Origin of the sequence: Streptomyces sp. NPDC051913 (assembly GCF_044593635.1) — a bacterium.
In the GTDB taxonomy this organism is placed as follows: domain Bacteria; phylum Actinomycetota; class Actinomycetes; order Streptomycetales; family Streptomycetaceae; genus Streptomyces.
Window position 1 is genome coordinate 1 of sequence record NZ_JBIUCI010000004.1, and the last position, 228,597, is coordinate 228,597.

Genomic DNA, 228,597 nt, shown 5'->3' on the forward strand with positions numbered 1-228,597 from the left:
GTGGAGGCGGGCAGGCCCAGGATGGGGCCGATGCGGGCCGGGCCGAGCTTGCGCTCCCGCCGCAGCCGGCACACCCGGTCCTCCATCGTCGCCGGGGTGCGGTGCGGTGTCCGGTGCGGCCTGCTGCAGCGGTCAACCAGTCCCGCCTCGCCTTCGTGGCGCCAGCGGCGGATCCATTTGTGGGCCGTGGCCCGCGAGATGCCCATCTCGGCGGCCACATGAGCCACAGGACGGCCCGAGCGGACCCGTTCGACGAGTAGCCGCCTGCCATGAACGGTCAGCCGGGCATTACGGTGGGACACGAAGACCTCCGTGCGGTGTGTTCCTAGACAGCTCCACCACATCGGAGGTCTTCGCCATGTTCAAGGCCCGCCAGTGTCAACAACGCTCGTGATCAATACACCTAGGTCGTGTCCGCGAAGTCCCGCCCGGCGGGATTCAGGCGGTGGCCAACTCCGCCGCCTCCTGCGCGCACCCCCACGCCACCGTCACGCCCGCCCCGCCGTGCCCGTAGTTGTGCACCAACACCCGCCCGTCCGGCCGGAGTTCACGCTCCAGCCGGACCGCGTCCCGCGCGGGACGCAGCCCCACCCGATGGTCCAGCACCCGCGCCCCCGCGATCTCCGGGCGCAGTGCCGCGCACCGCCGTACGATCGCCTCCGCCACGTCGGGATCAGGCTCCGTGGACCACTCGCCCTCGACCGCCGTACCGCCCAGCAGGAGCCGCCCCGGCTGCGGGAAGAAGTACGCCATCTCGCCGTCGGCGCCCTTCGACACCATCCACGTCCGGATGCCCGGGTCCTCCACCACGACCAACTGCCCCCGCACCGGCACCATCGAAGGGTCCGGCACCAGCTCGGCCGCCCCGAGGCCCGTGCAGTTGACCACCACCGGTGCCTCGACCTCCGCCAGATCGGACACCGTACGCGTCTCGACCACCCCGCCCGCCGCCACGAACCGCCGCCGCAGCCACGGCAGATGCGCCGCCATGTCGACCAGCGGCAGCCGCGCCCACAGTCCGGTCCCGGCGTACTCCTCGGCGGTGACCGGCCGCAGCCCCGGCAGCCGGGCGGTCAGCCAGCCGAACCCGTCGTCCAGCTCTTCCTCGCCCAGCACCCCCTCGACCATGCGTACGCCGGTACGGTCCGGGTCCGCCGCCAGCTCCTCGTACACGTCCAACGAGCGCAGCGCCCACGCGCGTGCCGACGCGACCGGCCTGATCCGGTACGGCCACCACAGCGCCCCGGCGACCGCCGAGGTGGTCCGCTCGACCGGGTCCCGGGACACCACCCGCACCCGACGCCCACGCTCGGCCAGCACCACGGCGGTCGTCAGCCCGACCACACCACCGCCGACCACCACGATCTCGCCGCTCATCTCACCGTCCACGACCGAAACGTAGCGGAATGTGTCATGCCGTGCTCAGAGGGCGCTTGCTGAGGGAATACTCGCAGCATGTCTGCCGAGTACGCGACCTTCGGCCTGGCACCGGCGATGCGTGCCGGTGGAGTCCTCGTCAACGGTGACTACCAAGTCCACCGCGACTTCGTGGACTTCATCGTCGACGGACGACCGTTGCTCTTCCAGCTCTCCGACCTCGACGCCGTCTCCCCACTCGCCTCGGACGTACCACCCTCGATCTTCACCGCCCAGGTCCGCAGTCTCCTGCTGGAGACGGACGCCCCGCTTCCGGGCGGGCGCTATGTCATCTACGGCTGCCCCGAGTGCGAGGACCTCGCCTGCGGAGCCGTCACCGCCGTCATCGAGAAGGAGGGCGCCGACTACATCTGGCGGGACTTCGCCTGGCAGACCGACGAGCTGGCCGACCTCCAGCTCAACGGCTACCACGGGATCGGCCCCTTCCGGTTCCACGGCGCCGACTACCGCGCGGCCCTCGACTCCCTGCTCTCTTCCGACACCGCGAGCCGGCCCCGCCGCGTCCTGCTGATCGGCGCCCGCGTCGCCCTCCTCGCCAAGCTCGCCGCCGCCCTGCGCACCATCGGCATCGGCGCCGACATCGCCCACGACGCCGACGGTGTCCCCGCCGACGAGCTGCGCGGATACGGAGCCGTCGCCTTCGGCCGGGGGATCGGCGAGGCGGAGCGGGCCTCCGTGCGCCGCGCCTTCGACCGCGCGGGCGTGCACGTGACCTACGTGAACGGACTCGCCCCGATCGTCCCCCTGCTCGTCGCCCAGATCGAACACGCCCTCGACCGCAGCCCCGAGGAACAGCGCCGGCTGACCCGCCTGGTGGCCGCCGACGGCGAGGCGGGCGTCGAGGTCACCTCGCCCTGCCGGGTACGGCTCACCGCGTACCGTCTCGACCGGTTCTTCCGCACCCACGCCCAGGAGGTCTTCGACGGCGTCCTGGAAGCGGGCCGGCATCGCATCGTCCTGGACGCGAAGGCGGTGAAGGGGGAGGCCTTCGTGGTCGCCCGGACGTCGGGGAGCGTGCTGGTGGAGGCGATGGCCCATTGACGGGGAGGCGCCGAGAAGCCGGGGCGGACCCACCGGCCGGCCTCGCTAAAATCGGTCCCCTGATGACTGCCACCCTCGTCGCCAAGAACCTCGCCGCCGGCCACGGCGACCGCTCCCTGTTCACCGGACTCGACCTCGTCGTCGCACCCGGTGACGTCATCGGGCTGGTCGGCGCCAACGGCGCCGGCAAGTCCACCCTGCTCAGGCTGCTGGCCGGGCTGACCGCACCGGAGGAGGGAGAGCTCAGGCTCTCCCCGCCGACCGCCACCGTCGGCCACCTCCCGCAGGAACCGGAGCGCCGCCCCGGCGAGACGATCCGGGAGTTCCTGGCCCGCCGCACCGGCGTCGCCGTGGCCCAGCGCGTCATGGACGAGGCGACCCAGGCCCTCGTCGACGGCGCGCCCGGCGCGGACGACGCCTACGCCACCAGTCTGGAGCGCTGGCTCGACCTCGGCGGCGCCGACCTCGACGAACGCGCCGCGGAGATCGCCGACTCCCTCGGCCTGAGCGTCGACCTCGACCAGCCGATGACCTCCCTGTCCGGCGGCCAGGCGGCCCGCGCCGGACTCGCCTCCCTGCTCCTGTCCCGCTACGACGTCTTCCTCCTCGACGAGCCCACCAACGACCTCGACCTCGACGGCCTGGAACGCCTGGAACGCTTTGTGAGCGGTCTGCGCGCCGGCACCGTCGTCGTCAGCCACGACCGCGAGTTCCTCACCCGCACCGTCACCAAGGTCCTCGAACTCGACCTCGCCCAGGGACAGATCAACCTCTACGGCGGCGGCTACGAGGCATACCTGGAGGAGCGCGACGTGGCCCGCAGGCACGCCCGCGACGACTACGAGGAGTACGCCGACAAGAAGGCGGCCCTCCAGGACCGGGCCCAGATGCAGCGCTCCTGGATGGACAAGGGCGTCAAGAACGCCCGCCGCAAGGCGAACAACGACAACGACAAGATCGGCCGCAAGTTCCGCAGCGAGGCCAGCGAGAAGCAGGCCGCGAAGGCCCGCCAGACCCAGCGCATGATCGAACGGCTCGACGTGGTCGAGGAGCCCCGCAAGGAGTGGGAACTGCGGATGGAGATCGCCTCGGCGCCCCGCTCGGGGTCGGTCGTGGCGACCCTGCGCGACGCGGAGGTAGGGCGCGGCGACTTCACCCTGGGCCCGGTCTCCCTCCAGATCGACTGGGCGGACCGCGTGGCGGTGACAGGCGCGAACGGCGCCGGCAAGTCGACCCTGCTGGCCGCACTGCTGGGCAGGGTGCCGCTGACCGCCGGCCAGGCCTCGCTCGGCTCCGGCGTCCTGATCGGTGAGGTCGACCAGGCGCGCAAGCTGTTCCACGGCGAGGAGTCGCTGCTGGACGCCTTCGGGGCGGCCGTCCCGGACACCGAGCCGGCCGAGGTCCGCACCCTGCTGGCCAAGTTCGGCCTGAAGGCGGACCACGTACTGCGCTCGGCGGCGACCCTGTCCCCGGGAGAGCGCACCCGCGCGGCGCTGGCCCTGCTCCAGGGCAGAGGCGTCAACCTCCTGGTGCTGGACGAGCCGACCAACCACCTGGACCTACCGGCCATCGAACAACTGGAACAGGCCCTGGACGCCTACGAGGGCACGCTCCTCCTGGTCACCCACGACCGCAGGATGCTGGACGCGGTGAGGGTGACGCGCCGTTTGGAGGTAGCTGCGGGCAAGGTGACGGAGCGTTGAAATCGCCTCGAGGGTCCCTTACCCAGGGGCGCGGGGAACTGCGCGACCAGCCACAACCGGCCCGCAGTTCCCCACAAACCGCTACCGCCCCTTTTTCTTCGGGTCCAACAACCCCGCACGCCTGAGGGCGTCAGCCATAGCCCCGTTGGCCGGCGGAGCCTGCCGCTGTTGCTGCCGCTGCTGAGGCGGCCGCCCACCCCGCTGCCGACGCTCACCCCCGCCACCCTGCTGACCCTGCGGAGCCTTCTCGTCATCGAGCCGCAGCGTCAACGAGATCCGCTTCCGCGGGATGTCGACGTCCAGCACCTTCACCTTGACGATGTCACCGGGCTTGACCACATCGCGCGGGTCCTTCACGAACGTCTTCGACAGCGCGGACACATGCGCCAGCCCGTCCTGGTGGACACCGACGTCGATGAACGCCCCGAAGGCCGCCACGTTCGTCACCACGCCCTCCAGCACCATCCCGGGAGCGAGGTCGGAGATCTTCTCGACGCCCTCCTTGAAGGTGGCCGTCTTGAACGCGGGCCGCGGGTCGCGCCCGGGCTTCTCCAGCTCCTTGAGGATGTCCGTGACCGTGGGCAGACCGAACGTCTCGTCCACGAACTCCTGCGGCCGCAGCGAACGCAGCACACCCGTGTTGCCGATGAGGGACGCGACCTCCTGCCCGGAGGTCTTCACCATCCGCCGGACGACCGGGTAGGCCTCCGGGTGCACGCTGGACGCGTCCAGCGGGTCGACACCGTCGCGGATGCGGAGGAAGCCCGCGCACTGCTCGTAGGCCTTGGGGCCGAGCCGGGCCACCTTCTTCAGCTCCGTACGGGAGGTGAAGGGCCCGTTGGAGTCGCGGTGCGACACGATGTTCTCGGCGAGCCCGGAGGTGATGCCGGAGACACGCGCGAGGAGCGGGGCGGACGCGGTGTTCACGTCCACGCCGACGCCGTTCACACAGTCCTCGACCACCGCGTCCAGCGAACGCGACAGCTTCACCTCGGACAGGTCGTGCTGGTACTGGCCGACACCGATCGACTTCGGGTCGATCTTCACCAGCTCGGCGAGCGGGTCCTGGAGGCGGCGCGCGATGGAGACCGCGCCGCGCAGCGACACGTCCATGTCGGGCAGCTCCTGCGAGGCGAACGCGGAGGCCGAGTACACCGACGCGCCCGCCTCGGACACCATCACCTTGGTGAGCTTCAACTCCGGGTGCTTGGTGATGAGTTCACCGGCGAGCTTGTCGGTCTCACGGGACGCCGTGCCGTTGCCGATCGCGATCAGCTCGACCGAGTGCCGGGCGGCGAGCACGGCCAGCTTGGCGAGCGCCTCGTCCCACTTGTTGGCCGGGACGTGCGGGTGGATGACGTCCGTGGCGACGACCTTGCCGGTGGCGTCGACGACGGCGACCTTCACACCCGTACGGAAGCCGGGGTCGAGGCCCAGCGTCGAACGCGTGCCGGCCGGGGCGGCGAGCAGCAGGTCGCGGAGGTTCTTGGCGAACACGTCGACCGCCTCGTCCTCGGCGGCCGTGCGCAGCCGCAGCCGCAGGTCGATGCCGAGGTGCACGAGGATGCGGGTGCGCCAGGCCCAACGGACCGTGTCCTTGAGCCACTTGTCGCCGGGGCGGCCACGGTCGGTGATGCCGAACCTGTGGGCGACGATCCCCTCGTACGACGAAGGTCCCTCCGTCGCCTCCTCGGGCTCCAGGACGAGGTCGAGGACGTCCTCCTTCTCGCCGCGCAGCATCGCCAGGATGCGGTGCGAGGGGAGGTCCTTGAACGGCTCGGAGAAGTCGAAGTAGTCGGCGAACTTGGCGCCCGCCTCCTCCTTGCCGTCCTTCACCTTCGCGGCCAGCCGCCCGCGCACCCACATGCGCTCACGCAGGTCGCCGATCAGGTCGGCGTCCTCGGAGAACCGCTCCGTGAGGATGGCCCGGGCGCCGTCCAGCGCGGCCTGCGGATCGGCGACGCCCTTGTCGGCGTCGACGAACGCGGCGGCAGCGGCGAGCGGGTCCACCGTCGGGTCGCCGAGCAGCCCCTCGGCGAGGGGCTCCAGCCCGGCCTCGCGCGCGATCTGCGCCTTGGTGCGCCGCTTGGGCTTGAACGGCAGGTAGATGTCCTCGAGGCGCGCCTTGGTCTCGGCGCCGCGGATCTGCGCCTCCAACTCCTCGGTGAGCTTGCCCTGCTCGCGCACCGACTCGAGGATCGCGGTCCGCCGCTCCTCCAGCTCCCGCAGATAGCGCAGCCGCTCCTCGAGCGTGCGCAGCTGCGCGTCGTCGAGCATCTCGGTCGCTTCCTTGCGGTAGCGGGCGATGAAGGGCACCGTCGAACCGCCGTCGAGCAGCTCCACGGCGGCCTTGACCTGCCGCTCCCTTACGCCGAGCTCCTCGGCGATCCTTCCTTCGATGGACCCAACGCCGATGGGGGTGCGTGTCGTCACGATCCCGTACCGCCTTCTCACTGAGGTTGCGCGGCAATTGTGGCAGGTGGCACGGACATCGGGGGATCAGGGCGCGGCCATCAGGCGCGGCGGCTCCGGGTGGAGCCCGAGGCTCCGCCGAAGAGCCGGGCCAGGGCCCGGAAGGGCAGCGTCACGACGGTGGCGAGGGCGCCGCCGATCTGGCGCAGGACATCAGCGATGGCACGGAACACGAGCATCTCCTTTCCTCGTCCGGCCACGACGACCGGACGGGCCCTGAGTACCTCACTCGTGCCACGCCATGCACCCCACCGTCCGTGTCCGGCCTCAGCCCTTCCCGATCAGGTCCGCCGGATACGCGCCCGCCGCCATGGCCGCCCGCGCGAACCCTGTGCCGAGTTCCGTCAGACGGGCCACGCCCCGCGCGCCCAGGTGTTCGTACGGCGCCCGGTCCAGGCGGTCCGTCATGTCCTCGATCTCCGCGCGCAGCGCCGCACCCCGCTCGGTGAGCTCGCCGCTGTGGTCCAGCAGCTCGCGGTCCCTGAGGCGGCGGGTCGCCGCGTCCCAGTCGTCCTGGGTCCAGCCGCGCGTGGTGAAGACCCACTTCGGGGTCATGCCCCGCCCGGTCGCGGTGTGCGTCACCAGGGCCTCCAGACCGTCGAGGCCCGCGGCCAGCAGCGCGGCGAGATGGCCGTCACCCCGGTGCTCACGCAGCAGGGTCGCGGCGTGGAAGTACGCCAGGTGCGGCTCCTCGGGCACCGGCAGGTCCGCGTGCGCCGCGTACAGCGGACGGGCGCTGCGCGAACAGGCCTCGGCGGCCCGCAGCGCGAGCTCCGCGGCCTCCGCGATCTCCGGGGAGGTGACCGCCTCCTCGCCCAGCAGTCGCCTCAGGGACGTGTCCACGGCACGCGTGCGTGCCGCGAGGACGGCCTCCGGCGAGGCGGTCTCCCACACCGCGGGGACATGCCGGGCCACCAGCTCGTGCCGGTAGTTGTAGAAGGCCGCCGTGACCGTTCCGGCGCCCACCCGCCCCAGCGCGGCGGCCCGCACCGCGAAGTTGACGGCCCGGGGGTGCGTGATCCCGATCCCCGCCAGTTCGGTGCCCAGCTCGGGGGCGAAGTAGGAGGTGGCGTGCAGGGAGTTGAGCACGTTGTGACAGCGGCGGCCGGACCGCGGCTCAAGGGCGGCAGAAGTCATGCCCGGCAGGTTACCAACCGCTTGGTACGTAGCCCATGGGTCGGCGGGGTCGATGCGGCGGACCATGGCAGGAAAGGTGGGGTACTCGTCGTTGCGGCCATTGCGCGGCCCGCGAAGAATCGACGGCATGACGCAGCGAACCGTCCTCGTCGTCCTCTTCGACGAGGTGCAGAGCCTCGATGTCACCGGCCCCCTGGAGGTGTTCGCCGGGGCCGAGCACCACACGCCGGGCACCTACCGCATCCGTACCGCGTCCCTGGACGGCGCCCCCGTGCGCACCTCCAGCGGTCTGACCGTCGTACCGGATCTGGCCCTGTCCGACGCTCCCGTCCCGCACACCCTGCTCGTCCCGGGCGGACAGGGGACCCGGCGCCCCGACCCGCGCCTGACCGCGTGGCTGCGCGCGAACGGGCCGCGTGCCGAGCGGCTGGTCTCGGTGTGCACGGGAGCGATCCTGCTCGCCGAGGCGGGCCTCCTCGACGGCCACCGCGTCACCACCCACTGGGCCTACAGCGACACGCTCGCCCGCGATCACCCGGCCGTCGACGTCGAACCCGACCCGATCTACATCCGGGACGGCAAGGTCGCCACCTCCGCCGGCGTCACCTCGGGCATCGACCTCGCCCTCGCACTGGTCGAGGAGGACCTGGACCGGGACGTGGCGCTGACGATCGCCCGCCATCTGGTCGTCTTCCTCCGCCGACCCGGCAACCAGGCCCAGTTCAGCGCCCAGCTGGCCGTGCAGACGGCGCGGCGCGAGCCCCTGCGCGAGGTCCAGCGCTGGATCAGCGAGCACCCGGGCGCCGACCTCACCGTCGAGTCCCTCGCCGCCCGCGCCCGGCTCTCCCCGCGCCACTTCGCCCGCGCCTTCCAGGCCGAGACCGGCACGACCCCCGGCCGCTACGTCGACCGGGTCCGCCTCGAACACGCCCGGCGCCTGCTGGAGGACACCACCGACGGCGTCGAGGAGATCTCCCGCGCCAGCGGCTACGGCACCCCCGAGGCGATGCGCCGCGCCTTCGTCCGAACACTCGGCGCGTCACCGGCCGAGTACCGCCGCCGGTTCCACCCGGTACCGGCCCACTGAAGGGACCTCGAAAACCGTGCAGATCGCCATCGTCCTGTTCGACCGCTTCACCGCCCTCGACGCCGTCGGCCCCTACGAGACCCTCGGCCGAGCGCCGGACTCGGAGACCGTCTTCGTCGCCGAGCGCACCGGACCGCACCGCACCGACACCGGGAACCTCGCCCTCACCGCCGACCGGACCTTCGCCGAGGTGCCGAACCCGGACATCGTGATCGTGCCCGGCGGGCCTGGGCAGACCCCGCAGATGGAGAACCCGGTGCTGCTCGACTGGCTGCGCAGCGCCGACGCCACCAGCACCTGGACGACGTCCGTGTGCACCGGCTCCCTCCTGCTGGCCGCCGCCGGACTGCTGACGGGCCGCCGCGCGACCTCGCACTGGCTGGCCCTGGACCACCTGAGGCAGTTCGGCGCGGAGCCGACGGGGGAGCGGGTCGTCCTCGACGGCAAGTACGTCACCGCGGCCGGCGTCTCCTCCGGCATCGACATGGGGCTCACCCTGCTCGGCAGGCTCGCCGGCGACGAACACGCCCAGGCCGTACAGCTGTTGACCGAGTACGACCCGCAGCCGCCCTACGACTCCGGCTCACCGGAGAAGGCCCCCGCGCACCTCGTGGAGGAGTTCCGCACGAAGAGCCGCTTCATCCTGACGTAGTCCACGTGAAGCGCGGCTGCCTGCGCTCCAGGAACGCGGCGACGCCCTCCGCGGTGTCGCCGCTGCCGCGCGCCTGCTCGGTCCAGTGGGCGTCCCGGTCCGTCAGTCCGCCCGCGAACTCCTTCGCCGCCGCCTGCGTCAACTGCGAGCGGGACACCAGGATCCGGGTGAACTCGGCGACCCGCTTGTCCAGTTCGCCCTCCGGCAGCACCTCGTCCACGAGGCCGGTGCGCAGGGCCCGCTCCGCGTCGATCAACTCGCCCGAGAACAGCAGGTACTTGGCGGCGGACGGCCCCACCAGCGCAGTCAACCGCCGCGTGGAGGAGGCCGGATACACGATCCCCAGCTTGGCCGGTGTGACCCCGAACAGCGAGCCCTCCTGCGCGAACCGCAGATCGCAGGCCGCCGCGAGCTGTGAGCCGCCGCCCACGCAGTGCCCGCGGATCGCGGCCAACGTCGGCTTCGGAAAAGCCGCGAGCGCCTCCTCGGCGGCGACCGCCAGCCCCTGCGCCTCCTCCGGCGACCCGCGCAGCGTGGAGATGTCGGCCCCGGCACAGAACGTGCCGCCCTCACCGGTCAGCACCAGGGCCCGTACGTCCGGATCGGCGGCCAGCATGTCGAGCAGCGGCGGCAGCGACCGCCACATCGCGGCCGTCATGGCGTTGCGCTTGGCCGGGTGGCGGATGACGACGGTGGCGACCGATTCGGTCACGCCGTGCTGCAGCTGGGGCTCCATGGCCGGATGCTAACCGCACCCGCCTTCCGTACGATCGGCAAGGGGCTCCCGCGCGAGGAGGTGCCGATGGACAGGGACGGCAAGGGCAGGGCCGGTAAACGCACGGACGAGACCGCGAAGCTGAGCCGGGACTTCGGCTGGCTGGCCGCACTCGGCGTGATCCTGGTCCTCGCGGGACTCGTGGGGCTGATCTACACCGGAGTGGCCACGCTCACCTCGATGATCCTGTTCGGCTGGCTGCTGCTCATCGGGGGCGTCGTGGGCCTGCTGCACGCGATCCAGGCGCGCGGCACCAACTTCTTCTGGCTCGGCGTGGTCGTCGCCGCCCTGAACATCGCGGCCGGCGTGGTCGTCATCAGCCGTCCCGAGGCCGCGGCCGCGGCGCTGACCATGTTCGCCGCGCTGCTCTTCCTCACCGGTGGGGTGTTCCGGCTGGCCGGCAGCCTGGTGGTGCGGGGGCCGCAGTTCGGCTGGACGCTGGTGCAGGGCGCCTTCGGTCTGCTCCTCGGCATCCTCGTGCTGGCCTCCTGGCCGAGCAGCAGCAAGTACGTCATCGGCTGCTTCTTCTCGCTCGCGCTGCTCTTCGACGGCCTCGGTCTGATCGCCACCGGCTACGGCGGCCGGCGCATCGTCGGCATGGTCTCCGACCGGCTCGCCGCCGAGGGCGGCGGAGGGAGCGAAACGGACGAGGGTGCCACCAAACCCGTACAACCCGAATAGTTCGCGAACGCGGCACGACCCGGACAGAAACGGTCCTGCATGAGGCCGCGTCCGGCATTGGGGATCACAAACGCTCGATATGCGCTGACTTCTGTTCAGTCATCGAGAGTGGAGCGACGCGTTACCAACACTCGACGTGTGGTGACAATCGAGCGCGAGGGTGGCGACCGGACGATGGAGAACCGCGGGCGTGGGTCAGGCCCACGTCCACCAGGCGGCGCGGACCGGGACCCGCTGCCTTACGAGGGCGTCTGGCGGTTCACCGCCCCCGCCGTGGACGCCTCGGTCCCGCAGGCGCGGCACGCCGTGCGTGACCTGCTGCTGCGGCAGGGGGTGCCGGTCTCGGACGATCTCGTGCAGGGGCTCCTGCTGATCGTCTCCGAGCTGGTCACCAACGCGGTGCGGCACGCGGCCCTGCTGTCGCCGATGCTCGCCGTGGAGGTCGCCGTAGGCGCCGAGTGGGTGCGGGTGTCCGTCGAGGACAACCACCCCTACCGGCCGACCGCCCTGGAGGCGGACCACGCGCAGACCGGTGGCCGCGGACTGCTGCTGGTGCGGGAGGTCACGCGCGAGGCCGGCGGCGTCTGCGACGTCGAACACACGGCGAACGGCGGCAAGGTGATCTGGGCCGCCCTGCCGCTCGCTCCGGTGCGTGTGCTCTAGAACTCGCTACCAGCCGGCGCCGGGGCCGGTCAGTTCGCGGACCGCGGGGCGGGCCGCGTCCAGGACCGTCATGAACCAGGACGAGAAGGTGTCGCGTGCGTGCCGCTCGGCGAGTTCGGCCGGGGTCACGAAGGCCGTCGCGCCGACCTCCTCCGCGTCCGGGCGCAGCGGCGCCTGGAGCATCCCGACGAAGAGGTGGTTGTACTCCTGCTCCACCAGGCCCGACTCCGGGTCCGGGTGGTTGTAGCGCACGGTCCCCGCCTCCGCGAGGAGCGACGGGGACGCGCCCAGCTCCTCGTACGTCCGCCGGGCCGCCGCCGCGAAGGGCGCCTCGCCCGGGTAGGGATGGCCGCAGCAGGTGTTGGACCACACGCCGGGGGAGTGGTACTTGCCCAGCGCCCGCTGCTGGAGCAGCAGCCGGCCCTGCTCGTCGAAGAGGAACACGGAGAAGGCGCGGTGCAGTTGCCCGGGTGGTTGATGGGCGGCGAGCTTCTCCGCGGTGCCGATCGTGACGCCGTCCTCGTCGACCAGTTCCAGCAGAATCGGGTCAGCGGTGCCGTTCGACGAACTGTGCGTCGCGGTGGCAGGTGTGATCGGCATACCCATCCTTCGCATCGGTCTTACGCGCCCCAAGTGTGCCGTACTGACACGACACTCCCGGCCGTTGATCGTGCCCGGCGCGGCGGACGGGGAACCGTCCGGGGCGCACTGTGAGGTCGAGGACGCCACCGTGCACCGGATCGCTGCATTCCGTCCCCTGCCGGACTTACCGGACTCCCGGACCGGACCCTCAGTGGCACAGCCGGGCCTCGTGCTCCGCGTGCCCGCCCGGCTCCAGCTGGAAGGTGCAGTGCTCCACGTCGAAGTGGTCGCCCAGGCAGCCCTGGAGCTCGTGGAGCATCTTCTCGTGCCCGATCGCGTTCAGGACGTCGGAGCGCACCACCACGTGCGCGGACAGCACCGGCATCCCGGAAGTGATGGTCCAGGCGTGCAGGTCATGGACGTCCTCGACGCCGTCCAGGGCCAGGATGTGCGTCCGTACGTCGTTCATGTCGACGTTCTTCGGGGCCGCCTCCAGGAGTACGTCGAGGGTCTCGCGCAGCAGCTTCCAGGTGCGGGGCACGATCATCAGGCCGATGACGAGCGAGGCGATCGGGTCGGCGGCCTGCCAGCCGGTGGTGAGGATCACCACCGCCGAGATGATCACCGCGAGCGAGCCGAGGGCGTCCGCCGCGACCTCCAGGAACGCGCCGCGGACGTTCAGACTGTCCTTCTGGCCCCGCATCAGCAGGGACAGCGAGATCATGTTGGCGACCAGGCCGATCGCACCGAACACGATGGTCAGTCCGCCCTCGGTGCCGGCCGGGGTGAGGAACCGCTGGACGGCCTCGTACAGGACATAGCCGCCGACACAGAACAGCAGCAGACAGTTGGCGAGCGCGGCGAGGATCTCGGCGCGGGCGTACCCGAAGGTGCGCGTCCCGCTCGGCGGGAGGCTCGCGAAGTGGATCGCCATCAGCGCCATGCCCAGGCCCAGTGCGTCCGTCGCCATGTGCGCCGCGTCCGCGATCAGCGCGAGGGAGTCCGCCATGATGCCGCCGACGATCTCGACCACCATGACGGTGAGCGTGATCGACAACGCCACCCGCAGCCTGCCGCGGTACGCCGCGGTCGCCGTACCGCCGGCCGGCGCATGCGAGTGCGCGTGCCCGTGATCGTGCCCTGCCCCCATGGAAGCCGCCTCCTGTGATCTCCGCCCGGCTTCACAGTGAACTACGGGTGGGGGGTATCCGGCAACGCGGCACTGAACACCGTTGTCATGTGCCCTGACCTGCGTAAACGAAGCGCAGGTCAGGGCGCCCTCAGTTCACTGGCCGTGGTGCAGCCGCCAGCCGGCCCACGCCGACTCGATCATCTCCCGCACCCCGCGCCGGGCGGTCCAGCCGAGCTCGCGGGCGGCCAGCTCGGCCGAGGCGACCGAGACGGGGGCGTCGCCGGGACGCCGGGGTTCCACGACGGGCTCCCGCCGGTCGCCGGTGACCTCGCCGATGACCGTGACCAGCTCCCGTACGGAGACACCTTCGCCGCGGCCGATGTTGACGGTCAGGTCGCCCGCCCGGTCGACGACCCGGCGGGCGGCCGCGAGATGCGCCTCGGCCAGGTCGGCGACATGGATGTAGTCGCGGACGCAGGTGCCGTCCGGCGTCGGGTAGTCGTCACCGAAGATCCGCGGGGCCTCGTCACGGGTGAGCCGGTCGAAGACCATCGGCACGATGTTGAAGACGCCCGTGTCCGCCAGCTCCGGCGCCGCGGCCCCCGCCACGTTGAAGTACCGCAGACACACGGTGGAGATCCCGTGCGCCTGTCCGGCCGCCCGGACCAGCCACTCCCCGGCGAGCTTCGTCTCGCCGTAGGGGTTCACCGGGGCGCACGGGGTCTCCTCCGTGATCAGCCCGGCGTCGGGATTGCCGTAGACGGCCGCCGACGAGGAGAACACGAACCGCCCCACCCCGGCCTCGGCGACCGCGTCGAGGAGCGTCGCCAGACCGCCGACGTTCTCCTGGTAGTAGCGCGTCGGCTGCGCCACCGACTCGGCGACCTGCTTGCGCGCGGCCAGGTGCAGCACGCCGGTCACCTCGTGCTCGGCCAGCACCCGCTTCAGCAGCCCGGCGTCGAGCGACGACCCCCGCACGAGCGGCACGTCCGCCGGCAGCCGCGCGGGAACCCCGGCCGACAGGTCGTCCAGCGCGAGGACGCGCTCACCGGCCTCCGTCATGGCCCGCGCCACATGGGCCCCTATGTATCCCGCTCCGCCTGTGATCAGCCATGTCATGGTCGCCCACCCTATGTCGAGGCCACGGCGACGGACGCTATGTCCCGGATGCCCGATCCCGCGGGACGCGGTTTGTGGGCGGGGCCCGTGATCACCCATGATGATCGCGGCAAAGGCCGGGGGAGCCGCCGTGGATCGGCCCGTGAACGGGCGGTGAACGCGGGCTTCCCGGCATCCGATAGCCTCTGCCGACATGCCGCCCGGCCGTCACCGGTAAGGGGCGCCCCCACCGTGTACCCGCCGACGTGCAGACGTCGGCACCCAGGGAGTGAGTTCGGTTGTCGACCGCCATCCTCACCGGTCAGCCGGTCCCCGGATCGTCGATCGAGGGCGATCTGCGGTCCCTCGGCTTCGACGTCCGGACCGCCTCCGACGCCACCGAGACCGAGACGCTCCTCGCCCAGGTGCCCGGTGACCAGCGGGTCGCCGTCGTCGACGCCGGTTTCGTCGGCCATCTGCACGCCCTGCGCCTCGGTCTGACCGACCCGCGCTTCCCGCTCGCCGCGATCCCCGGCGCCGTCACGGCCCAGCCGGCCGGCCGCCAGGCCCTGACCCGCGCGATGGCCCGGGAGAACAGCGCGGGCGGCGGGACGGCACTCGTCGTGGACAGCCTCGCCGACCGGATCGTCACCGCGCTGGACGCGGACGACGCCGGAGTGCACCACCCCGAGCTCGGCAGTCTCGTCGCCGTGGTCCCGGCCGACCCGCAGGCCCGCAACGAGGCACGGCAGGCCGTCGCCGCCGTCGACGACGAAGCCGTACGCCTGAAGTCGGCCGTGAAGTCCCGCGACGGCTTCTTCACCACGTACTGCATCAGCCCGTACTCCCGCTACATCGCCCGCTGGTGCGCCCGCCGGGGTCTGACCCCGAACCAGGTCACCACCGCCTCGCTCGTCACCGCCCTCATCGCCGCGGGCTGCGCGGCGACGGGCACCCGGGCCGGGTACGTCGCGGCCGGTCTGCTGCTGATCTTCTCCTTCGTCCTGGACTGCACCGACGGCCAGCTCGCCCGCTACTCGCTCCAGTACTCCACGCTCGGTGCCTGGCTGGACGCCACCTTCGACCGGGCCAAGGAGTACGCCTACTACGCCGGACTGGCGCTGGGCGCGGCTCGCGGCGGTGACGACGTGTGGGCGCTGGCGCTCGGGGCGATGGTCCTGCAGACCTGCCGGCACGTCGTCGACTTCTCCTTCAACGAGGCCAACCACGACGCCACCGCCAACACCAGCCCCACCGCCGCCCTCTCCGACAAGCTCGACAGCGTCGGCTGGACGGTGTGGGTACGGCGCATGATCGTGCTCCCGATCGGTGAGCGCTGGGCGATGATCGCGGTCCTCACGGCGTTGACCACCCCGCGGATCACCTTCTACGCGCTCCTCGTCGGCTGCGCCTTCGCGGCGACCTACACCACGGCCGGCCGCGTGCTGCGGTCGCTGACGCGTAGGGCGCGGCGCACGGACCGGGCCGCACAGGCGCTGGCCGACCTCGCGGACTCGGGCCCGCTCGCCCAGGCCCTCGCCGGCGCCCTCAAGAACCCCGCGCGCAAGCTCCCCGGCTTCACGGCCCCCGCGGTGGCCCTCCTCGGCGGCCTCGCCCTCGTCGCCTCCGCCGCGTTCACCGACTTCGGCGGACCGTGGCCGATCATCGGCGCCGCCGTCTACGCCGTCACCTCCGCCCTCGCCGTCGCCCGCCCCCTCAAGGGCGCCCTCGACTGGCTCGTCCCGCCCTTCTTCCGGGCCGCCGAGTACGGCACCGTCCTGGTGCTGGCGGCCGGGGCAGACGTGAACGGAGCCCTTCCTGCGGCTTTCGGGCTGGTGTCGGCGGTCGCCTACCATCACTACGACACGGTGTACCGCATCCGCGGCAACGCCGGCGCGTCCCCGGCCTGGCTGGTGCGCGCCATCGGGGGGCACGAGGGGCGGACGCTGCTCGTCACCGTCCTGGCCGCGGTGCTCACCGCCTCGCAGTTCAAGGTCGCGCTCACGGCTCTGGCCGTGGCCGTCGCCCTCGTGGTGCTCGTCGAGAGCATCCGCTTCTGGGTGTCCTCCGGGGCGCCCGCCGTACACGATGAAGGAGAACCCGCATGATCGGCCTCGTGCTGGCGGCCGGCGCCGGACGGCGTCTGCGCCCCTACACCGACAGCCTTCCCAAGGCTCTGGTGCCGGTGGGCCCCGCGGGCATAGAGGGCGAACCCACGGTTCTCGACCTCACTCTCGGCAACTTCGCGGAGATCGGGCTGACCGAGGTCGCGATCATCGTCGGCTACCGCAAGGAGGCCGTGTACGCGCGCAAGGAGGCCCTTGAGGCCAAGTACGGCCTCAAGCTCACGCTCATCGACAACGACAAGGCCGAGGAGTGGAACAACGCGTACTCCCTGTGGTGCGGCCGTGACGCCCTCAAGGACGGCGTGATCCTCGCCAACGGCGACACCGTCCACCCGGTCTCCGTCGAGAAGACGCTGCTCGCCGCCCGCGGCGAGGGCAAGCGCATCATCCTCGCCCTCGACACGGTGAAGTCCCTCGCGGACGAGGAGATGAAGGTCGTCGTCGACCCCGGGAAGGGCATGACGAAGATCACCAAGCTGATGGACCCCGCCGAGGCCACCGGCGAGTACATCGGCGTCACGCTCATCGAGGGCGACGCCGCCCCCGAACTGGCCGACGCGCTGAAGACGGTCTGGGAGACGGACCCGCAGCAGTTCTACGAGCACGGGTACCAGGAACTGGTGAACCGCGGCTTCAGGATCGACGTCGCGCCGATCGGTGACGTTCAGTGGGTGGAGATCGACAACCACGACGATCTCGCCCGCGGACGGGAGATCGCGTGCCTCTACTGACCCGGCTCATCCCTGCGCCGGTCGTCGTCGACATCCGCCCGGGTGCCCTCGACGACCTGGTCGGCGTTCTCGCCGACGAGCGCATCTCGCACTCCGGCAGGCTCGCCGTCGCCGTCAGCGGCGGTTCCGGCGCCAAGCTGCGCAAGCGGCTCGAACCCTCGCTGCCCGGCGCCAGCTGGTACGAGGTCGGCGGCGGCACCCTCGACGACGCGGTGCAGCTGGCGAGCGCCATAAAGGCCGGCCACTACGACGCGGTCGTGGGCCTCGGCGGCGGCAAGATCATCGACTGCGCCAAGTTCGCCGCGGCGCGGGTCGGCCTGCCGCTGGTCGCCGTGCCGACCAACCTCGCGCACGACGGCCTGTGCTCGCCGGTCGCGACCCTCGACAACGACGCGGGCCGCGGCTCCTACGGCGTGCCGAACCCGATCGCGGTCGTCATCGACCTCGACGTCATCCACGAGGCCCCGTCCCGCTTCGTGCGGGCCGGTATCGGCGACGCCGTCTCCAACATCTCCGCGATCGCGGACTGGGAGCTGGCCAACCGCGTCAAGGGCGAGAAGATCGACGGCCTCGCCGCCTCGATCGCCCGCCAGGCAGGCGAGGCCGTGCTCAGGCACCCCGGCGGCATAGGGGACACCGACTTCCTCCAGGTGCTCGCCGAGGCGCTCGTGCTCAGCGGTATCGCGATGTCGGTCTCGGGCGACTCCCGCCCGTCCTCCGGCGCCTGCCACGAGATCAACCACGCCTTCGACCTGCTCTTCCCCAAGCGCGCCGCCGCGCATGGCGAGCAGTGCGGCCTCGGCGCCACCTTCGCGATGTTCCTGCGAGGTGCGCACGAGGAGTCGGCGTACATGGCCTCGGTACTGCGCCGGCACGGACTGCCGGTACTGCCGGAGGAGATCGGCTTCTCGGTGGACGAGTTCGTCCGCGCCGTGGAGTTCGCTCCGGAGACCCGGCCCGGCCGGTACACGATCCTCGAACACCTCGACCTCAAGACCGACCAGATCAAGGATCTCTACGTCGACTATGTCAAGACCATCGGTAGCTGAACTCCGTCCGGTCGTGCACCCCGCAGGGGTGAAGGACCGGCGCAGCGGTGAGCACTGGATGGGGCGCCTCTACATGCGCGAGGTGTCCCTGCGGGTGGACCGCTACCTGGTGAACACCAGGGTCACGCCCAACCAGCTCACGTACCTGATGACCGTCTTCGGCGTCCTCGCGGCCCCGGCACTGATCGTGCCGGGGATCCCGGGGGCCGTGCTCGGCGTGGTCTGCGTGCAGATGTACCTGCTCCTCGACTGCGTCGACGGCGAGATCGCCCGCTGGAAGAAGCAGTACTCGCTCAACGGCGTCTACCTCGACCGGGTCGGCGCCTATCTGACCGACGCCGCCGTCCTCGTCGGCTTCGGTCTGCGCGCGGCCGACCTGTTCGGCAGCGGCCGTATCGACTGGCTGTGGGCGTTCCTCGGCACCCTCGCCGCGCTCGGCGCCATCCTGATCAAGGCGGAGACCGACCTCGTCGGCGTCGCCCGGCACCAGACCGGCAAGCCGCCGGTCCAGGAGTCGGCGGCCGAGATGCGCTCCTCCGGCATGGCGCTGGCCCGCAAGGCCGCGTCCCTGCTGAAGTTCCACCGCCTCATCCTCGGTATCGAGGCGTCCCTGCTGATCCTGGTCCTCGCGGTCGTGGACAACATGCGCGGCGACCTGTTCTTCTCGCGGCTCGGTGTCGCCGTACTGGCCGGCATCGCCCTGCTCCAGACGCTGCTGCACCTGGTGTCCATCCTCGCGTCGAGCAGGCTCAAGTGAGCGCCCCCATGAAGGTCGGCGCCGTCATCATCACGATGGGCAACCGGCCCGAGGAGCTGCGAGCCCTGCTGGACTCGGTCGCCAAGCAGGACGGCGACCGCGTCGAGGTGGTCGTCGTGGGCAACGGCTCGCCCGTGCCGGACGTCCCCGCGGGTGTGCGCACCATCGAGCTGCCCGAGAACCTCGGCATCCCCGGCGGCCGCAACGTCGGCATCGAGGCCTTCGGCCCCAGCGGCCGCGACGTCGACATACTGCTCTTCCTCGACGACGACGGCCTCCTGGCGAACCACGACACCGCCGAGCTGTGCCGCACGGCGTTCACCGAGGACCCGAAGCTCGGCATCATCAGCTTCCGCATCGCCGACCCGGACACCGGCGTCACCCAGCGCCGCCACGTTCCCCGGCTGCGCGCCGCCGACCCCATGCGCTCCTCGCGCGTGACCACCTTCCTCGGCGGCGCCAACGCCGTCCGCACCAAGGTCTTCGCCGAAGTCGGCGGCCTGCCGGACGAGTTCTTCTACGCGCACGAGGAAACCGACCTGGCATGGCGGGCCCTCGACGCGGGCTGGATGATCGACTACCGGTCCGACATGGTGCTGTACCACCCGACGACCGCGCCCTCGCGGCACGCGGTCTACCACCGCATGGTCGCCCGCAACCGGGTCTGGCTCGCCCGCCGCAACCTGCCCGCGCTCCTGGTCCCCGTCTACCTCGGGGTCTGGCTGCTGCTCACCCTGCTGCGCCGCCCCTCCCGGCCTGCGCTGAAGGCATGGTTCGGTGGATTCCGGGAAGGTTGGACCACCACGTGCGGCCCACGCAAGCCCATGAAGTGGCGTACCGTGTGGCGGCTGACCCGACTGGGCCGGCCCCCGGTCATCTGACAAGCTCGAACCAGGGAACGGCCGGGCCGACACCCGGCCCCGGCTCATGCCCAAGCCGCGCAGGCTGCGCATCTCGACGCATCTCGAAGACGAAAGTTTCCACCAGTGAGTGAGACAACGCATGACGGCGGAGTCGCGGTGACCGCGCCTCCGTCGCCCGACGAGGGCCTCACGGCGGCACAGCTCGCCGCCAAGTACGGGCTGGCCGTGAGCGGTGCCCGCCCCTCACTCGTCGAGTACGTCCGCCAGCTCTGGGACCGGCGCCACTTCATCCTCGCGTTCTCGCGGGCGAAGCTGACCGCCCAGTACAGCCAGGCCAAGCTCGGCCAGCTGTGGCAGGTGGCCACGCCGCTGCTCAACGCGCTGGTCTACTTCTTCATCTTCGGTCTGCTGCTGGGCGCCCGGAAGGGCATCCCGCACGACATCTACGTGCCGTTCCTGGTGACCGGTGTGTTCGTGTTCACCTTCACCCAGAGCTCGGTGCTCGCGGGCGTGCGCGCGATCTCCGGAAACCTGGGCCTGGTGCGGGCGCTGCACTTCCCGCGGGCGTCCCTGCCGATCTCGTTCGCCCTCCAGCAGCTCCAGCAGCTGCTGTACTCGATGATCGTGCTGGTCCTGATCATGGTGGCGTTCGGCAGCTACCCGGGTCTGTCCTGGCTGCTGGTCCTGCCCGCGCTGACCCTGCACTTCGTGTTCAACACCGGCCTCGCGCTGACCTTCGCCCGCATGGGCAGCAAGACCCCCGACCTCGCCCAGCTGATGCCGTTCGTGCTGCGTACGTGGATGTACGCGTCCGGTGTCATGTTCAGCATCCCCGCGATGCTCGCCGGCAAGGACCTGCCGGGCTGGGTCACCGAGGTCCTGCAGTGGAACCCCGCCGCCATCTACATGGACCTGATCCGCTTCGCGCTGATCGACGGCTACGGCTCCGAGTACCTGCCCCCGCACGTGTGGCTCTTCGCGCTGGGCTGGGCGGTGCTCGCCGGGGCCTTCGGATTCGTCTACTTCTGGAAGGCGGAAGAGAGGTACGGCCGTGGCTGAGACCGAGCAGCAGACCGCCCCCCGGGACCCCCGTCCCACCGTCATCGCGGACGACCTCCACATCGTCTACCGCGTCAACGGCGCCAAGTCCGGCAAGGGCAGCGCCACCGCGGCCCTGAGCCGCATCGTCAAGCGCGGCGAGGAACGCGGTGTGCGCAAGGTGCACGCCGTGCGCGGGGTCTCCTTCATCGCCTACCGCGGCGAGGCCATCGGCCTGATCGGTTCCAACGGCTCCGGCAAGTCCACCCTGCTGCGTGCCATCGCCGGTCTGCTGCCCGCCGAGAGCGGCAAGGTCTACACGGACGGCCAGCCCTCGCTGCTCGGCGTCAACGCCGCCCTGATGAACGACCTCACCGGCGAGCGGAACGTCATACTAGGCGGGCTCGCCATGGGCATGTCCCGGGAGCAGATCAAGGAGCGCTACCAGGAGATCGTCGACTTCTCGGGCATCAACGAGAAGGGTGACTTCATCACCCTGCCCATGCGCACCTACTCCTCCGGCATGGCGGCCCGGCTGCGCTTCTCCATCGCCGCCGCCAAGGACCACGACGTCCTGATGATCGACGAGGCCCTGGCCACCGGCGACCGCAAGTTCCAGAAGCGCTCCGAGGCGCGCATCCGGGAACTGCGCAAGGAGGCCGGCACGGTCTTCCTGGTCAGCCACAACAACAAGTCGATCCGTGACACCTGCGACCGGGTCCTGTGGCTGGAGCGCGGCGAGCTGCGCATGGACGGCCCGACCGACGAGGTCCTCAAGGAGTACGAGAAGTTCACGGGCAAGTAGTCCACAAGGGCCTCGGTGTATCGGCCCACGACGCTTCGCAGGGCCCCGCCGGAACTGCTCCGGCGGGGCCCCGCGTCTGCAAAGGAAACGTCAACTTCGGTACCCCGCAGGAATCTTGAAGTCAATCGGTGTGTTGTTGTGATGCGCAGGACACCCCGACGATCCACACCGCGCTGTACAACGTAAGCTGTACCGGTCCCGAATAGCGGCAAGTGGGGCGATAATGCCCGACACCCTCTGTCAGGGCCGCCGCACGGAAAGCCGGGCGGCGTGTCCGAAATAGTGTGTATTGGGTCGGCGGTGTAGAACGGGAGATGTGACGGCTATGGCTACGGAAACTCCCCAGCTCAACGCATGTGCCGTCCTCGGCCCGGGCAGTCGGCGGTGACGGGAACAGAGACGGCACGCGCCTCGGATCCGGAGCGCGGCACGCTGGACAAGGCCGCGGGTGAGAACTTCCCCGTGGCCCCCTTCTTCCTGCCCCGGGCCTGGCGCGCCGACCTCATGGCCGTCTACGGCTTCGCCCGCCTCGTCGACGACATCGGCGACGGCGACCTCGCCCCCGGCGGCGCCGACGCCCGCCTCCTCGGCGTTTCCGCCGCGAAGGCCGAGGATCGTCTGGAGCTGCTGGACGCCTTCGAGGCCGACCTCGACCGGGTCTTCACCGGCGAACCCCGCCACCCGCTGCTGCGCCGCCTGCAGCCCACGGTCCGCCGCCGGGCGCTGCCCCCCGAGCCCTTCCTCGGCCTGATCGCCGCGAACCGCCGGGACCAGCTGGTCAAGCGGTACGAGACCTACGACGACCTGCTCGCCTACTGCGAACTGTCGGCCAACCCCGTGGGCCGCCTGGTCCTCGGCGTCACCGGCACCTCGACCCCGGAGCGGATCCGGCTCTCGGACGCGATCTGCACGGCGCTCCAGATCGTCGAACACCTCCAGGACGTGACCGAGGACCTCGGCCGCGACCGCATCTATCTGCCCGCCGAGGACATGAAACGCTTCCATGTCCAGGAGGCGGATCTCGCCACGAGGACCGCGGGCGCACCGGTGCGCGCACTGGTCGCCCACGAAGCAGAACGCGCCCGCTGTCTCCTGAATGAAGGCGCCCCCCTGGTGGGTAGCGTCCACGGCAGGTTGAAGCTGCTGCTCGCAGGGTTCGTGGCGGGGGGAAGGGCGGCGATCCGCGCGATCGCCGCCGCCGAATACGACGTACTTCCCGGCCCGCCCAAGCCCGGCAAGCTCCAGCTGCTGCGTGAGGTGGGCGTGACTCTGCGAGGAGAGGGGTGATCCGGACCGTGGAGGCCGAACCACACGTGTCCGCACCGGTACTCGCCGCCTACAGCTACTGCGAGGCCGTGACCGGACAGCAGGCGCGGAACTTCGCGTACGGCATCAGGCTGCTGCCGATGCCCAGGCGGCGCGCGATGTCGGCGTTGTACGCCTTCTCGCGCCGCGTCGACGACATCGGCGACGGCACCCTGCCGCCGGACGTCAAGGCCGCCAGGCTGGAGGACACCCGGGCGATGCTGGCCCGGGTCCGTGACGGCGTGGTCGACGAGGACGACACCGACCCGGTCGCGGTCGCCCTGGCCCACGCCGCCACCGCGTTCCCGATCCCGCTGGGCGGCCTGGACGAGCTGATCGACGGCGTCCTGATGGACGTCCGCGGCGAGACCTACGAGACCTGGGACGACCTGAAGGTCTACTGCCGCTGTGTCGCGGGCGCCATCGGACGGCTCTCGCTCGGGGTGTTCGGTACGGAACCCGGGGCGCGCGGCGTCGAGCGCGCGCCGGAGTACGCCGACACGCTCGGGCTCGCGCTTCAGCTCACCAACATCCTGCGGGACGTCCGTGAGGACGCCCTGGGCGGACGCACCTATCTGCCCGCCGACGATCTCGCGAAGTTCGGCTGCTCGGCCGGGTTCAACGGGCCGAGACCGCCGGAAGGCTCCGACTTCGCGGGCCTCGTGCACTTCGAAGTGCGACGGGCCCGCGCCCTTTTCGCCGAGGGCTACCGGCTCCTGCCCATGCTCGACCGGCGCAGCGGCGCCTGTGTCGCCGCCATGGCCGGGATCTACCGCCGCCTCCTGGACCGCATCGAGCGCGACCCGGAGGCCGTGCTGCGCGGCCGGGTCTCGCTGCCCGGGCGGGAGAAGGCGTACGTCGCCGTACGGGGACTGTCCGGGCTGGACGCACGGCATGTGACGCGCAGGACCGTCAGGAGGCGCGCCTGATGGACAAAACGGTCCAAGGTGATGCCACCCGGGAAAAGCGGCAGGCAACCCTCCGGCAGGGCGCGGCGTCCCTGACTGCAACGGCCGACCGTGCACCGTTCAAGCACCGCGGCGGCCGCGCAGGGGAGGGTGCACGATGACCGACGGCCATCAGTCCGGGCGGGACGCCGTCGTGATCGGCGGCGGGCTCGGCGGGATCACCGCCGCGCTCGCCCTCGCCGACGCGGGTGTCCGCGTCACCCTGCTCGAAGGCCGGCCCCGCCTCGGCGGGCTAGCCTTCTCCTTCCAGCGCGGCGAACTGACCGTCGACAACGGACAGCATGTCTATCTGCGCTGCTGCACCGCCTACCGCTGGTTCCTCGACCGGATCGAGGGGGCCGCGCTGGCGCCGTTGCAGGATCGTCTCGACGTGCCCGTACTCGACGTCGACAAGCCCGAGGGGCGACGGCTCGGCAGACTGCGGCGCGACGCGCTGCCGGTGCCCCTGCATCTGGGGCGCAGCCTCGCCACGTACCCGCATCTCTCGCTCGCCGACCGGGCCAGGGTGGGGCGGGCCGCGCTCGCGCTCAAGGGGCTCGACCTCGCCGATCCGGACCTGGACGCACAGGACTTCGGCAGCTGGCTGACCGCGCACGGTCAGTCGGCGCGTGCCGTCGAGGCCCTGTGGGACCTGGTCGGGGTCGCCACCCTCAACGCGGTCGCGGGCGACGCCTCACTGGGGCTCGCCGCGATGGTGTTCAAGACCGGTCTGCTGTCCGACCCGGGTGCGGCCGACATCGGATGGGCGCACGTCCCGCTGGGTGAACTGCACGACCGGCTGGCCCGCAAGGCGCTCGACTCCGCGGGTGTCCGTACCGAGGTCCGTACACGCGTCACCTCCATCTCCACTGACGAGAACGGGGCTTGGCGCGTCGAGGTTCCCGGCGAGACGCTGCGGGCGGACTCGGTCGTCCTCGCCGTACCCCAGCGCGAGGCCCATGACCTGCTGCCCGAGGGCGCGCTGGACGCGCCGGAAAATCTTCTGCGGATCGGCACCGCGCCGATCCTCAACGTGCATGTCGTCTACGACCGCAAGGTGCTCCACCGACCGTTCTTCGCGGCCCTCGGCACCCCGGTCCAGTGGGTCTTCGACCGCACCGACGCCTCCGGACTGCGCGAGGGCCAGTACCTCGCGCTGTCCCAGTCGGCGGCACAGGACGAGATCGACGAGCCCGTCGCCGTACTCCGGGAGCGGTACCTCCCGGAGCTGGAGCGGCTGCTGCCCGGCACTCGTGGTGCCGAGGTGAGGGACTTCTTCGTCACCAGGGAGCGCACGGCGACGTTCGATCCCGCCCCCGGCGTCGGACGGCTGCGGCCCGGCGCCCGTACCAGAGCACCCGGCCTCTACCTGGCCGGAGCGTGGACCGCCACGGGGTGGCCCGCGACCATGGAGAGTGCGGTCCGCAGCGGCGTGCAGGCGGCGGACGCCGCGCTGAGCGCCCTGGGCCGGCCCCGCCCGAGCCACCTCTTCGACGTCGAGGAGGCGGCCTGATGCTCGATCAGCATGGCGCGGCAGGTCCCCGCACCCCCGGTACCGCAACAAGAGGAGAGACTGTGCCCACTGTTCCCCCGGCCTCGAAGGCTGCCGAGGCGGTGGACGTGACCGCGCTGCTGGAGCGCGGCCGGACCTTGGCCACACCGGTACTGCGGGCGGCGATCGATCGCCTGGCCGCTCCCATGGACACCGTTTCCGCCTACCACTTCGGCTGGATCGACGCCGACGGCAAGCCCACGGCCGGCGACGGCGGCAAGGCCGTGCGCCCCGCGCTCGCGGTGCTCTCCGCCGAGATCACCGGCGCCGCCCCCGAGGTCGGCATCCCCGGCGCCGTCGCCGTCGAACTGGTCCACAACTTCTCGCTCCTGCACGACGACCTGATGGACGGCGACGAGCAGCGCCGGCACCGCGACACCGTCTGGAAGGTGCACGGCCCCGCCCAGGCCATCCTCGTCGGCGACGCCATGTTCGCCCTCGCCAACGAGGTCCTGCTGGAGCTCGGCACCGTCGAGGCCGGCCGCGCCACCCGTCGGCTGACCACCGCCACCCGGGCCCTCATCGACGGCCAGGCCCAGGACATCTCCTACGAGCACCGCGACCGCGTCAGCGTCGAGGAGTGCCTGGAGATGGAGGGCAACAAGACCGGCGCCCTGCTGGCCTGCGCCAGCTCCATCGGCGCCGTGCTCGGCGGCGCGGACGACCGCACCGCCGACACCCTGGAGAAGTACGGCTACCACCTGGGCCTCGCCTTCCAGGCCGTGGACGACCTCCTCGGCATCTGGGGCGACCCGGTCGCCACCGGCAAGCAGACCTGGAGCGACCTGCGCCAGCGCAAGAAGTCCCTGCCGGTCGTGGCCGCCCTCGCGGCGAACGGTCCCGCCGCCGAGCGACTCGGCGAGATCCTCGCCGCCGACGCCAAGAGCAGCGACTTCGAGAACTTCTCCGAGGAGGAGTTCGCGGCCCGCGCCGCCCTCATCGAGGAGGCCGGCGGCCGGGACTGGACGGCCCAGGAGGCACGTCGTCAGCACACCATCGCCATCGAGGCCCTGAACGCCGTCGACATGCCCGACCGGGTACGGGCGCAGTTCACGGCGCTCGCCGACTTCGTCGTCGTACGAAAGAGATGATCACTATCGGTCGAATAGCCCTCGCGTAGTCGCCGGCCGGTGCCGAAAGCACCATCAGGGCACCGGCCGACGGCGGACCCACAGCAGAGCACCATTTGCACACTGCACGAAGGGGAAGCCATGACAGCGACGACCGACGGAAGCACCGGGGCCCTGCCGCCCCGCGCTGCCGCGGCCAGCGAAACCGACATCAACACCCCCGTGGCGGCCGGGGTGCGCGAAGCCGCCGCGTTCGCGGTGCAGCGCGCCACCGATCACCTGCTGGCGCGGCAGGACGCCCAGGGCTGGTGGAAGGGCGACCTGGAGACCAACGTCACCATGGACGCCGAGGATCTGCTGCTCCGTCAGTTCCTGGGCATCCGCGACGAGTCCACCACCCGAGCCGCCGGTCTGTTCATCCGCGGCGAGCAGCGCGAGGACGGCACCTGGGCCTCCTTCTACGGCGGGCCCGGCGAACTCTCCACCACCGTCGAGGCGTACGTCGCCCTGCGGCTGGCCGGGGACGCGCCCGACGCGCCGCACATGGCGAAGGCGTCCGCGTGGATCCGCGAGCAGGGCGGTATCGCCGGCGCCCGGGTCTTCACCCGGATCTGGCTCGCCCTGTTCGGCTGGTGGAAGTGGGAGGACCTGCCCGAACTGCCGCCCGAGCTCATCTACTTCCCCACGTGGGTGCCGCTCAACATCTACGACTTCGGCTGCTGGGCCCGGCAGACCATCGTCCCGCTGACGATCGTCTCCGCGAAGCGCCCGGTACGGCCCGCGCCCTTCGCTCTCGACGAGTTGCACACCGACCCGGCGCACCCCAACCCGGTCAAGCCCCTTGCCCCGGCGGCCAGTTGGGACGGCGCCTTCCAGCGCCTGGACAAGGCGCTGCACCAGGTGCGCAAGGTCGTGCCCCGCAGACTGCGCAGGGCGGCCCTGAACACCGCCGCCCGCTGGATCATCGAGCGGCAGGAGAACGACGGCTGCTGGGGCGGCATCCAGCCGCCCGCCGTGTACTCGGTGATCGCCCTGCACCTCATGGGCTACGACCTCGAACACCCGGTCATGAGGGCCGGGTTGGAGTCCCTGGACCGCTTCGCGATCTGGCGCGAGGACGGAGCCCGGATGATCGAGGCCTGCCAGTCGCCGGTGTGGGACACCTGCCTGGCGACCATCGCGCTCGCCGACGCCGGGGTGGCGCCCGACCATCCGCAGCTCGTCAAGGCGGCGGACTGGATGCTGGGCGAGGAGATCGTGCGGCCCGGCGACTGGGCCGTGAAGCGACCCCAACTGCCGCCGGGCGGCTGGGCGTTCGAGTTCCACAACGACAACTACCCCGACATCGACGACACCGCCGAGGTCGTCCTCGCCCTGCGCCGCGTCCGGCACCACGATCCGGAGCGGGTGGAGAAGGCCATCGGACGCGGGGTGCGCTGGAACCTCGGCATGCAGTCCAAGAACGGGGCGTGGGGCGCCTTCGACGTCGACAACACCAGCCCCTTCCCCAACCGGCTGCCGTTCTGCGACTTCGGCGAGGTCATCGACCCGCCGTCCGCCGACGTCACCGCCCACGTGGTGGAGATGCTCGCCGTCGAGGGGCTCGCCCACGACCCGCGCACCCGGCGCGGCATCGAGTGGCTCCTCGCCGAGCAGGAGCCGAACGGCTCGTGGTTCGGGCGCTGGGGCGTCAACTACGTCTACGGCACCGGGTCCGTCGTGCCGGCCCTGGTCGCCGCGGGCATCCCCGCCGCACATCCGGCGATCCGGCGGGCCGTGACCTGGCTGGAGACCGTCCAGAACGACGACGGCGGCTGGGGCGAGGATCTGCGCTCCTACCAGCACACCAGGGAGTGGAGCGGCCGAGGGGCCTCCACCGCCTCGCAGACGGCCTGGGCGCTGATGGCCCTGCTGGCCGCCGGCGAGAAGGACTCCAAGGCCGTCGAGCGGGGCGTCGAATGGCTCGTCGCCACCCAGCGGGCCGACGGCTCCTGGGACGAGCCCTACTTCACCGGCACCGGCTTCCCGTGGGACTTCTCCATCAACTACCACCTCTACCGGCAGGTCTTCCCGCTCACGGCACTCGGCCGCTACGTCCATGGAGAACCGTTCTCCCAGGCGGGGGAGGCATGAGATGAGCACCCCGCCCGTCCCGGCCCCGCTGCTGATCGCCTGCGCGCTCGGCATCGAGCGGCTGGCCCTGCGCAGCGGCGACCGGAGCGGTGCCGACGGGCCGGTGACCGTCCTGCGCACCGGCATGGGACCCAAGGCGGCCGAGCGGGCCGTCACCCGGGCCCTGGCCGCCCCGGCGTTCGCCGAGGCCGCCGTGCTCGCCACCGGCTTCTGCGCCGGGCTCGCGCCCGGCATGCACCCGGGCGACCTCGTCGTCGCCGAAGAAACCCGGGGACCGGCGGGAACCGTTCCGTGCGTGGGAACCGACCTACTCGTCAAGGAGCTGGTGCGGGCCCTACCCGGACGCACCGTCCACACCGGACCCCTCACCGGCTCCGATCACGTCGTACGCGGCCATGAACGCTCCGACCTGCTCGCGACCGGCGCGATCGCCGTCGACATGGAGTCCGCGGCCACGCTCCACAGCGCCGTGCGCACGGGCCCACGCCCCGTTGCGGCCGTCCGGGTGGTCGTGGACGCTCCGGAACATGAACTCGTCCGGATCGGCACGGTGCGCGGTGGAATATCGGCTTTCCGCGTCCTTCGTTCCGTCCTTCCCGCTTTCTATGAATGGCACCGTTCCTTGCTGCTCCCCAGGAGGTGAGCCAGATGGCCATGCCGCTGCGTCAGTCCATCAAGGTCGCTACATACTTGGCCGAACAGAAGCTCCGCAAGCGGGACAAGTTCCCGCTCATCGTGGAGCTGGAACCCCTCTTCGCGTGCAACCTGAAGTGCGAGGGCTGCGGCAAGATCCAGCATCCGGCGGGCGTGCTCAAGCAGCGCATGCCGGTGGCGCAGGCCGTCGGGGCGGTGCTCGAGTCCGGTGCGCCGATGGTGTCCATCGCCGGCGGTGAGCCGCTGATGCACCCTCAGATCGACGAGATCGTGCGCCAGTTGGTGGCGAAGAAGAAGTACGTCTTCCTCTGCACCAACGCCATGCTGCTGCGCAAGAAGATGGACAAGTTCAAGCCCTCGCCCTACTTCGCCTTCGCCGTGCACATCGACGGGCTGCGCGAGCGGCACGACGAGTCCGTGGCGAAGGAGGGTGTGTTCGACGAGGCGGTGGAGGCGATCAAGGAGGCCAAGAAGCGCGGCTTCCGGGTCACCACCAACTCGACCTTCTTCAACACCGACACCCCGCAGACCATCATCGAGGTGCTCAACTTCCTCAACGACGACCTCAAGGTCGACGAGATGATGATCTCGCCCGCCTACGCCTACGAGAAGGCTCCCGACCAGGAGCACTTCCTCGGCGTGGAGCAGACCCGCGAGCTGTTCAAGAAGGCCTTCGCGGGCGGCAACCGCCGCAAGTGGCGGCTCAACCACTCGCCCCTCTTCCTGGACTTCCTGGAGGGCAAGGTCGACTTCCCCTGCACCGCGTGGGCGATCCCGAACTACTCCCTGTTCGGCTGGCAGCGCCCCTGCTACCTGATGAGCGACGGGTACGTGCCGACGTACCGCGAACTCATCGAGGAGACCGACTGGGACAAGTACGGCCGCGGCAAGGACCCGCGCTGCGCCAACTGCATGGCGCACTGCGGCTACGAGCCCACCGCCGTCCTCGCCACCATGGGCTCGCTCAAGGAGTCCCTGCGCGCGATGCGCGAGACGGTCTCCGGAAACCGGGAGTGAGGTCATGACCGCCGTCTCCCTGGGCGTCCCCGAGATGCCGGTCCGGCCGATCGCCGAGCGACGCCAGTCGCGGCGGATCCAGGTCGGGCCGGTGGCGGTCGGGGGCGGGGCCCCGGTGTCGGTGCAGTCGATGACGACGACCCGTACGTCCGACATCGGCGCCACGCTCCAGCAGATCGCCGAACTCACCGCGTCCGGCTGCCAGATCGTCCGCGTCGCCTGCCCCACGCAGGACGACGCGGACGCGCTGGCCACCATCGCCCGCAAGTCGCAGATCCCGGTGATCGCCGACATCCACTTCCAGCCCAAGTACGTGTTCGCGGCGATCGAGGCCGGCTGCGCGGCCGTACGCGTCAATCCCGGCAACATCAAGAAGTTCGACGACCAGGTCAAGGAGATCGCGCGGGCCGCCCGCGATCACGGCACGCCGATCCGGATCGGGGTCAACGCCGGTTCGCTGGACCGGCGGTTGCTGGAGAAGCACGGCAGGGCGACGCCGGAGGCGCTCGTGGAGTCGGCGCTGTGGGAGGCGTCGCTCTTCGAGGAGCACGGGTTCCGGGACATCAAGATCTCCGTGAAGCACAACGACCCCGTGGTGATGGTGGCGGCGTACCGACTGCTCGCCGAGCAGTGCGACTACCCGCTGCACCTGGGCGTCACCGAGGCCGGTCCCGCCTTCCAGGGGACGATCAAGTCGGCGGTCGCCTTCGGGGCGCTCCTCAGCAGGGGAATCGGCGACACCATCCGCGTGTCGCTGTCCGCGCCGCCCGCCGAGGAGGTCAAGGTCGGCATCCAGATCCTGGAGTCCCTGGGGCTGCGGCAACGCCGGCTGGAGATCGTGTCGTGCCCGTCCTGCGGGCGCGCCCAGGTCGACGTCTACAAGCTGGCCGACGAGGTCACGGCGGGCCTGGAGGGCATGGAAGTGCCCCTGCGGGTAGCCGTGATGGGTTGTGTGGTCAACGGTCCCGGCGAGGCGCGGGAGGCCGACCTCGGGGTCGCCTCCGGCAACGGCAAGGGGCAGATCTTCGTGAAGGGCGAGGTCATCAAGACCGTCCCCGAGTCGAAGATCGTGGAGACCCTCATCGAGGAGGCGATGAAGATCGCCGAACAGATGGAGCAGGACGGCGTCGCGTCGGGGGAGCCGGCCGTCACCGTGAGTTGAACAGCACGGACCGAAGGGGGCCCGAGCGTGACGATTCTGGAGAACATCCGGGGACCACGCGACCTTAAGGCGCTGTCCGAGGCGGAACTCGGTGAACTGTCCGAAGAGATCAGAGAGTTCCTGGTGCACTCGGTCGCCAGGACCGGCGGCCACCTCGGGCCCAACCTGGGGGTGGTGGAACTCTCCATCGCGCTCCACCGGGTCTTCGAGTCGCCGGTCGACCGCATCGTGTGGGACACCGGCCATCAGAGCTATGTGCACAAGATCCTGACGGGACGTCAGGACTTCTCCAAGCTGCGCGGCAAGGGCGGTCTGTCCGGCTACCCCTCGCGCGAGGAGTCCGAGCACGACATCGTCGAGAACAGCCACGCCTCCACCGCGCTCGGCTGGGCCGACGGACTCGCCAAGGCCCGTCAGGTGCAGGGCGAGAAGGGACACGTCGTCGCGGTCATCGGCGACGGCGCGCTCACCGGCGGTATGGCCTGGGAGGCGCTGAACAACATCGCGGCCGCCAAGGACCGGCCGCTGATCATCGTCGTCAACGACAACGAGCGGTCCTACGCGCCGACCATCGGCGGCCTCGCCAACCACCTGGCCACCCTGCGCACGACCGACAGCTACGAACGGGTGCTGGCCTGGGGGAAGAACGTCCTCCAGCGCACCCCCGTCATCGGCACCACCGTCTACGAGGCGCTCCACGGCGCGAAGAAGGGCTTCAAGGACGCCTTCGCGCCGCAGGGGCTCTTCGAGGACCTGGGCCTGAAGTACGTCGGCCCGATCGACGGACACGACATCGGGGCCGTCGAGTCGGCGCTGCGGCGGGCGAAACGCTTCCACGGGCCGGTGCTCATCCACTGCCTCACGGAGAAGGGTCGCGGCTACGAACCCGCCCTCGCCCACGAGGAGGACCACTTCCACACCGTCGGGGTGATGGACCCGCTCACCTGCGAGCCCCTCGCACCCGCCAACGGACCCTCCTGGACCTCCGTGTTCGGCGACGAGATCGCCAGGATCGGGGAGGAGCGCCAGGACGTCGTGGCGATCACGGCGGCCATGCTGCACCCGGTGGGGCTCGGCAAGTTCGCCGAACGCTTCCCGGACCGGGTGTGGGACGTCGGTATCGCCGAGCAGCACGCGGCCGTCTCGGCGGCCGGGCTCGCGACCGGCGGACTGCATCCCGTCGTCGCCGTGTACGCGACCTTCCTGAACCGTGCCTTCGACCAGTTGCTGATGGACGTCGCCCTGCATCGCTGCGGGGTGACGTTCGTGCTCGACCGGGCCGGCGTCACGGGTGTCGACGGCGCCTCCCACAACGGCATGTGGGACATGTCGATCCTCCAGGTCGTGCCGGGACTGCGGATCGCCGCGCCACGGGACGCCGACCAGCTGCGGGCGCAGCTCAGGGAGGCCGTCGCGGTGGACGACGCGCCGACGCTGGTGCGCTTCCCGAAGGAGGCCGTCGGGCCGTCGATCGAGGCGGTCGGCCATGTCGGCGGCATGGACGTGCTGCACCGCGGTGCCGAGACGCCCGAGGTGCTGCTCGTCGCGGTCGGTGTCATGGCGCCCGTGTGTCTCCAGGCGGCCGAGCTGCTGGCGGCGCGGGGCATCAACTGCACGGTCGTGGACCCCCGTTGGGTCAAGCCCGTCGACCCCGCGCTGCCCGTCCTCGCCGCCGAGCACCGGCTGGTCGCGGTGGTCGAGGACAACAGCCGGGCGGGCGGGGTGGGCGCCGCGGTCGCGCTCGCGCTCGGGGACGCCGAAGTCGACGTACCGGTACGGCGGTTCGGGATTCCGGAGCAGTTCCTCGCGCACGCCAAGCGGGGTGAGGTGCTCGCCGACATCGGGCTCACCCCCGTCGAGGTCGCCGGACGGATCAGCGCGAGCCTCACCGTCAAGGAGGCCGAGGGCGCTCTGGCCGACATGGAGCAGCCCGACGGCTCACTCAAGGAGAAACCCGAATGACCACCGAGTTCGACCTCGGCAGACTCCTCGCCGAGCGCGGAGCCGAGCGCTACGAGCTGCACACCAAGTACCTGAACCACCAGCTCCCGCGCATGCTGCACACCATCGGCTTCGACAAGGTCTACGAGCGGGCCGAGGGCGCCCACTTCTGGGACGCCGAAGGCAACGACTACCTGGACATGCTCGCCGGGTTCGGGGTGATGGGTCTGGGCCGCCATCACCCCGTCGTCCGCAAGGCGCTGCACGACGTCCTCGACGCCCAGCTCGCCGACCTCACCCGCTTCGACTGCCAGCCGCTGCCCGGGCTGCTGGCGGAGAAGCTGCTCACGTACAGCCCGCATCTGGACCGGGTGTTCTTCGGCAACAGCGGCACCGAGGCGGTGGAGACCGCGCTGAAGTTCGCCCGCCGCGCCACCGGCAAGCCGCGCGTCCTGTACTGCGAGCACGCCTTCCACGGCCTCACCACGGGTTCCCTGTCGGTCAACGGCGAGGACGGCTTCCGCGACGGCTTCGCCCCGCTGCTGCCCGACACGGCCGTCCCCCTCGGTGATCTCGAAGCGCTGGCCAGGGAGTTGAAGAAGGGTGACGTCGCCGCCCTGATCGTCGAGCCGATCCAGGGCAAGGGCGTCCACGAGAGCCCGCCGGGTTATCTGCGCGCCGCCCAGGAGCTGCTGCACCGGCACAAGGCGCTGCTGATCGCGGACGAGGTGCAGACCGGGCTCGGACGGACCGGCGACTTCTACGCCTACCAGCACGAGGACGGCGTCGAGCCCGACCTGGTGTGCGTGGCGAAGGCGCTGTCCGGCGGCTACGTCCCGGTGGGCGCCACGCTCGGCAAGGACTGGATCTTCAAGAAGGTCTACTCGTCGATCGACCGCGTCCTGGTCCACTCGGCGAGCTTCGGGTCCAACGCGCAGGCCATGGCGGCGGGCCTGGCGGTCCTGTCCGTGATGGAGAACGAGCAGATCGTCGCCAACGCCCGGGTGACCGGTGACCTCCTCAGGTCCCGGCTCGCCGCACTCGTCGACAAGTACGAGCTGCTCGCCGACGTCCGCGGCCGGGGACTCATGGTGGGCATCGAGTTCGGGCGGCCCAAGTCGCTCGGACTGCGCAGCCGGTGGACCATGCTCCAGGCCGCGCGCAAGGGCCTGTTCGCCCAGATGGTCGTCGTACCGCTGCTCCAGCGGCACCGGATTCTGACGCAGGTCTCCGGCGACCACCTGGAGGTGATCAAGCTGATCCCGCCGCTGACCGTGGGGGAGCGGGACGTGGACCGGTTCGTCGAGGCGTTCACCGAGATCATGGATGACGCCCACAGCGGGGGCGGGCTGATGTGGGACTTCGGCAAGACGCTGGTCAAGCAGGCGGTGGCCAACCGATAGCCGGAGCGGTTTGCCTCTGAGGCAAGAAACTTGCCCTGGAGGCAAGCGTCGGGCTGAATGGGGAGCATGAGCTCTCCGGAATCAGAGCCGGCCGACGTCCTGCCCGTCGTCGCGCCGCAGCTCCGTGCGCTGCGGCGCCGCGCCTCCCTCACCCTGGAGGCCGCGGCCCGGGCCGCCGGGCTGTCGCCCGCCCACCTCTCACGGCTGGAGACGGGACAGCGCCAGCCCTCGCTGCCGATGCTGCTCGCGCTCGCCCGTATCTACGGTACGACGGTCTCCGAACTGCTCGGCGAGACGGTCGCCGAGCGGGACGCCGTGGTGCGCGCCGCCGACATGGAACCGACGGCCGCGGGCGGCTGGACCTACTGGCAGGCCGGTGCCGCCGGGCGCGGCATGCAGGCGCTGCGCGTGCAGGTGCCGTACGGCTCACAGGGCGACATCGTGCGGGTGCATCCCGGCGAGGAGTGGCTGTACGTGCTGCGCGGACGACTCCGGCTCCGCCTCGGGGACACGACGCACCACCTCGGCCCCGGCGACAGCGCGCACTTCGACTCGCTCACCCCGCACCGCATCGCGGCCCAGGACCCCGACGGGACCGAGCTGCTGTTCGTCCACACCCTGTTGCAGAGCCCCACGGCCACCCTGTGCCTGGGCCCCACCCCTGGAGAGATGCCATGACCGACATGGAGGAGAAGTTCCCGCGAGCCCTGTGGGTGCGGCTGATCATCTACATCGCCGTCGGGCACGTGTTCGCGGCCTTCGTCTACCTGCTCTTCGAGGTGGGCGCCGGGCAGTGAACGGTCAGTCGAGGAGGCGCTCGCGCAGCCGCTCCCGCATCTCCGCGGTGACGCCGAGGCCCTGCTCCAGATAGGCGTCGACGCTGCCCCAGGTCTCCTCGATGGTCTCGAAGGCGGCCTCCAGATACTCGGCGCGCGCGTCGAAGAGCGGCGCGAGCAGCTCCATGACCTCGGGCGAGTAGGCGGCGGCCGAGCTGCTGCTGCGGTGCACCTTGTAGCGACGGTGCTTGGCGTTCGACTCCAGGTAGTCGGCGACGATCGCCTCCCGCTCCACGCCCAGCGCCAGCAGCGTCACCGCTATCGACAGGCCCGCGCGGTCCTTGCCCGCCGCGCAGTGCATCAGCGCGGGCACATCGTCATCGGCGAGGGAGTGCAGCACGCGCGCGTGCTCGGCGGTGCGCTCCTTCACGATCTTCCGGTACGAGGCGATCATCCGGTTCGCCGCCTTGTTGTCGCCGAGGATCTCGCGCAGCTGCTCGATCTCGCCGTCCCGCACCATCTTCCAGAACTCCGAACCGTCGGCCGGGTCGCTCAGCGGCAGGTTGACATTGCGCACCCCCGCCAGCTCGACGTCGGGACCCTCCAGCTTCTGGTCCGACGCGTTGCGGAAGTCGAAGATCGTGTGCAGCCCCAGGGAGTCCAGGAACGCCGCGTCCTCGTCGGTCGCGTGCGCCAGATGGCCACTGCGGAACAGCACCCCGAACCGCACCCGTCGGCCGTCCTCGGTCGGCAGGCCGCCCACGTCGCGGAAGTTGCGGACTCCGGTCAGCTCGGGCTCGGTCGACGGGATCTGCTGCGTCACGGGGGCTCCTCGCAGTCGGCCCCGTCGCCGCGGCTCGCCGACGGGCACGCTTCGACGATACGACATGGGTTCCTGGGGCAATGAGTTGTCCACAGGCGTTGCATCCAGGGCCCCCGGGCCTTGATGATGTTGGTACTTGAGTACCACTGTTCGACCCTGTTCGCATCTGTGAGGTTCCATGCTGGAGATCGCCCCCAACGGCCGCACCTGGCTCCTGACCGGGCCGGCCAGCAGCTACGCCGTCCACCTCACCGAGGCCGACGAGCTGCTGCATCTGCACTGGGGGCCGGCGATCACGCTGGCCGACGCCGAGGCCCTCGCGGTCCGGCCGTTGCCCGACTACTGGCCCTTCGAGTCCCCGCTCGACGGGCGCGAGGAGTACCCGGTCGAGGGCGGTCCCCGCTTCGTCCGGCCCGCGCTGTCGGTGCGCACCGAAGAACGCCGCGGCACCGAGTGGAGCTTCGAGACGTACGAGACCGACGCCGACGCCGATGAGCTGCGGCTGCGGTTCCGTGACGACGGGCTCGTCGTCACGCTGCACTACCGGATGCGCGGCGACGTGGTGGAGCGCTGGACGACCCTGGAGAACCAGGGGTCGGACACCCTGGAGCTGCTCCGCGCGGACTCCGCCACCTGGACCCTGCCCGACCGCGAGGACTGGCGGCTCTCCCAGCTGCACGGCCGCTGGGCCGCCGAGTCCCGACTCGTACGCTCCCCCCTCACCTACGGTGAGAAGGTCATCGGCAGCCGCCGCGGCCACACCGGCCATCAGCACCTGCCCTGGGTCGCTCTCGACTCCGACGCCACCGAGGAGCGCGGCGAGGTCTACGGCTGTGCCCTCGGCTGGTCCGGCTCCTGGCGGATCGCGGTGGCCCAGCTTCCCGACGCGCGCGTGCAGATCACCGGCGGTGCCGGACACGACGACTCGGGGCTGCTGCGGCTGACGGCGGGCGAGTCGTTCACCACGCCCGTCTTCGCCGGTCTGTGGAGCGAGGGCGGCTTCGGCGGCGCCAGTCGCGCGTGGCACGCCTACCAGCGGGCCTACGTCATCCCGGACGCCGAGCAGGACCGGCCGGTGCTGTTCAACTCCTGGGAGGCCACCGAGTTCGACATCTCCGAGGAACAGCAGGAGGCCCTCGCACGGCGGGCCGCGGCCATCGGCGTCGAGCTGTTCGTGGTCGACGACGGCTGGTTCGGCGCCCGGACCAGCGACCGCGCAGGACTCGGTGACTGGACGGTCAACCGCGACCGCTTCCCGGGCGGTCTGAAGCCCCTCGCCGACTCCGTGCACGCCCTCGGGATGCAGTTCGGCATCTGGGTCGAGCCCGAGATGGTCAACCCGGACAGCGACCTGTACCGGGCACACCCGGACTGGGCGCAGTTCCAGCCGGGACGAAAGCGGACGGAACTACGCAATCAGTTGGTCCTGAACCTCGCGCGCGAGGACGTCCAGGAGTACCTCTGGGGGCAGCTCGACGCCCTGCTGTCCAGCGCCCCGATCGACTATGTGAAGTGGGACTTCAACCGCTGCTTCACGGACGCGGGCTGGCCCGGCGAGCCCTACCCGCAGCGGCTCTGGGTCGACCATGTGCACGCCTTCTACGCCCTGCTGGACCGATTGCGGGCCGCCCACCCCGGCGTCGCCTTCGAGTCCTGCTCGGGCGGCGGCGGCCGGATCGACCTCGGTGTGATGAGCCGCACGGACCAGGTGTGGACCTCCGACAACACCGACCCCCTCGACCGGCTCGCCATCCAGCACGGCTTCAGCCAGCTCCATCCCGCGCGCGCGATGGCGGCGTGGGTCACCGACAGTCCGAACGCCATGCTCAACGGCCGGGTCAGCTCGCTGCGCTTCCGGTTCGTCAGCGCCATGGCCGGTGTGCTCGGCGTCGGCGGCGACCTCACGCGGTGGACGGAGGAGGAGCTCGCCGAGGCCCGCGAGTGGGTGGAGCTCTACAAGGGCATCCGGCCGCTCGTGCAGCGCGGCGACCAGTACCGGCTGCGGGCTCCGCAGGGCGGACTGAGCGCCGTGCAGTACGTCCTCGGGGGCGAGACCGTCGTCCTCGCCTGGCTCCAGGCGCAGCACTACGGCGAACCCGTCCCGGCGCTGCGGCTGCGGGGCCTCGACCCCACTGCGTCGTATGAATGCCTCGAAACGGGCGAAATTCTCAGAGGGGCCGTATTGCAGCATCACGGCCTACGGGTGGGATTGCGGGGCGATCTGGATGCGGCAGTTCTCCGACTGCGTCGCATCTGAGCTTTCTGTCCGAATTGGTGGCTTGGGTGGCCTTCATTCCAACTCGCTCTGGAATAAGGGAAGCTGTGCGAACGGCACGTGAGGAGCGTCATATCGGTGACCCTGTGTCGCCCGTCATGTTCACGTAATGCGCCTCCAATTGCTGGGGATTTGCCTTCCGGGAAGCGGTGCTGATGCACGGAGGGTGAGCGGGAAATTCACAGCGGATCAAGAGGAATGCAATCGTCCTGGAACCCCTTACTTGTCCCTTTGCGTCTTCCTCGCTTACGTTCGCCACCAATCCGGACGGACGCCCAATCCTGCCGCCGCCCGGAATCCGCACAACTCACCCGTGAACGGCAGGAGCGGGGGACCCACAGGTACAAGTGCCTGGACCGGTCTTCCGGAACAGGCTTGGGGTTAAGGCGCACCTCGGTGCGCCCGGGCATCTCCAGTCCGCACCCGACAGCTCACCTCGTAGGCGCCGGAGAGGAATTCGCCATGCCCGCCAAGGGTAAGCACCGCCGCCCGAAGTCCCAGCGCCTCACCCGCTCGATCGCCGTCGCCGGTACCGGCGGCGCCGCTCTCGCTCTGCCTTTGATGGGCGCCGCCGGCGCCCACGCGGCCACCCCGCAGTCCGTCTCGCAGTCGGTTTCGGAAAAGGCCGTTCAGTCCCTTCCGGTCGCCGAGAAGACGGTCGCCGAGAAGGCCACGCAGAAGAAGGGTGCCGCGAACACCGCTACCGTGCGCACCTATTCGGTGCGGGCGGGCGACTACCTCTCGAAGATCGCCGACGAGCAGAACGTCACCGGCGGCTGGAAGAAGCTGTACTCGGACAACCGTGAGGCCGTCGGTTCCGACCCCTCGCTCATCCACCCGGGTCTGAAGCTCACGCTCGGCAAGAAGGCGGCGGCGAGCGCGGACAAGTCGGCGAGCGCGGAGAAGTCCGCGAGCACCGAGAAGTCCACGAGTGCCGAGAAGTCCTCGTCCTCCTCGGACACGACGACCGCCACCCAGAGCAGTGAGTCGACCAGCACCGCCGGCGGCTACACGCTCCCCGTGGCCGGCGCCACCGTCGGCACCGCCTACCACACGGCGGGCAGCATGTGGTCCAGCGGCTACCACACCGGCACCGACTTCGTCGTCCCGACCGGCACCTCGCTGAAGGCCGTGGCCGCGGGCACCGTCGTCTCCGCCGGCTGGGGCGGCGCGTACGGCAACCAGGTCGTCATCAAGCTGGCCGACGGCTACTACGCGCAGTACGCCCACCTGTCCGCGCTCTCGGTCTCGTCCGGACAGACCGTCACCGAGGGCCAGCAGATCGGTCTCTCCGGCGCCACCGGCAACGTCACCGGACCGCACCTCCACTTCGAGATCCGCACCACGCCGGACTACGGCTCGGACGTGGACCCGGTCGCGTACCTCCGCTCGAAGGGTGTCGCCGTCGGCTGACGCTCCTTTGCGAGGGTGCCGCGTCGGCTGACGCTCCCTCCCCCGATGCCACCGAAGGCCGGACCCCGATCCCCGGGTCCGGCCTTCGGTGTTGGGTCTTGCCGTTTCATGATCGCTTCATTGCGGTCTTGTGGCGCGGCTGTCCAAACCGTCGACAGGGAGGGGAGGGTGGGACCACAGTGATCTCCGAGGGATGCAAGCGCTTTCTACGCGCCTTCGCGTCCGCATCCGCACCCGCACCCGGAGGTCCCCGTGCCCGGCGTCGACCGACGCACCGTCATCAAGGGCGCCGCAGCCGCGGCCGCCGCGGCCCAGTTCTCCTGGGCCCTGTCCCGCACCGCCGCCGCGGCGGACGCCGACGACACCGAACTGCGCTGGTTGGAGGGCCCGGCGCCCGACGTCCACGCCGGAACCACCTGGGGCGTGCCGTGGGCGCGCGGGGCGTACCGGCCGGAGCAGCCGTTCCGGCTGACGACCGCCGCCGGCGTCGACGTCCCCGTCCAGAGCTGGGTCACCGGCCACTGGCCCGACGGCTCGGTGAAGTGGACGGCCCACGCCCTCGCCCCCGGCGCACCGAAGGCCTCCGCCTACAAGCTCGCGGCCGGCACCCCGGCCGCACCGGAGCGGAAGGTCACGGTCACCCGCTCCGCGGGCCGCGTCGAGGTGTCGACCGGTGTGATCACGGCCGTGTTCGGCGCGAAGGGGTCCGACACCGTCGTACGGAGCGTGCGGCGGGGCTCCACCGAGATCGCCCGGGACGGGAAACTGGTCGCCCTGCGGCAGGAGTCCGTACGGGACGGGGCGGACGTCAGCCGCTTCCTGGGCCGGGTCGAGAAGATCGAGGTGGAGCAGGACGGTCCGGTCCGGGCCGTCGTCCGGGTCGAGGGGCGGCACCGGCACGGCGGCCGGAACTGGCTGCCGTTCGTCCTGCGGTTCGCCTTCTTCGCGGGAGCCGAGTCGTTCCGGCTCGTCCACACCTTCGTCTGGGACGGCGAGCAGACGCCGGGTTCCGACGAGGGCGACTTCCTGCGCGGTCTCGGCGTGCGCTTCACCGTGCCGCTGAGCGATCAGCCCTACGACCGCCATGTGCGGTTCGCCGATTCCGACGGCGGCCTGTTCAGCGAGGCCGTCCAGGGCGTCACCGGACTGCGGCGCGACCCCGGGGCGGCGGTCCGCGCGGCCCAGATCGCCGGTGAGCGCCTGCCCGACACCGCGACCTGGGACACCCGGGTCGCCGGCCGCCTCGCCTACATCCCGACCTGGGGCGACTACACCCTGACCCAGCCCAACGCCGACGGCTACACCGTCCGCAAGCGCACCAAGGCGGGCTACGGCTGGATCCACGCCGCGGCCGGGCGCCGCGCCGGCGGCTTCGGCTACGTCGGCGGCGCGAGCGGCGGACTCTCCTTCGGGCTACGGGACTTCTGGCAGCGCCACCCGGCCCAGCTGGACGTCCGCGGAGCCGCGGGAGACGCCGCCGAGGCCACCGTATGGCTGTACTCGCCGGAGGCACAGCCGCTCGATCTGCGGTTCTACCACGACGGGTTGGGCCAGGACACGTACGAGGAGCAGTCCGACGGCGGGCTGGAGATCACCTACGAGGACTACGAGCCCGGCTTCGGTACGCCGTACGGCATCGCGCGGACGAGTGAACTGACCTTCTGGGCCGTCGAGAGGACCCCTTCCGCCGGTGTTCTCGCCGCGCAGGCCACCGCCACCGCGACGCCGCCGCTCCTCACCGCCACACCCCAACGACTCCACGCCGCCGGGGTGTTCGGCGACTGGGCGCCGGCCGACCGGTCCGGCAAGGCGCGGGCGGCCGTCGAGGACCACCTCGACGAGCTGTTCGCCTACTACCGCGACCAGCGTGAACAGCACCGCTGGTACGGCTTCCTGGACTACGGCGACGTCCAGCACACCTACGACAACGACCGGCACGTCTGGCGCTACGACGTCGGCGGCTACGCCTGGGACAACTCCGAGCTCGGCACCGATCTCTGGCTCTGGTACCACTTCCTGCGCACCGGCTCCGCCGAGGTCTTCCGGTTCGCGGAGGCCATGACCCGGCACACCGGCGAGGTCGACGTCTACCACCTCGGCAAGTGGGCGGGACTCGGCACCCGGCACGGAGTGCAGCACTGGGCGGACAGCGCCAAGCAGGTCCGTATCTCCACGGCCGCCAACCGCCGCTTCTTCTACTTCCTCACCGGCGACGAGCGCACCGGTGACCTGCTGAGCGAACTCGTCGACGTGGAGCGGACGTTCGGGGAGGTCGACCCGCAGCGCAAGGTCCGCACCGACGGCTACACCCCCGGCGACCGGCACGCCCTCTCGGTCGGCTTCGGCACGGACTGGGGCGGCATCTCGGCGGCCTGGCTCACCGAGTGGGAGCGGCGGGGCCCGAACGCCGAGCAGGCCAAGGCCAAACTCGTCAACTCGCTGCGGACCATCGCCGCGCAGCCCAACGGGTTCTTCACCGGCAGCGGTCTGCTCGACGCGGACACCGGCAAGTTCGCGATCACCACGAGCACGGCCGTGAGCGTGTCCCACCTGAGCGCCGTGTTCGGTCTCGTCGAGACCAACAGCGAACTCGTGTCGCTGTTCGGCGACGAGGAGCCCGAGTTCCGTGCCGCCTGGCTGAACTACGCGCAGTACTACAACGCCACCGACACCCAGAAGAGGCAACTGACCGGCTCCACCTGGAAGTCGGCGCTGCCGGCCGCGCACTCGCGGATCACTGCCTACGCGGCACAGCGCAAGAACGATCCGACGCTCGCCACGCGCGCGTGGAACGAGTTCTTCACCGGCAGCGACACCTACTTCCCGTCCAACGACTGGAACCCCGTGACGATCAAGACGCCGGCCGTGCTCCGGACGACCGAGGAGATCCCGTGGATCTCCACCAACTCGTCCGCCCAGTGGGCGCTCGCCGCGATACAGAACCTGGCCCTGATCGGAGACCGGATCCCGTCATGAGACGCGTCGGCTCGATCGCGGCGGTGGCCGCGGGCCTGATCACGGCAACGGTGCAACCCGTGGCGGCCTCCGAGGATGTCGTACGGCCGAACGACCGGCGGATCGCCTACGAGGGCCACTGGGGGCGCACCGCGAAGGCGGCGGTCACCGTCAACTCCGGTTCCCGGCTGAGCTTCCGCTTCACGGGCGGCAGCGTGCACGCGTTGTTCGACGTCTCGTCGATCACCGTCCCCGCGCAGATCCGTGTGTCGGTCGACGGCGGGCCGAAGCGGCTGTACGCCGTCGACCGGGACGACATCGAGATCCAGGCCCCCGAACGCGGTTACCACACCGTCGAGTTGTCCGTGAAGGACGTCTTCTCGCGGGCCAACCGCTGGACGCCGCCACTGGAGACGGGTGTCGTGCTCACCGGCATACGGGGACACCTGGTGCCCCAACATGTCAGGCCCGCGCGGCAGTTCGCCTTCTACGGCGACTCCATCACACAGGGCGTCATGGCCCTGTGCGAGGTGAACACCTCCGACTGCGCCGACGGCACCGCCGCCTACCCGACCTTGGTCGCCGACGCCCTGCACGCCTCACTCACCCAGGTCGGCTTCGGACGGCAGGGAGTGATCCAGACCGGCAACGGGGGAGTGCCGGCGGCGTCGGACGCGTACGGCTGGAACCACGCCGGTTCCAGGGCGGATTCGGATCGCCGAGCCGATGTGATCGTGGTGAACCAGGGCACCAACGACACCGCGTGGGGCCCGGACGAGTTCCGTGCCGCCTACCGGGTCTATCTCACCGAGTTGCGGACCGCGGCACCGCATGCGCGCATCCTCGCGCTGCGGCCGTTCAACGGCACACACGCCGAGGACATCGCCGCCGTCGTCACCGAACTAGGCGACCGCCGCACCGAGTTCGTCGACACGACCGACTGGCTTTCGCCGGCGGACGGGGACTTCAACGGAAGCGTCCACCCCAGCTCCCAGGGCCACCGCAAAGTGGCCGACCGCCTCATCGACCTTCTCGCAGAGGAGTACTAGTGCACCGCCGAAGAACCGTCGCCGTCGCCGCGGCGGCCCTGCTGGCCGGGATGTTCTCCGCGCCCGCCGCTCACGCCGGAGAAGCGCCGCGCCGGGTCGTGGAGAACCTGGACCGCGGACTGGTCGCCGTACCGTCCGGGGAGGGGACCTTCCTCAGCTGGCGCCTGCTCGGCACCGAGTACGCCCGGTACGGCGACGCCATCGCCTTCAACGTCTACAAGAACGGGCGCCGGCTGAACCGTACGCCGGTCATCAAGTCCACGACGTACCAGGACGACTCGCCGGGCACGGGCCGGTACACCGTCCGTGCCGTGGTCAACGGGCATGAGCAGAAGCCGAGTTCGGCGGCGCTCGACTTCTCGGACGGCTACGCCGAGATCCCGCTCGCCACGGCCGACGGCTACACCGTGCAGCACGCCTGGCCCGGCGACCTCGACGGCGACGGACGCTATGAACTCGTCGTCAGCCGGCTCTCCGGGACCCGGGACAAGCCCGACCTGCTGGAGGCGTACACGCTGACCGGCGAGCGGTTGTGGCGCGTCGACCAGGGCCCGGGGTCGTACACACAGGTGGGCGGGAACGGCGCCAACGACCCGGCACCCGCCGCGATCAGCGGTTCCACGGCGATCGGCGGCTACCGCAACGACGACAACGTCACGGTGTTCGACCTGGACGGCGACGGCAAGGCCGAGGTGCTCGTGCACACGGCCGCCGGGACCACCTTCGCCGACGGCTCCCAGGTCACCGCGGCCTCGCCCGCGAACCAGTTCGTCTCCGTCATCGACGGCGCGACCGGCGTCGAGCGCACCCGGCAGCCGGTCCCGGACGACCTCGTCGCCGACGGGCCCTCCGGCGGCCACTTCGGCATCGCTTACCTGGACGGTGAACACCCCAGCCTGGTCACCAAGTTGGTCACCCGGGTCGGCGCCAAGCGCGGCACCTTCCGTATCCTCTTCCAGACCTGGGACTTCAACGGCACGGACCTGACCCCGCGTTGGAAGTACGTCGTCCCGGCCGGCAGCGGCGCGACCAGCTTCCACCAGATCCGCACCGTCGACGTCGACCTCGACGGCAAGGACGAGATCGCCGACGGCAACTACGTCGTCAACAGCGACGGCACCCTGCGCTACGTCGTCGACGGTGCCGGGCACGGCGACCGCTTCCACATCGCCGACCTCGACCCCGACCGGCCCGGCCTCGAAGGATTCGCCATCCAGCAGGCCGAGTTGGGCGTCATCCCCAACTTCCCCTGGTACTACTACGACGCCGACACCGGCGAGCGCCTGGTCACCGGGCAGCACCCGGCCGACTGGGTCAACGACACGGACATCGACGTCGGCCGCGGCAGCACCGGCGACATCGACCCGAACCACCCCGGCTACGAGTACTGGACCTCCACCGCCGACGTCACCGCCCCCGGCGCGGGCGTGCGCAACGTCCAGGACGGGAAGATCTCCACGACCACGCCGAGCGTCAACTTCCGTATCTGGTGGGACGGCGACAAGGCGTCGGAGAACCTGGACTTCACCTACGTGGAGAAGTGGGACCCGGCGACCGAGACCAGCGCGAAGATCTTCACGCCGTCCGGAGTCGTCTCCGGCGCCCGCAACGCGACCCCGTTCTACGGCGACCTCCTCGGCGACTGGCGCGAGGAGATCCTCGCCGAGACCGCCGACCACACCGCGCTGCGCCTCTACACCACCACCGAGCCCACGCGGACCCGCATCTACACGCTCGCCCAGAACCCCGAGTACCGCCTCGGCTGGACCGTGCGCGGCTATCTCCAGTCCACCTACACCGACTACTACCTCGGCACCGAGACCCGTCGGGTGCCGAAGCCCGCCATCACCCTTCCCGAAGGAGCCGTCTCCCGTGACCGCCACGCGTAGAGCTTTCGGAGCCCTTGCCGCCGGAGCCGCCCTCGCGGCCCTCGCCCCCGCCACCAGCGCGAGCGCGACGCCCCGCCACCGCCGACTCATCGCCCACGACGACTTCCGGCACGGCCTCGGCCAGTGGGCCGTGGAACTGGAGAAGGGCGGCACCGTCACCGCCTCCCGCGGCGTCCTGGAGTCCGACGTCCCGGCCGGCGCGACGATCTGGTTCAAGAAGCGCCTCGAAGGCCCGTACGTCATCGAGTACACGGCGACCCCCGTGTCCGAGGGAGGCGTCAACGACCGGGTCTCCGACCTCAACAACTTCTGGAACGCGACCGACGTACGATCCCCCGACGACCTCTTCGCCACCCAGCGCGGCGGTGCCCTGGCCGAGTACGACTACCTCACGACCTACTACGTCGGCTACGGCGCCAACACCAACACCACCACGCGGTTGCGCCGGTACGTCGGCGAGGCCGGGGTACGGCCGCTGATCTACGACTACACACAGCCGCTGCTCACCGCCAACGCACCGCACCGGGTCCGGATCGTCTCCGACGGCTCCAGCCAGCGGTGGTGGATCAACGGGCGGCTCGTCTTCGACTACACCGACCCGGAGCCGTACACCAGTGGGCACTTCGCCTTCCGCACGACCTGGAGCCACTTCCGCTTCAGCGACTTCCGGGTGTGGCGGTTGAGCCCACAACATCCCTGATCCAAGGTGTATTCCGGGCTTGGCCAACACTTTAGGAGTGGCTTATCTCACCGCACGTCAACCCTTCCTTACGGTCGCGTAGGTCACATTCGAAGGGGAATCATGGGCCGATGTGGCAGACGATTCGAAGAGTGACAGCAGAGCAGTGATCGGGTCGTACGTTGCGGTGGGGGACAGCTTCACCGAGGGCGTGGGCGATCCCGGCCCGGACGGGGCGTTCGTCGGCTGGGCCGACCGGTTCGCGGTGCTTCTCGCGGACCGGCGGCCCGAGGGCGACTTCAGGTACACCAACCTCGCCGTGCGCGGGAAGCTCCTCGACCAGATCGTCGAGGACCAGCTCCCGAAGGCCGTGGAACTCGCCCCCGACCTGGTCTCCTTCTGCGCGGGCGGCAACGACATCATCCGGCCCGGCACCGACCCCGACGAGGTCGCCGAGCGCTTCGAGCGGGCGATCGACCGGCTCACCTCCGTCGCCGGCACCGTCCTGGTGACGACCGGCTTCGACACCCGTGGCGTACCCGTGCTCAAGCATCTGCGCGGCAAGATCGCCACGTACAACGGTCATGTGCGGGCCGTCGCCGACCGGTACGGCTGTCCCGTACTCGACCTGTGGTCCCTGAAGACCGTCCAGGACCGCCGGGCCTGGGACGGCGACCGGCTCCACCTCTCTCCCGAGGGGCACACGCGCGTGGCGCTGCGCGCGGGCCAGGTGCTCGGCCTCGACGTTCCCGCCGACCCCGACCAGCCCTGGCCGCCGTTGCCGCCCCGCGGCCCGCTCGACGTGCGGCGCGACGACGTCCACTGGGCGCGGGAGTACCTCGTGCCGTGGATCGGGCGGCGGCTGCGCGGGGAGTCCTCGGGCGACCATGTGACGGCGAAGGGCGCGCTGTCGCCGGACGACATCAAGCTGCGGATCGGCAAGGTCGCCTGACCGGGCACGGGATCCACCAGTGAGGTGACCGCGCGGGAGTGGTGTGCGGTCCGGTCCATGACGTGGTGCTGGGATGACCGCACTGTCAGCCCGCCTCGGAAGGACCGGACCCGCATGCCCGTTCCCCGTACGCCGGTCGCGGTGATCGCCGCGACCCTCCTGGCCCTGGGTCTGCCCACCGTCGTGGCCCCGTCGGCCGCCGCCGCCGCGCACGCCCCCGCGGCCCGTCCCGCCACGGCTCCCGCCACCGTCACCGTGACCGGTGAGGGCAGTGCGGTGGGCGAGCCCGACATCGCGCTGGTCGGCGCCGGCGTCGAGACCGTCGCCAAGACGACACAGGCCGCGCTGAAGACGCAGAACACGGCGTCCGCCGCCCTGTTGAGGGCGGTACGCGCCCAGGGGATCGCCGACCAGGACGTCCGCACCGAGAACGTCTCCCTCGGCCCGGTCTACGACTACACCGACGGCGCCTCCACGCTGAAGGGCTACCGGGCCGCCCAGTCCTTCGCGATCAAGGTCCGCGAACCGGGTGCCACGGGCGCGCTCCTCCAGGCGATCACCGACGCCACCGGCGACGCGGGCCGCGTCAACTCCGTCGTCCTCGACCTCGACGACCGGCGCCCGCTCCAGGCCCGCGCCCGTGAGGCCGCGCACGACGACGCCCACGCCAAGGCCGCCCAGTACGCCCGTCTCAGCGGCCTCCGCCTCGGCCACCTCGTCTCCCTGAGCGAGGGCGGCACCGGCTACCTCGCCCCGGCTCCGCCGATCTCCGCGGACGCGCCCGCCGGTGGCTTCGTCGGCGTACCGCTGGCGCCGGGGGAGATCAGGGCGACGGCGACGGTGACGGCGGTGTACGAGCTGGACTGAGGGGTCCGTCTGTGCGGCCGGGTCGGCCCTTCAGCGCTCCTGGGCGCTCAACGTGTCGGCCCCCAGCCCGAGTTCCCGGGCCAGCGCCTCCTCCACCCATTCCTGGGCACGCGCGCGTGACACCCCGCCCGGGTACGACGTCAGCTGGACGGCGAGTCCGTCGAGCAGGGCGGTCAGGCGCAGGGCGGTCGCGGACGGGTCCGGGCAGCGGAACTCGCCCGCGGCCACGCCCTCCGTGAGGACCTCGGCGAGCGCCGCCTTCCACCGCTTGTCGAGGTCGCGGGTGACCTCCTGGAGCGCGGGCTCGCGCAGCGCCGCCGCCCAGCCTTCGATCCACAGCCGCCAGCCCTTGGCCTGACCCGTCGGCGCGTACCAGCGCACGGCCGACCGCAGCCGTCGTAGCGCCGTCGTCCGGCGGCCGAGGATCTTGCTCAGCTGGGCCAGGTCGTCCTCGGCCGCGTACGCGAACGCGGCGGCGACCAGCTTCTCCTTGGTCGAGAAGTGGTACAGCACCAGCGCGTTGCTCACCCCGAGCACCGAGGCCACGTCGGCGATCCTGACCGCCGCCACGCCCCGCGCCTCGATCTGCCCGATGGCGGCCCGCAGCAACTCATCGCGCCGCTCGGCCACGCTCAACCGCACTCTCGCCACGCGTTCACCCTAATCCGTGACTGTCAGTGGCGGGACGCGGCCGCCGATCCGGACGTCACGCGCACCAGGGCCCGGTGTCACCGGTACCACCCGAACCGCTCGGCGATGACCGGCAGCCGGTCCGCGACGATCGCGTGCGCGGCGGCCCGCGGCGACGTCCCGTCGGCCTCCGCGCGGGCCAGCATCTGCTCGACGAGCGCGCGCATGGAGCGGCGGGTGTGGGTGAAGGCCTGGTCCGCGTCGGCGTCGATGTCACCGAAGAGCGTCCACCACCACCAGGCGTTGGTACCGGAGTTCACGACCACGTCCGGCAGCACCGTGACGGCCCGTGCGGCCAGCAGCGCCTCCGCGGCGGGCAGTACCGGCATGTTGGCCGCCTCGACGATCCAACGGGCGGTGATCCGCTCCTGGTTCGTGGCGTCGATCGCGTACGACACCGCGGCCGGCACCAGCACCTCCGCGTCGGTGGACAGCCAGGCGTCACCGGGCAGTTCACGGTCGCCGGGGCGGAGCGCGGCACGGTCGACGGTGCCGTAGGCGTCCCGCGCCGCGAGCAGGGCCTCGACGTCCAGCCCCTCGGGGTGGGCGATCGTGCCCTTGACGTCGGCGACGGCGACGATCCGGAGACCCGCGCGCGCGAGGAACCGCGCCGTGGCCCCGCCCATGGTCCCGAGCCCCTGCACCGCGACCCGTGTCCCGGCGTACGGCACCCCGGCCCGGTCCAGGGCGGTGAGCACCGACTCGGCGACTCCGCAGCCGCCGACGAGCTCGTCGAGCCCGATGCCGTCCACCTCGACCGCGAACGCGTCCGCGAGACGCTTGCGGGCCGTCGCCTCGTCGTCCAGCAGCGGATAGACGGCCTGGATCGAGGACACGAGCCCCGCCTCGGCCGCTGCCCGGTCCACCAGGTCCTGGGTCAGACCGAGGTCCTCGCCCGTCGTCCAGACGCTCTCGACGTACGGTCGCATCGCGCGCAGAAAACGCACGAGCAGCGCGTACGCCGCCGGGTCCCGGGGATCGCAGTCGATGCCGCCCTTGGCGCCGCCCAGCGGGACATAGCGGCCCTCGGGGTCGTAGTGCAGCGCCTCCTTCATGGTCATCCCGCGGGCCAGCCCGGTGACCTCGTCCAGGGTGCAGCCCTCGCGCATCCGCAGCCCGCCGCTGGACACGCCGCGCACCAACCGGTCCACGACCAGGAAGCCCTGGCGGCCGGTGAGGTGATCGGTCCAGGTGAGCGACAGCAAGGGGGTGGTCATGGGGGCTCCTGGGCGGCTGCTGAAGAGTGTTACTGAATGGAGGGTCAGTATCTTCTTGACATGCTCAACCGCTGTCAATTCGAGCGAAACGCGATTGACAGAGCGCCCGTCGCCGTCGATAGGTTCCTTTTGGGAACGTGCTGATCGTCGGAGGGGGCGGACATGGTCAAGGTCGTCGAGTTGACGTACTACCCGGTGAAGGGATGCGCCGGGATCACGGCGAGCGAGGCGATCGTGACGCCGGCCGGGCTCGTCCACGACCGCTCGTTCATGGTCGTCGACGAGGAGGGACGGTTCAGGACGCAGCGGCGCGATCCGCGGCTCGCGCTGATCCTGCCCGGCATCGACGCCGCCGGGGAGCGGCTCACCCTGTGGGCGCCGGACCACGGCGAGGTCGCCGTCGACGTCGACATCATCGGCGTACGGCGACCGGTCGAGCTGTTCGGGGCGCCGTACCGGGGCATCGACCAGGGCGACACCGTCGCGCGGTGGCTGTCCGACGTGCTGGCGACCCCGAGCAGGCTCGTGCGGGTGCCGCCGGAGCACGACCGGGTGACCGACGGCAGGACGCCGGGCACGGCCGGCTGGGCCGACAGCGGGGCTCTGCACGTGCTCTCACGCTCCAGCCTCGACCTGCTCAACGAGAAGATCGCCGAACGCGGCGCGGAGCCCCTGCCGATGAACCGCTTCCGCCCCAACCTCGTGATCGACGGCTGGGACGTACCGCACACCGAGGACCGCGCCCACCGCATACGGATCGGCGCCACCGAACTCGCCTACGCCAAGCTCGCCGTCCGCTGCGCCGTCACCCTGGTCGACCAGGAACGCGGCGCCAAGGGCGGCCCCGAACCCATCCGCACGCTGGCCGGATACCGGCGCGGTGCCGCCGGCACGGTGTTCGGGGCGAAGTTCTCCGTGCTGCGGGAGGGGAAGGTGGCGGTCGGTGACGCGGTGGACGTCGTGACGTGGGGTGATTCCGAGGTGCCGTTCACGCACCGTCGTCAGGGCGCGTCCGAGGTGCCGTTCACACAGGCGTGACCAGGGCGATCCGGGGATTGTCGGAGAGGCCGACCATAATGGAAGACCTCACCGACTCCACCAGGAGGTACCGTGTCCGTTTTCGGTTCCCTGAGCTCCGGGCTCAGCGGCCTGCAGCCCGAGGCCTTCGGCGTGGACCCGAGCGGTGAGCGCCTCGCCCGTATCCGCAGATCCCCCCACTTCAAGGACGGGGTCTTCCAGAACCCCGGGGGTGAGGCCCGGATCCGGCCCTCGGGGTCGACGCTGGAGTTCGCGAAGGTCTTCTTCGACAGGGACGAGCGCCCGCGCCGCGCTCCCGAGGGCACCATTCCGGTGCACCCCACCACCCTCGCCGACATCGCCAAGCCGCCCGTCACGGGGCTGCGGCTGACCTGGATGGGCCACTCCAGCGTGCTGGCCGAGATCGACGGACACCGGGTGCTCTTCGACCCGGTCTGGGGTGAGCGCTGCTCGCCGTTCCCCTTCGCGGGACCCAAGCGCCTCCACCCGGTGCCCCTGCCGCTGGCCGCGCTCGGCCCGGTCGACGTGGTCGTCATCTCCCACGACCACTACGACCACCTGGACATGCCCACGATCAAGGCGCTGGCCGACACGGACACCCTGTTCGCCGTGCCGCTCGGTGTCGGCGCCCACCTCGAACACTGGGGCGTCTCCGCCGACCGACTGCGCGAACTGGACTGGCACGAGGCGACCAAGGTCGGCGGCCTCACCCTCACCGCGACCCCGGCCCGCCACTTCTGCGGCCGCGGGCTGCGCAACACCCAGCACACCCTCTGGGCGTCCTGGGTCGTCGCCGGTGACGAACACCGGGTCTTCCACAGCGGCGACACCGGCTACTTCGACGGCTTCAAGGAGATCGGCGCCGACCACGGCCCGTTCGACGCCACGATGATCCAGATCGGCGCGTACAGCGACTTCTGGCCGGACATCCACATGACGCCGCAGGAGGGCATGCGCGCGCACCTCGACCTCCAGGGCGGCCCGTCGGCCGGGCCGATGCTGCCGATCCACTGGGCCACCTTCAACCTGGCCACGCACGCGTGGGTGGAGCCGGGCGAGGGGACGCTCGCCGCGGCCCGCACGGAGGGCACGCGCATCGCCCTGCCCCGCCCGGGCGAGCCGTTCGAGCCGACGGGTGATCGCGTACCGGTCGAGCCGTGGTGGCGCGGGGTCGCGGCAGCGCCCTCCGGCGGGTGGCCTGCGGCCGAGCTGGTGACGGAGGCCTCGATCAGGACGACGTCCGAGGGGGCGGCGCGGGCTCAGGAGGACGCGGCCGGCTCGGAGGGTGAGGGGAAGAGCGAGGGGAGCGGGGAGCCGGAGGCGGTGCCGGCGGGCTGATTTCTCGGGGAATTGCGGCAGGCTGATTTCTCAGGGAGTTGCGCGCACGGGGCCGACGTGATCAGTAGCGACTCTCGGTGGGCCAGAACCGGCACGACCATTCGTCTGCCGTCACTCCGGCCTCGACCACGGTTCCGTGCGGCAGCGGGCGACCCCACGCTCTCCGCGCGGAGAGGCCGGCGCAGAGGGAGCGTCCACGATCCACCGACGAAGGGCGTCCTGAGACGCGCGGCCGGCCGCGCTGCCCGAGGACCTCTCGAGAGCGCTGATCCCGTACTCGATCAGACCGTGGTCGCGTCGCACGGGCAGGTCCCAGACGGCGGTCACGGGCTCGACTCTCAGGGCCGCGAGCGCGGCTTCGGCCTGTTTCCGCCCCAGGTGGGTGAGCCCGGCTCCGGGCGGCTCGCTCGACAGGACTCCGGCGGCGTTGTCCACGGATTGGCAGTGCCTGAGCAACAGCACGCGAGTGCGCCGCGGTGCGGGAACGGCTTTTCGCGAGCGCCTGTCGCTTGAGTGGATCACTACAGAGCGTGAAGCCCGTAGGGGTGGAGGGTGGGCGGCTGCGGGGGCGCCGGTCGGGGTGCGGGGGTCTGTGCGGGTGACGCTTCCGTCCCCCGGAGCTGTTGCCGGGTGGCGCCGACCGCCCGCCGCGCCGTTTCGTTTGTGACCGTCCCTGACCAGCGTTGATCGATGCCTGAAGCGAACTGTACGGGCTACCTGAGGGCTTATCGGGCTGTCGTACGAAGCCTCATACCAGAGCGGGACGCTCTCCGTACGAGTTTGTCAACTGCCCACCGCACATGATGCGTTGCCGACTACTGTGAGTGTCCGTCGGGCGACGCAGGGCCGAAATCCCGGCGCTCTCGACCGACACCGTGTCGTGAGGACCAGACCGGAGGAGGGAGTCGACGCGATGGGGATCCCCCCAGCTCGACCGCGACCGGGAGACGGGGGAAGCCGGTGACCGACGACCGCGTGGGAGTGCGTGCCGACCGTGGCGAGCGCACCCGGGAATCGGCGGGAGCGCGCGGTGGGCCCTGGGAGCCCGGCCGTGGACCCGGGAGCCAGGCCGGCGGTGGACGCGGGCGCCAGGCCGGCGATGGCCAAGGGAGCCCAGTCGGCCCCGGCCAAGGAAGTCGTCTCGGCCCCGGTCGAGGCAGCCCGCCCGGCCGGGGACAGTCGAGCCAGGCCGACTTCGGCGGAGGCGGCCGGCAGCCCGGCCCTGCACAGCCGAGTCAGCCCGGCCGTGGGCAGTCGAGCCCGCACCGCGCTGGGCAGTCGAGCCAGCCCGGACGTGGGCAGTCGAGCCCGCCCGGCGACCAGGCCCGACGGGCCAGTACCCGGACCAGTACGAGGACACCGATGTCTCAGCTCCGCGCACCGGCAGCCCATGCGGACCGCCGTGAAGGCGGCGGCCGGCACGGCAGGCCGGCCGCCCGGCCCGTGGCCGCGTTGCCCGAGACCCACATACGGCCACAGCTGCTGCGGCTCGCCGTGCTGCCGCCCGTCGCGGTCGCCCTCGCCGCCTCGGCGGCCGTCCTCTTCACCGTCCGCTCCACCGGCGCCCGGCCCGGCCTCACCCTCTGGGGCGTCCTCGCGGGGGCGGTCTCGGTGGCCCTCGCCGGCATCCTCATCGCCGCCGTCGCCGCCGACCGCGCGGCCAGGTCGGTGAGCGACCGCATCGGTGCCCTGCGCCGCAGCAGCGCACGGGGCGAAGCCGATCTGCGGGCTCTCGTCGAGGCGTTGCGACGCGGTGACGGGCCTCCCCGGCGCACCCCGCCCGACGGACCCCCGGACGGCGCCGACGACTTCGAGCTGCTCGCCGCCGACCTCACCCGCGCCCATGACGGTGCCGTCACCGCCGTGGTCCAGGCCGCTCAACTCTCCAGCCAGGCGGGCAGCGAGCAGAAGCTGGAGGTCTTCCTCAATCTCGCCCGGCGGTTGCAGTCGCTGGTGCACCGGGAGATCTCGATCCTCGACGAGCTGGAGAACGAGATCGAGGACCCCGACCTCCTCAAGGGCCTCTTCCACGTCGACCACCTCGCCACCCGCATCCGGCGTCACGCCGAGAACCTCGCCGTGCTCGGTGGCGCCGTCTCGCGTCGGCAGTGGAGCCACCCCGTCCCCATGACCGAGGTGCTCCGCTCGGCCATCGCCGAGGTCGAGCAGTACTCGCGCGTCAAACTCGTCCCGCCCATCGACGGCACCCTGCGCGGGCACGCCGTCGCCGACGTCATCCATCTGCTCGCCGAACTCGTCGAGAACGCCACGGTGTTCTCCGCCCCGCACACCCAGGTGCTGCTGCGCGCCAACCTCGTCACCTCGGGGCTCGCCGTCGAGGTGGAGGACCGCGGCCTCGGTATGCCCGTCGCCGAGCAGGACAGGATGAACGCCCTGCTCACCGACCCCGATCAGGTCAACGTGGGGAGCCTGCTGGCGGACGGTCGTATCGGGCTGTTCGTGGTCTCGCAGCTCGCCCGACGGCACGGCATCAACGTACGGTTGCAGACCAACATCTACGGCGGGGTCCAGGCCGTACTCGTCGTACCGCAAGGCCTGTTGGGCGCGGAGCCGGGCGCGTCGGGGAGTGTCGTCCCGGGGACCTCCGACGGCATGGGAATCGCCGGGCACGCCGGGACGTCGCGGCCGGTCGGCGGCGGTACGGCGTCACAGGCGCGGCCGTCCGCACCGGCGCCCGGCACGCCGGGGGCCGGAGGTCCGGGCCGCCTGGGTGACACCGGGCCGCAGCGGGTCATGCCCGCCGGGCCCTCCGCCGTGCCGCCGCCCACCGGACCCCCCGCCGTACCGCTGCCCGTGCGCGGCAGCCAGCAGGAGCGGCCCAATCCGGCGGAGGCCGTCCCGGGCATCCGGCCCGACGACCGGCGGCTCGTCGAGGAGAGCGCCGCGGCGCCGCCCACCCCGCGCACCGGCACCGTCCGCGGCACCATGGGCAAGCCCCAACTGCCCCGGCGCCGCGCCCAGGAGCACATCGCACCCCAACTCCGCGACGGCCCGGCGGCACCGCGACCGGACGCCGAGTACCCCGCCGGGCACGACCCGGGACTGATGGCCGCCTTCCAACGTGGCATCGGCCTCGCCGAGGCACAGCAGCACATGGAGGCGGAGACCACCGGGGACGGGGACTTCGGCGCTTATGCCATGGGGTCCACACACATGGGTACGGCCCACAGGGACACGGCCCACATGGCCGCGCAGGTCACGGACACGCCGCACCCGCACACGGACCCGGCCACGGGCACCGACCAGACCCACACGGACCTGAGTCACCTGAACTCCGTCCACTCAAGCCCGACTTACCCCCTGGATCCCCTGGCCCCCCTGGATCCCCTGGCCCCCCTGGATCCCCTGGGCCCCCTGGACCCGGCCCGGACCGCCGAGGCACGCCCCGCCCCCGTGTCCCACGACCGTCTGTCCCCGGCCCGACCCGACCACACCCCCACCCGGCACGACGGGAGCGCATCAGCGGGATGACCACCCCTGCCACGACCCACGCCACCATGCCCGGCCCCACCCCCACACCCAGCGCTCCCGCAGACCTTCGTACCTCAAGGAGTCGATCCACCATGGCGAGCGAAGCGCCGACCGGCCATGTATCCGATCTCGACTGGCTGATGAGCGGCCTCGTGCAGCGCGTACCGCACACCACCAGCGCGGTCCTCCTGTCCTGCGACGGGCTCGTGAAGTCGGTCCACGGCCTCGACACCGACAGCGCCGACCACATGGCGGCCCTGGCCTCCGGCCTGTACTCGCTCGGCCGCAGCGCCGGCGTCCGCTTCGGTGACGGCGGGGACGTCCGTCAGGTGGTCGTCGAGCTCGACGCGACGCTGCTGTTCGTGACCACCGCAGGCTCCGGCACCTGTCTCGCCGTGCTCGCCGGCCGCGAGGCCGACGCGGCCGTCCTCGGCTACGAGATGGCGATGCTGGTCAAGAGCGTCCGCCCCTACCTGGTGACCGCACCCCGGCAGCACGCCGTCGAATCCTCGGCGTCCCCGGTGATGAGGCCTTGAGCGTGGCGGCGGCCGGCGACGGGCCCTGGCTCGACGACGCGGCCGGACGCCTGGTGCGCCCCTTCACGGTGAGCAACGGCCGCACCCGGCCCACCGTCGCGCTCGACCTGCTGTCGCAGGTGATGGCCACCGGAGCCACCCCCCTCGGCTACCTCGGCCCCGAGCACACGCAGGCACTCGACCTGTGCCGCGCGCCTGTCTCGGTCGCCGAGGCCGCCGCGCATCTGAAGCTGCCGGCCGCCGTCACCAAGGTGCTGCTGTCGGACCTCGTCGACTGCGGGGCGCTCACCACCAAGCCCCCCGAGTTCCACCACAACCCGACTGACCGGGCTCTTCTGGAGGCAGTGCTCGATGGACTACGACGACAGCTCTGACCCCTTCCCCACCGCACTCAAGATCCTGGTGGCGGGAGGCTTCGGAGTAGGCAAGACGACCTTCGTGGGCGCGGTCAGCGAGATCGCCCCGCTCAGTACGGAGGAACTGCTCACCACGGTCAGCGCCGCGACCGACAACCTCGACGGCATCGAGAACAAGGTCGAGACGACCGTCGCCATGGACTTCGGCCGCATCACCCTCGACCCGCAACATGTGCTGTACCTGTTCGGCACGCCCGGGCAGGAGCGGTTCTGGTTCATGTGGGACGAGCTCTCCGAGGGTGCGCTCGGCGCGGTCATCCTCGCCGACACCCGCAGACTGGAGGACTGCTTCGCCGCCGTCGACTTCTTCGAACAGCGCGGCCTCGGCTTCATCGTCGCGATCAACGAGTTCGACGGCTCCTACCGCTACGACCCCGAGGAGGTCCGCGCCGCCATCGACCTCGCCCCGGAGATCCCCGTCGTCCGCTGCGACGCCCGGATCTCCAGCTCGGGCGTGCAGACCCTGCTGACCCTCGTCCGCCATCTCATCGCCCATGCCCCGGCGCCCGCGCCGAGCCACGGCGCCCACATGTGACCCCCGTCCACCGTGCCGACCAGCCCTGGAGCCGCATATGACCTTCGCCCACCGCGACGGAACCCGCCCATGAGCTACGACCCGGTGCGTCCCGCCGGTCGTCTGCTGCTCACCCCCGAGGACAAGGAGGCCCCCGCGCGGACCCGCCGACTGCACGGGCTGGGGCTGGGGGAACGCCCGGAGCCCGCGCTCGACGCGTTCGCGGACCGGCTCGCCGAGGTGACCGGTGCGCCGTACGCCATGGTCAACTTCATCGACGAGAACCGGCAGTTCTTCGCCGGACTGCACCTCCCGGACGTCCGCCCGATGCTCAGCGACGCGGACGAGGCCAAGCCGCAACTCGGCCGCCAACTGGCGCGCGACCACGGCTTCTGTCCGCATGTGGTGGTCCGGCGCAAGGCGCTGGTCCTGGAGGACGTGAGCGACTACCCGCGGTTCGCCGGCAATCCCGTCGTCGACGAGTTCGGCATCCGCTCCTATCTCGGCGCACCGCTCGTCGACCGGGGTGGCATGGTCCTCGGGACGGTGTGTGTCGTCGACGTGGCGCCTCGACCCTGGGGCCGGACCGGGCTGGAGACCATCAAGTCCGCGGCGGCGGAACTGGTCGCGCGCGTGGAGCAGATGGAGGCGGACGGCCTGCCTCTGTGAACTTGTGTGCTCCTATGAACCATGCGTACGTGCGGCGACTGAACTCGCGTGCCGCGACGCCGACTTCGCGTCGCCCGCAACGCCTCGCCTCACACCCCGCCCCGCCAGATGTTGTCGAACGCCGCGCTCTCGATCGCCCGCCGCTGTCTGACCGCCTCCAGCTCCATCACCGCGTCCCCGACGGCCGCCAGCACCGTCGTGATCGTGTCGTCGGTGAGGTCCGCCGCGTCCCCGTCCGGTTCGTCCTGGATGCCGGCCGCGGCGGCCAGGGCGGCGAACACCGGCTCGCCCGAGTCCCGGCGCTCCTCCGCGCGCCGCCGCTCCGGCGACTCGACCAGCTCGGCGTGTCCGGACCGCCGCGCGGCCCGCAGCCCCCGCGGGCGGCTCGTCAGCCCCTCCTGCTCCAGCGCGGAGTCGTACGCCGAGGACAGCCCGCGGCCCCGACGCCACAGCCAGTCCTCCACCGACTCGTACGGCTCCTGTCGTACGGCGGTGGCGGCGGCCTCCGTGAGCAGGCGGTCGACCGGCGCGGACTGCCCGCCGGGCACGACCAGGTCGCCGTCCACCCCGAGCGCGCCCGCCGCCACGAGGTCCAGCAGCTCGGACGCGGCGAGCGCCAGCGACAGCTCGCCCTGTTCCACCGGTCTGTCCGGGCTGGCCTCCAGGGCGACGATCGCGAGATCACGTGCGGTGTTCATCGGCGGCTCCAGATCGGTCGCAGTCGTCCTCGTCCCTCCCAACGGGCAGGTGGGCGAGGGTGTTCCCCGCCGAGGGGTGGCGTGAAGAAGATCTGCGGCGGCGCTTAAGAAAACCTCGATGGACCTGAGGGGGCGTCGTACGGCAGATTGCTAGGCGATTCCCTCCCTCTTCCCGGTTGCGGGCCTTTTCGGCGTGCTCGCGTACGGGAACGCACCCACAGGAGCCGTAGCGGTGAAGGCACTGGTCAAGGAGAAGGCGGAGCCCGGGCTGTGGCTCGCGGACGTGCCCGAGCCCGCCGTGGGACCCGGCGACGTACTGATCAAGGTGCTGCGCACCGGCATCTGCGGCACCGATCTGCACATCCGGTCCTGGGACGGCTGGGCGCAGCAGGCGATCCGCACGCCGCTGGTGCTCGGCCACGAGTTCGTCGGCGAGGTCGTGGAGACCGGCCGTGACGTGGCGGACATCGCCGTCGGCGACCGGGTCAGCGGCGAGGGGCATCTCGTCTGCGGCAGGTGCCGCAACTGTCTCGCCGGCCGCCGCCACCTGTGCCGGGCCACGGTCGGCCTGGGCGTCGGACGGGACGGTGCCTTCGCGGAGTACGTCGCCCTGCCCGCCGCCAACGTGTGGGTGCACCGCGTGCCCGTGGACCTCGACGTGGCCGCGATCTTCGACCCGTTCGGCAACGCCGTGCACACGGCCCTGTCCTTTCCGCTGGTCGGCGAGGACGTACTGATCACCGGCGCCGGGCCGATCGGTCTGATGGCCGCCGCCGTCGCCCGGCACGCGGGCGCGCGCAACGTCGTGATCACCGACGTCAGCGAGGAGCGCCTCGACCTCGCCCGCAAGATCGGCGTCAGCCTCGCCCTGAACGTCGCCGAGTCCTCCATCGCCGACGGCCAGCGCTCCCTCGGGCTGCGCGAGGGCTTCGACATCGGCCTGGAGATGTCCGGCAACCCGACCGCGATGCGCGACATGATCGCCAACATGACCCACGGCGGCCGGATCGCCATGCTCGGTCTGCCGGCCCAGGAGTTCCCCGTCGACTGGGCCCGGATCGTCACCTCGATGATCACCATCAAGGGCATCTACGGCCGTGAGATGTTCGAGACCTGGTACGCGATGTCGGTCCTCCTGGAGGGCGGCCTCGACCTCGCCCCCGTGATCACCGGCCGCTACGGCTACCGCGACTACGAGGCGGCGTTCGCGGACGCCGCGAGTGGCCGCGGCGGCAAGGTCATCCTCGACTGGACCGCGTAACCCTTTAGGAGCCTCTCGCATGTTCGACTCTGTCCGTGACGACCTGCGCGCCACCCTCGACGAGATCCGCGCCGCCGGTCTGCACAAGCCCGAGCGCGTCATCGGCACCCCGCAGTCCGCGACCGTCGCCGTCACCGCGGGCGGCCGTCCCGGTGAGGTCCTCAACTTCTGCGCCAACAACTACCTCGGTCTCGCCGACCACCCCGAGGTCGTCGCCGCCGCCCACGCGGCGCTCGACCGCTGGGGCTACGGCATGGCGTCCGTGCGCTTCATCTGCGGTACGCAGGAGGTCCACAAGGAGCTGGAGGCGCGTCTGTCGGCGTTCCTCGGCCAGGAGGACACGATCCTCTACTCCTCCTGCTTCGACGCCAACGGCGGTGTCTTCGAGACCCTCCTCGGCGCCGAGGACGCGGTCATCTCCGACGCCCTCAACCACGCGTCGATCATCGACGGCATCCGCCTGTCCAAGGCCCGTCGCTTCCGCTACGCCAACCGCGACATGGCCGACCTGGAACGGCAGTTGAAGGACGCCTCCGACGCGCGCCGCCGCCTGATCGTCACCGACGGCGTGTTCTCCATGGACGGTTACGTGGCCCCCCTGCGCGAGATCTGCGACCTCGCCGAGCGCTACGACGCCATGGTCATGGTCGACGACTCGCACGCCGTCGGCTTCGTCGGCCCCGGCGGTCGCGGCACCCCCGAACTGCACGGTGTCATGGACCGCGTCGACATCATCACCGGCACCCTCGGCAAGGCGCTCGGCGGCGCGTCCGGCGGCTATGTGGCCGCCCGCGCGGAGATCGTCGCCCTGCTGCGCCAGCGGTCGCGCCCGTACCTGTTCTCCAACACGCTCGCCCCGGTGATCGCCGCGGCCTCCCTCAAGGTCCTCGACCTGCTGGAGTCGGCGGACGACCTGCGGGTCCGGCTGAACGAGAACACGGCCCTGTTCCGCCGCCGGATGACCGAGGAGGGCTTCGAGATCCTCCCCGGCGACCACGCCATCGCCCCCGTGATGATCGGCGACGCGGCGAAGGCGGGCCGTCTCGCGGAGCTGCTCCTGGAGCGCGGGGTGTACGTGATCGGCTTCTCCTACCCGGTGGTGCCGCAGGGCGCCGCACGTATCCGCGTCCAGCTGTCGGCTGCGCACTCCACGGAGGACGTGAACCGCGCGGTGGACGCCTTCGTCGCGGCCCGGACCGAGCTGGAGGCGGCGGCCTCCCCGGAGTCGGTGGGCTGAGCCGGAGCGCACGGGGGCATTTGAGACAATCGATCCCATGATCGAAGCGCGGCGGCTGCACATCCTCCGGGCGGTGGCCGACCACCGTACCGTGACGGCGGCTGCCGCCGCGCTGTATCTCACCCCCTCGGCGGTGTCCCAGCAGCTCACGGCCCTGGAGCAGGAGACCGGGCACCGCCTGGTCGAGCGCGGCGCGAAGGGCGTACGGCTGACCGCGGCCGGCGAGATCCTGCTGAGCCACACCAACGCCGTCCTCGCCCAGCTGGAGCGCGCGGAGGCCGAGCTGGCCGCGTACGGCTCGGGGGAGGCCGGCACGGTCACCGTCGCCTCCTTCGCCACCGGCATCGCCCTGGTCGTGGCGCCCGCGGTGGCGCGGCTCGCCGTGACCGCCCCCGGCATCCGCATCCGCGTCCAGGACGCGGAGGGTGACGCCAGTCTGCCGATGGTCCTGGACCGGCAGGTCGACGTCGCGGTCGCCGTCGAGTACCGCGGGGCGCCCCCGGCCGACGACCCCCGCCTCACGCACGTCTCCCTGTACGCCGAGCCCTTCGACGCGGTCGTCCCGGTGAGCCATCGGCTGGCCGAGGCCGGTGAGGTGCCCCTGGCGGAGCTTGCCAAGGACCCCTGGATCGGCCCCTATCCGGGCAATCCCTGCCATGAGGTCGTGGTCCTGGCCTGTGAGAACGCGGGCTTCCAGCCCAGTCTCGAACACTCCTCGGACGACTTCCGCGCGGTCGTGGCCCTGGCCTCGGCCGGTGCGGGAGTGGCCCTCGTCCCGCGCTCGGCGCTGATCGGCATGGACCACACGGGCGTGGTAGTCCGGCCGGTCGACGGCGTCGCGCCCACCCGCCGGGTGTTCGCGGCGGTGCGCCGGGGAGCGGAGGGGCATCCGCTGATCCGTCCGGTGGTGGAGGCGCTGGCTCAGGCGGCTGAGAGCGGGACGTAACCTGCCTGTTTCATATCTGGGATACCGTCCCGGATATGAAACACGCTGCGGCCGGAGAGGCCGGCCCGGACCCCGTCGACGCCCGTCTGGGCACCCGGCTGACCGAACTGCGTACCGAACGCGGCTGGTCCCTGGGTGAGTTGGCGGCCCGCACCGGAGTGAGCAAGTCGACCCTGTCCCGGGCCGAGCGCGCGGAGACCAGCCCCACCGCCGCGCTGCTGAACCGTCTGTGCGCGGTCTACGGACGGACCATGTCCCAGCTCCTCAGCGAGGTCGAGACCGAACCCCCGCTCCTGGTCCGGACCGCCGAGCAGCCGGTCTGGGAGGACCGCGCCTCCGGTTTCGTGCGCCGCTCCGTGTCACCGCCGCACAGCGGGCTGCGCGGCGAACTCGTCGAGGGACGGCTCGCGCCGGGCTCCGACATCGCCTACGACAGGCCGCCCGTGCCCGGCCTCGAACAGCACATCTGGGTGCTGGAAGGCGCCCTCGCCATGACCGCCCAGGACGTCGAGCACCACCTCGACGCCGGCGACTGCCTGCGCCTTAGGGTGCGGGGGGCGACCCGGTTCCGGTGCGTGGGGGACGAGCCGGTGCGGTACGTGCTCGCGGTGGTGCTGCCGTGACGTTCGTCCGACTCGACGCGGACCAGGTTCCGCTGTACGTCGCGGAGTTGGCCGACCTGATGGTCGACACCGTCGACGGCGGCGCCTCGATCGGCTTCCTCGCCCCCTTCGACCGCGCGGCGGCCGTCGCCTGGTGGCAGGAACGGGCGGCCGCCGTGGCGGCCGGACACCTCGCCCTCTGGATCGCCCGTGGCGACGACCGGACGCTCGGCACCGTCGGTCTCGTCTTCCCCGACAAGCCCAACAGCCGCCACCGCGCCGAACTGGTCAAGCTCATGGTGCACCGGGACGCACGCGGGCGAGGTCTGGGACGCGGCCTCCTGGCCACCGCCGAACAGGCCGCCGCCGACGCCGGCCGCACCCTGCTCCACCTCGACACCGAGACCGACAGTCCGGCGGAGCGCCTCTACGCCTCGGCGGGCTGGACCAGGGCCGGCGTGATCCCCGACTACGCGGCGGATCCGGGCGGGGTGCTCAGGGGAACCACCCTCTACTACAAGCACCTGGGAGCCGCCGCCGGTCAGGGCAAGCACCCCGGGACGACCGCTCCCACCAGGTGATTGTCAGTGGCAGCCGCTACGGTGCGTCCCATGCCGGATGCCGAAGACGTACGCCGTATCGCCCTGTCCCTGCCGGACACCACGGAGAAGATCGCCTGGAGCATGCCCACGTTCAGGGTCGCGGGGAAGATGTTCGCCACCCTGCCCGAGGAGGAGACCTCCCTCGCGGTGCGCTGCCCCAAGGAGGAGCGGGACGAACTGGTGCTCGCCGAGCCGGAGAAGTTCTGGATCGCCGACCACGAGGCACAGTTCGCCTGGGTGCGGGCCCGCCTCGCCGCCCTGGAGGACGAGGACGAACTGCGGGACATCCTGGCCGACTCCTGGCGCCAGGCGGCCCCGCCCCGACTCCTCGACAGCTATCCGGAGTTGGGGCGTCCGGTCGGGGAGTGAAATTCCCCGGGCGCTGTCAGTGGCCCGTGGCATGATCCGAAGGCATGGCGGAGGTGGCTGCCGGCGGGGGTGGTGCTCGGGAGACGGGGTGAGGGATGACCGAGGTGTCGTCGAAGGGGCGGAGGGACGCGCATCGCGCACCCACCGACGACGTGGCCGATCGTCCGGCGAGCAAGGCGCCTGAACCCGCCGTCTGGTCCCGCGACTTCGCGCTGTTCTTCATCGCGCGCGCCGTCGCCGCCCTCGGCCACACCATCCTCCCCGTAGCCCTCGCCACCGGTCTGCTCCAGCACGGATACGGGGCGGGTGCGGTGGGCCTCGCGATGGCCGCCTCCGCCGCCTCCTTCGCCGGGTTCGTGGTCTTCGGCGGTGTCGTCGCCGACCGCTTCGACACCCGCAAGGTGATGATCGGCGCGGACCTGGTGCGCCTTGCCGGCCAGACGCTCGCCGCCGCGCTCTTCTTCTCCGGGCACGTGGTGCTCTGGCAGATCTGCGTCATCGGCTTCGTCAACGGCCTGGCGGGCGCCCTGTTCCAGCCCGGCGTCGCCAGCACCGTCCCCCGGCTCGCCACCGACGTCCAGGGCGCCAACGGCGCGATACGCATCGCCGAGGCGGGCGCCCAGCTCGCCGGACCCGTGTGCGCCGGGTTGCTCGTCGGCTTCGCCTCGGCGGGCGGCGTCTTCGCCGTGGACGCCGCCATGTACGCGGTCAGCGCCCTGTGCCTGATCCTTCTCCGGCTGCCGCCGCGTGCCCCGGACGACGGGCCGACATCGCACCGGACGAGCACCTTCCGGGCCGATCTGGTCACCGGCTGGCGGGAGTTCAGAGCGCGCAGCTGGCTGTGGGGCGTGATCGCCATCTGGGGCCTCTACATGATCGCCGTCTCGGGCCCGACCGTCCCGCTGGTCGCCACCGAGGTCGTCCAGGACCACGGCCCGGGCGCCTACGGCCTGGTGAACTCCGCCCTCGGTGCCGGAACCGTCGTCGGCGGCCTCCTCGCCCTGCGGCTGCGCCCCCGCCGGATGCTGCGCGCCGGATCGATCGCCCTGGTCGGCTTCGGCGCCTTCCCGGCGACCGTCGGCGCGGGCCTCGGCGTGCCCGCGATGATGGCCGGGGCCGCCGTCGCCGGGACCGGCATGGCCTTCTGGAGCGTGATGTGGGCGACCAGCATCCAGACCCAGGTCCCGCCCGACGCCCTCAACCGCATCCACGCCTACGACGTCGCGGGCTCCCTCGCGTTGATGCCGGTCGGCCAGGCACTCGCGGGCCCGTCCGCCGCCGCCCTCGGCGCCGACCACGTCCTGCTCGTCGCCGGGGTGATGAGCCTGGTCGTCTGCGGCGCCCTGCTCGCGACGGCGCCGATTCGGAACCTGGTGCGCGCCGATGACACCGGGGCCGTCGATAAACGGGTGCGCGACCACTGACCCGAGTGCGGTATTGTTTCCCTGCACGTTCGGCCGGGGGAAAGCCCAGGTCAGACGGACACCGGGACGTGGCGCAGCTTGGTAGCGCACTTGACTGGGGGTCAAGGGGTCGCAGGTTCAAATCCTGTCGTCCCGACGGTGTGGAGAGGCCCTCACAGGCGACAACCTGTGAGGGCCTTTTCCTGTGCCGTCAGCGCGTTCCTGGATCGGTGACGAGATCCACCCACGTCCGCCGCTCCGCGGAACGGCTCATCGCGTCCAGCGCCGCCGCGCTCGCCACGGCGTCGTCGAGTGTCGCGCCGTACGGAGTCCCCTCGGCCACCGACCGCAGGAACCCGTACGCCTCGATGACCTTCAGGTCGTCGTAGCCCATGGTGTTGGCCGAGCCCGGCTGGAACGCGCCGAACTCGCCGGCGCCCGGCCCGACGTACACCGTGCTGACGGGCTGGTCCTGGTAGGCCGTGCCGCGGCTGACGCCCAGCTCGCCCATGCGCCGGTAGTCCCAGAAGACCGCGCCGGTCGTGCCGTGGATCTCGAAGCCGTAGTTGTTCTGCTCGCCGACCGAGACCCGGCATGCCTCCAGGACGCCCCGGGCGCCGGAGGAGAAGCGGAGGAGGCAGCTGACGTAGTCGTCGTTCTCGACCGGGCCCAGCTCGCCGCCCGTCGCGCGGGTGTGGCCCGCGGTGGCGCCGGTCGGGCGGGCCCGCTCGGGGACGAAGATCGCGGTGTCGGCGGTCAGCGACTCGATGTCGCCGAGGAGATGGCGGGCCAGGTCGACGCCGTGCGAGGCGAGGTCGCCCAGCACGCCGCTGCCGCCGCGCTGAAGCTCGTACCGCCAGGTCAGGGCGCCCTCGGGATGGGCGGCGTAGTCGCTGAAGAGCCGGATGCGGACGTGCGTGACGGTGCCGATCTCGCCGGCGGCGATCAGTTCCCGGGCGGCCTGCACGGCGGGGGCGTTGCGGTAGTTGAAGCCGACCGTGGCCTGGACACCGGCCTTGGCGACCGCGTCGGCGACCGCGCCCGCGTCCTGGGCCGTCAGACCGACCGGCTTCTCGATCCAGATGTGCTTGCCCGCCTCGGCCATCGCGACGCCGATCTCGCGGTGCAGGAAGTTCGGGGCGGTGATGCTCACCGCCCGCACGCGCGGATCGGCGGCCACCTCGCGCCAGTCGCGGGTCGCGGACGCGAAGCCGTACTGGTCCGCCGCCTGCTCGGCGCGGCCGGGCACCTCGTCGGCGACCGTCACCAGTTCCGGCCGCAGCGGCAACTGCGGGAAGTGGTGCGGCAGCCGGGCGTACGCCTGGGTGTGCACCCGCCCCATCCAGCCGAAACCCACCACGGCGATGCCGAGCCTGTCCACGATGACCGCCCTTCGTCGGACCCTGCTTTTGGACCGTTCCAAAGCCTTGATGGCCTACGATGAGACGGACAACAGCAGGTGTCAAGGTCTTGCAGGGCGAGGAACATGTATGGAACGGTCCATGGGATGAGGACCCCGACCATCCGTGACGTCGCCGAGCGCGCCGGTGTCTCCAAGTCGCTGGTGTCGCTGGTGCTGCGGGGCTCGGAGGGCGTACGGCCCGAGAAGCGCGCGGCCGTCCTCGCCGCCGTCGAGGAACTCGGCTACCGGCCCAACGCCGCCGCCCGCAGCCTCAGCGAGCGTCGCACCCGGACGGTCGGCGTGCTCCTGAACGACCTGCGCAACCCCTGGTTCGTGGAGCTCCTCGACGGGCTCAACTCCCGGCTCTACGACAGCGGCCTGCACATGCTGCTCGCCGACGGGCACCTCAACCGCCGGCTCGGCGAGGACCTCACCCGCACCTTCACCGAACTGCGCGTCGACGGCCTGATCGCCGTCGGCACCCTCCAGGACCCCGAGGCCCTGGGTGCCGCCGCCGGACAGGTTCCGACCGTCGTCGCGGGCGCCCGCGAACCGGAGCTGCCGGGCGTGGACGTCGTCGCCAACGACGACGAACAGGGCGCCCGTCTGGCCACCGAGCACCTCATCGGACTCGGCCACCGGAACATCGCGCACATCGCCGCCCAGGGGGCCGTGGGGGAGCTGCGGCGGCGCAGCTTCGAGGCGGTGATGCGGGAGCACGGGCTGGCCGGGACGGCGGTCACGGAACAGGGCGACCTGACCGAGGAGGGCGGCTACCGGGCCGCCGTACGTCTGCTCAGCCGCCCGCGGCGGCCCACCGCGATCTTCGCCGCCAACGACATGACCTGCGTCGGCGCGCTGTCCGCGGCCGAGGAGAGCGGGCTGCGGGTACCGCGGGACCTGTCGCTCGTCGGCTACGACAACACCTACCTGTCGCGGCTGCGCCACCTGTGGCTGACCACCGTGGACAACGCCAGCCGTGACGTGGGCCGACGGGCGGCCCAACGGCTCCTGGACCGGATCGAGACCCCGGACCGGCCGCGCGAGGTCGAACTCGCCACGCCCACCCTCGAGGTGCGCGGCAGCACGGCGCCGCCTCCACCGTAGAGGGTCAGCCGCCGCCGTCGAGTTCGGTGCATTGGCGGACCACCCGCAGCTCATGGCCGTCCAGCCGCATCTCGTACAGCTTGCCCCGGGCGTTCTCGAACGGCCGGTGCAGGATCATCGTCAACCGGCCCTCGAAGGTGCGGAACAGCATGCCGTGCCCGCTGTCGTCGCGGACCAGCGGACGCCGCTGACGCCAGGGGCCGCGGAGGTCGCCGGACTCGGAGACGGCGTACGTCTGGACGTAGCCGCCGCCGATGGTGCCGTCCGGGCCGAGGGCGTTCTTCTCGTAGGTCGACCACAGCATGAGCAGCGAGCCGTCCGGGGTGGGGTACAGCTGGGGGCCGTCGGTGATGTACGGCGGGAGCTGGCCCGGGAGGCCGGCCGGGATCTGCTCGCCCAGCCAGGGCGCGTCGGACGCCTTGAAGAGGAACACCGGGTCGCCGACGGTCCGCGTCAGGTCCGGGGCCAGCCGGATCGCCTCCATGGTGCCGTCGATGGTCTGGAGCCACTCGTGCGCGTAGACCATCCAGGGCCGCCCCTCCCCATCGACGTGGAGCGTTCCGTCGAGGGTCATCAACTCCGCCGGAGGGGTGGGGCGTTCGGGGTCGACGACGGTGAACGGGCCCAGCAGGGAGTCGGACACGGCGGTGACCGTGCCGCGCAGATGGTTCCGGAGCTGGAAGGGGGTGCCCCAACGGTTGGGCGCCGGTACGAGGAGGGGCCGGTTCTCGTCGTGCAGGGTGGTGAACAGGTAGTACCTGTCCGCCCACTTGTGCACCTCCGGCGCCCAACCGCCCTCCGTGGCCCAGATGTTGTCCTGGTCGGCGGTCAGGAAGACCGGCACCGGGCGGGTCCAGTCCCGCAGGTCGTGGCTGCGGTAGACCATCGTGCCGGTGCCCTCCACGCCCGACACGGACGGGTCGTTGGAGGTGTAGAGGTAGTAGGTGCGGGTCTCTTCGTCGGCGACGACGAACGGATCGTGCAGCGGCATGTCGGGCAGCCGCATCAGTGCGTTCTCAACCACGCCCCGAACGATACGGCGGTGCGGGGTGGCCGGTGAGGTCAGGGTCGTCCGGCGGCCAGCACCTCGTGGGCGAGCGTGACCAGGTCCGGGACGGCCGGGTGCCCTGCTCCCTCGCGCCAGGCGAGGATGAGCGGGACGGGCGGGGCGTCCGTGAGGGGCCGGTAGACCAGCGAGGGGTGGGCGTGGTTGCTCGGGGTGGCCGTCGTGGAGATGCCCACGGCACGGCCCGCCGCGATGACCATGAGCCACTCGTCGGTGTTGGTCACCTCGATGGTCGCGGAGGGGCGGGCGGTCGGCGGCCACAGGTCCATCGTCGTCGTCCCCGCCACGACGTTGACGGCGATCGGACGATCGACCAGGTCGGCCAGGGTGACCCGGGGAAGATCCACCAGCGGGCTGTCGGCCGGGAGGACGACGACCCGTTCCTCCCAGGTCAGCAGCTCGGTGCGGAGCCCGGGCGAGGTGACCTCGCCCCGTAGCAGCGCCGCGTCGACCCGACCCTGGGTGAGGCCCGCCGTGCGGTCGTCGATGCGGAGCAGTTCGAGCCGGGTGCCGGGATGGGTCTCGTCCCAGCGGCGGAGCAGCGCGACGGTGTGGTCGCCGAGCGCCGCCCAGGGATGCCCGAGGCGGAGCGGCCAGCTTCGCAGCCCGCCAGGGTCGAGGGCGGTGTCGACGGCGGACAGCGCGGCGGCGGCCTTCTCCCGGAAGACCCGGCCCTCCGTGGTCAGTTCCAGATGATGGGTGGACCGGTCGACGAGACGGGCGCCCAGATGGTCCTCCAGCCGGCGCAGCGTGCGCGACAACGCGGGCTGGCTCACATGGAGCAGGGCGGCGGCACGGGTGATGTTGCCCTCCTCGGCGATGACGAGGAAGGCCCGCAGGTGGCGCAGTTCCACGGTCATGCTTCCAGAGCATAACCGCAGGGAAATCGGCATTTCACGGGGAGCGGCCGACTGCCTAGCGTGAACGCCATGACCTCTACGGTGACCAGCTCGCCCACGCTCGTACGGCACCCCGCGGGGCGCGGCAGTCTCGGCGGTGTCGGTCTCGTGCTCTCCGGCGCGGTGTCCGTGCAGTTCGGCTCGGCCTGTGCCGCGCTGCTGTTCCCGCGCGCCGGGGCGCTCGGCACGGTAGGTCTCCGCATCGCCTTCGCCGCGCTGCTGCTCCTCGCCGTCACCCGCCCCCGGCTGCGCGGCCACTCCCGTACCGACTGGGCCGTCGTCATCGGCTTCGGCCTGGCCCTCGGCGGTATGAACCTGCTCTTCTACCAGGCCATCGCCCGCGTCCCGCTGGGCGCGGCCGTCACCCTGGAGGTCCTCGGCCCGCTCCTGCTGTCGGTGCTGGTCTCGCGGCGCGCGGCGAGCTACCTCTGGGCCGGGCTCGCACTCGCCGGAGTCTGCCTGCTGAGCGGCGGGGACCTGGGGAGCCTCGACGCCGGCGGAGTGGCCTTCGCGCTGGGCGCCGGGGCGATGTGGGCGGCGTACATCCTGCTCAACGCCCGCGCGGGCGCCCGCTTTCCACGCCTGGACGGTCTCGCGATCGCGATGTGCGTCGCCGCGTTCGTCAGCCTGCCGCTGGGTGTCGCCGCGTCGGGAGCGGCCTTGCTGGAGCCGGGCGTGCTGGGCCTCGGCCTCGCCATCGCGGTGCTGAGCTCCGGAGTGCCGTACACCCTCGAACTGCTCGCCCTGCGCCGGCTGTCCGCGGCGACCTTCGCGGTCCTGATGAGCCTCGCGCCCGCGCTCGCGGCGACGGCGGGCTGGCTGGTGCTGGGCCAGGGATTGTCGCTGCCGCAGTGCGGGGCGATCGGGTTGGTGGTGGTCGCGAGTGTGGGGGCGGTGCGGGCGGGAGGACGGTGAGAGGGAGCCCGGCGTCCGGGCTCCCTCCCCGTGGCGCTACTGCTGCGCCGCCTTGCGTCGTCGTACGACCACAACCGCGCCCGCGCCCACGGCGACCGCCGCGGCGGCCGCGCCCGCGAGGGGCAGCGTCGCGCCGGAACCGGTGCTCGCCAGGTCGCCGTCGGCGGTCGTGGCGGAGCCGGAGGTGCCCGAGGTCGAGGAGCCGCCGGACGTGGTCGAGCCGCCGCCGGAGCCGGAGCCGCCGGACGTGGAGGTCCCGGAGTCACCGCCCGTCGAGGACGTCGAGCCGCCACCATCCGTGCCGGCCGACCCGCCGCCGTCGCCGGACGAGTCGCCCGTGACGTCGAGCGGGATCTCGATGCTGTCGTTCTCCGGGTTCTTGTCGTACGGCCGGGCCTGCCCCGTCAGCTTCGCCGAGGCCTTGGCGCCGGTGACCGCCTTGTCGACGCGCAGCTTGAAGGTGCGGTTCTCGACGGCGTTCTCCTTGAGCCAGCGCTGGGCGGTACCGCAGTCGTAGACCCCGGCGCCGACCTTGGTGCAGGGCGCGGCCTTCGTGACGGTCGTGCCCGCCGGGATGGTGACGCGGACCTTCGTGACGGAGTTGTCCAGCTCACCGAGGACCCAGCCGGGCCCGGCGTTGGTGAGCGTCACCTTCAGTGACACCGTGTCGCCGACCTTGCCGCTCAGCCTGTCGGCGGTCAGCTGGAGGTCGGCGGTGTTCGCCGCGTTCACCGAGACGTCGGCGTCGTCCCAGCCCTCGTGCTCGCCGCTGCCCGGCTCGGCCGGGGTCGCGTCGGGCTTCTCGACGAGCTTCACCGCGGGACCGGTGCCGGGCACCCTCAGGCCGCTGCCCTCGGCGGGGAGCGAGCCGTCGGTGTCCACCACCACGCGGAGTTCGTCGTGCAGCGCGTAGTCGAGCACGTTCAGCGTCAGCGTCTTCTCGGGGGCGTAGACGACTCCGGGCTCGACCGTCTGGTCGAACTCGCAGATCGCGTAGGACTTCTCCGGGAGTTCGTCGTAGGAACCGACGTCGAAACGGAAGCAGTTGGAGGGCAGCTCCGTGTGGCTCAGCCCACGGGTGACGCCGTACTGAAGGTAGACCTTGTCGAGGGCCTCGGTGCCGGTGTTGGTGAAGCTGACCGGGACGTCGTAGGTGCCGCCCGGCTTCAGGCCGTCGACCTTCGGCGCCAGCTCGCCCAGCACCAGTCGGGGCGTGGGGGCAGCATCGGCGGCGAGGGCGGGCGAGGCACCCAGGGCCATCAGTGCGACGGCGCCGAGTGCGCCGGTGGCCTGTCGGAGCGTACGGGTGCCGGCTGCGGCGTGGCGCATGAAAGGTCCTTCGGGGCGGTGGGGGGTCAGTGACGGGCGGATGAACCTCGGGGAACGCGTTCCCGAAGATCAGACGTCCGTGGGCGCCGAACGGTTGTACGGTGCGCGCCTGTCCCGCGTTTCACACGCCGTGACCGGGCCGGCATGTCCCTTGGATGAACCGGGAGTTCACGCGACTCCGGTGAAAGGGTCGAGCAGCGCGTCCAGCCCCGCCACCAGCCCCTCGGGACCGCCCGGTTCGGCCAGGGCGGGAGCGGTCGCGCGCAGCCGGGGCAGCTCCTGGGGCGGCATGTGGTGCAGACCGAGCCGGAAGGCGGGGTCGGGCTCCTCGGGGTTGTCGACCATGGCCTGGAGTTCGACCGAGACATAGCCCAGCACCCAGGCCGTGAAGGCGCGGAACACTACGGCGGAACGGTCCGTGCCCAGCCCGGCCCCCTCCAGCAGGGCGACGACGCGCTCGTGGTGCCGCAGGGTCGCGAGCGGCCGGCGGGCCAGCGGGACGGCGAGCATACGGGTGGACAGCAGCGGCACGACCTGGGGGTGGGCCAGACAGACGTCGTACGTCGCCCGCGCGATCCGTCCGAGTTCGGCCCGCCAGTCGGCGGCGGCGCTGTCGGCGGCCAGCCGTTCCTCCAGCTCCAGGTGGAGCGCCTCGACCAGGCCGTCGAGGAGGGCGTCCTTGCCGGCCGCGTACCGGTAGAGGGCCATCGCCTCGACGCCGAGCTCCGCGCCGAGGCGGCGCATGCTCAGCGCGGAGAGGCCGTCGCGGTCGACCAGCTCCAGGGCGCTGGCGAGGACGCGCTCGCGGCTGAGGCGGCCGTAACGGCCACGGTCGCTGGCGCGGCGCGCCGGCGTGGGGCTGTCAGCGCCCTGCTTGCTCGCCCTCGGCTGGTCCTTGGCCATGCCCTGCCTCCGGATGGTCGGTCGGTGCTGGGTACCGCGCCCGCTCGTATTGACTCTATGCACCCACAGGGGCAAGGTGTACGTATACGGCGTAAATATACGCTATTCGGAGCAAGCGATGACAGTCCATCGGATGCGAGGCCGGCGCGACACGGACCCGACAACACGGGACGTACCCTTCGCCGCCACCTGGATCAGCCCCGAGGCCCGCCGGGCGGCACGGCGTGTCCTGGCCTCCGGCTGGGTGACCACGGGCCCGGAGACCGGGCGCTTCGAGACCGAGTTCGCCGCGCACGTCGGTGCCCGGCACGCGGTGGCGGTCAGTTCCTGCACCGCGGCGCTCGAACTCTCCCTCCGCGCCCTGCGCCTGCCGCCCGGCGGTGCGGTCCTCGTCCCGGACATCACGTTCTGCGGGGCCGCCCAGGCGATCCTCCATGCGGGCCTGCGCCCTGTCCTGGTCGACGTGGACCCGCGCACGGCGATGCCGACGCCCGAGACCGTGGCCCGCGCGGCCCGCGCCTGCGGCTGTCCGCACGCCCTGATGGTCCTGCACTACGCCGGCGCCCCGGCCCCCGTCGCCGAACTCGCGGACGCCGCACGGCTGCCCCTGGACCACGTCGTCGAGGACGCCGCCCACGCCCTGGGCACGACGGTGGGCGACCGCCCCGTCGGCGCCCTCTCCCGAGCGACCTGCTTCAGCTTCTACGCAACCAAGAACCTGCCCATAGGTGAGGGCGGCATGATCACCACCAACGACGAAGCCCTCGCCGACCGGCTCCGCCGCGCCCGCCTGCACGGTATGTCCACCGACGCCTGGCGCCGCAACCTGCCCGGCGGCACCTGGCACTACACCGTCGACGAGCCCGGCCTCAAGGCCAACATGACCGACGTCCAGGCAGCGATCGGACGGGCGCAACTGCGGTACGTCGAGGAGTGGCAGCGGCGACGCGAGGCGTTGGCGGCGCGGTACGACGAGGCGTTGAAGGGGGTGCCCGGACTGGTGCCGCTGGAGGTCACCACGGTCGGTCGGCACGCCCGGCATCTGTATGTGGTGCGAGTGGGGGAGGAGTACGGGATCGGGCGGGACGAGGTGATCGACCGGCTGGCGGAGCGTGGGGTCGGGGTGTCGGTCCACTTCTTGCCGCTGCACCGGATGGCGTACCTGCGAGAGCGTGCGCTCGTCCCTCCGGCCGGCCTGCCGGGAGCGGAAGGACTCTTCCCCGAACTGCTGTCCCTGCCGCTGTATCCGGGGCTCCCGGACGAGGCCGTCGACCGGGTCTGCGCGGAGCTGGCACGCCCCACGGCCCGACGCCGGTCGGGGGGGCTGCGCACCCTGGTGGTCGGGGCCGGGGAGGCCGGGCAGGCACTCGCCCGGGACCTCGCACACACACCGCAGTTCGGACTGGAGCCCGTCGGGTTCGTCGATGACGACCCGGCCAAGCGCGAGGCCACCGCCATCGGTGGGCTGGCCGTGCTCGGGGAACTGGACGGCACCCGGGAGATCGCGCTCGCCCACCGGATCGAGGTCGTGGTCGTCGCCATTCCGGGACTGCGTCCGGAGCGCTTCCGCAGGGTGGCGCGGGCGGCCGAGGCGACAGGGGCGAGCGTGCGCTATCTGCCGTCGTTCATCGCCGCGCTCCGCCGTGACGTCGTCGGCAGCGACATGCGCGTCCTGGACGTGAACGAGCTGATCGGACGGCCGGAGGTGCACGTAGCCGGGCCGGAGACCCGCTCGACCGTCGCGGGCCGAAGGGTGCTCGTGACCGGAGCGGGCGGCTCGATCGGCAGCGAACTCTGCCACCAGATAAGGGCCTTCGGCCCCAGCAGGCTGTTCCTCCTCGACCACGACGAGTCGAACCTGCACCGGTTGCAGCTGGAGCTGTACGGCGACGCCCTGCGCAGCGACGACATCGTGATCTCGGACATCCGGGACCGCCCCCGCATCGACCAGGTCTTCCGCGATCTGCGCCCCGAGGTCGTCGTCCACGCCGCTGCGCACAAACACCTCCCGCTCCTCGAACAACACCCGTGCGAGGGCGTGAAGTCGAACGTCCGGGGCACCGAGAACCTGGTCCGCGCCGCAGCCGCGACCGGGACCGAGCGGTTCGTGCTGATCTCCACGGACAAGGCGGCCGACCCGGTGTCGGTGCTCGGCGCGACGAAGCGACTGGCCGAACTCGTCGTCCGGCAGGCCCAGGACGAGGCCCCACCCGGAACCGTGTTCGCGGCCGTCCGCTTCGGCAACGTGCTCGGCAGCCGGGGCTCGCTGCTGTCGGTGGTGGCCGAGCAACTCGGCACGGGCTCCCCGGTCACCGTCACCCACCCCGACGTCACCCGGTTCTTCATGACCGTGGAGGAGGCGGTGGGCCTGGTCCTGGAGGCGATGCGACTGGCCCACGGTGGTGAGGTGTTCGTCCTCGACATGAGCGATCCCGTGCGGATCGTCGACCTCGTCCGCAAGTTCGCGCGCTCCGTGAACGTGCCGGACGTGGACATCCGCTTCACCGGTCTGAGGCCGGGCGAGAAACTCAACGAGACGCTGTTCTCCGCACGTGAGCGGCACACCCGTACCGCCCACCCGAGGATCTTCGCGGCGACACCCACCGACTGGCACGATCCCTCCGCCGCACTGTCCGAGCGACTGCCCGAACTGTATGCCGCCGCCGAGCACAACGACGCCGACGAGGTGCGCCGGGTGCTCACCGCACTGCTTCCCGGATTCCCCACCATGCAGCCCCGGCAGCCCGCGCACTCCGTCATGGCCGACCCGTATCCGGACGGCTTCTGATGGCCCCGCGTCGTCCGTGGCCGACGTGGGAACCGCGCCGCCGCGAAGGGCCCCGGCGGCGTCTGCTGCGCGTGGTGCTGGTGTGCGTCCTCGGCGCGGTTCTCGCCCTGTCCGGACTTGTCGTCGGTGGTGTCTGGTGGGGCACCGAGCACTACGGAAACCAGGTCGCCCGCATCCCCGACGCCTTTCCCACCGGACCGCGCCCGCCCAAGCCCACGGCCCACCACGGCGGGACGACCTTCCTGCTCGCCGGAGTCGACAGCCGTTCCAAGCGCCCCACCACCGGCAACGACGCCACGGCCGAGCTGTGGCGCTACGGCGCCCAGCGCAGCGACACCCTCATGCTGGTGCACCTCAGCGGTGACGAAGGCTCCGCCTACACGATGTCGATCCCGCGGGACAGCTGGGTCCCCATTCCCGGTCACGGCTCGGCGAAGGTCAACGCCGCGTTCTCCTGGGGCGGCCCGCCCCTGCTCATCAGCACGGTGGAGCAGCTCACCGGGACCCGTGTCGACCATTTCGGCATCGTCGACTGGCACGGCTTCAAGGCACTGACGGACGCGGTCGGCGGGGTGCCGATCACGGTCCCGGTCGCCGCCTACGACCCGGAGCAGCACCGGCACTTCGCCGCCGGGACCTACAGCATGCACGGCGACGAGGCCCTCGCGTACGTCCGCCAGCGGCACGGGCTGCCCGGCGGCGAACTCGACCGGATCAAGCGTCAGCAGCAGTTCCTGCGCAGCCTGGTCGGCCAGGTCCGCTCCGAGGTCAGCATCACGGACCCGTTGGGCACCGCCCGGATGATCGACGCGATCACGAGGACCGTGAGCGTGGACGACCACATGTCCAACAGCGACCTGCGCGACCTCGTGCTCGGCCTGCGGCATCTGTCGGCCTCGGACGCCGCCTTCAGCACCGCGCCGATCGTGCGGTCGCAGATGATCGACGGGCAGTACGCACTGATCCTCGACAAGGAGCGGCTGCGGGCGACCTGGCGGGCAGTCGGGACGGGACACCCGCCCGCCGGGCAGTGAGGCTCCGATGGGGTCCCGAAACCGTCCCCCGCATCTGACGCATCCGCCCGCACACGGCCTCGTCCCGGCGGTCGGCTTCAGCGCGCTGGCCCAGGCTGCCCCCCTCCTCACCAACCTGGTGCTCACGCCGTACCTCATCCACCACCTCGGCCTCGACCGGTTCGGTGTCTGGTCGCTGCTGCTCGTCCTGCTGGCCACGCTCACCGTGCTGGACGGCGGCATCGGCGCGTCCCTGGCCCGCTTCCACGCGCGCCACGCGGCCCTCGGCGACCGTGAGGGCGCGGGCCGCCTCGTCGTCGCGTCCCTCGCCGCCTTCGCCGGGCTGGGGGTACTGGTGACGGCGCTCTGCCTGGTGCTCACCCCGGCCGTCGTCGCCGCCCTGGACGTCCCGGTGCGGCTGCGCGGCGAGGCCGAGCAACTGCTCCTGTTCCTGGGACCGCTGCTGACCGCGGCCCTCGCCTCCAACTCCGCCGTCGCGCTGCTCCAGGCGAACGCCCGTTTCCGAGCACTCGCCGGGGTCAGCGCCGGTTCCTGCCTCACCTACGCCGTCGCCGTGGTCGTACTCGTCGACCACGGGCCCGATCTGCCCCTGCTCGCGGTGCTGGCGGCCGGCCGCTATCTGCTCGTGACGGCCGGGGGGCTGGCCGTCGGCGCGCGGCACCTGAGAATCCGCCGGCCTCTGCTGCCACCGCGGGCCGAACGCCGGGACTTCGGCGGTTACGCCGTGCGCATGCAGTTGTCCGGGTTCACCGTCTTCCTCAACGGCGAGATCGACGCCCTGGTGATCGCGGCCCTGCTGCCCGTGCGCTACGTCGGCGTCTACGCCGCCGGTTACCAGGCGGCCAATGCCCTCCGCAGCCTGCCGCTGTACGCCTTCCCGCCGATCCTCACCCGGATGACCCACGTCCACGCCCGGCACGGACTCACCGGCGCGGTACGGGAGTTCCACGTCCTTGAGGTCCGCTGGCTGCCCGCGGTCCTCACCTACGGCGTGGTGACGACGGCGGCCGTCGGTCTGGCGGTCCAGGTCTGGCTCGGCAGCGCGCTCGCGCTCAGCGGGGCCGTCGCCGCGGTCCTGTTGGCCGGCTACTCGGTACAGGTCGCGCTCACCGGCATCCGCACCTGCTTCGTACGGGCGATCGGCAAGCCCGGGTACGAGACCCGCTACTCCTGGTTCGCGACAGCGGTGAATCTCGTCCTCACCGTGCCGCTGACCCTGCTCTTCGGCGTCGTCGGCGTGGTGCTGGCGACGGCCGTGGGCCTCACGGCCGGCTCCGCCTACTTCGTCGTGCTGTGCCGACGGCTCGCGGGACTGCGGGAGCGGCGGCTGCCACGCCACTGGCCGGCCGCCACCGCACTGGCCGCCGCCATCGCCGTCCTCGGCAACCTGATGGTCCTGCGCCTCGACGTGCACGGGGTGCTGCCTCTGCTGCTGGCGGGGCTGCCCGTGCTGGTCGGCCTCGCCGTGGCCGCGGCCCTGCTTCTGCCCGGACTCACGGCTCTCGCACCACTGGAAGAGGAGGAGACCCCATGAACTCCCGGCGCGTTCTGATCGTGGCCCAACTCGACGGCCACGCCAACAGCGTCAAGCCCCTCGCCATCGAGAAGTACCTGCGCGAACTGGGCCACGACGTGCACCTGGTCGACACCAACTGCCTGGCTCGGGCGTCCGGCAGACCGGGCAGCCTCGGCCGGATGCTCCCCGGTTCGCTGCGGCCGGCCCGGCTCACCCTGTACGCGAACGACGTCGCGTCCAAACTCCTCACCCGACGCCGGGGGTTCGGCCGCCGTCACCTCTCGTACTACGTCCTGATGGCCGATCATCATCTGCGCCGCCGCATACTCTCCGGCCGACTGCGCCCGGACGACTACGACTTCGTCATCTGCGAGACCCCCTTCGACTCCGGGGTGCTCACCACCGCGGCCCGCGCACAGACCCTCTACGACTGCCCCAATCCCTGGGCCGACGAGGTGTGGTGCGAAGGGCGGCTGACAGATCGGCAGCACCGTCGGTTCCGCCGCTGGGAGACACGCTTCCTGGAGGGCATGGAGCATCTGTCGTTCTCGTGGGAATCCTACGCGCGCTACGCCCAGCATCAGTACGGCATCAGCGGCCGCAACTTCGTTCAGCTCAACTGGGGTTGCGCACCGCAGGAGGAGCGGGCGCGGTTCGCCGATCCGCCGCGGGTCGCCTATCTCGGCTCGCTGAGCTCGCAGTTCATCGACCCGGAGCTCCTGGCCCGGCTGGCCCGGCTGTATCCGCGCCTCCATGTGTACGGCAGTCCTCCGCCCGACCCCGACCTCGGGCTCGACTACCGCGGCTACGCCTCGCCCGACGTGCTGCGGGACTATCAGTTCGGGCTCATCACCTGCACCCGGGACCTGTTGCGCCGGGAGGGCTTCTCCGCCAAGCACCTGCACTACCTGTCGTACGGCCTGCCCGTTCTGGTCCCCGGCTGGCGACGCCACCTCGATCTGCTGCGCGGTTCCGTGCCCTACACCGAGGAGACTTTCGCGGCGGTCATCGAAGGGCTGAGTGATCCGTCGCGGTGGCGGCGGGCGAGCGACGAGGCGTACGAGCAGGCACGTCGGCTGGACTGGAAGCTGACCCTGGAGCCACTTCGTGAACTCCTCGACGCGCGGCCACCGGGGCCAGAACAGCGGTGAGCAGGGCGAAGGTCAGTGAGTTGCTGATCCCGAACGACCAGGGGCGTTCCAGGACCGAGGCGAGCAGCACGGGCAGCAGCAGGCACGCGGCGGCGGAGAAGCCGGCCGTTCCGCCGCGGACCAGGAGATGAACGAGCAGCAGCAGGAAGAGCGCCAGACCGGCCAGCCCGCCCGCGTACAGGACGTCCATCCACTGGTTGTGCAGCGACGGCGAAAGGGCGGCGGGGATCTCACCCGCCTGGTACTTGGCCGACCAGGCCTTGGCGCCGAACCCGATGAAGGGCGACTCCCGCAGTTCCTGCGCGGCCATGCCCCAGACGGTCGCGCGGTCGCCCAGGCGGTCGACGCCGAGGTGGAGGAACGGCAGGGCGAGGCCGACGGCGGCCGCGGCTGCCAGGACCGGCACCCCGAGCAGCAGGGCGCCGGGGGAGCCGCTCGTCCGGGAGGCGGCCGAGCGGTCGGCGACGTGCCTGAGGCGGGGGCGCAGCACCAGCAGGAACGCGACGACCGCCACGGCGGTCGCCCCGGCGAGCCTGCTTCCGGTCGCCACGGCCACGAAGGCGACGTAGCAGGTCAGGACCGCGCGCACGGAGCCGCGCAGCCCCAGCCACACGAACGGGAGGCCCACGACCAGCAGCAGGCCGAAGATGTTCTCGTTGGTGAAGACACCCGAGTACAGCACCCCGAGAGGGCCGCACGGATTGTCGGCCCGGCACTCCCGCACCACTGATCGGGGCTCGGCGAGTCCCTCGACTCCGCCGAGAACCGTGATCAGCATCACGACCGCGGCCCCGCCCAGCAGCGCCGAACGTCCTGGACGGGCGGCGGTCGCAGCGAGGAGGACGGCGATCAGGACGAGCTGCCTCGGTGCGAGGAGCTGCCCTCCGCGCAGGCCGTCGGAGAGGGCGACCAGCACCACGAGTGCGAGGGCGACGAGCGGTGCCGTGTTGATGTCGGCCCGCGCCACGAGGAGACGGTGCAGCAGGAACACTCCGCAGGCGACCACCAGAAGGCCGTTGGCGGCGACCCCCAGCGCGTTCACCCACTGCGGAAACCCGATCACCACCTCGCCCAGGGGGTCGAGGCGTTGGGGACGGCCGGTGTGCAGCACATAGACGACGGTGGGCAGGTTGGCGAGGACACCGGTCAGGAAGACCAGTGAAGAGGTGGCGTCCCAATCGCCGTGGGCGTGGGCACGGCGCAGCGCCACCGTCCACGGCACCAGCGACAGCAGAGCCAGGATCCCCAGGACGAACACCGCGTTGGCCTGATCCTGTGGCATCAGGACCTCACCACCTCGGCGGACGGCCGGTCCTTCGCGCCTTCGGTCGCCCGGTCGGGAGCCGAGGGAGGCTGCCAGTCGGCGAGGCCGTCGGCGCGAGCCCCCGTGAGCACGGCGCCGAGGACGCGCGCGTGGACCGCCGCGAGGGCGTCCAGGGCGCGCTCCGCGTCAGCGCGCCGCGTCCGTCCGGCCCGGGCCACGAACAGCGCGCCGTCCGTCACGGCGGCGAGCACGGCCGCGTCGGCGAAGGCCAGCAGGGGCGGGCTGTCGACCACGATCAGATCGGCGTCCGAGTCGAGGGCTCGCATCAGCCGTGCCAGGTCCGGCGAGGAGAGGAGCGTGCCAGGATCGGCCTGGACGGTTCCGGCGGTCAGGACCCGGACGCCGCTGCCGTCCACGCTCTGCAAGGCCTGGTAGAGCGGGGTTCCGTGAGCGAGGACGTCCGCCAGCCCGGGACCGTCGCGCAGACCGAGCTCGGCGGCGACGCGCGGGCGGCGCAGATCGGCCTCCAGCAGCACCACGCGCCGGCCGGTGTGCGCGACGCTTGTCGCCAGATCGATCGCGGTCTGGGTGCGTCCCTCCTCGGGGCGGGCGCCGGCCACCAGGATCGAGTCCGGGACGCCGCCCTCCGTGGTGAACCGGAGTCGGGTGCGCACCTGGGCCAGGTCCTCGGTTCGTCCAGTGGTGCCGGGCACGTCCGGGCGGCGCCGGTCGGGAGCGGGGATGGCACCGAGAACGGTCAGGCCGAGGGGCCCACGCAGGTCGTCTACCGAGCGGATCGTGGTGTCGAGCGACTCGCGCAGCACCGCGCCCGCGACGCCGGCGACGGCGCCCACGAGCAGGCCGATGGCGATGTTCAGTGCCGGTCGTGGGGAAGCCGGGGACGTCGGGGGCTCGGAGCCGCCGACCACGCTGGCCTTGACCAGGGGTGGGGCGCCCACAGCGGACCCCTCGATGGCGGCGATGTACTTGGTGAACTGCAGGGCGGTCGCGTCGGCAATGGCCTGGGCCTGTCGTGCCGACCCGTCGGACACCCGGATGTCCACGAGGGTCGTGTCGAGCGGCGCCTGGGCGTCGATCTTCTCCGCGAGCCGACCAGGCGTGGTGTTCAGTCCCAGGTCGGAGATGACCTCGTCGAGGACGGCGGGACTCGTGACGATGCGGGTGTACGACTTCACGCGCTCCTGGGTGAACAGGCCGCCCTGATAGGCGTTGCCGCTGTCCTCGTCGCTGGTGGCGACGAAGAGCTGGGCGGTGGCCGTGTACGTGCGGGGCATCAGGGCGGTCACGGCGACGGCCGCGGCCAGTCCGAGGAGCACGCAGACGGTGACGAACCGCCAGCGTCGGCGCAGGGTCTCGATGTAGGCGTGGAGATCCATGGGGGTGCCTCCCACGGGGCGATTCGGGCTGCTCTTGACGTCTTCGGACGGGAGGAGCAGCATGGTGATTCGCCTGATTTACGCCGTAAACATACGATATCAGCATACGGCTGGAACGCGGAACCATGAATCGTCGTCTCGACCGCTGCGCGGTCACGCCCTACGGCCGGGAAGCCGGAAGCTCCCGGGTCCGGGTCTACGCCTGGCTGGACCGTGTCGGCACCGACTTCACGGTCGGCAGTTATCTCTCGCTGCCGGACGCCGCTCCCGCGCGCCTCGTGCGCCACCCCCTGTCCCTGGCCCGCGCCGAGCTGGGACTGGCCGCCATCGCGGGCGGCAGGCCCCGCAGGCTTCTGCTGCACCGGGAAGCCTCTCCCCTGAGCCGCGGCTGGTGGGAACGGAGGCTGCTGGCGAGTGCCGAGTTCGCGGTGTACGACTTCGACGACGCCCTTCAGTGGGACCACGGCGAAGGGAGTCTCCTGCGCCGGGTCGCCCCCAAGGCGGGCAAGGCACGGGACGCCGTCCGGTACGCGGACCGTGTCATCGCCGGCAACGCGGTCCTGGCGGACTGGGCGTCCCGGCACCAGCGTGACGTCGTGGTGATCCCCAGTTGTGTGGCCCTGGAGGACTACACGCCCAAAACCTCTTACGCGCTGCACGACCCGCCCCGGCTCGGCTGGATCGGCTCGCGCGACAACGAGGCCTGTCTGCTGCTGATCGCCGACGCGCTCGTGGAGGTCCACCGGCGCACAGGGGCCAGACTCACCCTGGTCGGCACGACCACCCGGTCCCTGGGCGAGTTGGAGCCCTTCGTCGACCGGGTCCCATGGAGTCCGGAGAACCAACGGACCGCGCTCGCCGACCTGGACATCGGCCTGATGCCCCTGCCCCCGACCGCGTACAACCTCGGCAAGTGCGGCTACAAGCTGCTCCAGTACGCCGCCGCGGGACTCCCCGCCGTGGCCAGCCCGCTGGGGGTGAACGCCGAACTCCTCGCCCAGTTCGGCATGCCGGCGCCGCGTGTTCCCGACGACTGGACCTCGGCGCTCCTCGGCCTGATCGAGTCCTCCGCCGTCGACCGGGAGTGGCTCGGCCGACTCGCCCGGGACGTCGTGGGCCTCAAGTACTCGTACGACGCCTGGCTGCCCCACTGGTCCGCCGCCCTGGAACTCGGGCCGGTGACGTGATGGACCCGCGTGGCGACGCCATCGGCGTGCGGCAACGGGTCCTGCCCAGCGTGGACGTCGTCGTCGTCAACTGGAACACCGGACCCTGCCTCGGGAACTGTCTGCGGTCGATCGTCCGCACCGACCGCTCCCGCCTGCGCGTGGCGCGGATCGTCGTCGTCGACAACGCCTCCACGGACGACTCGCTCCGCGGGCTCTCCGCGGGTGGCATCCCGCTCGACATCGTGCGCAACGCGACCAACCGGGGCTTCGCGGTCGCCTGCAACCAGGGCGCGGCTCGCGGCAGCAGCGAACTGCTGCTCTTCCTGAACCCGGACACGGAGCTGTACCCGGACACTCTGCGTGTCGTCGCGGCCTTCCTCGGCACTTCGGCCGCGCGGGCCACAGGCATCTGCGGTGGACGCATGCTCGACGAACGGGGGCGGACGGTCATCTCCTGCTCACGCTTCCCCACCCTGCGCGTCGTGCTCGGCAAGATCACCGGCCTCGACCGACTGGCGCCCACGCTCTTCCCGCCACACCACCTCGACCCCACCGGCTCGGGCCCCGTGGACCAGGTCATCGGAGCGTTCTTCCTGCTGCGCCGGACGCTCTTCGAGCGGCTCGACGGCTTCGACCAGCGCTACTTCCTCTACTTCGAGGAGACCGACCTCGCGCTCCGCGCCGACCTGCTCGGCCTCGGCTCCTACCACCTCCACGAGGCGCGGGTCCGGCACCTGGGGGGAGTGAGCTCCGCCCGACTCGGGGGCGGGCGGCTGCGCCACTCGCTGTGCAGCCGCACCCAGTACGCGTACCGCCACTGGCCCCGGACGCACGCCTGGCTGCTCGTCGCCCTGACACTCACGGTCGAACCGGTCGCCCGGCTCGCCAGAGCCCTCGTACGGGCCAGTCCGGCGGAGGCGCGCGCCACGCTCCTGGGAGTGGGCGGATACGCGCACTGGCTCTGCGCCCACACCCTGCACGTACTCGAACGCCGGCTTCTGCGTGCCCTCGCCCCCGATCCTCCGACGGCCTCGACCAAGGACCACCGTCATGCGCACCATCGACCGCTCCCCGCCCCGCCCCACCCCGTCCACGCCGCCCCTGCCCGCGATGAGAGCCGTACGGCTCGCCCCGGGGCGGCGGGCCCTCGACGCCGTCTTCGCGCTGACTCTGCTGCTCCTGCTGACCCCCTTGCTGCTGACCCTGGCCCTGCTGGTCCTGGCGACCAACGGCAGACCGGTGCTGTTCCGGCAACAGCGCACCGGCGCCGGGGCCGTTGAGTTCACTCTGTACAAGTTCCGGAGCATGCGGAACGGCTGCACCGGGCCCGGCGTCACCGGCGGCACCGACCCCCGGGTGACCCGCACGGGCCTGTTGCTGCGTCGGCTCAGCCTGGACGAACTGCCGCAGCTGTGGAACGTCCTGCGCGGCGACATGACCCTCGTCGGGCCGCGTCCCGAGGTCCCGGAACTCGCCCGCCGCTACCCGCCCGAGCAGCACTGGGTCTTCCGGCACCGCCCCGGGCTGACCGGACCGTGCCAGCTGCGGTCCCGTGCCTACGCCGCACGGCTCGACGGACGTGCCGACCCCGAGGAGTACTACCTGAGCGTTCTCGTGCCCGAGCGGACCCGGCTCGACGCGGAGTTCCTGCGGCACGCCACGGTGCCCGCCGTCCTGCTCTGCCTGTTGAGGACGGCCTGGTACGTGCCGGCGGCGGCCTGGGACCGTCCCCGAGGAGGCGGGTCCTGATGCGTGCGGTGGTGACCGGAGCGGCCGGGTTCATCGGCTCGCACCTGTGTGAACACCTCCTGTCCCGCGGGGACGAGGTCGTGGGGGTCGACGCCCTGACCGGGTTCTACGCGCTCTCTTACAAGCGCCGGAACCTGGCCCGGCTGCTGGGCGACGACCACTTCGCGTTCCGCCGGGGTGATCTGCTGGACCTCCGCCTGGAACCGCTCTTCGCGGGTGCGGACGCCGTCTACCACCTCGCCGGTCAGCCAGGTGTCCGCGGCTCCTGGGGCGCCGAGTTCGCGGTCTACCTCGAGCGCAACGTCCTGGTCACCCAGCGGGTCCTGGAAGCGGCCCGGGACACGGGGCTCGGCCGGCTCGTCTTCGCGTCCAGCTCGTCCGTCTACGGGGACGCGGAGGCATATCCGACCCCGGAGACGCTCGCCCCGAAGCCTGTCTCGCCGTACGGCGTCACCAAACTCGCGGCCGAGCAGCTGTGCGAGACCTACCGCACGGTCTTCGGTGTGCCGACCGCTTCCCTGCGGCTCTTCAGCGTGTACGGCCCCCGCCAACGGCCCGACATGGCGTTCGCCCGGCTGGTGGCGGCCGCCTGTGGGCACCGGCCGTTCCCGCTGTACGGGGACGGCGGACAGAGCCGTGACTTCACCTATGTGGGAGACGTGGTGGCAGCCATGCGGGCGGCTGCGGCGTCCCGTTGGACCGGGGTGGCCAACCTCGGCGGTGGCTGCGAGGTGACGATGCGTCAGGTCATCGAGCTGCTGGGTCGGTCGACCGGGCCGGTGGACGTGGTTCCAGGGCCCGACCGGCCCGGCGACGCCCGGCGTACCGCCGCCGACATCACCCTGGCCCGCGACGCCTTCGGCTACCGGCCCCGCACCGACCTGCGCAGCGGACTCGCCGCGATGGTCCGGGCCGAACTCGCCTCGCAACCGGGACGGCACCAGGCCCCGGCCCTGACACCGCTCGCCGGTACCGACCGGTATCGGCACCCGACCGAGGTGTGATGGCGGAGCCGGCGCAGACCGGGCTGACGGCACTGGGGGTGGGGGCCGGGAGAACGCACGGGAACCCGTCCCTCTGGCTGGCCTCGAAAGGGCCGAGTGGTGTGCTCGGGCCTTCAGGAGCCGTCCGCCGGACTGCGCCGCTGCCATGCCGGGCACGGCGTCGACGGTGCCGTCGCGTACCGGGCGGTCGACGTGCTGGATCTCCCGTACACCGCGCGCTTGGACCTGGTGGTGTTCACGTCGCTGCTCGGCGCCTTCGGCATGGGTCTCACCGCGCTCGGCGTCCTCGGGCGGTTCGGGCGCTCGGAGAAACAGCGACGGGCTCTCGGCACGGTCGACCGGCTCGTCTGCGAACACCTTGTGACCGCGTCCTCCAGGTACCTCGTCGCCGGTGTCGCCCGCGCACAGAGGGTCAGGCGGAGGTCTGGGCCCCCGGGTAATAGGCCACGACCTCCCGCGCCGTCATCGCGCGCTCCCGCTTGCGCCCCAGGAAGTAGAGCGCCGCGGCGTCGTCGCGTGCGTACGTCTCGGGGACCAGCCGGTCCAGGACGCGCAGCCAGCACAGCAGGCCGCGGGTGACCCGGCCGGCCGGCGCGGAGCGGGTCAGGCCGCGGACCAAGTGATCGATGCTCCAGAGGAGTTGGGTGCCGGGCCCGGCGACCGCGCCCGCGGCCAGTTCCTCGAAACGCCCGAAGAGATGGCGGTGGCCACTGGCGGTGAAACGGGTGAAGTCATGGGCGCCGGCATGGACTTGCTGGAGGAACGGCGTCTCCGCGTAGACGAGCCCGTCGTCCCTGAGCACCCGGTGGATCTCCGCGACGACCCGGGCCGGATCGACGACGTGCTCCAGTACGGCCTGGACCAGCACGGCGTCGACGCTCGCGGCAGGCAGCGGAATGCTGTGGGCGTCCGCGACGAACTGGGTCACCGGGCTGGGAGTGATGTCGAAGGCGATCACCTCGACGCCCGCTTCGCGGTAGACGGCCTCCACGCCGTTGCCGACGGTGGCCCCGCCGACGACCAGCAGCCTCGGTGTGGAGCCGCCGAGGCCGCTCAGCAGCAGATCGACATTGCGGGCCGCGACCCGGTTGGGCGGTTTCCATATGCGGCGCAGCGGAGCGGGGAGTCGTTGGATGAGGCCGGGGAGGTGCCGGCGGCCCGCCGCGGCGAGTACGTCCTGCCGGGACGCGACGCTGTGCTCGAAGTCCACGAGGACCGGCCAGCGCCCGGCCATGGGGAAGGCCGAGGGGGCGCGGCAGGGGCAGGAGGGCCCACGGCAGTGGAGGCCGTCGGGCTTCGCCGCGAGCGGTGAGCGACATCGCGGGCACACCAGCAGGTTCCGGATCTCTTCCAGCGCGGCCAGGGGCATGGCGGTACTCCGCGGGCTCGACCGCGGGCGCCCGGCTCGACCCCGGTCATCCGGATTGACCACGAGCGCCAGCGGGGTGAAGATGTACGTATACGTCGTAAATATACATCTTCAGCGCTTTCGGTTTCTCACCCTCGGTGGTGATCGGTGATGCGAAACGGGACCCTCGTCCCCGGCGCGACCCGGCCGGACGCCACGGCCGTCCGGTGGCCCGCGCCGCCTCCCCAGGTGGCGCCGACGGTTGAGCTGCCGCGACCGCCGGCGCTGCCTCGCATCAAGGTCCTCCACGTGATCACCCGGTTCCGCGCCGGAGCGGGCGGCAACACCCTGCTGTCCGCCGCGGGCATGGACCCCCACCGCTACGAGGTGTGGATCGCCGGAGTGCCCGGCGGCGAACTGTGGGATCGGGCCCTGGCCGCCGGGATTCGGACCGTCGAGGTACCGGGCTTCCGGCACACCCTGACCCCCGCCGACCTCCTGGTCCTCTGGCGCCTCACACGGCTGATCCGCCGCGAGCGTTTCACCGTCGTGCACACCCACTCCGCCAAGGGCGGCTTCCTCGGCCGTCTCGCCGCGCGGTTGTGCCGGACGCCGGTCGTGGTGCACACCTTCCACGGCGTCAGCTACCACCCGTTCATGCCCCGCCCCCGCCGCAGCCTTTACCGACTCCTGGAACGAGCCACCCGTCGCTTCACCCATGCCTTCATCGCCGTCGCCCCTCGCGTGGCCGAACAGGCCGTCGAGGAGCGCCTCGCCCCGCCCGGCCGCGTCCGCGTGGTGCCGTCGGCGGTGGACCTGGCCCGCATCCCGCAGCGCTTCGACCCGGCCGCCCGCCGTATGCTCGGCGTCCCCCGCGGCACGCGACTGATCGGCACCGTGGGCCGGATCGACACCCAGAAGGCGCCGCTGGACTTCGTCCGCACGGCCGCCGCGCTCCACGCCGACCACCCGGACACCGCCTTCGTCATGATCGGCGACGGGCCGCTGGAGGGGGACGTCCGGCGGCTCGCCGCGGAACTCGGCATCGAGGTGACTCTCACCGGCCACCGGCAGGACGCTCCCCGGCTGGCCGCCGCGCTCGACGTCTTCGTCATCACGTCCCTGTACGAAGGGCTCGGTCGCGCCCTCACCGAGGCGCTCGCCGCCTCCCGTCCCGTCGTCGCCACGGCCGTCAACGGCGTACCCGACCTGGTGGAGCACGGCGCCACGGGTCTGCTCGTCCCGCCGGCCGACCCGGCCGCGGCCGCCCACGCGGTCGGCTGGCTGCTGGACCACCCCGGCCAGGCCGCCGCCATGGGACGTCAGGGCTGCCGACGCGTACGCACCGCGTTCACCCCGCAGGCCATGTGCGCGGCCGTCGAGGCCTGCTACCGCGAACTGCTCGGCCTGCCCGAACCCGGGCGGACCCCACCGGCCTGAGGACCACGGAGTACGACATGCGCCTCACCGTCATCGGCACCGGCTACGTAGGAGCGGTCCACGCTGCCTGCATGGCCGACATCGGGCACGAGGTGCTCGGTGTCGACATCGACCCGGAGCGGATCGCCGTGCTCGCCGCCGGGAGACCGCCGTTCTACGAACCGGGGTTGTCGGAACTGCTCAAGCGGGCACTGGACACGGGCCGGCTCCGGTTCACGACCTCTCTCGCCGAGGCCGGTGGGTTCGCCGACACACACTTCCTCTGCGTCGGCACCCCGCAGCGGCCCGGTTCCGACGCCGCTGACCTGACATACGTCGACGCGGCCGTGGCCGGGCTCGCAACCCACCTGAGGCAGGACGCCCTGCTCGTCGGGAAGTCCACCGTCCCCGTCGGCACAGCCGACCGCCTCGCTCGGCGGGTGCACGTCGATGTCGCCTGGAACCCGGAGTTCCTGCGCGAGGGCTGTGCCGTCGAGGACACGCTCAGCCCGGAGCGGATCGTCGTCGGGGCGCGTTCGGCACCGGCCGAGGCGCGGATGCGGGCGCTGTACGCCCCTCTCCTCGCCGCCGGCATCCCCTTCATCGCCACCGACCCGCCCACCGCCGAACTCGTCAAACTGGCCTCCAACTCCTTCCTGGCCACAAAGATCTCCTTCATCAACGCCATGGCGGAGATCTGCGACGCCGCCGGTGCCGACGTGCTCACCCTCGCCGAGGCGATGGGGCGGGACTCGCGGATCGGGCCTCGCTTCCTGGCACCCGGGCTGGGATTCGGCGGCAGTTGTCTGCCCAAGGACATCCGGGCGCTCACCGCCCGCGCCGAGGAACTCGGCCAGGCCCCGGCCGTGGCCTTCCTGCGGCAGGTCGACGAGATCAACATCCGGCAACGGGCACGGACCCTCGCACTCGCCGAGGAAGCTCTCGGCGGCACCTTCGCCGACCGCAACGTCGCCGTCCTGGGCGCCGCCTTCAAGCCCCTCAGCGACGATGTCCGGGACTCGCCCGCTCTCGCCGTCGCCGAGGCCGTACGACGCCGGGGTGCGCGGGTGCGCGTGCACGACCCGGAGGCGATCGACAACGCGTGTGCCGCCCGGCCCGCGCTCCAGTTCGCGCTGGACGTGTCCAAGGCGTGCGAGCACGCGGACGTCGTGCTGCACCTCACCGAATGGCCCCAGTACCGGAAGCTGGACCCGGCCGCGCTGAAGGCCGTCGTCCGCGTCCCGGCCCTGGTCGACGCCCGAAACACCCTCGACCCGCAGGCCTGGCAGAAGGCGGGTTGGACCCTGCTCGCCCCCGGCCGACCGAGCCTCTCCGGAAGGAGCGGGACGCCATGCGTGTCGTCGTGACCGGCGGCGCCGGCTTCCTCGGGTCGCATCTGTGCGAGGCGCTCCTCGCCCGCGGCGACAGCGTCTGCTGTCTCGACAACTTCTCCTCCGGCCGCTCGGCCAACATCGCCCACCTCGTGGGCAATCCCCGCTTCGACTGCGTCCTGTGTGACGTCGCCGACCGCTTCCGGTTCTCCGGCGAGGTCGACGCCGTCGCCCATCTCGCCAGTCCCGCCTCCCCGTTCGACTACGAGCGGTACCCACTGGAGACGCTGGCCGCGGGCAGTCGCGGCACCGAGAACCTGCTGAGGCTGTCCGTCCGGCACGGCGCCCGCTTCGTCCTCGCGTCCACCAGCGAGGTGTACGGCGACCCGCTCGTCCACCCGCAGGACGAGGACTACTGGGGGCACGTCAACCCCGTAGGCCCGCGCAGTGTCTACGACGAGGCCAAGAGATTCGCCGAGGCGCTGAGCACCGCGTACCGCCGCACCAGGGGCGCCGACGTCGGCATCGTACGGATCTTCAACACGTACGGCCCGCGGATGCGCGCTCACGACGGACGAGTGGTCTCCACCCTCGTCCGGCAGGCCCTCGACCGTGAGCCGCTGACCCTCTTCGGGGACGGCGCACAGACACGCAGCTTCTGCTATGTCGACGACATGGTCCGGGGTCTGATCGCCATGCTCGACAGCCGGCTGCCCGGTCCGGTCAACCTCGGCAACCCCCGGGAGCGGAGCGTCCTGGAGCTCGCCGAACTCGTTCTCCTCGTCACCGGCTCCGACAGCGGGCTGCGCTTCCTGCCGCTGCCGGTGGACGACCCCGTCCGCCGGCGGCCCGTCATCACCCGGGCCCGCGAAGGGCTCGGCTGGTCCCCGACCGTGCCGCTGGAGGAAGGGCTCCGGCACACCGTCGCGTGGTTCGTGGCCGAACGGCACCACGCACAACCCGTGGGGCGGCCGTCATGAAAGCACTCGTCCTGTGCGGCGGAGCGGGCACCCGGCTCCGCCCCATCACGCACACCTCCGCCAAGCAACTCGTCCCGGTCGCCAACAAACCCGTGCTGTTCTACGGCCTGGAGGCCATCGCCGCCGCAGGTGTCATCGAGACCGGCGTCATCGTCGGTGACACCGCACCGGAGATCCGCCGCGCCGTCGGTGACGGATCCCGCTTCGGCCTCAAGGTCACCTACCTGCGTCAGAACGCCCCCCTCGGGCTGGCGCACGCCGTTCAGATCGCCCGGGACTTCCTCGGCGACGACGACTTCGTGATGTACCTCGGCGACAACTTCATCGTCGGCGGCATCACCGGCGTCGTGGACGACTTCCGGCGTGAACGGCCCGACGCCCGCATCCTGCTGACCCGGGTCGCCGATCCCACCGCCTTCGGCGTCGCCGAACTCGACCAGACCGGGCGTGTGGTGGGCCTTGAGGAGAAGCCGGAGGTGCCCAGGAGCGACCTCGCGCTCGTCGGCGTCTACCTCTTCACACCCGTCGTGCACGAGGCCGTGCGCGCCGTCGTGCCCTCCCGCCGCGGTGAGCTGGAGATCACCGACGCCCTGCAGTGGCTCCTCGACCAGGGACGGGACGTGCGCGCAACGACCATCTCCGGCTACTGGAAGGACACCGGGAACGTCACCGACATGCTGGAGGTCAACCGGACCGTCCTGGAGACACTCGAACCGCGGGTCGAGGGAAGCGTCGACCCGGCCAGCGAGATCATCGGACGGGTCCGGATCGAAGACGGTGCCAAGGTGTTCGGCAGCCGCATCGTGGGACCGGCCGTCGTAGGAGCCGGAACGATGATCGCCGGCTCCTACGTCGGGCCGTTCACCTCGATCGCCGAGGACTGCCGCATCGAGGACAGCGAGATCGAGTACTCGATCGTGCTGCGGGGTGCGTCGGTCGTCGGCATGCGCAGGATCGAGGTGTCCCTCATCGGCCACCACGTCGAGGTCACCCCCGCGCCCCGTACCCCCGCCGTGCACCGCCTCGTGCTCGGCGACCACAGCAAGGTCCAGATCCCGTAACCGAGTTCGTCATGATCACGACCCACATCCTGGTCACCGGCGGAGCCGGCTTCATCGGCTCCCACTACGTTCGCACGCTGCTCGGCGCGCAGGGCCCGCCCGACGTCGCCGTCACCGTCCTGGACGAACTGACCTACGCCGGAAACCCCGCCAATCTCCAAGAGATCCAGGACGACCACCGCTTCGCCTTCGTCCACGGCGACATCTGCGACAAGGACCTCGTCGACCGACTCGTCCCGGCGCACGACCAGATCGTGCACTTCGCCGCCGAGTCCCACGTCGACCGGTCCCTCCTCGGCCCCGCCGCGTTCGTCCGCACCAACGTCGTCGGCACCCAGACCCTCCTCGACGCGGCCCTGCGGCACGGCCTGCGCACCTTCGTCCACATCTCCACCGACGAGGTCTACGGCTCGATCCGCGCCGGCTCCTGGCCGGAGACCGACCCGCTGCGCCCCAACTCGCCCTACGCCGCCTCCAAGGCCGCCTCCGACCTGCTCGTCCTCGCCCACCACCGCACCCACGGCCTCGACGTCCGGGTCACCCGCTGCTCCAACAACTACGGCCCCCACCAGTTCCCGGAGAAGGCCGTCCCGCTGTTCATCACGCGGCTGCTGGACGGCAGACCGGTGCCGCTGTACGGCGATGGCCTGCACGTCCGCGACTGGATCCACGTCGACGACCACGTCCGCGGCATCGAACTCGTGCGCACCGCGGGCCGGCCCGGTGAGGTCTACAACATCGGCGGAGGCAACGAACTCTCCAACCACGATCTGACCGCCCTCCTGCTGCGCGAGTGCGGCGCGGACTGGGGCATGGTCACCCATGTCGAGGACCGCAAGGGCCACGACCGTCGCTACAGCGTCGACTCCACCAAGATCCGCGACGAACTCGGCTTCGTACCGCGCACGGACCTGGCGACCGGTATCGCCCGGACCGTCCACTGGTACCGCACCCACCGCTCCTGGTGGGAACCCCTGCTGCGGCGGGCCGGGTTGGAGGCCGCATGAGCGCGGGCAGGCCTGACCATGAACGCACCCATCGAGGACTACGCCCTCCTCAGTGACCTGGAGACCGCCGCCATGATCGGCAGGGACGGTTCCGTCGACTGGCTGTGCCTGCCCCGCTTCGACTCACCCGCCTGTCTGGCCGCCCTGCTGGGAACGCGGGACAACGGCCTCTGGCGGGTGGCCCCCGTCGGTGGCGGCACGTGCGCGGACCGGGCGTACCGGCAGGACACCCTGGTCCTCGACACACGCTGGCAGACCCCGACCGGAGCCGTCCGGGTCACCGACTTCATGCCGCCCCGGGCCCAACTGCCCTGCCTCGTGCGGATCGTCGAGGGGCTGTCGGGCACCGTACGGCTGCGCAGCGAGTTGCGGCTGCGCTTCCACCAGGGCCGCGTCACGCCCTGGATCCGCGCCGTCGACCAGTGCGCGGTGGCGGTCGCCGGCCCGGACGCCGTCTGGCTGCACACCGACGGACGGGTCCGTGCCGTGCCGGGTGAGGGCAGCACGGTCCACGAGTTCACCGTCCCGGCGGGAGCGCGGCTCGCGTTCACGCTCGCCTGGTCGCCGTCGCACCTGCCGGAACAGCCCGCGCCACTCTTCGTGCCCGCCGAGACGGTCCTGAAGGAGACCTGCGACTTCTGGCGCCGCTGGACCGCCCGTTGCCGCTACGAGGGGCCCTATCGCGAGGCGGTGCTGCGGTCCCTCATCACCCTCAAGGCCCTCACCTACGCCCCTACCGGCGGTGTCGTCGCCGCCCCCACCACCTCGCTGCCCGGCCGCGTCGGCGGCGACCGCAACTGGGACCACCGCTACTGCTGGCTGCGCGACTCCACCCTCACCCTGTCCTGTCTGCTGCGCAGCGGCTACCGGGAGGAGGCGACGGCCTGGCTGGACTGGCTGGTGCGGGCCATCGCCGGAGATCCGGCCTATCTCCAGACCGTGTACGGCGTCGGCGGCCAGCGGCTGCTGCCCGAGACCGAGGCGCCCTGGCTGCCCGGCTACGAGGACTCCCGCCCGGTCCGCTTCGGCAACGCGGCCGTGAACCAGTTCCAGCTCGACGTGTACGGCGAGGTCCTGGACACCCTCCACCTCTCGCTGCGGGCGGGCATCCCCCTGCCCGCCCATCTCTGGGACCTGGTGGAGGCGCTCATGGCCCATCTCCAGCGCCACTGGCGCGAACCCGACCAGGGCCTGTGGCAAGTGCGGGGCCCGGCACGGCAGTTCGTGCACTCCAAGGTGATGGTGTGGGTGGCCGCCGACCGGGCCCTCAGGATGGGCGCGCTCCTCGGCCGGAACGGCAACGCGGACCGCTGGCGGGCGATGCGTGAGGAGGTGCACCGGCAGGTGTGCCGGCAGGGCTGGGACCCACGCCGGCGTTCCTTCGTCCAGTCCTACGGCTCCCCGGCCCTGGACGCCTCGGCGCTGCTGATCCCGCGCCTGGGCTTCCTGCCCGCCGGGGACGAACGGGTGCGCGCCACGGTCCGCGCGATGCGAGGGCTCACCCACGGCGGCTTCGTCCGGCGGTACGCACCGGACGGCCCCGGCGCCCACGCGGTCGACGGCGCGCGCGGCGCCGAGGGGGCGTTCGTCGCCTGCACCCTCTGGTACGCCGACGCCCTCGCAGCGACCGGACGACCGGCCCGTGCCCGGGAGGAGTTCGAGCGGGTCCTCGCCGTCCGCAACGACGTGGGCCTGCTGTCCGAGCAGTGGGACCCGGACGCGGGGCGCCAACTGGGCAACACTCCCCAGGCGTTCAGCCACATCGCCCTGGTGGAGACGGCGTTCGCGCTCACCGCTTCCCGTTCGGATGCCGCGCGGATCCCGCGTATCCCCGCGGGTTGAGCTGCTGGAACCGCCACGAGTCCCGGCACATGTCGGCCAGGTCCCTGGTGGGTCGCCAGCCCCAGGCCCGGCCCACCGCGGACGCGTCGGCCACCAGCTCGGCCACGTCACCGGGACGCCGGCCCACGATCTCGTACGGCACCTCACGCCCCGCCGCGTGCTCGTACGCGGCGACGACGTCCAGCACCGAACTGCCCCTGCCGACACCGAGGTTGAACACACGCAGGCCGGGCATGTCGGCCAGATGGTCCAGCGCCACCCGGTGCGCCTCGACGGTGTCCATGACGTGGAGGTAGTCGCGGACCGCGGTGCCGTCACGCGTGGGGTAGTCGCCGCCGAAGACCCGGAGCAGTTTCCGGTGGCCGGCGGCGACCTGGGCGACGTACGGCATCAGGTTGTCGGGCTCGCCGCGGGGGTCCTCGCCGAGCAGCCCGCTGGGGTGGGCGCCGGCCGGGTTGAAGTAGCGCAGGCTCAGCACCGTGTACTCGGGGCACCGGCGACAGACGTCGGCGAGGATCTGCTCACAGAGCCACTTCGAGGCGGCGTAGGGGTTGGTGGGCCGGGCGGGGGCGGACTCGGCGAGGGAGCCGTGTCCGGCGTCGCCGTAGAGCGAGCAGGAGGAGGAGAACACCAGCCGGTGCACCCCGTGGTCGTGCATGGTGCGCAGCAGCGCGGTCGTGCCGCCGACGTTGGTGTCGTAGTACTCGGCGGGCCGCCGCGTCGAGGCGCCGACGGACTTGAGCGCGGCGAAGTGCACCACGGCGTCGACGGCGTGCCGGTCGAAGACGGCCGACAGGGCGCGCCGGTCCCGGACGTCGAGTTCGTAGACGGCGCCGACGAAACGGCCGGCGATCCGTTCCACGCGGGTGAGGACCTCGGGCGTGCTGTTGGAGTAGTCGTCGACCACGATCAGCTCGTAGCCGTGGTCGAGCAGCTCGACGCAGGCATGAGAGCCGATGAATCCGGCTCCGCCCGTCACCAGGACCGTGGACGGGGGGCCGGGGCCGCTGCGCGTCATGGCATGACGCTCCCGACTACCGGACAGGACGTCGTATGTTTACGGCGTATATGTACGACTCTGCCCCCAATGGGCAGGGGCGTCAAGGCCCGGCGCCGCCGGAGGTCAGATCACGCACCCCACATGCGCCAGCGCCTGCTTCAGCAGCACCCCGTGCCCGCCCGGCATCTCGCTCTGCACCGCCTCCGACACCGCGTCCTGCGGGCTGAACCAGACCAGGTCGAGGGCGTCCTGGCGGGGCCGGCAGTCGCCGGTGACCGGGACGACGTAGGCCAGTGACACCGCGTGCTGACGGGGGTCGTGGTAGGGCGTGATGCCCTGCGTCGGGAAGTACTCGGCGACCGTGAAGGGCTGCGGGGCGGTCGGGATGCGGGGCAGGGCCACCGGGCCGAGGTCCTTCTCCAGGTTCCGCATGAGGGCGTCGCGGACGCGCTCGTGGTGCAGCACGCGTCCGGAGACCAGCGTCCGGCTGACCGTCCCGTCGGGGCCGATGCGCAGCAGCAGGCCGACGCTGGTGACTTCGCCGCTGTCGTCGACGCGCACGGGCACGGCCTCGACGTACAGGATCGGCATCCGGGCGCGCGCCTGCTCGAGGTCGTCGGTCGTCAGCCAGCCGGGCGTGGTTTCGGTCATGTCAGACATTGCTTGATCATACTTTCAGGAGGGGCCGGAAAGGCGGTAGACCCGATGCGCATTGTGTGCTCCCGCCCACTCTGCGAGCCGCACCGCGTCGGACGGACTCAGCTCGTCGGTGTCCACCCGGTCCTGGAGGAGCTCGCCCAGTCCCCGGCGGAACGCCAGCGCGCCGAGCCGGTAGAACTCGGCCAGACCGTAGGCGTCGGAGCTGTACAGCAGTTTGCGGAACGGTGTGATCTCCAGTGCCTCCTCCAGTACGGCCCGGGCGCGCGCCGGGCCCACGTGGTGGAGGGTGAGGCCGACGTCCAGGTACACCTGCTCGAAGACCGCGGCCAGATAGCCGGCCTGCCGCTGGTAGGGCCAGCAGTGCAGGAGCAGGACCGGGATCCTGCCGGCCGTCAGGTGCAGCCAGTCCGTGAGGTGGGTGGGGTCGACCTTGTGCAGGCGGATGTCGTTGTCGCCGAAGCCCGTGTGGAGCTGGAGGGGGAGGCCCAGGTCGACGGCGGTCCACAGCAGGTGCCGTACGAGGACCGGGTCCGCCAGCCGTCCGCCCTCCCGCAGCCGCTGTCGTGCCGCCCGCTCCACCTCGGCGGCCGACGGACGGGCCGGGTCCAGGTCGAACCCCGTGCGGTAGGCCGCCACCGACTTCACCGCCACCACCCCCGGGCGGTCGACGGCCTGAAGGGCGGCCGCGCGGAAGGCGTCGGCGTAGTCGTCGGGCTCGACGCCGTTCGCCACCAGCGCCTCCTCCACGCTCTCCAGGCGTACGACCTCGTAGACGTCGTCGGCGGCCAGCTCGGTCGGCCCGAAACCGGTGTCCAGGCAGAACGTGCCGGTGCCCGCCGCGGCGAGGAAGCGGCGGTTCACCTCCCGCGCGCCCAGCTCCGCCCGGCGGGCCAGGTAGGCCTCCGGCGGGGCGTGCCGGTCCAGGTCCAGCAGGGGTGCGCAGTGGCGGCGCACCGAGACACCGACCGGGGTGTCGAAGGGCGAGATGCCGCTGCCGGGCCATCGGCCGCCCTCGGTGAGGAGGGCCTCGAAGCCGTCCCGGTCGAGGTCGTCGGTGACCACGCCGTGGCAGTGGTGGTCGACCAGGCTCAGCTCCGCGAGCGCCTCGTGGACCGCGGCCATGTCAGTACTTCCAGCGGTACGCCGCCGCGATCCCGCTGTCGTCCAGATCGGCCACGGACGCCGTCTCGCCTTCCCGTACGGCGATCACCGCGTCGGCGAGAACCGGTCCGAGCGCGCCGCGCAGACACTCGTCCTCGCGGAACTCGGCCACCGCCTCGGTCAGCGAGGTGGGCAGCCTGCGGACGCCCCGGGCCGCCGCCTGTTGCGCCTCCAGCCTGGCCGGATCGCCGGTGATCTCCTCCGGCAGTACGGCGGCCGAGGCGATGCCGTCGAGGCCCGCCGCGATGACGGCGCCCAGGGCCAGATACGGGTTCGCCGCCAGGTCGACCGGCTTGACCTCCAGGTTGGCGGCCTGGTCGCGCAGGCCCAGGGTGCCGGTGACGACACGGACCGCGGCCTCGCGGGTCTCGCGGCCCCACGCGGTGAACACCCCCGCCCACTGGGAGGGTTTGAGGCGCAGGTAGCTCACCGGACTCGGGGCGGTGACCGCCATGAGCGCGGGGAGGTGGGCCAGGACCCCGGCCGCGAACGCCTCCGCGTCGGCCGTCATGCCGTACCGACCCTCGCCGCCCGCATGCAGGTTGGCGCCCTCGCGCCAGGCGGAGAGATGGAGGTGGCCGCCGTTGCCGACGCCCTCGGCGAAGACGGCCGGCGCGAACGAGACGACCAGACCGTGCCGCCCGGCGACCGCGCGGATCGTCTGCCGTACCAGCACGCTCCGGTCGGCCGCCGCCACCGGGTCCAGGGCGCCCACCGAGACCTCGAACTGCCCCGCCGCGTACTCGGGATGGAGCTGGTCGACGTCCACGCCCTGCGCCGCGAACGCGGCCAGCAGATCGGCCGTGTACGCGCTCAACTCGACCTGCCGGATCGCCCCGTACGCCGGACCCGACAGCGCGGGCACGAAGTCGCCCTCGGCCGAAGGGCCCTGGCCCACCGCCCACTCGACCTCGACGGCCGCCTTGAAGGTCAGGCCGTGCCGCCGCTCGGCGTCCGCGACGATCCGGCGCAGCAGCGTGCGGGTGCAGCCGGGATGCCGCTCGCCCTCCTGCGTGATCCGGTCGACCGGCGCCCACGCCCAGCCGGGCTGCCCGGCGAGGACCACCAGGTGGTCGAGGTCGGGGTAGAGACGAAGGTCGCCGTCGGGCGAGCCCAGGACGTCGGTGGTGACGATGGAGTCGTCGGCGAGGAACGTGTCGAAGACCGGGGACATGCCGACCCCCCAGGCCGCCGCCGCGGCGAGCCCGGCCGTGGGGATCGTCTTCACCCGGCCGACGCCCGCGGTGTCGACGTAACCCAGGACCACGCCGTGCACACCTCGGCCGGACAGCTCGCCGCTCAGCGCGGTGGCACGGTCGACGTCACCGGGACGGCCCCCCGGTACGGGGTCGGCAAGGGTGGTCATTCGTCCTCCACGACGGGGTCGGCCGGTACGGGTCCCGCGTCAGGGTTTCACGGCCACCGCGCCGAACTGCGGCACCACGACAGGCGAGTTCGCGTCGGCACGCCACCGCGAGCACGACACCAGACCCGGGTCGAGGAGGTCGAGGCCCTCGAAGAACGCGGCGATGTCCGTGCCGCTGCGGGCGGTGATCGGCGGGGTGGCGTTCTCGTTCCAGAACTCCATGGCCGGGATCTGGCCCGCGCCGCCGAGGTCGTCGTCGAAAGTGGGGTGGGTCAGCACGAGGTAGCTGCCGGACGGGACCGCGGCGAGCACCTGGCGGACGATGTCCCGGGCCTTGTCGTGGTCGAGGACGAAGTTGAGGATGCCCAGCATCATCACGGCCACGGGACGGGTGAAGTCCAGGGTCCGGCCCGCGCGTTCGAGGATCGCGGCCGGGTCGTGGACGTCGGCGTCGATGTAGTCGGTGACGCCGTCGTGGGTGCTGGTCAGCAGGGTGCGGGCGTGGGCGAGGACGATGGGGTCGTTGTCGACGTAGACGATCCGCGCGTCCGGTGCGATGCGCTGGGCGATCTCGTGGGTGTTGTCGACCGTCGGCAGACCGGTGCCGATGTCCAGGAACTGGCGTACCCCGCGGTCGGCGGCCAGATGGCGCACCGCGCGGCCGAGGAACTCGCGGTCGGCGCGGGCGATGTCCCGGATGATCGGGAACATCGTGGCGACATGCTCGCCGACCTGCTGGTCGACCTCGTAGTTGTCCTTGCCGCCGATCCAGTAGTTCCACACGCGTGCGTTGTGCGCGACGCCGGTGTTGAGCCTCGACGACCCGCTCGTGGGGGTGTCACTCACGTCGTCCCGTCCTCTCCTCGCCCCTGCGATCGCGGTACGGCCGACCGCAGGGGCCATTGTGCCGCCCGATGATCACGATGTCCCGGGATTCGGCACAGGGGAGGGATCAGCGGGGTTCAGCTCTGGGCGAGCGCGTCCTTCAGCCGCTGGGTGCCCTTCTTCACCGCGTCCTCCACGGAGTCGTCCTCGTCGCCGTCGAGACCGCCGGCCGTGACGGTGATCGCGTCGCTGCCCACGCGCACGGCGGCGACGTCGAGGGTGAGGGTGGCGGGGGTGCCCGAGCTGGTGCCCTCGACGGTGACGTGCAGTCCCTGCCGGGCGTCGCCCTCGTCCGGGACGGAGCTCTCCGTCACCTGGACCGTGCGCCGGTCGCCCGCCGAGTCGGTGGCGGTGAACTGGTCGCACTTGACGGGCAGGGACTTCAGCCAGCTCAGCGAGGCGTCGAGGCTCGCCCGCCGATAGGAGGCGACCTGGTACAGCAGCCGGGACTCCTGCTCCTCGAAGCCGGTCAGCGCGGACGCCCCGGACGGCTCGCCCAGCAACTCGTCGCTGTAGAGGCCGTCGAGCAGCTTCTGGCAGTCGGCGGCGTCCGCCTTGGCGGTGAGGAAGTCGGCGACGTCGACCTTGCCGATCAGCAGGCTGTCCCGCCAGGTCGCCGCGTCCTTCACCCGCGTCCAGTCGTCCTCCAGATCGCCCTCGGTGATCAGCGCCTGACGCGCCTTCGCCTCGGTGAGCCGGGGCGCGGCACTGGGGGAGTCGGCGGCGAGGGGGGTGGCCCCGATGGCCGAGGTGTCCGCGTCCGCGTCGTCGTCCGAGCAGGCCGCGGTCGTCAGCAGCGCAGTCGCGGTGAGGGCTGCGGTGAGAAAACGTGCGGGACGACAGACCATGGCGGATGCCTCCTGTGGGCGTGGGTAGGGCCTCAGCGGATCACCGGTGCGGGCCGCCCACCAGCTCACTCGGGCCGTTCGAGTGAGACCCTCCGGCTGCCGCACCTCGGACAGACCGCGTCGGCGAGCGGCGACCTGACGGCCCGGCCCGCCTCGTCGACGTACTCCTGGGTGGTCAGGCCCGAGGCGTCCAGCGGGTCGGTGAAGAACATGAGCTGGAACGTGGCCTCCCAGGTGTGGCCGCAGTCGGCGCAGGCGAACGCGAAGGTCTCCGGTACGGATCGGGGCACGGCCGGCATGGACTCTCCGATGGGGTCGGGGATGCCGTTCAGCCCACCTCGGTGGCTGCCGTACGGCAACTCGAACGCCCCGCCCCGCATGCCGGTCGCCGCCCCGGCGCCGACACTGACCCCATGGCCCGCCCGCGCCCCAAGGAGTCGTCATGCTGCCCGGATTCCTCGCCAGAGCGGTCGAGTTGCTGCTCGGCCGGGAGGGGCGCTCGTTGCATCTGAAGGCGGCGGGGGCGGCGACGGCGGTCCTGGTCGTGGTGATGCTCGCCGGGTCGTGGGCCGTCGTCGAGGCCGAACAGGGCGCCCACCGCGCCAATCTGACGTCGTACCCGAAAGCCCTGTGGTGGTCGATCGAGACCGCGACCACCGTCGGGTACGGCGACTTCTACCCGGTGACCCCCTGGGGCCGGGTGATCGGCGCCGTGGTGATGGTCGTCGGCATCACCACGTACGGCATGGTCACGGCCGCGCTCGCCACCTGGTTCGTGGGCCGGGAACAGCGGCGGCGGCACCATCTCGCCCACGACGCCCATGAGTTGGGGGAGGAGGCGGTGCGAGCCCTGCACGAACGGTTCGACCGGCTGGAGCGGTTGGTGAACGGGAAGGGCCGGTCCGGAGGCTACCGGTGAGTACCCCGGGGGCGCGCTGCACCTGACTCCTCAGGTAGGGTCCCGTCCGGTTCGGTACGGGCGGGTGTCGAAGGGGGCGGCAGCACCATGGGAATGCACGTGGTCGAGGAGACGGAGCCGGTGCCGGACGGCACCAGGCTGGAAGAGCTCGCCCCGGAGCCGCTGCTGACCCGGGACTACGAGACCCGCCCCGCGCTCGTCTACGAGCGGCTGCGCGAGCGGCACGGCCCGGTCGCGCCGGTCGACCTGCTGGGCGTGCCCGCCTGGCTCGTCCTCGGCTATCGCGAATCGCTCCAGGTGCTCCAGGACGACGCCGCCTGGCCCAAGGGGCTGGAGAACTGGCGGGCCCGGACGGAGGGCCGGGTGCCGGCGGACTGGCCGCTCGGCCCCTCCCTGGAGGTCAACCACGTCCTCATCCAGGGCGGCGACGGCTACCGCCGCCTGCGCGCCGCCTGGGACGTCGCCCTACGGCCCTTCCAGGACCCGCGCAATCCGCAGGCCAAGCGGCTCAAGGCGGCCGTCACGGGCTACGCCGACGAGCTGATCAGTCTGCTCGGACAGGGCGGCCGCACCGGCCTCGCCGATCTGTCGGCGCAGTTCTCCCGGCCGTTGCCGCTGATGGCGGCCAGCCATCTCCTCGGCTTCCCCGGCTCCCAGGGCGACGACGCCCTGATGGACATGTGGCGGGTCCTCGACGCCGGACCGGACGCCGAACCCGCCCTGGCCCGGCTGCTGGTGACACTCGGTGAACTCGCCGCCGCCAAGATCGAGAAGCCGGGCGACGACTTCCCCTCCCACCTGGTCGCCGCCCACCCGGACCTGACGGTCGACGAGCTGGCCCGGGAGCTGTTCATGCTGCTCGGCATGGTCTCCGATCACGTCGGCATCCTCATCTCCAACACCGTCGTCGAGGTGATCTGCGGGGACAGCGAGGGAGGTGTGCGCACCACGCTGTCCGCCGGGATGGTCCGGGAGACCATGAACCGGGTGGTCATGCGCAAGCCGCCGCTGGTCAACTTCGTGCCGAGATTCGCCGCCGCGGACACCCCGCTCGGCGCCTACACGATCCGGGCCGGCGATCCGGTGTGGGTCTCCGCCGCCGCCGCCCACGCCGACCCGCTCTTCGCCGGGCAGATGGCGCCGGGCTCGTCCACCATCAGCAGCCGGGCCCATCTGTCCTGGGGTGCGGGGCCCCGCCAGTGCCCGGCCCGGGAGCTGGCCTCGACGATCGCCTCGGCGGGCGTCAGCCGGCTCTTCGAACGGTTCGGGCACCTGGAACTCGCCCTCCCCGTCGACCAACTGCCGTGGCGCTCCTCGCCGTTCATGCGCGGGCTGCGCTCGCTCCCGGTGCGCTACGAGCTGACCGGGCCCCTGGTCGAGGTCGCGCCCGTGCCCGAAGAGGTCGTAGCGGACGCGCCGGATCAGACCGTCAAGCGGCGGTCGTCACTGTGGCGGTACCTCACAGGCCTGATCCGCTCCGCTGATTGACGGTCCGTCAAACTTCCGGCCGCGCATGCCCGTTCTGCCAGGCCCACGCGGCGATCTCCACCCGGTTCCGTGCCGCCAGCTTCAGCTGGACGCTGGACAGATGCGTCTTGACCGTCGACAGGGAGACATACAGCTCGGCGGCGATCTCGGCGTTGGTGCGGCCGAGAGCGACCAGCCGGACCACGTCCAGCTCGCGCTCCGTCAGGGACCCGGTGACCGGGGCGGGGTGGGCCGCGGCGGCCTTCTCCGGTGCCCCGGTGAGGTGCTTCAGCAGCCGGACGGTGACCGAGGGGGAGACCAGCGAATCGCCGGCCGCGGCGGCCCTGACCGCCTCCGCGAGCAGAGTGGGCCCGGAGTCCTTGAGCAGGAACCCGCAGGCACCGCCGCGCAGCGCCCCGTACACGTACTCGTCGAGGTCGAAGGTGGTGACCACGACGACCCGCATCGGGTCCGCGACCTCCGGCCCGGCCAGCAGCCGGGTGGCCGCCAGACCGTCCAGCTTCGGCATCCGGATGTCCAGCAGGCACACGTCCGGCCGCACCTCGCGGGCCAGCGCCACCGCCTCCTCACCGTCCGCGGCCTCGGCGACCACCGTGATGTCGGGCTGCGCGTCCAGGAAGAAGCGGAATCCGGTGCGGACCATGTCCTGGTCGTCGGCGATGAGGACCCGGATCGGCGCGGCTCCGGGCGGGGTGGGGCTCGTCATGGCCCGATCATCGCTCATCGGTCGTCCCGGAAGGCTCGCTCACCCCTCAGTCCGGTGCCTGGGCCGGGTCCGCGGTGACCTTCCGCAGCAGCGGACGGCTGCCGCTGATCGCCGCGAACATGGCCAGGGCTCCGACCAGCACGCACACGCCCAGTTCGAGCACGCCGGAGACGTCGAGCGAGGCTCCCAAGGCCTTGTTGAACTTGTACGAGCCGTACACGCCGGTCGCGAGGGTGCCACCGGCCAGCACGACCAGGGGCAGCACCGTCTCGCGCACCCGGGCCCGGTCCAGCACCCTCAGCGGGGTGCCCGCCAGCCGCAGCAGACCGTAGACGCGCCGCCGGTCCAGGACGTTCGCCGCCGCCGTGAGCCCCGCGGAGGCGGTCGCCACCACGAAGCTCAGCGCCAGGGTCGCGGTGCTCACGTCGGCGATGCGCGCGACGATGCTGCGGTCGGCCGCGGTCGCGTACTCCTGTGTGTAGGGCGGATGGCCCGAACCGACGGACGAGAGGGCGGTGACGGCGGTGTCCAGCCGCGCCGGTCCGCCCGCGACCCGGGCGACGATGCCCGGGCTGCCGCCCAGCAGACTGTCGTAGTCGTCCGCCGGTACGACGCTGATCCGGGCCTCGACGTGTGCGCGGTCCAGCAGCGTGCGGGCCTCGGCCGCCGCGTGGCGGGCGTCGGTGGCGTTCGCGGTGATCACGGCGACCTGGTCGCGGTACTGCGAGCCGTCCGTGCCCAGCATGCTCACGGAGAAGAACCCGGCGGCGAACCCGGCCAGCACCAGTCCGCTGACCGTGCGCCAGGCGCCGCGCGGGTCGTCGCTGAGGCGGCGTGCGGCGAGCAGGGTCGCCGGGCGGCGGGCGAAGCGGGCCGCGATCCGCCCCAGCCGGTCCACGACCCATGGCCCGACCAGCCAGAAGGTGCCGTAGAACATCAGCAGCAGCACGACGTAGTCGCGGCCCTTCAGATCGCCGCCGCCGGTGGTCCGCATGATGTAGGCGAGCGCCGCGAGGAACAGCACCAGCCGGATCGTCCTGGTCCGGCGCGGATTCGCCTGCTGGGCGACGCCGAGGGGCGAGCCGGCCACCTGGCGCAATGTCGACACCGCGCTGACGGTGATGAGCCCGGTGACCGCGAGGACGACCGCGGCCAGCCGGGGCAGGCCCACCCAGAGCTGTTCCGGGTACCAGGTGCCGATGCCGTACGGCACCTCGGCCAGCGCCGGCAGCGCCGCCACGTAGGCGACGGCGCCGGTCAGGGCGCCGGCCGCGCCCACCGCCGACGCCTCCAGCGCCGTCATCCCGAGGATCTGCCGGGGTGTCGCACCCGCAAGGCGCAGCGCGGCGAGACGCTGCTCGCGCCGGGCCGCCCCGAGCCGCCCGGCGGCGGAGGACAGCACGACCACCGGCATCGCCAGCAGCACCACACCGAGCAGCGCCGCCCCCTGGTCGCCGTACGTGAACAGGCTCTGCCGCGTACCGGAGAACCCTGACACGACGGCCCGCGCGGCCTGGTCCTGGTCGAAGTAGCTCGCGCCGGTCGCCGCCGTCTCGGACAGTGCGGGGTCGGACGGTGCCCGGCCCACCACGGCGACGAGTTCGTCGGGGGAGGCGAGACCGGCCTCGCCGAGCGTGCCGTAGGACGCCACCGTCGGGAGACGGTCGGCCAGTTGGCCTGCGGGAAGCTTGCGCAGCAGTTCCGCCAGGGCGGGGGAGACGTCCACCTCCCCCTGCTTCGGGAACATGTCGAGACCGGGCGGGGCCGGGGTCGGGGCGCGGCCGGGCAGCTGGGCGAGGGAGACGACGGTGAGGGGCTCGCCGCGGACGTAGGTGGTGGCGAGGGCCTGGACGGCGGTGCCGTTGCGCGCGGGCTCGGGGGTGCGCCAGGCGGTGCGGTCTGCTCGGACGTCGGCGCCGACGGTCGCGGCGATCATCACCAGCATCACGAACGCGCCGACGGCGGCGGCACCGGCCGCGAGGAGCTGGCTCTGCAGGCCGCGGCGGCCGGACGCCCGGGTGAGGTGCCAGGTCAGGGGCAGGACGGGGGAACGCACGTCAGGGCTCCTCAGGCGACCGTGAACTGGGTGTGGTGGCTGATCCGGCCGTCGCGGACCTGGAGAACCCGGTCGCAGTGGGCGGCCACGTCGGCGTCATGGGTGACCATGACGAGCGCGGCGCCCTGCTCGCGGGTGACCGAGGTCAGCAGACGGACGACCTCGGTGCTCGTCGCCTGGTCGAGGGCGCCGGTCGGTTCGTCGGCGAAGACGACGTCCGGCTCGGCGGCGAGGGCCCGGGCGATCGCCACGCGTTGGGCCTGTCCGCCGGACAGCTGGCCCGGGCGGCGGTGTTCGAGGCCGTCCAGAGCGAGCGGGGCGAACCAGCGCCGGGCCCGCTCCACCGCCCGCCGGCGCGGGACGCCCTCCAGCATCAGCGGCAGCGCCACGTTCTCCTCGGCGGGCAGCTCGGGCAGCAGCTGGCCGAACTGGAACACGAACCCGAACCGCGTGCGGCGCAGGGCGCTGAGCTTCTCCTCGCTCAGCTTGTCGATGCCCGCCCCGCGCAGCAGCACCGTGCCGCTGTCGGGGCGCACGATCCCGGCCAGGGTGTGCAGCAGCGTCGACTTGCCGGACCCGGACGGGCCCATGATCGCCAGCGAGTCGCGTTCGCCGACCGAGACGTCCACGCCGTCGAGGGCGACGGCGGCGCCGTACTTCTTCACCAGGCCGAGACCGGCCAGAACGGTGTTCGTCATGTCGGTCAGCGCTCGAACTTCCAGGTGACGGAGGACGCGGTGGCCTTGACCACCGTGACGGGGATGTCGACGGTCGAGCCGTCGCCCTTCTTGCCGGTGCAGGTGAGGGAGGCCCCGGCGACGGCCTTCAGACCGCTGGGGCAGGTGACGTCGTGGATCTTGTCCCCGACCCAGGGCAGTGGGTGGTACCTGCTCTGGGTGCGGCCCGCGACGATGGTGCTGCTGAGGGCCTTGTGGCCGTCCACGGTCGCGGTGCTGTCCGCGTCGAGGCGGCTCGTCGACTCGGTGCCGGAGAGCAGATGGGTACCGAGACCGCCGAGGGCGAGGGTGGCGGCAGCGCCGCCGACGACTCCGACCAGGAACTTGTTGCGCCGCATGGTGAACTCCTGCTGAGGACCGGCTGGGAAGGTGGCTCCACCCTCGCCCGCGGACCCCCGCGCGCACCTCGGCCGGATGGCCATGACCGGCGTGCCCCGCTCTCCTCCCTTCGGCCGATCTCTGGCGCGAGGGCCCGTGGCGGCTGTTCAATGACACTGCACATGACCGTCCGTGAGAGGAGCCGCCCGTGGCCCCTGCCGACGTGCCGCCCATCGGCGCGCGCATCCGGCGGGCGCGTCAGGAGCGCGGCGTGAGCCTGCGCGCCCTGGCCCGCGAGGTCGGTGTCTCCGCGAGCCTGGTCTCCCAGATCGAGACCGGCAAGAGCCAGCCGTCGGTGAGCACGCTGTACGCCATCACGACCGTCCTGGGCATCTCGGTCGAGTCGCTCTTCGAGCAGCGGGAGCCGGTCGCCGCGACCGGCGGCGCCGCCGCGGTGACGCACGCCCTGGCCGCGTTCGCCGCCGATCCCGCCCGTCGCATCGGTCCGTTGGTCACGGGCGGGGAACGCGAGGTGCTGGAACTCGACTCGGGCGTCGTGTGGGAACGGCTCGGCCATGTCCCGGGCGCGGATGTGGACTTCCTGCTGGTCACCTACCGGCCGGGCGGCTCCTCCTCCACCTCCGGCGGCCTGATGCGGCACGCGGGCACCGAGTACGGCTATCTGATCTCCGGCGAGCTGGTCCTCACTCTCGGTTTCGACACGTACACACTGCGTCCCGGCGGTGCGGTCTGCTTCGAGTCGACGACCCCGCACCGCTACTGCAACGATGGAGAGGAACCAGCCGTCGGGGTGTGGTTCGTGTTCAGTGACACTTGACACTCGCCGCGTGCAGTCGTTCACTCCGCAGTGGGGGTGGTCGCCATGGCGATCCGCACATTCGGACCCAACGCCGTCGACTGGGAAGAGCGCGTCGACCTCGACCGGCTGCGCGGGCAGCGGCTGGCCCGGCTCCACGAGACCCTGAACCGCTCCTCGCTCGGCGCGGTGCTCAGCTTCGACTTCGCCAACATCCGCTACATGACCGCCACGCACATCGGCACCTGGGCGATGGACAAGCTGATCCGCTTCGCCCTGCTGGTGCGCGGCGGCGACCCGGTCGTCTGGGACTTCGGCTCGGCGGCCCGCCACCACCAACTCCACAACCCCTGGCTGGACTACAGCGACGGCAAGGAAGGCCCGCCCACCGGCGCCCGCGCCGGCATCTCCACCCTGCGCGGCGCCTTCCACCCCGACGCCGGGATCGCGGAGGACGTGGCCGCGAAGATCGCCGCCGAACTGCGCGAACACGGCCTCGCCGGTGAGCCGTTGGGTGTCGACGTGGCCGAGCTGCCGGTCCTGGCCGCCCTGCGGGCCGAGGGCATCGACGTCGTCGACGGCCAGCAGGTCTTCCTGGAGGCCCGCCGCACCAAGACCCGCGACGAGATCTCCCTGCTCACCCAGGCCTGCGCGATGGTCGACGCGGCCTACGAGGAGCTGTACGGCCATCTGCGTCCCGGTGTGCGCGAGAACGAGTGCGTCGGACTGGTCAGCAAGGTCCTCTACGACCTCGGCAGCGAGTACGTCGAAGGCGTCAACGCCATCTCCGGGGAACGCTGTTCACCCCATCCGCACGTCTACAGCGACCGCCTGATCCGCCCCGGCGACCCCGCCTTCTTCGACATCCTCCACAGCCACCTCGGCTACCGCACCTGCTACTACCGCACGTTCGCCGTCGGCAGCGCCTCCGGCGCCCAGCGCGACGCCTACGTCCGCTGCCGGGAGTACATGGACCAGGCCATCGCCCTCGTCCGGCCCGGCGCCACCACCGCCGACATCGTCCAAGTGTGGCCCCGTGCGGAGGAGTTCGGCTTCGCCGACGAGACGGCCGCCTTCGCCCTCCAGTACGGCCACGGGGTGGGCCTGTCCATCTGGGAGAAGCCCATCTTCAGCCGACTGGTCTCCCTCGACCATCCCGAAGTCCTGGAAGAGGGCATGGTGTTCGCCCTGGAGACCTACTGGCCCGCCGCCGACGGCTGGTCCGCGGCCCGCATCGAGGAGGAGCTGGTCGTCACCGCGGACGGCTGCGAGGTCATCACCAAGTTCCCGGCCGAGGAACTCCTCGTCGCCGGCCGCAAGTACTGGACGGTGGGCGGCGAGCTGAACACCCGCCGGGAGTCGCAGTCCCACCTCAACACGGGGACCGCCGATGGACACCGGTGAACTCCTGGCGATGTACGAGCGGATGGCCCTCATCCGCCGCACCGAGAAGGCCGCCCACGACCTGTTCCTCCAGGGCCTCGTCAAGGGCACCACCCACCTCGCCGCCGGCCACGAGGCGATCGCCGTCGGCGCGAGCGCCGCCCTGCGCGCCGACGACTACGTCTTCGCCACCTACCGGGGCCACCACCACGCGCTGGCCCGCGGCGCCACCCCGGAGGAGTGCCTGGCCGAACTCATGAGCAGGGCAACGGGGCTGTGCGGCGCCAAGGGCGGCTCCATGCACCTCACCAAGGCGGCCACCGGCATGCTCGGCTCCTACGCCATCGTCGGCGCCCACCTCCCGATGGCGGCCGGTGCCGCGTGGTCGGCCCGGCTGCGCGGCACCGGTCAGATCGCGGTCGCCTTCTTCGGGGACGGCGCGACCAACATCGGCGCCTTCCACGAGGCGTTGAACCTGGCCGCCGTATGGAAGCTGCCGGTGCTGTTCGTCTGCGAGAACAACCTCTACATGGAGTACACGCCGATCGCCGACGTCACCGCGGTGGCCCGCCCGGCGGCCGACCGGGCGCCCGCGTACGGCATCCCGGGCGAGAGCGTCGACGGCAACGACGTCGTGGCCGTGCGGGAGAGCGTGGCCCGGCTCGCGGAGCGGGCCCGGGCAGGAGACGGGCCCGCTCTGCTGGAGGCCGCCACCTACCGGCACTTCGGGCACAGCAGATCCGACCCGGCGACCTACCGCCCGGCCGAGGAGGTCGAACGCTGGCTGAAGCACGACCCGTTGGACCTCGCGCGCGGCCGGCTGACCGAGCTGGGCGTGTCCGAGGAGACGGTCACCGCGGCCGACGAGCGCGCACAGGAGGTCGTACGGCAGGCGGTCGACGCGGCGCGGAACGCGCCCGCGCCCGATCCGCGCGAGGCGCTGACCGACGTGTGGGCGGACGGAGGTGCCGCATGGCGGACGTGATCACCTACCGGGCGGCCGTCGCCGAGGGCATCGCGCGCGAGATGCGCAGGGACCCGGCCGTGGTCTGTCTCGGGGAGGACATCGGTGCGGCGGGCGGCGTGTTCAAGACGACCGCCGGGCTGTTCGAGGAGTTCGGGCCGGAGCGGGTGTGGGACACGCCGATCTCCGAACAGGCCATCGTGGGCGCGGCGATGGGCGCCGCGATGACCGGGATGCGGCCCGTCGCGGAGATCATGTTCTCGGACTTCTTGGCCTGTTGTTGGGACTACGTCGCCAACGAGATACCCAAGGTGCGTTACATGACGGGTGGCCAGGTCACCGTGCCCCTCGTCGTGCGCACCGCCAACGGCGGCGGGCTCGGTTTCGGCGCCCAGCACTCGCAGGCCACGGAGAACTGGGCGCTGACCGTTCCGGGGCTGAAGATCGCCGCGCCCGCCACGCCCGCCGACGTGATCGGCATGATGGCGGCGGCGATCCGCAGCGACGACCCGGTGGTGTTCTTCGAGCACAAGGGGCTGTTGGCGGCGAAGGGTTCGCCTCCGCCGCCGGACCATGTGGTCGAGCTGGGCCGGGCATCCGTCGTGCGCGAGGGCGCCGACGTCACCCTGGTGGCCCTCGCCGCGATGCTCCCGCTGGCCCTGCGGGCCGCCGCGCTGCTCGCCGAGGAGGGCGTCGAGGCCGAGGTCGTCGACCTGCGCTGTCTGGTGCCGCTGGACATGAGCACCGTCCTCGCCTCGCTCGCCCGGACCTCGCGGCTCGTCACCGTCGAGGAGAACCCGTATCAGGGCGGCTGGGGCGCCACGCTCGTCTCGGTCGTCGCCGACGAGGGGTTCGGCCTGCTGGACGCGCCCGTGCGCCGGGTGGCGGGGGAGTGCGTGCCGCTGCCGTTCGCCGACGCGCTGGAGGAGCGGGTCATCCCCACCGTCGACAAGGTCGTGGCGGCCGTCCGCGACCTCACCGCGTACTGAACACCCCGAAGGAGGCAGGACGATGACGGTTCGGACACTCCTGCGCGCAGGTCAGGTGATCTCCATGGACCCCGACATAGGGGACCTGCCCCAGGGAGACGTCCTCATCGAGGACGGGACGATCGCTGCCGTCGGGCCGGAGATCAGCGCGGACGCCGAGGTCCTCGACATGCGCGGGCACATCGTGATCCCCGGCTTCGTCGACACCCACCGGCACACCTGGGAGGCGTCCATCCGCGGGGTCGCCCCCGACGCCACCCTCGACGACTACTTCGTGGACATCCTCGACACCTTCGCCCCGCTCTACACCCCTCAGGACGTGTACGCGGCCAACCTCGCCGGCGCCCTGGAGTGCCTCAACGCCGGTATCACCACGCTCGTCGACTGGTCCCACATCAACAACACGCCCGCCCACCCCGACGCCGCGCTCCAGGCCCTCACCGAGTCGGGGATCCGGGCGCAGTACGCGTACGGCAGCGCCAACACCTCCCTGGCCGACTACTGGTTCGAGAGCAAGATCGCGATACCGGGCGACGACGTACGCCGTGTCCGCACCGAGTACTTCCCCTCCGACACCGGACTGCTCACCCTGGCCCTCGCCACCCGAGGCCCCGGTTTCTGCGTGAACGACGTCGTCACCGCCGAGTGGGCCCTCGCCCGCGAGCTGGGCATCCCGATCACCCTGCACGTCGCCATGGGCCGCCTCGCCGGCCGCTACGGCATGGTGAGGCAACTCCACGACCTGGGACTCCTCGGCCCGGACACGACCTACATCCACTGCTGCTACCTCAGCGAGGAGGAGTGGCGGATGGTCGCCGACAGCGGCGGTACGGTGTCCATCGCGCCGCAGGTCGAGACACAGATGGGGCATGGCTGGCCGCCGCTGATGAAGGCGATCGAGCACGGACTGCGCCCCTCGCTCAGCATCGACGTCGTCACCACCGTCCCCGGCGACATGTTCACCCAGATCCGCGCGGCCTTCGCCGCCGAGCGCGCCCGGCTCAACGCGGACTGCTGGCAGGCCAACATGCCCGTGCCCGAGACCATGTTGACCGCACGTCAGATGCTGGAGATCGCCACGCTCAACGGCGCCCATGTGGCGGGCCTGGAGGACCGGACCGGCTCGCTGACCCCGGGCAAGCGCGCCGATGTCGTCGCCCTCGACGCCACCGCCCTGAACGTCGCGCCCGTGCACGACGCCGCTGCCGCCGTCACCCTGTCCGCCGACGTCTCCAACGTGGACACCGTCATCGTCGACGGCGTGATCCGCAAGCGGGACGGCAGGCTGACGGCCGACGTGGCCCGCGCCCGGCGCCTCGTCGAGGAGTCCCGCGACCGGCTCCTGGCGGCGAAGGCGGCACGATGAGCGCGCACCTCGCGGGGAAGGCGGCCCGATGACCGCGCACCTGGTCCGTCGTGCCGCCGACGTCCCGGCACCCGAGTACGACGAACACGGCCACCGACGCCGCGAGTTGGTCGGCGAGGCGGACGGGAGCACGCACACCGGCTTCGGTGTCTGCGAGATGCGGCCGGACGGCAGGGTCGGCGCCCATGTCCACTCCTACGAGGAGTGCTTCCACATCCTCGACGGGGCCGTGATCCTCGACGTGCCCGAGGGGTCGTACCTCCTCGAAGAAGGCGACTACGGCCTGCTGGCGACAGGCGTCCCGCACGCCTGGCGCGGCGTCGGTGACACCGGCGCGCGCTGGGCGGACATGCTCGCGCCGGTGCCGCGCGCCCGCTACGGGTACGACACCTGGCCCGTGCCCGACCTGCCCGCCCGCGACCCCGTCCGCATCGACGTCCGCGACCCCCGCACCCGCTCGTTCGGCCACTTCGAGCCCGCGCAGATGGACCCCGGCAAACAGTCCCAGGACCTGCTCGCGGTGTCGGCGAGCATGCGGACCGCGCTGCTCGTCTACAGCGGGATCACGGTCAAGATGATGGTCGACGCCGACCTGGGCGCGGTCGCCTCGACCATGTTCATGGTCCAGTACACCGTCGACGGCGTCGCGGGCACGCATGACCACCCCTTCGAGGAAACGTACTTGATCCTCGAAGGGGTGGTGGAGGCGACCTTCGACGACGCCCGCTACCACCTCGGGCCCGGCGATCTCGCCTGGGCGGGCGCCGGTTGTGTGCACGGCTTCACCAACGCCGGTGCCGGGCCGGTGCGTTGGCTGGAGACCCAGGCGCCGCAGCCGCCGTCCCGGCACTCCTACCGCTTCACCCGGGACTGGGACTGTCTGAGGGGCGTGCGATGAACCGTGTCGTGGTCGTCGGCGGCACCTCCGGCATCGGCCGGGAGTTCGCCCGGATGCGCGCCGGACGCGGCGACGAGGTGCTGATCACCGGGCGCGACGCCCACCGCACCGACACCGCCGCCAAGGAGATCGGCGCCCGCGGCCTCGCCCTGGACCTCTCCCGCCCCCGCGGGATCGGCGCCGCGCTGGCCGGCGCGGGGCGCGTCGACCATCTGGTGCTGGCCGGTGTCTCCCGAGACGACAACCGGGTGGCCGCCTACGACATCGACGCCGCCGTCCACCTCGTCACGCTCAAGCTCGTCGGCTACACCGAGACCGTCCACGCCCTGCGGCCCGGTCTGCACGAGGACAGCGCGATCGTGCTCTTCGGCGGGCAGGCCAAGGAGCGGCCGTACCCGGGTGCGACGACCGTGGCGACCGTCAACGCGGGGGTGACCGGCCTGGTGCACACCCTTGCCGTCGAGCTGGCGCCCGTGCGTGTCAACGCGATCCATCCGGGGGTGGTCGGGGACAGCCCCTACTGGCGGGACAAGCCGGCGGAGGTGCTGGCGGGGCTGCGTTCGCGCACCCCGACCGGGCGGCTCGCCGCGGTGGCGGACGTGGTGGACGCCGTGGACTTCCTGCTGCGCAACCGGTCCGTCAACGCGGTGGGGCTGGCCGTGGACGGGGGATGGCTGCTGGGCTGAGGGGCACTCCGATCGGGCGGGGCCGACAGGGCCAGGCCCCGGCTGTCGAGGAGAGAGGGAGCGCCATGACCGATCCCGCCGCCGTCGCCCGGCTCACCGAGGACCTGACCGCCGGGCTGGAGACCGGCGACCTGGAGGACTTCTACCGCGATCTGCACCGTCACCCGGAGCTGTCCTTCCAGGAGCACCGCACCGCCGCCCGCCTCGCGGCACGGCTGCGCGCGGCGGGCTACGCGGTGACCGAGGGCGTCGGCCGCACCGGTGTGGTCGGTGTGCTGGCCAACGGGGACGGGCCGGTGGTCTGGCTGCGCGGCGACATGGACGCGCTGCCGGTGCGGGAGGCGACCGGGCTGCCCTACGCCTCGACCGTCGAGGGCGTGATGCATGCCTGCGGGCACGACTGCCATGTCACCTGGCTCATGGGCGCCGCCGAGGCGCTCGCCGCCGGACGCGCGGCCTGGTCGGGGACGGTCGTGGTCGTCGGCCAGCCCGCGGAGGAGGCCGGCGGGGGAGCGGGCGTGATGGCCGCGGACGGAGTGCACGAGCGGTTCCCGTACCCGGACGTGGTCCTGGGCCAGCATGTCGTCCCCGGGCGCACCGGCCGCTACTCGCACACCCCGGGCCTGATCATGTCCGCCTCCGACGGGGTCGAGGTCGTCGTGACCGGCGTCGGCGGCCATGGTTCGCGCCCCGAGTCGACGGTCGACCCCGTGGTGACCGCCGCGCACATCGTCACCCGGCTCCAGACCGTCGTCGCGCGGGAGGTCGCCGCGAAGGACTCCGCGGTGGTGACGGTGGGGCAGTTCCACGCCGGGACGAAGAGCAACATCATCCCCGCCGAGGCACGGCTCGCGCTGAACGTGCGCAGCCAGGACGACCGGGTGCGCGAGCGGATTCTCGGCGCGGTGCGGCGGATCGTGGAGGGCGAGTGCCTGGCGGCCGGCTGTCCGGTGCCGCCCGGGATCACCGTCGTCCCCGGCTATCCGAACACCGTCAACGACGCCGCCCTCGACCAGGAGATCGCGGCCGTGCACCGCGAACTCTTCGGCGCCGCCTCGGTGTTCGACTTCGGCCCGGAGATGGGCAGCGAGGACTGTTCCCTGCTCGCGCCCCCGGGGGTGCCGTACGACTACTGGTACGTGGCGGCGACACCGGACGCCGTGTGGCAGGCGGCGCCGGGGGAGACGGACGAGGAGCGGTTCGGGAACGTGCCGGACAACCACAGCCCGCTCTTCGCCCCCGACCTGTCCGTGCTCGCCCCCGGCGTGCGGACGCTGGTGTCGGCCGCGCTGAGCCGGCTCACGACCCAGCCGTCGAGCGCCTGACGGCCTACGGCTTGAGGGCGACTCCGCCGTACAGGGACACGGGCCCCGGGCCGATGTCGGACTCGCCCTCCGCGAGTTCGGGGCGCCAGTCGCGCACGGAGACGATGCCGGGCTCCAGGAGGTCGAGTCCCGTGAAGAAACGGCCCACTTCGGCCTGGTCGCGGGCGACGAGGGTGACGCCGGACGCCTGGTACGCGGCGATGCCCTCGTGCACCTGCTCCGGCTCGAAGTCGGCCGTCATGCAGGAGAGCACCAGACAGCTGCCGGGGGCCAACGCGTCGACCAGGGTGCCGACGACGTCATGGGCGCCGTCCTCGTCCGCGATGAAGTGCATCAGGGCGATCAGCGAGAGGGCCACGGGCCGCTCGAAGTCGAGGATCTTGCCCGCCTGTCGGAGGATCTGCTCCGGGTCGCGCGCGTCGGCCTGCACGTACTCCGTCACCCCCTCGTCCGTGCCGCGCAGCAGGGCACCGGCGTGCGCGAGGACGATCGGGTCGTTGTCGACGTAGACGACCCGGGCGTCCGGCGCGACCCGCTGGGCGAGCTGGTGCAGATTGGGCTCGGTGGGGATCCCGGTGCCGATGTCGAGGAACTGCCGGATCCCCGCCGAGCGCGCCAGCTCGCGTGTGGCCCGGTGCATGAACCAGCGGTTGGCCCGCGCGGCCCGCGGGGCGTCGCCGTTCAACGAGGCGATCCGGCGGCCGAGTTCCTCGTCGACCGGGTAGTTGTCCTTGCCGCCGAGATACCAGTCGTAGACCCGGGCCGGGTGGGGCTTGGTCGTGTCGATCCGCGGGGCGGCCGGCTCGGTCCCGGTCACATGTGACTCCTCTGCTCGCTCGGCAGGACTGCGAGCAGTGTTTCACGATCATCTGTGCGGGACGGAGTCGGTCTTCGGCCACCTCTTTCCGGTCAACAGGGATGACGTGTAAGGGGGTTACGAACGGAGCGGGTCATGCCCCAGCGTCATCAGCTGGTGCCGCCGCCGGGTCTCCTCGGCCTCGGGCTCGTTCTCCACGTCCGCCTGGGCGTCGACGGCGTCCACCACCTCGTACATCACCTCGATGTCGTCGTCGGTGAGGTCCGTGCGGCGTTTCTGCAGGATCGCGAGGACATGCTGCCCGGTGGGGCTGCCGGCGTGCTCCGGCAGGGGCTCGGCGGCCTCGTCGGCGTCGCTGACCCGCAGCCAGGCGGCCAGTTCCTGCGAGGTCATGTTGACGGCACGGTGGAAGTCCTCCCACAGCGCGTCGAGTTCGAGGGTGTCCGTCATCGCGGGCCTCCTTCGCTTGCCTACGACTTCGCTTGCGTACGACGTGGTCAGTCCCGAGGCCAGTTCTCGGCCTCGAACATCCAGCGCTGCTTCTCGAGTTCGGCGGTGATGCCGATCAGCAGATCCTGGGTGACCGGGTCGGCCTTGTCGGTGGCGTCGATGCGCTCGCGCAGCCGGACGATCGCCGACTCCAGCGTCTCGACCAGCAGCCGGACCACCTCGTCGTCGCGCAGCCAGCCCTCCTTCGTGCCGGGCAGCGCGTAGGCGGCGGCGATCGTCTCGGGCCGGCCGTCGGGCGGCAGTCCGAGCGCCGCGGCGCGCTCCGCCACCGTGTCGGAGTAGGTGCGGGCCGTCGCGACCACCTCGTCCAGCTGGAGGTGGATGGACCGGAACCGCGGGCCCACGATGTTCCAGTGCGCCTGCTTGCCGACCAGTGAGATCCCGAGCAGATCCACGAGCGTGCTCTGCAACGCCTCTCCGGCCACCTCACGGGCCGCGTCGGGCAGGGTGCTCTTCACCACAGTCATACGGTGCTTCTCCTTCTGGCGTGGTTCGTGCCGGTACGGAGCAGCGCGCGGCGCGGGCCTCGTGTGCCCGCGGAAGAGAACAGCTCGGAGTCCTCTCCCGCGGGGGCCGCACACCGCGTCCGCTCCCTGCGGCGCGGGTGCCCAGGGCGTACCGGCGCAAACGTGGCGGTGATCCGGTGGGAGCGGGTGGTGCGGGGTGGGGATCAGACGGGAAGCACGCTGTTCAGGAAGCGGGTCAGGTCCGCGAAGACCTCGGCCCGGTTCGTCTCGTTGAAGACCTCGTGCCGGGCGCCCGGATGGATCCGCTCGGTCAGCACGCCCCCGCTGAGCCGCTCCACCCCGGCCCGGCTGCCGGACAGCGGGACCAGTCGGTCGTCCTCGCCGTGCAGCCACAGCAGCGGCAGCCGGCCCACGTCACCCGCCTTGGCCACGGTCTCCAGGGTCCGCACGAACGACTCCACCGTCGGCCGCTTCATCGGCCCGTGCCACACCAGCGGATCCGCCGCGTACGCCGCCCCCACCGCCGGGTCCCGGGAGAGCGAGGCCGTACTGATGGGCGTGTCCGGGATCTCGTCCAGGGCGAGCAGCCGCCGGGGCAGATACCAGTCGCCGATGACCGGCCCCGACAGGACGAGCGCGGTCAGCTCGATGCCGTACCGCTGGGCGAAGCGGGCCGCGATCAGGCCCCCCATGGAGTGACCGATCAGGACCAGCGGTACCCCCGGACGAGTGGCGCGGGCCAGGTCGGCCACCGCGTGCACCTCGGTGACCACGTCCTCGAAGTCCTCGATCAGCACCCGCTCGCCGGCGGACTTCCCGTGGCCCCGGTGATCAGGTCCGAAGACGGCCGCGCCGTCCGCCACCAGGACGTCGGCGAGCTCCTCGTACCGGCCGATGTGCTCTCCGTAGCCGTGCACCACCAGGGCGAGGCAGCGGGGCGCCGGGTGCGGCCACTCCCGTACGACGATTCCCGGAAGTGTGTGCTCGCGGGCCTCGGCCATGTCTCCTCCAGCTGCGTCGGTGAAGGTCCCGGGAGATCTTCCCAGGCGGTCGGCGGGCGGTCTATAGTCGAAAACTAGCAGTGCTAATTATTTGTTGAGTGCCGAACCTTCCGGGAGTCCCGCCGTGCGCCCCGTCCACTTCGCGGCAGCCCGCCGCACCCCCCTCGGCAAACTGCGCGGAGCCCTGTCCTCCGTACGCCCCGACGACCTCGCCGCCCTCGTCATCCGCGGCCTCGTCGCCGACGTGCCGGCCCTCGACCCGGCGCGCATCGACGACGTCTACTGGGGCGCCGCCAACCAGGCCGGCGAGGACAACCGCAACGTCGCCCGCATGGCCGCGCTGCTCGCCGGACTGCCCGACTCAGTGCCGGGCGCCACGGTGAACCGGCTCTGCGCCTCCGGCCTCGAAGCCGTCACGACCGCCGCCCGCGCCATCGCCGCCGGCGAGGCCGACATCGTGCTCGCCGGCGGCTCCGAGTCGATGAGCCGCGCCCCCTTCGTGCTGCCCCGCCCCGACGAGGCCCTCCCGCACCGCATCGAGACCGTCGACACCCGCCTCGGCTGGCGGCTGGTCAACCCGGCGATGAGGGAACTCCACGGCCTGCTCGCCATGGGCGAGACCGCCGAGGAGGTCGCCTCCCGCTACGGGGTCACCCGCGACCGACAGGACGCCTTCGCGCTCCGCAGCCACCAACTCGCCGCCCAGGCCCGCAAGAACGGCCACTTCGACGACGAACTCCTGCCCGTGGAACGCCCGGACGGCGTCGTCGTCGACGCCGACGAATGCATCCGCGAGGACACCTCCGTCGAGAAACTCGGCCGTCTCAAGCCGGTGTTCCGGCAGGGCGGCACCGTCACCGCGGGCAACGCCTCGCCCATGAACGACGGCGCCGCGGGTCTGCTGCTGGTCAGCGAGGAGGCCCTGAACGACCTGGGCCTGGAGTCCCTCGGCCGCTACGTCGCCGGAGCCTCCGCGGGCGTCCACCCCGACGTCATGGGCATCGGGCCGGTCCCCGCCACGCAGAAGGTGCTGGCCCGCGCCGACTGGAGCGTCGGCGACCTCCAGGAGGCCGAGTTCAACGAGGCCTTCGCCGCCCAGGCGTTGGCGTGCGTCGACCGGCTCGGCATCGACCCCGAGCTGGTCAACCCGAGCGGCGGCGCGATCGCCCTCGGCCATCCGCTGGGCTGCTCCGGCGCCCGTATCCTGACGACCCTGCTCCACCGGATGCGCCGCACGGGGGCGGAGCGCGGGCTGGCGACGATGTGCGTGGGGGTGGGGCAGGGAAGCGCGGTGCTGGTGGAACGGCATTAGCCGACCGCGTTGCCGACCGGTCGCTCGCAGTCCGGGACCGGCACGGCCGCCGAGCAGGACCAGCCAGCGAGACGCCGCTTACGGTGGCCGGATAGGTGCGCATAGCATCGGTCTCCGCATGAACACGATGACACTCTGGGACATCTCCGGCTGGGGCTTCGCCGCGCTCGCCTTCGCGGCGCTGCTCGTCGGCTTCTCCAAGACCGCCGTGAGCGGGGCCAACACGGTCAGCCTCGCCGTTTTCGCGGCGGTCCTGCCGGCCCGCGCCTCCACCGGCGTGCTGCTGCCGATCCTGATCGCCGGGGACGTGCTCGCCGTCCTCACCTACCGCCGGCACGCCCACTGGCCCACCCTGTGGCGGCTGTTTCCGGCCGTCGCGGCGGGCGTGGTGATCGGCACGCTGTTCCTGATGTGGGCGGACGACGCGATCGTCCGGACCTCGATCGGCGCGATCCTGCTGCTGATGGCGGCCGTGACGATCTGGCGCCGCCGCACCGCCGACGCGGACGACGACCCGGACGGGGTCAGCACCCGGGCGGGCCGCGTCAAGGCCCGCTCCTACGGTGTCCTCGGCGGCTTCACCACCATGGTCGCGAACGCGGGCGGCCCGGTCATGTCCCTGTACCTGCTGTCGGCGGGCTTCCGGAAGCTCGGCTTCCTGGGCACCTCCGCCTTCTTCTTCCTCATCGTCAACACGTCCAAGGTGCCCTTCAGCGTGGGGCTCGGGCTGATCGACGGGAACTCGCTGCTCCTCGACGCCGCACTCGTGGCCTTCGTCGTGCCCGGCGCGTTCCTCGGCAAATGGGCTGTGAACAGGATCAACCAGCGACTCTTCGAGCAACTCGTGATCGCGGCGACGATCGTCGGCGGCCTGCAACTGCTCCTGCGCTGACGCCTACTCCTGAGCGGCCCATGCCCGCAGCAACGCCGGCAACTCCGCGAACGAGTCGATCACATGATCCGGGGTGCCGCTCGCGTCCCGCAGCGTCTCGGGCAGGTACTTCCCCGTCCGCACCAGCACCCCGGTGACCCCCGCGGCCTGCGCCGCCAGCACGTCCGACTCGACGTCGTCCCCGACCATCACCGCGTCGTCCGCACCCACGCCCAACCGGCCGAGCGCGGCGCCGAAGAACGCCCGCGACGGCTTCCCCGTCACCACCGCCTCGGTATGAGCCGCCCGTTCGAGACCGGCCAGGAACGCCCCCGCGTCCAACCGCAACCCGTCCCCGGTACGCCAGTACAGGTTCCGGTGCATCGCCACCAGCCGCGCCCCACGCTGCAGATACCCGAACACCCGGTTCAGCGCCGCGTACCCGAACTCGTCCCCGGCGCCACCCAGAATCACGACGTCGGGGTCGTCGTCGACCAGGCTGACACCCACCAGGTCCTCCCGCACGTCCCCGCTGTTGAGCAGCGCACACCGCGCCCCCGGGAAGTGCTCGGAGAGGTACGCGGCCGTCACCGCCGGCGCCGTCAGGATGTCCTCCGCGTCCACCGGGAACCCGGCCCCCGCGAGCGTCCCGGCGATCGACGCCCGGGTCCGCGAGGTCGTGTTGGTCACCAGCGCGACGCCCAGCCCGGCTCCGCGGATCTCCCGCAGGGCCTCGACCGCGCCGGGCAGCGGCTCCCAGGAGACGGTGAGCACACCGTCGATGTCGATGAGCACAGCACGCACAGACGTCATGCCCGGACCATAGCGACCGAGCGCCGAGCGACCACCGTAGGCTCTGCCCCATGTCCCCCCACGTGCTCATCCTCGGCGGAACCACCGAGGCCCGGGAACTCGCCGCCGCGCTCACCGCGCTGCCCGGCGTCCGCGTCACCACCTCGCTCGCGGGCCGCGTGACCCGGCCGGGCGCGGTCACCGGGGACCTGCGCATCGGCGGCTTCGGCGGCGCGGACGGGCTCGCCGACTGGCTGCGGGAACAGCGTGTGGACGCCCTCGTCGACGCCACGCACCCCTTCGCCGAGACGATCACCGCCCACGCGGCCCGGGCCGCCGCGACCACCGGCGTTCCGGCGGTGGTACTGCGCCGCCCGGGCTGGCGACCGGGCCCCCAGGACCGCTGGTACCCGGTCGGCTCCCTGTCCGAGGCCGCCGGCCTGCTGCCCCTGCTCGGCCCCCGGGTGTTCCTCACCACAGGACGTCTGGGCCTGGCGGCCTTCGCGCACCTGACGGAACTTCACTTCGTCGTACGCTCCGTGGAGTTGCCCGATCCGCCGATGCCCCCGCACACCGAAGTGCTGCTGGCCCGCGGCCCGTTCACCGTCGACGACGAGACCGCCCTCCTCTCCACCCACTGCATCGACGTCGTGGTGACCAAGGACAGCGGGGGAGAGGCGACGGCCGCCAAACTCACGGCCGCCCGCCGACTCGCGCTCCCGGTCGTCGTCGTACGACGTCCCGCGCTGCCCTCGGACGTGACGGCCGTCCCCGATGTGCCCGCGGTCCTGGAGCGGCTCGGCCTCAGCCCGCGATGACCGAGGCCCGCATCCGGTCGATCGCGCGCAGCACCTCGGTACGGTTCTTGGCGCTCTTGATCCAGGCGGGCAGCCGCCCGACGCAGGTCATCTTGCGCCCGTGCTCATAGCAGGGGTCCCGCTCCCGCAGGTCCGCCGCCACGAACCGGCGGATCAGGTCGAGGTGTTCGAGGTCGTACGCCCAGATCTCGCCGTGCCTGGTCTCGGACCGCAGCCACAGCGGCGGCCGACAGCAGCAGTTGCCGGCCCGGCACAGTCCGCAGGACCGGCAGACCACCCGAGCGTCGCGCCCCTTCCGCCGCTCGTAGTGGGCGACCCGGTCGCAGCGCGGACAGCGGACCAGCGCCGTGTCGGCGAAGTCGTAGTAGGTCAGGCCGGAATCATGGAAGCGGACGGGAGGCATGCCGCGAGTATGCCGACGGCTGGGCGGCCCGGCACGTGGATTTCAGTGGCTGGCGGCCAACTCCGGCTGCTTCTGCGGCAGTCCGGTGCTGAGGTCCTCCACCAGCAGCCGCTTGGAGATCGTGTCCACCGCGGCCCGCAGGTCCGTGCCCGCCGGACGTCCGATGTCCTGCTGCACCCGCTCCTCCAGCCAGGTCGCCCAGGCCTGCCCGATGACCCGGGCCTCGCGGGCACCCGCCTCCGTGTGCGAGAACAGGGAGCCCGCACGGCTCAGATAGCCCTCGTCGACCATCCGGTCGAAGACCGGCAGGAGCACCTCGGGCGGCATGTGACGGCGGGCGGCGATCAGCCCGAGGCTGGAGTGGCCCACCAGCCGCGTGAACAGTTCGACCTGCATCACGGCCCAGGCGCCCGCGATGTCGAGGCGGGTGTCGGAGTCGGCCATGATCCGGCGGGCGGTGTTCAGATCCGTGCCGCCGATGATCTTTCCGACGGCCGCTTCCAGCACCCGCTGCGAGTTCGCCCCGGACGGCTGCCCGAAGCCCTCGCCCATGTCGGTGGAACCGGCCCGGGCACTGTCGCGCAGCTGCACCTGCTTGAGGAACAGGGCGACGACGAAGCCGAGGGCCGCGACCGGCACGGTCCACAGGAAGACGGTCTGGATGGTGTCGGCGTAGGCGTCGATGATCGGGGCGGCGGCGGCCGAGGGGAGTTGGTGCACGCCCTCGGGACTGGTGGCCGCCTCGGCGATGGCCGACGGGGCGACACCGCTGCCCGCCCGCGCGGCCTCCGCGACGGCGTCCTTGAGGTTCGGGGCGAGGGAGTTGGCGTAGATCGTGCCGAAGACGGCGGTGCCGAAGGAACTGCCCAGCGTGCGGAAGAAGGTGACCCCGGAGGTCGCGGTGCCGAGGTCGGCGTACTCGACGGTGTTCTGCACGGCGATCGTCAGCACCTGCATGCACAGCCCGATACCGGTGCCCAGCACGAACATGTACAGCGACTCCAGCCACGCCCCGGTGCCCGGCCCCATCAGCGACATCAGATACAGCCCGAGCCCCATCACCAGCGAGCCGGCGATCGGGAAGAGCCGGTACTGCCCGGTCTTGCTGACCACGTTGCCGCTGACGACGGACGCGATGAGCAGACCGATGACCATCGGCAGGGTGCGGACGCCGGAGACCGTCGCCGAATCGCCGTCCACGTACTGGAGATAGCTCGGCAGATACGTCATCGCGCCGAGCATGGCGAAGCCGACGATGAAGCTGAGGATCGAGCAGACCGTGAACACCGGGTTGGTGAACAGCCGCATCGGCAGCATCGGTTCCTTCGCCCGCGTCTCGGCCCAGCAGAACAGGCCGAGGGCGATGACGCCGCCGACGAACAGGCCGATGATGACGCCCGAGCCCCACGCGTACTCGTTGCCGCCCCAGCTCGTGGCCAGGATCAGCGCGCTGGCGCCCACCGCGACCAGCGCGATGCCCAGGTAGTCGATGACCGGCCGGGACGCCGACTTCACCACGGGGATCGTGCGGGCCGCGGCGATCACGACGACGATCGCGATCGGGACGTTGACGTAGAACGCCCAGCGCCAGGTCAGATGGTCGGTGAACAGCCCGCCCAGCAGCGGCCCGATGACGGTGGCCACCCCGAACACGGCACCGATGGCGCCCTGGTACTTGCCGCGCTCGCGCAGCGGGATGACGTCGGCGATCAGCGCCATCGCCGTCACCATGAGTCCGCCCGCGCCGATGCCCTGCACGGCCCGCCAGGCGATCAGCAGCGTCATGTTCCCCGCGAGACCGCACAGGAACGAGCCGGTGATGAACACGATCGCCGAGACCTGGAAGACCACCTTGCGGCCGAACAGGTCGCCGAACTTGCCCACCAGGACGGTCGACACGGTCTCCGCGAGCAGATAGGCGGTGACCACCCAGGACATGTGCGCGGCACCACCGAGGTCCGACACGATGGTCGGCAGCGCGGTGCCCACGATCGTCTGGTCCAGGGCCGCCAGCAGCATCCCCAGCATGATCGTCACGAAGACGACGTTCCGCTGACGCTTGTCCAGCACCGGCGGCTCTGCGGCGGGCGGCGCGGTTTCCTCGGTGATCGTCACGAGGTCACGATCACACCGGTGGCCCAGTCGCGCATGCGGGACTGGGCCGCTCGGGTGCCCCCGAAAGCCCCTATGCCTGACCGGGGTTGCGGCGCAGCAGATACGTGTCCATGATCCAGCCCTTGCGCTCCCGCGCCTCGGCCCGCAGCCGCTCGATCCGTGGCCCGGCCTCGGCGATCGGCCCCGAGGCGAGGATCTCGTCCGGGGTGCCGATGTAGGCGCCCCAGTAGATGTCGATGTCCTCGCCCGCGTACTGCCGGAAGGTCTGGTGCGCGTCCAGCATCACCACCACGTCGTCCACCCCGTCCGGGAAGCCCTCGGCGAGCCGCCGACCCGTGGTGATCTGCACCGGGCGCGCGACCCGGTTCAGCCCGGTGCGGTGCCGGGCCACGAGCGCCGAGACGCTGCTGATGCCGGGGACGACGTCGTACTCGAACGCCACCGCGCCGCGCTCCAGGATCTCCTCCAGGATGCCGAGCGTGCTGTCGTACAGCGCCGGATCGCCCCACACCAGGAACGCGCCGCTCTCGCTCTCGCCCAGCTCCTCGGCGATCAGCCGCTCGTAGATGGCGGCGCGGGCGCTGCGCCAGTCCCCGACGGCGGGGGAGTAGGCGGTGCCCCCCGCGGTCCGGTCCCGGTCGGGGTCGCGCGCCTCGACGACGCGGTAGGTCCCCTCCGGTATGTGCGTGTGCAGCATGTCCCGGCGCAGGTCCGTGAGGTCGCTCTTCACCTCGCCCTTGTCGAGGACGAAGAACACGTCCGTGCTGCGCAGCGCCCTGACGGCCTGGAGGGTCAGCTGGTCGGGGTCGCCCGCGCCGATACCGATGACATGAATCTTTCGCACGCCAAGAGTCTGCCGTACGCCACTGACAGTGACGGCACCGCGTCCCGGGTCATGCCCGCAGCCGCGGTGCCCGGGCCTGCGCGTCCACGCTCCCCCCACCCCGCTCGACGTCCTCGGCCAGCTCCCGCGCCCATGCGGCGAGACCGGCGAGATCCATGCCGTAGGGCCGCGTCCGCCCCGTCCCCGCCGGTGACCCCCATGCCTCCACCGCGCCCGCCCCGCGCCGCAGCAGCCGCGCCCCGCCGGTGACGTTGCCGCGCGCCGCGTGCGTGAGCCCCACCGCGAGCTGGGCGAGTCCCCGCCACAACTCCCGTTCCTCCTCTGGCCCCGCCTTCCAGGCGTCCTCGAACACCTCGTGCGCGTGGAAGGGCTTCCCCGCGTCCAGCAGCTCCTGCGCCTCCACGACGGACTGCTCCGGCGTCCGCACCACCCCCTCGGGCTGCCGCGCCACCCCGTCCGCGCCGTACGGCAGGGGCCGCCCGAGCCCGTCCCGGGGCCGAGCGTTGCGCGCCCGCCCCTCGTCGTCGCGGTCCCGTGCCCCGGTCGGCCGTCCTGAGGATGTGCTGCCCATACGCCGATTCTCCCGCGCGCCCCGGGCCCCGCTCACCGGGCCCTCTTCGAAGCGGTCCCCGGCGTGGGGTAAAGTACTCAACGCGTGATCACGCGGTTTCGCCGCGCATATCACCGGGACGTGGCGCAGCTTGGTAGCGCACTTGACTGGGGGTCAAGGGGTCGCAGGTTCAAATCCTGTCGTCCCGACCGGAGTCCTCTCCGTAGTCGCAGATCAGGGCCTTGGATCACTTGGGTGAGCCGGGGCCCTTGATCGTTTGTGGCGCGTCCGCACCCGCGGAAGCCGCGTCCTTCTGGCCCTCGCCGGCCGCGTCCACCGCGCTCTGGGCCGCGTTCGCGGCCGCCCGAATGCCGAAATAGGCGGTGGATATCGCTGTTATCGCGGTGAACGCGCTGGTGAGAACGGCGACCGCCTGAGCGTCATCGGTGACATGCAGTGCGACGAGTGTGGCGGCCAGTGCCACACCGACGTCGCCGACGACCACGACCAGCAGACCGGTCCAGGCGCGAGTGGTCTGGACCTTCTTCTTGTCCTTGCTCAACATGGGTCCTCCAGAGCGTGGACACTCATGCCCCGAGGAGTTCGACCCGCTGCTTCAAGGGTTGCAGAGCCTCGCGCAGTTCGCGAGGCTCCGGTGACCTCTCCCGCTCTCAGGCTCCCGCGGCCCTGCGAGGTGCCCTGCGGCGACCGCCCGACGTACGGGTCGGCTGGCCGGCGGTCTTCGCCGCGGGTGCGGAGCGGCGACCTGCGCCCTCGCTCCCCGTCCGGCCGGTGCCGCCCGACGGTGCCGGGGCCTCGCCGGCGGTCCGGCGACGGCGGCCGGAGCGACCCTCCGGCGGCTTGGCGCCGGACCTGGTGCCGGACTTGGCGGCGGGCTTCGCGCCGGACTTGTTGGCGGGCTTCCGGGCCGGGCGGGACGACGACGGCGCCGTGGGCTGCGGGACCTCGATGGTGACGGCCACGCCGGAGGGCTCGCGGGCGCCGGTGATCGTGGTCAGCGCGGCGTCGCTCGACGTGACGCGGGCCGTCCTGGGCCGGATGCCCGCGTTCGACATGAGCTGGGTGACGTCCCGCTTCTGGTCGGGCAGGACGAGCGTGACCACACTGCCGGAACCGCCGGCGCGAGCCGTGCGACCGCCCCGGTGGAGGTAGTCCTTGTGGTCGGTCGGCGGATCGACGTTCACGACGAGGTCGAGGTCGTCGACGTGTATGCCGCGGGCCGCGACGTTGGTCGCCACCAGGGCGGTGACCTCGCCGTTCTTGAACTGCTCAAGGGTGCGGTTGCGCTGCGGCTGGGAGCGCCCGCCGTGCAGGGCCGCCGCGCGCACGCCGACGGACAGGAGCCGCTTGGCGAGCCGGTCCGCGGACCTCTTGGTGTCGAGGAAGAGGATGACCCGCCCGTCACGGGCCGCGATACGCGTGGTGACGGCCTTCTTGTCGGTCTCGTCCAGGACGTGGAGCACGTGGTGCTCCATGGTGGTCACCGCGCCGGCGGACGGGTCCACCGAGTGCACCACCGGGTCGGTCAGGAACCGCTGCACCAGACGGTCGATGTTGCGGTCCAGCGTGGCCGAGAACAGCATGCGCTGCCCGTCGGGCCTGACCTGCTGGATCAGCTTGGTGATCTGCGGCAGGAAGCCCATGTCGGTCATCTGGTCGGCCTCGTCCAGCACCGTGATGGCGACCTGGTCGAGCACGCAGTCCCCGCGCTCCACGAGGTCGTTGAGCCGGCCCGGGGTCGCCACCAGCACCTCGGCGCCGCGCCGGAGCGTGGCGGCCTGCTTGGTGAGGGAGAGTCCGCCGACCACGGTGGCCAGCCGGAGGTTGACCGCCGTCGCGTAGGGCGAGAGCGCGTCGGTCACCTGCTGGGCCAGTTCCCGGGTGGGCACCAGCACGAGGGCCAGGGGCGCCTTGGGCTGCGCGCGCCGGCCGGCCGTACGGGCCAGGAGCGCGAGGCCGAACGCGAGGGTCTTGCCGGAGCCGGTGCGTCCGCGCCCCAGCAGGTCACGGCCCGCGATCGAGTTCGGCAGGGTGGCGCCCTGGATGGGGAACGGGGTGGTCACACCCTGCGCGGTGAGCGTCTTCAACAGCCCCGCGGGCATGTCCAGGTCGGCGAAGTCCTCGACGGCGGGAAGTGCGGGTGTCGTGCTTTCCGGCAGCCGGAACTCTTGCGAGGGCGACACGGAGGATGAGGGGGACGAGGCGCGCCGATTCGACTTCTGGGGCCTGCGGGACATGCGGGGGTCTGCCTTCCTGGAAACAGCACAAACCGGGGTCCGCACCAAGACGGTGCGGACCCCGGTGAGCGGAATACGCGTCCGGCGATCAGGCGGGGACGATGTTCTCCGCCTGCGGGCCCTTCTGGCCCTGCGTGACGTCGAAGGAGACCCGCTGGCCCTCCTGGAGCTCACGGAAGCCCTGGGTGGCGATGTTCGAGTAGTGGGCGAAGACGTCCGGGCCGCCGCCGTCCTGCTCGATGAAGCCGAAGCCCTTTTCCGAGTTGAACCACTTCACGGTTCCCTGTGCCATGACAATCTCCTTCAGTAGGCAATCTGTAAGCAGAGGCCCCATCCGGAAATGCCGGTAAAACAACTAATGCGCCTGAAGGAGAAACATTCCCGTCAGGCGCACATAGGTTCATGGGTACCACAACTGCAACTCTGTGAGCGTAACACAACGCGACCCTGCGTGCTCGTGACCGGCTCACATTCCGATGTTCGCGTCCCACACTTTGACCCCCTCCATCCAGGTCGCGGTCACCAGTCCGGCCGAGGGCCGCGCCAACGCCTCGACCAGAGGGGCCTCCAGGAGAATCAGGTCGGCACGCGTCCCCGGGGCGACCCGGCGCGGCGGTCCGCCCGGCGCCTGCGGCGCGCCGAGGCAGGCGTCGAGGGCCTGCCGGCCGGTGAGCCGCTCGACGGCGCCGACCGTCCGCCCGGACGGCGTGTCGCGCCGCATCGCCGCGGCGATGACCGCCCAGGGGTCGGCCGGACCGTAAGGAGCGTCGCTGGACAGCGCCAGCGGAGTCCCGCCGTCGATCAGGGTCCGGGCCCGGTAGAGGTCCGGGTGCTCCGCCGCCGGGATGTCGCGCGCGTAAGCGTCGCCGCGATGGGCGAGGAAGCCGGGCTGTGTCACGACCGTCAGCCCCAGCTCACGCAGGCGCGGCAGCAGCTCGGCGGGCACCAGCGCGGCGTGCTCCAGCCGGTCACCCGCGCGCGGGCCCGCGCACTCCAGCGCGAGCACCACCAGAATGAGCGCCTCCCGGCTGACACAGTGCACGGCGATCGGCCGAGCGGCGTCGTGGACGGCCCTGACGCGCTCGATCAGGACATCGAGGCCCGGCAGCCCGGAGTCGGCGAGGACGATCTTGTACGGCCCGGCAGTCGGCGCCCGCGGGTTCCCCGGCGGCGTCCACCCCAGGGGTGCGCCCAGCAGCTGGACGTGCTGCGGCAGGGCACCGGTGCGCATCGCCTCGCCGACGGCGTCGACGGCCACGAGGTCCAGGTCCGGGGTGGCGTCGGTGACATGGGTGACCCCCCAGCGGGCGAGCCGGGCACCGACGGCCCGCAGGTCGGGCGGCCGGGAGGTGCTCCACCGGGTGCGCAGCCAGTCGTCGGCGCGCCAGAGTCGTCCGGTGGGCCGGCCTCGGTCGTCGCGTTCGACGCCCGGGTGACTCGCATCCTCCAGCCCCAGGGACCGAGCACCGGCGGTGTTGACCACCCACAAGGCGCCGCTGCGGTGCTGCACGCGTACCGGCCCGTCGGCGTACAGCCGGTCCAGACTCCGCGCGTCCAGCGGACCGGCGACCTCCTCGGCGTAGCCGACCCCTCGGATCCAGCCCCGCTCGTCGGGCGGGGTCCGGGCCAGCGCGGCGGCGAGTCCGGCGGGATCGCGCACGTCCGGTGGCCCGCACCGCGCCGAGTGATCGGCCGCGGCCATGGCGTGCAGATGCAGATGGTGGTCGCAGAGGCCGGGCAGGAGGGCGCCTCCCCGTGCGTCGAGGACCTCTTCCGCCCGGCGCGGCGTCAGCCGTGCGGCGATCTCGCTGACGATGCCGTCCTCGATCCGTACGTCCGCCGTTGCGTCGCCGTCCAGTTCGGCCCGCCGGATGAGGGTGCCGGTCGTCATCGGATGCCGAGGCGGCGCAGCACGGCCGAGGTGTCCGCGCCCGACGCCGGGGCGGCGGTGGACGGGCGGCGCGGGACGGGCGGCGTCACCGGCCACGGCGCGGCCGTACCGGTGTCGAGGAACCAGCGGTCGCCCGCCCGTACGACCTCCGCCGCGAGGGGTGGCACGGCGAGGGTGGTGGTGACGACGTCGGCCATGGAGACGTCCCACACCGTGCCCTTCGGCTGTTCCGACGGCTGTTCCGACAGGGCGAGCGCGGCGGCGAGGAGGCCCGTGAGCGGGTCGGCGACGGCGTCACCGACGAAGACCGGCCGGCCCTCGGCGTCCGCCGCGAGGAGCCCTCGGGAGGCGGCGACGTCGTCGCCGAAGCCGACACGGTACGAGGAGCGCCCGAACGCCGTGATCGAGATCCAGGTACAGCCGCGCTCCGCCTCCGCCCGCGCGTCCAGGCCGAAGCCGGCGAGCGCGCGGGGCCGGGAAGCCTCGATCACCACGTCCGCGCGCCGGACGAGCGCGTGCAGGGCGACCCGGTCGCGCGGCTCGGACGGGTCGAGGACCACCGAGGCGTGGCCGGAGTGCAGCAGGTCGTAGAAGTCCGCGTTGCTCCGACGGGCCCCGTCGGGGCGGTCGGGCGTCTCGACCTTCACCACCTCGGCGCCCGCCAGACCGAGCAGATGCGCGCACAGCGGCCCGGCCCACAGCGCGCTGAAGTCGACCACGAGCATGCCCCGTACATCGCGAGGCGGGCCCGGCAACGGGCATCCGCGCCCGGGAGCGGGGCGTACGGCGCCGCCGGCGAGCCCCAACAGCTCGACCCGCTCGTCCAGTTGAGCACCGGTGTGGGCCGCCAGCCACGAGGGCAGCAGTGCGACGTCGCCGCCGATCGCCGCGCCCCACAGCAGGTGGTCGTCCGGCCGGGCGTCGGAGACGGCCGCCCAGCCGTCCCGCGTGGGCAGCAGCCGGCAACTGCCGCCGACGGAGACCCGGCCGCGTCGCCCACCTCCGGACAACGCGGCCCGCTCGGCGAGCAGCAGAGCCCCGTCGACACCGGCCAGACCGCCGAGCCGGGCGGCGAAGGTGGCGGCCGCGCCGGGGGGAAGCAGGGGAGGACCGGCGGCGTGACCGGTGAGCGGGAGGACACCGCTGCGGGCCCAGTCGTGGGCGAGGTCGGCGGGTTCGTAGGTGGTCCGGGTGGGGTGCTGGGCGTGGGTTCCGTGTGCGGTCTGGTCGGGGTGCTGGGCGTGGGTTCCGTGTGCGGTCTGGTCGGGGTGCTGGGCGTGGGTTCCGTGCGCGGTCTGGTCGGGGTGCTGGGCGTGGGTTCCGTGTGCGGTCTGGTCGGGGTGCTGGGTCTCGGTTCCGTGAGCCGTCCGGTCGGGGTGCTGGGCCTGGGTTCCGTGCGCGGTCCGGTTTGGGTGATGCGGTTCGGTCCCGTGCGCGGACTGGTGGGGGTGGTGCTCGTCCGGCCTGTACGCGGTCCAGTCGTGAGGATGCGGTTCCGTGCTGTACGCGGTCTGGTTGGGGCGATGCGGTTCCGTGCTGTGCGCGGTCCGGTCGGGGGGATGCGCCACGGTTTCGTGCGCGGTCCGGTCGGGGGGATGCGCCACGGTTTCGTGTGCGGTCCAGTCCGGGGGGTGTGGCTCGGTTTCGTGTGCGGTCCAGTCCGGGGGGTGTGGCTCGGTTTCGTGTGCGGTCCAGTCCGGGGGGTGTGGCTCGGTTTCCTGCGCGGTCCAGTCCAGGGGTTGTGGCTTGGTTCCGTTCGCCGTCCGGTCGGGGTGATGCCCCTCCGCCCCGTATCCAGCCCAGCCATGGGTGGCGCCTGTGAATTCGCCCGACGTCCCGTTGGCCATGGCTGGGATCGTAGACCGGCGGGGTGGGTTCGGGTGATAGACCGGTGTCGTGACTTCGCCCTCTGTGATCACCGTCGCCGAGCTCGCGGCCGGCGCCGCCGACGGCGACCTGCTGGACGGCGAGGCGTGTCCGGAGCGGCCGTTGCTCGTCGTCGACCTGGACGCCGGACCGGCTCCGGGGGACGCGGAGTGGATGGCGGCCGTGCGTGGGGCGCTGCGCAGTGAGCGGCTGCTCGTCGGACGGTCCGCAGGGGTGGTGGAGGGGTGCCCGCCCAAGTTGCTGGAGGTCCTCGACGTCACCTTGGTGCGCGAGTCGCTAGGCGCCGAGACCGTCGTAGCCGTCGAGGACCCCGAAGCCGAGGCGACAGCCCTGTACGGGAACGCCGAGGCGCAACCGCACGCGGCGCTCGTGCTCCGGCAACTCCTGCGCATGTCGGGGAAGTTGCCCGTCCCCGAGGCGCTCGACGCCGAGTCGTTCGCGTACTCCACCCTGCTCGGTGGCCCGGGGTTCGCCGACTGGCTGGGGGCGCGCGTCCGGCGGCCCGTCGCCGTTGCCGACGAGCCCGTGCTGGTCCGGCGGGACGGCTCCACGTTGTACGTCACGCTGAACCACCCCGAGCGGCGCAACGCCCACAGCGCGCGGATGCGGGACGCGTTGGCCGCGGCGGTGGCGCCGGCCGTCTGGGACGCCGGGGTCCGCGAGGTCGTGCTCGACGGGAACGGCCCGGCGTTCTGCTCGGGCGGTGACCTCGACGAGTTCGGTACCGCGCCCGACCTCGCGACGGCTCACCTCGTCCGCACCCGGGCGGGCGCCGCACGGCAACTGCACGCGATCGGCGACCGGTTGACCGTCCGCCTGCACGGCTACTGTGTCGGCGCGGGCATCGAACTCGCCGCCTTCGCACACCGCGTGGTGGCCGCCCCCGACACGTTCGTACGGCTCCCGGAGCTGAGCATGGGGCTGATCCCGGGCGCGGGCGGGACCGTCGGGATCCCGCGCCGCATCGGCCGTTGGCGCACGCTGTATCTGGTTCTGGGTGGCGGCACGCTGGACGCCGCGGGAGCCCTCGCATGGGGGTTGGTGGACCAGGTCGAGGAGGGTCGGGGTCAGGGCAACTCGTCGAAGGCGAACGCCAGTTGACCCACCGTCGTGGCCAGCAAGCCGCTCAGGTCCGATCTCTCGTCCGCCAGCCAGTGTTCGTACGCGGTGATGCAGGCGGCCAGCACCGTGTTCCCGACGAGCCGGGGCAGCAGGTCGTCCGCGGGGCGTCCGGTGCGGCGCGCCACGAAGTCCGTCACGACCGCACGCCACGAGGCGTACCGCAGGGTCGCGTCCGCCTGGAGGGTCGGTACGCGCAGGATGAGAGCCATGCGCTGGCGGTGCCAGGGCACGATCGCGGGGTCGAAGCGGTTGAACTCGACGACGGCCTCCCGCACCGCCTCCATGAGCGGAGCAGTCGGGTCGGAGGCCGCCAACAGGCCCTCCAGTCGGACCAGTTGTTCCTCGAAGTCGCCCCACACCAGGTCGTTCTTGGAGGCGAAGTAGCGGAAGAAGGTACGGCGCCCGATCCCGGCCGCCGCGGCGATGTCGTCGACCGTGGTCCGGTCGAAGCCGTGCCGGGCGAACAACTCGAAGCCGAGCCGCTCCAGTTCGGCCCGCGAGGTGGCACGGGGGCGGCCCGTCCTGGCCCCTCCCGGGGTGGCCACCGCTGTGTCCCGACCCGGCTCCACCAGGCCTTTCACCCCCATCATCGCCCGCCTGCCGCCCGTCCACGACCGGGGTCAGCCTAGCCGAACGCCGTCCGGCGTCAGCGTTCCGTCAGGTTTCGTCAACAAGTGCCGTCCGCACGGCCCTTCACTTTCGGCACCCGGTGCCATTACTGTCCGGGCATCCGATGGGATGCGGTCCGTGGCGTACGGCTGCGGAGCCGCGGGATGTCAAGGAGAGCCGTATGACCGAGCTCCACACCGTCCCCGCAGACGAGGCCCCGGCCACGGCGGAGGCCCCCGAGGAACCGCTGATCGAGGCCGACGACCTCATCGAAGAGGTCTCCATCGACGGCATGTGCGGCGTCTACTAGGGGCCGCCGGATGACCGGGATGGATCTCGACCGCCCCTGGGACCTGCATCCGCAGGTCGCGGTCCGGCCGGAACCCTTCGGCGCGCTGCTCTACCACTTCGGGACCCGCCGGCTCTCCTTCCTCAAGGACCGCCGCCTCCTCACGGTCGTGCAGTCCCTCGCCGCGGCGCCCACGGCACGGGAAGCCTGCGTGGGTGCGGGCGTAAGGGAGTCCGAACTCCCGCACTACCACAGGGCCTTGGCCGCACTCGCGGAGTCCTCGATGGTCGTGGGGAGGGACGCGTGACGACCGCACCCCGGCTGGTCGACCTCTTCGAGCAGGGGCTCGACGCGCCGATCTGCCTCACCTGGGAACTGACCTACGCCTGCAACCTCGCCTGCACCCACTGCCTTTCGAGCTCCGGGCGGCGCGACCCGCGCGAGCTGAGCACCGCCGAGTGCAAGGCCGTCATCGACGAACTGGAGGCCATGCAGGTCTTCTACGTCAACATCGGCGGCGGTGAGCCCACGGTCCGCGCCGACTTCTGGGAACTCCTGGACTACGCCACCGCCCATCACGTGGGCGTGAAGTTCTCCACCAACGGCGTCCGGATCACGCCCGAGGCCGCCGAACGCCTCGCCCGCAACGACTACGTCGACGTACAGATCTCCCTCGACGGCGCCACCGCCGACGTCAACGACGCGGTCCGCGGCGCCGGTTCGTACGCCACGGCGATCCGGGCGCTGGAGCACCTGGCCGCCGCCGGCATGCGGAACGTCAAGCTCTCCGTGGTCTGCACCCGCCACAACATCCCGCAACTGGACGCCTTCAAGGCCCTGGCCGACCGTCACGGCGCCACACTCCGCCTGACCCGGCTGCGCCCGTCGGGGCGCGGCGCCGAGGTCTGGGACGAGCTGCACCCGACCGCCGCCCAGCAACGCGAGCTGTACGACTGGCTGTCGGCGCACGGCGACCGGGTGCTCACCGGGGACTCCTTCTTCCATCTCTCCGCCTACGGCCAGGCACTGCCCGGCCTCAACCTCTGCGGCGCGGGCCGTGTCGTCTGTCTCATCGACCCGGTCGGTGACGTGTACGCCTGCCCGTTCGCGATCCACGACGAGTTCCTCGCCGGGAACGTCCGCGCTCCCGGCGGCTTCCACCGGGTGTGGCGCGACTCCGAGCTGTTCGGACGGCTGCGCGCCCCGCAGCACGGGGGCGCGTGCGCCTCGTGCGGTTTCTACGACACCTGCAAGGGCGGCTGCATGGCCGCGAAGTTCTTCACCGGGCTGCCGTTGGACGGCCCGGACCCCGAGTGCGTCCAGGGGTACGGCGAGCAGCAGCCGAGCCGCCCGCGGCCGCGCTCCTCCGTGGACCACTCCCGGCGCCGCGGGCCCGTCGACCTCGTGCTCACCCGCCGCCCGCCGGTGAGCGACTGCGCCGAGAACCCGCTGGCCGGGCTGCACCTGACGAGAGAGGACGGGGCCCATGGCTAGGAACGCCTGGTTCGAGTCGGTCGCCGAGGCCCAGCGCCGGGCGAAACGGAGGCTGCCCGGCACGGTCTACGGCGCCCTCGTCGCGGGCTCGGAACGGGGCCGCACCATCGACGCCAACATCGCCGCCTTCGCCGAACTGGGCTTCGCCCCGAAGGTGGTCGGCCATCACGCGGAGCGCGACTTGTCGACGACCGTGCTGGGCGTACCGACCGCCCTTCCGGTACTGATCTCGCCCACCGGCGTCCAGGCCGTCGACCCGGACGGAGAGGTGGCCGTGGCCCGCGCCGCCGCCGAGCGGGGCGTGATCATGGGGCTCAGCTCGTTCGCGAGCAAGCCGGTGGAAGAGGTCGTGGCCGCCCAGCCCGACACCTTCTACCAGCTGTACTGGAGCGGTACCCGCGACACCATGGTGCAGCGCATGGACCGGGCCCGGCAGGCCGGCGCCAAGGCCCTCATCGTCACCCTCGACTGGTCCTTCTCCCACGGCCGCGACTGGGGCAGCCCCGCCATCCCCGACCGGCTCGACCTGAAGACCGTGCTGCGCTTCGCCCCCGACGTGCTGCCCCACCCGGGCTGGCTGTGGAAGTACGCCAGATCCGGCCGACTGCCCGACCTGACCGTGCCCAACCTCCGTCCCTCCGGCGGCCGGGCGCCCACCTTCTTCGGCGCCTACGGCGAGTGGATGCAGACCACGCCCCCCACCTGGGACGACGTCAAGTGGCTGCGCGAGGAGTGGGGCGGCCCCTTCCTCCTCAAGGGCGTGACCCGCGTCGACGACGCCCGGCGCGCCGTGGACGCCGGCGTGTCGGCCCTGTCCGTCTCCAACCACGGCGGCAACAACCTCGACACCACCCCGGCCGTCATCCGCGTCCTGCCCTCCATCGCCGCAGCGGTCGGCGACCAGATCGAAGTCCTGCTGGACGGGGGCGTACGACGCGGCGGCGACGTCGCCAAGGCACTCGCCCTCGGCGCGCGGGCCGTGCTCATCGGCCGGGCGTATCTCTGGGGCCTCGCCGCCAACGGACAGGCCGGCGTCGCCAACGTCCTGGACATCATGCGCGGTGGCCTCGACTCGGCCGTCCTGGGCCTCGGGCACGCCTCCGTGCACGAACTGTCGCGCGACGACCTGGTGATACCGCCGGGGTTCGAACTGACGCTGGGCGCGGACCCGGCGGCAGTCCGACCATGACGCGGGAACACGCCGACCTGGCAGGCCATGCCTGGCCGGACGTACCGCACGGCCCGCTGGTCCTCGTCCCCGTCGGATCCACCGAGCAGCACGGCCCGCATCTGCCGCTGGACACCGACACGGTGATCGCGTGCGCCGTGGCCCGAGAAGCGGCCGACGCCCTCCCCGGTCGCCCCCTGGTGGCGGCCGCCCTGCCCTACGGCGCCAGCGGCGAGCACGCGCACTTCCCGGGCACCGTCTCGATCGGCCACGAGGCCCTGCACGCGGTGCTGGTGGAACTGACGCGCTCCCTCGCCCTGTGGGCGGGACGGGTCGTCTTCGTCAACGGCCACGGCGGCAACGTCGCCACCCTGCGCGGCGCCGTCGGGCAGCTCCGGGAGGAGGGCCACGCCGTCGACTGGGTGCCGTGCGCGGTGCCCGGCGGGGACGCGCACGCCGGTCGTACGGAGACCTCGCTGATGCTGCGCCTGGCACCCGGGTCCGTACGGCTCACCGAGGCCGCGCCCGGTGACCCCCGGCCGATCGCCGCCCTGATGCCGGACCTGGTGGCCCGGGGAGTCCGTGCCGTCTCGCCGTCCGGGGTGCTCGGCGATCCGACCGGGGCGACGGCCGAGGAGGGGCGGCGGGTCCTCACGGAGATGGTGTCCGCCGCCGTACGGCGGATCACCGCCGCCGCTCCGGCACCGGGGGATGATAGAAGGCGTTCATGACCAACTCGCTCCTCCTCTGCCCTCCGGACGGTGTCCGATGACCGCGGGTGCCGACACCCCCGACGGCCGGGGCCGCACCGGACTCGACCGCACCGGCCTCGATCTGACCGGAAACCCCCGGGTCAAGGTCCGTGACGTGAAGCTGCTGTCGAGCCACTGGTACGTCGAGCGGGCCACCACCTTCGACTTCCGACGTGGCGACGGCAGTTGGAGCACCCAGCAGCGCGAGACGCACGACCGCGGCAACGGCGCCACCATGCTCCTCTACGACACCGAACGCGAAACCGTCCTGCTCACACGGCAGTTCCGGTTCCCCGTGTACGTCAACGGCCACCCGGACGGCATGCTCGTCGAGACCCCGGGCGGGCTGCTCGACGACGAGGACGAGCACCCGGAGATCGCGGTGCGGCGGGAGGTGGTCGAGGAGACCGGGCACACCATCGGTGAGGTCCGGCACGTCTTCGACGTGTACATGAGCCCGGGTTCCGTCACCGAGCGGGTCAGCTTCTACGCCGCCTCCTACGGCGCCGCCACCCGCACCCACGAGGGCGGGGGCCTCGACGAGGAGGGCGAGGACATCGAGATCCTCGAACTGCCCTTCCGCAGGGCCCTGGAGATGATCCGCACCGGCGAGATCGCCGACGCCAAGACGATCATGCTGCTCCAATGGGCGGCGCTGGAAGGCCCGTTCGCCACCTCGTGACCCGGCCGCTTGACTTGAAGTGCGCTCCAGCGTGAAGACTCCCGTCCGTACCCGACAAGACGGGTGCGAACGGGAGGGGAGCCCCATGAAGTACCGCACCATCGGCACCGATCCGAAGAACCGCCGCGAGGTCAGCGTCCTCGCCCTCGGCGCCATGCTGTTCGGCTCGCGTACGGACGAGGAGACGTCCTTCGCTCTCCTGGACCGCTATGTCGAGGCGGGCGGCAACTTCGTCGACACGTCCGACAACTACGCCTTCTGGGTCGACGGCGGCCAGGGCGGCCAGAGCGAGGAACTCCTCGGCCGCTGGCGGCGCAGCCGTGGCATCGGCGAGGAGATCTTCATCGCGACCAAGCTCGGCGCCCGCCCCCTGGCACCCGGTACCAGCTACGTCGACAACGCGGAGGGCCTCTCGGCGAAGGTGATCCGGGAGTCCGCCGAGCGCAGCCGGGAACGGCTGGGAGTGGAGAAGCTGGACCTGCTCTACGCGCACATCGAGGACTACGACGTACCCCTGCGGGAGACCGTCGAGGGCTTCGCCGAACTCGTCGCCGAGGGCACGGTCGGGCTGCTCGGCGTCAGCAACCACGCCATGTGGCGGGTGGAGCGGGCCCGCGCGATCGCCGCCGCGGCGGGACTGCCGGGCTATGAGGTGCTCCAGTACGCCCACAGCCATCTGCGGCCCCGCCTCGACGTGCCGGACGACTTCTGGCCCGACGGCAGCCTCGGCCACGCGGGCCCCGAGCTCCTCTCCTATCTGCGCGAGGAGCCCGCCCTCACCCTGGTCGCCTACTCACCTCTCCTCAAGGGCGCCTACACCCACCCGGACCGCCTGCCGGCCGACTTCGACCACCCGGGCACCCCCGCCCGGCTCACGGCCCTGCGGGAGGTGGCGCGGGAGACCGGCGCGACCGTCAACCAGGTGGTCCTCGCCTGGCAGATCGGCGGCCCCCTGCCGATCCTCCCGCTGGCCGGCGTCTCCACCCTGGCCCAGCTGGAGGAGAACCTGGCCGCCGTCGACCTGGAACTGACGGAGGACCAGCGGGCCCGCCTGGACGCGGTCCACTAGGTCCGCATGAGCAGCTGGAAGTCGAAGGCGTAGCGGGACGCGCGGTAGATGTGGGTGCCGTACTCCACCGGGCGGCCCGTGTCGTCGTAGGCCGTGCGCTGCATCGTCAGCAGTGCCGTGCCCTCCCGCTCGTCGAGGCGGGCCGCCTCCTCGGCCGTGGCCGAGCGGGCGCCGATGGTCTGGCGGGCGCTGTGCAGGGTGATGCCCGCCGAGCGCATCAGCCGGTACAGGCCCGTCGTCTCCAGCCTGGCGGTGTCGAGTTCGAGGAGCGTCGCGGGCAGGTAGTTGCACAGGAACGCGACCGGCTGGCCGTGCGTGGCGCGCAGCCGTTCCAGTACGACGACGTCGGCGCCCTCCGCGATACCGAGGGCGGCGGCGACGTCGGCGGTCGCCGGGACGTGCTCGTTGCGCAGCACCGTCGTGGTCGGCCCCTGTCCGGCCGCCTCCAGGTCGTCGTAGAGACTGCTCAGTTCGAGCCCGCGCTTGACCTGGCTGTGCACCACCTGCGTGCCCACCCCGCGCCGCCGCACCAGCAGCCCCTTGTCGACCAGGGTCTGGATGGCCTGGCGGACGGTGGGACGGGACAGGCCGAGGCGTACGGAGAGGTCGATCTCGTTGCCCAGGAGGTTGCCCGGGGCGAGGGCCCCGTGCTCGATCGCCGCCTCCAGCTGCTGGGCGAGCTGGTAGTAGAGCGGCACCGGACTGCCCCGGTCCAGGGCGAAGTCCAGGGAGTCGAGTGCGGGAGCGGCAGCGGCAGCGGTGCGCGGACGACCGCCGGTCTTCGCCATGGGGGTACCTCCCTGGGTGGTGCGGGTGCGGGGCGTCACAGGTGGGGGCGGCGAGTGGCGACCTCGCGGTCGTACTCCGCCCTCGCCCGTACGGCGGCCTCGCGGGACGCGGTCTCGGCCACCGGCACGTCCCACCAGGCCTCGGCCGCAGGAGCGGTCGGCGTGGCGGTGTCCGTCTCGACGTAGACGCAGGTCGGCCGGTCGGAGGCGCGGGCCGTGGCGAGCGCGTCCCGCAGTTCACGGACCGTCTTGGCGCGCAGCACGTCCATGCCGAGGCTGCCCGCGTTGGCGGCCAGGTCGACCGGGAGCGGGGCGCCGGAGAAGGTGCCGTCGGCGGCGCGATAGCGGTAGGCGGTGCCGAACCGCTCGCCGCCGACCGCCTCGGACAGGCCGCCGATGGAGGCGTAGCCGTGGTTCTGGATGAGGAGGAGGTTGATCGGCAGGCCCTCCTGGACGGCCGTGACGATCTCGGTCGGCATCATCAGATAGGTGCCGTCGCCGACCAGCGCCCACACGGGGGTGTCGGGGGTGGCGTGCTGGACGCCGATGGCGGCCGGGATCTCGTAGCCCATGCAGGAGTAGCCGTACTCCAGGTGGTACTGACGGGGGCTGCGGGCGCGCCACAGCTTGTGCAGGTCGCCGGGGAGCGAGCCGGCCGCGTTGATGATCACGTCGTCGTCCCCGACGACCGCGTCCAGCGCGCCGAGCACCTGGGTCTGGGTCGGTACGGCGTTCTCGTCGGCGGCGGTGAAAGCGGCGTCGACGACCCTGTTCCAGCGGTCCTTGCCCGCGCGGTACTCGTCCTCGTAAGCCGAGTTCACACGATGACCGTCCAACGCCTGCGTCAACGCCGTCAGCCCGGCGCGGGCGTCGCACACCAGGGTCCGGGCCGCCAGCTTGTGGGCGTCGAAGGCGGTGATGTTGAGGTTGACGAACCGGACGTCCGGGTTCAGGAAGAGGGTGCCGGAGGCGGTGGTGAAGTCCGTGTACCGGGTGCCGACGCCGATCACCAGGTCCGCGGTACGGGCGAGGTCGTCGCTGACGGCCGTGCCGGTGTGGCCGATGCCGCCCAGATCGGCCGGGTGGTCGTGGCGCAGGGAGCCCTTGCCGGCCTGCGTGGAGGCGACCGGCACGCCGGTGGCGTCCACGAACGTCTTGAGCGCCGCCTCGGCCCCGCTGTGGTGCACCCCGCCGCCCGCGACGATCAGCGGACGCTCGGCGGCCCGGATCGCCGCCACCGCCTCCGCCAGCTCGTACGGGTCGGGCGCGGGACGCCGTACGTGCCACACGCGCTCGGCGAAGAACTCCTCCGGCCAGTCGTACGCCTCCGCCTGGACGTCCTGGGGGAGCGCCAGGGTGACGGCGCCGGTCTCGGCGGGGTCGGCGAGGACCCGCATGGCGTTCAGGGCGGACGGGATCAGGGCCTCGGGGCGGGTGATCCGGTCGAAGTAGCGGGAGACCGGGCGCAGGGTGTCGTTGACCGACACGTCGGCCTCGGTGGGGTGCTCCAGCTGCTGGAGCAGCGGGTCGGGGGCGTGCGAGGCGAAGTAGTCGCCGGGCAGCAGGAGGACCGGGAGGCGGTTGATGGTGGCGAGGGCGGCGCCGGTGACCAGGTTGGTGGCGCCGGGACCGATGGACGTCGTCACGGCCTGTGCGGAGAGCCGGTCGAGCTGGCGGGCGTAGCCGACGGCAGCGTGCACCATGGCCTGCTCGTTGCGGCCCTGGTGGAAGGGCATCGCGTCCTCGCCGGCCTCCAGGAGGGCCTGTCCCACGCCCGCCACGTTGCCGTGCCCGAAGATGCCCCACGTACCGGCGATCAGCCGGTGCCGTACGCCGTCGCGCTCGGTGTACTGGACGGACAGGAAACGCACCAGGGCCTGCGCGACGGTCAGGCGGCGGGTGGGGGTGCTCATCAGGACTGCTCCAGGGATGTGTGGAGGGGAAGGCGGGGGAGGCGGGGGTCGGGACGGTTCAGGGGGTGGCCGTGGCGCTCACTACGGTGCTCCGCTCAGCAGGCCCTCGATCTCCGACCGGGTCGGCATCGCGGCGGAGCAGGCGAGCCGGGAGGCGACGAGGGCGCCGGCCGCGTTGGCGTACCGCACGATGCGGTCCAGGTCCCAGCCGGACAGCAGGCCGTGGCAGAACGCGCCGCCGAACGCGTCGCCGGCGCCGAGGCCGTTGACGACCTCGACGCTCACCGGCGGGACCTCGGCGAAGCGGCCGTCGCGGTGCAGCGCGAGGACTCCCTTGGGGCCCTGCTTGACCACGGCGAGCTCGACGCCGGCCGCCAGCAACGCCTCGGCGCAGGCGCGGGGTTCGCGGACTCCGGTGGCGATCTCGCACTCGTCGAGGTTGCCGATCGCGACGGTCGCGTGGCGCAGGGCCTCGGCGTAGTAGGGGCGGGCTTCCTCGGGGTCCCCCCAGGCCGTGTCTGTCCAGAAGGCGGGCCGCCAGTCGAGGTCGAAGACCGTGGTGCCGGTCTTCGCGCGGGCCTTGAGGGCGGCGAGGGTGGCGGAGCGGCTCGGCTCCTCGCTCAGACCGGTGCCGGTGATCCAGAAGATCCGGGCCGAGCGGACGGCGAAGTAGTCCAGCTCGTCGGTGTGGATCACCAGGTCGGGGGCCTTGGGGCGACGGTAGAAGTAGAGCGGGAAGTCGTCCGGCGGGAAGATCTCGCAGAAGGTCAGGGGCGTGGGGTGGCCGGCGACCGGGGTCACCCAGCGGTCGTCGACGCCGAACTCCTTGAGCGCCTGATGCAGATAGGTGCCGAACGGATCGTCACCGGTGCGGGTGATGACGGCGGTGGAACGGCCGAGCCGGGCGGCCGCGACGGCCACGTTCGCCGCAGAACCGCCCAGGAACTTCCCGAAGGTCTGCACATCGCTCAACGGCACGCCCGACTGCAATGGATAAAGATCGACACCTATGCGACCGATCGTGATCAAGTCGAAGGGCTGGGCTGACTCGGTCATGCGCGACGCTCCTCGGACTCCGCTGGACGTGCGGGCCCCGTGGGGGCCTGCGACTCTCAGGTGTAGGCCGCAGGAGGTGATGCTGTCAATGGTTTGTACTTACATTCGGACCTGTTCGTGAAATGATGTCTTAACAAAGTATTGACAGCGGGCGGGACCAGGGATTGGATTCCGTCCCAGTACAACCGCCGTACGCACAACCGCCGTATTTGCGGCTCGCGACCCGGACATGCCAAGATCCCGGGCCTCGGATCACCGAGATCTCTCTTCCTTTCCCCCGTGAGCACAGTGAGGTGCAGGAAAGATGGACCGCTCTTCTCGCTCCCAGTCCCGCCGGTTCGCCCCAGTTGTGGCGCTCGCCGCGGCGGCTGCCCTGACCCTCGCCGGCTGCTCCAGCAGCTCCGGGGGCAAGAAGTCGGAGGAGAGCGCGGACGGCGCCTCCGCCGGCAAGGCCAGCACGCCGCGTATGACGGTCGCCCTGGTCACCCACCAGTCGGCCGGTGACACCTTCTGGGACATCGTCCGCAAGGGCGCCGAGGCCGCCGCCGCCAAGGACAACGTCAAGCTCATCTACTCGAACGACCCGAGCGCGGGCGCCCAGGCCAACCTGGTGCAGAACGCCATCGACCAGAAGGTCGACGGGATCGCCGTCACCCTCGCCAAGCCGGACGCCATGAAGGACGTCGTCGCCAAGGCGAAGGCCGCGAACATACCCGTCGTCGGCCTCAACTCCGGTGTCAGCGAATGGCAGAAGCTCGGTCTGCTGGAGTTCTTCGGCCAGGACGAGACGGTCGCCGGTGAGGCCCTCGGCAAGCGCCTCAACGACGAGGGCGCGAAGAGCGCCGTCTGTGTCATCCAGGAGCAGGGCAACATCGGTCTGACCCAGCGCTGTGACGGCGTCGAGAAGACCTTCGACGGCAAGCTCCAGACGCTGAACGTCAACGGCACCGACATGCCGTCGGTGAAGTCGACGATCACCGCCAAGCTCAGCCAGGACAAGTCCATCGACTACGTCGTCGCCCTCGGCGCCCCCTTCGCGCTGACGGCCGCGCAGTCGGTGTCCGACGCCGGCAGCAAGGCCAAGGTCGCCACGTTCGACCTCAACAAGGACCTGACCGGCGCCATCAGCAAGGGCACCATCGCCTTCGCCGTCGACCAGCAGCCCTACCTCCAGGGCTACCTGGCGGTCGACTCGCTGTGGCTCTACAAGAACAACGGCAACTACATGGGCGGTGGCGAGCAGCCGGTGCTGACCGGTCCCGCCTTCGTCGACAAGACCAACGTCGACGCGGTCGCGCAGTACGCCGCGAAGGGCACTCGGTGATCCGTATGACCCAGCACGCCGAGCCGGCGGTGACCACACCGCCGGCCCCCGGCCCGAAGGAGACCGACGGCCGGACCGCTCAACGTCCTTTGGCGCTGCGGCTGTTGGCCCGCCCCGAGGTGGGTGTGTTCCTCGGTGCCGTCGCCGTCTACGTGTTTTTCCTGATCGCGGCCCCGCCGGTGCGCGAGGGCAGCGCGATGGCCAACATCCTCTACCAGTCGTCGACCATCGGGATCATGGCCCTGCCGGTCGCGCTGCTGATGATCGGCGGCGAGTTCGACCTCTCGTCCGGCGTCGCGGTCATCACCTCCGCGCTCACCGCGAGCATGCTGGCCTACCAGCTCACCATGAACGTGTGGGTGGGCGTGGTCGCGGCCCTGGCCGTGTCGCTCGCCATCGGGTTCCTCAACGGCTGGCTCGTCGTCAAGACCGGCCTGCCGAGCTTCCTCATCACCCTGGGCAGCTTCCTGATCCTCCAGGGCGTGAACCTCGCCGTCACCAAGCTCGTCACCGGCAACGTCGCCACCGACGACATCAGCAACATGGACGGCTTCGCCGGAGCCAAGAAGGTCTTCGCCTCCTCCTTCGAGGTCGGCGGCGTACAGATCAAGATCACGATCGTGTACTGGCTGGTCTTCGCCGCGCTGGCCACCTGGGTGCTGCTGCGCACCAGGTACGGCAACTGGATCTTCGCCGTCGGCGGCAACAAGGAGAGCGCGCGGGCCGTCGGTGTCCCCGTCACCTTCACCAAGATCTCGCTGTTCATGCTGGTCGGGTTCGGCGCCTGGTTCGTCGGCATGCACAACCTGTTCTCCTTCAACACCGTGCAGTCCGGCGAAGGCGTCGGCCAGGAGCTCATCTACATCTCCGCGGCCGTCATCGGCGGCTGTCTGCTGACCGGTGGCGCCGGCTCCGCGATCGGCCCGGTCTTCGGGGCGTTCATGTTCGGCATGGTGCAGCAGGGCATCGTGTACGCCGGCTGGAACCCGGACTGGTTCAAGGCCTTCCTCGGCGTGATGCTGCTCGGCGCCGTCCTGATCAATCTGTGGGTCAGCCGTACGGCGACCCGGAGGTGACGTGATGACAACCAACGGAACCCACGGGGCCGTCCTCGCCGACACCGAGCCCGAGGGGAGCGACGGCGTGATCGTCGAACTCCGCAACGCCGGCAAGTCGTACGGCAACATCCGCGCCCTGCACGGCGTCGACCTCAAGGTCCATCCCAGCCAGGTCACTTGTGTGCTCGGCGACAACGGCGCCGGCAAGTCGACCCTGATCAAAATCATCTCGGGCCTGCACCAGCACACCGAGGGCGACTTCCTCGTCGACGGCGCCGCGGTGCGCTTCTCGACGCCGCGCGAGGCCCTCGACAAGGGCATCGCCACCGTCTACCAGGACCTCGCCGTGGTCCCGCTCATGCCGGTGTGGCGCAACTTCTTCCTCGGCTCCGAGATGACCAAGGGCCCCTGGCCGCTGCGGCGCCTCGACATCGAGCGGATGAAGAAGACCGCCGACGAGGAGCTGCGCAACATGGGCATCGTCCTGGACGACATGGAACAGCCCATCGGCACGCTCTCGGGTGGCCAGCGCCAGTGTGTGGCCATCGCCCGCGCCGTCTACTTCGGCGCCCGGGTACTGATCCTGGACGAGCCGACCGCCGCCCTCGGCGTCAAGCAGTCCGGCGTGGTGCTGAAGTACATCGCCGCCGCCCGCGACCGCGGTCTCGGCGTCATCTTCATCACCCACAACCCGCACCACGCCTACATGGTCGGCGACCACTTCAGCGTCCTGCGCCTGGGCACGATGGAGCTCAACGCCTCCCGTGACGAGGTCAGTCTCGAAGAGCTGACCAACCACATGGCGGGTGGTTCCGAACTCGCGGCGCTCAAGCACGAGTTGTCGCAGGTGCGGGGCGTGGACGTCGAGGAACTCCCCGAGGCCGGCGACCTCAAGGCGCCGGTGGTGACGGCCAAGGACGACAGGCCGTGACCGCCCTGGACCGCATCCGGGTCGGTTCCGCCCCGGACTCCTGGGGCGTCTGGTTCCCGGACGACCCCCGACAGGTGCCCTGGGAACGCTTCCTGGACGAGGTCGCCGAGGCGGGCTACGCGTGGATCGAGCTGGGTCCGTACGGCTATCTGCCGACCGACCCGGCCCGGCTCACCGACGAGGTGACCAGGCGGGGCCTCAAGGTGTCGGCCGGCACGGTCTTCACCGGGCTGCACCGCGGCCCCTCGGTGTGGGAGTCGACCTGGGAGCACGTCAGCCAGGTCGCCGCCCTCACCCAGGCCATGGGGGCCCGGCACCTGGTCGTCATCCCCTCCTTCTGGCGGGACGACAAGACCGCCGAGCTGCTCGAACCCCCGGAGCTGACCCACGAGCAGTGGGCCCACCTCACCAAGGGCATGGAGCGGCTCGGACACGAGGTCAAGGAGACGTACGGCCTCGACCTCGTCGTCCACCCGCACGCCGACACCCACCTCGACACCGAGGACCACGTCGAGCACTTCCTCGACTCGACCGACTCCGAACTCGTCAACCTCTGCCTGGACACCGGGCATTACGCCTACTGCGGCGGCGACAGCGTCAAGCTGATCGAGACGTACGGCGAACGCATCGGCTATCTGCACCTCAAGCAGGTGGACCCCGTGATCCTCGCCGACGTGGTGGCGAACGAGGTGCCGTTCGGCCCGGCCGTACAGCGCGGAGTGATGTGCGAACCGCCCTCCGGAGTGCCGGAGTTGGAGCCGGTGCTGATGGCGGCGCAGAAGCTGGGCGTGGAACTGTTCGCGATCGTCGAGCAGGACATGTACCCGTGCGAGCCGGACCGGCCACTGCCGATCGCGGTGCGCACCCGCAAGTTCCTGAGGTCCTGCGGCGCCTGAAGGGGGCGACCTCCATGACGCGGAGCGACACGCTACGAGTCGCGGTCATCGGCACGGGAAAGATGGGCACGGACCATGTGCGGCGCCTGACGGAGGTCATCAGCGGGGCGCGGGTGAGCGCCGTCGTGGACGTCGACGCGGAGCGGGCCAAGGCCGTCGCGGCCCGCGTCGACGGCTGCACCGCGTACACCGACCCGCTCTCCGCGATGGACGCGGACGACGTCGACGCCCTGCTGATCGCCTCACCGGGCCCCGCGCACGAGGCCGCGCTGCTGGCCGCCCTCGAACGCGACCTCCCGGTGCTGTGCGAGAAGCCGCTCACCCCGGACGCGGCCTCGGCCCTGCGCGTCCTGGAGGCCGAGCGCGAACGGGGCCGGCGGCGGATCCAGGTCGGCTTCATGCGGCGCTACGACCCCGAGTACGCGCGCCTCAAGGCCCTGCTGAACACGGGGCAGTTGGGCCGTCCGCTGATGCTGCACAACCGGCATCGCAACGCGGCCAGCCCGCCCTTCTTCACCAGCGAGATGCTCATCAGCGACTCGGTGGCGCACGAGACGGACGCGACCCGCTGGCTGCTCGGCCAGGAGATCACCGCCGTCACCGTGCTGCGGCCCAGGCCCTCGGCCAACGCGCCGGACGACCTTCAGGACCCGCAGTTCGTGGTGTTCGAGACGGACGGCGGCGCGGTCGCCGACGTGGAGATCTTCGTCAACTGCGGCTTCGGCTACCAGGTCCAGGCCGAGGTGGTCTGCGAACGCGGCACCGCCCGCATCGGCGACGGCCACGCGATGGTCACCAACATGGCGGGGCGCTGGGGCGGCACCATCGCCCAGGACTTCACCGACCGCTTCGCCGACGCCTACGACCGCGAACTCCAGGCCTGGGCCGACGCCACCCATCGCGGGGAGGTCACCGGGCCGAGCGTCTGGGACGGCTACGCGGCGGCCGCCGTGTGCGAGGCGGGGGTGCGGTCGCTCACGGACGGTGGGCGGGTGGAGGTGGAGCTGGTGGAACGGCCGGGGCTGTACGCCTGATCCAGTTCCTCCCAAGTGGACCGGTCCGCAAGGAATCCGGGTGTCTACCGTCGGCCCATGCAGCGTATTCACCTCGTCGACGCCTGCAACAGCTCGCGGCCGAACTGCGGCACTCCGAAACGGCGTTCGCCCTGCCGCTGCCCGCCGGCACCGAGGCGGACTGGGCGATCCGCTGGTTCACGCCCAAGGTGGAGTCCAAGCTGTGCGGCCACGCCACCCTGGCCACCGGTCCCGGTCCCGGGCGGACTGGCCGACGCCCTGACCGTGGCTCCCCACGCGACCTACCGCACCCAAGGGCTCGGGGACCTCCTGACCGTCCTGCCCGACGAGGCGACCGTGCGGACCCTGACCCCGGACCTCACCGCGCTGGCCGCGCTGACGGACGGGAGGGGCTGCGCGGCATCATCGTCACGGCCGTGACGGCCGTGACGGACGGGGTGGCCGGGGTGGCCGGGGCGGAAGAGGCAGGAGGGCCGGGAGGGGCGTCGTACGACTTCGTCTCGCGGTTCTTCGCGCCCGCCCGCGGGCTCCCCGAGGACCCGGTCACCGGCAGCGCGCACACCGCCCTCGCGCCCTACTGGGCCGAACGCCTGGGCCGGGAGCGGCTGGTCGGGGCCCAGGTGTCCGAGCGCGGCGGCATCGTCCGCACGGCGGTGCTCGGGGACCGTGTCCATCTCACCGGCGACGCCGTCACCGTGCTTCAGGGAGTGCTCGTGTGAAGACCACCATCGCCTGGCCCGGCCCGTTGTAGTCCTCCTCGACGCGGGCGTCGAAGCCCAGGCCGCGGTGGAAGGCGACCGAGCCCTCGTTGGTGACGGAGGTGATGGCCTTGAGGCGGACGGCTCCCTGCTTCCGGGCGGCCTCGGTGAAGGCGTCGTACAGCCGCCGCCCGAGACCGGTGCCGCGGGCGTCGTCGCGGGTGGCGATCAGATGGACGTAGCCGGTGCGGTCGGGCGTGACGAACCCGACCAGATAGCCGCGGATGCCGTCCTCGGCGCGGGCGACCAGGCACGTCGACCCGAACTCCTGCACAAGGGCCAGGGGATGGAGCGACCGGAGGTCCCGGTCGCCCCAGTAGCGGGGGTGGTCCGCGAGGACCTGCTGGATGTCGGTGACATGAGCGGGGACGATGTGCGCGGTCATGCCCCGATCATGCCAGCGGCGAGCAGGCCCCTACCGGCCGACGACCGACCGCGGCCGTGGCTCGAAGCCCGCCGCGCGGTAGCCCGCGTCGATCAGTTCCATCGTCGCCACCGCGTCGTCCGCGTCGAGCGGCAGCGGCGTGCCCTCGCGGACCCGGGCCGCGAACGCGTCCAACTGGTAGGTGTACGACGACCTGGTGCCGAGGCGTTCCGTGCGCTCGCCGTCCGCCGTGCGCACCACGACCCGGTCGTCGAGGTGCGGCAGCACGAAGTTCGTCGCCGTCGCCTCACCCCGGCTGCCGACGATCCGGCAGCTCATGTCCAGGCCGTCGTAGGCCATGTGACAGCGCGCCGAGGCGGTGGCCCCGCTCGGGAACTCCAGCTCCCCGTCCAGCCATTCGTCCACGCCCGGCGCCCCGGCCCGCTCGCCGCCGCGCGCGGAGACGAGCCGCGGCGCGCCGCCGCCGAACGGGGCCAGCATGCGCACGGCGTGCAGGCCGTAGCAGCCCAGGTCCATCACGGCGCCGCCGGCCAGCGGCAGCGACCAGCGCGGGTCGGTGTCCGGCGGCGCGGCGATCGCGACCATCGTCTCCACCCGCTGGAGCTCGCCGAGTTCACCGCTCTCCAGCAGCTCGTGCAGGCGGCGGGTGACCGGGTGGAAGAGGTAGTGGAAGGCCTCCATGAAGACCGCCCCGGACTTCGCCACCGCCTCCCGCACCTCGGCGGCCTCCTCGGCGTTGCTCGCCGACGGCTTCTCGGAGAGCACGTGCTTGCCGGCCGCGAGGGCGGCGAGGTTCCACGGCCCGTGCAGACCGTTCGCGAGGGGGTTGTAGACCACCTCGACCTCGGGGTCCGCGATCAGGTCGGCGTAGGAGTCCACGACCCGTTCCACGCCGTGCTCGCGCGCGAACTCCTTGGCCCGGGACCGGTCGCGGGCGGCCACCGCGACGACACGGTGGCCGGTCGAACGGGCCGGGCCGATCAGGGAGCCCGCGGTGATCCGCGCGGCTCCCAGTACTCCGATGCGCAGTGGTTCCCGGCCCGGCTCGCTCATGCCTGCCGTACCTCCTGGATGGTGACGGGGCGGTGCTCGTGCAGGGACAGTGTGCACGCCTCGGCGATCCAGCCCGCCTCCAGGGCGTCCTCCACCGTGCACGGCGAGGGGCGCTTGCCCGCCACGACCTCGGTGAACGCGGTGAGTTCGGCGCGGTAGGCCGCGGTGAAGCGGTCCATGAAGAAGTCGTGCGGGGTCCCGGCCGGGAAGGTCACCCCGGGCTCGACCGAGCGCAGCGGCAGCTTGTCCTCCAGGCCGACCGCGATGGAGTCCTCGAAGCCGTGCAGCTCCATACGGACGTCGTAACCCCGCTTGTTGTGCCGGGAGTTGGAGATCACCGCGATCGTGCCGTCGTCCAGGGTGAGGATCGCGCCGGTGGTGTCGGCATCGCCGGCCGCCTTGATGTAGTCGGCGCCCCGGTTGCCGCCGACGGCGTACACCTCGACGACCTCGCGGCCGGTCACCCAGCGGATGATGTCGAAGTCGTGCACCGAGCAGTCGCGGAAGATGCCCCCGGACGCGGCGACGTACGCGGCCGGCGGCGGCGCCGGGTCCAGGGTCGTCGAGCGCACGGTGTGCAGCTTGCCGAGCTCGCCGGACCGCACGGCGGCCCGCGCGGCCACGAACCCGGTGTCGAAGCGCCGGTTGTAGCCGATCTGGATCGGCACGTCACTGCCCTGGACGGCCTTGAGGACCTCGACGCCCTCGCTCATGTGCTTGGCGACCGGCTTCTCGCAGAACACCGGGACGCCGGCCTCGACACCGGCCAGGATCAGCGCCGGGTGGGCGTCGGTCGCGGCGGCCACGACGATGCCGTCCACGCCCGCGGCCAGCAGGGCCTCGGGCGAGTCCACGACCTCGCCGCCGAACTTCTCCGCGGCGGCCTTGGCGGCGTCCGCGAACGGGTCGGTGAGCACGAGCGACTCGACCGCGTCGAGTCCGGAGAGGGTCTCGGCGTGGAAGGCGCCGATACGGCCGAGGCCGAGGATTCCGATGCGCATGGGGGGTGACTCCTTGAAACGGGGGATGACGGTGCGCCCCAAAGGGGCGCGGGGAACTGCGCGACCAGCCACGAACAACCCGCAGCCGACCACCGGCAAATCGTGGCAAATCCTTAGTCGAGACCCCCCAGCACGTTCTGATCCCAGTCGATCACGGAACCGGTCACAACGCCCGACCGGTCCGACAGCAGCAACACCACGAAGTCAGCGATCTCGTCGGGTTGGCCGAGCTTGCCCATCGGCAGCCGCGTGGCAGCTTCCTCACGCCAGTCGTCCCCCGCGCCGTGGAAGGTCTTCTGGGTGGCGTCCTCGCCCTCGGTCGCCGTCCAGCCGATGTTCAGGCCGTTGATCCGCACCCGGTCCCAGCGGTGTGCGTGCGCCGCGTTGCGGGTCAGGCCGATCAGCCCGGCCTTCGCGGCGACGTACGGCGCGAGGAACGGCTGCCCGCCGTGCGCGGACGACGTGATGATGTTGACGACCGTGCCGGGCGCACCCCGGCCCACCATGTCGGCGACCGCGGCCTGCATCGCGAAGAACGGCGCCTTGAGGTTGATCGCGATGTGCTGGTCGAACAAGTCGGGTGTGGTGTCGAGCAGCGTGCCCCGGGAGGTGAGACCCGCCGAGTTCACCAGGCAGTCGATCCGGCCGTACGCGGCGACGACCTCGGCCACCGACCCCTTCGCCTGCTCGGCGTCCGCGAGGTCGGCGCGCACGAACATGGCCTTGCCGCCCGCCGCCGTCAGCTCGGCCACCAACGCCTCGCCCGGCTCCGGGCGCCGCCCGGACACGGCCACGGTCGCGCCCTCGCGGACGGCGGCCCGGGCGATCGCCGCGCCCACGCCCTGGCTGCCCCCGTTGACGAGGACGACCTTGCCGTCGAGGAGGCCCTGAAGCCCCTGAGATCCCTGAAGTGCCATGGGGGATGTGTTCCTTTCAGCTCTCGCGTCGCTCGGCGCGCGCCCGCAGCTCGTCCCGCAGCGTGCGCGGCGTCCACCGCTCGCTGAGCGCACGGCGGACCAGATCCGCCTGCGAGGGCGGGGCCAGACCGTCCACCGGGGGGTCACTGTCGAGGTTGGTGGGGAAGGGGTAGCCCTCGGCGCTGGCGGCGATGACGTTCGCCAGCCACTCCTCGCTCGCGCCCTCGGTGGCGCGGCGCAGCAGCACGGGGTAGACCGCGTTCGCCATCGTCTCCCGGTCCACGGTCTCCATGGCCCGCCCGAACGCCGAGGACACCTGGAGCAGATTGGCGACCCGCCGCACATCCGTGGTGCGGTTGGTGCCGGCCGCGTGGAACAGCGCCGGGTTGAAGAAGGCGGCGTCGCCCTTGGCCAGCGGCAGCTGGACGTGGTGCTCCTTGAAGTACGCCTGGAACTCCGGCCGCCGCCAGGCCAGATAACCCGGCTCGAAGGTTTGTGAGTACGGCAGGTACAGCGTCGGCCCGGACTCCACCGGCATGTCGCAGTGCGCGACCGCGCCCTGGAGCGTGAGCACGGGGGAGAGACGGTGCACATGGGACGGATAGGCGGCGGCCACCTCGTCGGAGAGGAAACCGAGGTGGTAGTCGCGGTGCGCGGTCTGGGCCAGGCCGCCGGGGTTGACCACGTTGACCTGGGAGGTGACCTGATAGCCGGGGCCCAGCCAGGCCTCCGCGACCAGGGCGAGGACGGGGTTGGCGTAGTAGTCGGCGAACGCCGTCGGGTCGTAGAGGGCGGCCTTCTCCAGCGCGTTCCACACCCGCTCGTTGGCTCCGGGCGTCGCGAAGTGGTCGCCGGCGGTGGCGCCCGCCGCGTCCTGCTCGCGGATCAGCGCCTCGAAGACCGCGCTCGCCCGGTCGACGACCGCGGCGTCGGGGAACGCGCCGCGGAAGACCACGACCCCGGGCCCGTCGGTGAGGGCCCGCACGAGCTCCTCCTGGACGTCCCGGCGGTCCTTGGCGGTACGGACGCGCTCACTGTCGTAGAGCAGGACGTTGCGCTCCACGGACGCGGCGTACGGATAGTCGGCGGGGTCGGTGGTCCGCTCCACGAGCGGGCGCAGGGCGGCGAGGTCACAGTCCTGCTCGGAGAGCCAGGCACGGCGGTGTACGGCGGTGAAGGACATCGACGTCCTCTCGGTGGCAGGGCGACAGCGCTTCGGTGACAGGGGCGACGCAGCGCTGTCATTCTTGTCAGTACAAACCCGTCGAACAACCGGCACGGAGCCATCAAAAACCCCTCAAGGAGCCCGCGCATGGGTCACCCCTTCCCGATCCGGGAAATCGCACGTCAGGCAGGGCTCAGTGAGGCCACCGTGGACCGGGTGCTGAACGGCAGGGGCGGCGTCCGGGAGAGCACCGAGCGCGAGGTCCGGCAGGCCATCGCCGACCTCGACCGGCAGCGCACGCAGGTCCGGCTCGTCGGCCGGACCTTCATGATCGACATAGTGATGCAGACGCCCGAGCGGTTCAGCACCGCCGTCCGGGCCGCGCTGGAGGCGGAACTGCCCGCCCTGCATCCGGCGGTCGTACGCTCCCGCTTCCACTTCCGGGAGACCGGCCCGGTCGAGGAGCAGGTCCGCACCCTGGACCGGATAGCCCGGCGCGGCTCCCAGGGCGTGATCCTCAAGGCGCCGGACGTCCCCGAGGTCACGGCGGCCGTCGGACGCCTGGTCGCCGCCGGCATCCCGGTCGTCACACTGGTCACCGACCTGCCCACCAGCGCCCGCCTCGGCTACGTCGGCATCGACAACCGGGCGGCCGGGGCGACGGCGGCGTATCTGATGGGCCAGTGGCTGGGGGACCGGCCCGGCAATGTCCTCACCAGCCTCAGCAGCGGGTTCTTCCGCAACGAGGAGGAGCGCGAGATGGGCTTCCGCAGCGCCATGCGGGCCCACCACCCGGATCGCACGCTGGTCGAGATCGCCGAGGGCCAGGGCCTGGACGCCACCCAGTACGACCTCGTACGCGCCGCCCTCGCCCGCGACCCGGACATCCGCGCCGTCTACTCCATCGGGGGCGGCAACTTCGCGACCCTGCGCGCCTTCGAGGACCTGGGGCGCGCCTGCGCGGTCTTCGTCGCCCACGACCTGGACCACGACAACACCCGGCTGCTGAGCGAGCACCGCCTCTCCGCGGTCCTCCACCACGATCTGCGCCAGGACCTGCGGGAGGCCTGCCACCTCGTCATGCGGGCGCACGGCGCGCTGCCCCCGGCGGGGCCGACGCTGCCGTCCGCGATCCAGGTCGTGACCCCGTACAACATGCCCAGCCGGGACTGACGGCGTACGCCTCAGCCGAGATTGACGGCGTACGCCTTGCGCAGCGTCTCGTGGACGGTCCACGTCGTACGGTCGCCCGCGCGCAGCACCGCCAGGTCGCCGGGCCCGACCTCCAGCGTCGGCCCGCCTTCCACCTCGACGGTGGCCGATCCGCTGACCACCACGAACAGCTCGTCCGCCTCGGTGTCGGTGACGACGCCCGGTGTGATCTGCCAGATGCCCCGGATCTGCTTGCCGTCCGCCGACTCCCAGACCACCTTCCCGGTCACCTCGGGCGTCCCGGACACGATCTGCGCCGGGTCGAGGGGCTCGGGTTCGAGCTCGGCGTCGGGGATGTGGACCACGAAACCGTGGCTCATTGAACTCAGGGAACTCAGGGAACTCAGGGAACTCATGGGGTGACCCTAGCCACCGTGCGCGTCCCTCCGCCGTGGACAGGGTGTGGGGTATCGGCCCAGGTGGGAGGACACTTCGTCGCGACTGGCGGCCCGACGTGATGCGCGTGATCGTGGGAGGCATGGCACAGGCCGCGGCTCCGGCCGCCGAAGCACCGCAGGCGCACGACACGCGCGAGGCCGTCCTGTTCGGCGGCGTCTACGGCGCGGTCCTGGCCTGTTCGATGGTCGCCGCGCTCACCCAGTACGGCCACACCTCCCAGGACAGCCGCCGCTACGACGCCCTGTGGCTCCTGGTCACGGCCCTCGCCTCCGCCCTCGCGCACGGCTACGCCCACTACATCGCCGAACGCACCCCGCACCGGCGCGGCGACGCCGTGCGCACGCTCGTCAACGAGTGGCCCCTGATCGCGGCCGTCCTGCCCACCGTCGCGGTGCTGGCGGGCGCGGGGTGGGGCTGGTGGCCGGCGAAGGGGGTGGAGTACCCGGCGTTCGCGCTGAACATCACCCTGCTGTTCGGCCTCGGGCTGGGCACCGCACGCTGGGCGCACCGGTCGTGGGCCACCGCCCTGCTGACCGGCGCGGTGGACGCGCTGCTGGGCGTGGGTGTGGTGGTGGCCAACGCCGTCATCAAGTGACCGCGGGGCAGGGAGCCGGAAGTGACGGAGCGTAGGGTCGGGGCCGGCCGGGGAAGGGAGCCCACATGACCACCGACGTCACCGACGAGGCGATCCAGAGCCTGCACGCCGCCGCCGACCCCCGTCTGCGCGACCTGCTCACCGCCCTCGTCCGGCACCTGCACGACTTCGCCCGCGAGACCCGGCTGACGCAACAGGAGTGGGAGGCGGCGATCCGCTTCCTCACGGCGACAGGACAGACCTGCACGGACACCCGGCAGGAGTTCATCCTCCTGTCGGACGTGCTCGGCCTGTCGATGCTGCTGGAGACACTGCACGGCCGGCACACCCCCGACGCCACCGAGTCGACCGTCCTCGGCCCCTTCCACATGACGAAGTCCCCGGCCCGCCCGCTCGGCGCGAACATCGACCTCGTCGGGGCGGGCGAGCCCTGCCTGGTCAGCGGTCGTGTCCTGGCCGCGGACGGCACCCCGCTGCCCGGCGCGACCCTCGACGTCTGGCAGGCAGACGGCAACGGCTTCTACGACGTCCAGCAGCCGGACGTCCAGCCGCCGGGCAACGGGCGCGGCCTGTTCACCACGGACAGCGAGGGCCGCTTCCGGTTCCGCACCTGCGTGCCGAGCTCGTACCCGATCCCCACGGACGGCCCGGTGGGCGACCTGCTGCGCGCCACCGGCAGGCACCCCTACCGCCCCGCCCACATCCACTTCATCGCCGCGGCCCCGGACCACACCCCGGTCACCACGCACATCTTCGTCGCGGGCGACAAGTACCTGGACTCGGACGCGGTGTTCGCCGTCAAGCAGAGCCTCGTCCGCGACTTCACCCCGACCGACGACCCGTCCCTGGCCGAGGAGTCGGGCCTGCCGAACCCGTTCCGGCACGCGCACATCGACCTCGTACTGGAGCGCGCGTGAACCACTTGACGGCCTTCACCCACGAAACGCCGCCCATGCGGGTCGTCTTCCGTCCCGGCGCCGCGACGACGGCGACCGCGGGGGAGGCCGAACGGCTGGGCCTGCGGCGGCTGCTGGTGGTTTCCGGCACGCATGGCGCCGAGGTCGCCCAGGCGGTCGCCGACTCCCTCGGCCAGGCCTGCGCGGGCCTGCACACCGGGGCCAGGATGCACGTCCCCGTCGAAGTCGCCGACCGGGCCGTGGAGGTGGCCCGGGCGGCGGACGCGGACGGCTGCGTGGCGGTCGGCGGCGGCTCGGCGATCGGGCTCGGCAAGGCGATCGCGCTGCGCACCGGACTGCCGCTGATCGCCGTGCCCTCCACCTACTCCGGTTCCGAGGCGACCCCGGTGTGGGGCCTGACCGAACACGGCGCCAAACGCACCGGCCGCGACCCGTCCGTCCTGCCCCGCAGCATCGTCTACGACCCCGAGCTCACCCTTTCCCTCCCTGTCCCGCTCTCCGTCACCAGTGGCGTCAACGCGATCGCCCACGCCGTCGAGGCCCTGTACGCCCCCGACACCTCGCCCCTGATCGCGCTGACCGCGCAGGAGGGCGTACGGGCCATGGCGGGCGCGTTGCCCCGGCTGGCCGCCGATCCCCGGGACCTGGACGCCCGCGGCCGTGCCCTCTGCGGCGCCTGGCTCTGCGGTTCCTGTCTGGGCGCCACCACGATGGGCCTGCACCACAAGCTGTGCCATGTCCTCGGCGGCACCTTCGGTCTGCCCCACGCCGAGACCCACACCGTGGTCCTGCCGTACGCCCTCGCGTACAACGCCCCCGCGGCACCGGAGGCGGCGGCGGCCGTCGCCCGCGCCCTGGGGGCGACCGAGGCCCCGACCGCCCTGTGGCGGCTGGCCGGGGACCTGGGCGCACCCCGTTCCCTCGCCGAACTCGGTCTGAAGGAGACCGACTTGGCGGTCGCGGCCGCTCAGGCGGCGGGGCAGGCGTATGCCAACCCCAGGGAGGTCACGGAGGACGGGGTGCTGGCGCTGCTGCGGGCGGCGTACGAGGGCGGGCCGCCGAGGCAGTCGTAGGCGTGGACGTCGTAGGGCACGAGTGAGCCCCCGGAGCGGCGGGCTCCGGGGGCTCACTCGATCGTGTCAGGCCTTCGCGCCGGCGACCTCCGCGGGCTGGGCCGGGCTGTCCGCGCCCACGGCCGTCGCGGGCCGCTTCTTCGGGATGAAGGAGGCGAGGAAGAAGGCGAGGACCGCCGCTCCGGCGCCGATGGCCATGACGAGCTTGAAGCCGTTCTCCGACGGGAGGGCGTGGCCGCCGAAGTCGGTGGTCAGCTGGGCGAGGAGCACCCCGGTGAGGGCGCTGGCGAAGGACGTGCCGAGCGACCGCATCAGGGTGTTGAGGCTGTTGGCCGCACCGCTCTGGGAGGGGGCGACGGCACCCATGATCAGGGCGGGCAGGGCGCCGTAGGTGAAGCCGATGCCGGCGCCGATGACACAGGACACCAGGACCATGTGCCAGAGCTCGCTCATGAGCAGGATGTTCAGGCCGTAGCCGGAGGCGACGATCAGCGTGCCGACCATCAGCGTGATCTTCGGGCCCTTGGCCGCGGTGAGCTTCGCGGACAGAGCCGACATGATCATCATCACGAAGCCCTGCGGGGCCAGTACCAGGCCGACGGTGAGCATGGACTCGCCGAGTCCGTAGCCGGTCTCCTTCGGCAGCTGCATCAGCTGCGGCAGGACCAGGGACGTGGCGAACATCGAGAAGCCGAGGGCGATCGAGGCGAGGTTGGTGAACAGGACCTGGGCCTTGGCCGTGGTGCGCAGGTCGACCAGCGGCTCCTTGGCCCGCAGCTCCCACCAGCCCCAGCTCAGCAGGACGATCACGGAGGCGGCGGCGAGACCCAGGGTCGTCGCGGAGGTCCAGCCCCAGTCGCCGCCCTTGGACACGGCGAGGAGCAGGGTGACCAGACCGGCCGACAGGCCGAGCGAGCCGACGAGGTCGAAGCGCCCGCCGGCGCGGCTGCCGGCCTCCGGGACGAAGAACAGGACGAGGAGCAGGGAGGCGACGCCGAGACCGGCGGCGATCCAGAACAGGACGTGCCAGTCCCAGTTGTCGGCGATGAACGCGGCGGCCGGCAGACCGATCGCGCCGCCGACACCGAGCGAGGCGCTCATCACCGCCGTGGAACCGGCGAGCTTCTCGGCGGGAACCGTGTCCCGCAGGATGCTGATGCCGAGCGGCACCACCGCCGCGGACAGGCCCTGGAGCACCCGGCCGATGATCATCGGTACGAGGGAGTCGGAGAGCGCGCAGACCAGGGAGCCGGCGATCAGCAGTCCGATGCTGGTCAGCAGCATCCGCCGCTTGCCGAACATGTCGCCGAGCTTGCCGACCGTGGGGGTGGCGACGGCCGCGGCCAGGAGCGTCGCGGTGACGGCCCAGGCGGCGTCGGACGCGGGGGCGTCCAGGAAGGTCGGCAGCTCGGGCACGATCGGGATGATCAGTGTCTGCATGAGCGAGACGACGATTCCGGCCATGGCCAGTACCGCCACCACGGCACTCGACCTCGGCGGGGAGGACGTCCCCGCCGAGGCGGGAGGGGCAAGGGCGTCGGACATGGCAGGCCTCCACGAAGAGCGGTGTTGCTTGAGTTACTCAACCATAATTGCATTGCTTGACTTAAGCAAGTGCATGCGGATCGTGACGGGCGATGGGTCGGCCGGGCTGATGGGGTGCGCGCGGGCTCTGCCTGGGGGCGGTGGGATCAGCGCTCTGCCGCGCCCCGGGTGACGAACGCGATCGCGGCCGCCGTCGCGGCCAGCGCGGCCACGCTGGTGAGAGCGGCGGGCAGGGAGAACCAGTCGGCCATGAACCCGATGGCGGGCGGGCCGAGGAGCATGCCGCCGTAGCCGAGGGTGGAGGCGATGGCGACACCGTCGGGTCCGGCGAGGGTGCCGGCGCGCTCGATGGCGACGGGGAAGAGGTTGGCGAGCCCGAGCCCGGTGATCACGAAGCCGAGCAGGGCGACCCACAGGGCGGGAGCGAGGGCGCCGAGAAGCATGCCGAGGGCGGCGGTCGTCCCGCCGGTGACCAGGGTGCGGGTCTGGCCGAGCCGTTCGAGCAGGCGTGTGCCGGTCAGGCGGCCGACCGTCATGGCGAGCGCGAAGCAGGAGTAACCGGCGGCGGCCACGCCCGGCGTGGTGTCCAGGTCCTGTTCGAGGTGCAGTGCGCTCCAGTCGGCGAGTGCGCCCTCGCCGTAGGCGGTGCACAGGGCGATGAGGCCGAAGGTGATGACGAGGGCGAGGGTGCGCTCTCTCGGTCGTCCGGGTCGTCCGGTTCGCTCGGGTCGCTCGGGCTGACCGGGTCGGGCCGTCGTCCGTGCCGCGCTGTCCGGCGGTATCGGTGGGGGGATGCGCAGGAGGGTGCGGCCGGTCGGCAGGGTGACGAGCAGTCCGAACAGGGCGAGGCCGACCAGGTGTTGCGTGGCGGACAGCGCTCCGGCCAGCAGCGCGCCGAGGCCGGCGCCGGTCATGCCGCCGAGGCTGAAGGCGGCGTGGAAGCTGGGCATGATCGGGCGTCGCAGGGTGCGCACCAGATCGACGGCGGCGCTGTTGAAGGCGACGTTGATGCCGCCGTACGCGCTGCCGAAGATCAGCAGTACGGCGCCCAGGGTGAGCGCCGAGTGGGTGAGTGGGGGGAGGGTGACGCTGAGGCAGAGCAGGATGGCGCAGACGACGGTGACCTGGTGGTTGCCGTAGCGGCGGCAGAGTCGGCCGGTGAGCGTCATCGTGACGACGGCGCCGGCGGAGACGCCGAGGAGGGCGAGGCCGAGGGTGGTGGCGGAGGCGTTCGTCTGTTCCTTGATCGCGGGGATGCGGACGACCCAGCCGGCGAAGAGGAAGCCGTCGAGCGCGAAGAAGACGGTGAGGGCGACGCGGAGACGGGTGAGGTCGGTACGGGTGTCGGGCACGGCGGTGTGCTGACGGGGTTTGTTTATTGGCGGCACAAAATCAGGGTAGGGGTGCGCTCGGTTGTGGGCAAGGGTGTTCGGGTGAGCGGGGTGCGGGGTCGTATGGGGAAGAGAGGCGGCGCTGCATGGGGGCGGTAGTGCTGTACGGGCGGTTCGGTGGTGCTGGGTGGGTGGGACGCCCGGCGGGCCGCTTCTTGTATCGGCCATCTAGGCTGGCTCGGTGACTGATGCGCGGGAGTGGGTGCGGCCGTCGGGGGTGTGGGCCACTGCGGTGGGGGTGGCCAGGGTGCGGGCGTTGGAGTCCGAGCGGGAGGATGCGTTGTTCCGTGACCCGCTGGCGCGGGCGTTCGCCGCCGCGGGTGGCCTGTGGCCCTCCTCTCCGCCGCCCGGTGATGAGGCGGCGCGACGTCGTCGGCTGGCCGTGTCGTTCTCCATCGTCATCAGGACGAGGTTCCTCGACGACCTGTTGCGGCAGGCCGTCGCGTCCGGGGTCCGGCAGGTCGTGCTGCTCGGCGCCGGTATGGACAGCCGGGCCTTCCGGATGGAATGGCCGCAGGACACGCGGCTGTTCGAGGTCGACACCGCCGCCCCGCTGGATTTCAAGGCAACGGTGCTGCGCCAGGAGCGGGCCGTCGCGCGGTGCGAGCGGATCCCGGTCGCGGTGGATCTGCGGGAGGACTGGCCGGGTGCGCTGGCCGCCGCGGGGCACGATCCGGCGGCGCCGACCGTGTGGATCGCCGAAGGGTTGCTGATCTATCTGCCCGAGGACGCGGTGGACCTACTGCTGGCCCGGATCAGCGCGCGGTCGGCGGTGGGCAGTCGGATGGGGCTGACTCTGGGCTCGCGGGGCGTGATCGAACGCTTCGGCGTGGACGCCGCGCCGGGATCGGCGGCGTCGCTGTGGGTCTCGGAGATGCCGGACGATCCGGTGGCCTGGCTGGCCGGGCACGGGTGGAAGGCCGACAGCCACACCGTGCGCGAGCGCGCCGCCGCCTATGGTCGTCCGGTCAGCAGCGCGCCGCGGCGGGACGAGGGGCCTGGTGGGCTGATCTCGGCGGTCCGTCGGTAGGGCGAGGTTCGACGGTCGCGGTGTGCCGGGCGGGGCAGTCGGTTGGGTCGAGCGGGCTTGGAGGGCCGCCGTGTGCCGGGTCCGCCGAGAGCGTCGGCTTCACCGTCACCGTGGCTTGGTGGTCTGTTGGTTGGGTTGGCTTTGCCGTCGTGCGTGGCTTGGTGGTCTGTCGGTTGGGTTGGCTTTGCCGTCGTGCGTGGCTTGGTGGTCTGTCGGTTGGGTTGGCTTTGCCGTCGTGCGTGGCTTGGTGGTCCGTCGGTTGGGTCGGCTTTGCCGTCGTGCGTGGCTTGGTGGTCCGTCGGTTGGGTCGGCTTCGCCATCGTGCGTGGCTTGGTGGTCTGGCCGTTGGGCTGGCTTCGTCGTCACCGTTGCTTGGTGGTCTGTCGGTTGGGTTGGCTTCGCCATCGCCCGTGGCTCGGAGGTCTGCCCCTACGCCCGGCTTCGCTGGCGAGGTGTCTTGGGCGGGCGGGCTGTTGGTAGGCCGGGGGTCGCGGGCTCCGTGTGTCGGGAGTCCGTCGGCGGAGCCGCTTCGCTGCCACCCGCGCCTCGGCGGTCCGCCGTGGCGCGGGGCTCGTCGTCGGGGCCATGTGTCCTCCCGGAGTTGCGGCGGCTCGGCTGGGTGGGTGCGTGGCCTGCGGGGATGGTGCGTGCGGCGGTGGTCGGGTGGCGTCACGGGCGGGTGGTGGAGGGGGTCGGAGGGCGATACGTCTCGTCCTTGCGCCAGTGGCCTACGCCGAGCTTGCCGGTCGTGCCGAGGTCGAGTTCCGGGACGACCATCACGGGGGTGGCTCCGGGCCTCGCCCAGACGCGGAGATACGGCGCGTTCACCGGTTCTCCCGCCTGGGTGGTGTTGCGCCAGGCCAGTCCGGCCACCGCGGCCTCACCCGGTTGGAGGACGACCCGTCGCGGGCTCTCGTTCTCCTCGATGCCGGTGCCGATCTGATCGGTGCCCTGGAGGATCCGTACGCCGCTCACGGTGTCGTGGTCCTCGTCCTGGATCTCGAGCTCGGGGTAGCCGTCGAGCGTGTAGGGCCGGGTGCCGCAGTTGACCAGGTGCAGGCCGACGACGCGCAGCCCCATCGCCGCGTCGCCCTGGTCCGCGTAGAGATGCGTGCCCGACTTCGGGCAGGTGCCCCCGGCGGACGATGCCTCGGCCGCGGGGACGCTGCGCAGCTTCGTCACCTGAACGCCCGTCACCTCGGGTGCGTTCCCGACCGACTGCCCCATGACGACGGTGCCCTTGACGGTACGGCCCGGCGCGACCGCCTCTACGGTCTGCTCCCCGTTGTCGACCGCGCCGCCGGACGCCGCGAGGAACCCGAGGGTGAGCGTGTAAGTGGCGGTTTCCTTCTGCTGGTTGGTCAGCTCGAAGTCCGCGCTGTAGTCGACCCCCGTGCAGCCGCTCTCGGGGCCCCAGGCGTACAGCGCGGTGATTTTGACACCGTCCTCGTCCGTGGCGCCGACGGAGGGCAGGGGCAGTTCGGTCGGCCTGCCGGAGGGGCGGGCGGAGGGCGCCGGGGACGGTCGGCTGCCGTACCGCGCCTCGTCCGACGGGCACAGTGCCTCGGCCCGGACCTGGCCGTCGCCGCCACCCGGTGAGGCGCCCTGGGTGCCACAGGCGGCGAGCAGCAGGGTCGCCACGAGGACGGCGGGAGCGGTGCGGTGGGGGATCGGCATCCGCCCACCTCACCAGGGGCCCGGCCCAGGGGCTGTGGCGGAACCCACACCTCCGGTCACAGCGGTGTCACAGATGACGCCGTGGCCCAGGGGTCACGAGACCGTGGCCGCCGGTGGCGTCCAGCGGCGGGTCCGGCGGACCGTGTCGGAGACGCCGTAGTCCTTCTTCAGATGGTCGGGGATGGCGTAGTGCATGACGCGCCCTCGGGTGAGGGACGACAGTTCGAGGACGGTGGTGAGGTGGCCCAGACGGTCCAGGGCCCAGGCTCCGAGCGGGGAGCGGTCCTCGATGGTCTCCAGTACGCCGAGCAGGTGGGGTACGGCCTTGACCACGGTGTCCCACGGGGTGCGCGGCACGTCGAGCCAGTCGGCGCAGGTGTCGCCGACGAGATGGCGGATCAGGGCGGAGACGATCGGGTCGAAGAAGGTGCCGGGCACGATCTCCTCGTACAGATCGATGAGTTGGCGGGTCAGGTGGGCGCCCTCGGTGGACGGCCCCATGTGGCGGATCATGTACAGGTCGAGGAACTGGCGGGCCGCGTCGAGGGTCTTGGGGACCGCGTCCTGGTCGACGCCCAGCATGGCTCCCACGACCCGCCAGGCGTAGTAATACGCCTCCGCGCCCTCCTGCGACATGTGGATGCCGAGGCGGTGCAGGCTGTCCAGTACGAGCAGCGAGAAGAACATCTGCCCGCCGATCATGTCCTCCTGGCAGATCGGCACCCCTAGCGCAGCGGTGTCCCAGCGGTTCTCGCGCGTGAGGTGATGGCGGATGGAGGCGTGCAGGAGACGTACCTTCTGGGCGGCCGGGATGAAGCGGCTGCCCGCCTCGAAGGCGTCGGGCTGCATCAGGTGGACGGTGAACTGGCCGGTCTCCGCCATCCGTTTGGCCGGGTACTTCAGTCCGTGGGTGGCCGACAGCAGCTTCGCCACGTGCGGGACGACGTAACAGGCGGGCATCGAGGCGAAGGACAGCGCGGTGGAGATGTGCACGTTGTTGTCGATGAAGAACAGCCGGGCCTTCTCCATCTCCGCCCAGTCCACCCAGGCCGGCGGGACACGGGTGGCTTCCAGGTACTCCCGTGCCACCTCGGGCAGTCCGTCCGGAAGGGGCGCGCCGGCCGTGGAGACGTAGCGCATCAGGGAGTTGAACGTGCCCACCTGACCGCGCTCGAAGAGCGTGGCGACGGTGGCGTCGGCGAGTTCGTCACCGGCCTGCCGCAGGAGGTCCAGTGATGCCTCGGTGGGGGACGTCATGGCGGGGCTCCTCGTCTTTTGCGGGGTCGCGCGTGGAGGGTTCGGGGGCGGTTCAGGACGGGCGGTCCGTCGCCGAACGCGCCAGCGCGGTCAGGGCGTTGGCCGCGGGCACGGGCAGTGTCAGCTCGTCCAGCGCGCCGAGCGCCTCCTCGACCCGGGCGCCGATCATGTCCTCGACGCGGTCGGGTGTCCTCAGGGCGCGCATCACCCCGCGGACGGTGTCCAGGGCGTCCTCGTCGAGGGCGGGCCGGCCCAGCAGGGCGCTCAGCCGCTCCCGGTCGTCGGCCCCGGCCAGCCGCCACGTCTCCGCGAGCAGGGCTGTGGGCCGATGGCCCGCCACGTCGTCCGCGTTGGCCTTGCCGGTGTGCGACGGGTCCCCGAACAGACCGAGCAGATCGTCCCGGAGCTGGAACGCCTCGCCCAGCGGCAGTCCGTACGACGAGTAGCCCTCGCGCAGCCGAGAGCCTGCCCCGGCCAGCGCGCCGCCGATCAACAGGGGCTGCTCGACCGTGTACTTGGCGGTCTTGTAACGGATCACCTTCAACGACGCGGCGGTGTCCGGGCCGGTCCCGGTCCGGAGGATCTCCAGACACTCGCCCGCGATCAGCTCGCGGGCCATCACCGACCACAGCGGGCGGGCCCGGGCCAGGTACGCGGCCGGCAGACCGCTGGTGGCGAACAGCTCCCCGGCCAGCGTCATCAGCAGATCGCCGACCAGCATCGCCAGCGACCTCGCCGCAGCCGTGCCGCCCGGGCGGTGCCGTACGGCCTCGCACAGGGCGACCTGCGCCGTGGGGCGTCCGTGGCGCAGCGGACTGTCGTCGATGAGGTCGTCGTGCACGATCGCGGCGGCGTGCACCAGCTCCATCGACGCCGCCGCCCGTACCAGCGCGTCGTTGTCCGGCTGCCCGACCGCGCGCCAGCCCCAGTAACAGAAGGCCGCGCGCAGTCGTTTGCCGTGCGTGACCGACTCCTCCAGCTGTTCCGCGACGGGGGAGAGCAGAGGATCGATCGCGGCGAAACGGTCGGCCTCCTCGGCGACGAACCGGCCGAGCACCTCGTCCACACGGACCTTGAACGCGGCCGGTTCCCACCGGTCAGTCATCGACGGCGCTCCTGCGCGCCAGCGCGTGCCGGGCGAGGATCTCCAGATGTGCGGGTGGCACGGCCGCATACCGGTCCAGGGCGAGGCGGCCCCGTGCGACGAGGTCCTGCTCGGCCTGCGCCGCGAGCTCCGTGGCGTCCGAGCGGCGCAACAGTCCCCGCACCGTGCCCACGGCCGACCCCAGTGTGCTCACCGCGAGGTCGGCCAACCCGGCCGCCAGCAGGAGCGCCTGCGCGTCCAGGCCTTCGCGGCGGCCCGCTTCTTGTGCCATCTCGTCCCCACCCGCAGCACGTCAGGCGGCGCCGGTCATGCGCCGTCCCTCCGAGCATCGCCGCACCGCCGGTGCCGGTTCCGGAGAACTCACGATCGGGTGATCATCTCGCTCGACCGTACGGATCATCGCCGCGGACCACCGACAGAAGCCGCGACTCACCCGCAAAGGCCGCGGCCCGTCCGCTGTGGCCGCGGCTCACTGCGGAAGCCGCAGCCCTCCCGACGTAGCCTCGACCTGCCCGCCGAGGGGTGTACCCGTCCGCTGTGGTCGCGGCTCGTCCGTCGAGGGGTGTACCCGTCCGCTGTGGTCGCGGCCTGTCCGCCGAAGGGCGCAACCGATCCGCCGTGGTCGCAACCCGCTCGCTGTGGCTGCGGCTCACTGCGGAAGCCGCACCCCGTCCGCTGTGGTCGCGGCCCGTCCGTCGAAGGGCGTAACCGACCTGCTGTCGTCGCACCCCGCCCGCCGTGGTCGCAACCCGCTCGCTGTGGCTGCGGCTCACTGCGGAAGCCGCACCCCGCCCTCTGTGGTCGCGGCCTGTCCGCCGAAGGGCGCAACCGATCCGCCGTAGCCGCACCCCGCTCGCTGTGGCCGCGGCTCACTGCGGAAGCCGCACCCCGCCCTCTGTGGTCGCGGCCCGTCCGCCGAAGGGCGCAACCGACCCGACGTAGCCGCACCCCTCTCGCCCACGCCGCACCCCGCCCGACGTAGCCGCACCCCTCGCGCCCACGCCGGGCCCTGATGCAGCGGGCGGCGATCGGTCAGCCGTGATACCCCCGCAGCTTTCGGTACAGCGTCGCGCGGGCGATGCCCAGGGACGCCGCCGCGCGGGCCTTGTTGCCGCCGTGGAGGCGAAGGGCGTCCAGGATGGCGGACCGTTCGGCGCGTTCCATGGGGGTGAGCGGCCGGGGCGCGGGGCCCTCGCGCACGGGGTCGGGGAGTTCGGTCCGGCGGACCGGGCCGGTCGTGCGTCGGTGGTCCGCCAACGTACTTACGAGGTGGGCGAGTTCGGTGACGTTGCCGGGCCAGGGGTGTCGTTCCAGGGCGCGCAGTGCGTCCAGGGCCCAGGTCAGCGGAGGGCGGCCGGGTGTGGGGTCTGGGGCCAGGGCGGTGAGCAACTCCCGGATGTCCTCGGGGCGTTCGCGGAGGGCGGGCAGGGTGACCGAGCGGGCCGCGAGGGTGTCCAGGAGGCGTTGGAGGCAGGGCCCCGGTGGGGCTCCGGGGGTGTAGGTGACGAAGAGCGGGACGTGCGGGTGCGTGGCCAGGAGTGAGTTGAGGGTGGCCGTGTCGGGTGCGGCGAGTCGTTCGACGTGCCGGACGATGAGGGGGCGTCCGGTGCGCAACGCGTCGCTACGGGTGCCGAGTTCTGTCTCCGCCGCGTCCATGAGCAGCGGCCTGTCGACGAGTTCCCGGGCCAGCGCGCTCTTGCCGGTCCCGCGCTCGCCGATCAGCAGCAGGGGTTCGTCGGAAGCGGCCAGCTCCAGCGCTCGGCCGACCGCGTGCCGCCACGGCACCGAACTCCCGGCCAGGCCCACCTCACGCCTTCTCGGCGTGGCCACGACCGGATGCCCCGACGACTCCAGCACCGCGACCGCGCCGACGACGGAGCCCAGGTGAATGACGGGGGTGAGGCGCGCGGTCCCGCCTGTGCCGTCCGGGAGGGTGAGGGCCGGCGGGCCGGTGACGGCTCCGTCGCCCCCGTCTGTCCCACGCTCCGGCCGCGCGGCCTCCCGCATCAGCGCGACCGCCCTCCGCTCCAGTTCCTCCAGCCCCTCCGGCGACAGCAGACGCCCGGCCGCCTCGCTCACGAGCCGGTTGCGGCCGTCGAGGGCGACGACCGGGCGCCCCTGCTCACCCGCCGTACGCAAGTACGCGTCCAGCAGCACGCGTTCGGCGGTCCGGGAGCGGGCCAGCAGCTCGGTCTCGACGGCGGTCGCCACGGCCTCGGCGAGCGGAGCGGCGGGATGCGGCCCGCACCCGGCCCCGGTGACGCATCCGGCGCACAGCCCCGAGGTCACCGTCACCGTGCCGAGCGGCTGGCCGGTCTCCGGCGCCCGCACCGGCACGCTGACCGCCGAGACGTCCTGCCATCGGTCGAGGTAGTGCTCTGGCCCGTGCACCTCGGCCCGTCGGCGCGTATGCAGCGCGAGGGCCGCGCTGTTGTGGCCGACCCGCTCCTCGGAGAGGTCCCGGCAGAGGTGGTCCGGCGCGAACCCGGTCGCCCACAGCACCCGCAGCCGGGCGTCGGTGAGCACCAGGGACGCCTCCGCCGTGACGAGCGACTCGGTGATCCGGTCGAGCACCGGGCGGGCCGCGGCGAGCAGGGCGGACTCGGTGGCCGCGGGCCCGGGCGTGTCCGGGACGGGGGGAGGGACGTCGTGTCGTACGCCGAGGAACCGGGCACGCTTCCACGCGGCGAGGACGTCGTCCGGCACCCCGTCCGGCGGTTGCCGGCCGCGCAGGAACAGCTCGCGGGCGCGGCGCAGCGACGTGAGGGCGGTGGGGCGCTCTGCGGTGGTCATGGCGACACCCACCCTACGGGGAACGGTTGAACGCGAAACAACCACCCGTCTGTCTCATATTGAGTCACCCGTGTTCCGGCCGCTCCCTTCATGATCTTGAAGAGCCGGTGCCTGTTCTCATTCCCTGGAGCGTCCCCGTGTCCCGCGTCCCCACCGCCGAGCCCGATGTCGTGACCGACGTACTCATCGTCGGCAGCGGCCCCGCGGGCGCCTCCGCCGCGCTCGCCCTCAGCACCTACGGCGTACCCAACATCGTCGTCACCAGGTACGCGAGCCTCGCCGACACGCCCCGCGCACACATCACCAACCAGCGCACCATGGAAGTGCTGCGCGACCTCGGCGTCGAGGACGAGGTCGTCGCGAAGGCGACCCCGCAGCACCTGATGGGCAACACGACGTTCTGCACCAGCCTGGCCGGCGACGAGCTGGGCCGGATCCGCTCCTGGGGCAACGACCCCCTCGTCCAGGCCGCTCACGAACTCGCCAGCCCCACCCGCATGTGCGACCTGCCCCAGCACCTCATGGAACCGGTGCTCATGGACGCGGCCGTCGCACGCGGCACGAGGCTGCGCTTCTCCACCGTCTACCAGTCCTTCGTCCAGGACGACGACGGCGTGACCGTGACCGTCGAGGACCGGCTGCGCGGCGACGCGTACACCATCCGCGCCAAGTACCTCATCGGCGCCGACGGCGGCCGCAGCCAGGTCGCCGAGGACGCCGGGCTGCCCATGGGCGGCCAGATGGGCGTGGCCGGCAGCATCAACATCGTCTTCGACGCGGACCTGAGCAAGTACACCGCCCACCGCCCCTCCACCCTCTACTGGGTGCTCGCCCCCGGCGCCACCGTCGGCGGCATCGGCGCGGGCCTGGTGCGCTGCGTCCGGCCCTGGAACGAGTGGCTGATCGTGTGGGGGTACGACGTCAGTGCCGGCGCCCCCGACCTGACCACCGAGTACGCCGAGTCGATCGTCCGCCAACTCGTCGGCGACGACGACATCCCGGTGACCGTCAAGTCGTCCTCGGCCTGGACCGTCAACGAGATGTACGCCGAGACCTACTCCAACGGGCGCGTCTTCTGCGCCGGCGACGCCACCCACCGGCACCCGCCGTCCAACGGCCTCGGCTCCAACACCTCCGTCCAGGACTCCTACAACCTGGCCTGGAAGCTCAAGCTCGTCCTCGACGGCACCGCCGCGCCGTCACTGCTCGACACCTACACCGCCGAACGCGCGCCGATCGGCCGCCAGATCGTCACCCGCGCCAACAAGTCCATCGGCGAGACCGCCCCGATCTTCGAGGCGCTCGACGGCCTCTCCCCGCAGACCCCCGAACAGCTGTGGGCCAACATCGCCGCCCGCAAGGACACGGGGGAGGCGGCGGAGAAGCAGCGTGCCAGGCTCCGGGAGGCCATCGCCTTCAAGGCCTACGAGTTCAACGCCCACGGCGTCGACCTCAACCAGCGCTACACCTCCGCCGCCATCGTCCCCGACGGCACCGACGACCCCGGATTCGACCGCGACCCCGAGCTGTACCACCAGCCCTCCTCCCGCCCCGGTGCCAAGCTCCCGCACGCCTGGATCACCTCCGGCACCCGCACGCTCTCCACCCTCGACACCGTCGGACAGGGCCGCTTCACCCTTCTCACCGGGATCGGCGGCACCGCGTGGGTGCGCGCGGCCAGCGCCCAGGAGCTGGAGATCGCCACCGTCGTCATCGGTCCGGGGCAGGAGTACGAGGACCCGTACGGCGACTGGGCGCGGCTGAGCGAGGTGGCCGACGCGGGCGCGCTCCTCGTACGTCCCGACGGTCATGTCGCGTTCCGGCACGCGACGGCGCCGGACTCCGCGGCGGACGCCGAGCGCAGGCTCACCGAGGCGGTTCGGAGGATTCTCGGACATGCCTGACGCCACCCGGAACCTCACGGAAGCCGTCGTCGACAGCCTCGGCACCACGACCGACCCCCGCCTGCGCGAGCTGCTCACCGCCCTCACCCGCCACCTCCACGCCTTCGCCCGCGAGACGGGGCTCACGACGGCGGAGTGGGAGCGGGCGATCGCCTTCCTCACGGCGACCGGGCAGCACTGCACCGACACCCGGCAGGAGTTCGTCCTCCTCTCGGACGTGCTCGGCCTCTCGATGCTCGTCGAGACGATCGGCGGCGACTCCGGCGGCCCCGCCACCGACTCGACCGTGCTCGGCCCCTTCCACATGACGCGGTCGCCGGTCCGTGCCCTCGGTGCCGACCTCGACCTGGTCGAGGGCGGCGAGCCGTGCGTGGTCAGCGGGCGCGTGCGGTCCACCGACGGCACACCCCTGCCCGGCGCCGTGCTCGACGTGTGGCAGGCGAACGCCGAGGGGTTCTACGACGTCCAGCAGCCGGACGTGCAGCCGCCGGGCAACGGGCGGGGGCTGTTCACGACCGACGCGCAGGGCCGGTTCTGGTTCCGCACCTGTGTGCCGAGCCCGTACCCGATCCCCACCGACGGCCCGGTGGGCGACCTGCTGCACGCCACCGGCAGGCACCCCTACCGTCCCGCACACATCCACTTCATCGCCTCGGCCGACGGACACACCCCGGTCACCACGCACATCTTCGTGGCGGGCGGTGAACACCTCGACTCCGACGCCGTGTTCGCCGTCAAGGAGAGCCTCGTCCAGGAGTTCGCGGAGACCGACGACCCGTCCCTGGCCCGGGAGTTCGGCATCCCGAACCCTTTCCGGCACGCGCGCTTCGACCTCGTGCTCCGGCCGTCATGAGGGAGTTCACCCACGAGGCCCGGCCCATGCGCGTCGTCCTGCGCGCCGGTGCCGCCGTCACCGCGGTCCCCGACGAGGTCGAACGGCTGGGACTGCGCCGGGTGTTGGTGGTGAGCGGGCCGCGGGGCGCCGCCACGGCGCGCGCGGTGGCGGACGCGCTCGGAGACGCCTGCGCCGGAGTCCACTCCGAGGCCAGGATGCACGTGCCGGCCGAGGTCGCGGACCGGGCCGTCGAGGTGGTCCACGCGGCGGACGCCGACGGCTGTGTGGCCGTCGGGGGAGGCTCCGCGATCGGCCTCGGCAAGGTGATCGCGCTGCGCACCGGACTGCCCCTGACAGCGGTCCCGTCCACTTACTCCGGCTCCGAGATGACGCCCGTCTGGGGCCTGACCGAGGACGGCGTCAAACGCACCGGACGCGACCCGTCGGTCCTGCCGCGCAGTGTCGTCTACGATCCCGAGCTCACCCTCTCCCTGCCGGTCGCCCACACCGTGACCAGCGGCGTCAACGCGATGGCGCACGCGGCCGAGGCCCTGTACGCACCGGACGCCTCGCCGCTGGTGACCCTGACCGCCGAGGAGGGCGTACGGGCGATGGCGCACGCCCTGCCCGAACTCGCCACGTCTCCAGCGGACTTGGCGGCACGTGCCCGTGCCCTGTACGGCGCCTGGCTCTGCGGTGCCGCGCTCGGCGCGACCACCATGGGTCTGCACCACAAGCTCTGCCATGTCCTCGGCGGCACCTTCGGCCTGCCGCACGCCGAGACCCACACCGTGCTCCTGCCGTACGTCCTCGCCCACAACGCCCCCGCGGCGCCCACGGCGATGGCCTCCCTCGGCCGGGCCCTGGACACCGACGACGCCCCACGCGCCCTGCGTGAGCTCGCCGTCGGCCTCGGCGCACCCCGCACACTGGCCGAACTCGGCCTGGCGAGAGCCGACTTGGCGGTGGCCGCCCGGGCGGCGACCGAACAGGCGTACCCCAATCCGCGGAAGGTCACCGCGGAGGGCGTGCTCGACCTGCTCAGAGCCGCGTACGACGGCGTCCGGCCCTGACCCGCACGCGACCCGCTCCGTCTCCGGCGGCCGGCGGCCCGCATGCCCCCAATGCCCCCCGCCCCCCAACCCCCTTGTGAACCCCCACTGAAAGGTGAGACCCATGCCCCTCGGACTGCTCCGGCGGCGCTTCAGGAATGCCCCCGGAGGCGCCGCGGGCCACACGCTTCCCGTTCCGGCCGGTGCCGGTGCCGTCGTCCGTGAGGTCCTCGACCCGGTGAGCCAGCCGCTGGGCGGCGCCGAGGTGACGGTGACCGAACTCCGCGGCCACCAGGTCGTGGCACGCGGCACCACGGACCCCTACGGTCTGTTCCTTGCCGTGCTGCCGCCCGCGAGCTACAGCCTGATGATCGTGGCGGAGGGGCTGGAACCGCACCGTGAGACCGTCGAGATCGTCGCCGACGCGGGACTGTCCTCGGAGCGGGTCTGGCTCCAGCCCGCCCGGCAGGCCGAACTCCCGGTCCCCGGCACCTGGCTCTTCGACCCGCCGCACACCGCGATCCGCTTCATCGCCAAACATGTCGGCATGGCCCATGTGCACGGCCGCTTCGAACGCTTCGAGGGCGGTATCCAGGTCGCCCAGGAGGTCGCCGACTCCCGCGTCCACGTCCGCATCGACGCCTCCAGCATCACCACCGGCAACAACACCCGCGACGCGCACCTGCGTTCGGCGGACTTCCTCGACGTCGAGCACTTCCCCTACATCGACTTCCGGAGCACCCGCTTCGCCTACCGGGGCGGCAGCAAGTGGTCGCTGCTGGGCACCCTGACCATGCACGGCGTGAGCCGCTCGGTGTCGCTGGACACCACGTACCTGGGCATGGTCAACGGCGGCTACGGCGAGGAACTGCGCTGCGCCGCCCTCGCGAAGGCGGAGCTGCACCGCGAGGACTACACCTTGAACTGGCGTTCGATGCTGGCCCGTGGCATCGCGGTCGTCGGTCCCACCGTCCAGCTGGAGTTGGACGTCCAGGCGATGTACCGCACCCACGACACACCGACCCCGCCGGAGTAGCCCCTCTCAGGGGGCCCGGTGCCGCCGGAACTCCGGGAAGCACAGCAGCAGCGCCAGCGCGGCCGTCACCGTCAGCACCCCGCCGCCGGTGACGGCCCAGGTCGCCCCGAAGGACGCCCCGGCGACACCGTGCACGAGGTCTCCGAGCCGAGGGCCTCCGGCCGCGATCACGGTGTCGACTCCCTGGAGCCGGCCCCGCATGCCGTCCGGCACCGCGGACTGGAGGACGGACTTACGGAACACCCCGAGCGTCAGCAGCGCACCGCCCGCCAGCACGAGCCAACCCGCAGCCACCGGAAGCGAGTTCACCAGCCCGAACGCGGCCAGCGCGCACCCCCACACGCACACCGACACCGCGACCGCGACACCGTGGCGGGAGGTGCGGGTGAGGCCGCCGGAGAACAGCGCCGCGAGCACACCCCCCGCCGAGATCGCCGCGTACAGCACGCCGACGTTCGCTCCCGGGTACGTCTCCCTCGCCAACTGCGGGAACAGTGCGGCGGGCATGCCCAGGAAGAGCGCCGCGAAGTCGGCGAGATAGACCACCAGCAGGACCTGCCGGGTGCCCAGCAGCCGGAAGCCCGCCGTGAACTGCCGTGGACCCGCGCCCCGTTCCGTGGTCGGCGGCAGGGGCGGCAGTCGCCACACCGCCCACAGCGTGACACCGAGCGCCGCCGCGTCGGCCAGATACAGCGCCTGCGCCCCGACCACCGGCAGCAGCCCGCCGCCCAGCAGTGGTCCGGCGATCCCGGCCGACCAGGAGACCAGCGACTGCAACGCGTTCGCGGCGGGCAGCAACTCGCGCGGCACCAGCCGGGGCACGACCGCCCCGCTCACCGCCGCGTTGGCGCCGAACAGGGCTTGCTGCACCCCGACGAGCGCCAGCATCACCCCCGCCGACTCCAGCCGCGCCCACGCCTGCGCCCACAGCAGCAGTGACGTCAGACCTATCCCGGCCGTGGTCGCGAGGAGCACCCGCCGCCGGTCCCGTACGTCCGCCAGCGTGCCACCCCACAGCGCCGCGAGCGCCATCGGAGCGAACCCCACGAACCCCGCCAGTCCGACGTACGCCGAGGAGCCGGTGAGGTCGTACAGCTGCATCGGCACGGCGAGCGCGGTCAGCTGGGCGCCCAGCGTGGTCACCAGGCCACACGCCCACAGCCGTCGGAACGCGGCCCCCCGCAACGGCCGTACGTCGATCAGTACCCGGCGCACCCTCGCCCCTCCCGCAGACATCGGTACGCCGATGCTGCGGGTTCCCCTTCGGGCAAGGTCAACGACCTCTCGGGCCGCCGCTGTCAGCCCTTCGCCCAGGACACCCCGTCCGGGGTGACCGCGAGGCCGTCGGGGGAGGCCGGGCCCCGGTCGTCGAGCGGGCCGCCGTAAAGGGCCTGTTCCTGGAGGTCGTTGCCGGTGCGGAAGGTCTCGCCGACGACCGGGGCCGTCAGGAGCGGGTTCACGCGGCCGTCGGAGGCGGCCAACCGACCCACCGCCCCGTCCAGTTGCGCGGCGGCCGTGTGCCAGTCCGCGCGGACCACCGCGGAGTCACGGGAGACAAGGCCGCCCGCCAGCTCGGCGAACGCCGCCGCCTCCCCGAGGTCCACGTTGGTGATCTTCTTCGCCGACCAGAAATACGAGTCCTCGTTGCGCTCCATGTCGTAGAAGGCGATGAGGAACTCGTAGAACACGCGGTACTCGCGCCGGTAGCGGGCCTCGAACGCGGCGAACCCCTGCTCCTCCGGCACACTGCCGTCCAGGGCCGCGTTCACCGAGCGGGCCGCCAACAGGGCTCCGTACGTGGCCAGATGGACGCCGGAGGACAGCACCGGGTCCACGAAGCAGGCGGCGTCGCCGACCAGCGCCATGCCCGGCTTCCAGAGGGACTGCTTCCAGTACGACCAGTCCCGGCGCACCCGCACCCGGTCGTACGGCGCCTCGGTCGCGACCGGCACATCCGCCACCAGCCGGCCCACCTCCGGGCACGCCTCGATCATGTCCCGCCAGGCGCCCCGCGCGTCCCGCTGCACGGCCGCCGTGTGCTCGGGCGAGATCACCGCGCCGACGCTCGTCAGGTCGTCGCGCAGCGGGATGTACCAGAGCCAGCCCGCGTCGAACGCGGCGCAGAAGATGTTGCCGCTGTTCGGCTCCGGCAGCCGGGCCCCGCCCGCGAAGTAGCCGAACACGGCGAGGTTGCGGAAGAAGTCGGAGTAGACCCGGCTCCCGCCGACACCGGAGTGGATCCGGCTGGTGTTGCCGGACGCGTCGAGGACGTACTTGGCGTACGCCGTACGGGAGTTGCCGTCCGCGTCGGAGAACTCGACGCCCCGCACCCGCGCGTCGTCGGCGACGACGCGCCGCACCGTGCTGCCCTCGCGCACGTCGGCGCCGGCCCGCCGGGCGCCCCGCAGCAGGATCTCGTCGAAGCGTGAGCGCTCCACCTGGAAGGCCGTCGCGGTGGGTTCGGGCACCCGCGGTGTCATGGCGAAGGAGAACTGCCACGGCTCCGGATCACGGCCCCAGCGCAGGGTGCCGCCGCGCTTGAGGGTGAAGCCGGCCTGCTGGACCTCCTCGGCGACGCCGAGGATCCGGCACAGGCCGTGCACGGTGGCCGGCAGCAGCGACTCGCCGATCTGGTAGCGCGGGAAGGTCTCGCGCTCCAGCAGCAGGACCCGGTGTCCGCGCAGGGCCACGGCGGTCGCGGCCGTCGAGCCGGCCGGTCCGCCGCCGACGACGATCAGGTCGTACTCCTGGGTCATGCGTCAACTCCTGCGGTGCGGTGGCCGTTTCGGTCGCTCATGCCGTCAGCCAGGCGCGCATCGCCGCGGCCGTGGTGTCGGCGTCGTGGTGGACGAGGGTGTAGTGGTCGCCGGGGACGTCGACGGCCTCGTGGGGAAGCGGCCAGCGTGGCCGCCAGTCGCCGTCGGGGTCGGTGCGGAGCATCTGCGCGGTCGGCCGGCCCCGCACCAACAGGGTCGGGACGGGAGTGGGCTTCGGCTCCCAGTGCTCCAGCACGCGCGCATAGCCGCCGCCCGCGATGAGCAGCGAGTCGTCGAACTCGGCGACGACGTCGTCCGACAGCTCGGCACCGGCCGCCATCAGCGCCAGCGCCCGCTCGTCGTTCCGGCGCAGCACACCAGCGTGCGCGTCGAGCAGGACCAACCCGGCCGGTGCCGCATCGGTCTCGGCGAGTTCCCCGGCCACGGCGTGCGCGATCGCGCCGCCCGCGCAGTAGCCGACGAGGACCACCGGACCGTGCACCGGCAACGCCCGGACGGTGTCGACATGCGTGCGCACGATCGCCTCCATCCCCTCGGGCACCGCCCGCCGGGAGCCGAATCCCGGGTGCTCCAGCAGGAACAGGTCGCGCTCACCGTCGAACTGCTTCGCCAGCCCGGCCGGGACGCGGCGGTAGGGCGTGAGGTAGTCCGGGATGTACACCAGGGGTGTCCCGGCGCCCCGGGCCGGCCGTACCGGCGCCACGGCGTGCCGGGTCCGGTCGGCGACGGAGAACGCGGGGAGGGCGTGGGAGGCGAGGAAGCGCAGGCCCATCGCCTCGAAGGGGCCGCGTTCGCGCAGGACTTGGTGGTACAGGGGGCCGAAGCGGTAGGACGACGGCTCGGCCTCGGGGCTTGCGGACACGTCAGAGGCATCCGGCAGTACCTGGGCCAGCGCCTCGTGCACATGCGCGGTCAACGCGGGCAGCGTCGGATGGTCGAACACGATCGACGGCGCCAACCGCACCCGGGTGAAGGCGCTGAGCCGGTTGCGGAACTGCACCGCCGTCAGCGAGTCGAACCCGAGTTCGGTGAAGGCCCGCTCGGCGGGGAACGCCGCCGCGTCGGGGAAGCCCAGCACCAAGGCCAGCTCGGCGCGGATCAACTCGCCCAGTACATGCAGGCGTTCGGCCACCGATACGGAAGCGAGCCGCTCACGCCACGCGCCGGGCGCCTGCGCCGGAGCGGTGGTGGCGGAGACGGCGGCCGGACGGCGCGGCAGCAGGTCCGCGAGGACCGGCGGTGCGGTCGGCCCGGTCAGTGCCGTCAGGTCCAGCGCGATCGGCACGAGCACCGGCTCGGTGGTGCGCAGCGCGCGGTCGAGGAGACCGACGCTCTCCTCCTCGCTCACCGACAGCACTCCGCCGTCGGCGAGTCGACGCGGTGCGACCTGGGCGGCCATGCCGTCCTGGTCGGCCGTGGTCCACGGTCCCCAGGCGAGAGAGTGCGCGGGCAGGCCCCGAGCGCTCCGGTGGCGGGCCAGCGCGTCCAGGAATCCGTTGGCCGCGGCGTAGTTGGCCTGTCCCGGGCGGCCCAGCACCCCCGCGGCCGAGGAGTAGAGCACGAACGCGGACAGCCCCAGCTCCTTCGTCGCCCCGTGCAGATGCCAGGCCCCGTCCGCCTTCGGCGCCACGACGGTCGCCAGCCGCTCCGGCGTCAGACCGTCCACCACACCGTCGTCCACGACGCCGGAGAGATGGAACACCGCGGTCGGCGACGGCCCGCAGGACGCCACGAGGGCGTCGACGGCTGCGCGGTCGCTCACGTCGCAGGCCACCACCCGCACCGTCGCGTCGAGTTCACCGACCCACGCCGGTGTACGGCCGCCACGCCCGGCCAACACCAGCCGACGAACCCCGCGTTCGGTGACCAGGTACCGGGCCAGGCTCGCCCCGAGTGCTCCGGTGCCGCCGGTGATCAGGACGGTGCCGTCCGGATCGGGGGCGGGAGCCTCGGCCACGGCGGGAGACCGGGCGACCGTCAGCCGGGGCACGAGAACGGCACCCTCGTGCAGGGCGACCTGCGGTTCGCCCGTGCGCAGCGCGGCTTCCAGCTCCGCCGGCGACGTCGTGCCCCCGCGCCGGTCGACTAGCACCATCCGGCCCGGGTGCTCGGACTGCGCACTGCGCACGAGCCCGGCCACCGCTGCCTCGGCCGGGTCGGGATCGTCGCCGGTGGCGTTGCCGGTGAGGATCAGCAGCCTCCCCGGGCGGCCGTCGGCGACCCACTCCCGCACCCGCTCCAGTGTGGCGTCGAGCAGAGCCCGTACCCGGTCGGGCATGTCCGTGCCCACGGCGAGAGCGGTCACGTCGAACAGCTCGTGTCGCGGATCGGCGTTCCCGCCGGCCGTCGCCGGTCGCCATGCCGTCCGGTACAACTCGCCTCGCACAACGGGCCGTTGGACGGGCAGGACCCGGGTGACCATCGACTCGACCGCGGCGAGGGGCTGCCCGGCCGGGTCGGTGAGCGTCACCCGGAACTCGTCCGGGCCGAGCCGTTCGAGATGGGCGCGTGCGGCCGTGGCACCCGTCGCGTACACCGTGAGCCCGGCGCAGGTGAGCGGGACGCGTGCCGCGCCGGGCCCCTCGGCCAGGAGCGCGGTGTGCAGGGCCGCGTCGAGCAGCGCCGGGTGCAGGAGGTAGGAACCGGCGGTCGCCGCCTCCCTCGGGGGCAGGGCCAGCTCGGCGTACAGGGAGTCCCCCCGACGCCACAACGTGGTGACCGCGCGGAACGCGGGCCCGTAGGCGTGGCCGTGGGCGGCGAGGCGGTCGTAGTCGACCGGGAGTCGCTCGGCACCGGAGGGCGGCCACACCCGGAGCGGTACGACGGGGGCCGCGCCGACCGGGGCGATCGTCGCCGTGGCGTGCCGCGTCCAGGTCTCACCGGCCCGCGCCCAGACGCCGACCGGCCGGTTCCCCGTCTCGTCCGGGCCACCGGTGACGACCTGGACGCGCACCGGCTCCGACTCCGGGAGCACCAGCGGCTCACGGAAGGTGAGGTCCGCCAGCCGTACCGGCCCGGAGGCCCCGGATGCATGGCAGGCCAGCTCGGCGAAGACCGCCGCGGGCAGCAGGACCCGGCCGCCGATCGCGTGGTCGGCGAGCCAGGGCTGCCGTACGACGGACAGCTCGCCGGTGTGCCGTACGCCGGGCCCGTCGGCGTCCGGCTGGGGCTCGCCGAGCAGCGGATGCCCGACCGCGACCGGATGCCGGGCCGCGCGCAGCCAGTAACGCTGCCGCTGGAAGGGGTACGTCGGCAGCGCGCGCGGACGGGCCCCGACGCCGGAGTACACCGACCGCCAGTCCACCTGCACGCCGTGCACATGCAGGGCGGCCAGCGCCGTCAGTGCTCCCCGCGCGTCGGCGCACGGAGCGAACACCGCGCCCGCGTCCGGGGCGACACACCCCTGGGCCGCCACACTCAGCGTGGCGCCGGGACCGGCCTCGACGAACGCCGTCACTCCCGCCTCCGCCAGCCGGTTGACCGCGTCGGCGAACCGGACGGTCTCCCGGACCTGCCGTACCCAGTGGCCGGCGGTGGCGAGCGCTTCCGGCTCGGGGCGGCCGGTGAGGGTGGAGACCACCGGCACGGACGGCCGCCGGTACGTCACGGTCTCGGCGACCGCGCGGAATGCGGCGAGCATCGGGTCGAGCAGCGGCGAGTGGAAGGCGTGGCTCACCCGGAGCCGGGTGCTCCGCCCGCCGACCGAGGCGGCCAGCGCGGTCACCGCGTCCTCCTCGCCGGACAGCACGACCGACGCCGGCCCGTTGACGGCCGCGATCGCCACGCGGCCGGGCGTCGCGGCGAGCCTGCGCGCGACCTCGGCCTCCGGTGCCTGGACAGCGATCATGGCGCCGCCCGCGGGCAGCGCGGCCATGAGTCGGCCTCGTGCGGCCACCAGCCGTACCGCGTCGGCGAGGGAGAACACGCCCGCCAGGTGGGCGGCGGCCAGTTCGCCGATCGAGTGGCCGACCAGGTAGTCCGGGCGCACGCCCCACTCGGCGAGCAGCCGGTGCAGGGCGACCTCGAAGGCGAACAACGCGGGCTGCGCGTAGTCCGTGCGGTCGAGCAGGTCGCCGTCGGGATCGTCGATCACCTCGCGCAGAGGGCGGTCCAAGAACGGGCCGAACAGCTCGCACACTTCGGCGAAGGTGGCGTCGAACACCGGGAAGGCGGCGGCGAGTTCGCGGCCCATACCGGGTCGCTGGCTGCCCTGTCCGGCGCAGAGCAGCGCCAGCTTCGGCGTACCGCGCACGGTGTCCCTGAGCAGGTCGGGAGTCTCCTCGCCGGTGGCCAACCGGCGCAGCCCGGCGAGGAGTTCGGAGGCGTCGGCGCCCTGTACGGCCGCGCGGTGGGGGAGCGCCGTCCTGGTGGTGGCCAGTGCGTACGCCACGTCCGGCGCATCCTCGTCCGTGATGTCCGCCAGCGTCTGCGCCAACTTCGCGGCATGCGCGCGCAGTCCGGCCTCGTCGCCACCGCTGACCAGCCAGGGGGCGTCGAACAGGCGGCTGCCGCCGACCTCCTCCCGCGCCGGGGGTTCCTCGATGATCAGATGGGCGTTGGTGCCGCCGATCCCGAACGACGAGACCGCCGCCCGGCGCGGCCGGTCGCGGTGCGGCCATGGTCGCGGGCGGTCGAGGAGCCGTACCGCCCCCTCGGACCAGTCCACGTGCGGCGACGGCTGTTCCGCGTAGAGGGAACGGGGCAGTTCGCCGTGGCGCATCGCCTCGATCATCTTGATGACGCCGGCCACCCCGGCGGCGGCCTGTGGATGACCGAGGTTGGACTTGACCGAGCCCAGCCACACCGGGTCGGCCGGGTCGCGGCCCTGGCCGTAGGTGGCCAGCAGGGCGCCCGCCTCGATCGGGTCGCCCAGCGCGGTGCCCGTGCCGTGGCCCTCGACCAAGTCGACGTCGGCCGGGCCCAGGCCCGCGTCGGCCAGGGCCAGGCGGATGAGTTCGCGCTGTGCCTCGCCGTTGGGGGCGGTCAGGCCGTTCGACGCGCCGTCGGAGTTCACCGCGGAACCGCGCAGCACCGCCAGCACCGGATGGCCGTTGCGCCGGGCGTCCGACAGCTTCTCCAGCAGCACCAGGCCGACGCCCTCGGCCCACGCGGTGCCCTCCGCGCCCGCCGCGAACGACCGGCACCGGCCGTCCGCCGAAAGAGCGCGCTGCCTGCTGAACGCGATGAACGGCTGCGGACTCGACAGCACCGTCACCCCGCCCGCCAGCGCGAGTGTGCACTCGCCCGCCCGCAGCGCCTTCGCGGCCAGGTCCATCGCGACCAGCGAGGACGAACACGCCGTGTCCACGGTCATCGTCGGGCCGCGCAGCCCGAGGACGTACGAGATCCGCCCCGAGGCCACACTGCCCGACGAGCCGATGCCGATGTGCGACTCCAGCTCGTGCGGCGAGAGCCCGGTGCCGTATCCGGCGTGCATCAGGCCCACGAACACCCCGGTGGCGCTGGAGCGCACCGAGGGCGCGGGGATGCCGGCGCGCTCCAGCGTCTCCCAGGCGACTTCGAGGAGCAGCCGGTGCTGCGGGTCCATCGCCAGCGCCTCGCGCGGGGAGATCCCGAAGAACAGCGGGTCGAAGTCGGCCGCCCCGTCGAGGAAGCCGCCGCGGCGGGTGTACGTCGTCCCGAGCCGGTCGGGGTCCGGGTCGTGCAGGGCGTCGACGTCCCAGCCGCGGTCGGCGGGGAAGTCGTCGGTGGCGTCGACACCGTCGGACACCAGCCGCCACAGGTCCTCCGGGGAGCTCACCCCGCCCGGATAGCGGCAGCCGACGGCCACGATCGCGATCGGCTCGGCCCGCGGACCGCGCGGCGGCGGGACCGGCGCCGGTGCGTCGCCGCTCATCCGGGTGTCCAGGAAGGCGGCGACCGCGGCCGGGTTCGGGTGGTCCCAGACCAGGGTCGCCGGCAGCCGCAGTCCGGTGCGCAGGCTGAGCCGGTGCCACAGGGTCATGGCGTCCATCGAGGTCAGCCCGAGATCGGCGAACGCGGTGACGGGATCGGCCACCGTGCCCCGGATCGCCTCGGCCTCCCGGCACACCAACTCCGTGAGCGCCGACCGTCGTTCGCCCGCCGTCAGACCGGCCAGCGCCGTCAGGTCGGGTGCCGGGGGCCGCTCGGCGAGCGTCTCGCGCAGCACCGCCCGCCGGGGCTTGCCGGCCGCCGTGCGCGGTACGGCCGCCGTGAACAGGACCTCCTCGGGCACCTTGTGCGCCGACAGCACCGCGGCGCACCCCCGCAGCAGACCGGCGGGGTCCAGTGTCTGCTCGGCAGGGACGACGAACGCCACGGGGACCTCGCCCAGCAGCGGATGCGCCCGCGCCACCACGGCCGCGTCGCGCACCCCGGGCAGCGCGCGCAGCACCCGCTCGACCTCGGCCGGGTCGACGTTCTCACCGCCGCGCACGATCCTGTCGTTGAGCCGCCCCGTGACGGTCAGACAGCCGCCCGCGCCGAGCCGCCCCAGGTCACCCGTGCGGTACCAGCCCTCCCGCACGGCGTCGGCGTCCGCCTCGGGGCGGTTGTGGTAGCCGAGCATGACACCGGGGCCGCGCACCCAGATCTCGCCCTCGGCGCCCACGACGTCCAGGCCGCTGTCCGGATCGACCAGCCGGACGTCCATGCCGGGCACCGGCGTGCCGCTGCTCCCCGGCACGCGCGGCCCGTCGACCGACTCCATGGCGATCTTGCCGCAGGTCTCGGTGGAGCCGTAGCCGTCGAGCAGCGGCACCCCGAACCGCCGTTCCACCTGCTCCCGCAGCTCCGGGTCGCTCGGCGCACCCGCGGTGACACACAAGCGCAGCGAGGTCACCGCGCCGAGGCCGGTGTCGAGGAGCTGCCGGAAGGTGAGCGGCACCCCGCCGAGCACGGTCGGCTCGAACTCGCCCATCAGCCGGGCGAGATGGACGGGTCCGGGTCCCGAGGTGATGCGCGCGCTCGCCCCGGCCACGGTGGTACCCAGGACGCACAGCGAGTGGGCGTAGGTGTGGGCCAGCGGCAGGGGCCAGAGCACCCGGTCCGCGGCGGAGAGCCCCAGGCGTGGCAGATAGCAGGCGAACGACGACCAGAGCGCGGAACGCTGGCTCGACACGGCCGCCGTGGGGGTGCCGGAGGTACCGGAGGTGTAGAGCAGCCAGGCGGGTTCGTCCAGTCCGAGGTCGTCGCGGGGCGCGGTCCGGTCTTCCGCGAGGAGATCCTCGAAGTGCGCGGCGCCCTCCGGTACGGGTCCTTCCCCGATCACCACCAGCCGCACCGGCCGCCCCGCGACCATCCCCGCGATCCGCGGCAGGCGCCGCTGGTCGGTGACGACCACGGCGGGATCGCAGTCGGCCAGCAGGTGCACGAGCTCGGAGTGGGTGGCCCGCGGCGGCAGCGGCACCCCGACGGCCGCGGCGCGGACGGTGGCCAGCAGACCCTCGACCAGCTCGACGCCGTTGTCCAGGCAGAAGGCCACTCTGGTGCCGCGCTCGACCCCGAGTCCGGCCGCCAACCGGGCGGTCCTGCGCTCCAGTTCGGCCCAGCTCACCCCGCGCCGGTCGTCGGCGAACGCGAGCTTGCCGCCGTACCGTAAGGCGTTCTCCGCGAGCAGCTCCGGCACCGGCCGGACCCTGACCGCCTCCGCCACACCCATCGGGCCTCCTGTCGAGGGGAGTCCGCTTCGCTGCGGATCTTGGATCAGCCTATGTCGCGCCGCGCCGACGACGCGCCGGAGCCCGGCCGGTTGAGCCGGGGCGCGAGCTGTTCGAGAGAGCGGCGGAATTGGTATGGACCTGACCATGATCAGCCGCTAGGCTCTGCCCGGCCACACCCCTGAGAGCGCTCTCAGCATCCTGCTGTTCCCCGCTGTTCCATCCCCACTCCACTGGAACGACGAAGGGCAACCCCCATGAGACGCACCAGACTTACGCACGCCGTCCTGGCCGTGCTGCTCACCCTCGGCGCCGGTGTCGCCGCGGGCGGCGCACCCGCTACCGCCGACGACGCCCGCACGGCGAAGGCACCCGCCTCCGCCGGTCTCCTCACCGCGATGCAGAGCGACCTGCACCTCACCAGGGCCCAGGCCGAGCAGCGGCTCGCCGCCGAGCGTCGGGCCACGGCCATCGAGCCCAAGGTCCGTCGAGCGGCCGGGAGTTCGCTCGGCGGCACCTGGTACGACGCCGACGCCGCGACCCTGACCGTGGGCCTCACCCCGGACGCGACCCGGGCCACCGTCCGAGCGGTACGCGCCACCGGCGCCGACGTCCGCACCGTCGCCCACACGGCCCGCGAACTCGCCGCCACCCAAGGCCGTCTCGACCGGCTCACCGCCCCTGCGGGCGTGGCCAGTTGGCATGTCGATCCGCGGGCGAGCACCGTCGTCGTCAACGTCGTCACGAACAAGCGGGCCGACAACGATGTCCGACGCTTCGTGGCGCAGGCCCACCGCGCCGGCCCCGTCACCGTCCGGCACCTCGCCACCGCACCGCAGACCTTCGCCGCCGGAACCGTCGGCGGCGACCCCTTCTACACCGGCAACGTCCGCTGCTCCATAGGCTTCTCGGTGTACGGCGGGTTCATCACCGCCGGACACTGCGACCAGCACACCGGCGCCGTCTACGGCTGGGACCGCAGCTACATCGGCAACTTCCAGGGCTCGTCGTTCCCGGACAACGACTACGCCTGGGTCAACGTGGGCAGCGGCTGGTGGACGGTGCCGGTCGTGCTCGGCTGGGGCACCGTCTCCGACCAGCTCGTGCGCGGGTCCAACGTGGCGCCCGTCGGCTCGTCCGTCTGCCGCTCGGGCTCGACCACGCACTGGCACTGCGGCACGGTCCTCGCCATGAACGAGACCGTCAACTACAGCCAGGGCGCCGTGCGTCAGATGACCAAGACCAGCGTCTGCGCCGAACCCGGCGACTCCGGGGGCTCGTTCATCAGCGGCGACCAGGCCCAGGGCGTCACCTCCGGAGGCTGGGGCAACTGCTCCAGCGGGGGCGAGACCTGGTTCCAGCCCGTCAACGAGATCCTCAACCGCTACGGCCTGACCCTCCACACCGCCTGAACCAGCGTGGGCCCGGCCGCCTCCAAGGCCGGGCCCACGCCTCACACGCTCAGGCGCGTCCCGCTTCCCGCCTGGACGGCTTCGTGGCCAGGACAGCACAGGGGTCGCCTTCTCCTGCGCGTTCGGCCTGGCGGTCGGTGCCGGATTCCTGTTCCGCTACGGCGTCGATCTCGTCGTCCGGGGCGGGTTCTCGCTACGGCCTGGGGCGCGGGACCGCGGACGGCCATGCCCTCGCGACGAGCCGCTGCGCATCCTCGACCGGGGGGCGGCCCATGGCCTCACCGTCGGTCTCGCCGCCGCCCGCGAGCGGCACGGCGTGCCGCGCCAGGTGGGCGCCGTGGGTGACGCCGCCGGCCGGCCCCGTCCCGAAGCCCCGCCACTTCCAGGCCCAGCGGGTCCTGACGGCCGGCGCGGCACCTTCCCGGTGCGCGGACAGACTGCCGGCCCGGCCGTCGACGCCACCACCGACCACCGCGTACACCGCGCCAGCGAGCCGTAGGTGAGGCGGTACGAGAACCAGAGCGCGGTGCCGCAGGAGACCGAGGGAGCCATTGCGCCGGCTCCAGGCCCGCGCCGCCGCGTCGGGCCGTCGTACCGCCACCCTGCTGGACAGCGCGCCTACGGCACCGCCAGCGAAACCGTCAGGTCAGCCGTGTGGGTGCGCGGCGCGTTCGCCGGTCCCCGTGCGTGGCGGTGCCGTGCTGGCCCGCAGCGCCAGTCGGGTCGGGACCAGGTCGTTGCCCGGCCGGACGTCGCCCGGGGTGCGGATCTGCTGGAGTGCCGTCCGTACGCAGCGGCGGCCGACCTCGGTGAAGTCCTGGTGGACAGTGGTCAGCGGCGGCACGAAGTAGGCGGCGTCCGGGATGTCGTCGAAGCCGACGACACTGACCTCGCCGGGCACCGCGACCCCGCGCTCGTGGAAGGCCCGCAACAGGCCCAGCGCCATCTGGTCGTTGGCGGCGAACACCGCCGTGCAGTCGGGTTCCTCGGCGAGGGCCAGCCCGGCCGCGTACCCGGACTCCGCCGTCCAGTCCCCGTGCAGCGGCTCCGGCACCGGACACCCCGCCTCCTCCAGCACCGCACGCCACGCCTGCGTCCGGCGCTGCCCGGCGAAGGAGGCCTCGGGGCCGGTCAGATGCCACACGGTGCGGTGGCCCAGGTCGAGCAGATGCCGTACGGCCTTGCGGGCGCCGTCGGCCTGGTCGGTGTCGACCACGCTGTAGCGGTCGCCGGCGTCGGAGTCCACGACGACGACATGCGCCCCCGGCGGGAGCTGGACCGTGCCGGTGTCCAGCAGGTGGACCTCCATGATGACGATGACGGCGTCGACCGCCAGCTCGCCCATGCGGGTGAAGGCGCCCAGCACGTTGTCCTGGGTCGGCACGTCGATCGGGATCAGGGTGATCGCGTACCCCTCGGCCGCGGCATGCGTGGCGATCGCCTCCACGGTGCGGCTGTTGCCGGTCGAGGCCAGGTCGAAGAGGATCACGCCGATGGTGTTGAACTGGCCGTAACGCAGGGCGCGGGCCGCGCTGTTGGGGCGGTAGCCCAGCTCCCGCATCGCCGCGAGGACCTGTTCCCGCGTCGACTCGATCACCCCGGGATGGCCGTTGGAGACCCGCGACACGGTCTGCGACGACACCCCCGCGCGCTGGGCGACATCGGCCATGGACACCCGCTGTCTGCGGCGCCCGCCGGGCACCCCGGAACCGCCTCGCTCCACCACTGGTGCCTCCCTCGGCCGTCACGGAACCTGTCCCTGTCGCAAGGGATGTTACGTGTGGGAAACCTTGACGGTCGTCGGGGCGGATGCCACGATTCCGGCGCCGTGATGTTTACGTAAACATCCTGTCGCTCCGGAAGGGTACGTCGATGCGCAAGACCCCTGTCAGCACCCGTCTCAAGCCCCGTACACGGGCCGCCCTCGCCGCGGTCGCGATCGCCGCCGTCACCGGCGCCGGCCTCGCGGGCAGCCCCGCCTCCGCCGCGCCGAGCATCGACACCACCCAGTTCAAGGGGGTCAACTGGGCCGACCCGCGCGACAACTTCGCCGACGACCTGCTCCAGCTGTCCGGCCTGTCGACCAGCGACACGTACGCCCAGACCTACACCAAGGCCAGCCGCATCATCTCCGCGTTCCGTGCCAACCTCGGTGCCAACACGGTCCGGCTGCCGATCAACCCGTACACGGTCAACGGCTCCTACTGGAAGTCCTACCGCGGGGTCATCGACGCCGCGACGGCCCACGGCTTCAAGGTGATCGTGTCCTACTGGGAGGGCACCGGTGACCGCAAGGACGGCTACATCGACGACGAGGCCACCTACTGGCCGATGTGGAACACCGTCGTCAAGGCCTACAAGGGCAACTCGCGGGTCTACTTCGAGCCGATGAACGAGCCGCACGGCTACACCGACACCGAGTGGGCCGACATCGCCGCGAAGTGGCTCGACACCTACAAGTCCGTGCCGCGCAACCGCGTCTTCGTCAGCGGCGCCGGCTACAACGACCACGTCACGTCGGTCTGCGCCGACCCGCGCCTGAAGGGCACGTACCTCTCCCTGCACCACTACGGCTTCTGGAAGTCGTACGCCACCTACGACGAGTGGGTCGCCGACCTCAAGGTGCGCATCGGCGACTGCGCCAACCGGACCGTGGCGGACGAGTTCGGCGCTCCGATGACGACCGGCCTGAACTACAACGTGAAGACCCCGGACGACAACTACGTCAACTTCATCCAGGCCGTCACCGACACCTTCCGCGAGCTGAGGATGGGCTCGGTGTACTGGCCGGGCCTGCGCACCGACGACATCTACTCGATACAGCAGCTCACCGGCGACCCGGCCAAGCCCTGGCTGAAGACCACCAACCAGTCCGGCGCGGACCGCCTCGCCTGGGCCTGGCAGCGCGGCAAGCCGGTCGGCGAATGAGCTGACCGCGCGGGGTGCCGTCCGTCAGCGGGCGGGCGGCACGCCCCGGGCGTGGTGGCGGCGCACCGCGTCGCGGTTGGCGCAGCGCTGGGAGCAGTAGCGCCGGCGGCCGGTACGCGAGGTGTCGGCGAAGACCTTCGCGCACTCGGTGACCGCGCAGCGGCTGAGGCGGTGCATGCCGCGGCCCGTCAGATGCAGTGCCGTGCCGACCGAGATGAGTGACGAGAGGACCGCGCCGAGCGGCCGGCCGTCGTCGCGGTAGTGCAGATGCCAGCCGCTGCCGACGTGGTTCGTCATACGGGGGTGGGCCGCCGCCGCGGCCAGCATCTCGTTGACCAGCGCGGCGCGTTCGGACTCGTCGGTCGCGTCGACGACCTTCTCCCACGCGTCGAGGATCGCCCCGACGCGGTCGAGGTCCTCCGGCGTGACCGGCCCCTCCACCGCGACCCCGGCGGCCCGGCAGCGCTCCGTGAGTTCCCCGGCGTCGGTCGGGCGGCGGTTGGCCAGGTCGGCGGCGAGGTTCACGGCATCCTCGCCGTAAGGGTTGAGGTGCACAAGGTCATTACAGCAGGCTCGTCGGCATGGGACAACGCACCGCCATCCGCTCCGCAGTACGTCAGGCGGGGGAGTACGACCTCGTCGAACTGCTGCGCCTGCGGGCCCTGTTGTTCGACGGGCTCCCCGACTCCTTCTTCACCTCCCCGTCCGGGGACGAGGGTTGGCTGGACACCCTCGCCGTCGTCCTGCGGGAGCAGCTGACCGCGGACAGCGTGCGCGTCCTCGTCGTGGACGGCGCCGACGGACGCCTGGCCGCCTGCGGGATCGGTGCCGTGGAGCAACGGCTGCCCGGCCCGCACCTGCTCAACGGCCGGATCGGCCAGGTCATCGGCGTCGTCACCGACCCCGCGCACCGGCGGCGCGGGTACAGCCGCGCGATCATGGGGGGACTGCTCGACTGGTTCCGGGAGCGCGAGGTGGCCCGCGTGGACCTCTACGCCTCGGCCGAGGGTGAACCCCTGTACCGCGACCTGGGGTTCACCGACCATCCCGATCCCTCGCTGTACTGGCGTCCCTGAGACGCGGGTTCACCGCAGGTATGCCCCCAGCCTGGCGATCGCCGACGGGTTGCGCGGGCTCTCGACCAGGTCCACGTAGTCGAGGACGAGGATCCGCCGGTGCTTGACGGCGGAGACCTGGCGCAGTGGGGCGTAGGACAGGAGGAACTTCCTCTTCTGTTCCGCGCTCACGTCCCCGTAGTCGCAGATGACGATGGTGTCGGGGTCGCGCTCCACGACGCTCTCCCAGCCGACGGTGGTCCAGGAGTCCTGGACGTCGTGCATGACGTTGACGCCGCCGGCCTCGCTGATGATCTGGTCGGGGGCGGCGTAGCGGCCCGAGGTGAAGGGCTGGTCCTGGCCGCTGTCGTAGAGGAAGACCTTGGGGCTCTCGGCGGGGGCCATCGCGTGGACCTCCGCTACCTCCTTCTTGAAGCCGGCGATCAGTGTCGCGGCCCGCTTCTCGACGCCGAACAGCTTTCCGAGGTTGGTGAGATCGGTGTACAGGGCGTCCAGGGGCGGCATGATGCCGCGCGCGGTCTCGGTACGGCCGTTGCGGCAGGACTCGGTGAGGACGTACGAGGGGATGCCGAGCTTCTTCAGGGCGTCCGGGGTGAAGCCGGCGTCCTCGCGGAAACCGTAGTTCCAGCCGGCGAAGACGAAGTCAGCGCGGGCGTCGAGGACGTTCTCCTTGGTGAGCTGGTCCTTGGACAGCCACTTCACCTTGTCGTAGCCGTCCTTCCAGGGCACGTCGGTGAGATCGCCCTTGTCGTCGGGCATGGCGAACCCGGCCATGCGGTCCTCCAGACCGAGCGCGAACATCAGCTCGGTGATGCCGACGTCGTTGGTGACCACCCGCTCGGGGACCTTGTCGTAGGTCACCTCGTGGCCGCAGTTGGTGAGGGTGACGGCGGTGGACCTGGGGTCCTTCGCCTCCTTCGCCGGCTCGACCGAGGCGCCGCATCCGGTGGCGGTGGCGGTGGCGGCGAGGCAGAGGGCGGCGGCGAGCAACTTGCGCATGTGGATCCTCAGTCGGCGGGCAGAAGGTCGAACAGGAGTTGCGTGGCACCGGTCTCGGGATGCCGGACGGGATGGGCGCGCACGCCGAACACCTCCGCCAGCAGGCCGGGTTGGAGCACATCGTGCGGGGGACCGGAGACGACGATCCGGCCGTCCGTGATCACGTACAGGAGATCGCAGTGCGCGGCGGCCAGGTTGAGGTCGTGCAGGGCGGCGAGCGCGGTCACCCCGCTGTCCCGGACCAGCCGCAGCACCTCCAACTGGTGGGCGATGTCGAGGTGGTTGGTCGGCTCGTCCAGGACCAGCACCCGCGGCTGCTGGGCGAGCGCGCGGGCGATCAGCACCCGCTGCTTCTCACCGCCGGACAGCGACAGGAACCCCCGGTCGGCCAGGTGGCCGACGCCGGTGCGTGCCATGGCCGACGCGCAGATCTCCGCGTCGGACGCCGCCGTACGGTCCCGGTGCGGCAGCCGCCCCATGGCGACCACCTCGGTGACCGTGAAGTCGAACTCCGCCGCCGACTCCTGCGGCAGCGCGGCCAGTACTCGCGCGGCGGCCCTCGACGGCAGCGCGTGCACGTCGTCCCCGGCCAGCCGCACCACGCCGGCGGCCGGGCGCAGCGCCCGGTACACACAGCGCAACAGCGTCGACTTGCCGCTGCCGTTGGGGCCGACGAGCCCGACCAACGCCCCGCTGTCCACGGCGAGTCGGACTCCGTCGAGAATCCCGGCGACGCTCATGTCCTCGATGTCGAGCCGCATGTCAGCGCCCCCCGAACGCGTAGCCGCCGCGCCGCATCAACAACAGGAACGCGGGCACCCCGACCACCGCGGTGATCACCCCGACCGGCAGTTCGGCGGGGGCGAGCAGCAGCCGGGACAGCACATCGGCCCACACCAGCAGGACGGCACCGGCGAGCGGCGCCACGGCCAGCACCCGCCGGTGATCGGCCCCGACCAGCATCCGTACGACGTGCGGCACCATCAGCCCGACGAACCCGATGGCCCCGCTCACCGCGACCACGGTCCCGGTCACGGCGGCGGTGACGAGGAACAACTCCCGCCGCAGCAGGCCCGGTCGGACCCCGAGTGCCGCCGAGGTCTCGTCGCCCATCGCCAGCGCGTTCAGCGACTCCGCCCGCCGGCGCAGCCACGCCCACCCCGCCGCCACGGTCACCGCGACGAGCGGCACCTGGGCCCAGGTCGCCCCGCCCAGACTGCCCAGCAGCCACATCAGCGCCGACCGGGCCGCCTCGCCGCGCGCCGCCCCGAACACCATGACGGTCGTCACCGCCTCGAAGCCGTACGCCAGCGCCGTGCCGGTCAGGACCAGCCGCAACGGGGTCAGCCCGTGCGGCGAGCGGGCCACCGCGTACACCAGCACCATGGCCGCCAGCGCGGACAGGAACGCCGACACCGACAGCGCCCACACGCCGAGGCCCGCGAACGCCCCCAGCAGGATGACCGCGTTGGCGCCCACCGCCGCGCCCGAGGAGATGCCGAGCACGAAAGGGTCGGCGAGCGCGTTGCGCACCATCGCCTGGACGGCCACTCCGACGGCCGCCAGCCCCGCGCCGACGACCGCGCCGAGCACCACCCGCGGCAGCCGGATCTCCCAGACGATGGTGTACGCGGCGGCGTCGTCGGCGTGCACGGTCCCGCCGGTCAGCCCGGCCCACAGGAACCGGAGGACGTCCGCCCACGGGACGCCGGCGGCGCCCAGTCCCACGCCGCCGACGACGGACGAGGCGAGGAGCAGCACGAGCCCGACGACGAGCGGTGGCAGGGGTATGCGGCTGGGGGTGGGACTTCGGCGCACGGTCGGGGCGGTCCTTCGCCTGGGGCCGCCTGCGGAACTCGGTCAGGGAGGCAGCCCGTACGACAGCCATGCCGTGCGGTCCCCTCTCGCAGTCCACGGCGAGCAGTCAACGGGTCGCACCACCCACAGGCGATCGGGCTCACGCGACGGAGGTCGGGCCGTCGCGCACACCGTTGCGGGTCAGCGCCGGACTCTCACCGGACTTCCCCCGCGGGAGGCTCCGGGAGCGTAGCAAACGGGTGTGACACCGCAGTCCGGTGGGCTGCACGCCGGTCGTGGAAGGGCCACGTCAGGTCCGGCTCCATGACGCAGCGGAACAGTCGGCGCACCGGCGGGGTGCACAGCACGGTCACGACCGTCGCGGCCACGGCCGTGACGACGACGATCCCGAGAGGTTCATGGACCCAGGCGGGGTCGTACCAGCCCCAGGGCTCGGAGCCCTGCGCGACGAACCCGTGCAGCAGATAGCCGTACAGCGTGCCCGCGCCCAGTGTGGTGAACCACGCCCGGCGCCCGGGCACCCACGCGAGGAAGCAGGCGACCAGCAGGGTCGAGCAGCCGAAGACCACCGGTGTCATCAACAGGCCCGACCAGCCCGGCGCGCCGAGTTCCTGGACGCTGTCGCGGTGGTAGAACCAGGCCCCGCTCATCCGCGGCACGGCCCAGTACGCGACACCCAGCGCGCCCACGAACACCGGTACCGCCAGCGCTCGCGCCGAGCGGTGGCGCACCAGCCGGACATGCTCCGGCCTCAGACAGAGGCCCAGGACGAAGTACGGCAGGAACTGGAGTGTGCGCTGGAGATCGAGGTCCTCTCCGATCGACGGGGTCATGCTCGCGGCCACGGCGACACCGAGGGCGAGCGGCAGCGGCCACCGCACCGACCGCCACAGCGGGGTCGTCAGCCGCCAGATGAACAACGCGGCCAGGAACCAGGTCAGATACAGCGGTTCCAGGAGGCTGACCGGCCGGTCCGGGGCGTCGTCGGTCCACCTCGTCCAAAGGGTGTACGCGGTCTCGAAGACCACGTACGGGAGGGCGACCCCGGTCACCAGCCGTCTCAGCCGCCGCGGGCTCGCGTCGAAGGACCGGGAGAAGTGGCCGGCGACGACGACGAACGCCGGCATGTGGAAGGCGTACACGAGCATGTAGAGCGCGCTGACCGTGCGGCTGCCGTCCCGCAGCGGCTCCCACGCGTGCCCGGTCGCCACCAGGAGGATCGCCAGGTACTTGGCGTTGTCGAAGAACGCGTCACGTTCCCCGGCGGGGCGGCCGGGCACGGGCGGGACCGCGGTGGCGGGAAGCGGGGACATCCCCCGCGCCTGACCACTTCGGGGCGCCTCAAACGTCCGGGGCAGGGCGCTTCGCGGCGCCTCGCGGGAGGGTAGTGGCCCCAGGCGGCGAGGCGCCTCGCAGGCGGGCGGTCGTCTCAGGCGGCGGGGCGCACCAGGCCCGTCTCGTAGGCGAAGACCACCGCGTGGACGCGGGCGCGTGCCCCGATCTTGGCGAGGATGTGGCTGACGTGGGACTTCACGGTCGTCGGGGCGATGCTCAGGCGGGCCGCGATCTCCGCGTTGGACCAGCCGGAGGCGATGGCGGTGAGGACGTCGCGCTCCCGCTCGGTGAGCGTGTCCAGGCCGACCCCGCTCGCGGCGGGGCGGACCGGCTGCTGCTGTCGGACGGTGTCGATGAGGGCGCGGGTGAGATTGGGGGTGATGACGGCGTCTCCGACAGCCACGACCCGGATCGCCGCGATCAGTTCCTCGGGGGCGGCGTTCTCGAGGACGAACCCGCCGGCTCCGGCCCGCAGCGCGGCGGAGGCGTACTGCTCGTGGGTGTCGGGGGTGAGGACCAGGACACGCGGCGGGCGGGCCGCTGCTTCGGCGAGGCCGGGGGAGGCGGCGAAGGCCGGCGGGTGCGTGATCCGGCGGATGACATCGATGCCGTCGGTGTCCTGGACGCGGCCGTCCAGCAGGACGACGTCGGGGCGGAGCACGGCGCTCATCCGTACGGCTTCGGCGCCGGTGGTCGCCTCGCCGGCGACGGTCAGGTCGGGCTGGTCCGTCAGGAGCATGCGCAGGCCGAGCCGCTGGAGCGACTGGGTACTGACGATGAGTACAGAGGTCATGGGGGGCGACCCTCCTGAACGAAACGGTTTCGTTCGCTTGAGCCTCAGCATAGCCCCGCCATCAGAGAAACGACATCGTTCCCCTCGTGGTCTGGATCACCCTTCGACTAGAGGAAGAGCGTCCCTGGATCGAGTCCGGACAGGACCCGCCCGTACAGCTCCAGATTGGTCGCCGGATTGACGAAGGAGTGCAGGTTGAGGGCGTGCAGATCGCGTACCGCCCGCTGTACGGGCACCTCCCGGCGCAGCGAGGACGCGCCGGACGCGGAGGCGATCAGATCGACCGCCTCCTTGCACAGCCGCGCCACGTACCCGCTCTGCGCCCGGATCCTCGCGCGCTCCTGCGTGGTGAACGGCTCCCCGGCCTCGACGCGAGCCACGATGTCGTCCGTCAGCAGCTCGGCACAGGAGATCTTCAGCGTCGCCTCGGCTGCCTGGAGATGCGTCACGGTCGCCTCGTGCTGCCGCTCGTGGAACGTGTACGTGATGCCCCGCCGGTGGATGCGTTCGGTGAACTCCGCCAGGGACGCCCGGGCCAGACCGAGCGCGTGCGGGGCCGTCCAGACGCAGAACATCAGCAGGACCGGCATCCGGTAGAAGGGGTCGTCGGCGTTCGCCTTCGACGGGAACTCGCCGGCCAGCAGCGGCCCGACGGGCAGGACGCGGTGTGCGGGGACGAGGACGTCATGGGCGACCACGCTGTTGCTGCCGGAGCCGGCGAGGCCGGAGACGTGCCAGTCGTCCAGGATCTCCAGTTCGGCCATGGGCACGGCCGCCCACAGCACCTCGGGCGGCCCGTCGCCGGACTCGCCGGACTCGACCCTGGCCGTGAGCAGATGCCAGTCGGCGTCCTGGCAGCCGGTGGCGAAGCCCGAGGTGCCGTTGACGAGATAGCCGCCGTCCACCGCGACGGCGGTGGGGCCCGGGATGAGTGTGCCGCCGACCCGGACGTCTGGGCTGGTGAAGATCTCGTCCTGCGCCTCGTCGGGGAAGAGCGCCGCGATGAACGCGCAGCCCGCCTGGATCAGGGCCATGAACCCGGCCGAGCCGCACGCCCCGGCGACCTCGGCCAGGGCGTCGACCTGGGTGCGCAGCCGCGACTGGTAACCGCCGTACCGCCGGGGGACGTTCATCCGGTAGACCCCGGCCTCGGTGAGCGCCGCGACGACCTCGCCCGTCACCCGCCTCTCCTGCTCGGTCCGCAGCGCGTGCTCGGCGATCAGCGGGCGGATGTCCCGTACCCGTTGGACGAGCTCGGATGCGGAGTGGGGTGCCGACGGTGCTGTCATGGACGCCCTCCGGGATTCGCTGACGGGTCATCACCGTGACGCGGCTCGGGCCGGGACGTCAATGCCGCCGCGGGCGACGGGAGTCGGGGCCGACCGCTGTACGCGCCCGCGCCGCGTCCGTCCCCACGGCTTGAGCACCGAGATCACCGTCATGAAGACGTACGCGCTCGACGACACGATCGGCCCGAACAGGACGTCACCGGTGTCCGGCAACGGATGCCCCGCGGCCGCGGCGGCGACCGCGGAGTTCACGGCGGGGCGCAGGACGAACGCCGTGGCGGTGAGCGTGGCGAGGGTCAGCCAGAACTTCGTGACGACCCAGCGATGCCGCGCGAGACCCCACGGCGTCCCCAGCGACAGCACCAGGCCGCTGACGAACGTGAGGAGCGCGAGGGGGAGGAGAAGCCAGTCGGCGAACACCTTCATGGCCCGGACCGAGGACTCCACGGTCGCCGGGTCGCCGGTGGTCGCCGCGGTGATCCCGAGTGCGAGCAGGCCGAAGGTGAGCCCGAGCCAGCCGGCCGAGGCGACGACATGGACCACGAGGGAGCCCTTGCGGGCCGGGCGGCTGAGTTTCATGGGCCCACCGTGCCCGGACGGGTGCCGCGAGGGCGTCTGACAGGGGGAGTAAGCCGACGTACTGAGGCGGGAGTACGCCGTCATCCCTTCGGCAGGAACTCGCTCAGGGCGTCGATGAGACGGTCGAGGGCGGGGTGCCGCGTGGAGCGGTCGGTCGTGACCGTGCGGCCGTCGAAGCGGAGTTCGTACCGGAACAGGTCGGCGGCGCCCGTGTTGACCGTGAGGTCGGGAACCTCGTCCAGCGCCGGGTCGCCGAGCAGCGTCCGCAGTTCCTCGAACTCGGCCCCGCCGGCGCGGCGCACCGCGGACTTGCCGTTGTCACGGGCGTGCACGGTGCCGTCGCCGCCCAGGACCACCTGCTGGGAGACGCCGGCGAAACCGCCGCTGATGTTCATGGCCACGAGCTGCTGCCCGGAGCTGGTGACGGGGGACGGGGTGTCCGTCGTGGCGTCGGCCGTCACCGCCGTGGGCCCGGTGGCCGTACCCCCGGACCCCTCGGCGCCGCAACCGGCCAGCGCGAGCGCGCCAACCGCCGCCAACGCGACGGCACTTCTACGGAACACGCGGCCCGCCTTCCGGTGTGCGCACCTAGAGGATGCGGTCGTCGACATAGAGGATCTCCAACTGGACGCCCTGCAAACGGCGTTCCTCGGACAGGCGGCCGGCGGCAGGCGGCCAGGACGGGCGCGACGCCTGACTACCGCGCCCGGGCGGCCCGCAGCAGATGGTCGCGTACGACGGCCACGTGCGGGTTGCCCGACACCCCGGGACGCTGCACCAGGAAGCCGGTGTTGATGGGCGGGTCCTCCGGATCGTGCAGCAGGACCAGCGCACCGGACGCCAGCTCGTCGGCACAGAGATAGCGGGGCAGCACCGAGAACCCCGTACCGCCTACGACCGCCGCCCTGACACCGTTCAGATCGGGCATCGTCACCGCGGGCTGACCAGTCAGGCGCTTGCCGAACACATGCCGCCAGTAGCGGCGCACGATCGGCAGGTCCTCGGCGTACGCGACCAGGGGGACGCCGTGCAACGCGGCGGCTCCCTCCGTCGCGATCCGTCCCGGGCCGCCGATCCGCCGCGCCCAGGCGACCCCGGTGACCAGCACGAACTCCTCGTCGTTGAGCGGCACCGAGGCCAGGGTCCGGCCGCGGGGCCGGAAGGTGGCGATCACCAGGTCGTGCCGGCCCGCGCGCAGATCGTCGAGGAGCGGCTCGGTCAGGCCGGGCGTGACGCGCAGTCGTACGCCCTTCTCCACGAGCGGTGCGATACCCGGCAGGACGGAACGGGTCAGGAACTCGGCGGGGCCGGCCAGGTGCACGGGTTCGGCCGGGGTGTCCTCCGGCTGGGCCACCGAGGCGAGCGCGTCCAGCGGTTCGACGACCCGCGCGGCCAGTTCGTCGGCGTAGGGCGCGGGCGCCACCCCGCGGGCGAGGCGCTCGAACAGCTCACGGTCCAGCTGCCGCTCCAGAGCGCGGATCTGTGTGGTCACCGTGGGCTGGGAGAGGCCGAGGAGACGGGCGGCGGCGGTGAAGGAGCCGGTGCGGTACACGGTCAGGAACGTGCGCAGCAGGTTCAGGTCCAGGGCGCCTCCGGCCGGGTGGTCATTGGATTCCCTATCTCTCATATATGTGAGCCTATTGGATTTCTATGGGTGGGCTGGCCTACGTTCGAAGCATGTCAAAGATCCTCTTCGTCATGACCGGCGCCGACCACTGGACCCTCGCCGACGGCACCCTCCACCCCACCGGCTTCTGGGCCGAGGAGGCCGTCGCCCCGTACCGGGCCTTCAAGGCCGCGGGACACGAGATCGTCGTCGCCACCCCCGGCGGGGTCGTCCCCACCGTCGACAAGGGCAGCCTCGCGCCCGAGTACAACGGCGGCCAGGAGGGCGCCGACCGTACCGCCGCCGCGCTCGCCGCGATGACCGAGCTTCAGCAGCCGGTCAAGCTCGCGGACGTCGACCTCGACGACTACGCCGCCGTCTTCTACCCCGGCGGCCACGGCCCCATGGAGGACCTGGCCGTCGACACCGCTTCCGGCGAGCTGCTGACCCTCGCCCTGGAGTCCGGGAAGCCCCTCGGCGTGGTCTGCCACGGCCCGGCCGCGCTGCTCGCCGCGGTGAAGGGCGACGGCACCAACTCCTTCGCCGGCTACCAGGTGGCCGCGTTCACCAACGACGAGGAGATCCAGGGCGGCCTCGCCGACAAGGCCAAGTGGCTGCTCCAGGACCGGCTCACCGAGGCGGGCGTACAGGTCCAGGTGGGCCAGCCGTGGGCCCCGAAGGTCGTCGTCGACCGCAACCTCGTCACCGGCCAGAACCCGGCGTCCTCCGCGCCGCTCGCGGACGAGCTGCTGAGGAAGTTGGGCTGAGAAGCCGGCCCGAGAAGCCGGCCCGAGAACAGAGATCGCAGCGCCCGCCGGTGTCATCCGGCGGGCGCCGCGTCGTCGCTGGGTGGTCCGGTCCCTCAGTCCGCCGCCTTGAACGACCGCAGCCGCAGCGAGTTCCCCACCACGAACACCGACGAGAAGGCCATGGCCGCTCCGGCGAGCATCGGGTTGAGCAGTCCGGCCGCGGCGAGCGGCAGGGCGGCCACGTTGTAGGCGAAGGCCCAGAACAGGTTGGACCGGATGGTGCCCAGGGTGCGCCTGGCCAGCCGGATGGCGTCCGCCGCCGCCCGCAGGTCGCCGCGGACGAGGGTCAGGTCACCGGCCTCGATCGCGGCGTCCGTGCCCGTGCCCATCGCGAGTCCCAGGTCGGCCCGGGCGAGGGCGGCCGCGTCGTTGACGCCGTCGCCGACCATGGCCACCGAACGCCCCTCGCTCTGAAGGCGCTTGACCACGTCGACCTTGTCCTGCGGCAGCACTTCGGCGATCACGTCCTCGGGCGCGATACCGACCTCGCGGGCGACAGCCTGCGCCACCGCCTCGTTGTCGCCGGTCAGCAGGACGGGTGTCAGGCCCAGTGCCCGAAGCCGGGTGATCGCCTCGGCGCTGGTCTCCTTGACCGCGTCCGCGACCTCCAGCACGGCCCGCGTCTCGCCGTCCCAGGCGACGGCGATCGCCGTACGACCGGACGCCTCGGCCTCGGACTTCGACCGCGCGAGCCGCTGGGGGAGTTCCATCGCCCACTCGCTCAGCAGCCGCTCCCGTCCCACCAGCACCGCGTGCCCGTCGACGATCCCCTGCACGCCCAGCCCCGGAACGTTCGCGAAGTCCTCGGGCGTCGGCAGCGAACCGAGCTTCCCCAGTGCCCCGTCGGCCACGGCGCGGGCGATCGGGTGCTCGGAGGCGTGCTCCAACGCGCCTGCCAGCCGCAGGACTTCGGCCGCGTCGGTGCTCTCGGTGGTGTGTACGGCCAGCAGCGTCATCCGGCCCGTCGTGACCGTGCCGGTCTTGTCGAGGACGATCGTGTCGACCCTGCGCGTGGACTCCAGGACCTCAGGACCCTTGATGAGGATGCCGAGCTGTGCGCCGCGCCCGGTGCCGACGAGCAGCGCGGTCGGCGTGGCCAGCCCCAACGCGCACGGGCAGGCGATGATCAGCACGGCGACCGCGGCGGTGAACGCGGCCGTCAGCCCGGCGCCGTTGCCCAGCCAGAAACCCAGGGTGCCGAGCGCTAGGGCGATCACGATCGGGACGAACACCGCGGAGATCCGGTCCGCGAGCCGCTGCGCCGCCGCCTTCCCGTTCTGCGCGTCCTCCACCAGCTGTGCCATACGGGCGAGTTGGGTGTCGGCGCCGACCCGCGTGGCCTCGACGACGAGACGTCCGCCGGCGTTGACCGTGGCACCGGTGACCGCGTCCCCCTGGGCGACCTCCACCGGCACCGACTCGCCGGTCAGCATCGAGGCGTCCACGGCCGAGGAGCCCTCGACCACCGTCCCGTCGGTGGCGATCTTCTCGCCGGGCCGCACCAGGAACCGGTCGCCTACCTTCAACTCGCCCACGGCAAGGGACCGTTCACGCCCGTCGCTCCCGATCACGGTCACGTCCTTGGCGCCCAGCTCCAGCAGCGCCCGCAGGGCGGCACCCGCCTTGCGCTTGGAGCGTGCCTCGAAGTACCGCCCGGCCAGGATGAAGGCGGTGACTCCGGCGGCGGCCTCCAGATAGATGTTGCCGGCGCCGTCACCGCGGGCGATCGTCAGCTCGAAGGGGTGCTTCATGCCCGGGGTGCCGGCGGTCCCGAAGAACAGCGCCCACACCGACCAGGTGAACGCGGCGAGCGTGCCCACCGAGATCAACGTGTCCATGGTCGCGGCGCCGTGCCGCGCGTTGGTGAACGCCGCCTTGTGGAAGGGCCATGCGGCGTATGTGACGACCGGCGCCGCCAGCGTCAGCGACAGCCACTGCCAGTACTCGAACTGGAGCGCAGGGATCATGGCCATCGCGACGACGGGAAGGGCGAGCAGCGCCGCGGTGGCCAACCGCTGCCGCAGCGTGCGCAGTTCGTCGTCCACGGGCTCGTCGTCCCCGGGTTCCTCGGGAGGTGACGGTTCCTGTGCGGTGTACCCGGTCTTCTCGACGGTCGCTATGAGGTCCTGTACGGAGACGTCACCGGCGTAGCTGACCTTGGCCTTCTCGGTGGCGCAGTTGACCGTGGCGGTCACCCCGTCCATGCGGTTGAGCTTCTTCTCGATGCGGGCGGCGCAGGAGGCGCAGGTCATGCCGCCGATGGCGAGCTCGACCTCGGAAGAGGCGGCTTCGGAGAGGGCTCCGGTCGCGGTGGTGGTCATCGCTGCTGCTCCTCGTGGGATGGATAGGGGGCGGGGGTATCTCCGCCATGGCCCAAGGTATACCTATGGGGGGTATCAAACACAAGCGGCTCCAGCGGTTGACTTTATACCCCCCAGGGGTATCGTCGACTGCGTTGAGGCGCCGTGACCGACGTTCGGCGGCCGTGATCACCGAGGAGCTGGCCATGCATGCAGGACTCAAGATCTCCGCGTTCGCCGCCGCGCTCGCCGCGACCTTCGGAACCGCGTACGGCGTGGGCAGGGGCATCGACCCGGTCGTCACGGAGAGTGCCCCCGCTTCCCATGGCGGTCACGAAGGAGGGGGCCACGAAGGAGGGGGTGAGGAGGCGGGGCACGAGGAGAGTCCGGCCGGCGGGCTCCAGATCTCCGAGGGTGGCTACACCCTCGATCTGAGGACCCCGAGCGTCACGGCCGGGCAGCGCGCCGAGCTGAGGTTCGCGATACGGGACGCGGCGGGCCGTGCCGTCACCGCGTACCAACGCGAGCACGACAAGGAACTCCACCTCATCGTCGCCTCACGCGACCTCGTCACCTACCGTCATCTGCACCCCACCCGGGCCGCCGACGGCACCTGGAGCATCCCCGTGTCCCTGCCCCGTGCGGGCGGCTACCGCGTCTTCGCCGACTTCACCCCGGCGAAGAAGGGGGCGGAGAACCTCGTCCTCGGCGCGGACCTGGCCGCCTCGGGCGCCTACGCGCCCCAGAAGCTTCCGGCCCCGAGCGGCATCGCCACCGTCGACGGCTACAAGGTCGCGCTGACCGGCGGCCTCACCCGGAACACCGCGACCGAGCTCAAGCTCAAGGTCACCCGCGACGGTCGCCCCGTCACCGACCTCCAGCCCTATCTCGGGGCCTACGGCCACCTGGTGGCCCTGCGCTCCGGTGACCTCGCCTACCTCCACGTCCACCCCAACGCCGGGACCGGGTCCGGCCCGGACATCTCCTTCACGGCCACCGCCCCGAGCGACGGAACGTACCGTCTGTTCCTGGACTTCAAGCACGAAGGCCAGGTCCGCACAGCGGCGTTCACGGTGCAGACCGGTGCGGGGCACGAGGAGGCCGAGGGTGGCCACGGCCACTGAACCGGACATGGGTCGGCCCGTCACTGCGCGCGCGGTGACGGGCCGTTGGGATCAAGTACCCCGATGTCAGGGCTGGTTGGTGAGATACCCGCCCATGCTGGTGAAGTACTCGGCCGCGGGCAGCTCCCGGCCGTCCTCGGTGCGCACGCGGGTGATGGCCAGCCCGTGGTTGCGGCCCGTGCGCGCGTCGGCCCCGGCGACGATGACGACACCCTCGCCCTCGCGGTAGAAGATCCGGCCGGGCGTCCCGCCGTACCGGCCCTCGGAGACGACCGAGGCGAGGACTTCGAGCCGCCTGCCCTTGTGGAAGGTGAACGCGCTCGGGTACGGCTCCGACTGGGCGCGCACCAGGCGTTCGAGGTCTTCCGCGGGCCACGTCCAGTCGATGCGGCTGTCCTCGATCGAGCGCTTGTGGAAGAAGCTGGCCTGCGAGCGGTCCTGCCGGGTGAACTCCGTCTGTCCGGAGGCGATGAGAGCGAGCGCGCCGGTGGTGACCGGGGCGATCAGGTCGACCGTGCGGTGGAAGAGGTCGGTGGCGGTGTCCCTCGGCCCGACCGGCACGGCTTCCTGGCGGACGATGTCGCCGGCGTCGAGCTCGTCGTTCATCAGGTGCGCGGTGACGCCCACTTCGGACTCGCCGTTGATCAGGGCCCAGATCAGCGGGGAGAAGCCGGCGTACTTCGGCAGCAGCGAGTCGTGCACGTTCAGCGTGCCGTACCGGGGCAGGTCGAAGATGCGCGGGGGGATCCACGTACGCCAGTTGTTGGCCACGATGATGTCCGGGTCGGCCTCCTCGAGGCGCGCGAACAGCTCGTCGTCGTCAGGGCGGTTGCGGATGACCACCGGCACGCCGTGCTCCTCGGCGAGGTCGGCGACCGAGTCGCTCCAGATCTTCTCGTAGGCGTGCTCGCTCTTGGGGTGGGTCACCACCAGGACCACGTCGTGCTCGGAGTCCAGCAGGGCGCGGAGGGTCCGGTGCCCCCAGGTCTGATAGCCGAACATGACGACCCGCATGCGGTTCCTCCTCGGAGCAGGGACTGACCGCCGTCAGTAAAGCAAGGCTTACCTAAGCGCACAACGGTGCACTGCCTATCGACAGTTGCACAGGATGAGCTTAGCCTTACCTAAGTTTTGGGCCGTCCCTCCGTAGGCGTGCCCATCCACCCGCGGGATGGGAGTGACATGGCACAGGCTCTTCCTGACGACGCATCACTGATCCACGACCTCATAGGAGTTGGCTTCGGCCCCTCCAACGTGGCCCTGGCGATCGCATTGAGCGAGCACAACGCACGCGTCGACCGGCAGGAGGGGATCAGCGCTCACTTCTTCGAGCAGCAGCCGAGCTTCGGCTGGCACCGCGGGATGCTGATCGACGACGCGACCATGCAGGTGTCCTTCCTCAAGGACCTGGTGACGCTCCGGAACCCGGCCAGCGAGTACAGCTTCCTCTGCTATCTGAAGAGCAAGGGGCGGCTGATCGACTTCATCAACCACAAGAACCTCTTCCCGCTGCGGGTGGAGTTCCACGACTACTTCGAGTGGGCCGCCGACCAGGTCGACGACATGATCTCGTACGGCCACGAGGTCGTCGCCGTCTCCCCGGTCCTCCGCGACGGCGTCGTCGACCATCTGGAGGTGACGGTCCGCTCGGCCGAGGGGCTCGCCCTGCACCGGGCCCGCAACCTCGTCATCGGCACCGGCCTGCGCCCGCTCATGCCGGAGGGCGTCGAGCGCACCGAACGCGTCTGGCACAACGCCGAACTTCTCGGCAAGGTCGAGGAGTTGGACGGCGCCGCCCCGGCCCGGTTCGTCGTCGTCGGCGCCGGACAGAGCGCCGCCGAGAACGTCGCCTATCTGCACCGCCGCTTCCCCGGGGCCGAGGTCTGCGCCGTCTTCTCCCGCTACGGCTACAGCCCCGCCGACGACAGCAGCTTCGCCAACCGGATCTTCGACCCCGACGCGGTCGACGAGTACTTCGCCGCCCCGGACGACGTCAAACGGCAGCTCATGGAGTACCACGGAAACACCAACTACTCCGTGGTGGACATCGACCTGATCGACGACCTCTACCGGCAGATGTACCAGGAGAAGGTGCTCGGCACCGAGCGGCTGCGCTTCCTCAACGTCTCCCGTCTCGTCGGCGTCGAGGAGAAGCCCGACGGGGTGCGCGCCACGGTCAAGTCCCTCGTCACCGGGGAGGAAACGCTCCTGGACGCCGACATCGTGGTCTTCGCCACCGGCTACAGCCCCGCCGACCCGCAGGGCCTCCTGGGGGAGGTCGCCGACCTCTGCCTGCGCGACGACGAGGGCCGGCTGCGCGTCGAACGCGACTACCGCATCGCCACCCGCCCCGAACTCCGCTGCGGCATCTACCTCCAGGGCGGCACCGAGCACACGCACGGCATCACCTCGTCCCTGCTCTCCAACACCGCCATCAGGGTCGGCGAGATCCTCGACTCGGTCCTCAAGAACGCCACCGACGAGGCCCGTCCGATCGTCGACGGGATCGGCAGCCCCGCCGCCCGCTGACCACAGCCGCTCAACCGGTTCGATCAAAGGGATAACGTACGTCCACATGGGCATGACCGCAGTCGAGCGCGCCGCGCCCAGAGCCTCAACACCAGCCCGTAGGCGGCGAGTTGTGGGTCTGGGTGCTCTGATGGCGATCCTCGTGATCACGGCGGCGGTGTCGCTGGCCGTCGGTGCGCGCGCGTTGAGTCCCGCCGAGGTGTGGCACGGGCTGTTCGCGGCGCCGGAGGCCGATCAGCGGCTCACCGAGATCCGGCTCATCGTCCGGACGGTCCGGGTGCCCCGGACGGTGCTCGCCGTGGTGGCGGGCATCGCCCTGGGCGTCGGCGGGGCGCTGATCCAGGGCCACACCCGCAACCCGATCGCCGACACGGGCCTGTTGGGGGTGAACGCGGGCGCGTCCTTCGCGGTGGTCTCGGCGATCACCTTGTTCGGGCTCACCAACCCCTTCCAGTACGTCTGGTTCGCCTTCCTGGGCGCGGCGGTCGCCGGTGTCGTCGTCTTCGGCCTCTCCAGCCTGGGCCGGGGCGCCGGCAACCCGCTGACGCTCGCCCTGGCGGGACAGGGCGTCGCGGTGTTCCTCGCCGCGATGACCACGGCGATCGCGCTCACCGACCAGGCCGCGCTGAACGCGCTGCGGTTCTGGAACGCCGGGTCCGTGGCGGGGGTCGGCTTCGGTGTCATCTGGCCGGTGACCGCGTTCATCGCCGTCGGCCTGGTCCTGGCGCTCAGCACGCTGCCGGCCATCAACCTCCTCAACCTCGGCGACGACGTGGCCCGGGGACTCGGCGTGAACATCGCGCTGAGCCGGACCGTCGGCATCCTCGCCATCACCCTCCTCGCGGGCGCGGCGACGGCGGCGTGCGGCCCCATCGCCTTCCTCGGGCTGATGGTCGCCCACGTGGCCCGGTACCTGACCGGCCCCGACTACCGCTGGCTGGTGCCGTACGCCGGACTGCTGGGCGCGATCGTGCTGCTGGTGTGCGACATCGTGGGGCGGCTCGTGGTCCGGCCGGGCGAACTGGACGCCGGGGTCGTCGTCGCCCTCCTCGGCGCCCCGTTCTTCGCGGCGCTGGTGTGGCTCGGAAAGTTCAAGAACGCGTGAACGGGGCGGAGTCGATGAGCGCGGAGCCGAAGACGGCGGTGCTGCCGGGCGTACGGCTGGGCCGGGTGTCGTTCGTGTGGCGTCCCTGGCTCGTGGCCGTCACCCTGCTGCTGGCCGCGGCGGCCTTCCTGCTGTTCTGTCTCTCCATCGGCATCGGTGACTTCCCCATCGGGCTGCCCCAGGTGATCGCCACGATCTTCGGCCACGGCGAGCCGGTCGACGAGTTCGTCATCATGGACCTGCGGCTGCCGCGGGCCCTGGCCGGACTCGTCGTCGGGGTCGCCCTCGGGGTGTCCGGGGCGATCACCCAGTCCATCGCGCGCAATCCGCTGGCCAGCCCGGACGTCCTCGGGATCACCTCGGGCGCCGGGGCGGTCGCCGTCTTCCTGGTGACGGTGTCGGGCGGCACCGCCGCGGCGATCGTGGACTCCGTCGGGCTCTCGGCGGCGGCTCTCGGCGGCGGCCTCGGCACCGGGCTGCTGGTGTACTTCCTGGCGTGGCGGCGCGGCCTCGACGGCTTCCGGCTCATCCTCATCGGTATCTCCGTGACCGCCGTGATGGAGGCGATCACCACCTGGCTGCTGGCCACGGCCGACATCAGGGACGTGGCCCGGGCCCAGGCATGGCTGGTGGGCTCGCTGGACGACCGCGGCTGGGGCGAGGTGTGGACGGCCCTGTGGTGCACGCTCGCCCTGCTCGCCGTCGTGTCGTGCGTGGCCTTCCAGTTCAAGCCGCTGCACTTCGGTGACGAGGTCGCGGCGGGGCTGGGCGTCCGGTACGCGCGCGTGCGGGCGGTCATGCTGCTGTGCGCGGTCCTGCTGGCCGGCGCGGCGGTGAGCGCGGCCGGCCCGGTCCCGTTCGTCGCGCTGGTCGCGCCGCAGGTGGCGCTGCGACTGACCCGCTGCCCGACGCCGCCGCTCGCGGCCTCGGGGCTGGTCGGGGCGCTGCTGCTGATCGGTGCCGACCTGGTCGCCCGCACCGCGTTGCCGGTCGGCCTGCCGGTCGGTGTGGTGACCGCCGCGATCGGCGGGCCGTTCCTCGTCTATCTGCTGGTGCGGGCCAACGTCCGGTAGATGATGGGAGAGTTAGGTAAGCCTAAACGTAGGGGGCCTCGTGGTCGCTCAGGACATCACCCGGGTCGAGTCCGCCGTCGCGCAGGTCGCACGGCTGACGGCCGAGGACGTCACGGTCGGATACGGCGGCCGGACCGTCATCGACGGGCTCGACGTGACGGTGCCGCCCGGGGCGATCACGACGATCATCGGCCCCAACGGCTGTGGCAAGTCGACCCTGTTGAGGACGCTGTCGAGGCTGCTGAGGCCGACCCGGGGCACGGTCCTGCTGGACGGCGACGACATCGTCCGGCTCAGGACCCGGGACGTGGCGAAGAAGCTCGGCCTGCTGCCGCAGACGCCGGTCGCGCCCGAGGGGCTCACCGTGGCCGACCTGGTCGCCAGGGGCCGGCATCCGCACCAGAGCTGGCTGCGGCAGTGGTCCTCGGACGACGACGCCGTGGTGGCAAGGGCGTTGGCCATGACCGGCGTCTCCGACCTCGCCGACCGTCCCGTCGACACCCTGTCCGGCGGGCAGCGGCAGCGCGTGTGGATCTCGATGACCCTGGCCCAGGGCACTGATCTGCTGCTGCTGGACGAACCGACCACCTACCTCGACCTGGCGCACGCGATCGACGTCCTCGACCTGGTCGACGATCTGCACGAGGCGGGCTGCACCGTCGTGATGGTGCTGCACGACCTCAACCTGGCCACCCGCTACAGCGACAACCTCGTGGTGATGAAGGAGGGCGCCATCCTGGCGCAGGGGCACCCGCGGGACGTCGTCACCACCGAGCTGCTGCACGAGGCGTTCGGACTGCGCGCCATGGTCGTCGACGACCCGGTGGGGGACCGTCCGCTGATCGTGCCGATCGGCCGCACCCAGGTTCGGTCCAACTACCGGGGAAAGAGCGGCAGTTAGGCTAGGCTAACCTCATCTTTATGGGTAAGGTTTGCCTGCCCTTAGAACCGTGCGAAGGCAAGGGATGGCTGATGCTCCTCCGTAGAACGACGCTCACCAGGCCCTGGCGGCGGCTGGCGACCACGGTGTCCGCCTTGGGCCTGACCGTCGGCCTTCTCGCGGGATGCGGCTCCGACTCCTCCGACGAGCCGACCGACGACAACGCCTCGGCCACCGCCGCCGCGGGCGCCTTCCCGGTCACGGTGGAGCACGCCTTCGGCACCACCACGATCACCAAGGCCCCCCAGCGGGTCGTCTCCGTCGGCTACACCGACGACCAGACCGTCCTCGCCTTCGGCATCAAGCCCGTCGGCATGGTCGACCAGTACCCCAACCCGGCGGGGCAGAGCCCCGACATCAACACCCAGTGGCCCTGGGTCAAGGACAAGTGGGGCGACACCAAGCCCGAGGTCATCATGGCGAACGGTGACTCCGGCCCCAACTACGAGAAGATCGCGGCCCTGCGCCCGGACCTGATCATCGCGGTCTACTCCGAGATCGACCAGGCCGCCTACGACAAGCTCTCCAGGATCGCGCCGACGGTCGGCCGTACCAAGGCCGAGAAGGAACCCTTCAGCGCGCCCTGGCAGGACAACGCCCTCCACATCGCCAAGGCGCTCGGCAAGGCCGAGGAGGGCGAGAAGTTGGTCCAGGACATCCAGGGTCAACTGGACACCGCCAAGAAGGAACACCCCGAGTTCGCCGACCAGAAGGCCGTCGCGCTGTCCTGGTACGAGAACTCGGTCGCGCCCTTCACCTCCACCGACGTCCGTGGCCGCCTCGTGTCCGGCATCGGCTTCACGTACCAGACGGAGATCGACAAGGTCGCGGGCGGCAGCTTCTACACCAAGCTCTCCCCGGAACGCGTCGACCTCGTCGACGTCGACCACATCTTCGTCATCAACGACAAGGCCGACACCGAGGCGCTGAAGAAGTTCAAGCTCTTCGCCAACCTCGACGCCGTGAAGAAGGGCAACGTGTCCTATCTGCTGGACAGCGAGGGCCCGGCGGTCGGCGCGGCCATCTCCCAAGGCACCCTGCTGTCGATGCCGTACGCCATCGACGAGCTCGTCAAGTCGGCGGCCGGGTAGGTGTGAGCACCACCGAGACGCACGACACCGAGACGCACGACACCGGTGCACCCGCCACCGACGACCCGCGCGCCGCACCGGCGGCGCTGCGGACCACCACCGGCCGTGAGGCCGCCCGCTGGGTCGTGGCCCACTGCCGCGAGCTGCCCTGGCTGACGGCCGCCACCGTGATCGCCTCGGTGGTGGGGGCGGCGCTCCAGGTGCTTCCGGTGCTGCTGCTCGGCCAGGTGGTCGACGGGGTCGTGGCGGGGGAGTCCCGCTCGGTGCTGGTCAGGATCGGCGGGGTGATGGTGGCCGCCGCCCTGCTCGGCGCGGTGGCCACCGCGGCCTCGACGTATCTGATCGGACGGCTGGGCGCGGATCTGCTCGCGAAGCTGCGGGAGTCGGCCGTACGCGCGGTGCTCGGGATGCCGAGCGCACGGATCGAACAGGTCGGCCGGGGCGATGTGCTGTCCCGGGTCGGCGACGATGTCGCCGTGCTCTCCCGGGGCATCCGGATGGCCGTGCCCACCGTGTTCTCGGCGGGTGTGCTGGTCGTCATCGCCACGGCCGGCATGTTCGGCCTCGACTGGCGGCTCGGGCTGGCCGGGGCCGGCGCCCTGCCCGCGTACGCCCTGGCCCTGCGCTGGTACCTCCCGCGCTCCGCCCCGCTCTACCGAAAGCAGCGCGCGGCCCAGGCCGACCGTGCCCAGGCGCTGATCAGTGGTCTGAACGGGATCGACACGGTCCGCGCGTACCGTCTCGAAGAGGCCTTCCGGGAGAAGGTCACCCATGAGTCGCGGCGGGTGCGCGACCTGGGCATCGAGGTGTTCCACTTCTTCGGCCGGTTCGTGGGCCGGGAGAACCGCGCCGAGTTCATCGGGCTCACCCTCATCCTCGGTGTCGGATACGCCCTGTTGGAGGCCGACGCGGCCACCCTGGGCGAGGTGTCGGCGGCCCCGCTGCTGTTCCACCGGCTGTTCGTCCCGCTCGGGATGATCATGTTCACCTTCGACGAGGCGCAGAAGTCGGGCGCGAGCCTGACCCGGCTGGTGGGGGTGCTGGGGGAGGAGGCGGAGGACCGGCTGGTGGGCGACGAGGCCGTGGCGCCGGCCGGTTCCGCGTCGTACGCGGTGTGTGTGGAGGGCGTGACCTTCGCCTACCCCGGCTCCGAGGAGCCGGTCCTGAGAGACGTCAACCTGTCCATTCCGGCGGGGAGTTCGCTCGCGCTGGTGGGCGCCACCGGCGCGGGCAAGACCACGCTGGCCGCGCTCGTCGCGGGCATCGGCACCCCGCAGGCCGGGACGGTGCGCATCGGACCGACCGACCTGGCGGGCCTCGACGAGGCCGGGGCGCGCGCCCTGGTGAGCCTGCTGACCCAGGAGACCCATGTGTTCTCCGGTCCGCTCGCCGAGGATCTGCGGCTGGCCGCGCCGCGGGCGAGCGACGCGGAGTTGGCCGACGCGCTGCGCACGGTCGGCGCGGCGGGGTGGGTCGAGGCGCTGCTCGAGGGGCTGAGCACGCCGGTCGGCGAGGGCGGCGAGCGGCTCGACGTCACCAAGGTCACGCAGATCGCCCTGGCGCGGCTGGTGTTGGGCCGCGCGCCGGTGGTGGTGCTGGACGAGTCGACCGCCGAGGCCGGCAGTGAGGGCGCCGCCGAACTGGAGCGGGCCGTGCTGGCCGCGTGCGCGGGCCGGACCACGCTCTTCGTGGCCCACCGGCTGACCCAGGCGATGGCGGCCGACCGGATCGCCGTGCTGGACGCGGGGCGCGTGGTCGAGCAGGGGACCCACGAGGAGCTCGTGGCGCTGGACGGCCGGTACGCACGGCTGTGGCAGGCCTGGCGAGAAAGCAGTTGATGAACTTAGCTTAGGCTGGCCTAACTTTCATGTTGTGGAAGGGTGCTGAGTCTTCGATGATGGAACCGCGCGCTCGTCTCGTACCGCTGTCCTTCGACCGACTGACCGAGTTGCGCCGACGCACCGGCGACCACTCCGACCGGACCCTCGCCGAGGCCTGCGCCATCGCCCTGGCGTACTGGGCGACCCGCCGGAGTCCCGACGGCATCGACCTCACCGACGGCACCCTGTTCGCCGATGTCGTCGGCTGGGTCGACAACGGTGGTACCGAACAGGGGAGTTGGCGGGACTCGGACGGCAGCTGGGACATCGCCGTCCCGGACGGCGTCGAGGTCGCCGACGCCCGGCTCGCCCTGGAGGACCTGGTCGACTTCCCGGACCGCCCGCTCGGCACCGTGGGCCCCTCCAGCGTGGCGGCCCGGCTCGCGGCACTGGCCGACTGGAACGCGACCGACGCCGACCGGGACCGGCCGACCCTGGTGGAGATGTTCCACGAACAGGCCCGCGCCAGGCCGGACGCCATCGCCGTCATCGACGAGCACCGCACCCTGACCTACCGTCAAGCAGCCGCGCTTTCGAACCAATTGGCCCACCACCTCATCGAACGGGGCCTGACCGCCGAGCAGATCGTCGGCATCTCTCTCGGCCGCTGCGCCGACATGGTGATCGGGCTCCTCGGCGTGCTCCAGGCCGGATGCGCGTTCGTGCCGCTCGACCCGCAGTGGCCCGCCGCACGCCGGGCCGTCGTCATCGAGGACGCAGGCGTCGTCCTCCAGCTCAACGCCACCGGCGAACACACCCCGGGCGAACCGGAAGCCGTGCCCGTGGACCTCGGCGACTGGCGCTACGGCGACCACCCCACCGAGGGCACCGGGATCGCCGTCCCCGGCACCGCGCTGGCCTACGTGATCTTCACCTCGGGCTCCACCGGCCGCCCCAAGGGCGCGATGATCCGCCACGAGGCCATCAGCGAACGCCTGTTGTGGCAGGTCCACCAGATCCTGGGCTTCGGCCACGACGACGCCTCGCTGTTCAAGGCGCCACTCTCGTTCGACATCTCCATCAACGAGATCTTCCTGCCCCTGGTGTCCGGCGCCCGGCTGGTGATCCTGCGCCCCGGCGGCGAACGCGACCCCCATCACCTGCTCAGCGTCATCGCCGAACACCGTGTCACCTTCACCTACCTGGTCTCGTCCATGCTGGACGTCCTCCTCGACATCGCGGGCGACTCCGGGCAGTTGGACAGCCTGCGCCACGTCTGGTGCGGCGGCGAGGTGCTCACCCCGGAGCTCTACGAACGGTTCCGCACCCAGCTCGACATCCCCATGTACCACGGCTACGGACCCGCCGAGACGACCATCGGCGTCTCCCACGTCATCTACCGCGGAGCCGCCGAACGCCTGTCGACCTCCATCGGCAAGGCCAACCCCAACACCCGGCTGTACGTCCTCGACGACGAACTGCGCCCCGTCCCCGTCGGAGTGGGCGGCGAACTCTACGTCGGCGGATTCCTGCTGGGCCGCGGATACGTGAACGCGCCCGGCCTCACCGCCTCCCGCTTCGTCGCCGACCCCTTCGCCACCGACGGCTCCCGCCTCTACCGCACCGGCGACCTCGCCCGCTACGCCCCCGACGGATCACTGGACTTCCTCGGCCGCGCCGACAACCAGATCAAGATCCGCGGCATGCGCCTGGAGATCGAGGACGTCGAGATCGGCCTCGCGGAACACCCGGGCGTACGGCACACCTGTGTCGTCGCCAGGAAGAACTCCGCGGGCGGCACCTATCTCGTGGGATACGTCATCCCGGCCGCCGGCAGCGAAGGGCTGCGCGCCGACGACGTCAGGGCCTGGGCCGCCGTCCACATGGTCGAGTACATGGTGCCCGCCCATGTCGTCGTGCTGCGGGAGTTCCCGCTGACGGCCAACGGCAAGCTCGACCGCAACGCCCTGCCGGAACCGGAGACCGCGACCGGCCCGCTCGTCCCGCCCGCAACCGACGAGGAACGCCTGGTCGCCCGGGCCGTCGCCGCCGTGCTGCGTCTCGACGACATCGGCGCCGACCAGGACTTCTTCGAGCTCGGCGGCGACAGCATCCTGGCGATCTCCCTGCTGAGCGCGCTGCGCGCCGAGGGCCTCCATGTCACGGCCCGGCAGATCTTCACCCACAGCACGGTGAGGGCGCTGGCGGCGGTGGCGAGCCGCGAGAACGTCTCCACCCTCGACCACCGCGACGTCCCCACCGGCACCGTGGTGGGCTCGCCCGTCGTGCAGTGGCTCGGCGAGACGACGGACGCGATCGACGGCTTCGTGCAGTCGGTGGTCCTCAACACCCCGGCCGACCTCACCTCCGACGCCCTCGACCAACTCCTCACCGCAGTCGTACGGCACCACCCCGTGCTGCGCGCCCGGCTGGTGCGCGGCGACCGCTGGAGCTTCGACATCCCCGAGCCGGACGGGGCCGGCGCGGACCCGCTGGAGAGCGACCGACCGCTGGAGGAGTGCGTCGCGCTCGCCACGGCGGGACTCGACCCCGACAACGGCGTCATGCTGCGGGCCGTGTGGCGCCGCCCCGCACGGCAGTTGGTCCTCGCCGCCCACCACACCGTGGTCGACGGCGTCTCCTGGCGCGTCCTCATGGAGGACCTGGGCACGGCATGGCGGCAGCTCGCCTCCGGCGCCCCGATCGCACTGCCCCCGACGGGCACGTCGTTCCGCCGCTGGACCCAGCTGCTGGAGCGCGCGGCCTTCGACGCCGACAGCTCCTACTACTGGCGACCGCTGCCGGGGGACGACCACCTGCTGGGCAGGCGTGCCCTGTCGCCGACCGACACCGTCGCCGGCGAGCGGCTGCACACCGTCTCCGTCGGCCCGGAGGTCACCGCCGCCCTGCTCGGCGAGATCCCCGCCAAGTTCCACGCCGGAGTCAACGACGTACTCCTGACCGCCCTCGCGGTCACCCTCGCCCGTTGGCGCCACGAGCGGGGCCAGGACCAGACGTTCGCGCACATCGAGCTGGAAGGGCACGGCCGGGAAGGCCACTTCGTGGCGGAAACGGCCGGCTTCGAGCCCGAACTGGCCCGCACCGTCGGCTGGTTCACCACCCTGTTCCCGGTGCTCGTCGACCCCGGCCGCACTACCGACTTCACCGCGCCCGACTACCTGGCCACCGCCCTCAAGGCGGTCAAGGAAGACCTCGCCCGGGTGCCGGACAACGGCGTCTCCTACGGCGCCCTGCGCTATCTGACCCACACCGAGTTCGACGCCCCCGCACCCCAGGTGCTCTTCAACTACCTGGGCCGCTTCGACGCGGGCGCAGCGGGCGACTGGCAACTCTCGGGCACCACCGGCCAGTTGGGTGAACGGCGTGACCCCGCCATGCGCCTCCCACGTGCCCTGGAGTTCAACGCGATCGCCGAACCCGCCCCGACCGGCGGCGCGTACGAACTCGTCACCACGATCTCCTGGCCCGACGGCATGTTCACCGACGAGGACATCACGGCGATCGGCGACTGGTTCCGTACGGCCCTCGCCGGACTCGCGGCGCTCGACCAGGGCGGCCACTCGCCCAGCGACTTCGACCTGGTGCCGCTCACCCAGGCCGACGTCGACGCCCTCGATGGCCCCGCACTGCGGGACATCCTGCCCCTCACCCCGCTACAGGAAGGCCTGTACTTCCACTCGGTCTTCGACGACGACTCGAAGGGCGCCTACGTCGAGCAGCAACTCCTCACCCTGGAAGGCGAGGTGGACCCCGACCGGCTCGCGACGGCGGCCACCCGGCTGCTCACCCTCTACCCCAACCTGGCCGCACGGTTCGTGTCCCTCGCCGACGGCCGTGTGGTCTCCGTACTGGAGGGCGGCGTCGAGGCGCCGTTCACCACGCTGGACCGCCCCGGCATCACCGACGACGAGATCCACGCGTACGCCGAGCGCGACCGACGCGCCGGGTTCGACCTGGCCAGGGGACCGCTCATGCGGTACACGCTCATCCGGCAGGGTGCCGGGCGCAGTGTCCTGGTGCAGACCGTGCACCACGTCATCGCCGACGGCTGGTCCGTACCGCCGATGCTCCGCGCCCTGCTCGCCGAGTACCACGCGCCGGGCACGACGTACCCGCTCGGCGGCTTCCCCGACTATGTGCGCAGGCTCGCCGAGCGGGACGAGGAGGAGAGCGACCGGGTGTGGCGCGTCCAGCTCGCCGAGCTGCCCGGCCCCTCCCTCGTCGCCGAGGGCCACACCCCGTCCGAGCGCTTCGCCGACACCTCCCGCACACCGGCCGAGGACATCGACACCGCCGCCCGGTCGGCGGGCGTCCCGCTCAGCGTGGCCGTGCACAGCGCCTGGGCGGTGACCCTCGGCGGCATCCTGCACGGCACGGACGTGGTGTTCGGCTCCACCGTGTCCGGGCGCGACGTGGACGTGCCCGGCATCGAGAACATGGTCGGCCTGTTCATCAACACCATCCCGGTACGCGCCCGTTGGACCGCCGCGACCACCTCGCGCGAGCTGCTCGCCGCGGTCCGCGAACACCAGAGCGCCGTGCTCCCGCACCAGCACGTCTCACTCGCGAGGATCGGCCGCGAGGCGGGCGCGGGCCCCCTGTTCGACACCTTGGTCGTCTTCGACGTGGCGACCGACCTCGACGCCCTGCGCGGCCCCGCCGACCAGCTGACCGTCACCGGGATCGTCAACGAGGGCGCCCCGCACTACCCGTTGACCCTGGTCGTGGAGCGCACCCTCGACGGCCGCCCCCGCTTCAACCTGATCCACGACCGCGATCTCCTCCAGGAGGCCGGCGCCCAGGCCGTCCTGCGCACCTTCGAGGCGGCCCTCACCGGCCTGCTCACCCGGCCGGACGCCCCGATCGCCGACCTGGCCGACGCGAGCACGCGGCTCCCCGCCCGGATCACCCCGACCACCCTGGGCGCCCTCTTCGACGCCGCGGCCCGACACGACCCGGCCGCCACCGCCGTCACCCAGTGCGCCCTCGACGGCGACACGCGGTCCCTGACCTACGCCGAACTAGCCGTTCAGAAAGACGAGTTGGCGACGGCGTTGGCCGCCGCCGGGGTCGGTCCCGGTAGTCGGGTCGCCGTCGCCGTGCCGCGTTCCCTGGAGCAGGTCGTGGCCCTGGTCGCCGTCGTCAGCGCGGGCGGCGCCTATGTGCCGCTGGACCTGGCCTATCCCGACGAGCGCCTGGAGTACATCCTCGCCGACGCCGCCCCGCAGGTCGTCCTGGTGGAGAAAGGTCAGCGGGAGCGTTTCACGCGGCTGGTGGCACGGGCGGGAGTGCGAGCCCGGGTGCTCGTCCAGGGCGACGAACTGCCGCAAGCGGCTGTCGAGTCCGAGGCGGGTTGGCGCGATCCCGCCTACGTGATCTACACCTCCGGATCGACGGGCAGGCCCAAGGGCGTCGTCGTCCCGCACTCCAGTGTGGTGACCCTCCTCGCCAACACCCGGTCCGACATGGCCTTCGGCCCGGACGACGTGTGGGTCCAGTTCCACTCCTACTCCTTCGACTTCGCCGTCTGGGAGCTGTGGGGCGCGCTGGCGCACGGCGGCGAGCTGCTCGTGCCGGAGTACGGCCTGACCCGCTCCCCGGTCGACTTCCACCGGCTGGTCCGCCAGCGCGGGGTCACCGTGCTCAACCAAACCCCCTCGGCCTTCTACCAGTTCATCGAGGCCGACCGGCAGGCCGGCGCACCGCTCCCCGCGCTGCGCCGGATCGTCTTCGGCGGCGAGGCACTCGACCTCGGACGCCTGCGCGGCTGGGTCGACCGGCACGGCACCGGCTCGCCCGAGCTGGTCAACATGTACGGCATCACCGAGACCACGGTCCACGTCACCCACCGGATGCTGACCGACGACGACTTCCGGACCGGCGCCGAGGCCAGCCCCATCGGCGGCCCGATCCCCGGCCTCACCACCTACCTCCTCGACGAACGGCTCCGACCGGTACCGCCGGGGCGTGTCGGCGCCATCTACGTCGCCGGTGACCAGGTGTCCCTCGGCTACCTGGGCAGGCCCGGGCTCACGGCGGGGAGGTTCGTGGCGGACCCGTTCGCGGGCGACGGCTCCCGCATGTACCACACGGGCGATCTCGCCCTCCGCAGCCTGGACGGCGAGCTGGAGTTCGTCGGCCGCGCCGACGACCAGGTCCAACTCAAGGGCTTCCGCGTCGAGGTGGGCGAGGTGGAGGCGGCGATCCGGGAGCTCGACGGAGTGACCGACGTGGCCGTCACCGTGGCCCCCACCGGCGATCACCTGGTCGCGCACCTCGTGGGCCGGATCCCCGGCGACCTCACCGCCCTGCTGTCGGCGAAGCTGCCCGCGTTCATGGTGCCGGGCCGGGTGCTGCCGGTCGCGGCGCTGCCGCTGACCGTCAACGGGAAGCTGGACCGAAAGGCCCTGACCGAGTCCGCACAGGACACCTCTCCCGCCGCGAGCGACGCCACGCTAGCTGCCCTGGTCGACATCTTCGCCGCGACCCTGCCCGGCTCCCGAGTCGACGGTGACACCGACTTCTTCACGGCCGGCGGGGACAGCATCGTCGCCATCACCGTGATCAACCGGGCCCGGGCACTGGGCCTGCCCATCGCACCCCGGGACGTGTTCCTGCTCCGGACGCCACGCGCCCTCGCCGAGCATCTCGGCACCCGCGCCGCACCGGAGCGGCCCGCACCCGTCCGCCGGGGGGACGGCCCGATACCGCCGACGCCGATCATCCTGCGCCAGCGCGAACTGGGCGGCTCCCTGGCCCGGTTCGCGCAGGCCCGCACCCTGCGCGTCCCCGAGGGCATCGGACACGCCGACATCGAGCGCGCCGCGAACACCGTCGTGGCCGCCCACCCGACGCTCCGGCTGCGGCTCCGCGCCGAGCACGGCGTCTGGACGCTCGGCACCGAACCCGACCGCGAGATCACCGTCGTACGCCAGGACACGACCGCCGCCGACGCGACCACCGCGGCGAACGAGGCCGCAGGCCGTCTCGACCCCGCGTCCGGTGAGGTCATCGCGTTCGCGTGGCTGGAGCCGGCCCGCACCCTGGTGGTCACCGCGCACCACCTCGCCGTCGACGCCGTGTCCTGGCTGATCCTGCTGGACGATTTGGCGACCGCCCTGCGCGGGGACCCCCTGGCGCCCCCCACCACCTCGTTCGCCGAGTACGCCGAGGCCCTGGCGCTGGGGTCCGCCCACCAGGTCGACGGCCTCGGGCACTGGCTCACCGCACTCCAGGCGCCCGCGCTGCTGCCCGAGGTCCGCGGCCTCCGCGAGACCACCGCCGTCCTCGCCCCCGAGGTCAGCGACCGCGTCACCCGTACCGCTCCCACGGCCCTCGGCGTCGGTCTCACCGAGTTGCTGTGCGGCGCCCTGCGCGCCGCGCTCACCCGCGTCCAGCCGACCCCGACCGACCTCGCCATCGACCTGGAGCGGCACGGCCGGGTCCCCGCCCTGGAACACCACGACTACACCCGCACGGTCGGCTGGTTCACGGCCATCGCCCCCGTACGGCTCACCGCCCACACCGACCCGGTCGCGGCGGCCCACGAGGTGGCCGCACGCCGGCCGGAGGAGCGGGCGCACCTCTCCTACGGTCAACTCCGCTATCTCAACCCGCAGTCGGCCCCGCTGCTGACCGCCCGCCCGCAGGTCCTGTTCAACTACCTCGGCCGTGGCAGCGAGTCGCAGGCACTGCACATCACGGGCGACGGCCAAGGCAGTCCCTACGCCGTCGAGGTCAACGCCTGGCTGGACGAGGCCACCGGCAGTCTGCGCGCGGAGTTCACCCTCGCCGAAGGCATCTCCGACGACATCGCCGGCCACTGGCTGGACGCCCTGGAGGCCATCGCCGAGGCGTCGGCGACAGCCGAGCGCACGGCCCCGGTCACGCCGCTGCAACGCGGCCTGTTCTTCCAGGCCCAACTGGCGGGTCCCGCCGGACACTACGTCGCCCAGAGCTGGTTCACCTTCGACCGGCGGCTGGACACCGACGCGCTGGCCGAGGCGATGGCACACGTCATCGCACGCCATCCGGTCGTGGGCGCCGGGTTCACCACCGACGACGACGGCAACCCGGTCCAGGTGCTCAAGGCCGGGCGGCGGGTCCCGGTGCGGACGGTCGAACCGGCCACGGACGCCGAGGTGGACGCCCTGCGGGCCCGGGACCGCGACACGGGCTTCGACCCCGGAGAGCCACCGCTGATCCGGCTGACCGTGGTGCGGCTGCCCGACGGGCGGGACGGACTGCTCCTCAGCTATCACCTGCTGCTGTGGGACGGCTGGTCCCGGGAGATCGTGCTGCGCGACCTCTTCGACGCGTATCAGGCCGCCGTCGCGGGCGAGTTGACGGCTGCGGTCCTGGCTGTGCCCAGCTTTGAGGAGCATGCGCGGGCGCTCGACGCCAAGGACACCGCCGTGTCCGAACGCTTCTGGGCCGGGCGCCTGGCGGGCCTGTCCGGTCCCACGCTGCTCGCCGGGGCGGCGCCGGCTCTGTCGGACGATCTGCCGGGCACCCTCGTACACACGGTCTCCGCCGAACTGTCGGAGCTGTTGCGGGACGCGGCGAGGACCCACGGGGTCACGCTGAACTCGGTACTGACCGGGGCGTTCGGGCTGCTGCTGGGTGCGCGCACGGGGCGTGCCGACGCCGTGTTCGGGGTGACCGTCTCCGGGCGGGAGGGGGAGGGGCTGGAGGACGTCGTCGGCGTGCTCCTCAACACCGTGCCGATGTGGACGCGGGCGCGACCCGACGACACGGTCGGGGAGTACCTCGCCGGTGTGCAGGCGGCCCGGGTCGCGGCGATGGAGCACGAGCACCTCGGCCTCGGCGAGATCCAGCGGGCCAGCGGCCACGACACCCTGTTCGACAACCTGTTCGTGTTGCAGAACTTCCTGGACCTGGACGCCCTCGCCGAGATGAACGCCCGGCACGGGATCACCTCGGTGCGGGCCGACGACTCCACGCACTATCCGTTCACCTGGGTGGTCACACCCGGCGACCGGCTCACGGTCAAACTGGAGCATCGCGACGAGGACAGCGCGGGTGCGCGGCGGCTGCTCGACGAGTATCTGCGGGTGCTGGAGGACGTGGCCCGCTCGACCGGACCGATCGGGGCGTTGCCGGGACTGGGGCCGGTTCCTGTGCCCGGGGAGCGGACGGACGTCGGCACGGACACCGTCGTCGACCGGTTCGACCGGGCGGCGGACCGGGCACCTGAGCGGGTGGCGCTCGTCGCCCACGGCGCGCGGATGACCTTCGCCGAGTTGCGGGACCGCAGCCGTGAGGTGGCCGGGGCGCTCGCCGGGCGCGGGATCGGGCCGGAGACGACCGTGGGCCTCGCGATCCCGCGCTCCCTGGACTCGATCGTGGCCCTGTTCGCCGTACTGCGCGTCGGCGCCGCCTATGTGCCGCTGGAGCTGGACCACCCGGACGAACGGATCGCGGCGATCGTCGAGGACGCCCGCCCGGACGTCATCCTCACCGTGAGCGCGGTGGCGCCCCGGCTGACCGGTGACCTCGTCGAACTGGACCGGCCGCTGCCCGAGGCCGAGCCGTTCGTGACGTTCGCCCCCGACGACCCCGACCGGCTGCGGCACCCCGCGTACACGATCTACACCTCTGGTTCCACGGGGAAGCCCAAGGGGGTGGTGACCGAGTACGCCGGGCTCACCAACATGCTGATCAACCATCAGCGCCGTATCTTCGAACCGGTGCTGGCCGAGCACGGACACCGAGTTTTCCGGATCGCCCACACCGTGTCGTTCGCGTTCGACATGTCGTGGGAGGAGCTGCTGTGGCTCGCCGACGGGCATGAAGTGCACATCTGCGACGAGGAGTTGCGCCGCGACGCGCCCCGGCTCGTCGCCTACTGCCTGGAGCACGCCATCGACGTCGTCAACGTGACCCCGACCTACGCCCAACAGCTCGTCAGTGAGGGCCTGCTGGACGATCCTGAACGGCGTCCCCCGCTGGTGCTGCTGGGCGGCGAGGCCGTCACCCCGACGCTGTGGCAGCGGCTCGCCGACACCGAGGGCACCGTCGGCTACAACCTGTACGGGCCCACCGAGTACACCATCAACACCCTCGGCGTCGGCACCTTCGAGTGCCAGGACCCGGTGGTGGGCGTCGCCATCGACAACACCGACGTCCACGTCCTCGACCCCTGGCTGCGGCCCCTGCCCGACGGCGTCCCCGGCGAGCTGTACGTGGCGGGCATCGGCATCGCCCGCGGCTACCTCGGCCAACCGGCCCAGACCGCGCACCGCTTCGTGGCCTGCCCGTTCGGCGCACCCGGCGAGCGCATGTACCGCACCGGCGACCTGGTCGTCCGGCGGCCCGACGGAAACCTGATGTACCTCGGCCGCACCGACCAGCAGGTCAAGATCCGCGGCCATCGCGTCGAACTGGGCGAGGTGGAGGCCGTGTTCGCGGCCCACCCGGCGGTGCGCTTCGTCGCCGCCGTCGCCCAGGCCGACCCCCAGGTCGACGGCGCCCACCGGCTCGCCGCCTATCTGGTCCTGGCAGGAGCCGAGTTGGCGACGGTGGCCGCCGAAGTGGGCGCCGGCCTGCCGGACTTCCTGCGCCCGACCCATTACGCCCAGGTCGACAGCATCCCGCTCACCGTCAACGGGAAGGCCGACACCAAGGCGCTCCCGGAGGCCAAGCCGCTGGGCGCGCTGACCACGGCGGGGGAACGCGGCCCGCAGACCGAGACCGAGAACGTGGTGTGCGAGTACTTCGCCGAGGCACTGGACCTGGACGACGACGAGGTGAGCGCGGTGGGAGACTTCGTGTCCCTGGGCGGACACTCCATGCTGGCGGTACGGCTGATCGGGCTGCTCCGCCGGGAGTTCGGCCCGGTGATCACCATCCGAGACCTGTTCACCCTGCGCACCCCGGAAGCGATTGCCCGCCACCTCGATGACCAGTCCTGACGCCCAGGCGCCCCGCTCCGGGGCCGACATCCTCCGCATCGCCCTGCGCCGCAACGTCGGCGCCATGACCCGGGGCACCGTCCTCATGGGCCTGTACCAGGCCGGTGAGACGGCGTTCCCGATCGCGCTGGGACTGATCGTCGAGCACGCCCTGCGGCATCGAAGCCCCGGCGCGCTCGGGCTGTCGATCGCCGCTCTGGCAGTGATCGTCACGACCGTGTCGCTGTCGTGGCGGTACGGAATGCGCGTTCTGCAGAAGGCCAACACGAGCGAGGCCCACCGCTGGCGGGTCCGGGTCGCGGCGTGCGGACTCCAGCCGGTGGCCCGGGACGTCGACCTCAAGTCCGGCGAGGTGCTGACCATCGCCACCGAGGACGCCGACCAGACCGCCGACATCATCGAGGTGGTGCCGCTGCTGATCAGCTCGCTGGTCGCGGTCCTGGTCGCCGCCGTCGCGCTGGGCCTGGCCGACCTCAGGCTCGGCCTGCTGGTGATCGTGGGCACCGTCGCGATCCTGTCGATCCTGAGCGTGCTGTCGAAGCGCATCGGCGACAGCACCCAGGAACAGCAGGCCCGGGTCGCGCGGGCCGGCGCGAAGGTCGCCGACCTGATCACCGGCCTGCGCCCGCTGCACGGCTTCGGCGGCAACCACGCGGCGTTCCGCTCGTACCGCCAGGTCAGCACCGAGGCCAGGCACCAGGCGGTCACCGTGGCCAAGGTCAACGGCGCCTACGCGGGCGCCGCGCTCGCCCTCAACGCGCTCCTCGCCGCCGCCGTGACCCTGACGGCGGGGTGGCTGGCGTTCGAGGGCCGCATCACCATCGGTGAGCTCGTCATGGCGGTGGGGCTCGCCCAGTTCATCATCGAACCCCTCAAGCTCTTCTCCGAGATGCCCAAGTACGTGATGATCGCGCGCGCCTCCGCGGAACGCATGGCACTGGTGCTGACGGCCCCACCGGTCACCACCCCCGGCCTCGCACGCCCGGCCGCCGGAGCGGACCTGGAGATCGACGGCGTCCGGTACGGCACCCTGCGCGAGCTCAAGTTCCGGGTCGCCGCCGGTGAGTTCGTGGCGATCGCCGCCTACCAGCCGCGCGCCGCGGCCGACCTCGCCGCGGTCCTCGCGCTGCGCGTCCCGCCCGACGCGTACGAGGGGGCGGTCCGGCTCGGCGGGCAGGAGCTGGCGGAGCTGTCGGTGGAGGCGGTCCGCGAGCTGCTGCTGGTGAACCCGTACGACGGCGAGATCTTCGCCGGCACCCTGCGCACCAACATCGACCCCTCGGGCGCCAGCCGTACCGTCCCCGAGGCCGTCGAGGCGTCCCTGCTCACCGATGTCGTGGCCCTTCACCGGGAGGGCCTCGACCACGCCGTCCGTGACCGGGGCGCGAACCTCTCCGGCGGTCAGCGCCAACGCCTGTCCCTGGCCCGCGCGTTGGCCGCCGACACCGACATCCTGGTCCTGCACGACCCGACGACCGCCGTCGACGCGGTCACCGAACAGCTCATCGCCCGCAACCTCGCGGGGCTCCGCCGAGGACGCACCACGGTCGTCCTCACCAGCAGCCCCGCCCTGCTGGACGCCGCCGACCGCGTCCTCGTCCTCGCCGACGGCGCCGTCACGGCCGAGGACACCCACCGCAACCTGCTGGCCACGGACGCGGGCTACGGCGCGGCGGTGGCCCGATGAACAGGTGAACCGGCACGTCAGCTCAACACCCACGCCACATCCCTGAGCAGCGCGTGCCGCCACCCCGCCCGGTCGTGCTCCGACGCCGACCGCGACACCTGTACGGCCGCACCGCACCGCTCCGCCAGCGCCTCGACCCGCCCGCAGTGCGGCAGCATCGGCGTCTCGTGTTCCCCCACGTCGAAGGCGACCCGCAGCCCGGACAGGTCGGGCAGCCCGCGCAGACGTTCGGCGACGGCGCCACCCACCGGACCCCCGAACGGATCCGCCGCCCCCATCGCCCCCGGCATCCACCAGAACGACCCCGACTGACAGGCGACACGCGACACCAGCTCGGGGAACTCCAGCGCCGCGTACAGCGCGCTCAGCCCGCCGAGGCTCTGCCCGGCGACCACCAGTCGCTCCGGGTCGCCCGGCACGCCCGACTCCGCGACGAGCGGCAGCAGTTCGTCCCGCACCGCTCGCCACACCTCGGGCCGGCACGCGTACTCGGTCCGCCGGTCCTTGGCCGGAAGGAAGACCAGGGTGACGGGCGGTACGTCACCGGAGGCGACCGCCGCGTCGAAGGCGGCCATGGCCGGATGCAGATACAGCCAGTCGTCCCCGTCCAGGAGCAGCACCAACGGCCCGCCTCCGCCCACCGGATGAACGCGTACGGTGCGCCGCCCGCCGAGCCGCTCGGAGGCCCAGCGGAGCCGGGTGCGGGGGAGCGGCAGCACGTCGTCGGCGCCGACCAGGGGCCAGTGCGGCTGCGGCGGGGCGTCCGGCGTGGCGGCGATGGACCGGTCGCCGCCCACCCCGGCCGGGTTGAACGGATCGGCGTACGCCTGGCCGTCGGCGAGGAACTGGTAGGTGACGCGCAGCCGTCGGGGCATCCGTACCTGGGCGTACCAGCAGTCGGTCTCGCCCCACCGGCGCAGGGGCACGTCCTCGGACCAGCTCTCGAAGCCGATGCTCGCCTCGGGCCCACGCCACAGGAACAGGGTCACCCAGCCGCCGTCACCGGAGGGCACCGAGACGGGCCCGGCCGCGGCAGCCCAGAAGTCGTCGGAACCGGGGTCGCCGGACAGCCCGAACTCCTCGAATCCAAAGCCGTTCTCGGCCATGAACGACTCCTTGTGGGAGGGAAGACGAAAAGCTAGGCTCGATCCAATTAGGCGAGCCTAACCTAATGTTGACGTCCGTAGGAGGTACTCGACATGAGCACCAACCCCTTCGACGACGCCGAAGGCCGTTTCCTGGTCCTGGTGAACGACGAGGGCCAGCACTCGCTGTGGCCCGCCTTCGCCGGGGTCCCCGGCGGGTGGACGGTCGCGTTCGAGGAGAACACCCGGGACGCCTGCCTGGCCTACGTCGAGACCAACTGGACGGACCTGCGCCCCAGGTCGCTGTTCAGCCCAGCGCCCGGTCCAAGTTGAACGCCGCGCTGATCAGCGCGAGATGGGTGAACGCCTGCGGGAAGTTGCCCTGTTGCTCACCGGTGTGGCTGATCTCCTCGGCGTACAGGCCGAGATGGTTGGCGTACGTCAGCATCTTCTCGAAGGCGAGCCGGGCCTCGTCGACCCGACCCGCGTGCACCATGGCCTCGACGTACCAGAACGAGCAGATCGAGAACGTGCCCTCGTCGCCGCGCAGCCCGTCCGGGCTGGCCAGCGGGTCGTAGCGGTAGACCAGCGAGTCGGAGACCAGTTCCTGCGTCAACGCGTCCAGGGTGGAGAGCCACTTGGGGTCGGTCGGCGCGATGAACTTCGACAGCGGCATCATCAGCACGGCCGCGTCCAGCACATCGCCGTCCTCGTGCTGCACGAACGCCTGGCGCGCCTCGGACCAGCCCCGGCTCATGATCCGCCGGTAGATGGTGTCCCGGCACTCCCGCCAGCGGGGCAGATCGGCGGGCAGGCCACGGCGGTTGGCCATGCGGATCGCCCGCTCGATCGCCACCCAGCACATCAGGCGCGAGTACAGGAAGTTCTTCCGGCCGCCGCGGGTCTCCCAGATGCCCTCGTCGGGCTGGTCCCAGTGCGCGCACACCCAGTCCACCAGCGCGCACACGTCGTCCCACTGGGCGCTGGAGACGGGCTTGGCCCACTTGTCGTAGAGGTAGATGGAGTCGATCAGGGCGCCGTAGATGTCGAGTTGGAGCTGATCGGAGGCAGCGTTGCCGACCCGGACCGGCGCGGAGCCCTGGTGCCCTTCCAGGTGGGGGAGTTCGGACTCGGGGAGATCGGTGCGGCCGTCGATGCCGTACATGATCTGGAGCGGCCCGGACGGCTTGCCGTCGCCCGGACTGACGTGCTTGGTCACGAAGTTCATGAACGCCTCGGCCTCCTCGGTGAAGCCGAGGCGCAGCAGCGCGTAGACACAGAAGGCGGCGTCGCGCACCCACACGTACCGGTAGTCCCAGTTGCGTTCGCCGCCGAGCTGCTCGGGCAGGCTCGTGGTCGGCGCGGCGACGATGGCACCGGTGGGCGCGTAGGTGAGCAGCTTGAGGGTGAGGGCCGAGCGGTGCACCATCTCCCGCCAGCGGCCCCGGTACTTGGAGTGCGACAGCCAGCGCCGCCAGTACGCCACCGTCGTCGCGAACTGCTCCTCCGCCTCGGTCCTGGCGCACCGGCGCGGCGACACCTCCCCGCCGACCTGGTCCAGCGCGAACACCGCCGACTCGCCCTCGGCGAGCTTGAAGTCGGCGCGCGCGTCCAGGCCGTCCGTCTCCAGCGGCACGGTCGCGGTCAGGCCCAGCGACAGCTTCTCGGACTCGAAGAGCGCGACGTCGCCGACCATCCGCAGCCGGTGCGGGCGGCGGCCGTAGTCGAAGCGCGGGGCGACCCGGGTCCGGAACGGGATGGAGCCGCGTACGCACACCACCCGCCGGATCAGCCGGTGCCGCTCGACCTCGGCCGCCTCCCCGTCGACCGGCATGAAGTCCTGGACCTCGCCGACGCCGTCCTCGGTGAAGAACCGGGTGATCAGGACGTTGGTGTCGGGGAAGTAGAACTGCTTGGTCCGGGCCGGCACCGACGCCGCGAGCTCGAAGGCGCCGCCCCGCTCCGCGTCCAGGATCGCCGCGAAGACGCTGGGCGCGTCGAAGGACGGGCAGCAGTACCAGTCGATGGTGCCGTCCGTGCCCACCAGGGCCACGCTGCGCAGATCCCCGATCAGCCCGTGCTCGGCGATCGGCAGATACGGCGCAGACGTCGGTGTTCCGCTCATCGCAGCCTCCCTGCCCCCAGCGTAGGTCGATCCGGGCGGCCCGGTGCGGGAACCGCGTCAGACCGCGACCACCCGGACCCCCGCCTCCTCGAAGCGCCGCACCATGTCCGCGCCCACGGCCGTGTCGGTGACCAGCGTGTCCACCGCCTCCGCCGCGCAGATCCGGGCGAACGCCCGCTGCCCCAGCTTGCTGGAGTCGGCCGCCACGACCACCCGCTCGGCCCGCTCGCACAGCAGCCGGTTGATCGCCGCCTCCGCCTCGTCGGCCGCGGCGGCCCCGTGCGTGACGTCGAAGGCGACCACGCCGAGCACCGCCACATCGAGGGTGATCTGGCTCAGCACCCCGTCGGCGAGCGGCCCGATGAGCTCGTACGACTGCGCCCGCGCGACCCCACCGGTCACCACGATCTTGAACTGGGGGCGGACGGCCAGCTCGTTGGCGATGTTGAGTGCGTTGGTGACGACCGTCAGCGCGGGCGAACCGGACGCGAGATCACTGCGCACGGCCAGGGCGCGGGCCACCTCCGTGGTGGTCGTGCCGCCGGTCAGCCCCACCGCCTCGCCGGGGGCGAGCAGATCCGCGACGGCCTTGGCGATGCGCTGCTTCTCGGAGGCGCGCCGGGCGGTCTTGTAGCGCAGCGGCAGCTCGTAGGACACCCCGTGCACGACCGCGCCGCCCCGCGTGCGCACGAGCATCTGCTGCTCGGCCAGCTGGTCGAAGTCGCGCCGGATCGTCGCCGCCGAGACCTCCAGCTCGGCGGCGGCCTCCTCGACCTCCAGCCGGCCGCGCTCGACGAGCAGTTCCAGCAGCGACTTCCAGCGGGCGTCGCGGGACATCCGCACCCTCCCATCCTCGATCACCCGGCGACCCTAGCGCACCCCGCATCCGTCCAGATGCTTGATTCTGCTCGAAACATCGCTATATCTTGCACGAACAATCATCAACGGGGAGGGGTGACGCATGACGCACGGCATGACTCATGTCGAGAGCGAGCTGACGAGCCAGCCCGAGTGCTGGACCCGCGTGGCGGCCGAGGCGGGCGGACACGGCGGGGCGCTGCCGGCGCCGGGGGAACGGGTCGCGATCGTGGGGTGCGGCACGTCGTACTTCATGGGCCAGTCCGTGGCCGCGCTCCGCGAAGGGGCGGGTCAGGGCGAGACCGACGCCTTCGCCGCGTCGGAGTTCCCGAGGGGACGCTCGTACGACCGCGTCGTCGCCCTCACCCGGTCCGGCACCACCACCGAAGTCCTCGACCTGCTGGGGCAGTTGAAGGGGCGCATACCCACCACGGCGATCACCGCCGATCCGCGCACGCCCGTCATGGAGGCCGCCGACGACGTCGTCGTCCTCGACTACGCGGACGAACGGTCCGTCGTGCAGACCCGGTTCGCGACGACCGCGCTGACCCTGCTCCGCGCCCACCTCGGACTGCGCACGGACACGGCCGTCGCCGACGCTCGCACCGCGCTCACCGAACCGCTGCCCGACGGCCTCGTCGCCTGCACGCAGTTCACCTTCCTCGGCCGCGGCTGGACCGTGGGCCTCGCCAACGAGGCCGGGCTGAAGATGCGCGAGGCCTCCCTGTCCTGGACCGAGGCGTACCCGGCGATGGAGTACCGGCACGGCCCCATCAGCGTCAGCACGCACTCCACCGCGACCTGGATGCTCGGCGAGGCCCCCGAGGGCCTGGCCGAACAGGTCCGCGGCACCGGCGCGCTCTGGGTCGACGGCGGCCTCGACCCGCTCGCCGAACTCGTCCGTGCCCAGCGCCTCGCCGTCGCCGTCGCGGCGGCCCGGGGCCTCGACCCGGACCAGCCGCGCCACCTCACCCGCTCCGTCGTCCTCACCGATTCGTAGGAGCGGTCGTGCCTCTCGTCACCACCTGCGAACTGGTCGCCACCGCCGTCG

Annotated in this window: 198 protein-coding genes, 2 tRNA genes, 1 pseudogene and 2 riboswitches (1 of these 203 only partly in view); of the genes and pseudogenes, 117 read left to right on the forward strand and 84 right to left on the reverse strand. The window is 71.9% G+C overall.

Annotated features, from left to right (window positions below):
- Both ACIHIX_RS12650 and ACIHIX_RS12655 read right to left on the reverse strand, forming a co-directional pair.
- A partial coding sequence (locus ACIHIX_RS12650; protein ID WP_399953826.1) for a leucine zipper domain-containing protein occupies nt 1-302 on the reverse strand: 302 nt, incomplete at its 3' end.
- A 136-nt stretch (nt 303-438) separates the two neighbouring features.
- Nucleotides 439-1,377, reverse strand: a complete 939-nt coding sequence (locus tag ACIHIX_RS12655) for an FAD-dependent oxidoreductase (protein WP_399955555.1) — start codon at nt 1,375-1,377, stop codon at nt 439-441.
- 78 nt (nt 1,378-1,455) lie between these two features.
- Between ACIHIX_RS12655 and ACIHIX_RS12660 the strand changes: the two genes are divergently transcribed.
- Nucleotides 1,456-2,478 carry an oxidoreductase gene (locus ACIHIX_RS12660; RefSeq protein WP_399953829.1) on the forward strand — a complete coding sequence of 341 codons (1,023 nt, stop codon included), beginning with the start codon at nt 1,456-1,458 and terminating at the stop codon, nt 2,476-2,478.
- A 62-nt stretch (nt 2,479-2,540) separates the two neighbouring features.
- Nucleotides 2,541-4,181: an ABC-F family ATP-binding cassette domain-containing protein gene (locus tag ACIHIX_RS12665; protein WP_399953832.1), complete on the forward strand. Its 1,641-nt coding sequence runs from the start codon at nt 2,541-2,543 to the stop codon at nt 4,179-4,181.
- An 81-nt stretch (nt 4,182-4,262) separates the two neighbouring features.
- Here ACIHIX_RS12665 and ACIHIX_RS12670 read toward each other — a convergent pair whose 3' ends face one another.
- The 3 genes from ACIHIX_RS12670 to ACIHIX_RS12680 all read right to left on the reverse strand — a co-directional run bounded on the left by ACIHIX_RS12670 (nt 4,263) and on the right by ACIHIX_RS12680 (nt 7,790).
- Nucleotides 4,263-6,614, reverse strand: a complete 2,352-nt coding sequence (locus ACIHIX_RS12670; protein ID WP_399953833.1) for a Tex family protein — start codon at nt 6,612-6,614, stop codon at nt 4,263-4,265.
- A gap of 80 nt (nt 6,615-6,694) precedes the next feature.
- Nucleotides 6,695-6,826, reverse strand: coding sequence for an LPFR motif small protein (locus ACIHIX_RS12675; protein ID WP_399953836.1), 132 nt, complete (start codon nt 6,824-6,826; stop codon nt 6,695-6,697).
- 94 nt (nt 6,827-6,920) lie between these two features.
- On the reverse strand, nt 6,921-7,790 hold the full coding sequence (locus ACIHIX_RS12680; RefSeq protein ID WP_399953839.1) for a hypothetical protein: 870 nt from the start codon (nt 7,788-7,790) through the stop codon (nt 6,921-6,923).
- 127 nt (nt 7,791-7,917) lie between these two features.
- Here ACIHIX_RS12680 and ACIHIX_RS12685 point away from each other — a divergent pair, with 127 nt between their 5' ends.
- Together ACIHIX_RS12685 and ACIHIX_RS12690 are read left to right on the forward strand one after the other, a co-directional pair.
- Nucleotides 7,918-8,877, forward strand: coding sequence for a GlxA family transcriptional regulator (locus ACIHIX_RS12685; RefSeq protein WP_399953842.1), 960 nt, complete (start codon nt 7,918-7,920; stop codon nt 8,875-8,877).
- A gap of 16 nt (nt 8,878-8,893) precedes the next feature.
- Nucleotides 8,894-9,529 carry a DJ-1/PfpI family protein gene (locus ACIHIX_RS12690; protein WP_399953845.1) on the forward strand — a complete coding sequence of 212 codons (636 nt, stop codon included), beginning with the start codon at nt 8,894-8,896 and terminating at the stop codon, nt 9,527-9,529.
- Here the strand turns inward: ACIHIX_RS12690 and ACIHIX_RS12695 are convergent.
- Nucleotides 9,516-10,265 (reverse strand): enoyl-CoA hydratase/isomerase family protein, encoded by a 750-nt coding sequence (locus ACIHIX_RS12695; RefSeq protein WP_399953848.1) that lies wholly within the window; start codon nt 10,263-10,265, stop codon nt 9,516-9,518. The two genes, ACIHIX_RS12690 and ACIHIX_RS12695, sit on opposite strands and share 14 nt — an antisense overlap.
- 66 nt (nt 10,266-10,331) lie before the next feature.
- Here ACIHIX_RS12695 and ACIHIX_RS12700 point away from each other — a divergent pair, with 66 nt between their 5' ends.
- Nucleotides 10,332-10,985, forward strand: coding sequence for an HdeD family acid-resistance protein (locus ACIHIX_RS12700; protein ID WP_399955558.1), 654 nt, complete (start codon nt 10,332-10,334; stop codon nt 10,983-10,985).
- 174 nt (nt 10,986-11,159) lie between these two features.
- A complete protein-coding gene (locus tag ACIHIX_RS12705; protein WP_399955561.1) occupies nt 11,160-11,648 on the forward strand; it encodes an ATP-binding protein in 489 nt (162 codons plus the stop codon).
- A gap of 6 nt (nt 11,649-11,654) precedes the next feature.
- Here ACIHIX_RS12705 and idi read toward each other — a convergent pair whose 3' ends face one another.
- The 3 genes from idi to galE (ACIHIX_RS12720) form a co-directional block, all read right to left on the reverse strand.
- Complete coding sequence (gene idi, locus ACIHIX_RS12710) at nt 11,655-12,248, reverse strand: isopentenyl-diphosphate Delta-isomerase (protein WP_399953851.1); 594 nt, start codon at nt 12,246-12,248, stop codon at nt 11,655-11,657.
- 190 nt (nt 12,249-12,438) lie between these two features.
- Nucleotides 12,439-13,380 (reverse strand): cation diffusion facilitator family transporter, encoded by a 942-nt coding sequence (locus ACIHIX_RS12715; RefSeq protein ID WP_399953853.1) that lies wholly within the window; start codon nt 13,378-13,380, stop codon nt 12,439-12,441.
- A gap of 135 nt (nt 13,381-13,515) precedes the next feature.
- Nucleotides 13,516-14,481: a UDP-glucose 4-epimerase GalE gene (galE, locus tag ACIHIX_RS12720; protein WP_399953856.1), complete on the reverse strand. Its 966-nt coding sequence runs from the start codon at nt 14,479-14,481 to the stop codon at nt 13,516-13,518.
- A 278-nt stretch (nt 14,482-14,759) separates the two neighbouring features.
- Here galE (ACIHIX_RS12720) and ACIHIX_RS12725 point away from each other — a divergent pair, with 278 nt between their 5' ends.
- The 20 genes from ACIHIX_RS12725 to ACIHIX_RS12820 all read left to right on the forward strand — a co-directional run bounded on the left by ACIHIX_RS12725 (nt 14,760) and on the right by ACIHIX_RS12820 (nt 35,810).
- Nucleotides 14,760-16,568: a DUF5941 domain-containing protein gene (locus tag ACIHIX_RS12725; RefSeq protein ID WP_399953858.1), complete on the forward strand. Its 1,809-nt coding sequence runs from the start codon at nt 14,760-14,762 to the stop codon at nt 16,566-16,568.
- Nucleotides 16,565-17,317 carry a sugar phosphate nucleotidyltransferase gene (locus ACIHIX_RS12730; RefSeq protein ID WP_399953860.1) on the forward strand — a complete coding sequence of 251 codons (753 nt, stop codon included), beginning with the start codon at nt 16,565-16,567 and terminating at the stop codon, nt 17,315-17,317. Before ACIHIX_RS12725 ends, ACIHIX_RS12730 begins: the two co-directional genes overlap by 4 nt.
- Nucleotides 17,305-18,366 carry an iron-containing alcohol dehydrogenase family protein gene (locus tag ACIHIX_RS12735; protein WP_399953862.1) on the forward strand — a complete coding sequence of 354 codons (1,062 nt, stop codon included), beginning with the start codon at nt 17,305-17,307 and terminating at the stop codon, nt 18,364-18,366. Before ACIHIX_RS12730 ends, ACIHIX_RS12735 begins: the two co-directional genes overlap by 13 nt.
- Nucleotides 18,344-19,123 carry a CDP-alcohol phosphatidyltransferase family protein gene (locus tag ACIHIX_RS12740; RefSeq protein ID WP_399953864.1) on the forward strand — a complete coding sequence of 260 codons (780 nt, stop codon included), beginning with the start codon at nt 18,344-18,346 and terminating at the stop codon, nt 19,121-19,123. Before ACIHIX_RS12735 ends, ACIHIX_RS12740 begins: the two co-directional genes overlap by 23 nt.
- Nucleotides 19,124-19,131: 8 nt before the next feature.
- Nucleotides 19,132-20,004: a glycosyltransferase family 2 protein gene (locus ACIHIX_RS12745; RefSeq protein ID WP_399955563.1), complete on the forward strand. Its 873-nt coding sequence runs from the start codon at nt 19,132-19,134 to the stop codon at nt 20,002-20,004.
- Between the two features lie 105 nt (nt 20,005-20,109).
- Complete coding sequence (locus ACIHIX_RS12750; RefSeq protein ID WP_399953866.1) at nt 20,110-21,045, forward strand: ABC transporter permease; 936 nt, start codon at nt 20,110-20,112, stop codon at nt 21,043-21,045.
- Nucleotides 21,038-21,829, forward strand: a complete 792-nt coding sequence (locus ACIHIX_RS12755) for an ABC transporter ATP-binding protein (RefSeq protein ID WP_399953868.1) — start codon at nt 21,038-21,040, stop codon at nt 21,827-21,829. The genes ACIHIX_RS12750 and ACIHIX_RS12755 overlap by 8 nt, the downstream gene beginning before the upstream one ends.
- Before the next feature lie 384 nt (nt 21,830-22,213).
- The gene (gene hpnC / locus ACIHIX_RS12760; protein WP_399953870.1) at nt 22,214-23,116 is read left to right on the forward strand and encodes a squalene synthase HpnC; all 903 of its coding nucleotides are present in this window, start codon (nt 22,214-22,216) and stop codon (nt 23,114-23,116) included.
- On the forward strand, nt 23,113-24,063 hold the full coding sequence (gene hpnD, locus ACIHIX_RS12765) for a presqualene diphosphate synthase HpnD (RefSeq protein WP_399953872.1): 951 nt from the start codon (nt 23,113-23,115) through the stop codon (nt 24,061-24,063). The genes hpnC and hpnD overlap by 4 nt, the downstream gene beginning before the upstream one ends.
- On the forward strand, nt 24,063-24,203 hold the full coding sequence (locus ACIHIX_RS12770) for a DUF6380 family protein (RefSeq protein ID WP_399953874.1): 141 nt from the start codon (nt 24,063-24,065) through the stop codon (nt 24,201-24,203). The genes hpnD and ACIHIX_RS12770 overlap by 1 nt, the downstream gene beginning before the upstream one ends.
- Nucleotides 24,200-25,594 (forward strand): hydroxysqualene dehydroxylase HpnE, encoded by a 1,395-nt coding sequence (hpnE, locus tag ACIHIX_RS12775; protein ID WP_399953876.1) that lies wholly within the window; start codon nt 24,200-24,202, stop codon nt 25,592-25,594. The genes ACIHIX_RS12770 and hpnE overlap by 4 nt, the downstream gene beginning before the upstream one ends.
- A 62-nt stretch (nt 25,595-25,656) precedes the next feature.
- Nucleotides 25,657-26,724, forward strand: a complete 1,068-nt coding sequence (locus ACIHIX_RS12780; protein WP_399953878.1) for a polyprenyl synthetase family protein — start codon at nt 25,657-25,659, stop codon at nt 26,722-26,724.
- A gap of 120 nt (nt 26,725-26,844) precedes the next feature.
- Complete coding sequence (gene shc, locus ACIHIX_RS12785; RefSeq protein ID WP_399953880.1) at nt 26,845-28,836, forward strand: squalene--hopene cyclase; 1,992 nt, start codon at nt 26,845-26,847, stop codon at nt 28,834-28,836.
- Nucleotide 28,837: 1 nt separating this feature from the next.
- Complete coding sequence (locus ACIHIX_RS12790; RefSeq protein WP_399953882.1) at nt 28,838-29,479, forward strand: 1-hydroxy-2-methyl-2-butenyl 4-diphosphate reductase; 642 nt, start codon at nt 28,838-28,840, stop codon at nt 29,477-29,479.
- Between the two features lie 5 nt (nt 29,480-29,484).
- Complete coding sequence (hpnH, locus tag ACIHIX_RS12795; protein ID WP_126275468.1) at nt 29,485-30,507, forward strand: adenosyl-hopene transferase HpnH; 1,023 nt, start codon at nt 29,485-29,487, stop codon at nt 30,505-30,507.
- A 4-nt stretch (nt 30,508-30,511) separates the two neighbouring features.
- Nucleotides 30,512-31,669: a flavodoxin-dependent (E)-4-hydroxy-3-methylbut-2-enyl-diphosphate synthase gene (gene ispG / locus ACIHIX_RS12800; RefSeq protein ID WP_399953886.1), complete on the forward strand. Its 1,158-nt coding sequence runs from the start codon at nt 30,512-30,514 to the stop codon at nt 31,667-31,669.
- A gap of 27 nt (nt 31,670-31,696) precedes the next feature.
- Nucleotides 31,697-33,631 (forward strand): 1-deoxy-D-xylulose-5-phosphate synthase, encoded by a 1,935-nt coding sequence (dxs, locus tag ACIHIX_RS12805; RefSeq protein WP_399953888.1) that lies wholly within the window; start codon nt 31,697-31,699, stop codon nt 33,629-33,631.
- Nucleotides 33,628-35,013 carry an aspartate aminotransferase family protein gene (locus ACIHIX_RS12810; RefSeq protein WP_399953891.1) on the forward strand — a complete coding sequence of 462 codons (1,386 nt, stop codon included), beginning with the start codon at nt 33,628-33,630 and terminating at the stop codon, nt 35,011-35,013. The genes dxs and ACIHIX_RS12810 overlap by 4 nt, the downstream gene beginning before the upstream one ends.
- 66 nt (nt 35,014-35,079) lie before the next feature.
- On the forward strand, nt 35,080-35,691 hold the full coding sequence (locus ACIHIX_RS12815; RefSeq protein WP_399953894.1) for a helix-turn-helix domain-containing protein: 612 nt from the start codon (nt 35,080-35,082) through the stop codon (nt 35,689-35,691).
- Entirely contained in the window at nt 35,688-35,810 is a 123-nt protein-coding gene (locus ACIHIX_RS12820) for a DUF6126 family protein (protein WP_097271119.1), read from the forward strand. Before ACIHIX_RS12815 ends, ACIHIX_RS12820 begins: the two co-directional genes overlap by 4 nt.
- Before the next feature lie 4 nt (nt 35,811-35,814).
- Here the strand turns inward: ACIHIX_RS12820 and ACIHIX_RS12825 are convergent, their stop codons facing one another.
- Nucleotides 35,815-36,612: a tyrosine-protein phosphatase gene (locus ACIHIX_RS12825; RefSeq protein WP_399953898.1), complete on the reverse strand. Its 798-nt coding sequence runs from the start codon at nt 36,610-36,612 to the stop codon at nt 35,815-35,817.
- A gap of 178 nt (nt 36,613-36,790) precedes the next feature.
- Here ACIHIX_RS12825 and ACIHIX_RS12830 point away from each other — a divergent pair, with 178 nt between their 5' ends.
- The 8 genes from ACIHIX_RS12830 to ACIHIX_RS12865 all read left to right on the forward strand — a co-directional run bounded on the left by ACIHIX_RS12830 (nt 36,791) and on the right by ACIHIX_RS12865 (nt 48,691).
- Nucleotides 36,791-38,869, forward strand: coding sequence for an alpha-galactosidase (locus ACIHIX_RS12830; protein ID WP_399953901.1), 2,079 nt, complete (start codon nt 36,791-36,793; stop codon nt 38,867-38,869).
- 296 nt (nt 38,870-39,165) lie between these two features.
- A riboswitch (cyclic di-AMP (ydaO/yuaA leader) is annotated at nt 39,166-39,345 on the forward strand.
- 4 nt (nt 39,346-39,349) lie between these two features.
- Nucleotides 39,350-40,300: a peptidoglycan DD-metalloendopeptidase family protein gene (locus tag ACIHIX_RS12835; RefSeq protein ID WP_399953904.1), complete on the forward strand. Its 951-nt coding sequence runs from the start codon at nt 39,350-39,352 to the stop codon at nt 40,298-40,300.
- Between the two features lie 252 nt (nt 40,301-40,552).
- On the forward strand, nt 40,553-43,276 hold the full coding sequence (locus tag ACIHIX_RS12840) for a Tat pathway signal sequence domain protein (protein ID WP_399953907.1): 2,724 nt from the start codon (nt 40,553-40,555) through the stop codon (nt 43,274-43,276).
- Nucleotides 43,273-44,304, forward strand: coding sequence for a GDSL-type esterase/lipase family protein (locus ACIHIX_RS12845; protein WP_399953910.1), 1,032 nt, complete (start codon nt 43,273-43,275; stop codon nt 44,302-44,304). Before ACIHIX_RS12840 ends, ACIHIX_RS12845 begins: the two co-directional genes overlap by 4 nt.
- Nucleotides 44,304-46,193 (forward strand): hypothetical protein, encoded by a 1,890-nt coding sequence (locus ACIHIX_RS12850; RefSeq protein WP_399953913.1) that lies wholly within the window; start codon nt 44,304-44,306, stop codon nt 46,191-46,193. The genes ACIHIX_RS12845 and ACIHIX_RS12850 overlap by 1 nt, the downstream gene beginning before the upstream one ends.
- Nucleotides 46,177-46,893: a DUF6250 domain-containing protein gene (locus ACIHIX_RS12855; RefSeq protein WP_399953916.1), complete on the forward strand. Its 717-nt coding sequence runs from the start codon at nt 46,177-46,179 to the stop codon at nt 46,891-46,893. The genes ACIHIX_RS12850 and ACIHIX_RS12855 overlap by 17 nt, the downstream gene beginning before the upstream one ends.
- Before the next feature lie 145 nt (nt 46,894-47,038).
- Nucleotides 47,039-47,824, forward strand: coding sequence for an SGNH/GDSL hydrolase family protein (locus tag ACIHIX_RS12860; protein WP_399955566.1), 786 nt, complete (start codon nt 47,039-47,041; stop codon nt 47,822-47,824).
- Nucleotides 47,825-47,938: 114 nt separating this feature from the next.
- Nucleotides 47,939-48,691 carry an SIMPL domain-containing protein gene (locus ACIHIX_RS12865; protein WP_399953919.1) on the forward strand — a complete coding sequence of 251 codons (753 nt, stop codon included), beginning with the start codon at nt 47,939-47,941 and terminating at the stop codon, nt 48,689-48,691.
- A gap of 30 nt (nt 48,692-48,721) precedes the next feature.
- Here ACIHIX_RS12865 and ACIHIX_RS12870 read toward each other — a convergent pair whose 3' ends face one another.
- A complete protein-coding gene (locus ACIHIX_RS12870) occupies nt 48,722-49,342 on the reverse strand; it encodes a TetR family transcriptional regulator C-terminal domain-containing protein (RefSeq protein WP_399953922.1) in 621 nt (206 codons plus the stop codon).
- Between the two features lie 77 nt (nt 49,343-49,419).
- Entirely contained in the window at nt 49,420-50,598 is a 1,179-nt protein-coding gene (locus ACIHIX_RS12875; RefSeq protein WP_399953925.1) for a Glu/Leu/Phe/Val dehydrogenase dimerization domain-containing protein, read from the reverse strand.
- Nucleotides 50,599-50,760: 162 nt separating this feature from the next.
- Here ACIHIX_RS12875 and ACIHIX_RS12880 point away from each other — a divergent pair, with 162 nt between their 5' ends.
- Together ACIHIX_RS12880 and ACIHIX_RS12885 are read left to right on the forward strand one after the other, a co-directional pair.
- Nucleotides 50,761-51,636: an MOSC domain-containing protein gene (locus ACIHIX_RS12880; RefSeq protein WP_399953927.1), complete on the forward strand. Its 876-nt coding sequence runs from the start codon at nt 50,761-50,763 to the stop codon at nt 51,634-51,636.
- 72 nt (nt 51,637-51,708) lie between these two features.
- Nucleotides 51,709-52,974, forward strand: coding sequence for an MBL fold metallo-hydrolase (locus ACIHIX_RS12885; RefSeq protein WP_399953931.1), 1,266 nt, complete (start codon nt 51,709-51,711; stop codon nt 52,972-52,974).
- Between the two features lie 111 nt (nt 52,975-53,085).
- Here the strand turns inward: ACIHIX_RS12885 and ACIHIX_RS12890 are convergent, their stop codons facing one another.
- The gene (locus ACIHIX_RS12890; protein ID WP_399953934.1) at nt 53,086-53,496 is read right to left on the reverse strand and encodes a histidine phosphatase family protein; all 411 of its coding nucleotides are present in this window, start codon (nt 53,494-53,496) and stop codon (nt 53,086-53,088) included.
- Nucleotides 53,497-54,336: 840 nt separating this feature from the next.
- Between ACIHIX_RS12890 and ACIHIX_RS12895 the strand changes: the two genes are divergently transcribed.
- The 5 genes from ACIHIX_RS12895 to ACIHIX_RS12915 all read left to right on the forward strand — a co-directional run bounded on the left by ACIHIX_RS12895 (nt 54,337) and on the right by ACIHIX_RS12915 (nt 58,601).
- Entirely contained in the window at nt 54,337-56,466 is a 2,130-nt protein-coding gene (locus ACIHIX_RS12895; RefSeq protein WP_399953937.1) for a sensor histidine kinase, read from the forward strand.
- 92 nt (nt 56,467-56,558) lie between these two features.
- On the forward strand, nt 56,559-57,002 hold the full coding sequence (locus ACIHIX_RS12900) for a roadblock/LC7 domain-containing protein (protein WP_399953940.1): 444 nt from the start codon (nt 56,559-56,561) through the stop codon (nt 57,000-57,002).
- Between the two features lie 2 nt (nt 57,003-57,004).
- A complete protein-coding gene (locus ACIHIX_RS12905; protein ID WP_329332456.1) occupies nt 57,005-57,376 on the forward strand; it encodes a DUF742 domain-containing protein in 372 nt (123 codons plus the stop codon).
- Entirely contained in the window at nt 57,354-57,953 is a 600-nt protein-coding gene (locus tag ACIHIX_RS12910) for a GTP-binding protein (RefSeq protein ID WP_399953943.1), read from the forward strand. Before ACIHIX_RS12905 ends, ACIHIX_RS12910 begins: the two co-directional genes overlap by 23 nt.
- A 69-nt stretch (nt 57,954-58,022) precedes the next feature.
- Nucleotides 58,023-58,601, forward strand: a complete 579-nt coding sequence (locus ACIHIX_RS12915; RefSeq protein ID WP_399953946.1) for a GAF domain-containing protein — start codon at nt 58,023-58,025, stop codon at nt 58,599-58,601.
- 89 nt (nt 58,602-58,690) lie between these two features.
- Here the strand turns inward: ACIHIX_RS12915 and ACIHIX_RS12920 are convergent, their stop codons facing one another.
- Nucleotides 58,691-59,299: a GPP34 family phosphoprotein gene (locus ACIHIX_RS12920; RefSeq protein ID WP_399953948.1), complete on the reverse strand. Its 609-nt coding sequence runs from the start codon at nt 59,297-59,299 to the stop codon at nt 58,691-58,693.
- A gap of 232 nt (nt 59,300-59,531) precedes the next feature.
- On the opposite strand from ACIHIX_RS12920, the gene tdh reads away from it, so the two are divergent.
- The 8 genes from tdh (at nt 59,532) to ACIHIX_RS12960 (ending at nt 65,876) form a co-directional block, all read left to right on the forward strand.
- The gene (tdh, locus tag ACIHIX_RS12925; RefSeq protein WP_399953951.1) at nt 59,532-60,560 is read left to right on the forward strand and encodes an L-threonine 3-dehydrogenase; all 1,029 of its coding nucleotides are present in this window, start codon (nt 59,532-59,534) and stop codon (nt 60,558-60,560) included.
- Nucleotides 60,561-60,579: 19 nt separating this feature from the next.
- A complete protein-coding gene (locus tag ACIHIX_RS12930; RefSeq protein WP_399953954.1) occupies nt 60,580-61,797 on the forward strand; it encodes a glycine C-acetyltransferase in 1,218 nt (405 codons plus the stop codon).
- Between the two features lie 37 nt (nt 61,798-61,834).
- Entirely contained in the window at nt 61,835-62,743 is a 909-nt protein-coding gene (locus ACIHIX_RS12935) for a LysR family transcriptional regulator (protein WP_399953957.1), read from the forward strand.
- A gap of 35 nt (nt 62,744-62,778) precedes the next feature.
- On the forward strand, nt 62,779-63,366 hold the full coding sequence (locus ACIHIX_RS12940; protein ID WP_399953960.1) for a helix-turn-helix domain-containing protein: 588 nt from the start codon (nt 62,779-62,781) through the stop codon (nt 63,364-63,366).
- Nucleotides 63,363-63,926, forward strand: coding sequence for a GNAT family N-acetyltransferase (locus tag ACIHIX_RS12945; protein WP_399953963.1), 564 nt, complete (start codon nt 63,363-63,365; stop codon nt 63,924-63,926). Before ACIHIX_RS12940 ends, ACIHIX_RS12945 begins: the two co-directional genes overlap by 4 nt.
- A gap of 30 nt (nt 63,927-63,956) precedes the next feature.
- Nucleotides 63,957-64,316 carry an MmcQ/YjbR family DNA-binding protein gene (locus tag ACIHIX_RS12950; protein WP_079308418.1) on the forward strand — a complete coding sequence of 120 codons (360 nt, stop codon included), beginning with the start codon at nt 63,957-63,959 and terminating at the stop codon, nt 64,314-64,316.
- A 95-nt stretch (nt 64,317-64,411) separates the two neighbouring features.
- A complete protein-coding gene (locus ACIHIX_RS12955; protein ID WP_399953967.1) occupies nt 64,412-65,740 on the forward strand; it encodes an MFS transporter in 1,329 nt (442 codons plus the stop codon).
- A gap of 62 nt (nt 65,741-65,802) precedes the next feature.
- Nucleotides 65,803-65,876: transfer RNA gene (locus ACIHIX_RS12960), tRNA-Pro, on the forward strand.
- Between the two features lie 54 nt (nt 65,877-65,930).
- On the opposite strand, the gene ACIHIX_RS12965 is transcribed toward ACIHIX_RS12960, so the two are convergent.
- Entirely contained in the window at nt 65,931-67,103 is a 1,173-nt protein-coding gene (locus ACIHIX_RS12965; protein WP_399955569.1) for a Gfo/Idh/MocA family protein, read from the reverse strand.
- Between the two features lie 123 nt (nt 67,104-67,226).
- On the opposite strand from ACIHIX_RS12965, the gene ACIHIX_RS12970 reads away from it, so the two are divergent.
- Nucleotides 67,227-68,228 carry a LacI family DNA-binding transcriptional regulator gene (locus tag ACIHIX_RS12970; protein WP_399953970.1) on the forward strand — a complete coding sequence of 334 codons (1,002 nt, stop codon included), beginning with the start codon at nt 67,227-67,229 and terminating at the stop codon, nt 68,226-68,228.
- A 4-nt stretch (nt 68,229-68,232) separates the two neighbouring features.
- Here the strand turns inward: ACIHIX_RS12970 and ACIHIX_RS12975 are convergent, their stop codons facing one another.
- Together ACIHIX_RS12975 and ACIHIX_RS12980 are read right to left on the reverse strand one after the other, a co-directional pair.
- A complete protein-coding gene (locus tag ACIHIX_RS12975; protein ID WP_399955572.1) occupies nt 68,233-69,234 on the reverse strand; it encodes a glycoside hydrolase family 43 protein in 1,002 nt (333 codons plus the stop codon).
- A gap of 56 nt (nt 69,235-69,290) precedes the next feature.
- Nucleotides 69,291-70,154, reverse strand: coding sequence for a LysR family transcriptional regulator (locus tag ACIHIX_RS12980; protein ID WP_399953973.1), 864 nt, complete (start codon nt 70,152-70,154; stop codon nt 69,291-69,293).
- 69 nt (nt 70,155-70,223) lie between these two features.
- On the opposite strand from ACIHIX_RS12980, the gene ACIHIX_RS12985 reads away from it, so the two are divergent.
- Nucleotides 70,224-71,108, forward strand: coding sequence for an EamA family transporter (locus ACIHIX_RS12985; RefSeq protein WP_399953976.1), 885 nt, complete (start codon nt 70,224-70,226; stop codon nt 71,106-71,108).
- A gap of 36 nt (nt 71,109-71,144) precedes the next feature.
- Here the strand turns inward: ACIHIX_RS12985 and ACIHIX_RS12990 are convergent, their stop codons facing one another.
- Nucleotides 71,145-72,437: a hypothetical protein gene (locus ACIHIX_RS12990; RefSeq protein WP_399953979.1), complete on the reverse strand. Its 1,293-nt coding sequence runs from the start codon at nt 72,435-72,437 to the stop codon at nt 71,145-71,147.
- 168 nt (nt 72,438-72,605) lie between these two features.
- Nucleotides 72,606-73,340 (reverse strand): TetR/AcrR family transcriptional regulator, encoded by a 735-nt coding sequence (locus tag ACIHIX_RS12995; protein ID WP_399953982.1) that lies wholly within the window; start codon nt 73,338-73,340, stop codon nt 72,606-72,608.
- Between the two features lie 133 nt (nt 73,341-73,473).
- Here ACIHIX_RS12995 and ACIHIX_RS13000 point away from each other — a divergent pair, with 133 nt between their 5' ends.
- The 3 genes from ACIHIX_RS13000 to ACIHIX_RS13010 are packed head-to-tail and all read left to right on the forward strand — an operon-like array spanning nt 73,474 to nt 78,696.
- Nucleotides 73,474-76,128, forward strand: coding sequence for a DegT/DnrJ/EryC1/StrS family aminotransferase (locus ACIHIX_RS13000; RefSeq protein ID WP_399953985.1), 2,655 nt, complete (start codon nt 73,474-73,476; stop codon nt 76,126-76,128).
- Entirely contained in the window at nt 76,128-77,162 is a 1,035-nt protein-coding gene (locus ACIHIX_RS13005) for an LCP family protein (RefSeq protein ID WP_399953988.1), read from the forward strand. Before ACIHIX_RS13000 ends, ACIHIX_RS13005 begins: the two co-directional genes overlap by 1 nt.
- Before the next feature lie 7 nt (nt 77,163-77,169).
- Complete coding sequence (locus ACIHIX_RS13010) at nt 77,170-78,696, forward strand: lipopolysaccharide biosynthesis protein (RefSeq protein ID WP_399953991.1); 1,527 nt, start codon at nt 77,170-77,172, stop codon at nt 78,694-78,696.
- A 987-nt stretch (nt 78,697-79,683) separates the two neighbouring features.
- Here the strand turns inward: ACIHIX_RS13010 and ACIHIX_RS13015 are convergent.
- The gene (locus ACIHIX_RS13015; protein ID WP_399953994.1) at nt 79,684-81,111 is read right to left on the reverse strand and encodes an O-antigen ligase family protein; all 1,428 of its coding nucleotides are present in this window, start codon (nt 81,109-81,111) and stop codon (nt 79,684-79,686) included.
- Nucleotides 81,111-82,490, reverse strand: a complete 1,380-nt coding sequence (locus tag ACIHIX_RS13020) for a polysaccharide biosynthesis tyrosine autokinase (protein ID WP_399953997.1) — start codon at nt 82,488-82,490, stop codon at nt 81,111-81,113. Before ACIHIX_RS13020 ends, ACIHIX_RS13015 begins: the two co-directional genes overlap by 1 nt.
- Before the next feature lie 125 nt (nt 82,491-82,615).
- Here ACIHIX_RS13020 and ACIHIX_RS13025 point away from each other — a divergent pair, with 125 nt between their 5' ends.
- The 4 genes from ACIHIX_RS13025 to ACIHIX_RS13040 are packed head-to-tail and all read left to right on the forward strand — an operon-like array spanning nt 82,616 to nt 86,412.
- The gene (locus ACIHIX_RS13025; protein ID WP_399954000.1) at nt 82,616-83,677 is read left to right on the forward strand and encodes a glycosyltransferase; all 1,062 of its coding nucleotides are present in this window, start codon (nt 82,616-82,618) and stop codon (nt 83,675-83,677) included.
- Nucleotides 83,677-84,939, forward strand: coding sequence for a glycosyltransferase family 2 protein (locus ACIHIX_RS13030; protein WP_399954003.1), 1,263 nt, complete (start codon nt 83,677-83,679; stop codon nt 84,937-84,939). The genes ACIHIX_RS13025 and ACIHIX_RS13030 overlap by 1 nt, the downstream gene beginning before the upstream one ends.
- Nucleotides 84,851-85,408: a sugar transferase gene (locus ACIHIX_RS13035; RefSeq protein WP_399954006.1), complete on the forward strand. Its 558-nt coding sequence runs from the start codon at nt 84,851-84,853 to the stop codon at nt 85,406-85,408. Before ACIHIX_RS13030 ends, ACIHIX_RS13035 begins: the two co-directional genes overlap by 89 nt.
- The gene (locus tag ACIHIX_RS13040) at nt 85,408-86,412 is read left to right on the forward strand and encodes an NAD-dependent epimerase/dehydratase family protein (RefSeq protein WP_399954009.1); all 1,005 of its coding nucleotides are present in this window, start codon (nt 85,408-85,410) and stop codon (nt 86,410-86,412) included. The genes ACIHIX_RS13035 and ACIHIX_RS13040 overlap by 1 nt, the downstream gene beginning before the upstream one ends.
- Nucleotides 86,413-86,824: 412 nt before the next feature.
- On the opposite strand, the gene ACIHIX_RS13045 is transcribed toward ACIHIX_RS13040, so the two are convergent.
- Complete coding sequence (locus ACIHIX_RS13045; RefSeq protein ID WP_399954012.1) at nt 86,825-87,781, reverse strand: class I SAM-dependent methyltransferase; 957 nt, start codon at nt 87,779-87,781, stop codon at nt 86,825-86,827.
- Between the two features lie 150 nt (nt 87,782-87,931).
- Here ACIHIX_RS13045 and ACIHIX_RS13050 point away from each other — a divergent pair, with 150 nt between their 5' ends.
- From ACIHIX_RS13050 to ACIHIX_RS13075, 6 genes are read left to right on the forward strand one after another with little or no spacing between them, the layout of a single operon-like run.
- The gene (locus ACIHIX_RS13050) at nt 87,932-89,200 is read left to right on the forward strand and encodes a glycosyltransferase family 4 protein (protein WP_399954015.1); all 1,269 of its coding nucleotides are present in this window, start codon (nt 87,932-87,934) and stop codon (nt 89,198-89,200) included.
- 17 nt (nt 89,201-89,217) lie between these two features.
- Nucleotides 89,218-90,546, forward strand: coding sequence for a UDP-glucose dehydrogenase family protein (locus tag ACIHIX_RS13055; protein ID WP_399954017.1), 1,329 nt, complete (start codon nt 89,218-89,220; stop codon nt 90,544-90,546).
- A complete protein-coding gene (locus ACIHIX_RS13060) occupies nt 90,531-91,490 on the forward strand; it encodes a UDP-glucuronic acid decarboxylase family protein (RefSeq protein WP_399954020.1) in 960 nt (319 codons plus the stop codon). Before ACIHIX_RS13055 ends, ACIHIX_RS13060 begins: the two co-directional genes overlap by 16 nt.
- Nucleotides 91,487-92,551 (forward strand): glucose-1-phosphate thymidylyltransferase, encoded by a 1,065-nt coding sequence (locus ACIHIX_RS13065; RefSeq protein WP_399954023.1) that lies wholly within the window; start codon nt 91,487-91,489, stop codon nt 92,549-92,551. Before ACIHIX_RS13060 ends, ACIHIX_RS13065 begins: the two co-directional genes overlap by 4 nt.
- Before the next feature lie 11 nt (nt 92,552-92,562).
- Entirely contained in the window at nt 92,563-93,558 is a 996-nt protein-coding gene (gene rfbB, locus ACIHIX_RS13070) for a dTDP-glucose 4,6-dehydratase (RefSeq protein WP_399954026.1), read from the forward strand.
- Nucleotides 93,559-93,576: 18 nt separating this feature from the next.
- Nucleotides 93,577-95,400, forward strand: coding sequence for a glycoside hydrolase family 15 protein (locus tag ACIHIX_RS13075; protein ID WP_399954029.1), 1,824 nt, complete (start codon nt 93,577-93,579; stop codon nt 95,398-95,400).
- Here ACIHIX_RS13075 and galE (ACIHIX_RS13080) read toward each other — a convergent pair.
- From galE (ACIHIX_RS13080) to ACIHIX_RS13110, 7 genes are all read right to left on the reverse strand, one after another.
- Nucleotides 95,348-96,418: a UDP-glucose 4-epimerase GalE gene (gene galE / locus ACIHIX_RS13080; RefSeq protein WP_399954032.1), complete on the reverse strand. Its 1,071-nt coding sequence runs from the start codon at nt 96,416-96,418 to the stop codon at nt 95,348-95,350. The two genes, ACIHIX_RS13075 and galE (ACIHIX_RS13080), sit on opposite strands and share 53 nt — an antisense overlap.
- Before the next feature lie 105 nt (nt 96,419-96,523).
- Nucleotides 96,524-97,051 carry an NUDIX hydrolase family protein gene (locus ACIHIX_RS13085; protein WP_329343947.1) on the reverse strand — a complete coding sequence of 176 codons (528 nt, stop codon included), beginning with the start codon at nt 97,049-97,051 and terminating at the stop codon, nt 96,524-96,526.
- A gap of 24 nt (nt 97,052-97,075) precedes the next feature.
- A complete protein-coding gene (locus tag ACIHIX_RS13090; RefSeq protein ID WP_399954035.1) occupies nt 97,076-98,182 on the reverse strand; it encodes an amidohydrolase family protein in 1,107 nt (368 codons plus the stop codon).
- A gap of 1 nt (nt 98,183) precedes the next feature.
- Nucleotides 98,184-99,587 carry a glutamine synthetase gene (locus ACIHIX_RS13095; RefSeq protein WP_399954037.1) on the reverse strand — a complete coding sequence of 468 codons (1,404 nt, stop codon included), beginning with the start codon at nt 99,585-99,587 and terminating at the stop codon, nt 98,184-98,186.
- Between the two features lie 39 nt (nt 99,588-99,626).
- Nucleotides 99,627-100,490, reverse strand: coding sequence for an SAM-dependent methyltransferase (locus ACIHIX_RS13100; RefSeq protein ID WP_399954040.1), 864 nt, complete (start codon nt 100,488-100,490; stop codon nt 99,627-99,629).
- A 59-nt stretch (nt 100,491-100,549) separates the two neighbouring features.
- Nucleotides 100,550-101,320, reverse strand: coding sequence for a hypothetical protein (locus tag ACIHIX_RS13105; protein ID WP_399954043.1), 771 nt, complete (start codon nt 101,318-101,320; stop codon nt 100,550-100,552).
- A gap of 65 nt (nt 101,321-101,385) precedes the next feature.
- Nucleotides 101,386-101,700, reverse strand: a complete 315-nt coding sequence (locus ACIHIX_RS13110; RefSeq protein WP_399954046.1) for a hypothetical protein — start codon at nt 101,698-101,700, stop codon at nt 101,386-101,388.
- 62 nt (nt 101,701-101,762) lie between these two features.
- Here ACIHIX_RS13110 and ACIHIX_RS13115 point away from each other — a divergent pair, with 62 nt between their 5' ends.
- On the forward strand, nt 101,763-102,239 hold the full coding sequence (locus ACIHIX_RS13115) for a potassium channel family protein (protein WP_399954049.1): 477 nt from the start codon (nt 101,763-101,765) through the stop codon (nt 102,237-102,239).
- Between the two features lie 87 nt (nt 102,240-102,326).
- Nucleotides 102,327-103,727 carry a cytochrome gene (locus ACIHIX_RS13120; RefSeq protein ID WP_399954051.1) on the forward strand — a complete coding sequence of 467 codons (1,401 nt, stop codon included), beginning with the start codon at nt 102,327-102,329 and terminating at the stop codon, nt 103,725-103,727.
- 7 nt (nt 103,728-103,734) lie between these two features.
- Here the strand turns inward: ACIHIX_RS13120 and ACIHIX_RS13125 are convergent, their stop codons facing one another.
- Genes ACIHIX_RS13125 through ACIHIX_RS13140 form a run of 4 tightly spaced genes read right to left on the reverse strand, consistent with a single transcriptional unit; the run spans nt 103,735 to nt 107,564 of the window.
- Nucleotides 103,735-104,433, reverse strand: a complete 699-nt coding sequence (locus ACIHIX_RS13125) for a response regulator (RefSeq protein WP_399954054.1) — start codon at nt 104,431-104,433, stop codon at nt 103,735-103,737.
- Nucleotides 104,434-104,479: 46 nt separating this feature from the next.
- On the reverse strand, nt 104,480-106,489 hold the full coding sequence (locus ACIHIX_RS13130; protein WP_399954057.1) for an FtsX-like permease family protein: 2,010 nt from the start codon (nt 106,487-106,489) through the stop codon (nt 104,480-104,482).
- Nucleotides 106,490-106,500: 11 nt separating this feature from the next.
- On the reverse strand, nt 106,501-107,187 hold the full coding sequence (locus ACIHIX_RS13135) for an ABC transporter ATP-binding protein (protein ID WP_399954060.1): 687 nt from the start codon (nt 107,185-107,187) through the stop codon (nt 106,501-106,503).
- Nucleotides 107,188-107,192: 5 nt separating this feature from the next.
- Complete coding sequence (locus tag ACIHIX_RS13140; protein WP_399954062.1) at nt 107,193-107,564, reverse strand: DUF4333 domain-containing protein; 372 nt, start codon at nt 107,562-107,564, stop codon at nt 107,193-107,195.
- 188 nt (nt 107,565-107,752) lie between these two features.
- On the opposite strand from ACIHIX_RS13140, the gene ACIHIX_RS13145 reads away from it, so the two are divergent.
- The 8 genes from ACIHIX_RS13145 to ACIHIX_RS13180 all read left to right on the forward strand — a co-directional run bounded on the left by ACIHIX_RS13145 (nt 107,753) and on the right by ACIHIX_RS13180 (nt 115,972).
- Nucleotides 107,753-108,382, forward strand: a complete 630-nt coding sequence (locus ACIHIX_RS13145; RefSeq protein WP_399954065.1) for a helix-turn-helix domain-containing protein — start codon at nt 107,753-107,755, stop codon at nt 108,380-108,382.
- A gap of 45 nt (nt 108,383-108,427) precedes the next feature.
- Nucleotides 108,428-109,765 (forward strand): M24 family metallopeptidase, encoded by a 1,338-nt coding sequence (locus ACIHIX_RS13150; protein ID WP_399954068.1) that lies wholly within the window; start codon nt 108,428-108,430, stop codon nt 109,763-109,765.
- Entirely contained in the window at nt 109,752-110,729 is a 978-nt protein-coding gene (locus tag ACIHIX_RS13155; RefSeq protein ID WP_399954070.1) for a thiamine pyrophosphate-dependent dehydrogenase E1 component subunit alpha, read from the forward strand. The genes ACIHIX_RS13150 and ACIHIX_RS13155 overlap by 14 nt, the downstream gene beginning before the upstream one ends.
- Nucleotides 110,717-111,697: an alpha-ketoacid dehydrogenase subunit beta gene (locus ACIHIX_RS13160; RefSeq protein WP_399954073.1), complete on the forward strand. Its 981-nt coding sequence runs from the start codon at nt 110,717-110,719 to the stop codon at nt 111,695-111,697. The genes ACIHIX_RS13155 and ACIHIX_RS13160 overlap by 13 nt, the downstream gene beginning before the upstream one ends.
- Before the next feature lie 22 nt (nt 111,698-111,719).
- Entirely contained in the window at nt 111,720-113,063 is a 1,344-nt protein-coding gene (locus ACIHIX_RS13165; RefSeq protein WP_399954076.1) for an amidohydrolase family protein, read from the forward strand.
- A 28-nt stretch (nt 113,064-113,091) separates the two neighbouring features.
- Nucleotides 113,092-113,961 (forward strand): cupin domain-containing protein, encoded by an 870-nt coding sequence (locus tag ACIHIX_RS13170; RefSeq protein ID WP_399954078.1) that lies wholly within the window; start codon nt 113,092-113,094, stop codon nt 113,959-113,961.
- Nucleotides 113,958-114,647 (forward strand): SDR family oxidoreductase, encoded by a 690-nt coding sequence (locus tag ACIHIX_RS13175; protein WP_399954081.1) that lies wholly within the window; start codon nt 113,958-113,960, stop codon nt 114,645-114,647. Before ACIHIX_RS13170 ends, ACIHIX_RS13175 begins: the two co-directional genes overlap by 4 nt.
- A gap of 65 nt (nt 114,648-114,712) precedes the next feature.
- A complete protein-coding gene (locus tag ACIHIX_RS13180) occupies nt 114,713-115,972 on the forward strand; it encodes an amidohydrolase (protein WP_399954084.1) in 1,260 nt (419 codons plus the stop codon).
- Between the two features lie 4 nt (nt 115,973-115,976).
- On the opposite strand, the gene ACIHIX_RS13185 is transcribed toward ACIHIX_RS13180, so the two are convergent.
- From ACIHIX_RS13185 to ACIHIX_RS13200, 4 genes are all read right to left on the reverse strand, one after another.
- Nucleotides 115,977-116,789 (reverse strand): SAM-dependent methyltransferase, encoded by an 813-nt coding sequence (locus ACIHIX_RS13185; RefSeq protein ID WP_399954087.1) that lies wholly within the window; start codon nt 116,787-116,789, stop codon nt 115,977-115,979.
- Between the two features lie 117 nt (nt 116,790-116,906).
- Complete coding sequence (locus tag ACIHIX_RS13190; protein WP_399954090.1) at nt 116,907-117,239, reverse strand: DUF3140 domain-containing protein; 333 nt, start codon at nt 117,237-117,239, stop codon at nt 116,907-116,909.
- A gap of 47 nt (nt 117,240-117,286) precedes the next feature.
- The gene (locus tag ACIHIX_RS13195) at nt 117,287-117,766 is read right to left on the reverse strand and encodes a Dps family protein (RefSeq protein WP_399954093.1); all 480 of its coding nucleotides are present in this window, start codon (nt 117,764-117,766) and stop codon (nt 117,287-117,289) included.
- A gap of 203 nt (nt 117,767-117,969) precedes the next feature.
- On the reverse strand, nt 117,970-118,767 hold the full coding sequence (locus tag ACIHIX_RS13200; protein ID WP_399954096.1) for a lysophospholipase: 798 nt from the start codon (nt 118,765-118,767) through the stop codon (nt 117,970-117,972).
- Between the two features lie 124 nt (nt 118,768-118,891).
- On the opposite strand from ACIHIX_RS13200, the gene ACIHIX_RS13205 reads away from it, so the two are divergent.
- Complete coding sequence (locus ACIHIX_RS13205) at nt 118,892-120,079, forward strand: thiolase family protein (RefSeq protein WP_399954099.1); 1,188 nt, start codon at nt 118,892-118,894, stop codon at nt 120,077-120,079.
- A gap of 118 nt (nt 120,080-120,197) precedes the next feature.
- A complete protein-coding gene (locus ACIHIX_RS13210; RefSeq protein WP_399954102.1) occupies nt 120,198-120,971 on the forward strand; it encodes a sulfite exporter TauE/SafE family protein in 774 nt (257 codons plus the stop codon).
- Between the two features lie 3 nt (nt 120,972-120,974).
- Here ACIHIX_RS13210 and ACIHIX_RS13215 read toward each other — a convergent pair whose 3' ends face one another.
- Nucleotides 120,975-121,763, reverse strand: coding sequence for a TIGR01458 family HAD-type hydrolase (locus ACIHIX_RS13215; protein WP_399954105.1), 789 nt, complete (start codon nt 121,761-121,763; stop codon nt 120,975-120,977).
- 50 nt (nt 121,764-121,813) lie between these two features.
- Between ACIHIX_RS13215 and ACIHIX_RS13220 the strand changes: the two genes are divergently transcribed.
- Nucleotides 121,814-122,560 (forward strand): cobalt-precorrin-6A reductase, encoded by a 747-nt coding sequence (locus ACIHIX_RS13220; protein ID WP_399954108.1) that lies wholly within the window; start codon nt 121,814-121,816, stop codon nt 122,558-122,560.
- Here the strand turns inward: ACIHIX_RS13220 and ACIHIX_RS13225 are convergent.
- From ACIHIX_RS13225 to ACIHIX_RS13240, 4 genes are all read right to left on the reverse strand, one after another.
- Nucleotides 122,547-122,963, reverse strand: coding sequence for a hypothetical protein (locus ACIHIX_RS13225; RefSeq protein ID WP_399954111.1), 417 nt, complete (start codon nt 122,961-122,963; stop codon nt 122,547-122,549). The two genes, ACIHIX_RS13220 and ACIHIX_RS13225, sit on opposite strands and share 14 nt — an antisense overlap.
- Before the next feature lie 42 nt (nt 122,964-123,005).
- Nucleotides 123,006-125,078 carry an MDR family MFS transporter gene (locus ACIHIX_RS13230; RefSeq protein ID WP_399954114.1) on the reverse strand — a complete coding sequence of 691 codons (2,073 nt, stop codon included), beginning with the start codon at nt 125,076-125,078 and terminating at the stop codon, nt 123,006-123,008.
- Between the two features lie 70 nt (nt 125,079-125,148).
- Entirely contained in the window at nt 125,149-125,922 is a 774-nt protein-coding gene (cobF, locus tag ACIHIX_RS13235; protein WP_399954117.1) for a precorrin-6A synthase (deacetylating), read from the reverse strand.
- A gap of 49 nt (nt 125,923-125,971) precedes the next feature.
- Nucleotides 125,972-126,493 (reverse strand): DUF309 domain-containing protein, encoded by a 522-nt coding sequence (locus ACIHIX_RS13240; protein WP_399954120.1) that lies wholly within the window; start codon nt 126,491-126,493, stop codon nt 125,972-125,974.
- Between the two features lie 114 nt (nt 126,494-126,607).
- On the opposite strand from ACIHIX_RS13240, the gene ACIHIX_RS13245 reads away from it, so the two are divergent.
- Nucleotides 126,608-126,681, forward strand: a tRNA-Pro gene (locus ACIHIX_RS13245).
- A 38-nt stretch (nt 126,682-126,719) separates the two neighbouring features.
- Here ACIHIX_RS13245 and ACIHIX_RS13250 read toward each other — a convergent pair.
- The 5 genes from ACIHIX_RS13250 to ACIHIX_RS13270 form a co-directional block, all read right to left on the reverse strand.
- Nucleotides 126,720-127,037, reverse strand: a complete 318-nt coding sequence (locus ACIHIX_RS13250; protein WP_399954122.1) for a hypothetical protein — start codon at nt 127,035-127,037, stop codon at nt 126,720-126,722.
- A 106-nt stretch (nt 127,038-127,143) separates the two neighbouring features.
- Nucleotides 127,144-128,730: a DEAD/DEAH box helicase gene (locus ACIHIX_RS13255; protein ID WP_399954125.1), complete on the reverse strand. Its 1,587-nt coding sequence runs from the start codon at nt 128,728-128,730 to the stop codon at nt 127,144-127,146.
- 88 nt (nt 128,731-128,818) lie between these two features.
- A complete protein-coding gene (locus tag ACIHIX_RS13260) occupies nt 128,819-129,022 on the reverse strand; it encodes a cold-shock protein (protein ID WP_007502648.1) in 204 nt (67 codons plus the stop codon).
- 174 nt (nt 129,023-129,196) lie between these two features.
- Entirely contained in the window at nt 129,197-130,621 is a 1,425-nt protein-coding gene (locus ACIHIX_RS13265; RefSeq protein WP_399954128.1) for an amidohydrolase family protein, read from the reverse strand.
- The gene (locus ACIHIX_RS13270) at nt 130,618-132,225 is read right to left on the reverse strand and encodes a CoA transferase (RefSeq protein ID WP_399954130.1); all 1,608 of its coding nucleotides are present in this window, start codon (nt 132,223-132,225) and stop codon (nt 130,618-130,620) included. The genes ACIHIX_RS13265 and ACIHIX_RS13270 overlap by 4 nt, the downstream gene beginning before the upstream one ends.
- A 292-nt stretch (nt 132,226-132,517) precedes the next feature.
- Between ACIHIX_RS13270 and ACIHIX_RS13275 the strand changes: the two genes are divergently transcribed.
- Nucleotides 132,518-133,609 carry an enoyl-CoA hydratase/isomerase family protein gene (locus ACIHIX_RS13275; RefSeq protein WP_399954133.1) on the forward strand — a complete coding sequence of 364 codons (1,092 nt, stop codon included), beginning with the start codon at nt 132,518-132,520 and terminating at the stop codon, nt 133,607-133,609.
- On the opposite strand, the gene mftR is transcribed toward ACIHIX_RS13275, so the two are convergent.
- A complete protein-coding gene (gene mftR, locus ACIHIX_RS13280; protein ID WP_399954136.1) occupies nt 133,576-134,175 on the reverse strand; it encodes a mycofactocin system transcriptional regulator in 600 nt (199 codons plus the stop codon). The two genes, ACIHIX_RS13275 and mftR, sit on opposite strands and share 34 nt — an antisense overlap.
- A 245-nt stretch (nt 134,176-134,420) precedes the next feature.
- Here mftR and mftA point away from each other — a divergent pair, with 245 nt between their 5' ends.
- The 7 genes from mftA to ACIHIX_RS13315 all read left to right on the forward strand — a co-directional run bounded on the left by mftA (nt 134,421) and on the right by ACIHIX_RS13315 (nt 139,693).
- The gene (gene mftA, locus ACIHIX_RS13285; protein ID WP_399954139.1) at nt 134,421-134,549 is read left to right on the forward strand and encodes a mycofactocin precursor MftA; all 129 of its coding nucleotides are present in this window, start codon (nt 134,421-134,423) and stop codon (nt 134,547-134,549) included.
- Nucleotides 134,550-134,559: 10 nt separating this feature from the next.
- Entirely contained in the window at nt 134,560-134,835 is a 276-nt protein-coding gene (mftB, locus tag ACIHIX_RS13290; protein WP_399954142.1) for a mycofactocin biosynthesis chaperone MftB, read from the forward strand.
- A complete protein-coding gene (gene mftC / locus ACIHIX_RS13295) occupies nt 134,832-136,022 on the forward strand; it encodes a mycofactocin radical SAM maturase (protein WP_399954145.1) in 1,191 nt (396 codons plus the stop codon). The genes mftB and mftC overlap by 4 nt, the downstream gene beginning before the upstream one ends.
- Nucleotides 136,015-137,211: a pre-mycofactocin synthase MftD gene (gene mftD / locus ACIHIX_RS13300; RefSeq protein WP_399954148.1), complete on the forward strand. Its 1,197-nt coding sequence runs from the start codon at nt 136,015-136,017 to the stop codon at nt 137,209-137,211. The genes mftC and mftD overlap by 8 nt, the downstream gene beginning before the upstream one ends.
- Nucleotides 137,208-137,921, forward strand: a complete 714-nt coding sequence (gene mftE / locus ACIHIX_RS13305; protein WP_399954151.1) for a mycofactocin biosynthesis peptidyl-dipeptidase MftE — start codon at nt 137,208-137,210, stop codon at nt 137,919-137,921. Before mftD ends, mftE begins: the two co-directional genes overlap by 4 nt.
- A gap of 37 nt (nt 137,922-137,958) precedes the next feature.
- Nucleotides 137,959-138,624, forward strand: coding sequence for an NUDIX domain-containing protein (locus tag ACIHIX_RS13310; protein ID WP_399954153.1), 666 nt, complete (start codon nt 137,959-137,961; stop codon nt 138,622-138,624).
- Between the two features lie 85 nt (nt 138,625-138,709).
- Nucleotides 138,710-139,693 (forward strand): aldo/keto reductase, encoded by a 984-nt coding sequence (locus ACIHIX_RS13315; protein WP_399954156.1) that lies wholly within the window; start codon nt 138,710-138,712, stop codon nt 139,691-139,693.
- Here ACIHIX_RS13315 and ACIHIX_RS13320 read toward each other — a convergent pair.
- From ACIHIX_RS13320 to iolC, 3 genes are all read right to left on the reverse strand, one after another.
- Nucleotides 139,690-140,481, reverse strand: a complete 792-nt coding sequence (locus ACIHIX_RS13320; RefSeq protein WP_399954159.1) for a GntR family transcriptional regulator — start codon at nt 140,479-140,481, stop codon at nt 139,690-139,692. The two genes, ACIHIX_RS13315 and ACIHIX_RS13320, sit on opposite strands and share 4 nt — an antisense overlap.
- A 35-nt stretch (nt 140,482-140,516) precedes the next feature.
- Entirely contained in the window at nt 140,517-142,394 is a 1,878-nt protein-coding gene (gene iolD, locus ACIHIX_RS13325; protein WP_399954161.1) for a 3D-(3,5/4)-trihydroxycyclohexane-1,2-dione acylhydrolase (decyclizing), read from the reverse strand.
- 81 nt (nt 142,395-142,475) lie between these two features.
- Nucleotides 142,476-143,450, reverse strand: a complete 975-nt coding sequence (gene iolC / locus ACIHIX_RS13330) for a 5-dehydro-2-deoxygluconokinase (protein ID WP_399954164.1) — start codon at nt 143,448-143,450, stop codon at nt 142,476-142,478.
- A gap of 304 nt (nt 143,451-143,754) precedes the next feature.
- Between iolC and ACIHIX_RS13335 the strand changes: the two genes are divergently transcribed.
- The 6 genes and pseudogenes from ACIHIX_RS13335 (at nt 143,755) to ACIHIX_RS13360 (ending at nt 149,412) form a co-directional block, all read left to right on the forward strand.
- A complete protein-coding gene (locus tag ACIHIX_RS13335; protein WP_399954166.1) occupies nt 143,755-144,774 on the forward strand; it encodes a sugar ABC transporter substrate-binding protein in 1,020 nt (339 codons plus the stop codon).
- The gene (locus tag ACIHIX_RS13340; RefSeq protein ID WP_399955575.1) at nt 144,774-145,850 is read left to right on the forward strand and encodes an ABC transporter permease; all 1,077 of its coding nucleotides are present in this window, start codon (nt 144,774-144,776) and stop codon (nt 145,848-145,850) included. The genes ACIHIX_RS13335 and ACIHIX_RS13340 overlap by 1 nt, the downstream gene beginning before the upstream one ends.
- 4 nt (nt 145,851-145,854) lie before the next feature.
- The gene (locus ACIHIX_RS13345; protein WP_399954169.1) at nt 145,855-146,763 is read left to right on the forward strand and encodes an ATP-binding cassette domain-containing protein; all 909 of its coding nucleotides are present in this window, start codon (nt 145,855-145,857) and stop codon (nt 146,761-146,763) included.
- Entirely contained in the window at nt 146,760-147,659 is a 900-nt protein-coding gene (locus ACIHIX_RS13350; protein ID WP_399954172.1) for a sugar phosphate isomerase/epimerase family protein, read from the forward strand. The genes ACIHIX_RS13345 and ACIHIX_RS13350 overlap by 4 nt, the downstream gene beginning before the upstream one ends.
- Before the next feature lie 14 nt (nt 147,660-147,673).
- Nucleotides 147,674-148,693 carry a Gfo/Idh/MocA family protein gene (locus ACIHIX_RS13355; protein ID WP_399954175.1) on the forward strand — a complete coding sequence of 340 codons (1,020 nt, stop codon included), beginning with the start codon at nt 147,674-147,676 and terminating at the stop codon, nt 148,691-148,693.
- Nucleotides 148,690-149,412, forward strand: a pseudogene (locus ACIHIX_RS13360) (PhzF family phenazine biosynthesis protein). The gene ACIHIX_RS13355 and the pseudogene ACIHIX_RS13360 overlap by 4 nt, the downstream one beginning before the upstream one ends.
- On the opposite strand, the gene ACIHIX_RS13365 reads toward ACIHIX_RS13360, so the two are convergent.
- From ACIHIX_RS13365 to ACIHIX_RS13385, 5 genes are all read right to left on the reverse strand, one after another.
- Nucleotides 149,384-149,836, reverse strand: a complete 453-nt coding sequence (locus ACIHIX_RS13365; RefSeq protein WP_399954177.1) for a GNAT family N-acetyltransferase — start codon at nt 149,834-149,836, stop codon at nt 149,384-149,386. The pseudogene ACIHIX_RS13360 and the gene ACIHIX_RS13365 overlap by 29 nt on opposite strands.
- A 30-nt stretch (nt 149,837-149,866) precedes the next feature.
- Nucleotides 149,867-150,889, reverse strand: a complete 1,023-nt coding sequence (locus ACIHIX_RS13370) for a Gfo/Idh/MocA family protein (RefSeq protein ID WP_399954180.1) — start codon at nt 150,887-150,889, stop codon at nt 149,867-149,869.
- The gene (locus tag ACIHIX_RS13375; RefSeq protein ID WP_399954183.1) at nt 150,886-151,890 is read right to left on the reverse strand and encodes a Gfo/Idh/MocA family oxidoreductase; all 1,005 of its coding nucleotides are present in this window, start codon (nt 151,888-151,890) and stop codon (nt 150,886-150,888) included. The genes ACIHIX_RS13370 and ACIHIX_RS13375 overlap by 4 nt, the downstream gene beginning before the upstream one ends.
- Before the next feature lie 113 nt (nt 151,891-152,003).
- The gene (locus ACIHIX_RS13380; protein WP_399954186.1) at nt 152,004-152,807 is read right to left on the reverse strand and encodes an SDR family oxidoreductase; all 804 of its coding nucleotides are present in this window, start codon (nt 152,805-152,807) and stop codon (nt 152,004-152,006) included.
- Between the two features lie 16 nt (nt 152,808-152,823).
- Nucleotides 152,824-153,990 (reverse strand): phytanoyl-CoA dioxygenase family protein, encoded by a 1,167-nt coding sequence (locus ACIHIX_RS13385; protein ID WP_399954189.1) that lies wholly within the window; start codon nt 153,988-153,990, stop codon nt 152,824-152,826.
- 129 nt (nt 153,991-154,119) lie between these two features.
- Between ACIHIX_RS13385 and ACIHIX_RS13390 the strand changes: the two genes are divergently transcribed.
- Nucleotides 154,120-155,145 carry a LacI family DNA-binding transcriptional regulator gene (locus tag ACIHIX_RS13390; RefSeq protein WP_399954192.1) on the forward strand — a complete coding sequence of 342 codons (1,026 nt, stop codon included), beginning with the start codon at nt 154,120-154,122 and terminating at the stop codon, nt 155,143-155,145.
- Nucleotides 155,146-155,156: 11 nt separating this feature from the next.
- On the opposite strand, the gene ACIHIX_RS13395 is transcribed toward ACIHIX_RS13390, so the two are convergent.
- The gene (locus tag ACIHIX_RS13395) at nt 155,157-155,504 is read right to left on the reverse strand and encodes a cupin domain-containing protein (RefSeq protein ID WP_399954195.1); all 348 of its coding nucleotides are present in this window, start codon (nt 155,502-155,504) and stop codon (nt 155,157-155,159) included.
- Nucleotides 155,505-155,662: 158 nt separating this feature from the next.
- On the opposite strand from ACIHIX_RS13395, the gene ACIHIX_RS13400 reads away from it, so the two are divergent.
- The 3 genes from ACIHIX_RS13400 to ACIHIX_RS13410 all read left to right on the forward strand — a co-directional run bounded on the left by ACIHIX_RS13400 (nt 155,663) and on the right by ACIHIX_RS13410 (nt 158,168).
- On the forward strand, nt 155,663-156,178 hold the full coding sequence (locus tag ACIHIX_RS13400; RefSeq protein ID WP_399954198.1) for a hypothetical protein: 516 nt from the start codon (nt 155,663-155,665) through the stop codon (nt 156,176-156,178).
- Nucleotides 156,179-156,243: 65 nt separating this feature from the next.
- Nucleotides 156,244-157,095, forward strand: coding sequence for an intradiol ring-cleavage dioxygenase (locus tag ACIHIX_RS13405; protein WP_399954201.1), 852 nt, complete (start codon nt 156,244-156,246; stop codon nt 157,093-157,095).
- Nucleotides 157,096-157,130: 35 nt separating this feature from the next.
- Complete coding sequence (locus ACIHIX_RS13410; RefSeq protein ID WP_399955578.1) at nt 157,131-158,168, forward strand: maleylacetate reductase; 1,038 nt, start codon at nt 157,131-157,133, stop codon at nt 158,166-158,168.
- A 66-nt stretch (nt 158,169-158,234) separates the two neighbouring features.
- Here the strand turns inward: ACIHIX_RS13410 and ACIHIX_RS13415 are convergent, their stop codons facing one another.
- Both ACIHIX_RS13415 and ACIHIX_RS13420 read right to left on the reverse strand, forming a co-directional pair.
- Nucleotides 158,235-159,713 (reverse strand): MFS transporter, encoded by a 1,479-nt coding sequence (locus ACIHIX_RS13415; protein ID WP_399954204.1) that lies wholly within the window; start codon nt 159,711-159,713, stop codon nt 158,235-158,237.
- A gap of 146 nt (nt 159,714-159,859) precedes the next feature.
- Entirely contained in the window at nt 159,860-161,065 is a 1,206-nt protein-coding gene (locus ACIHIX_RS13420) for an MFS transporter (RefSeq protein WP_399954206.1), read from the reverse strand.
- Between the two features lie 256 nt (nt 161,066-161,321).
- Between ACIHIX_RS13420 and ACIHIX_RS13425 the strand changes: the two genes are divergently transcribed.
- Entirely contained in the window at nt 161,322-162,134 is an 813-nt protein-coding gene (locus tag ACIHIX_RS13425) for a class I SAM-dependent methyltransferase (protein ID WP_399955581.1), read from the forward strand.
- Between the two features lie 669 nt (nt 162,135-162,803).
- Here ACIHIX_RS13425 and ACIHIX_RS13430 read toward each other — a convergent pair.
- From ACIHIX_RS13430 to ACIHIX_RS13450, 5 genes are all read right to left on the reverse strand, one after another.
- Nucleotides 162,804-163,811 (reverse strand): DUF4232 domain-containing protein, encoded by a 1,008-nt coding sequence (locus ACIHIX_RS13430; RefSeq protein WP_399954209.1) that lies wholly within the window; start codon nt 163,809-163,811, stop codon nt 162,804-162,806.
- A gap of 93 nt (nt 163,812-163,904) precedes the next feature.
- A complete protein-coding gene (locus tag ACIHIX_RS13435) occupies nt 163,905-165,068 on the reverse strand; it encodes an oxygenase MpaB family protein (protein ID WP_399954212.1) in 1,164 nt (387 codons plus the stop codon).
- A gap of 52 nt (nt 165,069-165,120) precedes the next feature.
- The gene (locus tag ACIHIX_RS13440; protein ID WP_399954215.1) at nt 165,121-166,173 is read right to left on the reverse strand and encodes a polyprenyl synthetase family protein; all 1,053 of its coding nucleotides are present in this window, start codon (nt 166,171-166,173) and stop codon (nt 165,121-165,123) included.
- Nucleotides 166,166-166,444, reverse strand: a complete 279-nt coding sequence (locus tag ACIHIX_RS13445) for a polyprenyl synthetase (RefSeq protein WP_399954218.1) — start codon at nt 166,442-166,444, stop codon at nt 166,166-166,168. Before ACIHIX_RS13445 ends, ACIHIX_RS13440 begins: the two co-directional genes overlap by 8 nt.
- A 761-nt stretch (nt 166,445-167,205) precedes the next feature.
- Complete coding sequence (locus ACIHIX_RS13450; RefSeq protein WP_399954221.1) at nt 167,206-168,966, reverse strand: sigma-54-dependent Fis family transcriptional regulator; 1,761 nt, start codon at nt 168,964-168,966, stop codon at nt 167,206-167,208.
- A 137-nt stretch (nt 168,967-169,103) separates the two neighbouring features.
- On the opposite strand from ACIHIX_RS13450, the gene ACIHIX_RS13455 reads away from it, so the two are divergent.
- The 4 genes from ACIHIX_RS13455 to ACIHIX_RS13470 all read left to right on the forward strand — a co-directional run bounded on the left by ACIHIX_RS13455 (nt 169,104) and on the right by ACIHIX_RS13470 (nt 173,793).
- A complete protein-coding gene (locus ACIHIX_RS13455) occupies nt 169,104-170,870 on the forward strand; it encodes an FAD-dependent oxidoreductase (RefSeq protein ID WP_399954224.1) in 1,767 nt (588 codons plus the stop codon).
- A complete protein-coding gene (locus ACIHIX_RS13460; RefSeq protein ID WP_399954226.1) occupies nt 170,863-171,723 on the forward strand; it encodes a dioxygenase in 861 nt (286 codons plus the stop codon). Before ACIHIX_RS13455 ends, ACIHIX_RS13460 begins: the two co-directional genes overlap by 8 nt.
- Nucleotides 171,720-172,778 carry a maleylacetate reductase gene (locus tag ACIHIX_RS13465; protein WP_399954229.1) on the forward strand — a complete coding sequence of 353 codons (1,059 nt, stop codon included), beginning with the start codon at nt 171,720-171,722 and terminating at the stop codon, nt 172,776-172,778. The genes ACIHIX_RS13460 and ACIHIX_RS13465 overlap by 4 nt, the downstream gene beginning before the upstream one ends.
- A gap of 103 nt (nt 172,779-172,881) precedes the next feature.
- Nucleotides 172,882-173,793, forward strand: coding sequence for a YceI family protein (locus ACIHIX_RS13470; RefSeq protein ID WP_399954232.1), 912 nt, complete (start codon nt 172,882-172,884; stop codon nt 173,791-173,793).
- A 6-nt stretch (nt 173,794-173,799) separates the two neighbouring features.
- On the opposite strand, the gene ACIHIX_RS13475 is transcribed toward ACIHIX_RS13470, so the two are convergent.
- From ACIHIX_RS13475 to ACIHIX_RS13485, 3 genes are all read right to left on the reverse strand, one after another.
- Nucleotides 173,800-175,008, reverse strand: coding sequence for an MFS transporter (locus tag ACIHIX_RS13475; protein WP_399954235.1), 1,209 nt, complete (start codon nt 175,006-175,008; stop codon nt 173,800-173,802).
- An 83-nt stretch (nt 175,009-175,091) separates the two neighbouring features.
- The gene (locus tag ACIHIX_RS13480) at nt 175,092-176,549 is read right to left on the reverse strand and encodes a tryptophan 7-halogenase (protein WP_399954238.1); all 1,458 of its coding nucleotides are present in this window, start codon (nt 176,547-176,549) and stop codon (nt 175,092-175,094) included.
- 37 nt (nt 176,550-176,586) lie between these two features.
- Nucleotides 176,587-184,212 (reverse strand): SDR family NAD(P)-dependent oxidoreductase, encoded by a 7,626-nt coding sequence (locus ACIHIX_RS13485; protein ID WP_399954241.1) that lies wholly within the window; start codon nt 184,210-184,212, stop codon nt 176,587-176,589.
- 255 nt (nt 184,213-184,467) lie between these two features.
- Here ACIHIX_RS13485 and ACIHIX_RS13490 point away from each other — a divergent pair, with 255 nt between their 5' ends.
- Nucleotides 184,468-185,622: a S1 family peptidase gene (locus ACIHIX_RS13490; protein ID WP_399954244.1), complete on the forward strand. Its 1,155-nt coding sequence runs from the start codon at nt 184,468-184,470 to the stop codon at nt 185,620-185,622.
- A 193-nt stretch (nt 185,623-185,815) separates the two neighbouring features.
- Here the strand turns inward: ACIHIX_RS13490 and ACIHIX_RS13495 are convergent, their stop codons facing one another.
- Nucleotides 185,816-186,103: a hypothetical protein gene (locus ACIHIX_RS13495; RefSeq protein WP_399954246.1), complete on the reverse strand. Its 288-nt coding sequence runs from the start codon at nt 186,101-186,103 to the stop codon at nt 185,816-185,818.
- 165 nt (nt 186,104-186,268) lie between these two features.
- Nucleotides 186,269-187,348 (reverse strand): LacI family DNA-binding transcriptional regulator, encoded by a 1,080-nt coding sequence (locus tag ACIHIX_RS13500; protein ID WP_399954248.1) that lies wholly within the window; start codon nt 187,346-187,348, stop codon nt 186,269-186,271.
- Nucleotides 187,349-187,494: 146 nt separating this feature from the next.
- Here ACIHIX_RS13500 and ACIHIX_RS13505 point away from each other — a divergent pair, with 146 nt between their 5' ends.
- Entirely contained in the window at nt 187,495-188,550 is a 1,056-nt protein-coding gene (locus tag ACIHIX_RS13505) for a glycoside hydrolase family 5 protein (protein ID WP_399954250.1), read from the forward strand.
- Nucleotides 188,551-188,574: 24 nt separating this feature from the next.
- On the opposite strand, the gene ACIHIX_RS13510 is transcribed toward ACIHIX_RS13505, so the two are convergent.
- Entirely contained in the window at nt 188,575-189,105 is a 531-nt protein-coding gene (locus ACIHIX_RS13510) for a CGNR zinc finger domain-containing protein (RefSeq protein ID WP_399954252.1), read from the reverse strand.
- 26 nt (nt 189,106-189,131) lie between these two features.
- On the opposite strand from ACIHIX_RS13510, the gene ACIHIX_RS13515 reads away from it, so the two are divergent.
- A complete protein-coding gene (locus ACIHIX_RS13515) occupies nt 189,132-189,626 on the forward strand; it encodes a GNAT family N-acetyltransferase (protein WP_399954254.1) in 495 nt (164 codons plus the stop codon).
- A 9-nt stretch (nt 189,627-189,635) separates the two neighbouring features.
- On the opposite strand, the gene ACIHIX_RS13520 is transcribed toward ACIHIX_RS13515, so the two are convergent.
- The 9 genes from ACIHIX_RS13520 to ACIHIX_RS13560 all read right to left on the reverse strand — a co-directional run bounded on the left by ACIHIX_RS13520 (nt 189,636) and on the right by ACIHIX_RS13560 (nt 198,066).
- Nucleotides 189,636-190,625, reverse strand: a complete 990-nt coding sequence (locus tag ACIHIX_RS13520; protein WP_399954255.1) for an ABC transporter substrate-binding protein — start codon at nt 190,623-190,625, stop codon at nt 189,636-189,638.
- 8 nt (nt 190,626-190,633) lie between these two features.
- Nucleotides 190,634-191,386, reverse strand: a complete 753-nt coding sequence (locus ACIHIX_RS13525) for an ABC transporter ATP-binding protein (RefSeq protein ID WP_399954257.1) — start codon at nt 191,384-191,386, stop codon at nt 190,634-190,636.
- 1 nt (nt 191,387) lies between these two features.
- Nucleotides 191,388-192,443 carry a FecCD family ABC transporter permease gene (locus ACIHIX_RS13530; RefSeq protein WP_399954259.1) on the reverse strand — a complete coding sequence of 352 codons (1,056 nt, stop codon included), beginning with the start codon at nt 192,441-192,443 and terminating at the stop codon, nt 191,388-191,390.
- Between the two features lie 128 nt (nt 192,444-192,571).
- A riboswitch (cobalamin riboswitch) is annotated at nt 192,572-192,651 on the reverse strand.
- Nucleotides 192,638-193,756 (reverse strand): acyltransferase family protein, encoded by a 1,119-nt coding sequence (locus ACIHIX_RS13535; RefSeq protein WP_399954261.1) that lies wholly within the window; start codon nt 193,754-193,756, stop codon nt 192,638-192,640. (Overlaps the previous riboswitch by 14 nt.)
- Before the next feature lie 116 nt (nt 193,757-193,872).
- The gene (locus ACIHIX_RS13540; RefSeq protein WP_399954264.1) at nt 193,873-194,571 is read right to left on the reverse strand and encodes a LuxR C-terminal-related transcriptional regulator; all 699 of its coding nucleotides are present in this window, start codon (nt 194,569-194,571) and stop codon (nt 193,873-193,875) included.
- Nucleotides 194,572-194,678: 107 nt separating this feature from the next.
- On the reverse strand, nt 194,679-195,860 hold the full coding sequence (locus ACIHIX_RS13545; RefSeq protein WP_399954267.1) for an acyl-CoA dehydrogenase family protein: 1,182 nt from the start codon (nt 195,858-195,860) through the stop codon (nt 194,679-194,681).
- A gap of 30 nt (nt 195,861-195,890) precedes the next feature.
- On the reverse strand, nt 195,891-196,439 hold the full coding sequence (locus ACIHIX_RS13550) for a DUF2269 family protein (protein ID WP_399954270.1): 549 nt from the start codon (nt 196,437-196,439) through the stop codon (nt 195,891-195,893).
- 80 nt (nt 196,440-196,519) lie between these two features.
- Nucleotides 196,520-197,002 (reverse strand): hypothetical protein, encoded by a 483-nt coding sequence (locus ACIHIX_RS13555; protein ID WP_399954273.1) that lies wholly within the window; start codon nt 197,000-197,002, stop codon nt 196,520-196,522.
- 134 nt (nt 197,003-197,136) lie between these two features.
- Complete coding sequence (locus tag ACIHIX_RS13560; RefSeq protein ID WP_399954275.1) at nt 197,137-198,066, reverse strand: LysR family transcriptional regulator; 930 nt, start codon at nt 198,064-198,066, stop codon at nt 197,137-197,139.
- Between the two features lie 50 nt (nt 198,067-198,116).
- Between ACIHIX_RS13560 and ACIHIX_RS13565 the strand changes: the two genes are divergently transcribed.
- Complete coding sequence (locus tag ACIHIX_RS13565; protein ID WP_399954278.1) at nt 198,117-198,812, forward strand: type 1 glutamine amidotransferase domain-containing protein; 696 nt, start codon at nt 198,117-198,119, stop codon at nt 198,810-198,812.
- Nucleotides 198,813-198,907: 95 nt separating this feature from the next.
- Here the strand turns inward: ACIHIX_RS13565 and ACIHIX_RS13570 are convergent, their stop codons facing one another.
- Nucleotides 198,908-201,175, reverse strand: a complete 2,268-nt coding sequence (locus ACIHIX_RS13570) for a heavy metal translocating P-type ATPase (protein ID WP_399954281.1) — start codon at nt 201,173-201,175, stop codon at nt 198,908-198,910.
- A gap of 185 nt (nt 201,176-201,360) precedes the next feature.
- On the opposite strand from ACIHIX_RS13570, the gene ACIHIX_RS13575 reads away from it, so the two are divergent.
- Nucleotides 201,361-202,278 carry a hypothetical protein gene (locus ACIHIX_RS13575; RefSeq protein WP_399954283.1) on the forward strand — a complete coding sequence of 306 codons (918 nt, stop codon included), beginning with the start codon at nt 201,361-201,363 and terminating at the stop codon, nt 202,276-202,278.
- Nucleotides 202,279-202,344: 66 nt separating this feature from the next.
- On the opposite strand, the gene ACIHIX_RS13580 is transcribed toward ACIHIX_RS13575, so the two are convergent.
- On the reverse strand, nt 202,345-203,292 hold the full coding sequence (locus tag ACIHIX_RS13580) for a methionyl-tRNA formyltransferase (RefSeq protein WP_399954286.1): 948 nt from the start codon (nt 203,290-203,292) through the stop codon (nt 202,345-202,347).
- A 168-nt stretch (nt 203,293-203,460) separates the two neighbouring features.
- Between ACIHIX_RS13580 and ACIHIX_RS13585 the strand changes: the two genes are divergently transcribed.
- The 8 genes from ACIHIX_RS13585 to ACIHIX_RS13620 all read left to right on the forward strand — a co-directional run bounded on the left by ACIHIX_RS13585 (nt 203,461) and on the right by ACIHIX_RS13620 (nt 223,478).
- Entirely contained in the window at nt 203,461-204,807 is a 1,347-nt protein-coding gene (locus ACIHIX_RS13585) for a lysine N(6)-hydroxylase/L-ornithine N(5)-oxygenase family protein (protein WP_399954289.1), read from the forward strand.
- 46 nt (nt 204,808-204,853) lie between these two features.
- The gene (locus ACIHIX_RS13590) at nt 204,854-205,912 is read left to right on the forward strand and encodes a FecCD family ABC transporter permease (RefSeq protein ID WP_399954292.1); all 1,059 of its coding nucleotides are present in this window, start codon (nt 204,854-204,856) and stop codon (nt 205,910-205,912) included.
- Between the two features lie 14 nt (nt 205,913-205,926).
- Entirely contained in the window at nt 205,927-206,985 is a 1,059-nt protein-coding gene (locus ACIHIX_RS13595; RefSeq protein ID WP_399954295.1) for a FecCD family ABC transporter permease, read from the forward strand.
- A 40-nt stretch (nt 206,986-207,025) separates the two neighbouring features.
- Nucleotides 207,026-207,886, forward strand: a complete 861-nt coding sequence (locus ACIHIX_RS13600) for an ABC transporter ATP-binding protein (protein WP_399954298.1) — start codon at nt 207,026-207,028, stop codon at nt 207,884-207,886.
- Nucleotides 207,887-207,957: 71 nt separating this feature from the next.
- On the forward strand, nt 207,958-209,016 hold the full coding sequence (locus ACIHIX_RS13605; RefSeq protein WP_399954301.1) for an iron-siderophore ABC transporter substrate-binding protein: 1,059 nt from the start codon (nt 207,958-207,960) through the stop codon (nt 209,014-209,016).
- Nucleotides 209,017-209,102: 86 nt separating this feature from the next.
- Nucleotides 209,103-210,854 (forward strand): ABC transporter ATP-binding protein, encoded by a 1,752-nt coding sequence (locus tag ACIHIX_RS13610; RefSeq protein ID WP_399955582.1) that lies wholly within the window; start codon nt 209,103-209,105, stop codon nt 210,852-210,854.
- 56 nt (nt 210,855-210,910) lie between these two features.
- The gene (locus tag ACIHIX_RS13615) at nt 210,911-221,791 is read left to right on the forward strand and encodes an amino acid adenylation domain-containing protein (protein WP_399954304.1); all 10,881 of its coding nucleotides are present in this window, start codon (nt 210,911-210,913) and stop codon (nt 221,789-221,791) included.
- Nucleotides 221,778-223,478, forward strand: coding sequence for an ABC transporter transmembrane domain-containing protein (locus ACIHIX_RS13620; RefSeq protein WP_399954306.1), 1,701 nt, complete (start codon nt 221,778-221,780; stop codon nt 223,476-223,478). The genes ACIHIX_RS13615 and ACIHIX_RS13620 overlap by 14 nt, the downstream gene beginning before the upstream one ends.
- Before the next feature lie 17 nt (nt 223,479-223,495).
- On the opposite strand, the gene ACIHIX_RS13625 is transcribed toward ACIHIX_RS13620, so the two are convergent.
- Nucleotides 223,496-224,584 carry an alpha/beta hydrolase-fold protein gene (locus ACIHIX_RS13625; RefSeq protein WP_399954309.1) on the reverse strand — a complete coding sequence of 363 codons (1,089 nt, stop codon included), beginning with the start codon at nt 224,582-224,584 and terminating at the stop codon, nt 223,496-223,498.
- Between the two features lie 93 nt (nt 224,585-224,677).
- Here ACIHIX_RS13625 and ACIHIX_RS13630 point away from each other — a divergent pair, with 93 nt between their 5' ends.
- Nucleotides 224,678-224,896: an MbtH family protein gene (locus tag ACIHIX_RS13630; RefSeq protein WP_399954312.1), complete on the forward strand. Its 219-nt coding sequence runs from the start codon at nt 224,678-224,680 to the stop codon at nt 224,894-224,896.
- On the opposite strand, the gene ACIHIX_RS13635 is transcribed toward ACIHIX_RS13630, so the two are convergent.
- Nucleotides 224,871-226,688, reverse strand: a complete 1,818-nt coding sequence (locus tag ACIHIX_RS13635) for a glycoside hydrolase family 15 protein (protein ID WP_399954315.1) — start codon at nt 226,686-226,688, stop codon at nt 224,871-224,873. The genes ACIHIX_RS13630 and ACIHIX_RS13635 overlap by 26 nt on opposite strands.
- A gap of 57 nt (nt 226,689-226,745) precedes the next feature.
- The gene (locus ACIHIX_RS13640; RefSeq protein WP_399954318.1) at nt 226,746-227,525 is read right to left on the reverse strand and encodes a DeoR/GlpR family DNA-binding transcription regulator; all 780 of its coding nucleotides are present in this window, start codon (nt 227,523-227,525) and stop codon (nt 226,746-226,748) included.
- A gap of 136 nt (nt 227,526-227,661) precedes the next feature.
- Between ACIHIX_RS13640 and ACIHIX_RS13645 the strand changes: the two genes are divergently transcribed.
- Both ACIHIX_RS13645 and ACIHIX_RS13650 read left to right on the forward strand, forming a co-directional pair.
- The gene (locus ACIHIX_RS13645) at nt 227,662-228,546 is read left to right on the forward strand and encodes an SIS domain-containing protein (RefSeq protein ID WP_399955585.1); all 885 of its coding nucleotides are present in this window, start codon (nt 227,662-227,664) and stop codon (nt 228,544-228,546) included.
- An 8-nt stretch (nt 228,547-228,554) separates the two neighbouring features.
- Nucleotides 228,555-228,597: the beginning of a ketose-bisphosphate aldolase gene (locus tag ACIHIX_RS13650; RefSeq protein WP_399954321.1), read on the forward strand. The gene runs 836 nt beyond the window's last position; 43 of the gene's 879 nt are visible here — the first part of the coding sequence; its start codon is at nt 228,555-228,557; its stop codon lies beyond the right edge, outside the window.

Coding starts and splice junctions, on each gene's coding strand:
- ACIHIX_RS12655 (WP_399955555.1), bottom strand. CDS start 1,377: ATGAGCGGCGAGATCGTGGTGGTCGGCGGTGGTGTGGTCGGGCTGACG.
- ACIHIX_RS12660 (WP_399953829.1), top strand. CDS start 1,456: ATGTCTGCCGAGTACGCGACCTTCGGCCTGGCACCGGCGATGCGTGCC.
- ACIHIX_RS12665 (WP_399953832.1), top strand. CDS start 2,541: ATGACTGCCACCCTCGTCGCCAAGAACCTCGCCGCCGGCCACGGCGAC.
- ACIHIX_RS12680 (WP_399953839.1), bottom strand. CDS start 7,790: ATGACTTCTGCCGCCCTTGAGCCGCGGTCCGGCCGCCGCTGTCACAAC.
- ACIHIX_RS12685 (WP_399953842.1), top strand. CDS start 7,918: ATGACGCAGCGAACCGTCCTCGTCGTCCTCTTCGACGAGGTGCAGAGC.
- ACIHIX_RS12695 (WP_399953848.1), bottom strand. CDS start 10,265: ATGGAGCCCCAGCTGCAGCACGGCGTGACCGAATCGGTCGCCACCGTC.
- ACIHIX_RS12700 (WP_399955558.1), top strand. CDS start 10,332: ATGGACAGGGACGGCAAGGGCAGGGCCGGTAAACGCACGGACGAGACC.
- ACIHIX_RS12705 (WP_399955561.1), top strand. CDS start 11,160: ATGGAGAACCGCGGGCGTGGGTCAGGCCCACGTCCACCAGGCGGCGCG.
- idi (WP_399953851.1), bottom strand. CDS start 12,248: ATGCCGATCACACCTGCCACCGCGACGCACAGTTCGTCGAACGGCACC.
- ACIHIX_RS12715 (WP_399953853.1), bottom strand. CDS start 13,380: ATGGGGGCAGGGCACGATCACGGGCACGCGCACTCGCATGCGCCGGCC.
- galE (WP_399953856.1), bottom strand. CDS start 14,481: ATGACATGGCTGATCACAGGCGGAGCGGGATACATAGGGGCCCATGTG.
- ACIHIX_RS12730 (WP_399953860.1), top strand. CDS start 16,565: ATGATCGGCCTCGTGCTGGCGGCCGGCGCCGGACGGCGTCTGCGCCCC.
- ACIHIX_RS12740 (WP_399953864.1), top strand. CDS start 18,344: ATGTCAAGACCATCGGTAGCTGAACTCCGTCCGGTCGTGCACCCCGCA.
- ACIHIX_RS12745 (WP_399955563.1), top strand. CDS start 19,132: ATGAAGGTCGGCGCCGTCATCATCACGATGGGCAACCGGCCCGAGGAG.
- ACIHIX_RS12770 (WP_399953874.1), top strand. CDS start 24,063: ATGGACAAAACGGTCCAAGGTGATGCCACCCGGGAAAAGCGGCAGGCA.
- hpnE (WP_399953876.1), top strand. CDS start 24,200: ATGACCGACGGCCATCAGTCCGGGCGGGACGCCGTCGTGATCGGCGGC.
- shc (WP_399953880.1), top strand. CDS start 26,845: ATGACAGCGACGACCGACGGAAGCACCGGGGCCCTGCCGCCCCGCGCT.
- ACIHIX_RS12790 (WP_399953882.1), top strand. CDS start 28,838: ATGAGCACCCCGCCCGTCCCGGCCCCGCTGCTGATCGCCTGCGCGCTC.
- hpnH (WP_126275468.1), top strand. CDS start 29,485: ATGGCCATGCCGCTGCGTCAGTCCATCAAGGTCGCTACATACTTGGCC.
- ispG (WP_399953886.1), top strand. CDS start 30,512: ATGACCGCCGTCTCCCTGGGCGTCCCCGAGATGCCGGTCCGGCCGATC.
- ACIHIX_RS12810 (WP_399953891.1), top strand. CDS start 33,628: ATGACCACCGAGTTCGACCTCGGCAGACTCCTCGCCGAGCGCGGAGCC.
- ACIHIX_RS12815 (WP_399953894.1), top strand. CDS start 35,080: ATGAGCTCTCCGGAATCAGAGCCGGCCGACGTCCTGCCCGTCGTCGCG.
- ACIHIX_RS12820 (WP_097271119.1), top strand. CDS start 35,688: ATGACCGACATGGAGGAGAAGTTCCCGCGAGCCCTGTGGGTGCGGCTG.
- ACIHIX_RS12830 (WP_399953901.1), top strand. CDS start 36,791: ATGCTGGAGATCGCCCCCAACGGCCGCACCTGGCTCCTGACCGGGCCG.
- ACIHIX_RS12835 (WP_399953904.1), top strand. CDS start 39,350: ATGCCCGCCAAGGGTAAGCACCGCCGCCCGAAGTCCCAGCGCCTCACC.
- ACIHIX_RS12845 (WP_399953910.1), top strand. CDS start 43,273: ATGAGACGCGTCGGCTCGATCGCGGCGGTGGCCGCGGGCCTGATCACG.
- ACIHIX_RS12865 (WP_399953919.1), top strand. CDS start 47,939: ATGCCCGTTCCCCGTACGCCGGTCGCGGTGATCGCCGCGACCCTCCTG.
- ACIHIX_RS12875 (WP_399953925.1), bottom strand. CDS start 50,598: ATGACCACCCCCTTGCTGTCGCTCACCTGGACCGATCACCTCACCGGC.
- ACIHIX_RS12880 (WP_399953927.1), top strand. CDS start 50,761: ATGGTCAAGGTCGTCGAGTTGACGTACTACCCGGTGAAGGGATGCGCC.
- ACIHIX_RS12895 (WP_399953937.1), top strand. CDS start 54,337: ATGTCTCAGCTCCGCGCACCGGCAGCCCATGCGGACCGCCGTGAAGGC.
- ACIHIX_RS12900 (WP_399953940.1), top strand. CDS start 56,559: ATGGCGAGCGAAGCGCCGACCGGCCATGTATCCGATCTCGACTGGCTG.
- ACIHIX_RS12910 (WP_399953943.1), top strand. CDS start 57,354: ATGGACTACGACGACAGCTCTGACCCCTTCCCCACCGCACTCAAGATC.
- ACIHIX_RS12915 (WP_399953946.1), top strand. CDS start 58,023: ATGAGCTACGACCCGGTGCGTCCCGCCGGTCGTCTGCTGCTCACCCCC.
- ACIHIX_RS12920 (WP_399953948.1), bottom strand. CDS start 59,299: ATGAACACCGCACGTGATCTCGCGATCGTCGCCCTGGAGGCCAGCCCG.
- ACIHIX_RS12930 (WP_399953954.1), top strand. CDS start 60,580: ATGTTCGACTCTGTCCGTGACGACCTGCGCGCCACCCTCGACGAGATC.
- ACIHIX_RS12935 (WP_399953957.1), top strand. CDS start 61,835: ATGATCGAAGCGCGGCGGCTGCACATCCTCCGGGCGGTGGCCGACCAC.
- ACIHIX_RS12940 (WP_399953960.1), top strand. CDS start 62,779: ATGAAACACGCTGCGGCCGGAGAGGCCGGCCCGGACCCCGTCGACGCC.
- ACIHIX_RS12950 (WP_079308418.1), top strand. CDS start 63,957: ATGCCGGATGCCGAAGACGTACGCCGTATCGCCCTGTCCCTGCCGGAC.
- ACIHIX_RS12955 (WP_399953967.1), top strand. CDS start 64,412: ATGACCGAGGTGTCGTCGAAGGGGCGGAGGGACGCGCATCGCGCACCC.
- ACIHIX_RS12970 (WP_399953970.1), top strand. CDS start 67,227: ATGAGGACCCCGACCATCCGTGACGTCGCCGAGCGCGCCGGTGTCTCC.
- ACIHIX_RS12975 (WP_399955572.1), bottom strand. CDS start 69,234: ATGCGGCTGCCCGACATGCCGCTGCACGATCCGTTCGTCGTCGCCGAC.
- ACIHIX_RS12980 (WP_399953973.1), bottom strand. CDS start 70,154: ATGACCGTGGAACTGCGCCACCTGCGGGCCTTCCTCGTCATCGCCGAG.
- ACIHIX_RS12985 (WP_399953976.1), top strand. CDS start 70,224: ATGACCTCTACGGTGACCAGCTCGCCCACGCTCGTACGGCACCCCGCG.
- ACIHIX_RS12990 (WP_399953979.1), bottom strand. CDS start 72,437: ATGCGCCACGCCGCAGCCGGCACCCGTACGCTCCGACAGGCCACCGGC.
- ACIHIX_RS12995 (WP_399953982.1), bottom strand. CDS start 73,340: ATGGCCAAGGACCAGCCGAGGGCGAGCAAGCAGGGCGCTGACAGCCCC.
- ACIHIX_RS13000 (WP_399953985.1), top strand. CDS start 73,474: ATGCGAGGCCGGCGCGACACGGACCCGACAACACGGGACGTACCCTTC.
- ACIHIX_RS13005 (WP_399953988.1), top strand. CDS start 76,128: ATGGCCCCGCGTCGTCCGTGGCCGACGTGGGAACCGCGCCGCCGCGAA.
- ACIHIX_RS13010 (WP_399953991.1), top strand. CDS start 77,170: ATGGGGTCCCGAAACCGTCCCCCGCATCTGACGCATCCGCCCGCACAC.
- ACIHIX_RS13015 (WP_399953994.1), bottom strand. CDS start 81,111: ATGCCACAGGATCAGGCCAACGCGGTGTTCGTCCTGGGGATCCTGGCT.
- ACIHIX_RS13020 (WP_399953997.1), bottom strand. CDS start 82,490: ATGGATCTCCACGCCTACATCGAGACCCTGCGCCGACGCTGGCGGTTC.
- ACIHIX_RS13025 (WP_399954000.1), top strand. CDS start 82,616: ATGAATCGTCGTCTCGACCGCTGCGCGGTCACGCCCTACGGCCGGGAA.
- ACIHIX_RS13030 (WP_399954003.1), top strand. CDS start 83,677: ATGGACCCGCGTGGCGACGCCATCGGCGTGCGGCAACGGGTCCTGCCC.
- ACIHIX_RS13040 (WP_399954009.1), top strand. CDS start 85,408: ATGCGTGCGGTGGTGACCGGAGCGGCCGGGTTCATCGGCTCGCACCTG.
- ACIHIX_RS13045 (WP_399954012.1), bottom strand. CDS start 87,781: ATGCCCCTGGCCGCGCTGGAAGAGATCCGGAACCTGCTGGTGTGCCCG.
- ACIHIX_RS13050 (WP_399954015.1), top strand. CDS start 87,932: ATGCGAAACGGGACCCTCGTCCCCGGCGCGACCCGGCCGGACGCCACG.
- ACIHIX_RS13055 (WP_399954017.1), top strand. CDS start 89,218: ATGCGCCTCACCGTCATCGGCACCGGCTACGTAGGAGCGGTCCACGCT.
- ACIHIX_RS13060 (WP_399954020.1), top strand. CDS start 90,531: ATGCGTGTCGTCGTGACCGGCGGCGCCGGCTTCCTCGGGTCGCATCTG.
- ACIHIX_RS13065 (WP_399954023.1), top strand. CDS start 91,487: ATGAAAGCACTCGTCCTGTGCGGCGGAGCGGGCACCCGGCTCCGCCCC.
- rfbB (WP_399954026.1), top strand. CDS start 92,563: ATGATCACGACCCACATCCTGGTCACCGGCGGAGCCGGCTTCATCGGC.
- ACIHIX_RS13075 (WP_399954029.1), top strand. CDS start 93,577: ATGAACGCACCCATCGAGGACTACGCCCTCCTCAGTGACCTGGAGACC.
- galE (WP_399954032.1), bottom strand. CDS start 96,418: ATGACGCGCAGCGGCCCCGGCCCCCCGTCCACGGTCCTGGTGACGGGC.
- ACIHIX_RS13085 (WP_329343947.1), bottom strand. CDS start 97,051: ATGACCGAAACCACGCCCGGCTGGCTGACGACCGACGACCTCGAGCAG.
- ACIHIX_RS13090 (WP_399954035.1), bottom strand. CDS start 98,182: ATGGCCGCGGTCCACGAGGCGCTCGCGGAGCTGAGCCTGGTCGACCAC.
- ACIHIX_RS13095 (WP_399954037.1), bottom strand. CDS start 99,587: ATGACCACCCTTGCCGACCCCGTACCGGGGGGCCGTCCCGGTGACGTC.
- ACIHIX_RS13100 (WP_399954040.1), bottom strand. CDS start 100,490: ATGGCCCCTGCGGTCGGCCGTACCGCGATCGCAGGGGCGAGGAGAGGA.
- ACIHIX_RS13105 (WP_399954043.1), bottom strand. CDS start 101,320: ATGGTCTGTCGTCCCGCACGTTTTCTCACCGCAGCCCTCACCGCGACT.
- ACIHIX_RS13110 (WP_399954046.1), bottom strand. CDS start 101,700: ATGCGGGGCGGGGCGTTCGAGTTGCCGTACGGCAGCCACCGAGGTGGG.
- ACIHIX_RS13115 (WP_399954049.1), top strand. CDS start 101,763: ATGCTGCCCGGATTCCTCGCCAGAGCGGTCGAGTTGCTGCTCGGCCGG.
- ACIHIX_RS13120 (WP_399954051.1), top strand. CDS start 102,327: ATGGGAATGCACGTGGTCGAGGAGACGGAGCCGGTGCCGGACGGCACC.
- ACIHIX_RS13125 (WP_399954054.1), bottom strand. CDS start 104,433: ATGACGAGCCCCACCCCGCCCGGAGCCGCGCCGATCCGGGTCCTCATC.
- ACIHIX_RS13135 (WP_399954060.1), bottom strand. CDS start 107,187: ATGACGAACACCGTTCTGGCCGGTCTCGGCCTGGTGAAGAAGTACGGC.
- ACIHIX_RS13140 (WP_399954062.1), bottom strand. CDS start 107,564: ATGCGGCGCAACAAGTTCCTGGTCGGAGTCGTCGGCGGCGCTGCCGCC.
- ACIHIX_RS13150 (WP_399954068.1), top strand. CDS start 108,428: ATGGCGATCCGCACATTCGGACCCAACGCCGTCGACTGGGAAGAGCGC.
- ACIHIX_RS13155 (WP_399954070.1), top strand. CDS start 109,752: ATGGACACCGGTGAACTCCTGGCGATGTACGAGCGGATGGCCCTCATC.
- ACIHIX_RS13160 (WP_399954073.1), top strand. CDS start 110,717: ATGGCGGACGTGATCACCTACCGGGCGGCCGTCGCCGAGGGCATCGCG.
- ACIHIX_RS13165 (WP_399954076.1), top strand. CDS start 111,720: ATGACGGTTCGGACACTCCTGCGCGCAGGTCAGGTGATCTCCATGGAC.
- ACIHIX_RS13170 (WP_399954078.1), top strand. CDS start 113,092: ATGACCGCGCACCTGGTCCGTCGTGCCGCCGACGTCCCGGCACCCGAG.
- ACIHIX_RS13175 (WP_399954081.1), top strand. CDS start 113,958: ATGAACCGTGTCGTGGTCGTCGGCGGCACCTCCGGCATCGGCCGGGAG.
- ACIHIX_RS13180 (WP_399954084.1), top strand. CDS start 114,713: ATGACCGATCCCGCCGCCGTCGCCCGGCTCACCGAGGACCTGACCGCC.
- ACIHIX_RS13190 (WP_399954090.1), bottom strand. CDS start 117,239: ATGACGGACACCCTCGAACTCGACGCGCTGTGGGAGGACTTCCACCGT.
- ACIHIX_RS13195 (WP_399954093.1), bottom strand. CDS start 117,766: ATGACTGTGGTGAAGAGCACCCTGCCCGACGCGGCCCGTGAGGTGGCC.
- ACIHIX_RS13200 (WP_399954096.1), bottom strand. CDS start 118,767: ATGGCCGAGGCCCGCGAGCACACACTTCCGGGAATCGTCGTACGGGAG.
- ACIHIX_RS13210 (WP_399954102.1), top strand. CDS start 120,198: ATGAACACGATGACACTCTGGGACATCTCCGGCTGGGGCTTCGCCGCG.
- ACIHIX_RS13215 (WP_399954105.1), bottom strand. CDS start 121,763: ATGACGTCTGTGCGTGCTGTGCTCATCGACATCGACGGTGTGCTCACC.
- ACIHIX_RS13220 (WP_399954108.1), top strand. CDS start 121,814: ATGTCCCCCCACGTGCTCATCCTCGGCGGAACCACCGAGGCCCGGGAA.
- ACIHIX_RS13225 (WP_399954111.1), bottom strand. CDS start 122,963: ATGCCTCCCGTCCGCTTCCATGATTCCGGCCTGACCTACTACGACTTC.
- ACIHIX_RS13240 (WP_399954120.1), bottom strand. CDS start 126,493: ATGGGCAGCACATCCTCAGGACGGCCGACCGGGGCACGGGACCGCGAC.
- ACIHIX_RS13250 (WP_399954122.1), bottom strand. CDS start 127,037: ATGTTGAGCAAGGACAAGAAGAAGGTCCAGACCACTCGCGCCTGGACC.
- ACIHIX_RS13255 (WP_399954125.1), bottom strand. CDS start 128,730: ATGTCCCGCAGGCCCCAGAAGTCGAATCGGCGCGCCTCGTCCCCCTCA.
- ACIHIX_RS13260 (WP_007502648.1), bottom strand. CDS start 129,022: ATGGCACAGGGAACCGTGAAGTGGTTCAACTCGGAAAAGGGCTTCGGC.
- ACIHIX_RS13265 (WP_399954128.1), bottom strand. CDS start 130,621: ATGACGACCGGCACCCTCATCCGGCGGGCCGAACTGGACGGCGACGCA.
- mftA (WP_399954139.1), top strand. CDS start 134,421: ATGACCGAGCTCCACACCGTCCCCGCAGACGAGGCCCCGGCCACGGCG.
- mftB (WP_399954142.1), top strand. CDS start 134,560: ATGACCGGGATGGATCTCGACCGCCCCTGGGACCTGCATCCGCAGGTC.
- mftD (WP_399954148.1), top strand. CDS start 136,015: ATGGCTAGGAACGCCTGGTTCGAGTCGGTCGCCGAGGCCCAGCGCCGG.
- mftE (WP_399954151.1), top strand. CDS start 137,208: ATGACGCGGGAACACGCCGACCTGGCAGGCCATGCCTGGCCGGACGTA.
- ACIHIX_RS13310 (WP_399954153.1), top strand. CDS start 137,959: ATGACCGCGGGTGCCGACACCCCCGACGGCCGGGGCCGCACCGGACTC.
- ACIHIX_RS13315 (WP_399954156.1), top strand. CDS start 138,710: ATGAAGTACCGCACCATCGGCACCGATCCGAAGAACCGCCGCGAGGTC.
- ACIHIX_RS13320 (WP_399954159.1), bottom strand. CDS start 140,481: ATGGCGAAGACCGGCGGTCGTCCGCGCACCGCTGCCGCTGCCGCTCCC.
- iolD (WP_399954161.1), bottom strand. CDS start 142,394: ATGAGCACCCCCACCCGCCGCCTGACCGTCGCGCAGGCCCTGGTGCGT.
- iolC (WP_399954164.1), bottom strand. CDS start 143,450: ATGACCGAGTCAGCCCAGCCCTTCGACTTGATCACGATCGGTCGCATA.
- ACIHIX_RS13335 (WP_399954166.1), top strand. CDS start 143,755: ATGGACCGCTCTTCTCGCTCCCAGTCCCGCCGGTTCGCCCCAGTTGTG.
- ACIHIX_RS13345 (WP_399954169.1), top strand. CDS start 145,855: ATGACAACCAACGGAACCCACGGGGCCGTCCTCGCCGACACCGAGCCC.
- ACIHIX_RS13355 (WP_399954175.1), top strand. CDS start 147,674: ATGACGCGGAGCGACACGCTACGAGTCGCGGTCATCGGCACGGGAAAG.
- ACIHIX_RS13365 (WP_399954177.1), bottom strand. CDS start 149,836: ATGACCGCGCACATCGTCCCCGCTCATGTCACCGACATCCAGCAGGTC.
- ACIHIX_RS13370 (WP_399954180.1), bottom strand. CDS start 150,889: ATGAGCGAGCCGGGCCGGGAACCACTGCGCATCGGAGTACTGGGAGCC.
- ACIHIX_RS13375 (WP_399954183.1), bottom strand. CDS start 151,890: ATGCGCATCGGAATCCTCGGCCTCGGCCGTATCGGCGCCTTCCACGCC.
- ACIHIX_RS13380 (WP_399954186.1), bottom strand. CDS start 152,807: ATGGCACTTCAGGGATCTCAGGGGCTTCAGGGCCTCCTCGACGGCAAG.
- ACIHIX_RS13385 (WP_399954189.1), bottom strand. CDS start 153,990: ATGTCCTTCACCGCCGTACACCGCCGTGCCTGGCTCTCCGAGCAGGAC.
- ACIHIX_RS13390 (WP_399954192.1), top strand. CDS start 154,120: ATGGGTCACCCCTTCCCGATCCGGGAAATCGCACGTCAGGCAGGGCTC.
- ACIHIX_RS13395 (WP_399954195.1), bottom strand. CDS start 155,504: ATGAGCCACGGTTTCGTGGTCCACATCCCCGACGCCGAGCTCGAACCC.
- ACIHIX_RS13400 (WP_399954198.1), top strand. CDS start 155,663: ATGGCACAGGCCGCGGCTCCGGCCGCCGAAGCACCGCAGGCGCACGAC.
- ACIHIX_RS13405 (WP_399954201.1), top strand. CDS start 156,244: ATGACCACCGACGTCACCGACGAGGCGATCCAGAGCCTGCACGCCGCC.
- ACIHIX_RS13410 (WP_399955578.1), top strand. CDS start 157,131: ATGCGGGTCGTCTTCCGTCCCGGCGCCGCGACGACGGCGACCGCGGGG.
- ACIHIX_RS13415 (WP_399954204.1), bottom strand. CDS start 159,713: ATGTCCGACGCCCTTGCCCCTCCCGCCTCGGCGGGGACGTCCTCCCCG.
- ACIHIX_RS13430 (WP_399954209.1), bottom strand. CDS start 163,811: ATGCCGATCCCCCACCGCACCGCTCCCGCCGTCCTCGTGGCGACCCTG.
- ACIHIX_RS13435 (WP_399954212.1), bottom strand. CDS start 165,068: ATGACGTCCCCCACCGAGGCATCACTGGACCTCCTGCGGCAGGCCGGT.
- ACIHIX_RS13440 (WP_399954215.1), bottom strand. CDS start 166,173: ATGACTGACCGGTGGGAACCGGCCGCGTTCAAGGTCCGTGTGGACGAG.
- ACIHIX_RS13445 (WP_399954218.1), bottom strand. CDS start 166,444: ATGGCACAAGAAGCGGGCCGCCGCGAAGGCCTGGACGCGCAGGCGCTC.
- ACIHIX_RS13450 (WP_399954221.1), bottom strand. CDS start 168,966: ATGACCACCGCAGAGCGCCCCACCGCCCTCACGTCGCTGCGCCGCGCC.
- ACIHIX_RS13460 (WP_399954226.1), top strand. CDS start 170,863: ATGCCTGACGCCACCCGGAACCTCACGGAAGCCGTCGTCGACAGCCTC.
- ACIHIX_RS13465 (WP_399954229.1), top strand. CDS start 171,720: ATGAGGGAGTTCACCCACGAGGCCCGGCCCATGCGCGTCGTCCTGCGC.
- ACIHIX_RS13470 (WP_399954232.1), top strand. CDS start 172,882: ATGCCCCTCGGACTGCTCCGGCGGCGCTTCAGGAATGCCCCCGGAGGC.
- ACIHIX_RS13480 (WP_399954238.1), bottom strand. CDS start 176,549: ATGACCCAGGAGTACGACCTGATCGTCGTCGGCGGCGGACCGGCCGGC.
- ACIHIX_RS13485 (WP_399954241.1), bottom strand. CDS start 184,212: ATGGGTGTGGCGGAGGCGGTCAGGGTCCGGCCGGTGCCGGAGCTGCTC.
- ACIHIX_RS13490 (WP_399954244.1), top strand. CDS start 184,468: ATGAGACGCACCAGACTTACGCACGCCGTCCTGGCCGTGCTGCTCACC.
- ACIHIX_RS13505 (WP_399954250.1), top strand. CDS start 187,495: ATGCGCAAGACCCCTGTCAGCACCCGTCTCAAGCCCCGTACACGGGCC.
- ACIHIX_RS13515 (WP_399954254.1), top strand. CDS start 189,132: ATGGGACAACGCACCGCCATCCGCTCCGCAGTACGTCAGGCGGGGGAG.
- ACIHIX_RS13520 (WP_399954255.1), bottom strand. CDS start 190,625: ATGCGCAAGTTGCTCGCCGCCGCCCTCTGCCTCGCCGCCACCGCCACC.
- ACIHIX_RS13525 (WP_399954257.1), bottom strand. CDS start 191,386: ATGCGGCTCGACATCGAGGACATGAGCGTCGCCGGGATTCTCGACGGA.
- ACIHIX_RS13535 (WP_399954261.1), bottom strand. CDS start 193,756: ATGTCCCCGCTTCCCGCCACCGCGGTCCCGCCCGTGCCCGGCCGCCCC.
- ACIHIX_RS13540 (WP_399954264.1), bottom strand. CDS start 194,571: ATGACCTCTGTACTCATCGTCAGTACCCAGTCGCTCCAGCGGCTCGGC.
- ACIHIX_RS13545 (WP_399954267.1), bottom strand. CDS start 195,860: ATGACAGCACCGTCGGCACCCCACTCCGCATCCGAGCTCGTCCAACGG.
- ACIHIX_RS13550 (WP_399954270.1), bottom strand. CDS start 196,439: ATGAAACTCAGCCGCCCGGCCCGCAAGGGCTCCCTCGTGGTCCATGTC.
- ACIHIX_RS13560 (WP_399954275.1), bottom strand. CDS start 198,066: ATGAGAGATAGGGAATCCAATGACCACCCGGCCGGAGGCGCCCTGGAC.
- ACIHIX_RS13565 (WP_399954278.1), top strand. CDS start 198,117: ATGTCAAAGATCCTCTTCGTCATGACCGGCGCCGACCACTGGACCCTC.
- ACIHIX_RS13570 (WP_399954281.1), bottom strand. CDS start 201,175: ATGACCACCACCGCGACCGGAGCCCTCTCCGAAGCCGCCTCTTCCGAG.
- ACIHIX_RS13575 (WP_399954283.1), top strand. CDS start 201,361: ATGCATGCAGGACTCAAGATCTCCGCGTTCGCCGCCGCGCTCGCCGCG.
- ACIHIX_RS13580 (WP_399954286.1), bottom strand. CDS start 203,292: ATGCGGGTCGTCATGTTCGGCTATCAGACCTGGGGGCACCGGACCCTC.
- ACIHIX_RS13585 (WP_399954289.1), top strand. CDS start 203,461: ATGGCACAGGCTCTTCCTGACGACGCATCACTGATCCACGACCTCATA.
- ACIHIX_RS13590 (WP_399954292.1), top strand. CDS start 204,854: ATGGGCATGACCGCAGTCGAGCGCGCCGCGCCCAGAGCCTCAACACCA.
- ACIHIX_RS13595 (WP_399954295.1), top strand. CDS start 205,927: ATGAGCGCGGAGCCGAAGACGGCGGTGCTGCCGGGCGTACGGCTGGGC.
- ACIHIX_RS13605 (WP_399954301.1), top strand. CDS start 207,958: ATGCTCCTCCGTAGAACGACGCTCACCAGGCCCTGGCGGCGGCTGGCG.
- ACIHIX_RS13615 (WP_399954304.1), top strand. CDS start 210,911: ATGATGGAACCGCGCGCTCGTCTCGTACCGCTGTCCTTCGACCGACTG.
- ACIHIX_RS13620 (WP_399954306.1), top strand. CDS start 221,778: ATGACCAGTCCTGACGCCCAGGCGCCCCGCTCCGGGGCCGACATCCTC.
- ACIHIX_RS13625 (WP_399954309.1), bottom strand. CDS start 224,584: ATGGCCGAGAACGGCTTTGGATTCGAGGAGTTCGGGCTGTCCGGCGAC.
- ACIHIX_RS13630 (WP_399954312.1), top strand. CDS start 224,678: ATGAGCACCAACCCCTTCGACGACGCCGAAGGCCGTTTCCTGGTCCTG.
- ACIHIX_RS13635 (WP_399954315.1), bottom strand. CDS start 226,688: ATGAGCGGAACACCGACGTCTGCGCCGTATCTGCCGATCGCCGAGCAC.
- ACIHIX_RS13640 (WP_399954318.1), bottom strand. CDS start 227,525: ATGTCCCGCGACGCCCGCTGGAAGTCGCTGCTGGAACTGCTCGTCGAG.
- ACIHIX_RS13645 (WP_399955585.1), top strand. CDS start 227,662: ATGACTCATGTCGAGAGCGAGCTGACGAGCCAGCCCGAGTGCTGGACC.